At 72.4% G+C, this 225,706-nt stretch carries 204 protein-coding genes, 2 tRNA genes and 1 pseudogene (2 of these 207 running past the window's edge); 82 read left to right on the top strand and 125 right to left on the bottom strand.

What is annotated here, in order from left to right; genetic code table 11:
* The 3 genes from ACZ4XJ_RS06290 to ACZ4XJ_RS06300 all read right to left on the bottom strand — a co-directional run.
* Positions 1-628, bottom strand: partial view of an amidohydrolase family protein gene (locus ACZ4XJ_RS06290; protein ID WP_468495504.1) — the 5' portion only. It extends 458 nt beyond the left edge of the window; only the first 628 of its 1,086 coding nucleotides appear in the window; the start codon lies at positions 626-628; its stop codon lies off the left edge, out of view.
* A 109-nt stretch (positions 629-737) separates the two neighbouring features.
* Positions 738-1,088, bottom strand: a complete 351-nt coding sequence (locus tag ACZ4XJ_RS06295) for a hypothetical protein (protein ID WP_362878180.1) — start codon at positions 1,086-1,088, stop codon at positions 738-740.
* 39 nt (positions 1,089-1,127) lie between these two features.
* Positions 1,128-2,069: a heme o synthase gene (locus ACZ4XJ_RS06300; protein WP_362878182.1), complete on the bottom strand. Its 942-nt coding sequence runs from the start codon at positions 2,067-2,069 to the stop codon at positions 1,128-1,130.
* 308 nt (positions 2,070-2,377) lie between these two features.
* On the opposite strand from ACZ4XJ_RS06300, the gene tkt reads away from it, so the two are divergent.
* From tkt to pgl, 5 genes are all read left to right on the top strand, one after another.
* The gene (gene tkt / locus ACZ4XJ_RS06305) at positions 2,378-4,468 is read left to right on the top strand and encodes a transketolase (protein ID WP_468495505.1); all 2,091 of its coding nucleotides are present in this window, start codon (positions 2,378-2,380) and stop codon (positions 4,466-4,468) included.
* Between the two features lie 35 nt (positions 4,469-4,503).
* Entirely contained in the window at positions 4,504-5,622 is a 1,119-nt protein-coding gene (tal, locus tag ACZ4XJ_RS06310) for a transaldolase (protein ID WP_362878186.1), read from the top strand.
* A 5-nt stretch (positions 5,623-5,627) separates the two neighbouring features.
* Entirely contained in the window at positions 5,628-7,154 is a 1,527-nt protein-coding gene (gene zwf, locus ACZ4XJ_RS06315) for a glucose-6-phosphate dehydrogenase (RefSeq protein ID WP_281209421.1), read from the top strand.
* Positions 7,151-8,254 carry a glucose-6-phosphate dehydrogenase assembly protein OpcA gene (opcA, locus tag ACZ4XJ_RS06320; protein WP_468495506.1) on the top strand — a complete coding sequence of 368 codons (1,104 nt, stop codon included), beginning with the start codon at positions 7,151-7,153 and terminating at the stop codon, positions 8,252-8,254. The genes zwf and opcA overlap by 4 nt, the downstream gene beginning before the upstream one ends.
* Positions 8,255-8,364: 110 nt before the next feature.
* Positions 8,365-9,147, top strand: a complete 783-nt coding sequence (gene pgl, locus ACZ4XJ_RS06325; protein ID WP_362878190.1) for a 6-phosphogluconolactonase — start codon at positions 8,365-8,367, stop codon at positions 9,145-9,147.
* 74 nt (positions 9,148-9,221) lie between these two features.
* Here the strand turns inward: pgl and pgi are convergent, their stop codons facing one another.
* From pgi to ACZ4XJ_RS06390, 13 genes are all read right to left on the bottom strand, one after another.
* On the bottom strand, positions 9,222-10,877 hold the full coding sequence (pgi, locus tag ACZ4XJ_RS06330) for a glucose-6-phosphate isomerase (protein WP_468495920.1): 1,656 nt from the start codon (positions 10,875-10,877) through the stop codon (positions 9,222-9,224).
* A gap of 167 nt (positions 10,878-11,044) precedes the next feature.
* A complete protein-coding gene (locus ACZ4XJ_RS06335) occupies positions 11,045-11,380 on the bottom strand; it encodes an RNA polymerase-binding protein RbpA (RefSeq protein WP_007263454.1) in 336 nt (111 codons plus the stop codon).
* A 165-nt stretch (positions 11,381-11,545) separates the two neighbouring features.
* Positions 11,546-11,776, bottom strand: a complete 231-nt coding sequence (gene secG, locus ACZ4XJ_RS06340; RefSeq protein WP_362878819.1) for a preprotein translocase subunit SecG — start codon at positions 11,774-11,776, stop codon at positions 11,546-11,548.
* A gap of 133 nt (positions 11,777-11,909) precedes the next feature.
* Positions 11,910-12,698, bottom strand: coding sequence for a triose-phosphate isomerase (gene tpiA, locus ACZ4XJ_RS06345; protein ID WP_362878678.1), 789 nt, complete (start codon positions 12,696-12,698; stop codon positions 11,910-11,912).
* Positions 12,699-12,704: 6 nt separating this feature from the next.
* Complete coding sequence (locus ACZ4XJ_RS06350) at positions 12,705-13,925, bottom strand: phosphoglycerate kinase (protein WP_362878680.1); 1,221 nt, start codon at positions 13,923-13,925, stop codon at positions 12,705-12,707.
* Positions 13,926-14,057: 132 nt separating this feature from the next.
* The gene (gap, locus tag ACZ4XJ_RS06355; RefSeq protein ID WP_362878682.1) at positions 14,058-15,065 is read right to left on the bottom strand and encodes a type I glyceraldehyde-3-phosphate dehydrogenase; all 1,008 of its coding nucleotides are present in this window, start codon (positions 15,063-15,065) and stop codon (positions 14,058-14,060) included.
* A gap of 208 nt (positions 15,066-15,273) precedes the next feature.
* A complete protein-coding gene (locus ACZ4XJ_RS06360; RefSeq protein ID WP_468495507.1) occupies positions 15,274-18,234 on the bottom strand; it encodes a M14 family metallopeptidase in 2,961 nt (986 codons plus the stop codon).
* 143 nt (positions 18,235-18,377) lie between these two features.
* On the bottom strand, positions 18,378-19,373 hold the full coding sequence (gene whiA / locus ACZ4XJ_RS06365; RefSeq protein ID WP_362878686.1) for a DNA-binding protein WhiA: 996 nt from the start codon (positions 19,371-19,373) through the stop codon (positions 18,378-18,380).
* On the bottom strand, positions 19,364-20,428 hold the full coding sequence (locus ACZ4XJ_RS06370) for a gluconeogenesis factor YvcK family protein (RefSeq protein WP_362878688.1): 1,065 nt from the start codon (positions 20,426-20,428) through the stop codon (positions 19,364-19,366). The genes whiA and ACZ4XJ_RS06370 overlap by 10 nt, the downstream gene beginning before the upstream one ends.
* The gene (gene rapZ / locus ACZ4XJ_RS06375) at positions 20,425-21,384 is read right to left on the bottom strand and encodes an RNase adapter RapZ (protein ID WP_362878690.1); all 960 of its coding nucleotides are present in this window, start codon (positions 21,382-21,384) and stop codon (positions 20,425-20,427) included. The genes ACZ4XJ_RS06370 and rapZ overlap by 4 nt, the downstream gene beginning before the upstream one ends.
* Positions 21,381-23,441 carry an excinuclease ABC subunit UvrC gene (uvrC, locus tag ACZ4XJ_RS06380; RefSeq protein ID WP_362878691.1) on the bottom strand — a complete coding sequence of 687 codons (2,061 nt, stop codon included), beginning with the start codon at positions 23,439-23,441 and terminating at the stop codon, positions 21,381-21,383. Before uvrC ends, rapZ begins: the two co-directional genes overlap by 4 nt.
* 310 nt (positions 23,442-23,751) lie before the next feature.
* Positions 23,752-24,663, bottom strand: coding sequence for a hypothetical protein (locus ACZ4XJ_RS06385; protein WP_468495921.1), 912 nt, complete (start codon positions 24,661-24,663; stop codon positions 23,752-23,754).
* Between the two features lie 5 nt (positions 24,664-24,668).
* Complete coding sequence (locus ACZ4XJ_RS06390; RefSeq protein WP_362878694.1) at positions 24,669-25,277, bottom strand: papain-like cysteine protease family protein; 609 nt, start codon at positions 25,275-25,277, stop codon at positions 24,669-24,671.
* A gap of 237 nt (positions 25,278-25,514) precedes the next feature.
* Between ACZ4XJ_RS06390 and ACZ4XJ_RS06395 the strand changes: the two genes are divergently transcribed.
* The gene (locus tag ACZ4XJ_RS06395) at positions 25,515-26,630 is read left to right on the top strand and encodes a hypothetical protein (RefSeq protein ID WP_468495508.1); all 1,116 of its coding nucleotides are present in this window, start codon (positions 25,515-25,517) and stop codon (positions 26,628-26,630) included.
* Between the two features lie 83 nt (positions 26,631-26,713).
* On the opposite strand, the gene ACZ4XJ_RS06400 is transcribed toward ACZ4XJ_RS06395, so the two are convergent.
* The gene (locus tag ACZ4XJ_RS06400) at positions 26,714-27,145 is read right to left on the bottom strand and encodes a Rieske (2Fe-2S) protein (protein ID WP_468495509.1); all 432 of its coding nucleotides are present in this window, start codon (positions 27,143-27,145) and stop codon (positions 26,714-26,716) included.
* 130 nt (positions 27,146-27,275) lie between these two features.
* On the opposite strand from ACZ4XJ_RS06400, the gene ACZ4XJ_RS06405 reads away from it, so the two are divergent.
* Entirely contained in the window at positions 27,276-28,160 is an 885-nt protein-coding gene (locus ACZ4XJ_RS06405) for a carbohydrate kinase family protein (RefSeq protein WP_362878699.1), read from the top strand.
* 185 nt (positions 28,161-28,345) lie between these two features.
* Here the strand turns inward: ACZ4XJ_RS06405 and uvrA are convergent, their stop codons facing one another.
* Positions 28,346-31,429, bottom strand: coding sequence for an excinuclease ABC subunit UvrA (uvrA, locus tag ACZ4XJ_RS06410; RefSeq protein WP_468495510.1), 3,084 nt, complete (start codon positions 31,427-31,429; stop codon positions 28,346-28,348).
* Between the two features lie 186 nt (positions 31,430-31,615).
* On the opposite strand from uvrA, the gene ACZ4XJ_RS06415 reads away from it, so the two are divergent.
* The 3 genes from ACZ4XJ_RS06415 to ACZ4XJ_RS06425 all read left to right on the top strand — a co-directional run bounded on the left by ACZ4XJ_RS06415 (position 31,616) and on the right by ACZ4XJ_RS06425 (position 34,537).
* Positions 31,616-32,317, top strand: a complete 702-nt coding sequence (locus ACZ4XJ_RS06415; protein WP_468495511.1) for a maleylpyruvate isomerase family mycothiol-dependent enzyme — start codon at positions 31,616-31,618, stop codon at positions 32,315-32,317.
* 44 nt (positions 32,318-32,361) lie between these two features.
* Positions 32,362-33,018: an MBL fold metallo-hydrolase gene (locus tag ACZ4XJ_RS06420; RefSeq protein ID WP_362878703.1), complete on the top strand. Its 657-nt coding sequence runs from the start codon at positions 32,362-32,364 to the stop codon at positions 33,016-33,018.
* Between the two features lie 196 nt (positions 33,019-33,214).
* A complete protein-coding gene (locus ACZ4XJ_RS06425; RefSeq protein ID WP_468495922.1) occupies positions 33,215-34,537 on the top strand; it encodes an MFS transporter in 1,323 nt (440 codons plus the stop codon).
* A gap of 16 nt (positions 34,538-34,553) precedes the next feature.
* Here the strand turns inward: ACZ4XJ_RS06425 and ACZ4XJ_RS06430 are convergent, their stop codons facing one another.
* The 4 genes from ACZ4XJ_RS06430 to uvrB all read right to left on the bottom strand — a co-directional run bounded on the left by ACZ4XJ_RS06430 (position 34,554) and on the right by uvrB (position 40,671).
* Positions 34,554-35,543 carry a TerC family protein gene (locus ACZ4XJ_RS06430; protein WP_362878705.1) on the bottom strand — a complete coding sequence of 330 codons (990 nt, stop codon included), beginning with the start codon at positions 35,541-35,543 and terminating at the stop codon, positions 34,554-34,556.
* A gap of 248 nt (positions 35,544-35,791) precedes the next feature.
* Positions 35,792-37,819 carry a TerD family protein gene (locus ACZ4XJ_RS06435; RefSeq protein WP_468495512.1) on the bottom strand — a complete coding sequence of 676 codons (2,028 nt, stop codon included), beginning with the start codon at positions 37,817-37,819 and terminating at the stop codon, positions 35,792-35,794.
* A gap of 40 nt (positions 37,820-37,859) precedes the next feature.
* The gene (locus ACZ4XJ_RS06440) at positions 37,860-38,438 is read right to left on the bottom strand and encodes a TerD family protein (RefSeq protein ID WP_362878708.1); all 579 of its coding nucleotides are present in this window, start codon (positions 38,436-38,438) and stop codon (positions 37,860-37,862) included.
* Between the two features lie 88 nt (positions 38,439-38,526).
* Positions 38,527-40,671: an excinuclease ABC subunit UvrB gene (gene uvrB / locus ACZ4XJ_RS06445; RefSeq protein ID WP_362878710.1), complete on the bottom strand. Its 2,145-nt coding sequence runs from the start codon at positions 40,669-40,671 to the stop codon at positions 38,527-38,529.
* A 339-nt stretch (positions 40,672-41,010) separates the two neighbouring features.
* Between uvrB and ACZ4XJ_RS06450 the strand changes: the two genes are divergently transcribed.
* From ACZ4XJ_RS06450 to ACZ4XJ_RS06460, 3 genes are all read left to right on the top strand, one after another.
* A complete protein-coding gene (locus ACZ4XJ_RS06450) occupies positions 41,011-41,934 on the top strand; it encodes a glycerophosphodiester phosphodiesterase (RefSeq protein ID WP_362878712.1) in 924 nt (307 codons plus the stop codon).
* A gap of 97 nt (positions 41,935-42,031) precedes the next feature.
* Entirely contained in the window at positions 42,032-42,595 is a 564-nt protein-coding gene (locus ACZ4XJ_RS06455; RefSeq protein WP_362878713.1) for a methylated-DNA--[protein]-cysteine S-methyltransferase, read from the top strand.
* A gap of 190 nt (positions 42,596-42,785) precedes the next feature.
* Positions 42,786-44,129 carry an MFS transporter gene (locus ACZ4XJ_RS06460; RefSeq protein WP_468495513.1) on the top strand — a complete coding sequence of 448 codons (1,344 nt, stop codon included), beginning with the start codon at positions 42,786-42,788 and terminating at the stop codon, positions 44,127-44,129.
* A 26-nt stretch (positions 44,130-44,155) separates the two neighbouring features.
* Here ACZ4XJ_RS06460 and ACZ4XJ_RS06465 read toward each other — a convergent pair whose 3' ends face one another.
* Both ACZ4XJ_RS06465 and ACZ4XJ_RS06470 read right to left on the bottom strand, forming a co-directional pair.
* The gene (locus tag ACZ4XJ_RS06465) at positions 44,156-44,536 is read right to left on the bottom strand and encodes a cupin domain-containing protein (RefSeq protein WP_362878715.1); all 381 of its coding nucleotides are present in this window, start codon (positions 44,534-44,536) and stop codon (positions 44,156-44,158) included.
* Between the two features lie 72 nt (positions 44,537-44,608).
* On the bottom strand, positions 44,609-45,394 hold the full coding sequence (locus ACZ4XJ_RS06470) for a class I SAM-dependent methyltransferase (RefSeq protein ID WP_468495514.1): 786 nt from the start codon (positions 45,392-45,394) through the stop codon (positions 44,609-44,611).
* Between the two features lie 82 nt (positions 45,395-45,476).
* On the opposite strand from ACZ4XJ_RS06470, the gene ACZ4XJ_RS06475 reads away from it, so the two are divergent.
* Complete coding sequence (locus tag ACZ4XJ_RS06475) at positions 45,477-46,409, top strand: pseudouridine-5'-phosphate glycosidase (RefSeq protein ID WP_468495515.1); 933 nt, start codon at positions 45,477-45,479, stop codon at positions 46,407-46,409.
* Positions 46,406-47,311, top strand: coding sequence for a carbohydrate kinase family protein (locus ACZ4XJ_RS06480; RefSeq protein WP_362878719.1), 906 nt, complete (start codon positions 46,406-46,408; stop codon positions 47,309-47,311). Before ACZ4XJ_RS06475 ends, ACZ4XJ_RS06480 begins: the two co-directional genes overlap by 4 nt.
* A 61-nt stretch (positions 47,312-47,372) precedes the next feature.
* Here the strand turns inward: ACZ4XJ_RS06480 and ACZ4XJ_RS06485 are convergent, their stop codons facing one another.
* A complete protein-coding gene (locus ACZ4XJ_RS06485; RefSeq protein ID WP_468495516.1) occupies positions 47,373-48,029 on the bottom strand; it encodes a nucleoside/nucleotide kinase family protein in 657 nt (218 codons plus the stop codon).
* A 92-nt stretch (positions 48,030-48,121) separates the two neighbouring features.
* On the opposite strand from ACZ4XJ_RS06485, the gene ACZ4XJ_RS06490 reads away from it, so the two are divergent.
* Positions 48,122-49,567: a WGR domain-containing protein gene (locus ACZ4XJ_RS06490; RefSeq protein WP_362878723.1), complete on the top strand. Its 1,446-nt coding sequence runs from the start codon at positions 48,122-48,124 to the stop codon at positions 49,565-49,567.
* Positions 49,568-49,690: 123 nt separating this feature from the next.
* Here ACZ4XJ_RS06490 and ACZ4XJ_RS06495 read toward each other — a convergent pair whose 3' ends face one another.
* A complete protein-coding gene (locus tag ACZ4XJ_RS06495) occupies positions 49,691-50,056 on the bottom strand; it encodes a cupin domain-containing protein (RefSeq protein ID WP_362878725.1) in 366 nt (121 codons plus the stop codon).
* 144 nt (positions 50,057-50,200) lie between these two features.
* Here ACZ4XJ_RS06495 and ACZ4XJ_RS06500 point away from each other — a divergent pair, with 144 nt between their 5' ends.
* Positions 50,201-50,854, top strand: a complete 654-nt coding sequence (locus ACZ4XJ_RS06500; protein WP_383999517.1) for a DUF2293 domain-containing protein — start codon at positions 50,201-50,203, stop codon at positions 50,852-50,854.
* 150 nt (positions 50,855-51,004) lie between these two features.
* Here the strand turns inward: ACZ4XJ_RS06500 and ACZ4XJ_RS06505 are convergent, their stop codons facing one another.
* Positions 51,005-51,727: a chaplin gene (locus tag ACZ4XJ_RS06505; protein ID WP_468495517.1), complete on the bottom strand. Its 723-nt coding sequence runs from the start codon at positions 51,725-51,727 to the stop codon at positions 51,005-51,007.
* Positions 51,728-51,855: 128 nt separating this feature from the next.
* Between ACZ4XJ_RS06505 and ACZ4XJ_RS06510 the strand changes: the two genes are divergently transcribed.
* Complete coding sequence (locus ACZ4XJ_RS06510; protein WP_468495518.1) at positions 51,856-52,404, top strand: hypothetical protein; 549 nt, start codon at positions 51,856-51,858, stop codon at positions 52,402-52,404.
* On the opposite strand, the gene ACZ4XJ_RS06515 is transcribed toward ACZ4XJ_RS06510, so the two are convergent.
* The 4 genes and pseudogenes from ACZ4XJ_RS06515 to ACZ4XJ_RS06530 form a co-directional block, all read right to left on the bottom strand.
* Positions 52,385-53,590: an SWIM zinc finger family protein gene (locus ACZ4XJ_RS06515; protein WP_468495519.1), complete on the bottom strand. Its 1,206-nt coding sequence runs from the start codon at positions 53,588-53,590 to the stop codon at positions 52,385-52,387. The genes ACZ4XJ_RS06510 and ACZ4XJ_RS06515 overlap by 20 nt on opposite strands.
* Positions 53,587-56,394 (bottom strand): DEAD/DEAH box helicase, encoded by a 2,808-nt coding sequence (locus tag ACZ4XJ_RS06520; RefSeq protein ID WP_468495520.1) that lies wholly within the window; start codon positions 56,392-56,394, stop codon positions 53,587-53,589. The genes ACZ4XJ_RS06515 and ACZ4XJ_RS06520 overlap by 4 nt, the downstream gene beginning before the upstream one ends.
* Before the next feature lie 226 nt (positions 56,395-56,620).
* Complete coding sequence (locus ACZ4XJ_RS06525; RefSeq protein ID WP_468495952.1) at positions 56,621-57,232, bottom strand: hypothetical protein; 612 nt, start codon at positions 57,230-57,232, stop codon at positions 56,621-56,623.
* A 996-nt stretch (positions 57,233-58,228) separates the two neighbouring features.
* Positions 58,229-58,336 (bottom strand): annotated as a pseudogene (locus ACZ4XJ_RS06530) (helix-turn-helix domain-containing protein); the annotation flags it as partial.
* A 195-nt stretch (positions 58,337-58,531) separates the two neighbouring features.
* On the opposite strand from ACZ4XJ_RS06530, the gene ACZ4XJ_RS06535 reads away from it, so the two are divergent.
* Positions 58,532-59,185: a hypothetical protein gene (locus ACZ4XJ_RS06535; RefSeq protein WP_468495521.1), complete on the top strand. Its 654-nt coding sequence runs from the start codon at positions 58,532-58,534 to the stop codon at positions 59,183-59,185.
* Between the two features lie 171 nt (positions 59,186-59,356).
* On the top strand, positions 59,357-59,617 hold the full coding sequence (locus tag ACZ4XJ_RS06540) for a DUF6343 family protein (RefSeq protein WP_362878739.1): 261 nt from the start codon (positions 59,357-59,359) through the stop codon (positions 59,615-59,617).
* Between the two features lie 142 nt (positions 59,618-59,759).
* Here the strand turns inward: ACZ4XJ_RS06540 and ACZ4XJ_RS06545 are convergent, their stop codons facing one another.
* From ACZ4XJ_RS06545 to rpsA, 4 genes are all read right to left on the bottom strand, one after another.
* Positions 59,760-60,098: a tetratricopeptide repeat protein gene (locus tag ACZ4XJ_RS06545; protein WP_362878825.1), complete on the bottom strand. Its 339-nt coding sequence runs from the start codon at positions 60,096-60,098 to the stop codon at positions 59,760-59,762.
* A 211-nt stretch (positions 60,099-60,309) separates the two neighbouring features.
* Complete coding sequence (gene coaE, locus ACZ4XJ_RS06550; protein ID WP_468495522.1) at positions 60,310-60,912, bottom strand: dephospho-CoA kinase; 603 nt, start codon at positions 60,910-60,912, stop codon at positions 60,310-60,312.
* 96 nt (positions 60,913-61,008) lie between these two features.
* Positions 61,009-61,947 carry a PAC2 family protein gene (locus ACZ4XJ_RS06555; RefSeq protein WP_362878743.1) on the bottom strand — a complete coding sequence of 313 codons (939 nt, stop codon included), beginning with the start codon at positions 61,945-61,947 and terminating at the stop codon, positions 61,009-61,011.
* A gap of 195 nt (positions 61,948-62,142) precedes the next feature.
* Entirely contained in the window at positions 62,143-63,657 is a 1,515-nt protein-coding gene (gene rpsA / locus ACZ4XJ_RS06560; RefSeq protein WP_362878745.1) for a 30S ribosomal protein S1, read from the bottom strand.
* A 350-nt stretch (positions 63,658-64,007) separates the two neighbouring features.
* Between rpsA and ACZ4XJ_RS06565 the strand changes: the two genes are divergently transcribed.
* Positions 64,008-64,856: a class I SAM-dependent methyltransferase gene (locus ACZ4XJ_RS06565; protein WP_468495523.1), complete on the top strand. Its 849-nt coding sequence runs from the start codon at positions 64,008-64,010 to the stop codon at positions 64,854-64,856.
* A gap of 4 nt (positions 64,857-64,860) precedes the next feature.
* On the top strand, positions 64,861-67,509 hold the full coding sequence (locus ACZ4XJ_RS06570) for an ATP-dependent RNA helicase (RefSeq protein ID WP_468495524.1): 2,649 nt from the start codon (positions 64,861-64,863) through the stop codon (positions 67,507-67,509).
* On the opposite strand, the gene pgfA is transcribed toward ACZ4XJ_RS06570, so the two are convergent.
* The 4 genes from pgfA to ACZ4XJ_RS06590 all read right to left on the bottom strand — a co-directional run bounded on the left by pgfA (position 67,499) and on the right by ACZ4XJ_RS06590 (position 70,943).
* Positions 67,499-68,509: a cell envelope lipid trafficking protein PgfA gene (pgfA, locus tag ACZ4XJ_RS06575; protein ID WP_468495525.1), complete on the bottom strand. Its 1,011-nt coding sequence runs from the start codon at positions 68,507-68,509 to the stop codon at positions 67,499-67,501. The genes ACZ4XJ_RS06570 and pgfA overlap by 11 nt on opposite strands.
* Before the next feature lie 13 nt (positions 68,510-68,522).
* Positions 68,523-68,663, bottom strand: coding sequence for an SPW_0924 family protein (locus ACZ4XJ_RS06580; protein WP_468495526.1), 141 nt, complete (start codon positions 68,661-68,663; stop codon positions 68,523-68,525).
* 165 nt (positions 68,664-68,828) lie between these two features.
* A complete protein-coding gene (locus ACZ4XJ_RS06585; RefSeq protein WP_468495527.1) occupies positions 68,829-69,308 on the bottom strand; it encodes a DUF6193 family natural product biosynthesis protein in 480 nt (159 codons plus the stop codon).
* Between the two features lie 279 nt (positions 69,309-69,587).
* Positions 69,588-70,943, bottom strand: coding sequence for a lytic transglycosylase domain-containing protein (locus ACZ4XJ_RS06590; protein ID WP_468495528.1), 1,356 nt, complete (start codon positions 70,941-70,943; stop codon positions 69,588-69,590).
* A 145-nt stretch (positions 70,944-71,088) separates the two neighbouring features.
* On the opposite strand from ACZ4XJ_RS06590, the gene ACZ4XJ_RS06595 reads away from it, so the two are divergent.
* Positions 71,089-71,949, top strand: coding sequence for a DUF4184 family protein (locus ACZ4XJ_RS06595; RefSeq protein ID WP_468495529.1), 861 nt, complete (start codon positions 71,089-71,091; stop codon positions 71,947-71,949).
* A gap of 76 nt (positions 71,950-72,025) precedes the next feature.
* Here ACZ4XJ_RS06595 and polA read toward each other — a convergent pair whose 3' ends face one another.
* The gene (polA, locus tag ACZ4XJ_RS06600; protein ID WP_468495530.1) at positions 72,026-74,749 is read right to left on the bottom strand and encodes a DNA polymerase I; all 2,724 of its coding nucleotides are present in this window, start codon (positions 74,747-74,749) and stop codon (positions 72,026-72,028) included.
* 256 nt (positions 74,750-75,005) lie between these two features.
* Between polA and ACZ4XJ_RS06605 the strand changes: the two genes are divergently transcribed.
* From ACZ4XJ_RS06605 to ACZ4XJ_RS06640, 8 genes are all read left to right on the top strand, one after another.
* Entirely contained in the window at positions 75,006-77,276 is a 2,271-nt protein-coding gene (locus ACZ4XJ_RS06605; protein WP_468495531.1) for an FdhF/YdeP family oxidoreductase, read from the top strand.
* A gap of 53 nt (positions 77,277-77,329) precedes the next feature.
* Complete coding sequence (locus ACZ4XJ_RS06610; RefSeq protein ID WP_383999570.1) at positions 77,330-77,803, top strand: PaaI family thioesterase; 474 nt, start codon at positions 77,330-77,332, stop codon at positions 77,801-77,803.
* 251 nt (positions 77,804-78,054) lie between these two features.
* Positions 78,055-78,465, top strand: coding sequence for a hypothetical protein (locus ACZ4XJ_RS06615; protein ID WP_362878763.1), 411 nt, complete (start codon positions 78,055-78,057; stop codon positions 78,463-78,465).
* Positions 78,466-79,019: 554 nt separating this feature from the next.
* Complete coding sequence (locus ACZ4XJ_RS06620) at positions 79,020-80,255, top strand: branched-chain amino acid ABC transporter substrate-binding protein (protein WP_362878765.1); 1,236 nt, start codon at positions 79,020-79,022, stop codon at positions 80,253-80,255.
* Between the two features lie 114 nt (positions 80,256-80,369).
* Entirely contained in the window at positions 80,370-81,302 is a 933-nt protein-coding gene (locus ACZ4XJ_RS06625; RefSeq protein WP_362878767.1) for a branched-chain amino acid ABC transporter permease, read from the top strand.
* A gap of 5 nt (positions 81,303-81,307) precedes the next feature.
* Positions 81,308-83,029 (top strand): branched-chain amino acid ABC transporter permease, encoded by a 1,722-nt coding sequence (locus tag ACZ4XJ_RS06630; RefSeq protein ID WP_468495923.1) that lies wholly within the window; start codon positions 81,308-81,310, stop codon positions 83,027-83,029.
* Positions 83,030-83,032: 3 nt separating this feature from the next.
* Complete coding sequence (locus ACZ4XJ_RS06635; protein WP_468495532.1) at positions 83,033-84,148, top strand: ABC transporter ATP-binding protein; 1,116 nt, start codon at positions 83,033-83,035, stop codon at positions 84,146-84,148.
* Entirely contained in the window at positions 84,145-84,861 is a 717-nt protein-coding gene (locus ACZ4XJ_RS06640; RefSeq protein WP_362878770.1) for an ABC transporter ATP-binding protein, read from the top strand. Before ACZ4XJ_RS06635 ends, ACZ4XJ_RS06640 begins: the two co-directional genes overlap by 4 nt.
* A gap of 82 nt (positions 84,862-84,943) precedes the next feature.
* On the opposite strand, the gene ACZ4XJ_RS06645 is transcribed toward ACZ4XJ_RS06640, so the two are convergent.
* Positions 84,944-85,603, bottom strand: coding sequence for an ANTAR domain-containing response regulator (locus ACZ4XJ_RS06645; protein WP_468495533.1), 660 nt, complete (start codon positions 85,601-85,603; stop codon positions 84,944-84,946).
* A 99-nt stretch (positions 85,604-85,702) separates the two neighbouring features.
* On the opposite strand from ACZ4XJ_RS06645, the gene ACZ4XJ_RS06650 reads away from it, so the two are divergent.
* From ACZ4XJ_RS06650 to ACZ4XJ_RS06660, 3 genes are all read left to right on the top strand, one after another.
* A tRNA-Leu gene (locus ACZ4XJ_RS06650) sits at positions 85,703-85,775 on the top strand.
* 98 nt (positions 85,776-85,873) lie between these two features.
* Entirely contained in the window at positions 85,874-86,662 is a 789-nt protein-coding gene (locus ACZ4XJ_RS06655; protein ID WP_468495534.1) for a helix-turn-helix domain-containing protein, read from the top strand.
* A 73-nt stretch (positions 86,663-86,735) separates the two neighbouring features.
* On the top strand, positions 86,736-86,987 hold the full coding sequence (locus tag ACZ4XJ_RS06660) for an EF-hand domain-containing protein (RefSeq protein ID WP_362878775.1): 252 nt from the start codon (positions 86,736-86,738) through the stop codon (positions 86,985-86,987).
* Between the two features lie 13 nt (positions 86,988-87,000).
* On the opposite strand, the gene ACZ4XJ_RS06665 is transcribed toward ACZ4XJ_RS06660, so the two are convergent.
* The 3 genes from ACZ4XJ_RS06665 to ACZ4XJ_RS06675 form a co-directional block, all read right to left on the bottom strand.
* Positions 87,001-87,504, bottom strand: a complete 504-nt coding sequence (locus ACZ4XJ_RS06665) for a GNAT family N-acetyltransferase (RefSeq protein WP_468495535.1) — start codon at positions 87,502-87,504, stop codon at positions 87,001-87,003.
* A 120-nt stretch (positions 87,505-87,624) separates the two neighbouring features.
* The gene (gene pyk / locus ACZ4XJ_RS06670) at positions 87,625-89,052 is read right to left on the bottom strand and encodes a pyruvate kinase (RefSeq protein ID WP_362878779.1); all 1,428 of its coding nucleotides are present in this window, start codon (positions 89,050-89,052) and stop codon (positions 87,625-87,627) included.
* A gap of 169 nt (positions 89,053-89,221) precedes the next feature.
* Positions 89,222-89,923, bottom strand: a complete 702-nt coding sequence (locus tag ACZ4XJ_RS06675) for an SIMPL domain-containing protein (RefSeq protein WP_468495536.1) — start codon at positions 89,921-89,923, stop codon at positions 89,222-89,224.
* A 130-nt stretch (positions 89,924-90,053) separates the two neighbouring features.
* Between ACZ4XJ_RS06675 and ACZ4XJ_RS06680 the strand changes: the two genes are divergently transcribed.
* On the top strand, positions 90,054-91,868 hold the full coding sequence (locus ACZ4XJ_RS06680; RefSeq protein ID WP_468495924.1) for a bifunctional metallophosphatase/5'-nucleotidase: 1,815 nt from the start codon (positions 90,054-90,056) through the stop codon (positions 91,866-91,868).
* A gap of 152 nt (positions 91,869-92,020) precedes the next feature.
* Here the strand turns inward: ACZ4XJ_RS06680 and ACZ4XJ_RS06685 are convergent, their stop codons facing one another.
* The 4 genes from ACZ4XJ_RS06685 to ACZ4XJ_RS06700 all read right to left on the bottom strand — a co-directional run bounded on the left by ACZ4XJ_RS06685 (position 92,021) and on the right by ACZ4XJ_RS06700 (position 98,661).
* The gene (locus ACZ4XJ_RS06685) at positions 92,021-93,430 is read right to left on the bottom strand and encodes a lysine N(6)-hydroxylase/L-ornithine N(5)-oxygenase family protein (RefSeq protein ID WP_468495537.1); all 1,410 of its coding nucleotides are present in this window, start codon (positions 93,428-93,430) and stop codon (positions 92,021-92,023) included.
* Entirely contained in the window at positions 93,427-94,827 is a 1,401-nt protein-coding gene (locus tag ACZ4XJ_RS06690; RefSeq protein ID WP_468495538.1) for a pyridoxal phosphate-dependent decarboxylase family protein, read from the bottom strand. The genes ACZ4XJ_RS06685 and ACZ4XJ_RS06690 overlap by 4 nt, the downstream gene beginning before the upstream one ends.
* A 585-nt stretch (positions 94,828-95,412) precedes the next feature.
* On the bottom strand, positions 95,413-97,917 hold the full coding sequence (pepN, locus tag ACZ4XJ_RS06695) for an aminopeptidase N (RefSeq protein WP_468495539.1): 2,505 nt from the start codon (positions 97,915-97,917) through the stop codon (positions 95,413-95,415).
* A gap of 375 nt (positions 97,918-98,292) precedes the next feature.
* Positions 98,293-98,661 carry a chorismate mutase gene (locus ACZ4XJ_RS06700; RefSeq protein WP_362878791.1) on the bottom strand — a complete coding sequence of 123 codons (369 nt, stop codon included), beginning with the start codon at positions 98,659-98,661 and terminating at the stop codon, positions 98,293-98,295.
* 185 nt (positions 98,662-98,846) lie between these two features.
* Between ACZ4XJ_RS06700 and ACZ4XJ_RS06705 the strand changes: the two genes are divergently transcribed.
* Complete coding sequence (locus ACZ4XJ_RS06705) at positions 98,847-99,266, top strand: hypothetical protein (RefSeq protein ID WP_468495540.1); 420 nt, start codon at positions 98,847-98,849, stop codon at positions 99,264-99,266.
* On the top strand, positions 99,263-99,637 hold the full coding sequence (locus ACZ4XJ_RS06710) for a winged helix-turn-helix domain-containing protein (RefSeq protein WP_468495541.1): 375 nt from the start codon (positions 99,263-99,265) through the stop codon (positions 99,635-99,637). Before ACZ4XJ_RS06705 ends, ACZ4XJ_RS06710 begins: the two co-directional genes overlap by 4 nt.
* A gap of 84 nt (positions 99,638-99,721) precedes the next feature.
* Here the strand turns inward: ACZ4XJ_RS06710 and ACZ4XJ_RS06715 are convergent, their stop codons facing one another.
* From ACZ4XJ_RS06715 to ACZ4XJ_RS06725, 3 genes are all read right to left on the bottom strand, one after another.
* Positions 99,722-100,945 carry a sensor histidine kinase gene (locus ACZ4XJ_RS06715; protein ID WP_468495542.1) on the bottom strand — a complete coding sequence of 408 codons (1,224 nt, stop codon included), beginning with the start codon at positions 100,943-100,945 and terminating at the stop codon, positions 99,722-99,724.
* A gap of 76 nt (positions 100,946-101,021) precedes the next feature.
* Entirely contained in the window at positions 101,022-101,684 is a 663-nt protein-coding gene (locus ACZ4XJ_RS06720) for a response regulator transcription factor (RefSeq protein ID WP_362878797.1), read from the bottom strand.
* A 233-nt stretch (positions 101,685-101,917) separates the two neighbouring features.
* Entirely contained in the window at positions 101,918-102,691 is a 774-nt protein-coding gene (locus ACZ4XJ_RS06725; RefSeq protein WP_362878799.1) for a S1 family peptidase, read from the bottom strand.
* A 612-nt stretch (positions 102,692-103,303) separates the two neighbouring features.
* Between ACZ4XJ_RS06725 and ACZ4XJ_RS06730 the strand changes: the two genes are divergently transcribed.
* Both ACZ4XJ_RS06730 and ACZ4XJ_RS06735 read left to right on the top strand, forming a co-directional pair.
* Positions 103,304-104,014 carry an HAD family acid phosphatase gene (locus tag ACZ4XJ_RS06730; protein ID WP_362878800.1) on the top strand — a complete coding sequence of 237 codons (711 nt, stop codon included), beginning with the start codon at positions 103,304-103,306 and terminating at the stop codon, positions 104,012-104,014.
* Positions 104,015-104,261: 247 nt separating this feature from the next.
* Positions 104,262-104,474, top strand: coding sequence for a hypothetical protein (locus ACZ4XJ_RS06735; protein ID WP_468495543.1), 213 nt, complete (start codon positions 104,262-104,264; stop codon positions 104,472-104,474).
* On the opposite strand, the gene ACZ4XJ_RS06740 is transcribed toward ACZ4XJ_RS06735, so the two are convergent.
* The 5 genes from ACZ4XJ_RS06740 to ACZ4XJ_RS06760 all read right to left on the bottom strand — a co-directional run bounded on the left by ACZ4XJ_RS06740 (position 104,458) and on the right by ACZ4XJ_RS06760 (position 108,855).
* Complete coding sequence (locus ACZ4XJ_RS06740; RefSeq protein WP_468495925.1) at positions 104,458-104,655, bottom strand: hypothetical protein; 198 nt, start codon at positions 104,653-104,655, stop codon at positions 104,458-104,460. The two genes, ACZ4XJ_RS06735 and ACZ4XJ_RS06740, sit on opposite strands and share 17 nt — an antisense overlap.
* Positions 104,656-105,403: 748 nt before the next feature.
* Positions 105,404-106,072, bottom strand: a complete 669-nt coding sequence (locus tag ACZ4XJ_RS06745) for a DUF4360 domain-containing protein (protein ID WP_468495926.1) — start codon at positions 106,070-106,072, stop codon at positions 105,404-105,406.
* Between the two features lie 49 nt (positions 106,073-106,121).
* A complete protein-coding gene (locus ACZ4XJ_RS06750) occupies positions 106,122-106,775 on the bottom strand; it encodes a DUF4360 domain-containing protein (RefSeq protein ID WP_362878805.1) in 654 nt (217 codons plus the stop codon).
* A 405-nt stretch (positions 106,776-107,180) separates the two neighbouring features.
* Complete coding sequence (locus tag ACZ4XJ_RS06755) at positions 107,181-108,089, bottom strand: SDR family oxidoreductase (RefSeq protein WP_362878807.1); 909 nt, start codon at positions 108,087-108,089, stop codon at positions 107,181-107,183.
* A gap of 1 nt (position 108,090) precedes the next feature.
* On the bottom strand, positions 108,091-108,855 hold the full coding sequence (locus ACZ4XJ_RS06760) for an SDR family oxidoreductase (protein ID WP_362878808.1): 765 nt from the start codon (positions 108,853-108,855) through the stop codon (positions 108,091-108,093).
* 56 nt (positions 108,856-108,911) lie between these two features.
* On the opposite strand from ACZ4XJ_RS06760, the gene ACZ4XJ_RS06765 reads away from it, so the two are divergent.
* The 5 genes from ACZ4XJ_RS06765 to ACZ4XJ_RS06785 all read left to right on the top strand — a co-directional run bounded on the left by ACZ4XJ_RS06765 (position 108,912) and on the right by ACZ4XJ_RS06785 (position 113,377).
* Positions 108,912-109,661, top strand: a complete 750-nt coding sequence (locus ACZ4XJ_RS06765) for an enoyl-CoA hydratase family protein (protein ID WP_468495544.1) — start codon at positions 108,912-108,914, stop codon at positions 109,659-109,661.
* Complete coding sequence (locus ACZ4XJ_RS06770) at positions 109,658-110,509, top strand: CoA transferase subunit A (RefSeq protein WP_362878811.1); 852 nt, start codon at positions 109,658-109,660, stop codon at positions 110,507-110,509. The genes ACZ4XJ_RS06765 and ACZ4XJ_RS06770 overlap by 4 nt, the downstream gene beginning before the upstream one ends.
* Before the next feature lie 107 nt (positions 110,510-110,616).
* On the top strand, positions 110,617-111,315 hold the full coding sequence (locus tag ACZ4XJ_RS06775) for a CoA-transferase subunit beta (RefSeq protein WP_362878831.1): 699 nt from the start codon (positions 110,617-110,619) through the stop codon (positions 111,313-111,315).
* 4 nt (positions 111,316-111,319) lie between these two features.
* Positions 111,320-112,405, top strand: a complete 1,086-nt coding sequence (locus ACZ4XJ_RS06780) for an NAD(P)H-dependent flavin oxidoreductase (protein WP_468495545.1) — start codon at positions 111,320-111,322, stop codon at positions 112,403-112,405.
* Positions 112,406-112,435: 30 nt separating this feature from the next.
* The gene (locus tag ACZ4XJ_RS06785) at positions 112,436-113,377 is read left to right on the top strand and encodes a tyrosine-protein phosphatase (protein ID WP_362878815.1); all 942 of its coding nucleotides are present in this window, start codon (positions 112,436-112,438) and stop codon (positions 113,375-113,377) included.
* Positions 113,378-113,471: 94 nt separating this feature from the next.
* Here the strand turns inward: ACZ4XJ_RS06785 and ACZ4XJ_RS06790 are convergent, their stop codons facing one another.
* From ACZ4XJ_RS06790 to ACZ4XJ_RS06815, 6 genes are all read right to left on the bottom strand, one after another.
* Positions 113,472-115,154, bottom strand: a complete 1,683-nt coding sequence (locus ACZ4XJ_RS06790; protein WP_468495546.1) for a DEAD/DEAH box helicase — start codon at positions 115,152-115,154, stop codon at positions 113,472-113,474.
* Positions 115,155-115,307: 153 nt separating this feature from the next.
* The gene (locus ACZ4XJ_RS06795) at positions 115,308-115,511 is read right to left on the bottom strand and encodes a cold-shock protein (RefSeq protein WP_007502648.1); all 204 of its coding nucleotides are present in this window, start codon (positions 115,509-115,511) and stop codon (positions 115,308-115,310) included.
* A gap of 277 nt (positions 115,512-115,788) precedes the next feature.
* Complete coding sequence (locus ACZ4XJ_RS06800; protein ID WP_468495547.1) at positions 115,789-116,946, bottom strand: acetyl-CoA C-acetyltransferase; 1,158 nt, start codon at positions 116,944-116,946, stop codon at positions 115,789-115,791.
* 19 nt (positions 116,947-116,965) lie between these two features.
* Complete coding sequence (locus ACZ4XJ_RS06805; protein ID WP_362880654.1) at positions 116,966-117,553, bottom strand: TetR/AcrR family transcriptional regulator; 588 nt, start codon at positions 117,551-117,553, stop codon at positions 116,966-116,968.
* 102 nt (positions 117,554-117,655) lie between these two features.
* Complete coding sequence (locus ACZ4XJ_RS06810) at positions 117,656-118,438, bottom strand: SDR family oxidoreductase (protein ID WP_468495548.1); 783 nt, start codon at positions 118,436-118,438, stop codon at positions 117,656-117,658.
* Positions 118,435-118,716: a hypothetical protein gene (locus tag ACZ4XJ_RS06815; protein ID WP_468495549.1), complete on the bottom strand. Its 282-nt coding sequence runs from the start codon at positions 118,714-118,716 to the stop codon at positions 118,435-118,437. Before ACZ4XJ_RS06815 ends, ACZ4XJ_RS06810 begins: the two co-directional genes overlap by 4 nt.
* Positions 118,717-118,762: 46 nt before the next feature.
* Between ACZ4XJ_RS06815 and ACZ4XJ_RS06820 the strand changes: the two genes are divergently transcribed.
* From ACZ4XJ_RS06820 to ACZ4XJ_RS06830, 3 genes are read left to right on the top strand one after another with little or no spacing between them, the layout of a single operon-like run.
* Positions 118,763-119,614 carry an enoyl-CoA hydratase gene (locus ACZ4XJ_RS06820; RefSeq protein WP_468495550.1) on the top strand — a complete coding sequence of 284 codons (852 nt, stop codon included), beginning with the start codon at positions 118,763-118,765 and terminating at the stop codon, positions 119,612-119,614.
* Complete coding sequence (locus tag ACZ4XJ_RS06825; RefSeq protein WP_468495551.1) at positions 119,614-120,759, top strand: acyl-CoA dehydrogenase family protein; 1,146 nt, start codon at positions 119,614-119,616, stop codon at positions 120,757-120,759. The genes ACZ4XJ_RS06820 and ACZ4XJ_RS06825 overlap by 1 nt, the downstream gene beginning before the upstream one ends.
* On the top strand, positions 120,759-121,751 hold the full coding sequence (locus ACZ4XJ_RS06830; RefSeq protein WP_468495552.1) for an acyl-CoA dehydrogenase family protein: 993 nt from the start codon (positions 120,759-120,761) through the stop codon (positions 121,749-121,751). The genes ACZ4XJ_RS06825 and ACZ4XJ_RS06830 overlap by 1 nt, the downstream gene beginning before the upstream one ends.
* Before the next feature lie 29 nt (positions 121,752-121,780).
* On the opposite strand, the gene ACZ4XJ_RS06835 is transcribed toward ACZ4XJ_RS06830, so the two are convergent.
* The 3 genes from ACZ4XJ_RS06835 to ACZ4XJ_RS06845 all read right to left on the bottom strand — a co-directional run bounded on the left by ACZ4XJ_RS06835 (position 121,781) and on the right by ACZ4XJ_RS06845 (position 123,326).
* Complete coding sequence (locus ACZ4XJ_RS06835; protein ID WP_468495553.1) at positions 121,781-122,515, bottom strand: class I SAM-dependent methyltransferase; 735 nt, start codon at positions 122,513-122,515, stop codon at positions 121,781-121,783.
* An 80-nt stretch (positions 122,516-122,595) separates the two neighbouring features.
* The gene (locus ACZ4XJ_RS06840; RefSeq protein ID WP_468495554.1) at positions 122,596-122,952 is read right to left on the bottom strand and encodes a hypothetical protein; all 357 of its coding nucleotides are present in this window, start codon (positions 122,950-122,952) and stop codon (positions 122,596-122,598) included.
* A gap of 83 nt (positions 122,953-123,035) precedes the next feature.
* Positions 123,036-123,326: a hypothetical protein gene (locus tag ACZ4XJ_RS06845; RefSeq protein ID WP_468495555.1), complete on the bottom strand. Its 291-nt coding sequence runs from the start codon at positions 123,324-123,326 to the stop codon at positions 123,036-123,038.
* Between the two features lie 77 nt (positions 123,327-123,403).
* On the opposite strand from ACZ4XJ_RS06845, the gene ACZ4XJ_RS06850 reads away from it, so the two are divergent.
* Positions 123,404-123,478 (top strand) — tRNA-Cys (locus ACZ4XJ_RS06850).
* 25 nt (positions 123,479-123,503) lie between these two features.
* Here the strand turns inward: ACZ4XJ_RS06850 and ACZ4XJ_RS06855 are convergent.
* From ACZ4XJ_RS06855 to ACZ4XJ_RS06865, 3 genes are read right to left on the bottom strand one after another with little or no spacing between them, the layout of a single operon-like run.
* A complete protein-coding gene (locus ACZ4XJ_RS06855) occupies positions 123,504-124,382 on the bottom strand; it encodes an alpha/beta hydrolase (protein WP_468495556.1) in 879 nt (292 codons plus the stop codon).
* Positions 124,379-125,107, bottom strand: coding sequence for an SDR family NAD(P)-dependent oxidoreductase (locus ACZ4XJ_RS06860; protein WP_362880640.1), 729 nt, complete (start codon positions 125,105-125,107; stop codon positions 124,379-124,381). Before ACZ4XJ_RS06860 ends, ACZ4XJ_RS06855 begins: the two co-directional genes overlap by 4 nt.
* A 3-nt stretch (positions 125,108-125,110) precedes the next feature.
* Entirely contained in the window at positions 125,111-126,316 is a 1,206-nt protein-coding gene (locus ACZ4XJ_RS06865; protein ID WP_468495557.1) for an LLM class flavin-dependent oxidoreductase, read from the bottom strand.
* Positions 126,317-126,418: 102 nt separating this feature from the next.
* Here ACZ4XJ_RS06865 and ACZ4XJ_RS06870 point away from each other — a divergent pair, with 102 nt between their 5' ends.
* A complete protein-coding gene (locus ACZ4XJ_RS06870; protein ID WP_468495927.1) occupies positions 126,419-127,015 on the top strand; it encodes a PadR family transcriptional regulator in 597 nt (198 codons plus the stop codon).
* On the opposite strand, the gene ACZ4XJ_RS06875 is transcribed toward ACZ4XJ_RS06870, so the two are convergent.
* Positions 126,915-127,301 (bottom strand): flavin reductase, encoded by a 387-nt coding sequence (locus ACZ4XJ_RS06875; protein WP_468495558.1) that lies wholly within the window; start codon positions 127,299-127,301, stop codon positions 126,915-126,917. The genes ACZ4XJ_RS06870 and ACZ4XJ_RS06875 overlap by 101 nt on opposite strands.
* On the opposite strand from ACZ4XJ_RS06875, the gene ACZ4XJ_RS06880 reads away from it, so the two are divergent.
* Positions 127,300-128,028: a vWA domain-containing protein gene (locus tag ACZ4XJ_RS06880; protein ID WP_362880636.1), complete on the top strand. Its 729-nt coding sequence runs from the start codon at positions 127,300-127,302 to the stop codon at positions 128,026-128,028. The genes ACZ4XJ_RS06875 and ACZ4XJ_RS06880 overlap by 2 nt on opposite strands.
* A 36-nt stretch (positions 128,029-128,064) precedes the next feature.
* Positions 128,065-128,592, top strand: a complete 528-nt coding sequence (locus ACZ4XJ_RS06885) for a pyridoxamine 5'-phosphate oxidase family protein (protein ID WP_362880635.1) — start codon at positions 128,065-128,067, stop codon at positions 128,590-128,592.
* On the opposite strand, the gene ACZ4XJ_RS06890 is transcribed toward ACZ4XJ_RS06885, so the two are convergent.
* A complete protein-coding gene (locus tag ACZ4XJ_RS06890) occupies positions 128,585-129,904 on the bottom strand; it encodes a DUF1906 domain-containing protein (protein ID WP_468495559.1) in 1,320 nt (439 codons plus the stop codon). The genes ACZ4XJ_RS06885 and ACZ4XJ_RS06890 overlap by 8 nt on opposite strands.
* A gap of 444 nt (positions 129,905-130,348) precedes the next feature.
* Between ACZ4XJ_RS06890 and ACZ4XJ_RS06895 the strand changes: the two genes are divergently transcribed.
* Complete coding sequence (locus tag ACZ4XJ_RS06895) at positions 130,349-130,780, top strand: hypothetical protein (RefSeq protein ID WP_468495560.1); 432 nt, start codon at positions 130,349-130,351, stop codon at positions 130,778-130,780.
* Positions 130,781-130,855: 75 nt separating this feature from the next.
* On the opposite strand, the gene ACZ4XJ_RS06900 is transcribed toward ACZ4XJ_RS06895, so the two are convergent.
* A complete protein-coding gene (locus ACZ4XJ_RS06900; RefSeq protein ID WP_468495561.1) occupies positions 130,856-131,239 on the bottom strand; it encodes an ATP-binding protein in 384 nt (127 codons plus the stop codon).
* A gap of 147 nt (positions 131,240-131,386) precedes the next feature.
* On the opposite strand from ACZ4XJ_RS06900, the gene ACZ4XJ_RS06905 reads away from it, so the two are divergent.
* Both ACZ4XJ_RS06905 and ACZ4XJ_RS06910 read left to right on the top strand, forming a co-directional pair.
* A complete protein-coding gene (locus ACZ4XJ_RS06905; protein WP_468495562.1) occupies positions 131,387-131,929 on the top strand; it encodes a GntR family transcriptional regulator in 543 nt (180 codons plus the stop codon).
* 3 nt (positions 131,930-131,932) lie between these two features.
* The gene (locus tag ACZ4XJ_RS06910) at positions 131,933-132,706 is read left to right on the top strand and encodes a GntR family transcriptional regulator (protein ID WP_468495563.1); all 774 of its coding nucleotides are present in this window, start codon (positions 131,933-131,935) and stop codon (positions 132,704-132,706) included.
* A 132-nt stretch (positions 132,707-132,838) separates the two neighbouring features.
* Here the strand turns inward: ACZ4XJ_RS06910 and ACZ4XJ_RS06915 are convergent, their stop codons facing one another.
* The 3 genes from ACZ4XJ_RS06915 to ACZ4XJ_RS06925 all read right to left on the bottom strand — a co-directional run bounded on the left by ACZ4XJ_RS06915 (position 132,839) and on the right by ACZ4XJ_RS06925 (position 139,975).
* A complete protein-coding gene (locus ACZ4XJ_RS06915) occupies positions 132,839-134,299 on the bottom strand; it encodes a glutamate synthase subunit beta (protein WP_362880629.1) in 1,461 nt (486 codons plus the stop codon).
* Positions 134,292-138,845 carry a glutamate synthase large subunit gene (gene gltB / locus ACZ4XJ_RS06920; RefSeq protein ID WP_468495928.1) on the bottom strand — a complete coding sequence of 1,518 codons (4,554 nt, stop codon included), beginning with the start codon at positions 138,843-138,845 and terminating at the stop codon, positions 134,292-134,294. The genes ACZ4XJ_RS06915 and gltB overlap by 8 nt, the downstream gene beginning before the upstream one ends.
* A gap of 398 nt (positions 138,846-139,243) precedes the next feature.
* Positions 139,244-139,975 carry a VIT1/CCC1 transporter family protein gene (locus tag ACZ4XJ_RS06925; protein WP_362880627.1) on the bottom strand — a complete coding sequence of 244 codons (732 nt, stop codon included), beginning with the start codon at positions 139,973-139,975 and terminating at the stop codon, positions 139,244-139,246.
* A gap of 268 nt (positions 139,976-140,243) precedes the next feature.
* Here ACZ4XJ_RS06925 and ACZ4XJ_RS06930 point away from each other — a divergent pair, with 268 nt between their 5' ends.
* From ACZ4XJ_RS06930 to ACZ4XJ_RS06960, 7 genes are all read left to right on the top strand, one after another.
* Positions 140,244-141,230 carry an ADP-ribosylglycohydrolase family protein gene (locus tag ACZ4XJ_RS06930; RefSeq protein WP_383988659.1) on the top strand — a complete coding sequence of 329 codons (987 nt, stop codon included), beginning with the start codon at positions 140,244-140,246 and terminating at the stop codon, positions 141,228-141,230.
* Complete coding sequence (locus ACZ4XJ_RS06935) at positions 141,227-142,774, top strand: ADP-ribosylglycohydrolase family protein (RefSeq protein ID WP_362880625.1); 1,548 nt, start codon at positions 141,227-141,229, stop codon at positions 142,772-142,774. The genes ACZ4XJ_RS06930 and ACZ4XJ_RS06935 overlap by 4 nt, the downstream gene beginning before the upstream one ends.
* A gap of 7 nt (positions 142,775-142,781) precedes the next feature.
* On the top strand, positions 142,782-143,936 hold the full coding sequence (locus ACZ4XJ_RS06940) for an ADP-ribosylglycohydrolase family protein (protein WP_468495564.1): 1,155 nt from the start codon (positions 142,782-142,784) through the stop codon (positions 143,934-143,936).
* A 71-nt stretch (positions 143,937-144,007) separates the two neighbouring features.
* Positions 144,008-145,561 carry an ADP-ribosylglycohydrolase family protein gene (locus ACZ4XJ_RS06945; protein WP_468495929.1) on the top strand — a complete coding sequence of 518 codons (1,554 nt, stop codon included), beginning with the start codon at positions 144,008-144,010 and terminating at the stop codon, positions 145,559-145,561.
* On the top strand, positions 145,558-146,466 hold the full coding sequence (gene rbsK / locus ACZ4XJ_RS06950) for a ribokinase (protein WP_468495565.1): 909 nt from the start codon (positions 145,558-145,560) through the stop codon (positions 146,464-146,466). The genes ACZ4XJ_RS06945 and rbsK overlap by 4 nt, the downstream gene beginning before the upstream one ends.
* On the top strand, positions 146,463-147,704 hold the full coding sequence (locus ACZ4XJ_RS06955) for a CaiB/BaiF CoA transferase family protein (RefSeq protein ID WP_468495566.1): 1,242 nt from the start codon (positions 146,463-146,465) through the stop codon (positions 147,702-147,704). Before rbsK ends, ACZ4XJ_RS06955 begins: the two co-directional genes overlap by 4 nt.
* Complete coding sequence (locus ACZ4XJ_RS06960) at positions 147,701-148,510, top strand: HpcH/HpaI aldolase/citrate lyase family protein (protein WP_362880620.1); 810 nt, start codon at positions 147,701-147,703, stop codon at positions 148,508-148,510. The genes ACZ4XJ_RS06955 and ACZ4XJ_RS06960 overlap by 4 nt, the downstream gene beginning before the upstream one ends.
* A gap of 85 nt (positions 148,511-148,595) precedes the next feature.
* On the opposite strand, the gene lgt is transcribed toward ACZ4XJ_RS06960, so the two are convergent.
* From lgt to hisI, 11 genes are all read right to left on the bottom strand, one after another.
* Entirely contained in the window at positions 148,596-149,672 is a 1,077-nt protein-coding gene (gene lgt / locus ACZ4XJ_RS06965; protein WP_468495567.1) for a prolipoprotein diacylglyceryl transferase, read from the bottom strand.
* 140 nt (positions 149,673-149,812) lie between these two features.
* A complete protein-coding gene (locus ACZ4XJ_RS06970; protein ID WP_362880618.1) occupies positions 149,813-150,745 on the bottom strand; it encodes a DsbA family protein in 933 nt (310 codons plus the stop codon).
* 95 nt (positions 150,746-150,840) lie between these two features.
* Positions 150,841-151,656, bottom strand: coding sequence for a tryptophan synthase subunit alpha (gene trpA, locus ACZ4XJ_RS06975; protein WP_362880617.1), 816 nt, complete (start codon positions 151,654-151,656; stop codon positions 150,841-150,843).
* A complete protein-coding gene (trpB, locus tag ACZ4XJ_RS06980; protein ID WP_362880616.1) occupies positions 151,653-152,906 on the bottom strand; it encodes a tryptophan synthase subunit beta in 1,254 nt (417 codons plus the stop codon). Before trpB ends, trpA begins: the two co-directional genes overlap by 4 nt.
* Positions 152,907-153,114: 208 nt before the next feature.
* Positions 153,115-153,324, bottom strand: coding sequence for a tryptophan biosynthesis modulator TrpM (trpM, locus tag ACZ4XJ_RS06985; RefSeq protein WP_281205961.1), 210 nt, complete (start codon positions 153,322-153,324; stop codon positions 153,115-153,117).
* An 8-nt stretch (positions 153,325-153,332) separates the two neighbouring features.
* Positions 153,333-154,142, bottom strand: a complete 810-nt coding sequence (gene trpC, locus ACZ4XJ_RS06990) for an indole-3-glycerol phosphate synthase TrpC (protein ID WP_362880615.1) — start codon at positions 154,140-154,142, stop codon at positions 153,333-153,335.
* A 170-nt stretch (positions 154,143-154,312) separates the two neighbouring features.
* Entirely contained in the window at positions 154,313-154,792 is a 480-nt protein-coding gene (locus tag ACZ4XJ_RS06995) for a DUF2752 domain-containing protein (RefSeq protein WP_468495568.1), read from the bottom strand.
* Positions 154,793-154,881: 89 nt separating this feature from the next.
* Entirely contained in the window at positions 154,882-155,133 is a 252-nt protein-coding gene (locus ACZ4XJ_RS07000; RefSeq protein ID WP_383988691.1) for an HGxxPAAW family protein, read from the bottom strand.
* Between the two features lie 79 nt (positions 155,134-155,212).
* On the bottom strand, positions 155,213-155,851 hold the full coding sequence (locus tag ACZ4XJ_RS07005; RefSeq protein ID WP_468495569.1) for a TIGR02234 family membrane protein: 639 nt from the start codon (positions 155,849-155,851) through the stop codon (positions 155,213-155,215).
* Positions 155,852-155,865: 14 nt separating this feature from the next.
* On the bottom strand, positions 155,866-157,356 hold the full coding sequence (locus ACZ4XJ_RS07010; RefSeq protein ID WP_362880611.1) for an anthranilate synthase component I: 1,491 nt from the start codon (positions 157,354-157,356) through the stop codon (positions 155,866-155,868).
* Between the two features lie 11 nt (positions 157,357-157,367).
* Positions 157,368-157,748 carry a phosphoribosyl-AMP cyclohydrolase gene (gene hisI / locus ACZ4XJ_RS07015; RefSeq protein ID WP_362880610.1) on the bottom strand — a complete coding sequence of 127 codons (381 nt, stop codon included), beginning with the start codon at positions 157,746-157,748 and terminating at the stop codon, positions 157,368-157,370.
* A gap of 84 nt (positions 157,749-157,832) precedes the next feature.
* Here hisI and ACZ4XJ_RS07020 point away from each other — a divergent pair, with 84 nt between their 5' ends.
* Entirely contained in the window at positions 157,833-158,465 is a 633-nt protein-coding gene (locus ACZ4XJ_RS07020) for a TIGR03085 family metal-binding protein (RefSeq protein ID WP_362880609.1), read from the top strand.
* A 32-nt stretch (positions 158,466-158,497) separates the two neighbouring features.
* Here ACZ4XJ_RS07020 and ACZ4XJ_RS07025 read toward each other — a convergent pair whose 3' ends face one another.
* The 9 genes from ACZ4XJ_RS07025 to hisD form a co-directional block, all read right to left on the bottom strand.
* Positions 158,498-158,782, bottom strand: a complete 285-nt coding sequence (locus ACZ4XJ_RS07025) for a hypothetical protein (RefSeq protein ID WP_468495570.1) — start codon at positions 158,780-158,782, stop codon at positions 158,498-158,500.
* A 202-nt stretch (positions 158,783-158,984) separates the two neighbouring features.
* The gene (hisF, locus tag ACZ4XJ_RS07030; RefSeq protein ID WP_362880607.1) at positions 158,985-159,740 is read right to left on the bottom strand and encodes an imidazole glycerol phosphate synthase subunit HisF; all 756 of its coding nucleotides are present in this window, start codon (positions 159,738-159,740) and stop codon (positions 158,985-158,987) included.
* A complete protein-coding gene (locus ACZ4XJ_RS07035; RefSeq protein WP_362880606.1) occupies positions 159,737-160,117 on the bottom strand; it encodes a RidA family protein in 381 nt (126 codons plus the stop codon). The genes hisF and ACZ4XJ_RS07035 overlap by 4 nt, the downstream gene beginning before the upstream one ends.
* Positions 160,114-160,854 (bottom strand): bifunctional 1-(5-phosphoribosyl)-5-((5-phosphoribosylamino)methylideneamino)imidazole-4-carboxamide isomerase/phosphoribosylanthranilate isomerase PriA, encoded by a 741-nt coding sequence (priA, locus tag ACZ4XJ_RS07040; RefSeq protein ID WP_362880605.1) that lies wholly within the window; start codon positions 160,852-160,854, stop codon positions 160,114-160,116. Before priA ends, ACZ4XJ_RS07035 begins: the two co-directional genes overlap by 4 nt.
* Complete coding sequence (gene hisH / locus ACZ4XJ_RS07045) at positions 160,854-161,495, bottom strand: imidazole glycerol phosphate synthase subunit HisH (protein WP_468495571.1); 642 nt, start codon at positions 161,493-161,495, stop codon at positions 160,854-160,856. The genes priA and hisH overlap by 1 nt, the downstream gene beginning before the upstream one ends.
* 5 nt (positions 161,496-161,500) lie before the next feature.
* Positions 161,501-161,668 carry a hypothetical protein gene (locus ACZ4XJ_RS07050; protein ID WP_281205974.1) on the bottom strand — a complete coding sequence of 56 codons (168 nt, stop codon included), beginning with the start codon at positions 161,666-161,668 and terminating at the stop codon, positions 161,501-161,503.
* Positions 161,669-161,670: 2 nt separating this feature from the next.
* Entirely contained in the window at positions 161,671-162,264 is a 594-nt protein-coding gene (hisB, locus tag ACZ4XJ_RS07055) for an imidazoleglycerol-phosphate dehydratase HisB (RefSeq protein ID WP_215035049.1), read from the bottom strand.
* Positions 162,261-163,370 (bottom strand): histidinol-phosphate transaminase, encoded by a 1,110-nt coding sequence (locus ACZ4XJ_RS07060; protein ID WP_362880603.1) that lies wholly within the window; start codon positions 163,368-163,370, stop codon positions 162,261-162,263. Before ACZ4XJ_RS07060 ends, hisB begins: the two co-directional genes overlap by 4 nt.
* A complete protein-coding gene (gene hisD / locus ACZ4XJ_RS07065; protein ID WP_468495572.1) occupies positions 163,367-164,689 on the bottom strand; it encodes a histidinol dehydrogenase in 1,323 nt (440 codons plus the stop codon). Before hisD ends, ACZ4XJ_RS07060 begins: the two co-directional genes overlap by 4 nt.
* A 134-nt stretch (positions 164,690-164,823) precedes the next feature.
* On the opposite strand from hisD, the gene ACZ4XJ_RS07070 reads away from it, so the two are divergent.
* From ACZ4XJ_RS07070 to ybaK, 3 genes are all read left to right on the top strand, one after another.
* Positions 164,824-166,401 carry an oxidoreductase gene (locus tag ACZ4XJ_RS07070; RefSeq protein ID WP_468495930.1) on the top strand — a complete coding sequence of 526 codons (1,578 nt, stop codon included), beginning with the start codon at positions 164,824-164,826 and terminating at the stop codon, positions 166,399-166,401.
* A gap of 34 nt (positions 166,402-166,435) precedes the next feature.
* A complete protein-coding gene (locus tag ACZ4XJ_RS07075) occupies positions 166,436-167,176 on the top strand; it encodes an LON peptidase substrate-binding domain-containing protein (protein ID WP_362880601.1) in 741 nt (246 codons plus the stop codon).
* A gap of 80 nt (positions 167,177-167,256) precedes the next feature.
* On the top strand, positions 167,257-167,754 hold the full coding sequence (gene ybaK, locus ACZ4XJ_RS07080) for a Cys-tRNA(Pro) deacylase (RefSeq protein ID WP_383988723.1): 498 nt from the start codon (positions 167,257-167,259) through the stop codon (positions 167,752-167,754).
* A gap of 32 nt (positions 167,755-167,786) precedes the next feature.
* Here the strand turns inward: ybaK and ACZ4XJ_RS07085 are convergent, their stop codons facing one another.
* Genes ACZ4XJ_RS07085 through ACZ4XJ_RS07100 form a run of 4 tightly spaced genes read right to left on the bottom strand, consistent with a single transcriptional unit; the run spans position 167,787 to position 171,714 of the window.
* Positions 167,787-168,548, bottom strand: coding sequence for a hypothetical protein (locus ACZ4XJ_RS07085; protein ID WP_468495573.1), 762 nt, complete (start codon positions 168,546-168,548; stop codon positions 167,787-167,789).
* Positions 168,549-168,582: 34 nt separating this feature from the next.
* Positions 168,583-169,356, bottom strand: coding sequence for an ABC transporter permease (locus tag ACZ4XJ_RS07090; protein WP_362880598.1), 774 nt, complete (start codon positions 169,354-169,356; stop codon positions 168,583-168,585).
* Entirely contained in the window at positions 169,353-170,390 is a 1,038-nt protein-coding gene (locus ACZ4XJ_RS07095) for an ABC transporter ATP-binding protein (protein WP_468495574.1), read from the bottom strand. The genes ACZ4XJ_RS07090 and ACZ4XJ_RS07095 overlap by 4 nt, the downstream gene beginning before the upstream one ends.
* A 22-nt stretch (positions 170,391-170,412) precedes the next feature.
* Positions 170,413-171,714 (bottom strand): NYN domain-containing protein, encoded by a 1,302-nt coding sequence (locus tag ACZ4XJ_RS07100; RefSeq protein ID WP_362880597.1) that lies wholly within the window; start codon positions 171,712-171,714, stop codon positions 170,413-170,415.
* 211 nt (positions 171,715-171,925) lie between these two features.
* On the opposite strand from ACZ4XJ_RS07100, the gene ACZ4XJ_RS07105 reads away from it, so the two are divergent.
* The gene (locus ACZ4XJ_RS07105; RefSeq protein ID WP_362880596.1) at positions 171,926-172,090 is read left to right on the top strand and encodes a hypothetical protein; all 165 of its coding nucleotides are present in this window, start codon (positions 171,926-171,928) and stop codon (positions 172,088-172,090) included.
* A gap of 69 nt (positions 172,091-172,159) precedes the next feature.
* On the opposite strand, the gene dnaE is transcribed toward ACZ4XJ_RS07105, so the two are convergent.
* Entirely contained in the window at positions 172,160-175,702 is a 3,543-nt protein-coding gene (gene dnaE / locus ACZ4XJ_RS07110) for a DNA polymerase III subunit alpha (RefSeq protein ID WP_362880595.1), read from the bottom strand.
* A gap of 167 nt (positions 175,703-175,869) precedes the next feature.
* Here dnaE and ACZ4XJ_RS07115 point away from each other — a divergent pair, with 167 nt between their 5' ends.
* The 5 genes from ACZ4XJ_RS07115 (at position 175,870) to ACZ4XJ_RS07135 (ending at position 181,756) form a co-directional block, all read left to right on the top strand.
* On the top strand, positions 175,870-177,204 hold the full coding sequence (locus ACZ4XJ_RS07115; protein ID WP_468495575.1) for a DUF2252 domain-containing protein: 1,335 nt from the start codon (positions 175,870-175,872) through the stop codon (positions 177,202-177,204).
* Positions 177,205-177,266: 62 nt separating this feature from the next.
* Positions 177,267-177,956, top strand: a complete 690-nt coding sequence (locus ACZ4XJ_RS07120; RefSeq protein ID WP_468495576.1) for a hypothetical protein — start codon at positions 177,267-177,269, stop codon at positions 177,954-177,956.
* A 48-nt stretch (positions 177,957-178,004) separates the two neighbouring features.
* Complete coding sequence (locus ACZ4XJ_RS07125) at positions 178,005-178,799, top strand: DsbA family protein (protein WP_468495577.1); 795 nt, start codon at positions 178,005-178,007, stop codon at positions 178,797-178,799.
* Between the two features lie 108 nt (positions 178,800-178,907).
* A complete protein-coding gene (locus tag ACZ4XJ_RS07130; protein WP_468495578.1) occupies positions 178,908-180,581 on the top strand; it encodes an alkaline phosphatase D family protein in 1,674 nt (557 codons plus the stop codon).
* A 221-nt stretch (positions 180,582-180,802) separates the two neighbouring features.
* A complete protein-coding gene (locus ACZ4XJ_RS07135) occupies positions 180,803-181,756 on the top strand; it encodes a zinc metalloprotease (RefSeq protein ID WP_362880651.1) in 954 nt (317 codons plus the stop codon).
* 93 nt (positions 181,757-181,849) lie between these two features.
* On the opposite strand, the gene ACZ4XJ_RS07140 is transcribed toward ACZ4XJ_RS07135, so the two are convergent.
* Positions 181,850-182,428, bottom strand: coding sequence for a dienelactone hydrolase family protein (locus tag ACZ4XJ_RS07140; protein WP_468495579.1), 579 nt, complete (start codon positions 182,426-182,428; stop codon positions 181,850-181,852).
* Between the two features lie 48 nt (positions 182,429-182,476).
* On the opposite strand from ACZ4XJ_RS07140, the gene ACZ4XJ_RS07145 reads away from it, so the two are divergent.
* A complete protein-coding gene (locus ACZ4XJ_RS07145; protein WP_468495931.1) occupies positions 182,477-183,514 on the top strand; it encodes a mechanosensitive ion channel family protein in 1,038 nt (345 codons plus the stop codon).
* Positions 183,515-183,531: 17 nt separating this feature from the next.
* On the opposite strand, the gene ACZ4XJ_RS07150 is transcribed toward ACZ4XJ_RS07145, so the two are convergent.
* The 5 genes from ACZ4XJ_RS07150 to ACZ4XJ_RS07170 all read right to left on the bottom strand — a co-directional run bounded on the left by ACZ4XJ_RS07150 (position 183,532) and on the right by ACZ4XJ_RS07170 (position 188,532).
* A complete protein-coding gene (locus tag ACZ4XJ_RS07150) occupies positions 183,532-185,124 on the bottom strand; it encodes a Na+/H+ antiporter (RefSeq protein WP_362880587.1) in 1,593 nt (530 codons plus the stop codon).
* Between the two features lie 369 nt (positions 185,125-185,493).
* On the bottom strand, positions 185,494-185,970 hold the full coding sequence (locus ACZ4XJ_RS07155; RefSeq protein ID WP_362880586.1) for a GNAT family N-acetyltransferase: 477 nt from the start codon (positions 185,968-185,970) through the stop codon (positions 185,494-185,496).
* Positions 185,967-186,908, bottom strand: coding sequence for an RluA family pseudouridine synthase (locus tag ACZ4XJ_RS07160; RefSeq protein WP_281205993.1), 942 nt, complete (start codon positions 186,906-186,908; stop codon positions 185,967-185,969). The genes ACZ4XJ_RS07155 and ACZ4XJ_RS07160 overlap by 4 nt, the downstream gene beginning before the upstream one ends.
* A 52-nt stretch (positions 186,909-186,960) precedes the next feature.
* Positions 186,961-187,527, bottom strand: coding sequence for a signal peptidase II (gene lspA, locus ACZ4XJ_RS07165; RefSeq protein WP_468495580.1), 567 nt, complete (start codon positions 187,525-187,527; stop codon positions 186,961-186,963).
* A gap of 192 nt (positions 187,528-187,719) precedes the next feature.
* A complete protein-coding gene (locus ACZ4XJ_RS07170) occupies positions 187,720-188,532 on the bottom strand; it encodes a TraR/DksA family transcriptional regulator (RefSeq protein WP_362880583.1) in 813 nt (270 codons plus the stop codon).
* Positions 188,533-189,074: 542 nt separating this feature from the next.
* On the opposite strand from ACZ4XJ_RS07170, the gene ileS reads away from it, so the two are divergent.
* Positions 189,075-192,221 (top strand): isoleucine--tRNA ligase, encoded by a 3,147-nt coding sequence (gene ileS / locus ACZ4XJ_RS07175; protein ID WP_468495581.1) that lies wholly within the window; start codon positions 189,075-189,077, stop codon positions 192,219-192,221.
* Between the two features lie 393 nt (positions 192,222-192,614).
* Here the strand turns inward: ileS and ACZ4XJ_RS07180 are convergent, their stop codons facing one another.
* The 16 genes from ACZ4XJ_RS07180 to rsmH all read right to left on the bottom strand — a co-directional run bounded on the left by ACZ4XJ_RS07180 (position 192,615) and on the right by rsmH (position 210,832).
* The gene (locus ACZ4XJ_RS07180) at positions 192,615-193,847 is read right to left on the bottom strand and encodes a DivIVA domain-containing protein (RefSeq protein WP_468495582.1); all 1,233 of its coding nucleotides are present in this window, start codon (positions 193,845-193,847) and stop codon (positions 192,615-192,617) included.
* Positions 193,848-193,923: 76 nt separating this feature from the next.
* Positions 193,924-194,220, bottom strand: coding sequence for a YggT family protein (locus ACZ4XJ_RS07185; RefSeq protein ID WP_030155988.1), 297 nt, complete (start codon positions 194,218-194,220; stop codon positions 193,924-193,926).
* Between the two features lie 60 nt (positions 194,221-194,280).
* Positions 194,281-194,898, bottom strand: coding sequence for a cell division protein SepF (locus tag ACZ4XJ_RS07190; RefSeq protein ID WP_281206000.1), 618 nt, complete (start codon positions 194,896-194,898; stop codon positions 194,281-194,283).
* 170 nt (positions 194,899-195,068) lie between these two features.
* Positions 195,069-195,788 carry a YggS family pyridoxal phosphate-dependent enzyme gene (locus ACZ4XJ_RS07195; protein WP_362879671.1) on the bottom strand — a complete coding sequence of 240 codons (720 nt, stop codon included), beginning with the start codon at positions 195,786-195,788 and terminating at the stop codon, positions 195,069-195,071.
* Entirely contained in the window at positions 195,775-196,524 is a 750-nt protein-coding gene (gene pgeF / locus ACZ4XJ_RS07200) for a peptidoglycan editing factor PgeF (RefSeq protein ID WP_383988770.1), read from the bottom strand. Before pgeF ends, ACZ4XJ_RS07195 begins: the two co-directional genes overlap by 14 nt.
* Entirely contained in the window at positions 196,521-197,723 is a 1,203-nt protein-coding gene (ftsZ, locus tag ACZ4XJ_RS07205) for a cell division protein FtsZ (RefSeq protein WP_383988773.1), read from the bottom strand. Before ftsZ ends, pgeF begins: the two co-directional genes overlap by 4 nt.
* Positions 197,724-198,002: 279 nt before the next feature.
* Positions 198,003-198,830, bottom strand: a complete 828-nt coding sequence (locus ACZ4XJ_RS07210) for a cell division protein FtsQ/DivIB (RefSeq protein ID WP_362879675.1) — start codon at positions 198,828-198,830, stop codon at positions 198,003-198,005.
* A 32-nt stretch (positions 198,831-198,862) separates the two neighbouring features.
* Positions 198,863-199,957 (bottom strand): undecaprenyldiphospho-muramoylpentapeptide beta-N-acetylglucosaminyltransferase, encoded by a 1,095-nt coding sequence (murG, locus tag ACZ4XJ_RS07215; RefSeq protein ID WP_281206005.1) that lies wholly within the window; start codon positions 199,955-199,957, stop codon positions 198,863-198,865.
* A 6-nt stretch (positions 199,958-199,963) separates the two neighbouring features.
* A complete protein-coding gene (gene ftsW, locus ACZ4XJ_RS07220; RefSeq protein ID WP_362879677.1) occupies positions 199,964-201,325 on the bottom strand; it encodes a putative lipid II flippase FtsW in 1,362 nt (453 codons plus the stop codon).
* Positions 201,326-201,394: 69 nt separating this feature from the next.
* On the bottom strand, positions 201,395-202,822 hold the full coding sequence (gene murD / locus ACZ4XJ_RS07225; protein ID WP_362879678.1) for a UDP-N-acetylmuramoyl-L-alanine--D-glutamate ligase: 1,428 nt from the start codon (positions 202,820-202,822) through the stop codon (positions 201,395-201,397).
* Entirely contained in the window at positions 202,804-203,874 is a 1,071-nt protein-coding gene (gene mraY, locus ACZ4XJ_RS07230) for a phospho-N-acetylmuramoyl-pentapeptide-transferase (protein ID WP_362879680.1), read from the bottom strand. The genes murD and mraY overlap by 19 nt, the downstream gene beginning before the upstream one ends.
* Positions 203,871-205,295, bottom strand: a complete 1,425-nt coding sequence (locus ACZ4XJ_RS07235) for a UDP-N-acetylmuramoyl-tripeptide--D-alanyl-D-alanine ligase (protein ID WP_468495583.1) — start codon at positions 205,293-205,295, stop codon at positions 203,871-203,873. Before ACZ4XJ_RS07235 ends, mraY begins: the two co-directional genes overlap by 4 nt.
* The gene (locus ACZ4XJ_RS07240) at positions 205,292-206,986 is read right to left on the bottom strand and encodes a UDP-N-acetylmuramoyl-L-alanyl-D-glutamate--2,6-diaminopimelate ligase (protein ID WP_362879683.1); all 1,695 of its coding nucleotides are present in this window, start codon (positions 206,984-206,986) and stop codon (positions 205,292-205,294) included. Before ACZ4XJ_RS07240 ends, ACZ4XJ_RS07235 begins: the two co-directional genes overlap by 4 nt.
* Before the next feature lie 37 nt (positions 206,987-207,023).
* Positions 207,024-209,045, bottom strand: coding sequence for a peptidoglycan D,D-transpeptidase FtsI family protein (locus ACZ4XJ_RS07245; RefSeq protein WP_468495584.1), 2,022 nt, complete (start codon positions 209,043-209,045; stop codon positions 207,024-207,026).
* Positions 209,046-209,189: 144 nt separating this feature from the next.
* The gene (ftsL, locus tag ACZ4XJ_RS07250) at positions 209,190-209,876 is read right to left on the bottom strand and encodes a cell division protein FtsL (protein ID WP_468495585.1); all 687 of its coding nucleotides are present in this window, start codon (positions 209,874-209,876) and stop codon (positions 209,190-209,192) included.
* Positions 209,873-210,832, bottom strand: a complete 960-nt coding sequence (gene rsmH, locus ACZ4XJ_RS07255) for a 16S rRNA (cytosine(1402)-N(4))-methyltransferase RsmH (RefSeq protein WP_362879686.1) — start codon at positions 210,830-210,832, stop codon at positions 209,873-209,875. Before rsmH ends, ftsL begins: the two co-directional genes overlap by 4 nt.
* Positions 210,833-211,143: 311 nt before the next feature.
* Between rsmH and ACZ4XJ_RS07260 the strand changes: the two genes are divergently transcribed.
* From ACZ4XJ_RS07260 to ACZ4XJ_RS07275, 4 genes are all read left to right on the top strand, one after another.
* Positions 211,144-211,692, top strand: coding sequence for a beta-class carbonic anhydrase (locus tag ACZ4XJ_RS07260; protein ID WP_362879688.1), 549 nt, complete (start codon positions 211,144-211,146; stop codon positions 211,690-211,692).
* A gap of 138 nt (positions 211,693-211,830) precedes the next feature.
* The gene (locus ACZ4XJ_RS07265; protein WP_362879690.1) at positions 211,831-212,841 is read left to right on the top strand and encodes an AAA family ATPase; all 1,011 of its coding nucleotides are present in this window, start codon (positions 211,831-211,833) and stop codon (positions 212,839-212,841) included.
* Positions 212,841-214,196 (top strand): DUF58 domain-containing protein, encoded by a 1,356-nt coding sequence (locus ACZ4XJ_RS07270; RefSeq protein WP_362879692.1) that lies wholly within the window; start codon positions 212,841-212,843, stop codon positions 214,194-214,196. The genes ACZ4XJ_RS07265 and ACZ4XJ_RS07270 overlap by 1 nt, the downstream gene beginning before the upstream one ends.
* On the top strand, positions 214,193-216,607 hold the full coding sequence (locus ACZ4XJ_RS07275) for a transglutaminase TgpA family protein (protein WP_468495586.1): 2,415 nt from the start codon (positions 214,193-214,195) through the stop codon (positions 216,605-216,607). Before ACZ4XJ_RS07270 ends, ACZ4XJ_RS07275 begins: the two co-directional genes overlap by 4 nt.
* Before the next feature lie 339 nt (positions 216,608-216,946).
* On the opposite strand, the gene ACZ4XJ_RS07280 is transcribed toward ACZ4XJ_RS07275, so the two are convergent.
* From ACZ4XJ_RS07280 to ACZ4XJ_RS07290, 3 genes are read right to left on the bottom strand one after another with little or no spacing between them, the layout of a single operon-like run.
* Complete coding sequence (locus ACZ4XJ_RS07280) at positions 216,947-217,579, bottom strand: TetR/AcrR family transcriptional regulator (protein ID WP_362879694.1); 633 nt, start codon at positions 217,577-217,579, stop codon at positions 216,947-216,949.
* A 29-nt stretch (positions 217,580-217,608) separates the two neighbouring features.
* Entirely contained in the window at positions 217,609-219,702 is a 2,094-nt protein-coding gene (locus ACZ4XJ_RS07285) for a YhgE/Pip domain-containing protein (RefSeq protein ID WP_362879696.1), read from the bottom strand.
* A complete protein-coding gene (locus ACZ4XJ_RS07290) occupies positions 219,674-220,927 on the bottom strand; it encodes an ATP-binding cassette domain-containing protein (protein WP_468495587.1) in 1,254 nt (417 codons plus the stop codon). The genes ACZ4XJ_RS07285 and ACZ4XJ_RS07290 overlap by 29 nt, the downstream gene beginning before the upstream one ends.
* Positions 220,928-221,129: 202 nt before the next feature.
* Here ACZ4XJ_RS07290 and ACZ4XJ_RS07295 point away from each other — a divergent pair, with 202 nt between their 5' ends.
* The 5 genes from ACZ4XJ_RS07295 to ACZ4XJ_RS07315 all read left to right on the top strand — a co-directional run bounded on the left by ACZ4XJ_RS07295 (position 221,130) and on the right by ACZ4XJ_RS07315 (position 225,393).
* Entirely contained in the window at positions 221,130-221,651 is a 522-nt protein-coding gene (locus ACZ4XJ_RS07295) for an SAV_6107 family HEPN domain-containing protein (protein WP_362879697.1), read from the top strand.
* Positions 221,652-221,727: 76 nt separating this feature from the next.
* Positions 221,728-222,486, top strand: a complete 759-nt coding sequence (locus ACZ4XJ_RS07300) for a methyltransferase (RefSeq protein WP_468495588.1) — start codon at positions 221,728-221,730, stop codon at positions 222,484-222,486.
* Between the two features lie 291 nt (positions 222,487-222,777).
* Positions 222,778-223,179 (top strand): DUF3040 domain-containing protein, encoded by a 402-nt coding sequence (locus tag ACZ4XJ_RS07305; protein WP_362879700.1) that lies wholly within the window; start codon positions 222,778-222,780, stop codon positions 223,177-223,179.
* A 102-nt stretch (positions 223,180-223,281) separates the two neighbouring features.
* Positions 223,282-223,908: a DUF4126 domain-containing protein gene (locus tag ACZ4XJ_RS07310; RefSeq protein ID WP_468495589.1), complete on the top strand. Its 627-nt coding sequence runs from the start codon at positions 223,282-223,284 to the stop codon at positions 223,906-223,908.
* 30 nt (positions 223,909-223,938) lie between these two features.
* Positions 223,939-225,393 (top strand): phytoene desaturase family protein, encoded by a 1,455-nt coding sequence (locus tag ACZ4XJ_RS07315; protein ID WP_362879703.1) that lies wholly within the window; start codon positions 223,939-223,941, stop codon positions 225,391-225,393.
* 91 nt (positions 225,394-225,484) lie between these two features.
* Here the strand turns inward: ACZ4XJ_RS07315 and ACZ4XJ_RS07320 are convergent, their stop codons facing one another.
* A protein-coding gene (locus tag ACZ4XJ_RS07320; protein ID WP_468495590.1) for a hypothetical protein crosses the window boundary here: on the bottom strand, positions 225,485-225,706 show its 3' portion. Its footprint extends 756 nt past the window's final position; the window shows 222 of its 978 coding nt (coding positions 757-978); its start codon lies beyond the right edge, outside the window; it ends in the stop codon at positions 225,485-225,487.

Raw genomic sequence — 225,706 nt, forward strand, 5'->3', positions numbered from 1 at the left:
TCCACAGCAGGTGCCGCAGCAGGACCGGATCCCGTACGGCGCCGCCCCTGCGCCGGTCGGCGAGCCACCGCCCGGCCGCCCCGCGCACCTCACCGGGGCCCGGCGGCTCGGCCTCGCCGGCGGCCGCGACCGCGGCGGCCCCGCAGCCGAAGGCGACGGCGCCCGCGGCGGCGTGGTGGACGGCCCCGGACAGGTTGGCCAGGAAGGCGGCCACGGTCCCCGAGGTGTCGGCGACCTGCTGGGCCAGTAACTCCAGCCGGACCACCTCGTAGGTCGGCGCGTCCCCGGCCAGGGCCAGCTCCTTGGGGCCGGTGAGGTCGCCCGGCAGGCCCGTGTCCACGAGGTACGCCCCGACGCCCGCCCCCCGCAGCAGCCTGCGCCCGGCCTCGGCGACGCCCAGCTCCCGGCGCCGCGCCAGGTAGCGGGCGGGCGCGCAGTGCGGTTCGAGCCCCAGCAGTGGCGGACACCAGCGGCGCACCGCGAAGCCGGTCTGGGTGTCGAAGAGGGTGGTGCCCGCGGCGGGCGGGCCGGCCGACGGGACCAGTGCGGCCTCGAAGGTGCCGAGGCCCAGCTCCGTACGGAGCACCCCGTGGCAGTACTGGTCCACCAAGGGCGGCGTTTCGATCATCCGGGCATCCCGTTGCGGACGTGAGGAAGCGGCTTCCACACGTCCTAACGGGTGAGCGGGGCATGAGGTGTTGCCCCGGGCGCATTTTCGCGGTGCGCCGCCGCGCCGGTCAGGCCTTCGGGTTGGCGGGGCCGCCGAGCTGGAGGCCGGCCATCCGGGACCACTCGTACGGGCCCGTCCGCACCCGGGCGGCCAGCTCCCCGTCGAACTCGTCCGCGAAGGTCAGGCCGGACTTCTCCGCCGCCAGCCGGGCCACCTCGTAGGTCGGGGCGACGAGGTCGCCCCAGCCGCCGTCGGTGCCCACCAGGACGATCCGGGTGCCGGCCTGGCCGATGTGCGCGAGCTGGCCCTCGGCGCCGCCGTGCTCCTTGGCGAACGCGCCGATCTGACGGGCCAGCTTCGCCGCCGTACGGTCCTGCTTCTTGTCTACGGTGTCTGCGGTGTCCGCGGTCTCTGCCATGCAGGGCATGCTACCGGCGGGTAACGGGCGGAGGAAGCGTCAGCGGAGGAAGGGATCCACGGCCACGGCGACGAACAGGAGCGAGACGTAGGTGATCGACCAGTGGAACAGCCGCATCTCCTTGAGCTTCGCGCCCGTCAGCCCGGACTTGGCCCGGGCGTGCAGCGCGTGCGCCTCCCACAGCCACCAGCCGCCGGCCAGCAGCGCGACCGTCGTGTAGAACCAGCCGGTGTAGTCCAGCGGGGTCAGCAGGAGCGAGACGCCCACCATGACCCAGCTGTAGAGGACGATCTGGCGGGCGACCACCTGGTTGCCGGCCACGACCGGCAGCATCGGCACGCCGACCCGGGCGTAGTCGTCCTTCACCTTCATCGACAGCGGCCAGTAGTGCGGCGGCGTCCAGAAGAAGATGACCAGGAAGAGGATGATCGCGGCCCAGGAGACCTCGTTCTTCACCGCCGACCAGCCGATGAGCACCGGCATGCAGCCGGCGATCCCGCCCCACACGATGTTCTGCGAGGTGCGCCGCTTCAACAGCATCGTGTAGACGACGACGTAGAAGAGGAGCGCGCCCAGCGCGAGGGCGGCCGACAGCCAGTTGATGAGGAGACCGAAGAACAGGGTGGAGATCACCCCGAGGGAGATGCCGAAGACCAGGCACTCGCGCGGGCTCACCATGCCGGTCACCAGCGGCCGCTGCGACGTGCGGTCCATCAGCGCGTCGATGTCACGGTCGATGTACATGTTCAGCGCGTTCGCGCCGCCCGCGGACAGGTAACCGCCGAAGCAGGTCGCGAGGACCAGCCACAACGACGGCACACCCTGTTCCGCGAGGAACATGACCGGCACCGTCGTGATGAGCAGCAGCTCGATGATCCGCGGCTTCGTCAGTGCCACGAATGCCATGGCCCGGGCCCCGAACGGCCGGTGACCGGGGCTCGTCCCGAGCACCCCCGCTGGACGGGATTCGACGGCCGTCACGCACACCCCTGAGAGAGAATCCAGCAAGCTCCGACTCGGCCCCTCCATGACATGAAGGTCCGGTAAAGGCTTGCGCGTACCACGCCACTCTAGACGTTGCTCTTGCGTCGCCCCGCGCGGGGGTCGCCTCGTGTTGAGCCGATCGGACCGGGGTAGGCGAGATCCCGGATGAACAGCGGACGCCGACCCGGCGACGCACTACCGGCACTCGAATAGCCGCACGCCCTGGCGGGGGTAGGCTCGGAATCGCGCCGGTGGCACCGTTCGTCACCGGGAAAACAACATGTGGAGAGGAGCCCTGACCAACGGTGAGCACCAAGCCGACCACCACAGAGCTCGAGTGGACCGAACTGGACCAGCGGGCCGTCGACACCGCCCGCATCCTGGCCGCCGACGCGGTCCAGAAGGTCGGGAACGGCCACCCCGGTACCGCGATGAGCCTGGCTCCCGCCGCGTACACCCTGTTCCAGAAGGTCATGCGGCACGACCCTGCTGACCCCCAGTGGGTCGGTCGTGACCGCTTCGTGCTCTCCGCGGGGCACTCGTCCCTGACCCTCTACACCCAGCTCTACCTCGGTGGCTTCGGCCTGGAGCTGGACGACCTCAAGGCGTTCCGCACCTGGGGTTCCAAGACCCCCGGTCACCCGGAGTACGGCCACACGGCGGCCGTCGAGACCACCACCGGTCCGCTGGGCCAGGGCATCGCGAACGCGGTGGGCATGGCCATGGCCGCCCGCTACGAGCGCGGTCTGTTCGACCCGGAGGCCCCGGCGGGCACCTCCCCGTTCGACCACATGGTCTACGCGATCGCGGGCGACGGCTGCCTCCAGGAGGGCATCTCCCACGAGGCGTCGGCCCTGGCCGGACACCAGAAGCTCGGCAACCTGGTGCTGCTCTGGGACGACAACCACATCTCCATCGAGGGCGACACGGAGACGGCCGTCTCCGAGGACACCCTCAAGCGGTACGAGGCCTACGGCTGGCACGTCCAGCGCGTCGCCGCGCAGGAGAACGGCGACCTGGACCCCAAGGCGCTGTACGCCGCCTTCGAGGCCGCCAAGGCCGAGAAGGACCGCCCCTCCTTCATCGCCGCCCGCTCGATCATCGCCTGGCCGGCCCCGCACGCCCAGGGCACCGAGGCCGCGCACGGCTCGGCGCTCGGCAACGACGAGGTCGCCGCGACCAAGCGCGTGCTCGGCTTCGACCCGGAGCGGACCTTCGAGGTCTCCGACGAGGTCATCGCCCACACCCGCGCGCTCGGCGAGCGCGGCCGTGAGGCCCGCGCCGCCTGGGAGAAGGACTTCTCCGCCTGGCGCACCGCCAACCCGGAGCGCGCCGCGTCCTTCGACCGCATCGAGGCCAACGAGCTGCCCGCGGGCTGGGAGGACAAGCTCCCCGCCTTCGAGCCCGGCAAGGGCGTCGCCACCCGCGCCGCCTCCGGCAAGGTCCTCGAAGCGCTCGGCGCGGTCATCCCGGAGCTGTGGGGCGGCTCGGCCGACCTGGCCGGCTCCAACAACACGACCATCGACAAGAACTCCTCGTTCCTGCCGGTGGGCAACCCGCTGCCGGAGGCCGACCCGTACGGCCGCACCATCCACTTCGGCATCCGCGAGCACGCCATGGCCGCGGCCATGAACGGCATCGCCCTGCACGGCCACACCCGCGTCTACGGCGGCACCTTCCTGGTGTTCTCCGACTACATGCGCAACGCGGTCCGGCTGTCCGCGCTGATGCACCTGCCCGTGACGTACGTCTGGACGCACGACTCGATCGGCCTCGGCGAGGACGGTCCGACCCACCAGCCGGTCGAACACGTCGCCGCGCTGCGCGCCATCCCGGGCCTGAACGTGGTCCGTCCGGCCGACGCGAACGAGACCGCCATCGCCTGGCGCCAGATCCTCAAGCGTCACACCAAGGTGTACGGCAAGGGCGCCCCGCACGGCCTCGCCCTCACCCGCCAGGGTGTACCGACGTACCCGGCGAACGAGGACACGGCCAAGGGCGGCTACGTCCTCTTCGAGGCCGAGGGCGGCCCCGCGCAGGTGCTGCTGATCGGCACCGGCTCCGAGGTCCAGCTCGCCGTCGCCGCGCGCGAGGCGCTGCAGGCCGAGGGCATCCCGACCCGGGTCGTCTCGATGCCGTGCGTCGAGTGGTTCGAGGAGCAGGACCAGGAGTACAAGGACAGCGTCCTGACCCCGTCCGTCAAGGCGCGAGTGGCAGTCGAGGCGGGCATCGGCCTGACCTGGCACCGTTACGTCGGCGACGCGGGCCGGATCGTGTCGCTGGAGCACTTCGGTGCCTCGGCCGACGGAGCCCTCCTGTTCCGCGAGTTCGGCCTGACCGCCGAGGCCGTGACCGCCGCCGCCAAGGACTCCCTCAACGCCGCCGACGCGCGCTGAAACCGGTACGAGAACCAGTAGGAGATGCAATTCCCATGACAGACGCACTCAAGCGCCTCTCCGACGAGGGCGTGGCGATCTGGCTGGACGACCTGTCCCGCAAGCGCATCACGTCCGGCAACCTCGCCGAGCTGATTGACCAGCAGCACGTGGTCGGTGTCACCACCAACCCGTCGATCTTCCAGAAGGCCATCAGCAGCGGTGACGGCTACGAGCAGCAGCTCGCGGACCTCGCCGCCCGCAAGGTCACCGTCGACGAGGCCATCCGCATGATCACGACGGTGGACGTCCGTGACGCCGCCGACATCCTGCGGCCGGTCTACGACCGGACCGAGGGCCAGGACGGCCGCGTGTCGATCGAGGTCGACCCGCGCCTGGCGCACAACACCACGGCGACCATCGCCGAGGCCAAGCAGCTCGCCTGGCTGGTGGACCGCCCGAACACCCTGATCAAGATCCCGGCGACCGAGGCCGGCCTGCCGGCGATCACCGAGGTCATCGGCAAGGGCATCAGCGTCAACGTGACGCTGATCTTCTCGCTGGAGCGCTACCGCGCCGTGATGGACGCCTACCTGGCGGGGCTGGAGAAGGCGAAGGCCGCGGGCCTGGACCTCTCCAAGATCCACTCGGTCGCGTCGTTCTTCGTGTCCCGCGTGGACAGTGAGATCGACAAGCGTCTGGACGGCATCGGCACCGACGAGGCCAAGGCCCTGAAGGGCAAGGCGGCCCTCGCCAACGCCCGTCTGGCCTACGAGGCCTTCGAGGAGGTGTTCGGCGGCGAGCGCTGGGCGGCCCTGGACAAGGCGCAGGCCAACAAGCAGCGTCCGCTGTGGGCCTCGACCGGCGTCAAGGACCCGGCCTACAAGGACACCCTGTACGTGGTGGACCTGGTCGCGCCCGGCACCGTGAACACCATGCCCGAGGCCACCCTGGAGGCCACCGCCGACCACGGCGAGGTCTCCGGCGACACCATCCGCGGCGCCTACGAGCAGTCCCGCACCGAACTCGACGCGGTCGCGAAGCTCGGCATCTCGTACGACGATGTGGTGCAGCTGCTCGAGGACGAAGGCGTCGAGAAGTTCGCGGACGCCTGGAACGACCTGCTGAAGTCGACCGAGGCGGAGCTCAAGCGCCTCGCCCCCACGGAGGACTGAGTCTTTTGTCGGTGAACGGAGCGAACCCGCTTCGTGACGCACAGGACCGGCGGCTCCCGCGCATCGCGGGGCCGTCCGGCCTGGTCATTTTCGGCGTTACGGGTGACCTGTCGCGCAAGAAGCTCATGCCGGCCGTCTACGACCTCGCCAACCGCGGCCTGTTGCCGCCGGGTTTCTCGCTGATCGGGTTCGCCCGCCGCGAGTGGCAGGACGAGGACTTCGCCCAGGAGGTGCACGACGCGGTCAAGGAGCACTCGCGCACCCCCTTCCGCGAGGAGGTCTGGCAGCAGCTGGTGCAGGGCTGCCGGTTCGTCCAGGGCGACTTCGACGACGACGCGGCCTTCGAGACCCTCAAGGCGACCATCGAGGAACTGGACAAGGCGCAGGGCACGGGCGGCAACTTCGCCTTCTACCTCTCGGTGCCCCCCAAGTTCTTCCCCAAGGTCGTCCAGCAGCTCAAGGACCACGGTCTGGCGCAGAAGGAGGGTTCCTGGCGGCGTGCCGTCATCGAGAAGCCCTTCGGCCACGACCTGAAGAGCGCGGAAGAGCTCAACAAGGTCGTTCACGAGGTGTTCCCCCGTGACGAGGTCTTCCGGATCGACCACTACCTCGGCAAGGAGACCGTCCAGAACATCCTGGCGCTCCGCTTCGCCAACACGATGTTCGAGCCGATCTGGAACCGGTCGTACGTCGACCACGTGCAGATCACGATGGCCGAGGACATCGGCATCGGCGGCCGGGCCGGTTACTACGACGGCATCGGCGCGGCCCGCGACGTCATCCAGAACCACCTGCTGCAGCTGCTGGCGCTCACCGCGATGGAGGAGCCCGGCTCCTTCCACCCGAAGGCGCTGGTGGCCGAGAAGCTCAAGGTGTTGACCGCCGTGGAGCTGCCCGAGGACCTGGGCAAGCACACCGTGCGCGGCCAGTATTCGGGAGCCTGGCAGGGCGGCGAGAAGGTCGTCGGGTACCTCGAAGAGGACGGCATCGACCCCAAGTCGAAGACCGACACCTACGCGGCCATCCGCCTGGAGATCAACAACCGCCGCTGGGCCGGCGTCCCGTTCTACCTGCGGACGGGCAAGCGCCTGGGCCGTCGGGTGACCGAGATCGCCGTCGTCTTCAAGCGGGCCCCCTACCTGCCGTTCGAGTCGGGCGCGACCGAGGAGCTGGGGCAGAACGCCCTGGTCATCCGGGTCCAGCCGGACGAGGGCGTGACCGTCCGCTTCGGCTCCAAGGTGCCCGGCACCTCGATGGAGGTCCGGGACGTCACGATGGACTTCGCCTACGGCGAGTCCTTCACCGAGTCCAGCCCCGAGGCGTACGAGCGGCTGATCCTCGATGTCCTGCTGGGCGACGCGAACCTCTTCCCGCGTCACCAGGAGGTCGAGCTGTCCTGGAACATCCTCGACCCGATCGAGGAGTACTGGGACAAGCACGGCAAGCCCGCCCAGTACCCGGCGGGTACCTGGGGGCCGGTCGAGGCGGACGAGATGCTCGCACGAGACGGACGGAGCTGGCGCCGGCCATGAAGATCGACCTCACGGAGACCACCTCCAGCAGGATCAACGCCGCGTTGGTGCAGGCGCGCCGGGACATCGGCACGCCGGCCATCGGCATGGTCCTCACGCTGGTGATCGTGACCGACGAGGAGAACGCGTACGACGCGCTCAAGTCGGCGAACGACGCTTCCCACGAACACCCCTCGCGGATCATCGTCGTCGTCAAGCGGGTCAGCCGCTCGCCGCGCAGTCGCCGCGAGGCCCGTCTCGACGCGGAGATCCGCGTCGGTGCGGACTCCGGCACCGGCGAAACGGTTGTGCTCCGCCTGCACGGTGAACTGGTCGACCACGCCCAGTCGGTGGTTCTCCCGCTCCTGCTGCCCGACGCCCCCGTGGTCGTCTGGTGGCCGGAGGGTGCTCCGGCCGACCTGGCGGGCGATCCGCTGGGCGCGCTGGGGCAGCGCCGGATCACGGACACGTACTCGTGCGAGGACCCCATCGGGGCCCTCGGTGGCCGGGCGGCGGCCTACGCCCCCGGCGACACGGACCTGTCCTGGACCCGGATCACTCCGTGGCGCTCGATGCTGGCCGCGGCGCTGGACCAGCACCCGGACGTGGCCGTCGTCTCGGCGGTCGTCGAGGGCGAGGGCGACAACCCGAGCTGCGAGCTGCTGGCCATGTGGATGGCGGACCGCCTCGGCGTACCCGTCAACCGCACCCTGTCGGGCGGTCCGGGGCTGACCGCCGTACGCATGGAGACCAAGGACGGCGTGATCGTCCTGGACCGCGCGGACGGCGCCCTGGCCACGCTGTGCATCCCTGGTCAGCCCGACCGGGCGGTGGCGCTCAAGCGCCGCGACACGGCCGAGCTGCTCGCGGAGGAACTGCGCCGGCTCGACCCGGACAACACCTACGAGGCCTCGCTGAAGTTCGGCGTGGCCCGGCTGGAGGCGTCCGCCGCGGCGGCGACCGCGTCCAAGGCCCCGGCGAAGCCGGCCGGAACCAAGGCCGCCGGAACCAAGGCGGAGCCCGCGGCGGATGCCGCGGCCGACGCTGCGGCCGATGCCGCGGCCGGGTCCCTGGCCCCGAAGCCGGCCGCCAAGCCGGCCAAGAAGGCCGGCGCCAAGTAGCAGCTGTACGGGGCCCTTTCCCTCCGGGGGAAGGGCCCCGCCCAGTACCACCCCGCACCCCCCGCACCCCCCGCACCCCGGAACTACCAATAAGGCGGCAGCACATGGGTATGACGACTCCCCAGGTCGTCGTCCACCGGGACAAGGAGCTGATGGCCCAGGCCGCGGCGGCCCGGCTCATCACGAAGATCGTGGACGCGCAGGCGGCCCGGGGCAGCGCCTCCGTGGTCCTGACCGGCGGTCGCAACGGCAACGGCCTGCTCGCGGCCCTCGCCGCCGCCCCCGCCCGGGACGCGATCGACTGGGCCCGCGTCGACCTGTGGTGGGGCGACGAGCGGTACCTCCCCGAGGGCGACCCCGAGCGCAATTGCACCCAGGCCCGCGAGGCCCTCCTGGACTCCGTCCCGGTGGACCCGGCCCGCGTGTACGCGATGCCCGCCTCCGACGGCCCGTACGGCGCCGACGTGGACGCGGCGGCGGCGTCCTACGCCGCCCTGCTGGCGAAGGCGGCCGGCCCCGAGGACCACGGCCCGGTCCCCCGCTTCGACGTGCTGATGCTGGGCGTCGGCCCCGACACCCACGTGGCGTCCCTGTTCCCGGAACACCCCGCGACCCGCGAGACGGAGCGTACGGTCGTCGGCGTCCACGGCGCCCCGAAGCCGCCGCCCACCCGGATCTCCCTCACCTTCCCGGCGATCCGGGCGGCCCGTGAGGTCTGGTTGCTGGCGGCCGGTGAGGACAAGGCCGGCGCCGTCACCCTTGCCCTGGGCGGGGCGGGCGGCGTCCAGGCACCGGCGGCCGCAGCCGTCGGCCGCAGCCGCACCCTGTGGCTGCTGGACCGCGCGGCCGCGGCCGGACTGCCGTCCGACATGTACCCGCCGGCCTCCGCCTGACCGCACCCCGTACGCACGAAGGGCCCGGCCCCCGCGACCGTTCGGTCGCGGGGGCCGGGCCCTTCGTGCGCGGGTCAGGCGCGGCCGCGCAGCTCGCGGTAGGCGGCCACCAGGGTCCGGGTCGACGGGTCCAGGGACCCGGTGTCCGCGCCCTCCGTCAGAGCCGGCTCCAGCCGCTTGGCGAGGACCTTGCCCAGTTCGACTCCCCACTGGTCGAAGGAGTCGATGTTCCACACCGCGCCCTGGACGAACACCTTGTGCTCGTAGAGCGCGATCAGCTGGCCGAGGACCGACGGGGTCAGCTCGCCGGCGAGGATCGTCGTCGTCGGGTGGTTGCCCCGGAACGTCTTGTGGGGGACGAGCTCCTCGGCGACGCCCTCCGCCCGGACCTCCTCGGCGGTCTTGCCGAAGGCCAGGGCCTGCGTCTGCGCGAAGAAGTTCGCCATCAGCAGGTCGTGCTGGGCCGCCAGGGTCGGCGGCAGCTCGGCCAGGGGCCGGGCGAACCCGATGAAGTCGGCGGGGATCACCTTCGTCCCCTGGTGGATCAACTGGTAGTACGCGTGCTGCCCGTTGGTGCCGGGCGTGCCCCACACCACCGGTCCGGTCTGCCAGTCCACCCGGTTGCCGTCCCGGTCGACGGACTTGCCGTTCGACTCCATGTCCAGCTGCTGCAAGTACGCGGTGAAGCGCGACAGGTAGTGGCTGTAGGGCAGGACCGCGTGCGACTGCGCGTCGTGGAAGCCGCCGTACCAGATCCCCAACAGGCCCAGCAGGAACGGAGCGTTCTGCTCGGGCGGCGCCGTGCGGAAGTGCTCGTCCATCAAGTGGAAGCCGCCGAGCATCTCCTCGAAGGCGTCCGGGCCGACGGCGATCATGAGCGAGAGCCCGATGGCCGAGTCGAAGGAGTAGCGTCCGCCGACCCAGTCCCAGAACCCGAACATGTTGGCCGTGTCGATGCCGAACTCCTCGACCTTCTCGGCGTTGGTCGACAACGCCACGAAGTGGCGCGCCACCGCGGCCTGGTCACCGCCGAGGCCCGCCAGCAGCCACGTGCGCGCCGAGGTGGCGTTGGTGATGGTCTCGATGGTGGTGAAGGTCTTGGACGCGATGATGAAGAGGGTCTCGGCCGGGTCCAGGTCCCGCACGGCCTCGTGCAGGTCGGCGCCGTCCACGTTGGACACGAAGCGCACGGTCAGCGAGCGGTCGGTGAAGGCGCGCAGCGCCTCGTACGCCATCGCCGGACCGAGGTCGGATCCGCCGATGCCGATGTTGACGACGTTCTTGATCGGCTTGCCGGTGTGACCCTTCCACTCCTCCGACCGGACGCGGTCGGAGAAGGTCCGCATCCTGCCGAGGACTTCGTGCACGTCGGGTACGACGTTCTCGCCGTCCACCTCGACCACGGCGCCGGCCGGCGCGCGCAGCGCGGTGTGCAGGACGGCCCGGTCCTCGGTCGTGTTGATCTTCTCGCCGCGGAACATGGCGTCCCGCAGTTCCGCCACGCCGGTGGCGGAAGCCAGTTCGCGCAGCAGCGCGAGCGTCTCGTCCGTGACGAGGTGCTTCGCGTAGTCGATGTACAGGTCCCCGACCCGCAGGGTGTAGTTGGTGCCCCGGTCCGGGTCGGTCTCGAACAGCTCCCGCAGATGCGTCTGCCCCAACTCGTCGCGGTGCTTGCCGAGTGCGTTCCACTCGGGCGTCCGGTTGAGCCTCGTACGGCTGTCTGCGTTCATCTCGGACATCAACCCACTTCTTCCTGTCCTGTTGTGCCCCGCCGCCTCCAAACCTAAGGGATCCGAAGGCGGACAACGCACACAAAGGGGCCCGGCCCGCGGGATTCGTACTCCCACGGACCGGGCCCCCGGTCACTCTTGAGTGCTGCTCAGGTTCGCGCCGAGTCTCAGATCTCGCCGCGGAGCTTCGCGAGCGCCTCGGCGAGGATGGCTTCGCCGTCGGCGTCCGTGCGCCGTTCCCGGACGTACGCGAGGTGCGTCTTGTAGGGCTCGGTGCGCGGCGGGGCGGGCGGGTTGTCCCGGTCCTGTCCGGCCGGGAATCCGCAGCGCGGGCAGTCCCAGGTGTCGGGCACCTGCGCGTCGCTGGCGAAGCTGGGCTGCGTCTCGTGCCCGTTCGAGCACCAGAAGGAGATGCGCAGGCGGGGCGCGGATTCGCCGCGCTCGGCCTCGCCCATCGGCCCGGCTCCGACCCGACTTCCACGAATCGCGTTGCCACTTGCCACGGTCGTAACTCCCTGCGTGATGGTGCCGCAAAGCGTGAGGAATTCCCGCTGAGGGCGCCCCGGTCTACGTGAAGCCGAGCAGAATCACTGGTTCCGCAACCGGAACGCCGGACCTCAGGATAGGCCCGTCACGGTGGCCGGTACCGCCGCAATGACCAAAACCGGTCAGCTGCTCGTCTTCATGAAGAGACCGAGCGTGACGATGCAGGCGAACCACAGCAGGCCGACCACGACGGTGATGCGGTCCAGGTTGCGCTCCGCCACGGAGGAACCACCGACCGACGACTGCATGCCGCCGCCGAACATGTCGGAGAGGCCGCCGCCCTTGCCCTTGTGCATCAGCACGAGCAGCATCAGCAGGGCGCTGAAGACGACCAGGGCGATCGAGAACCCCATAATCACGGCTGATTCCTACTTTCTGGGCATTCTGGGCTTGTTTCACCGGGCCTGCGACGGGCGCGGGGGCCAGCGGCTGCCGGTGCAGCCCCTGGCCCCCGCAAGGGTACGACGGATCCGCCCTACCGCATACTCACTGGTCGCGGAAGCGAGCGATCTTGACGAACTCGTCCACGTCCAGTGCCGCGCCGCCGATCAGGGCCCCGTCGACGTCGGGCTGGGCCATGATCGCGGCGATGTTGCCGGACTTCACCGAGCCGCCGTACTGGATGCGGACCTTGTCGGCCAGCTCCTGCGAGTACAGCTCCGCGAGGCGGCCGCGGATCGCCCCGCACACCTCCTGCGCGTCCTCGGGGGTGGCGACCTCGCCGGTCCCGATGGCCCAGACGGGCTCGTACGCGATCACGATGGACTCGGCCTGCTCGGCCGGGAGGTCCTTGAGGCCGCCGTCGACCTGCGCCAGCGTGTGGGGGACCTGCTCGCCGGCCTTGCGGACGTCGAGGCCCTCGCCGACGCACAGGATCGGCGTGATCCCGTGCTTGTACGCGGCCTTGACCTTGGCGTTGCAGATCTCGTCGTTCTCGCCGTGGTACTGGCGGCGCTCGCTGTGGCCGACGGCCACGAAGGAGCACTTCAGCTTCGCCAGCATCGGGCCGGAGATCTCGCCGGTGTAGGCGCCGGAGTCGTGCTGCGAGATGTCCTGGGCGCCGTACTTGATCTTCAGCTTGTCGCCGTCGACCAGGGTCTGGACCGAGCGCAGGTCGACGAAGGGCGGCAGGACCGCGATCTCGACGGCGTCGTAGTCCTTGTCGGCCAGTGCGAAGGCGAGCTTCTGGACGTGGGCGATGGCCTCGAGGTGGTTGAGGTTCATCTTCCAGTTGCCCGCCATCAGCGGGGTGCGGCCGTTTTCAACTGCGGTCATGTGGGTTCAGCCCTCCAGGGCAGCGAGGCCGGGGAGCGTCTTGCCTTCGAGGTATTCGAGGCTGGCGCCGCCACCGGTGGAAATGTGACCGAAGGCGTTCTCGTCGAAGCCCAGGATGCGGACCGCCGCGGCGCTGTCGCCACCGCCGACGACGGTGAAGGCGTCGCTGTCGACGAGGGCCTGCGCGATGGCGGTGGTGCCGTCCGCGTAGTCGGGGTGCTCGAAGACGCCGACCGGGCCGTTCCAGAAGACGGTCTTGGCATCGGCGATCTTCGACGCGTAGAGCTCGCGCGTCTTCGGGCCGATGTCCAGGCCCTCCTTGTCCGAGGGGATCTTGTCCGCGTCGACGGTCTCGAAGTCGGCCGGGGCCTTGGTCTTCAGATCCGGGAACTCGGACGAGACCAGGATGTCGACCGGGAGGACCAGTTCGACGCCGGTCTCCTCGGCACGCTTCATGTACTCCGTGACGACCGGGATCCGGTCCTCCTGGAGCAGGGAGATGCCGACCTCGTGGCCCTGGGCCTTGAGGAAGGTGTAGGCCATGCCGCCGCCGATGAGGATGCGGTCGGCCTTGCCGAGCAGCTCGTCGATGACGGCGAGCTTGTCGGAGACCTTGGCGCCGCCGAGGACCACCACGTACGGGCGCTCGACCTCGGCGGTCAGCTTCTTCAGGACGCCGACCTCGGTGGCGATGAGGTAACCGGCCGCGTGCGGCAGGCGCGCGGGCAGGTCGAAGACCGAGGCGTGCTTGCGGTGGACGGCGCCGAAGCCGTCGCCGACGTAGACGTCGGCCAGTTCGGCGAGCTGGTCCGCGAAGGCGCCGCGCTCGGCGTCGTCCTTCGAGGTCTCACCGGCGTTGAAGCGCAGGTTCTCCAGAACGGCGACCCGGCCGTCGGTGAGGGCGGCGACGGTCTCCTTGGCGGACGTCCCGACGGTGTCGGTGGCGAACGCGACCTCCGCGCCGAGCAGCTCGCCGAGGCGGGCGGCGGCGGGGGCGAGGGAGAACTCCGGCTCCACGCCGGTGCCCTTCGGACGGCCGAGGTGCGAAGCGACGACCACGCGGGCGCCCGCCTCGGCGAGCTTCGCGACGGTCGGCCGGACGGCGCGGATGCGGCCGTCGTCGGTGATCGTGGTGGTGCCCTTGGCGAACGGGACGTTGAGGTCCGCGCGGACGAAGACCCGCTTGCCCTTGACGCCCTCGGCGAGCAGTTCGTCGATCGTCTTCATGTGTTTCTACTCCTTTGATGCCTTCACCCGAAGGGCGAGGAAGGGAGAACGAGGCAAGCAACAGGGCCCGTGCGGCGCTCCATCGCGCCACCCGGACCCTGTACTCACATCGTGGTGCCTTGCCCTGCGTACTTAGAGCTGACCGCCGACGAAGACGGTGAGGTCGACGAGACGGTTGGAGTAGCCCCACTCGTTGTCGTACCAGCCGACGACCTTAACCTGCGTTCCGTCCTGCACCATCGTCAGGGAGGAGTCGAAGGTGCAGGAGGCCGGCCAGTTGACGATGTCCGAGGACACGATGGCGTCCTCGGTGTAGTCGAGGATCCCCTTCAGCTGGCCCTCGGAGGCCTTCTGGAAGGCGGCGTTGATCTCTTCCACGGTGGTCTCGCGGGAGAGCTCCAGTACGAGGTCGGTGACCGAGCCCGTGGGGACCGGGACGCGCATCGCGATGCCGTCCAGCTTGCCCTTGAGCTGCGGGAGGACCAGCGCGGTGGCCTTGGCGGCACCGGTGGACGTCGGGATGATGTTCTCGGCGGCGGCGCGGGCGCGGCGCAGGTCCGAGTGCGGGAAGTCCAGGATGCGCTGGTCGTTCGTGTACGCGTGGACCGTCGTCATCATGCCCTTGACGATGCCGAAGTTCTCGTCGAGGACCTTGGCCATCGGCGCCACACAGTTGGTGGTGCAGGAGGCGTTGGAGATGACGTGGTGGTTGGCCGCGTCGTACTTGTCGTGGTTGACGCCCATCACGATCGTGATGTCCTCGTCCTTGGCCGGAGCCGAGATGAGGACCTTCTTCGCGCCGGCCGCGATGTGCTTGGCGGCGTCGGCCTTCTTCGTGAAGATGCCGGTCGACTCGATGACGATGTCGGCGCCCAGCTCGCCCCAGGGGAGGTTCGCGGGGTCGCGCTCGGCGAACGTCTTGAAGGTGTTGCCGTCGACCGTGATGGTGTCGTCGGTGTGGGAGACCTCGGCCTTGAGGCGACCCAGGATGGTGTCGTACTTGAGCAGGTGCACCAGGGTCGCGTTGTCAGTCAGGTCGTTGACACCGACGATCTCGATGTCCGCTCCCTGCTCCAGGAGCGCCCGGAAGTAGTTGCGGCCAATTCGGCCAAAGCCGTTGATGCCTACGCGGATCGTCACGAACCGATCTCCTCGTTGGGTGCGCCGGCCTGTCCGCCGGCGAGCTGTATGGGATGTCCCCGACCGCTTACGACCCTACCTCTCCGTGAGCTTTGGAGTGACATCGATCGAGGCCTGACACGCCCCGGGGGCCGTACCACTGGTGCGGGCACGGGCCCCCCGGGACTTCGTGCCCGTCACTCAGGGTGAGTGACGGGAGGGGCGCTGATCAGCGGTTCAGCGCTCGGAGCGCCTTACCGACGAGTAGGGCGCGGTCCGTTGCGGCCGGCACGTGTTCGAGGCCGAAGCCGAGGAGCACCGTGTCACGCGTAGTGACCGACGCGTAGGACTTGAACAGTTCGCCGGTCCTGGACCAATCGCCGGGAACATCGGGACTTCCGGCCGGGGCGCCCTGCGCGGTCCAGGTGCCGAGGGAGGTCTCGAAGCCCTCGGCGGCCCGGTCGGCCCCGCCGACGTTGAGCCGGGCCTCGTCCGCGAACACGCCGCGGCCGCCGGAGCCCGGGTCGGTGATGGAGGAGAGGGAGACCTCGACGGACCTGCCGGCCCAGGCGCTCAGGTCGAAGGTGACCTGCTTCCAGCCTCCGGAGGAGCCGGTGAAGCTGTTCCAGCTGCCGCTGGTGCCCTGCGGCGCGCAGCCGCCGCCGTCGAGGGTGAGGTAGCGGCGCAGGAACGGGTGCCCGTTCAGCAGGAAGCCCGCCTCGCACTCCGCGGGGACGGTGGTCGAGCTCAGCCCGCCGGTGTCCGGGAGCGTGGTCCAGTCGTCCCCGCCGGCCGTACGGGCCTCCAGGGCGGCGTGGTCGTAGCCCTCCTCGGTGTTCCAGTTGAGGGCCAGCTTCAGCTGCGGCCGGTCGGCGGCGGTGACCCCGGTGAGGTCGATGGTGCGGGTGAGCCGCTTCCAGTCGTCGTCGGCGTGGGTGGCCGAGGCCATCCCGGCGCCGGCGTAGGGCGCGTACGGGTTGGCCACCCCGGCGTACTGACCCGCCTGGGCGCTCCTGAACTGCGGGAACTGTGCGGGCGGCAGGGTTTCGGAGGTCACGGTGTAGGCGCCCGGGGCGTTGAGCGGGTTGCCCGCCGCGTCGCCGAGGCCCGCCTTGGAGCCGTTCAGGGCTCCGGTGCCGGTGAAGCCGGTGGGGGCGCCGACGCTCGCCCGTCCGTAGGCGCCGAGCCAGTACTGGCTGAAGTCGTTGGTCACGGCCCGGCCGACCTGGGCGTTGCCGCCCGCCAGTTCACCGGCCTCGATGAGCTTGCCGCCCTCGTTGAGGAAGTCGCGGACCGCCAGCTGGGTGTCGCCGCCGGGGGTCTTGGCGCCGGTGTAGTGGACGACGGTCCCGAAGTGCGACAGCACCCCGAGGTGGTGCGGGACGCCCTGGGTCGCCACGTCCCAGACGGCCGCGGACTTCCCGTTGGCGCGCAGCGCGTCCACGTAGGCCGCGGCGTGCTGTGCCTTCGCGCCCTCCTCGGCGATGACGAGGACGTCCGCGCGGGGCCGTTCGGCGACGGTGTACGTGAAGTGCTCGCCAGAAACCTGCTTGCCGGAGCGGTCGCGGCCGGTGAACCAGACCTCGACCTTGTCGCCGGGGCGGGCGCCGTCGATCTTCGCGCGGTACTCGTCGAACCAGTTGTTGTCCTCGCCGCCGTAGACGTCGCCGCCCTTCCAGGCCCTGAGGTCCTCGTCGTGCGTGCGGCCCCCGTTGATCCGGTAGTTGAGCTCCTTGTCGCGCAGGGCCTTGCGGGCGGTGACGGAGACCGTCTGGTCCTCGCCGCGGCCGGCCCAGGAGGTGGTGAAGGGGTCGGGGGTGAAGTCCGCGGCGCTCAGGCCGACGGCGGAGGCCGGTTGGTCCGGGTGCGCGGCGCTCTCGCCGACGGTCAGCGCGAAGGGGATGTTCTTGGCGAACTCGCCCTGGATGAGCTTCTCGTCGTCCGGGAAGTTGAAGCCGGAGGCGCAGTCCTCGGGCTTCCACGGGTCGTTCGGATCGATCTCGGAGGCCGTCTGGCAGGTGGTCATCTCGGGGGTGAACATCATGGTGCCGTTGACGTTCGCGGCGTGGCCGTCGGCCTCGCCGTTGGTCGTGTACAGCTCGGAGGACAGCTGGGGGTAGTAGCCGGGGACGGCCGGCTTCTCCGGGGTGCCCGCCAGGGCCTGGTAGGCCACGTCGTCCGGGGTGGGGGTGGCCACCTGCCAACCGACGCCGTAGAGGATCAGTTCGGAGGCCGAGTGGTAGTTGATGGCGTACTCGAAGCCGATCCGCTTCTGGAAGGCGTCGAGGGCGCGGGTCTCCGGTTCGGAGCCGCCCTGGGGGCCCCGGTAGGTCTCGCTCGACGCGTTCGGTGAGGAGCCCTCGTTGTCGTAGCCCCATTTGTAGGAGAAGTTGCGGTTGAGGTCGACGCCGTCGCCGCCGGTGATCTTTCCGTCGCCGTTGTTGTCGCGCATGTTCTTGCGCCACAGTCGGGCGCTGTCGGCGGTGAAGGTGTGGTCGTATCCGTCGGGGTTGGCGGAGAGCAGGAACCACAGCTCGGTGGAGTCCACCAGCCGGGTGACCCGCGGGTCCTTGCCGTAGTTGTCGAGCGTGTGGTGCATCAGCCGCCGGGTCATCTCGGGGGTGATCCACTCGCGGGCGTGCTGGTTGGACATGTAGAGCACGGACGGCTTGTCGCCGTCCTTGCCCTTCTTGGCGTTCTTGGTGACCTTGAGCGCGAGGATGTCCTTGCCCTGGACGGTCTTGCCGATGGAGACGACCTTGGTGAGCGCCTGGTGCTCCCGGGCGGTGCTCAGGATCTCCTCCTGGAGTCCGCCCTTGCCGCTGTACGGGCGGAACACCCCGTCCCCGGCGGCCTTGGCGCGGGCCAGGCCCTGGCTGGACGCCTTGCGTTCGGCGAGCTTGATCCCCTGGGCGGCGAGTTGCTCGGCCTGGCCGCCGGTGAGGAAGAGTTCGATCTTGGCGGTGCCGCTCTCCGGGGCACGTTCGGCGAGTTCGTGGGCGTCCTGGCCGGCCGCGAGCACGAGCGGGACCTGCTCGCGGGTGATGTCGGCGTCGTAGACCCGTACCTCGTCGGCGCCGGATCCGGTGCCGGGTGCGGGCTGGGCCTGGGCCGCGGCGGGTAGCGCGGCCAATGTGGTTCCGATGACGAATGCGGTTGCGGCGAGGATCGTTCTCGCGCGGTGCCTCATGTGCCCCCCTGGGCGTCGTCTGCCACGAAAGCGTGCGGACGCCAGGCTCACGAGCGGCCCGTGCTCATGTCAATGGGGCGTACCGCGAAGGGGCCCGCACGGGTGAGCGTGCGGGCCCCTTGTGGCGTACGGGCGGGGGCGGGTCAGACCGACATGTTGTCGGCCAGTTCCTCGCTGAGGTCGAGGTTGGATTCGGTGCCCGGGATGCCGAGGTCCTGGGCCCGCTTGTCGGCCATCGCCAGGAGGCGACGGATCCGGCCGGCGACCGCGTCCTTGGTCAGCGGCGGGTCGGCCAGGGCGCCCAGTTCCTCCAGGGAGGCCTGCTTGTGCTCCATGCGCAGCCGACCGGCGGCGGCGAGGTGCTCGGGGACCTCGTCGGCCAGGATCTCCAGGGCGCGCTGCACCCGGGCTCCGGCGGCCACCGCGGCCCGCGCCGAGCGGCGCAGGTTGGCGTCGTCGAAGTTCGCGAGCCGGTTGGCGGTGGCGCGGACCTCGCGCCGCATCCGCCGCTCCTCCCAGGCCAGCACCGACTCGTGGGCGCCGAGGCGGGTGAGGAGGGCGCCGATGGCGTCGCCGTCGCGGACCACGACCCGGTCCACGCCGCGCACCTCCCGGGCCTTGGCGGCGATGGACAGCCGGCGGGCGGCGCCGACCAGGGCGAGGGCGGCCTCCGGTCCGGGGCAGGTGACCTCCAGGGAGGAGGAACGGCCCGGTTCGGTGAGGGAGCCGTGGGCGAGGAAAGCACCGCGCCAGGCCGCCTCCGCGTCACAGGTGGCCCCGGAGACCACCTGCGGGGGCAGGCCCCGGATGGGCCGGCCACGACCGTCGACGAGGCCCGTCTGACGTGCCAGCTGGTCGCCGCCCGCCACGACCCGTACGACGAAGCGGCTGCCCCGGCGCAGACCGCCCGGGGCCATCACGACCAGGTCCGAGGAGTGTCCGAAGATCTCCAGGATGTCCTTGCGCAGCCGGCGCGCGGCGATCCCGGTGTCGAGTTCCGCCTCGATGACGATGCGGCCGCTCACCAGGTGCAGGCCGCCCGCGAACCGAAGGATCGCCGAGACCTCCGCCTTCCTGCAGCAGGTCCGGGTGACGGGCAGGCGAGAGATCTCATCCTTCACCGCGGGCGTCATCGCCATGGGCCGATCCTTCCATGCATCCGAAAAATACGGTCGTACGCGGCGGCCAGCAGCTCCGGGTCGTGTTTCGGAGAGCCGTCCTGTCGGGCCACCGGCGCCAGCTCGACCGCGGCACCGAACCGTTTTGCGGCATCGGCGAGGGACTCGCGATCGGGCACGGCGGCCTCGTCGGCCAGCACCACGTCCAGGGCGAGTTTAGGGGCGTGTCGGGCCAAAACCTCCAAATGACGCTGCGGAGAGAAGCCTTCTGTTTCGCCGGGCTGCGGCGCGAGGTTCAGCGACAGCACCCGTCTCGCCTTCGTCTGCACCAGCGCGTCGAGCAGTTCCGGTACCAACAGGTGCGGAATGACGGACGAGAACCAGGACCCCGGACCGAGCACCACCCAGTCGGCGTCGAGCACCGCGGCGACGGCCTCCGGCACGGCCGGCGGGTCACGCGGCACGACCTGCACGGAGAGCACCTCGCCCGGGGTGAGGGCCACCGTGGCCTGCCCCCGGACGGTGTCGACGTCCTCCGGGCGGGCCGGATCGTGCCCCTTGACCAGCGCCTGGAGTTCCAGGGGCACCGCCGACATCGGCAGCACGCGGCCCTGGGCGCCCAGGAGTTTCCCGACCAGGTCGAGGGCCTGGACGGGGTCGCCGAGCTGTTCCCACAGGGCGACGATCAGCAGGTTGCCGACCGCGTGTTCGTGCAGGTCGCCCCGCGACTGGAAGCGGTGTTGGATGACGCGGGACCAGGTCTGGCCCCACTCGTCGTCCCCGCACAGCGCGGCCAGGGCCTTGCGCAGGTCGCCGGGCGGCAGGACGCCGAGCTCCTCCCGGAGTCGGCCGCTGGAGCCGCCGTCGTCGGCGACGGTGACCACCGCGGTGAGCTCGCCGGTGATCCGGCGCAGCGCGGCGAGGGAGGCCGACAGCCCCATGCCGCCGCCCAGGGCGACGACCTTGGGGGCGACCACCTTGGGCGCCGCGCCGCGGCGGCCGGTGCGGCCCGCGCCCTCTTCGCCCGCGGGGGCGGAGCGGCGCAGGCGGCGCAGCCGCAGGGTCCGTCCGGTCACTCGCGCCCCATGTCCCGGTGGACGACGACGGTCTCGACTCCCTCGGAGGCGAGGCGGGCGGCGAGCTTCTCGGACATGGCCACGCTGCGGTGCTTGCCGCCCGTGCAGCCGACCGCGATCGTCACGTACCGCTTGCCCTCGCGGCGGTAGCCGGTGGCGATGAGCTGGAGCAGCTCGGTGTAGCGGTCGAGGAACTCCTTGGCGCCGGGCTGGCTGAAGACGTACCCCGACACCTCCTCGTTGAGCCCGGTGAAGGGGCGCAGCTCCGGGACCCAGTGCGGGTTGGGGATGAAGCGACAGTCGACGACGAGGTCGGCGTCCACGGGCAGGCCGTACTTGTAGCCGAAGGACATGACGGTGGCCCGCAGTTCGGGCTCCTCGTCGCCCGCGAACTGGGCGTCCATCTTGGCGCGCAGTTCGTGCACGTTCAGGCTGGAGGTGTCGATGACCAGGTCGGCGTCGCCGCGCAGTTCGCGCAGCAGGTCACGCTCGGCGGCGATGCCGTCGGTGATGCGGCCGTCGCCCTGGAGGGGGTGCGGGCGGCGGACCGACTCGAAGCGGCGGACCAGGGCGTCGTCGGAGGACTCCAGGAAGACGATGCGCCGGTTGACGCCCTTGCTGTCGAGGTCGGAGAGCGACTCGCGCAGCGCGTCGAAGAACTGGCGGCCGCGTACGTCGACGACGACGGCGATCCGCGCCACGTTGCCCTGGGAGCGGGCGCCGAGCTCCACCATGGTGGGGATCAGCGCGGGCGGCAGGTTGTCGACGACGAACCAGCCGAGGTCCTCCAGGCACTTGGCCGCCGTGCTGCGGCCGGCTCCGGACATGCCGGAGATGATCACCAGTTCGGGGATGGCCGCCTCGGCGTTGTCGCCGGGCTCCACGGTCGTGCCCGTACTCACCTGTGCTCCGTCTCGGTCGTGCTCGGTCTTGCGTTCGGACTCGTGCTCGGTCATTGCTCGGTCCCCCGTTCGGACGGTGCTCCCGCTGGTGCGGGGGTCTCGTCCTCCATGATCTCTCCTGTCGCCGTATTGACGGCAGGACCGGCGGGTACCGCCTGCGCGAGGGCCGCGGCCACGGTCTCGGCGGTCTTGCGACCTATGCCCGGGACCTCGCAGATCTGGTCGATTGTCGCCTGTCTCAGCTTCTTCACCGAACCGAAGTGCTTGATCAGGGCGTGCTTGCGGCTCTCCCCGAGGCCGGGCACCTCGTCGAGCGGCCCGGACTTCAGCCGCTTGGCCCGCTTGCTGCGCTGGTACTGGATGGCGAAGCGGTGGGCTTCGTCACGGACCCGCTGGAGCAGGTAGAGGCCCTCGCTGGTGCGGGGCAGGACGACCGGGTCGTCCTCGCCGGGCAGCCACACCTCCTCCAGCCGCTTGGCCAGCCCGCACACGGCCACGTCGTCGACGCCGAGCTCCTCCAGGGCCCGCTTGGCGGCGGCGACCTGCGGTTTCCCGCCGTCGACCACGACGAGCTGCGGCGGGTAGGCGAAGCGGCGGGGCCTGCCGTCGTCCTCGGCCGGGACCTCGCCGTCCCGCGCGTCCTGGAGGTCCTCGGGGTGCTGGGCGACCTGCGCGGCCCGGCCGTCCTCGGGAGACCACTCCCCCGTCCTCAGCTTCTCCTGGAGGTAGCGGCGGAAGCGCCGGGAGACCACCTCGTGCATGGAGCGGACGTCGTCCTGCCCCTCGAAGGTCTTCATCTGGAAGCGGCGGTACTCGCTCTTGCGTGCGAGCCCGTCCTCGAAGACGACCATGGAGGCCACGACGTCGTCGCCCTGCAGGTGGGAGATGTCGAAGCATTCGATGCGCAGCGGGGCGCCGTCGAGCTCCAGGGCCTCGGCGATCTCCTCCAGGGCCCGGGAGCGGGTGGTGAGGTCGCCGGCGCGCTTGGTCTTGTGCAGGGCGAGGGACTGCTGGGCATTGCGGTGGACGGTCTCCATGAGGGCCTTCTTGTCCCCGCGCTGCGGGATGCGCAGGCTCACCTGGGAGCCGCGGCGCTCGGCCAACCACTCGTTCAGCGCGGGTGTGTCCTCCGGCAGCGCCGGGACCAGCACCTCCTTGGGGACGGCCTCGCCCTTCTCCTCGCCGTAGAGCTGCTGGAGGGCGTGCTCGACGAGGCCGGCGGTGTCCACGGCCTCCACCTTGTCGGTGACCCAGCCGCGCTGGCCGCGGACGCGCCCGCCCCGTACGTGGAAGATCTGCACTGCGGCTTCGAGCTCGTCCTCGGCGACGGCGATCAGGTCGGCGTCGGTGGCGTCCGCGAGGACCACGGCGTTCTTCTCCATGGCCCGGCGCAGCGCCCCGATGTCGTCGCGCAGCCGGGCGGCCTTCTCGTACTCCATCTCCTCGGCGGCCTCGTGCATGCTCGCTTCGAGGCGGGACAGGTAGGTGCCGGTGCGGCCGGCGATGAAGTCGCAGAAGTCCTCGGCGAGTTCGCGGTGCTCCTCCGGGGTGACCCGGCCGACGCAGGGCGCCGAGCACTTGCCGATGTAGCCGAGCAGACAGGGGCGGCCGATCTGCGCGGACCGCTTGAACACCCCCGCGGAGCACGTCCGGACGGGGAAGACCCGCAGCATCAGGTCGACCGTCTCGCGGATGGCCCAGGCGTGCCCGTACGGGCCGAAGTAGCGCACGCCCTTCTTCTTGGGGCCGCGCATCACCTGGACGCGCGGGTACTGCTCGTTCATGGTGACGGCGAGGGAGGGGTAGCTCTTGTCGTCCCGGTACTTGACGTTGAACCGGGGGTCGAACTCCTTGATCCAGGAGTATTCGAGCTGGAGCGCCTCGACCTCGGTGGAGACCACCGTCCACTCGACGGAGGCGGCCGTCGTGACCATGGTGGCGGTGCGCGGGTGCAGGTTCGCGACGTCCTGGAAGTAGCTGGCGAGCCGTTGGCGCAGGCTCTTGGCCTTCCCGACGTAGATCACCCGGCGGTGCTCGTCGCGGAACTTGTAGACCCCCGGGGAGTCGGGGACCTGCCCGGGTTTGGGGCGGTAGCTGGAAGGGTCGGCCATGCCGCCCACCCTACTGGCGCGCACCGACAACGGGCCGTACGCCGTCCGTACGGAGCCGGCGGGCGGGCGTCGGCGGACGGGCGGACGCGGCGGATCCGGGGTCGCCGGGGTCGCCCGGGCGGTCGGCCGCGGGACCCGGCCGTGGGAGGCGGCCGGGTCCCGCGGACGGGCGGTCAGGGCCCGCCCTGTGGGGAGGCAGGCCCTGCGGGGCGGATCCCGCGGGGTCGGGGTCAGGCCCGGGCCGGGGTCGGGCCAGGGCCGGGGTCGGGCCCGGGCCGGGGTCGGGCCGGGGTCAGGCCCGGGTCGTGGGTCAGGCCCGGGTCGGGGTGCGGCGGCGGCTCAGGAACAGCGCGCCCAGGGCGGCGAGGGCCAGGCCGGCGCCCGCTCCCCAGGCGAGCGGGGTCACCGGCGTGCGGGGTGCCGGCGCGGCAGCGGCGGCCGGGGCGGCGAGCGGGCTAGCGGCGAGCGGCCCGGCGCCGGGCTGCGCTGCCGGGGGTTGCGCCGCCGGGGGCAGCGCGGTCGGGTCCTCGAAGCCGCCGGCCTTGCCGTCGCGGGCGTAGGCGGAGCCGGGCAGCTTGTCCCCGTACGCCCGGGTGACCCGGGCCCGGTAGGCGTCCAGGCTGGTGCCGGCCTCGCCGACGGCCCGCACGGCGTCCTCGTCCAGCGGCAGCACGCGGCTGTCCCGGGCGACGAACCAGGCGTCGGTCTGGGGTTCGCGGAAGACGGTCCCGCCGGGGAGTTTCGCGGCGCCGAGTCCGACGTAGCGGAACTCGTCGTCGCCGGTGGCGATGTTCACCACCTGCCAGCCGCTCTCCGTGCGCGCGGTCCACAGGGCGGCCTGTTGGCCGTCCGAGGACACCGCCTTGGTCGCGAGGAACTCCAGGCGGGCCACGCCGGCGCCGGCCCGGCCCGCGACGAAGTCCGGGGAGAGGTGGTGGACGGGGACGGTCTCGCCCTCGATCCGGGGCTGCGCCGCCGCGAGCGACACCTTGCCCTCACGGGCGAAGAACCGGGAGAGGGTGGCCAGGGTCGCGGGGTCGGAGGCCGCCGCCCGGGCCTGCGCCCGGACCTCGGCGCCGGCGGTCGGGGGCTGGGGGACGGGGGCGGCGGCGGCCTGCCCGGCGAGGGTGAGCACGGCGGTGGCGGCGAGCGCCGCCACGGTGACGCGGCGTACGGGCCGGGGTCGCTGCGCGTGGGCCCGCGCCTGGGGTGCGGGGGTCATGGCGGTCACGCCCCGATCCGGTAGAGGGAGTGGGTCCAGGAGAAGGTGTTGTTGTTGACGTACCAGGCGTGGGAAGCCCAGTTGTAGCGGTCGCTGGAGGGCCAGGGGTCGCCCCAGTAGACCCAGCTGTTGGCGGTGTCGTAGCCGTAGAGCACGTGCATGTGGCCGCCTCCGTTGGACCACTGGATGCGGGTCTCGATGGGGCGGTTGGCGTTGATCTCGCCCTGCACGGTGGAGTACTGGAGCCAGCCCGTCACGTAGCTGCCGGGATTGACGCCGGCCCAGCGCAGGCCGGTCTGGACGTTGCCGAGGGTGGCCTGGTTGTTGGGGCACTCGGTGCCCTGTTGGCGGTTGAAGGCGGCGTTGCAGAACTGGTTCTGGCTGTAGTCGCGGCCGAACCAACCGGCGATGGTGTTGCCGCCGGCGGCCCAGCACCAGTTGGTCTTGAGCTGCGCCTGCATGGTGATGTTCAGGCGCTTGGTGGCGAGGGCGGCGCTCGTGGTGTCCGTACCGGGGCCGGCCGCGGCGGCGGAGCCGGAACCGATCGGCAGCAGGACGAGGAGCAGGGCGGAGACGAGGGCGGCCAGGGACAACCGTCTGTTGTGCTTGCGCATCGCGTTCCTCCCGAGGTGGGGACCCGAGGTGGGAAGTGGGGGGGGAGCGCGTCCGGACGCTGTGGAGGAGCATCAGGGTGTTGTCGCGATCAGGTCAACAGGCTTCAATACGCGGTGACGTCGCGGTGTGAACGGTGGGGCTGTGGTGTGAACGGTTGCTGTGGTTCCACCTGCTCTCCCCCGCGCCGCCCGACGGCCCCCACGTCGGCGGATGTGAACGTTCACAGAGGAGTCGCCATGCGCCCGACCGGCGACACGGCAAGCACGGCGGGTGCGGCAGGCACCGCAGGCACCGCAGGCGTGCCCCGCGCGACCGGTTCGACCCACCCGCCCGCCACGCCCGCCACGGCCGGTCCATCCGCCACGTCCGGGCCGTCCGGGCCGTCCGGGCCGTCCGGGCCGACGGACGCGGCGGGCACGACGGCCTCGGCGGAGAGCGGCCCGTTGGGCCCGTTGTTGCGCGGCGGCCCCTTCCACCTCGCCCTGCGCGCCGCCCTGGCGGCGCGCGGGCTGCCCCTGCACCGGGTGCAGCACCGGCTCGCCGCCCGCGGCATCAAGGTGGGCGTCACCAGCCTGAGTTACTGGCAGCAAGGGGCTCGGCGGCCGCGCCACCCGGAGTCGCTGCGGGCGGTGTCCGCGCTGGAGCAGATCCTGGAACTGCCGAACGGCGCGCTGCTACGGCTGCTGGCCGCCCCTGAGGGCTCCCCGGGCGGCCCCGGCCGACCGGCGGCCCGCCCGTACCGGGCCCTGGTGAGCGTGGGGGCGGCGGTGGAACAGTTGCTCGACGGCCTGGAACTGCCCGCCGACGGGGGCCTGCACTCGGTCGGCCACCACGAGCGGGTCCGCATCGGGGCGGACGGCGAACTGCGCCGCCGCGCCTCGCAGCAGATCGTCCGCGCGCACCGCGACGGCGTCGACCGTTACTTGGCCGTCCACCACGGCGATCCGGGCTGCGACGCCTCCCGGGTGGAGGTCCGGGCGCACGAGAACTGCCGGACGGGCCGGGTCCGCTGCCACCCGGAGGCCGGGGTGGTGGTCGCGGAGCTGCTGTTCGACGCCCGGCTGCGGCGCGGGGACACGTACGTCTTCGGGTACGGCATCGAGGACGGCACGGGGGCGCGGAGCGCCGAGTACGTGCGCGGGTTCAGCTACGCGGGCGGCCAGTACATGCTCCAGGTCCACTTCGACGAGGCGGCCCTGCCGGTGCGCTGCCGACGGTTCGCCCGGACCGGCCCGCTGGCACCCCGTACCGGCCTGTCCGACCTGACGCCCAGCGGCCGGCACCGGTCGGTGCACCTGGTGGAGCAGGGCGTGCGGCGCGGGATCCTCGGGATCGCCTGGGACTGGGAGTAGCCCGCGAGCCACCGGCCGTCCGGGCCGGTTCGCGGCGCCGTGCCCGAGCGAAGCGGGTCCACCGGGCCACGACCGCGGGCCGACTAGCCGGCGATGAGCTTGCCGTTCTCCGCCTTGACCGGGACGGCGGGCAGCGGTTCGGTGGCCGGGCCGCGCAGCACCTCGCCGGTGGCGAGGTCGAACCGGCTGCCGTGGCAGGGGCAGTTGCCCTCCCCCTCGACGATCTTGTCGAGGACGCAGCCGGCGTGCGTGCACTGGGCGCTGAACGCCTTGTACTGGCCCTCCGCCGGGCAGCTGACGACGACCTTCCGCTCCCGGAACAGCTTCGCGCCCCCGACCGGTACGGCGGACGCGGCGCCCAGCTCGACCGGCTCCTGCGGGACCGCGGGGCTGCCGTTGCCGCTGTTGGTCTCGGTGGAGCACGCCGACAGGGCCGCTCCGGCGCCGACGGCCCCGGCGAGCGCGGCGGCGCCCTTGAGCACGGTACGGCGGGCGGCGGACTGCGACGCGGACATGCGTTTCTCCTGGTACGAGGGCCGGCCGCGGGGGCGGGCCCGGTGGGGGTGCGGTCCGCGGAGCTCACGACGAGGCGGGCCGGCGGGCCCACCCGACGATACCGGGGCCGGATGGGATACCTTCCCCCGCGTGATCGTCGTCGGTGGAGAAGCCCTGATCGACCTCGTGCCCGTCGCGCAGCCGCCGGGCGCCCTGCTGCCGCGACCCGGCGGCGGCCCGTACAACACCGCGCTGGCGCTGGGCCGGCTCGGGGCCGCGGTCGCCTTCTGCTCGCGGGTGTCGTCGGACGGGTTCGGCGAGGCCGTGCTCGCCGGACTGCGGGCCGCCGGGGTGGACCTCTCGCTGGTGCGACGCGGTCCGGAGCCGACCACCTTGGCCGTGCCCTCGCTGGCCCCGGACGGCTCGGCCGCGTACCGCTTCTACGTCGAGGGCACCGCCGACCGGTTCTTCACCCTGCCGCCCGCGCTGCCGGCGGGCGTACGGGCCCTCGCGCTCGGCACCTGTTCGCTCGTCCTGGAGCCCGGCGCGAGCGCGTACGACGCCCTGCTGCGGCGGGAGTCGGGGCGCGGGCTGCTGACCCTGATGGACCCCAACATCCGCCCGGCGCTGATCGCGGACCCGGCCGGGTACCGCGAGCGCTTCCTCGCCCGGTTGCCGTACGTGTCCGTCCTGAAGCTGTCGGAGGAGGACGCGGCCTGGCTCGGCGGCCGGCCCGCGGACTGGCTGGCCGCGGGGCCGTCGGCCGTGGTGCTCACCCGGGGCGCGGCCGGGCTGACCGTGTGGACGGCCGGGGGCGCGGAACACAGCGCCTCGGCCCGCCCGGTCGCCGTCGTGGACACCATCGGCGCGGGCGACACCGTCAACGCGGCGCTGCTGCACCGGCTCGTCGGTACGGACCCGGCGGACGCCGACTGGCCGGACCTGTTGGCCTACGCCGCCCACGCGGCGGCCCTGACCTGTACCCGGGCCGGCGCCGAGCCGCCGTACGCGGCCGAGCTGGGACCCGGCCGATAGCCCCGGGCCGCCGGCGAGCGGCCGATGGCGCCGGGCCGGTGCCGCTCGGCCGATGGCGGCCCACACCGTACGGGCGACGGCGGGGCGGATCCGTCGGCTCCCGGCCGTCACCGACACGGAGCACCACAGGGGCGGGGCCCCGGCCATCACGGCCGGGGGCCCGCCCCCTGTGACACGCCCAGGCGCTACGCCTTGCGGGCGCGCGTCGCCTTCTTCGCCGGCGCGGCCTTCTTCTCGGCTGCGGCGGCCTTGCCCGCCGCCGCCTTGGACGCCGCGACCTTGGACGCAGACGCCGCCGTCTTTGACGCCGCCGTCTTGCCCGCCGCCGTCTTGCTCGCCGACGCCTTCTTGGCCGGGGTCGCCTTCTTCGCGGCCGTCTTCCGCGCGGGGCGGGCCGGTGCGATCGGCGTCCCGGCGTCGGACACCCGGTCCGCCCCGAGGATGTCCCGCAGGAACTTGCCGGTGTGGCTGGCGCCCACCGACGCGACCTGCTCGGGGGTGCCCTCCGCGACGACGAGACCGCCGCCGTAACCGCCTTCGGGGCCCATGTCCACGACCCAGTCGGCGGTCTTGATGACGTCCAGGTTGTGCTCGATGACGATCACCGAGTTCCCCTTGTCGACCAGGCCCGACAGCACCTTGATCAGCTTCGAGATGTCCTCGAAGTGCAGACCGGTCGTCGGCTCGTCCAGGACGTACACCGTCCGACCCGTCGAGCGCTTCTGCAGCTCGGACGCCAGCTTGACGCGCTGCGCCTCGCCGCCCGACAGCGTCGGCGCGGACTGGCCGAGCCGCACGTACCCGAGACCGACCTCGTTGAGCGTCTTCAGGTGGCGCGCGATGGTCGGCACCGCCTCGAAGAAGCCGAGGGCCTCCTCGATCGGCATGTTCAGGACCTCGGCGATGGACTTGCCCTTGTAGTGGACCTCCAGCGTCTCCCGGTTGTACCGGGCGCCGTGGCAGACCTCGCACGGGACGTAGACGTCCGGCAGGAAGTTCATCTCGATCTTGATCGTGCCGTCACCGGAGCAGTTCTCGCAGCGACCGCCCTTGACGTTGAAGGAGAAGCGCCCCGGCAGGTAGCCGCGGACCTTCGCCTCCATCGTCTCGGCGAAGAGCCTGCGCACGTGGTCGAAGACACCCGTGTACGTGGCCGGGTTGGACCGCGGGGTCCGGCCGATCGGCGACTGGTCGACGTGGACGACCTTGTCGACCAGTTCGTCGCCCTCGACCCGGGTGTGACGACCCGGTACGGACCGGGCGCCGTTCAGCTCGCGGGCCAGGTGCGTGTACAGGATGTCGTTGACCAGGGTCGACTTGCCGGAGCCCGAGACGCCGGTGACCGCGGTGAGCACGCCCAGCGGGAAGGACACGTCGATGTCCCGCAGGTTGTTCTCCTTGGCCCCGTGCACCGTCAGCCTGCGCCCCGGGTCCACGGGACGCCGGATGTCCGGCAGCGGGATGGAGCGCTTGCCCGACAGGTACTGCCCGGTCATCGACTCGGGGTTCTTCAGCAGGTCCTTCAGGGAACCGCTGTGCACCACCTTGCCGCCGTGCTCGCCTGCGCCCGGGCCGATGTCCACGACCCAGTCGGCCACCTTGATGGTGTCCTCGTCGTGCTCGACGACGATCAGGGTGTTGCCCATGTCCCGCAGGCGCACCAGCGTCTCGATCAGCCGGTGGTTGTCCCGCTGGTGCAGGCCGATGGACGGCTCGTCCAGCACGTACAGCACGCCGACCAGACCGGAGCCGATCTGCGTGGCCAGCCGGATGCGCTGGGCCTCGCCGCCCGACAGGGTGCCGGCGGCGCGGTTCAGCGAGAGGTAGTCCAGGCCGACGTCGACGAGGAAGCGCAGCCGCTCGTTGACCTCCTTGAGGACCCGCTCGGCGATCTTCTTGTCGCGGGCGTCGAGCCGCAGCTGGCCCAGGAAGTCCGCGCACTCGCTGATCGACATCGCGGCGACCTCGGCGATGGACTTCTCCATCACCGTCACCGCGAGGACGATCGGCTTGAGTCGGGTGCCCTCACAGGTCGGGCAGGGCACCTCGCGCATGTAGCCCTCGAAGCGCTCGCGGCTGGCGTCGCTCTCGGACTCGGCGTGCCGACGCTTGACGAACGGCACCGCGCCCTCGAAGGCGGTCGTGTACGCGCGCTCCCGCCCGTACCGGTTGCGGTAGCGCACCTCGATCTGCGTCTTGTGCCCGTAGAGCAGGGCCTTCTTGGCGCGCTGCGGCAGCCCGGCCCAGGGGATGTCCGTCCGGAAGCCGAGTTCACCGGCGAGCGCGCCGATCAGCCGCTGGAAGTAGTCCTTGGTGTGTCCGAGCGACCAAGGGGAGACCGCACCCTCTTCGAGCGACTTGTCCTCGTCCGGAATGATCAGCTCCGGGTCGACCTCCATGCGGGTGCCGATGCCCGTGCACTCCGGGCAGGCGCCGAAGGGGGAGTTGAAGGAGAAGGAGCGGGGCTCCAGCTCCTCGAAGGAGAGGTCGTCGTACGGGCAGTAGAGGTGCTCGGAGAACATCCGCTCGCGCTCGGGGTCGTCCTCGGCGAGGTCGACGAAGTCCAGGATCACCATGCCGCCGGCGAGCCCGAGGGCGGTCTCGACGGAGTCCGTGAGCCGGCGCTTGGCGCCGTCCTTGACGGTGAGGCGGTCGATGACCACCTCGATGGTGTGCTTCTCCTGCTTCTTCAGCACCGGCGGCTCGGACAGCTGGATGGTCTCGCCGTCCACCCGCGCCCGGCTGTAGCCCTTGGTCTGGAGGTCGGCGAAGAGGTCGACGAACTCGCCCTTGCGCTCGCGCACCAGCGGGGACAGCACCTGGAAGCGGCTGCCCTCGGGCAGCGCGAGGACCTTGTCGACGATCGCCTGCGGCGACTGCCGCGAGATCGGCCGGCGACACTCGGGGCAGTGCGGCTTGCCGATGCGGGCGAAGAGCAGGCGGAGGTAGTCGTAGACCTCCGTGATCGTGCCGACCGTGGAGCGGGGGTTGCGCGAGGTCGACTTCTGGTCGATCGAGACGGCCGGGGAGAGGCCCTCGATGAAGTCGACGTCGGGCTTGTCCATCTGCCCGAGGAACTGGCGGGCGTACGAGGACAGCGACTCGACGTAGCGGCGCTGCCCCTCGGCGAAGATCGTGTCGAAGGCGAGGGAGGACTTCCCCGAACCGGAGAGTCCGGTGAAGACGATGAGCGAATCACGGGGGAGGTCGAGCGAGACGTTCTTGAGGTTGTGCTCGCGAGCGCCACGAACGATGAGACGGTCGGTCACGCCGGTCCGCACCTTTCTTGAGAGAGCGGGGGCACGGCCCCCGTCCCAGGGTATGGGGGACGCCGCTGCGATGGACTTGGTGCTTGGACTTCCGAGCGTATAGCACGCACATTCGATTTACGGCACTCGGAAGACCGCTTCACCCGATCGTGTGGACCGGGATCCCGGGCCACTAGGCTCGGTTCCATGACTGATCATGTGCACGACCTGCGATCTGTACGTGAGGCCACGGACCGACTGCTGACCGCGGTCGCGAAACTGGACAACGCCGCCCTCGCCGAGGAGTCACACCTCCCCGGCTGGACCCGTGGCCACATCCTGGCCCACCTCGCGCGCAACGCCGACGCCCTCGTCAACGTTCTGGAAGGGCGCCCGATGTACGAGAGCGCCGAGGCGCGCGACGCGGACATCGCACGCGACTCCGGCCGGCCCCTGGAAGAACACCTGACGGACCTCCGTGATTCCTGGTCCGCCTTCCTCGCCACCGCCGAACCCGAACAGGACTGGTCGCGCACGGTCGAGCTGCGCAACGGCGTCACCGACCTCGCCGCCAACGTGCCCTTCCGCCGCCTCGTCGAGGTCGAGCTCCACCACGTCGACCTGGACATCGGCTACGGGCTCGCCGACCTCCCGGCGGAGTTCACCGACCGCGAGATCACCTTCCTCGCCGACCGCTGGTCCGGCCGCCCCGACGTCCCCCCGGTCACCCTGCGGCTCGGGGCCGGGGACACCGCGCCCGCCTGGCGCACCGGTGGCGCCGAGGGCGCGCCCGTCGTGCTGACGGGCAGCGGCGACGCGATGCTCGGCTGGCTCGCCGGTCGCGGCGACCGCGGCGCGCGCCTGACCGTGCTCGAAGGCGCCCGGCTCCCCGAGCTCCCGCCGTTGTAGGGCACCAAAGGACGGCCCGGGCCCGCACCCTTAGGATCGAGGACATGACGTACAGCGGAGCGGTCAAGGTCGGCGGTCCGGCCGACGTGCACGAACTCGCGGACCTGATGATTTCCAAGGTCGCGGTGGGCCCCATGAACAACAACGCCTACCTGCTGCGCTGCCGGGCCACCGGCGAGCAGCTGCTGATCGACGCGGCCGCCGAGGCGGACACGCTGCTCGGCCTGATCGGTGACGACGGCATCGCGTCCGTGATCACCACCCACCGGCACGGCGACCACTGGGGCGCGCTCGCGCCGGTCGTCGAGGCCACCGGGGCGCGCACCTACGCGGGCGCCCTGGACGCCGAGGGCATCCCCGTCGGCACGGACGTGCCGGTCCAGGACGGGGACACGGTCAAGGTCGGCCGCGTCGAGCTGACCGCGCGCCACCTGGTCGGGCACACCCCCGGCTCGATCGCGCTGGTCTACGACGACCCGCACGGCCACCCGCACGTGTTCACCGGCGACTGCCTCTTCCCGGGCGGCGTCGGAAACACGAACGGCGACGCGCAGGCCTTCACCCGGCTCATCGACGACGTCCAGCACAAGCTCTTCGAGCAGCTGCCGGACGAGACCTGGGTCTACCCGGGCCACGGCAACGACACCACCATCGGCGCCGAGCGGCCGCACCTGGCCGAGTGGCGCGAGCGCGGCTGGTAGTCCCCGGCCGACCGCGGCCGATCACACCTGTGGGACAGGGACACCGGCGGGCGTCAATGCCGTGAGGCGATGCACTGCTTCCGGTCGATGATTCCCGAACGCATGTCCTGGGGGTGCGGGGTGGGGTAGTTGCTGCACCATGCGACACCACCCCTCCCCGCCCCCCTCCCCCACCGGCAGCGGCGGTCCGCCGTCGATGCTCAGGCTCGCCTCGGCGGCCCTCGCCGGCACCGCCATCGAGTTCTACGACTTCTTCGTCTACGGGACGGCCGCCGCCCTCGTCCTCGGCCCGCTCTTCTTCCCGTCCTTCTCGCCGCTCGCCGGCACCCTCGCCGCCTTCGCCACCTTCGGCGTCGGCTTCCTGGCCCGCCCCCTGGGCTCGGCCGTCTTCGGCCACATCGGCGACCGCCACGGACGCCGCCCGGTCCTGCTGGGCTCGCTGCTGCTCACCGGCCTGGCCACGGTGGCCGTCGGCTGCGTGCCCTCGTACGCCTCGATCGGCATCGCGGCGCCCCTCCTGCTGGTCCTGCTGCGGTTCGTGCAGGGGTTCGGCCTCGGCGGCGAGTGGGGTGGGGCCGTCCTGTTGACCGCCGAGCACGCCCCGGAGGGCCGGCGGGGGCTGTGGTCGAGCTTCCCGCAGATCGGCCCGGCCGTGGGATTCCTGGCGGCCAACGGACTGATGCTGGCGCTGTCCGGCTCGCTCACCGACGCGCAGTTCGCCGCCTGGGGGTGGCGGGTGCCGTTCTGGGCCGCCGGACTGCTCGCGCTGGCCGGACTGTGGCTGCGCCGTTCCGTCGAGGAGACCCCGCAGTTCCGCGCGCTCGCCGAGACCGGCCGGCGGGCCGAGGCGCCGCTGGCCGAGGTCCTGCGCGGCCACTGGCGGCTGATCCTGCTGACGGGCGGGGCGCTGGCGGTCGCGTACGCCGTCTTCTACGCGGTCACCACCTGGGCCCTGGCCTATGCGACGACGGCCCTGCGCGTGGAGCGCACCGTGATGCTGGCCTGCGTGATGGTCGCCGTCCTCGTGATGGGCCTGGCCACCCCGGTGATGGCGGCGCTCGGCGACCGCTGGGGGCGCCGACCGCTGTGCCTGGCCGGCTGCGCGGCGAGCCTGCTGTGGATGGTGCCCTTCGTGGCCCTGCTGCGGACGGCGGACCCGGTGCTGATCACGTTGGGCTGCACGGTCGCGCTGCTGGGGATGGTGGCGATGTTCGCGGTGGTGGGCGCGTACCTGCCCGAGCTGTACGCGCCGCGGATCCGTTGCACGGGGGCCGCCGTCGGCTACAACCTTGGCGGGGTGCTGGGCGGGGCGCTGACGCCCGTGGTGGCGACCGCGCTGGCGGACGGTTCGGGTCCGCCCTGGGGCGTCGCGGTGTACCTGACGGCCCTCGCGCTGGTCAGCCTGGGGTGCTTCGCGCTGCTGCCGGAGACGAACCCGGCGATGACGGGCCCGCGCGGCGGCGCGGGTCTGCCGGCGCGAGCGGAAACGGGGGCGGCCGAAGCGGCCGCCCCCGTGTAGCCCCGTAGGGCAGGACCTAGGCGTCGACGCTCTTGCTCTCCGGGTCGGCGGCGGCCTCGGTCGCCGCCTGCTTCTTCGAGGCGATGAGGCTGGTGATCGTGGTGATCACCAGGACACCGCAGATGACGCCCAGCGACACCGGGATGGAGATCTGCGGGACGTGGACCCCGGACTCGTGGAGGGCGTGCAGCACGAGCTTGACGCCGATGAAGCCGAGGATGACGGACAGGCCGTAGCTGAGGTGGACCAGCTTCTTGAGCAGGCCGCCGATGAGGAAGTACAGCTGGCGCAGACCCATCAGGGCGAAGGCGTTGGCCGTGAAGACGATGTACGGGTCCTGGGTGAGGCCGAAGATCGCGGGGATCGAGTCCAGCGCGAACAGCACGTCGGTGGTGCCGATGGCGAGCATGACGACCATCAGCGGGGTCATGATGCGCTTGCCGTTGCTCTGGATGAAGAGCTTCGTGCCGTGGTAGCGGTCGGCGACGCCGAACTTCTTCTCGACGGACTTCAGGAGGCGGTTCTCCTCGAACTCCTCGTCGTCCTCGTCCTTGCGGGCTTCCTGGATCAGCTTCCACGCGGTGTAGATCAGGAACGCGCCGAAGATGTAGAAGACCCAGGAGAAGCTGGCGATGATCGCGGCGCCGGCCGCGATGAAGATCGCGCGCAGCACCAGGGCGATCAGGACGCCCACGAGCAGCACGCGCTGCTGGAGGTGGGAGGGGACCGCGAACTTCGCCATGATCAGGACGAAGACGAAGAGGTTGTCGACGCTCAGTGACTTCTCGGTGATGAAGCCCGCGAAGAACTCCTGCGAGGCCTGACCGTTGCCGAAGAACCACAGGCCCAGGCCGAAGAGCGCGGCGAGGACGATCCAGACGATCGTCCAGGTGCCCGCTTCCTTGATCGAAACGTCGTGCGGTTTGCGGCCGATGAAGAAGTCGGCGCCGATGAGCAGGGACAGACCAAGAATGGTCAGGACCCACAGGGTCCAGGAAACTTCCACGGTGAACACGCCTCCGGCGGATGGCTCAGCACTTCGTCAGCGTCATCGCTGCCGGAGGTCTCTTCCACCCTGACGACCTGGAGGTCGCGGGCCGACGCCCCGGGTCCGACTGCGCTGGTGATCCGCAGTGGTCCGTATTGACGGGCACGCCGTAGCAGGAAAGCAGGAATACTCCCCTCCGCATGAACCAGGGTACCCGGCCTCCCCGCAAAAGGTAAAGGGAAGACCAAGGACTGGTCAGCGGCTGGTCATCCACGGCTCCGTCGTGCCCGCACCATCCGCTCCAACGCCTGCTCCATGACGCGGCTCCCCGGGGGCGGGAAGTCGGGTGCGAAGGTCCAGGCGTGTTGGACCCATGGATCGGCCAGGTGGTTGTCCGGCACGGGGGACAGCCGCATGAGCGAGCGCCACAGCGGGTCCAGCAACGGCCCGTACGCGGAGGCCTCGTCCCGGTCCGCCACCATCAGCAGGTGCACTCCGACGGCCGGTCCCTCGTCGGCCAGGTAGCGCAGCTGGGTGACCGCGCGGTCGTCGAAGCCGTGCGGGAAGTCGTGGACGACGAGCAGCTGCTCGGCCCGGTCCACGTCCGGCGGCAGCTCTTCCGGCGCTCCGGCCCGCAGGGCCATCTGTACGAGGTCCACCCGCCGGGTCAGCCCCGCCAGCGTCCCGGTGACGCCGGCCGCTCCGGAAGCCGGCGGCGAGGCCAGGACGCCGGCCTTCACCAGAGGGGCCAGTGAGGCCGCGCCCGCCCCGGCGGCGTCGATGACGTGGACGGAGAACCGGCCGGCGGGCTGGACCGCGAGCAGTCGCACCGTGTGGGCGACGGCCATGTCCATGGCGGCCCGGCGCAGCCGGTCGGTGTCCATGGCCATGGCGGCCTCGGAGCCCGTGCGGCCGTTGTCTATCCACAGGCCGCGCTCCAGCGGGAACCGCATGAGCATGGGGATCCGCAGATCGGGCCGCTCGGGCAGGCTCAGGTCCCCGAGGCGCAGGGCCAGGGGAGCCTCCTCCGGAACGAGCCGGCCGTGCCAGACCGGGTTGTCCCAACGGGCGTACGCGGCCGGCAGCGCGGGCTCGACCACCTCCAGCTCGGCGGCCAGCTGGACGAGGTCGCGGTCCAGGACGGCGCGGGCCCGGGCGACCAACTCGTCGCGGCGGGCCCGGGCGGTGTCGCGGGCGGCGTTGCCCGAGCCGCCGAGGCGGTGGCGGGGGTCGGACAGGGCGTCGTCGAGTTCGCGGTCCAGCCGCGCGTCGGCGAAGTCGACGGCGCCGCGGTAGGCGGCGACGGTACGGGCCAGGTCCTCGAACATCCCCCAGACCTGGTTGTAGAGCCGCTCCTCCAGGGACCAACCGGCGGCGTCCCCGGCGACGGGGCGCGGCGGCTGTCCGGGCTCCGCGGCCGGCGCGGGGCGGGGACCGGGCTCGGGCGGTTCCGTGCTGGTGCGGCGACGACGCGGGTGGGCGTAGTCGATGGGGGGCGGCCCCCCGAAGGTGTCGCCGGGGGCCTGCGCCCGGCCGGGCGGGCCGGCGTACGGGGCCGCGGGGGGCGCGAGCGACTCCGGCGGCCCGGGAGCGGGCGTGCCGGGCGCCGGGACGGCGTCCTGCGGCGCGGTGTCCCGCAGGGCCGGGTCCTGGCGGGCGGTGTCCCGGGGCGGGGCGTCCCCGGGTCCGCTCAGGTCGCGGACCTGGGTGGGCACGGCCGCCAGGGTGCGGTCGGCGTCGTCGAGCGGGGCGGTGGCCCCCAGGACGGCCGCGGCCAGCGCGACGGCCTGCGCCTCGGGCAGTCCGGCGTCGGTGAGCAGGGTGGGCAGGCCGGTGGCGTACCCCTGGCCGACGGCCCGGACCTTCCAGGCGCCCTGGCGCCGGTACAGCTCCAGGGCGACCACGGCCGTCTCGGCGTCGAGCCCGGTCAGGGTGAAGCAGGCCAGCTCCGCGCCGCCGCCCTCGGCGGCGACCGCCACGTAGGGGGCCGGGACCGCCCCGAAGCGGACCGCGCCGCCCGGCGGCAGGGCGAGCACGACCGCGACCCGGTGGACGTCGGCGTCGACCGCGTCCAGGTCGACGGTCAGGGCGTGCCGCTCCGCGGCGACCCCGGGGACGCCGAGTCCGGGTCGGGCCGGGGCGGCCGGGTGCGCGAGCGCCTCCGGGCCGGCGAGCCGGCCCTGTTCGTCGGCGAGCGCGGCCAGGGCCAGGACGGGCGCGCCCGCCGAGACCCTGACCTCCACCCGGCTCCGGGACACGGGGTGGTTCTGCCCCCGGACCAGTTCGGCCGTCATCGTGCAGCCCTCCCCCGTGCCTTCTTCGTACGCGTGGTGCTTACAGGTGCGGCAGGATCGACGGCATGAGGTCCTGGAAGGTCCGGCCGTTGGCCGGGTTGCCGAGGGCCGTCATCTGCCAGCCGGTGCCGGCCCGGGACACCTTCGCCATGATCTGCGCGGTGTACTGGCCGCCGCCGTCGAGGGTGTACCGGGCCAGTTCCTGGCCGTTGGTCTCGTCGACGATGCGGCAGAACGCGTTCTGCACTTCCTGGAAGGTCTGGCCGGTGAACGAGTTCACCGTGAAGACGATCTGGTCGATGTGCACCGGCACGCGCTGGAGGTCGACGAGGATCGCCTCGTCGTCCCCGCCCTGCCCGACGCCGCCGACGAGGTTGTCGCCGGTGTGCCGGACCGAGCCGTCGTCGCTCTGCAGGTGCCGGAAGAACACCACGTCTACGGGCTGCTTGTCGGCGAAGAGCACCGCCGACGCGTCCAGGTCGATCTCCCGGGTCCGCGAACCGAACAGTCCCCGGCGCTTGGCCGCCTGCCAGCCGAGGCCCATGCGGACCGCGGTCAGCGTGCCGCCGTCCGCCTTCTGCAGACTGATGGCCTGACCCTTGGTCATGTTGACCGTCACGCGCTGTCCCCTCTCCATAGCCCGCCCCGATAACGGGTGCGCAGCGTGTACCTGCGGCTGATACCCAACCCTACTGACCGCCCCCGGGTCAGGCGAGACCCGCTTCCTTCATCTGGCGAAGCTCCTTCTTCAGCTCCCCGACCTCGTCGCGCAGTCGGGCCGCGACCTCGAACTGCAGCTCGGCCGCCGCGCCCCGCATCCGGTCCGTCATCTGCTCGATCAGCGCGGCCAGTTCAGCGGCCGGGCGGTCGGTGAGCACCTCGGCGCCCTTGGCCCCCTTGCCGCCCTTGGCGGCCTTGCCGGGGACCGCCTTGCCGCCCAGCGCGGGCACGGGCGCCTTGGCCCCCTTGCCCTCCTTGGCCTGCCGGTAGCCGGTTCCGAGCAACTGTTCGGTGTCCAGTTCCTCGCGGGCGATGGTGGCGACGATGTCGTTGATCTTCTTGCGCAGCGGCTGCGGGTCGATGCCGTGGGCGGTGTTGTAGGCGATCTGCTTCTCGCGGCGCCGGTTCGTCTCGTCGATGGCCTTCTCCATCGCCGGGGTCATCTTGTCCGCGTACATGTGGACCTGACCGGAGACGTTGCGGGCCGCGCGGCCGATCGTCTGGATGAGGGAGGTTCCCGAGCGCAGGAACCCCTCCTTGTCGGCGTCGAGGATCGCCACGAGCGACACCTCGGGCAGGTCGAGGCCCTCGCGCAGCAGGTTGATGCCGACGAGGACGTCGTACTCGCCGGCGCGCAGCTCGCGCAGCAGCTCGATGCGGCGCAGGGTGTCGACGTCGCTGTGCAGGTAGCGGACCTGGATGCCCAGTTCCAGGAAGTAGTCCGTGAGGTCCTCGGACATCTTCTTGGTGAGGGTCGTGACCAGGACCCGCTCGTCCTTCTCGACGCGGGCGCGGATCTCGTGCACCAGGTCGTCGATCTGGCCCTCGGTGGGCTTGACGACGACCTCGGGGTCGATGAGGCCGGTGGGGCGGATGATCTGCTCGACGAAGCCGTCACCGCGCGAGAGCTCGTACTTGCCCGGGGTGGCCGACAGGTAGACGGTCTGGCCGATCCGCCCCTGGAACTCCTCCCACTTCAGCGGCCGGTTGTCGAGCGCGGACGGCAGTCGGAAGCCGTGATCGACCAGGGTCCGCTTGCGCGAGGCGTCGCCCTCGTACATGGCGCCGATCTGGGGCACGGTGACGTGCGACTCGTCGATGACGAGGAGGAAGTCCTCGGGGAAGTAGTCGATGAGGGTGTTGGGGGCGGAGCCGCGCTCGCGGTCGTCCATGTGCAGCGAGTAGTTCTCGATGCCGGAGCAGGACCCGATCTGGCGCATCATCTCCAGGTCGTACGTGGTGCGCATGCGCAGCCGCTGGGCCTCCAGCATCTTGCCCTGCTTCTCCAGCTCCGCGAGGCGCTCGGTCAGCTCGGCCTCGATGCCGCGGACCGCCTTCTCCATGCGCTCGGGACCGGCGACGTAGTGGCTGGCGGGGAAGACGTACAGCTCGCGGTCCTCGCTGATGACCTCGCCGGTCAGCGGGTGCAGGGTGGAGAGGGCCTCGATCTCGTCGCCGAACATCTCGATGCGGACGGCGAGTTCCTCGTAGACCGGGAAGATCTCGATGGTGTCGCCGCGCACCCGGAAGGTGCCGCGGGTGAAGGCGACGTCGTTGCGCGTGTACTGGATGTCGACGAAGCGGCGCAGCAGCTGGTCCCGGTCGATCTCCTCGCCGATCTTGAGGGAGACCATCCGGTCGACGTACTCCTGCGGGGTGCCGAGGCCGTAGATGCACGACACGGAGGCGACGACGATCACGTCGCGCCGGGTCAGCAGCGAGTTCGTCGCGGAGTGGCGCAGCCGCTCGACCTCCTCGTTGATCGAGGAGTCCTTCTCGATGTAGGTGTCCGACTGCGGTACGTAGGCCTCGGGCTGGTAGTAGTCGTAGTACGAGACGAAGTACTCGACGGCGTTGTTCGGCAGGAGCTCGCGGAACTCGTTCGCCAGCTGGGCGGCGAGGGTCTTGTTCGGCGCCATCACCAGGGTCGGGCGCTGAAGCTTCTCGATCATCCACGCCGTGGTCGCCGACTTTCCGGTGCCGGTGGCACCGAGCAGTACGACGTCCTTCTCACCTGCGCGAATGCGCTTCTCCAGCTCGGCGATGGCCGCCGGCTGGTCGCCACTGGGCTGGTAGGGGCTGACGACCTCGAAAGGCGCCACCGTGCGTTCGATCTTCGATACGGGCCGCATGGGTCAACCGTACGGCCCCCCACTGACAGCGGCGCGGGTCCGGCCCGTTTGTCGAGGTCCGGCGGCGGCGCGGCGATCTCCGTCCCCGTGATCCGCGGTGCCCGGGCCCGGCCGTGCCGTGCTCGGCGGTGCCGTGATCGGCGGTGCCGTGATCGGCGGTGCCGTAATCGGCGGTGCCCGTGCTCGGCCGTGCTCGGCCGTGCCGTGATCGCCGTGGAATCAACCCTCCGGGGTACATCGCCGCAACGTCCGGCGCCCCGTCCCCGTTTGACGGCGGGGCACGGCTCACGCGCCTCCGGACCTTTCCGACCCTCCCCTCCCCACCCGAGGAGAACGCCGATGTACGTCGTCCGACCCGCCGCCGCGGCCGCCGCCGCATTCCTGGGACTCGCCCTGAGCGTGCTGTGCGGGACGGTCGCCTCGGGCGTCCCCGACCCGGGCCCCGCGGCCCCCGCCGCCGGACCGGGGCCGTCGGGCGCGGGCGGCCCCGCCGTGTACGCGCACCGGGGGGCCTCGGCCTACGCCCCCGAGAACACCCTCGAAGCGATCGACCTGGCGCGGAGGCTGGGCTTCGACTGGGTGGAGAACGACGTCCAGCGCACCCGGGACGGCGAGCTGGTGGTGATCCACGACGACACCCTGGCGCGCACCACGGACGTGGAGGAGGTGTTCCCCGACCGGGCCCCGTGGCGGGTCCGGGACTTCACGGCGGACGAGATCGCCCAGCTGGACGCGGGGAGCTGGTTCGACGACGGCCGCTGGACGGGGGCCCGGGTGCCGACGCTGCGCGCGTACCTGGACCGGGTGCGGATGAACCAGCAGCGGCTGCTGTTGGAGATCAAGAAGCCGGAGTTCTACCCGGGGATCGAGGAGCAGACCCTGGAGGTGCTGGACGAGGCCGGCTGGTTGGACGAGCGGCACGTCGCGGACCGTCTGGTGGTGCAGAGCTTCAGCGCCGACGCGGTCCGCGCCGTGCACGACCTGCGCCCCGACCTCGCAACGGCGTTCCTCGGCACCCCGGCGGTGACCGACCTGCCGCGCTACGCCGAGTTCACCGACCGGATCAACCCCCTGCACTCCACCATCTCGGCGGACTGGGTGGCGGCCGTGCACGCCCTGTCGGGCGCCCACGGCAGGGCCATGGAGGTGGACACCTGGATCGTGGACGACGCGGCCACGGCCCGCAAGGTCCAGGACATGGGCGTCGACGGGATCATCACGAACGCCCCCGACGTGGTGCGCGAGGCGGTCGGCGGGTTCTGAGCCCCGCCACGGGCTCGCGGACGGCCCGGGAGCCCGTCCGCGGCCGATCCTCCCGGAGACCGGCCGCGTTGTCGGTGCGGGGCCGTACGGTGGACGCGTGGACAGCATCGAGCAGCCCCGCGGGCCGCACCTCGAATGGACCGTCGTCGCCAGTGACATCGGTCCCCTGCTCCTGGCCGCGACCCCCGAGGGGCTGGTCCGGGTCGAGTTCCATGCCGGATCCGACCGGGCCGACCGGATGATCGGCGCGCTGGTCTCGCGGCTCGGCGCCGACGCCGTGCGCCCCCGGCCGGGCGCGGAGGTGCTGCTGGCGGAGCCCATACGCCAGCTGGAGGCCTACTTCACCGGTGCGCTGCGGCGCTTCGAGCTGCCGCTGGACTGGCGGCTCAGCTCGGGCTTCAACCGGCAGGTGCTGCTGGAGCTGGACCGGACGGTGCCCTACGGATCGGTCGTCGGGTACGGGGAGCTGGCCGCCCGCGCCGGCCGGCCGGGGGCGGCACAGGCCGTGGGCAACGCCATGGGGTCGAACCCGCTGCCGCTGGTGGTGGCCTGCCACCGGGTCGTGGAGAACGACGGCGGCATCGGGGGCTTCGGGGGCGGCGTGGAGACCAAGCGGGTCCTGCTCGCGCTGGAGGGCGTACTTCCGCAGCCCCTGTTCTGACCGGTGCGCCGTACGGCCTTCTGACCTGTGCCTTCGGGTTCCGGCGGGCCCGGCGCCCGGCCGGGGCGGCGGGCCGATACCCGGTTCCCCCGCGCGGTGGCGGGTGGGACACTTCGCCCGTGACGACTCCGGCCGCATCAGGCCTCACCCCCCGCGTCCCGCCCCCGCGTCCACGACGGGGGTGTCCGGCGTGAGCGTCACTCCCGGGGCGGCGGCCCCCTCCCGCGTCCCCGCCGGTAAGGGCGGGCCGGTCGACCCGGCCGCGCTGCCGCGGATCCGGCGCAGGATCTCCGGCGTCCTGATCGGTTCCCAGGCGATCGGCGGGCTCGGCGTGCCGATCAGCATCGCCCTGGCTCCCGTACTGGCCACCGAGATCAGCGGGACCGAGGCGCTGTCCGGTTTCGCCTCCACCGCGGCGGTGATCGGCACCGCCCTGGTCTCGCTGCCGCTGGCCGCTCTGATGACCGCGAAGGGTCGACGGCCCGGGCTCGTCCTCGGGTACGCCGTCGGCGCGCTCGGCGCGGGCCTCGTGGTGCTGGCCGCCTCGATCAAGAGCTTCCCGCTCCTCATGATCGGCATGGCCGCCTTCGGCGCGGCGTCCTCCGCGAACCTCCAGGCCCGGTTCGCCGCCGCCGACCTCGCGGAGCCCGATCACCGGGCCCGCGCGATCTCCGTGGTCGTGTGGGCCTCCACCGTCGGCGCGGTGCTCGGCCCCAATCTGTCGGCACCGGCCGGCGACAGCTTCGCCGGCACCTCCATACCCCAGACGGCCGGTCCGTTCGTATGGGCCGCCGCCGTCTTCCTCCTGACCGGCACGCTGCTCGGCGTGTTCCTGCGGCCCGATCCGCTGCTGACGGCCCGGGCCCTGGCCCCGGCCTCGGAGCAGGGCCGTCAGGGGCGTTCGCTCCGTGCCGGGTTCGCCGCCGTCAAGGCCTCGCCGCGGGCCCGTCTCGCCCTGGTGACGGTGGCGGTGTCGCACACCACCATGGTCTCGATCATGGTGATGACCCCGGTCGACCTGGGCCACCACGGCGCCGACCTGCGCTTCATCGGCCTGGTCATCAGCGGCCACCTCGCCGGGATGTTCGCCTTCTCCCCCGTCATGGGTTGGCTCGCCGACCGCCTCGGCCGGCTCACCGTGATCGGCTTGGCGGCCGGTCTGCTGTCCGTCGCCGCCCTCCTCGCCGGCACCGCCCACGGCAGCCACACCCGCAGCGCCCTCGGCCTCTTCCTGCTCGGGCTGGGCTGGTCCGCGGGCATGGTCGCCGGGTCCGCGCTGCTGACCGACTCGGTGCCGCAGCCCGCACGGGCCGCCGTCCAGGGCCTGAGCGACCTGACGATGAACACCACCGCCGGCGTCGGCGGCGCCGCGTCCGGCCTGATCATGTCCCAGGCCGGCTACGGCTGGCTCAACGCCATCGGGGCCGCGCTGCTGCTGCCCATGGCCGCGCTGGCCCTGTTCACGGCGCGGCGCCACCCCGGTCCCGTCAAGGACCGGGCGGCGGAGGACGGGGCGGCAGCGGCGGACGCGTAGGGCCCGACGGTCGGCTCGTGCGGGGCTCAGCAGTTGATGTGGTACGCCTTGCGCAGCGTCTCGTGGACGGTCCAGGTGGTCCGGTCGCCCTCCCGCAGCACACAGGCCGAACCGGGGCCCACCTCCAGGGTGGCGCCGCCCTCGACCTCGACGGTGGCGCGCCCGCTGACGACGACGAACAGCTCGTCCGCCTCGGTGTCGGTGACCACGCCGGGCGTGATCTGCCAGATGCCCCGGATCTGCGAGCCGTCCGCGGACTCCCACAACACCTTGCCTGTCACCACGGGCGTGCCGGAGACGATCTGGGCCGGGTCGAGCTCCTCGGTCTCCAGCTCGGCGTCGGGTACGTCGGCGACGGAAACCGCGAAGGAGGCGGGGGCGGCGGGGCTGTGGTCATCGGTGCTCATGGCGCGTCAGCCTAGGGCCGGGCCGGCGGGCGCGGGGTGTTCAAAGCGTCCAGTGTGGGCCGCGCGGACGCGTCATTGCGTCGAGCGGGTGTGCGGCACCGGCCGCCGGGCCCCCAGTACGGGCTGGTGGAAGCCGGTGGCGGCCGGCAGGTGCAGGACGGGCTCGCCGAAGCCGGCCTCCCGCAGGTACCGGGCCGTCTCCTCCTCCGGCAGGGCCCAGTAGGTGGCCCCCGAGGTGTGCGTGGTCCAGGTCCCGCCGGACGGCAGCAGTTGGAACAGCTCGACGTCGTACCGCTCCCCGTCCGGGTGCCAGTGCCACAGCTGGAAGGTGATCGTCCGTCCGTCGGGCCCGTTGTGCACGTGCGGGGCCTCGCTCGTGGGCCGCGTGCGGCGCAGGGCCGTGTAGGGGCGGGTGGAGAGCAGCAGCAGGCCGCCCGGGCGCAGCACCCGCCGGGTTTCGGCCAGAGCGGCGCGGACGTCCTGGGCGGTCAGCAGGTGCGGCAGGGCGTTGTCGGCGCACACCACCGCGTCGAAGGAGGCGTCCGCGAACGGCAGGGCCCGCATGTCGGCCGCCGCGACGGGCAGCGCGAGGCCCCGGGCGGCCGCCTCGCGGGCGGCTCGGGCGGCGGCCCGGGGGCTGAGGTCGGTGCCCGTGACCCGGTGGCCCAGCCGGGCCAGGCCCACCGCCTGGGTACCGATCCCGCAGGCGTCGTCCAGCACGGTGTGCGGTCCGGGCCCGAGGGAGGTGGTGAGCAGGGCGTCCAGGGCCCGGCCCTGCCGGGTGGTGCTCGCGTCCCAGTCCGCGTACATGAGGTCGTAGCGGTCGGCGAGTTCGTCGTAGAAGCCGCGCGTGTTCACGGGGGCACGCTACTCGGACAGGTTCGCGCCGGAGCGGGGACAGCGCGTTTGGGGGCACGAACGACGTGCCATGGATGGGGACATGCCACAGCACGGAGCAGCCGAGGTCCCGGTCCTGTCGGAAGAGGTACGCGAGGCGCTCGACGCCGGGCGGCCCGTCGTCGCCCTGGAGTCGACGATCATCGCGCACGGCCTGCCCCGCCCCCGCAACCTGGCGGTGGGGCTGGAACTGGAGTCCCTGGTACGGGCGGAGGGCGCGGTTCCGGCGACGGTCGCCGTGCTCGACGGGGTGGCGTACGCGGGCCTCGACAAGGCCCGTCTGGAGCGGATCGCCTCGGATGACGACGTGCGCAAACTCGGTCACCGGGACCTGGCTCCGGCGCTGGCGACGGGCGCCAGCGGGGCGACGACGGTGTCGGCGACGGCCCTGCTCGCAGCGCGGGCCGGGTTGCGGGTGTTCGCCACGGGCGGGCTGGGCGGGGTGCACCGGGAGTGGGCGCGGTCGCTGGACGAGTCGGCGGACCTGTCGTTGCTCGCCCGGACCCGGATCACGGTGGTGTGCGCGGGGGTGAAGTCGATCCTGGACGTGCCGGCGACGCTCCAGCGGCTGGAGACCCTGGGGGTGGGGGTGCTCGGCTACGGCACGACCCGGTTCCCCGGCTTCTACCTGTCCGACTCGGGCGAACCGGTGGACTGGACGGTGGACCGGCCGGAGGAGGTGGCCGAGGTGATGGCCGCTCAGGACGCCGTCGGAGGGCCGGACTCCGCCCTGCTGGTCGGCAACCCGGTCCCGGAGGCGCGGCAGTTGGATCCGGAGCTGCACGACCGGGTCCTGACCGAGGCCCTCACCGAGTGCCGGGAGCGGGGCATCACGGGGCAGGCCGTGACGCCGTTCCTCTTGGGGTTCCTGGTGCGGGCGACGGGCGGCGCCTCGCTGGAGGCGAACCTGGCGGCGGTACGGGGCAACGTACGGCTCGGGGCCCGCATCGCGCGGGCCTGGGCGGCGCGGCCGTGACCGGCGCACCGGGGGCCCTGCTGGTGGTCGGGGACGTGGTCACGGACGTCGTCGCGGTGCACGGCGAACCCCTGGCCCCGGCCACCGACACCACCGCCCGGATCCGCACGCTGCCGGGCGGGGCGGGCGCCAACGCCGCCTGCTGGGCGGCCCGTACGGGAACGGCGGAGGTGCGCCTCCTCGCGCGGGTGGGGTGCGAGTCGGCGCGCTGGCACGAGCGGGCGCTGGTCGACGCGGGGGTGCGACCCCGGCTGGTGATCGACCGGTCGGAGCCGACGGGGACGGTCGTGGCCCTGGTCGGCAAGGACGCCGAACGCACCTTCCTGACCGACAGCGGGGCCTCCCTGCGCCTGTGCCCCGCCGACTGGGCGCCGGCCCTGCTGGACGACGCCGCGCACCTGCACCTGTCGGGGTACCTGTTCTTCGCCGACTCCAGCCGTGAACTGGCCCTGGTCGCGCTGCGGGCGGCCCGCACGCGGGGCGTGCCGGTCAGCGTGGACCCCGCGTCGGCGGGGTTCCTCGCCGCGCTGGGGCGGGAGCGGTTCCTGGCCGCCGTCGCCGGGGTGGGCGTACTGCTGCCCAACGAGGACGAGGCCCGGCTGCTGGCCGGCCTGCCGGAGCCGGCCGGGCCGGCGCGGGCTGCCGAGGAGCTGAGCCGGCGGGCGGCGCTGGTGGTGGTGACGCTCGGCGCGGGCGGGGCCCTGGTCGCCGAGGGCGGCCGGATCACCGCCGAGGTCGGGGCGGAGTCCGTCGAGGCGGTGGACTCCACCGGTGCCGGGGACGCGTTCACCGGCGGTTTCCTCGCCGCCCGGCTGGCCGGCGCGGACCCGGTGGAAGCGGCCCGCGCGGGCTGCCGGACGGCGGCCCTGGCGGTCGGCCGGCTGGGCGGCAGGCCCGTGTAGGACGACGCGGACGGGGGCGGTTCGGGCCGCTGTCACGGCCCCCGCCCCCACGTCCGTCCGCTCAGTCCGGCAGGCCGGTCCAGGCCGGGTGGCGCGGGTCGTCCGCCTTGACCAGGACGTCGGCGGCCGTGGCCGGGCCGGTCTCCCGCGCGTAGCGGGCGAAGGCCGGCAGCGTCCAGCGTTCGGATTCCTCGGTGCGGCGGGCGAGCGCCCCGGGCGAGAGGCCGATGTGCACGCTGAGGTCGAAGGGGAACCAGTGCCCCAGCAGGAGCGGCCCGTGCACGATCACCACGGCGCCCGGAGCGAGTTCGACGTAGGGGCTGCGGGTGGCCCGGTCGGTGACCGGGTCCCACAGGTCGGGCAGCACCCGCCCGCTGCCGCCGGGGTCGGTCGGGCCGAAGACCTCGCGCCACAGGGCGCCGGTGTCGTACCAGCCGCCGAGGTAGGAGTCGACGTCGTGGCGCCCGTACTCGAAGCGGAGCGACGCAGGCCGCAGGAAGCCGGCGACGGCCACGACCAGGACCGTACGGCCGCGCAGGCGCAGGGCGTCGGCGAGGTGACCGGCCAGGACGTCGGTCGCGGCGGCGGGCGCGCCGTCGATGCCGACGCGCTGCCAGGTCCCCGGTGCGGGGTCGTCGGCGGGGGTCGCGCCGGGGGTGTCGAGGTGGGCGGCCAGCCGACCGGCCAGCCGCTGCCAGGTGATCGCTTGGAGCTGCACCCGCCCATTGTCAGTGGCGGGGCCTAGTTTTTTCCACGAAGGGATCACCGGTGGACAGGAGCCGGCGGCCCGGCTCTGAGGAGGGGTCTGTCATGGCTCGGGAGACGACGTACCTGGAGCTGTCGCAGGACGACGGCGCGGCGCACAAGTTCTACGAGGTGACGGTGGAGGGCACCGTCGTCTCGGTGCGGTACGGACGCATCGGCGCCGAGGGCCAGTTGCAGAGCTCCTCCTTCCCGACGCCCGAGAAGGCCCGGGCGGCCGCCGCGAAGAAGGTCGGCGAGAAGGTCCGCAAGGGGTACGCGCCGGCCGTGCGGGGCGGGCGCGCCGCCCGCTCGGTGACCCGCCGCCAGGTCGCGTCGGCGCCGTCGACGGCGCGCGCCGTGGCCCCGGTGCTGTGGCGCTTCCGTACCGGCTCCTCGGCGTTCGGGATCCACGTGGACGAGGACCGCTGCTGGGTCGGCAACCAGGCCGGCGACGTCTACACGGTGAGCCACGGCGGTGAGGTGCTGGCCCGCTACTCGCTGCCGGACGGGGTGAAGTGCCTGGTCGCGGACGACTTCTGGATATACGCGGGGTGTGACGACGGCACGGTGTACGACCTGTCGTCGAAGGTCCCGTTCGGGGCGTACGGCATCGCGGCGGACGTGGACATCTACTGGCTCGACATCCACGAGGGCGTGCTGAACGTCTCGGACGCGAACGGCGGCCTGACGGTCATCGACCACGAGGACGAGCACCAGTGGTCGCGGAAGTCCTCCGGGGGCGGGGCGTGGATGGTCCGGGCGGACGAGCGGGCGGTCTACCACGGTCACGGCAACGGCGTGACGGCGTACGCGGCGGACGGTACGGGCGAGTTGTGGCACACGAGGACCCCGGGCGGGGTCCTGTTCGGCTGGCAGGAGGAGCACTCGGTGTACGCGGGAACGGTGCGCAACACCGTGCAGCGGCTGTCGAAGGCGACGGGCGCGGTCGAGGCCTCGTACCCGTGCGACGCGGCCGTGTACTCCTGCGCGACCTCGCCCGACGGGCGGCACGTGTTCGCGGGTGACTCCTCGTCCTCGGTGTACTGCTTCGACGCCGATGGGCGCCGACTGTGGAAGCTCGGGACGGGCGGCGGTTCCGCGCTGTCGATGCAGTACCTGGACGGGCGGCTGTACCTGGTCACCACGGACGGTTCGTTGGTGTGCGTGGACGCCAGCGAGGCGGCGATCGCGGCCGCCCAGCAGGGTTCCGTCCCCACCGCGTTGGACGTGAAGTCGGCGGCGGCCCTGCCGGTCTTCGTCCCGGCGGCCTCGGCCGCGGCGGTGGCGACGGTCTCGCGGGCCTCGGTGCCGATCGGCGGTGTCGTGGTCGAGTGCGTCCAGCAGGGGGCCCGGATGCGGGTGCAGGTGATCTCCGAGGGCTTCGACGCGGGGTGGCACGTGCAGTTCCCGCGCGGCATCCGGGAGGTGGGGGCGCGGTACGTGGTGGACGGGCTGCACCCGGCCGCCGGCGGTTTCTACCGGGTGCGCGGGGAGATCCGCCGCCTGGTCTGAGCGGGGGCCCCGGGGGCTTGAGGGGAAGGGGGCGACGCCGGGCGGGTGCGGTCGGTGTCCGTGGTGGACGGGGGTCTCCACGGACACCGGCCCGACCCGCCCGGCGGCGTACCCGCGGCCGGCTCAGGGGGAGTGTTCGGGGCAGCCGCAGGGGGTGGCGTCGAGCGGGGCCGGCACGGATATGGCGAAGGGGGCGTCCTGCGGGAGGGCGCAGGTCACGTGGAGGACGATCGCCTCGCTGCCGAAGTTGCGGCCGAGGTGGACGTGTCCGAGGCCCTCCGGCTCCACGAAGGTGTCGCCGACGGTGTGCACCTCGACGGTGTCGTCGTCGAGGATCCGCGTCAGGGTTCCGGCCTTGACCACCGCCATCAGCGGCACCAGGTGGTAGTGCCAGCCGGTGCAGCCGCCGGGCGCTATGACGACTTCCCGGCGCACGAGGTCCGAGGACGTCGCCCTCGGGCGCCTCGCCATCGCCTGTCGTCCGCCCATGCGCCCTCCCCCACGGGCCCCTCGCGGCCCACCCGATCCACGTCACGGTAGGAGGACATCATGACGGCGGGAAACAGTTGATGAAAGGCTAACAACCTATCTGTACAAGGTGATATACGCACCGGTCAGCGGTATCACCCCTGTATGAGCCTCGTCGTTTTCGAGTCACCGAAGCAGATCCACTGCGCGGACTGCCGGCAGGGCCCGCTGCGGCACCTCGTCCGGGAGGCGGGCGTGCCCCGCTGTCTGCACTGCGCGGACCTCGGGCACCTCGTCTACCTGCCGCGCGGCGACGCGGCGCTCACCCGGCGGGCCCGGGAGGCCAGTTCGCTGTCGGCCGTCGTCGTACGCCGGCACAAGCGCCGCCGCCGCTACGAACGACAGGGCCTGCTCGTCGAGGAGGCGGCGCTGGCACGCGCCGAGCGGTCCTGCCTGGCGGACGCCGACGCGCGGGCCCGCCGTCGAGAACGCGACCGGCTGCGGCGGGCCGCCGAGGACGTACGGTTCACGGCCGCGTTCGGCGCCGAGATCCTGCGGCTGTTCCCCGGGTGTCCCCCGGACCGGGCGCGGGACATCGCCGCGCACGCCTCGCTGCGCGGCAGCGGCCGGGTGGGCCGCAGCGCGGCGGGCCGGGCCCTCGACGAGTTGGCGGTGTCCGTGGCGGTCCGGGCGGCCGTGCGGCACACCGACACCGAGTACGACGCGCTGCTGATGGCGGGGGTCCCCCGCTTCGCCGCCCGGGCCCGGCTCGCGGAGCGGATCGACGCGATCCTGGACGGCTGGCGGGCCTGGCCGTAGGCCCCGGGCCGGGGCGGCGAACGAGGGCGTCCGTGGCGCGTGGACCGGGCGGCGGGCGGGCTCGGCCGTGACTCCGGGCCGGGGGCCGGCGGCGGGGTGGGGGGTCGGATCCCGCGGCCCGGGCCAGCCAGCAGGATCCGTACGGGCGCTCTAGTGGAAGCGGAAGCGGCGGTAGAGCAGTGCGCCGCCGAGGAGGAGCCCGCCGCCGGCCGGCAGCAGGTAGCCGAGGCCGTCGGAGCCGGTGTGGGCGAGCGCCGAGACGTGGCGCGGCGGCGCGGGCGGGGCGGGCGGCGTCACCGGCCTCGGCGCGACGGACGGGGTGACGGGCGTCACCGGGGTGACGGGCGCGACCGGCTGCGGCGGCTTGCCCCCGGTGGGGGTCTGCCCGTTGACCGAGGTGTTGCCGTGGGAGCTGTTGCCGATCCCGACCACGTTCACCGAGTTGCCGCTGAGGTTGAGCGGGAGCTCGACGGGGAGCTGGATGCCGTTGCCCGACAGGATTCCGGGGGAATCCTTCGAGCCGCCCCGGGCCACCGCTCCGCCGCCGTTGGCCGCCCCGGAACCGGTGGTGGCTGCCCGGTCCGACGGGCCGGCGGACCGCGACCCGGGATTCCCGCCCCCGGGTGAGGCATTCGTACAGCGGTTGCCGGCGGCGGAGTTGAGGACGCCGATGACGCTCACCGTGTTCCCGCACACGTTGACCGGGGTGTGCACGGGCAGTTGCACCAGGTTTCCCGACAGGATTCCGGGCGAACGCTCGGCGCTCCCGCCCGCTTCCGCATCGGCGTGGGCCAGACCGCCCACCCCCGCGACCGCCAGTCCACCGCTCGCGACCATCGCCGCGATCAAGCCGTTCCGACGACTGTGACGCATCAGATTTCCTGTCTTCCGGAGGGATTGAGGGGCATTGCCCCCACACCGGTGAACAACGCCGTAAACCCATTCGGGTTATAGAGGCGGTAGGCATTTCACTCCATCGTGTACTGGGTAGTGCCTACTTCATGACGGAACGACCGCTGCTCCTGCTCGACGTGGACGGCCCCCTCAATCCCTTCCGCTCCCCCTTCGCCTCGCTGCGCGGGTACACGAGCCATCGGATGCGACCGGACGTCTGGCTCTCCTACCGCGACCCCGATTCGCGTGCCGCCCGGCGCGGGGCCCGGGTCCGGCTCCACCCGTCCCACGGGGCGCACCTGTTGGGCCTGCCGTTCGAGATCGTCTGGGCCACTGCCTGGACCCACCAGGCCAACACCATGATCTCCCCGCACGTCGGTCTGCCGAGCGATCTGCGGGTCGTCGAATGGCCCGCGATGTTCGCCCGGGACCCCGAGGGGCTGTCCTGGAAGACGCGGGCGCTCACCGAGTGGGCGGCGGGCCGCCCCTTCGCCTGGGTCGACGACATGATCACGCCGCGGGACCGGGCCTGGGTCGCGGAACACCACCCGGCTCCGGCGCTGCTCCTGAAGGTGCTGCCCCGACACGGGCTGCGGGCTCGGGACTTCGCCGCGTTGACCCGGTGGGCGGGTGGGCTCAGCGGGACAGCGCCGTGACCGGGTCCGCGGAGGGCGCGGCGGTCGGCCACCAGTCCTCGTCGTCGACACGGGACTCGTAGGCGTACCAGAGGCCCTCGCGGCTGAGGCGGAGCTGACGGCTGCGGTCGGTGAGGCGGTTGCGTTCGGGCCGGAAGGCGCCCAGTCCGGCGGCGATGAGCGCCGGGCGGGCCCGGTCGAAGGGGCCGGCCGGCGGGTCCCAGGGCTCGTCGAGGACGGTGAGCGCGGGCAGGCCGCCCTGCCGCCAGGCCGCGGCGGCCCGGGCGAGTTCGGTGGTGGAGCGGCCGGTGGCCCGCGCGAGGTCGCGGTAGAGCCGCCGGGCCGGACCGGTGAGCCCCGCGGTGTGGTGGGCCGAGGCCAACCGGACGGCGTCCTGCCACAGGGTGAGCCGCCCCGTCGGGTCGGTACCCGTGGTGAGCAGCGCGAGGGCGCGGCCGGCGGCGTCGGTGGCGAGTTGGTCCAGGGCCAGCGGGTCCGGGGCGCCGGGGTCCGCCGGGTAGGCGGGCGGCAGGCCGACGGTCGCGGGCGGCGCGAGCGGGGCGGGCAGCGGGGGCAGGACGGTACGGGCCACCGCCGCGCGGGCGGGCACCCCGGGGAAGTCCGGGGCAGTGTCGGGCTGTTCGCGGGCGGCATGGGCGGCGTTTCGACGTCCCAGCTCGTCGAGGAGCTCCCGCTCGCCCCGGCCGCGCAGCAGGAGCAGGACGAACGGGTCCTGGTCGAGGAGCCGGGCCGCCCGGTAGCAGAGGGCCGCGGCGTGCTTGCAGGGCGGCCGGGCCGTGTCGGGGCAGGAGCAGCGCGGTACGAGCTCGCCGGCCCCGGGCAGGATGCTCTCCGCGAGCGATTGCGGAACTTCCCGTTCCAGCAGGGCCGCGAGGGCGGCCGGATCCGCCGCCACCGCCTCCAGGAGCCGCGCCCAGTCAGCGTCCGCGAAGGCGGCCAGCGACAGTTCGGTGCGGTAGGGGCGGGCCCTGCTGCCCCGGACGTAGGCGACGATCCGGCCGGGGGTGACGGTGACCGCCTCGACGTGACCCTCGGTCGCGTACGTACGACCGCGCGCGAGTCGGGCCACGTCGTGGGCGCGGGCCTCCAGGGCGGCGACCCAGGCCTGCCCCCACCAGGTCGCGGCCTCCACCCCGGCCGGCACGGTCTCGAAGGTGCGGCGCCGGTCGTCCCGTGCGGTGATCATGCGGGCCTCCGCAACGAGACCAGGTCGGCCAGTTCGCGGTCGGTCAGTTCGGTCAGGGCGGATTCGCCGGAGCCGAGGACGGCGTCGGCGAGGGCTCGTTTGGCTTCGAGGAGTTCGGCGATGCGGTCCTCGACGGTGCCCTCCGCGATGATCCGGTGCACCTGGACGGGTTGGGTCTGGCCGATGCGGTAGGCGCGGTCGGTGGCCTGTTCCTCGACGGCCGGGTTCCACCAGCGGTCGAAGTGCACGACGTGCCCGGCGCGGGTCAGGTTCAGGCCGGTACCGGCCGCCTTCAGGGACAGCAGGAAGACGGGCACCTCACCGGACTGGAACCGGTCGACGAGTTCCTCGCGGCGCGGGACGGGCGTCCCGCCGTGCAGGAACTGGTGGGAGATGCCCCGCGCCGCGAGGTGCCGCTCGATGAGCCGGCCCATCGTCACGTACTGGGTGAACACCAGCACCGCGCCGCCCTCGGCGAGGATCGTGTCCAACAGCTCGTCCAACAGGGCGAGTTTGCCCGACCGGTGCGGGATCCGGGGCGGCTCCTCCTTCAGGTACTGGGCGGGGTGGTTGCAGATCTGCTTGAGCGAGGCCAACAACTTCATGATCATGCCGCGCCGTTCGATGCCCTCGCTCGCCTCGATGACGGCCATCGCCTCCTCCACCGCCGCCTGGTAGAGGGACGCCTGCTCGCGGGTCAGGGACACCGGATGGTCGGTCTCCGTCTTCGGCGGCAGCTCCGGCGCGATCCCCGGGTCGGACTTCTTGCGCCGCAGCAGGAACGGCCGCACCAGCGCGGCCAGCCGGGCCACCGCCGCCTCGTTGCCGCCGTCCTCCTCCTGCTGGTGCTCGACCGGCCGGGCGTGCCGGGCACGGAAGGCGGTCAGGGGGCCGAGCAGCCCCGGGGTCGTCCAGTCGAGCAGGGCCCACAACTCGGACAGGTTGTTCTCCACCGGGGTCCCGGTGAGCGCGACGCGGGCCGGCGCCGGAATCGTCCGCAGGGCCTTCGCCGTCGCCGAATGCGGGTTCTTCACGTGCTGTGCCTCGTCGGCGACGACCATGCCCCAGCTCTGCCCGGCGAGCCGGGCAGAGCCCGCGCGCATGGTGGCGTACGTGGTGAGGACGAAGCCGCCGTCGACGCCGTCGAGGGTGCGGCTGCCACCGTGGAAGCGGCGTACGGGCGTGCCCGGCGCGAACCGCTCGATCTCGCGCTGCCAGTTGCCCAGCAACGAGGCCGGGCAGACGACGAGGGTGGGCTCGGGACGGTCCCGGTGCAGGTGCAGGGCGATGAGGGTGACCGTCTTGCCCAAGCCCATGTCATCGGCGAGGCATCCGCCGAGACCGAGCGAGGTCATCAGGTCCAGCCAGGCCAGCCCCCGCAGCTGGTAGTCCCGCAGGGTCGCCTTGAGAGCGGCGGGCGGTGCGATCGGGGGCAGGTCCCCGGTCAGCCGGTCCCGCAGCGCGGCCAGCGCTCCCACCGGAACAGCGGGTACCGGCTCCCCGTCGACCTCGGCCGTCCCGCTCAGGACCGTGGCCAGCGCGTCCACCGGGTCCAGCAGCCCCAGCTCGCGCTTGCGGGCCTTGCGCACCAGCGCCGGATCGACCCGCACCCACTGGTCGCGCAGCCGCACCACCGGCCGGTGCGCCTGGGCCAGGGCGTCCATCTCGCCCGGCGTGAGCCGGTCGCCGCCCAGCGCCAGCTCCCAGGAGAAGGCGAACAGCCCCGCCGCGTCGAAGAAGGCGGTGCCGTCGGTGGCGGAACCCGGCGCCGTGGACCGGACGACGGCGGTCGCCGACAGCGTACGAGCCAACTCGCGCGGCCAGTGGACCAGCACTCCGGCCGCCGCGAGCCGGGGCGCGACGGCGCCCAGCAGGTCCTCCAACTCCGGGTCCGAGAGCGCGAGGGCGTCCGGCACCGGCTGGTCGAGCAGGCGCAGCAGCGGCGGCCAGATCCGGGCGGCGCGGCGCAGCGCGAGCACGGCGTCGATCCGGGCGCGCGGCCCGAACGCGGCGGCGGCCGCACCGCCCCACAGCAGGCCGGCATCGGTCACCAGCGTCGGATCGGCGAGGCTGTGGACCTGGACGACGGCGGCGCCCGCCCGGCGCACGTCCTGCGGCTCCGCCTCGTCGAACAGGCGGAACGACGACAGGTCGAGCCGTAGCGAGATGCCCACCCCGGCGTCGGCGCCGGCGGCGACCTGCGCGGCCCACTCCTGTATCCCCGGCACCCGTTGCGGCTCCCGCGCGGCGAACGGCCGGCCGGCGGCGAAGGGCGCGGCCGGGGTCCGGGGCAGCGTGTCGGCGACGGCGTCGAGGAAGGCCCGTACCAGGGCCTCCGGTTCGGGCAGCGTCAGCGGGCGGCGGCCCGCGAGCGGGGTGGCGTACCCCTCGTGGGGCAGGGCGGCGGCGACGGCGCGCAGGTGCCCCACGTCCTGCGCGTCGAGCGGCCCGGCCCGCCAGGCGTCGATGCCCTCGGGGGTGACACCGGGCAGCAGGCGGCCCCGCGCCACCAGGGACAGCGCCTGGGCGGCGGCGGTGCCCCAGGCCCGGGCCGCGGGCGAGGCGGCGGCGCCGGCGCCGCGCGGCGCGTGGACGAGAACGGCGAGGGCCTCGGTGACGGACAGCGCGACGGCGGGAACGGTACGGGTGCGGACCCCGTCACCGTGCGGCCGGACCACCTGGAGCGCAAGCGGGCTCCCGGCCTCGGGCAGCGGGTCCCCGGCCGGGCTCCAGAAGGCGACCCGCCCCTCACGGGGCACGGCGGCCGGGAGGAACACGGCGGCGCACCGGAGCAACGACGCCACCGACTGCGGCTGCGGTCGGCCTTGCGCTTGGGTGCGCGTCTGCGATTGCGATTGCGTTCGCGTCTGCGGCTGCGTTCGCGGGTGCGGCACCACGGCGTCGTCCCCCTTCCCGTCCTGCTCGCCCGGCTCCGCCCGGTCATGGCGGATCCACTGCCGTCGAGTCTAGGCGCGCCCACCGACAATGGCGCTGACCTGCGACGAAGAGCCCGACCCCGAGGTTTCCGGGCTACTTCGCCCAGCGGCCCAGCTCGCTCGCGAAGCCGTACTCGGGCCGGCCCGCCGTGGCGCTCGTCCGCCAGGGCCGGCCGTTGTCGTCGAGGCGGAGCGTGCCGGAGCCGGCGGGGCCGCTCCAGCGGAGTTCGAGGTACCAGTCGCAGTCGCAGCCCGTGGCGGCGGCCACCACCCGCAGCACGGCCGGTTGCGCCGCCGACACCTGCATCGGGAACACCGGTGCCGGGATCCGGTCCCCGCCGTCGTTGCCCGTGACGGGCCGCGCCTGCGGCCGCGGCGCGTCCAGGTTGACGGCGAACCCGGCCGGGGTCAGGGCGCCGCCGCAGCCCTGGGACATCTGGTAGACGTTCCACGCGGGCGGGGAGCGCCGCGCGGTGACCCGGACCTGGAGGTCCTGCAGGACCACGGCCCCCTCCCCCGTCCCGTGCAGGGTGACCTCCACGGTCTGGCTCCCGGCGTGCACCGCCCGTTGCGCCTGCGCCCAGGCGGGCGCGTCGGGCTCCAGCGGGGGCGGCGGCACCTCGGTCGGCCCCCGCTCCGAGAGGTAGGCGTGCTCGCAGCCCGCCGCCCACACGTGGGACCGAACGGCCGCCCTGAGCGGCGCCACGGCCGGTACGGGTGCGGTGGGCGACGGCGGCGCGGGCGCAGCGGCGCCGGTCGACGCCGAACCGGACCCGGATGCCGACGCGGATGCGGATGCCGAACCGGGGGTCGACGGCGAGCCGACCGGCGGGACCGACACCGACGCGGAGGGACCGGCCGACACCCCGCCCACCCCCGTCCCCGAAGGCACCGGCGCCCCGGCGACCGCGCCCCCCACCGGCACCCGAGCCGAGGGCCGCCGCTCCGGCCCGGCGACCACCAACACCCCCGCCACGACCCCCACCGCCGCCACCCCGGCGACCACCACCACACCCCGCCGCCGACACCACCCACGCCACCCCACGCCTCCGGGCACGAGAGCGGCACCGGCCACCGAAACGGAGGCCACCGACGACACGGATCCGGGCAGGGGCACGGACGCGGGTCCGGACCCACGCGCGGACCCGGATGAGGGAAGGGACGGAGGAACGACGTCCGGGGCTGCCCCTGAAGCCGCCCCTCGGGCTGCCCCCACAGCTGTCCCACGGTCGGGAACGGCAACCCCCGTAGCCGTCGGCGCGGCTGGTCGGTTCGGTGCCGGGGTGGATGCCACCTCGGGCCCTCGTGCGTCCTCCCCCATCTGTGCGGTGAGCGGCGCCGCCCGGGGCGGTGTTTCGGGAAGCGGGGCCGGGACCGCCTCGGGCAGCACCTCCGATACCCGGTCGGACGCCACTGCCTCCGCCGCCACCGCCCGGCCCCGACCGGCCGTTGCGATTGCCGCCGGGGACGAGCCGAGCGGTGCTCCGGGCGCCGCCTCCCGAACCGGCCCGGGTACCAACCCGGACGCCGCCACCGCCCCCGCCGCCCCGGGCGCCCCCGGAGCCTGCGGCTCCACCGGACCCGCCGCACCCGGCGCACGGCGGCGGGCGTCCGCCAGGAGCCATGCGCGGTGGAGGGACAGGGCCTCCGGGCCCGTCGCCCCGCAGGCCCGCGCGAAGCGGTCCACCGCCGCGAACTCGGCCGGTACCGCCTCACCGTTGCAGTAGCGGTGCAGGGTCGACGTACTCGTGTGCAGCCGTCGGGCCAGCAGCCCGTAGCTCAGTCCCGCGCGTTCCTTCAGCTCCCGCATCAGCCGCGCGAACGCCTCCGTCTCGGTCGGCCCCTGCGCCGGTCGTCCCGCCTCGCCCACAGCACTTCCCCCCGCCCCGTCCCGTGACTCCGTTCCACCCAGAGGGTGTTCCCCCAGGTGACGGCGTGTACGGCCGTTCCAGTGTCCCGGATCCGGCGCGTTCCCTGGCCTGCCGCCCCCGGCGGGGGAAGGCTGTTGACGCAGTCCACCTTCAACCGCACCTCGTACGGGGAGAACATCGTGTTCCGACGCTCCGCCCTGGCCACCGCCGTCCTCGCGGCCGCCGCCGCCCTGCTCCTGACCACCTCGACGACCGCGACCGCCGCCGCGACCGCGCCCGGCTTCCTCAACGGCACCGACCTGCCGCCGCACCCCTCCTCCCCCTGGTTCGCGGGGAAGGTCACCAAGGGGCTGCCGGAGACCGTGCCGTTCTGCCTGGACGGCGTCCTGCCGGCGGCCGGCAGCTGGCACCGCACCTTCGGCACCGACCTCGACACCGGCGCCGCGCAGATCTCCGTACGGACCGCCTCGAACGCCGCCGCCGCCAAGCTCGTGACCACACTGGAGCGCAAGGTCGCGGCCTGCGCCGCGGACTGGCTGCGCGCGACCCCGGGTGGGACGGCCTCCTGGCAGGACTACGGGAAGATCGCCGTCGAGGAGGGCGCGCACGTCTACGGGGTCCACGCCTCCATCCCGGAGTCCGAGCCGGGCGTGCACCTCTTCGGCATCGGACGCGACGGTGCCACGGTGACCGTCGTGAACTGGGGGCAGATGGGACACCTGACGGACGCCCCCGTCCCCGCCTTCAAGAAGACGACCACCACGGCCGTCAACAAGCTCAACCCGTAGCCCCGGCTCTCGCCCCGCCCGCCCCGCCCCCGCCCCCGCGCCCGCGCCCGCGCCCCGAGTGGGACCATGGAACCAAGGGTCCGCCCGACCGGCACTTCCTGGACCGGGCGGGGCGGGCGATCCGGACCACGATCCGGGCCGAGTCGAGCGACGCGGGACGAGGCGGTGCGCATGCGTTCCGGAAACGAGCCGGTGACCGCCCGTAGCCCACTGCGGCTGCGGTTCTGGCTGAGCCTGTGGGGGCTGCTCTGGGCCGCGGCGGGGACGATCGCGTTCTCGCTGGGCGGCCGGCCCGGTTGGGCGGCCGCCTGCGGCGTCGTCGCCCTGCTGGCGGCGGTGGACCTGGTGGTCGTGACCCGGCACATCCGCCAGGGCCCGCACTACCAGCCGGGCCGTGACGTCCCCCCGTACGAGCCTCCGCACGCCCGGTAGCCCAGAGCGCCCCGCACCGGCCGGGGCCCGGCGCCCCCGCCGACGCGGCGGCGAAGCGCCGAGGAACCCGATTCCCTCCGCCACCGCGCGGGCCGGGCGGGCCCGTTCCTGCGACGGAACGCCGAGCTTCCCCCTCCCCCGCCTACGGGTTGTCGTCGAACCGGGCCGCCGCCAGGTACTCGGGCTGAGGGTCCAGAGCGGCCGCCAGCCGGAAGTGGCGGCGGGCCTGCTCGCGGTGCCCGGAGCGTTCATGGGTACGGGCGAGGGCGTAATGGGCGAAGGCGTTGTCCGGCTCCCGCTCCAGCACCAGCTCGAACTCCAGCTCGGCGGGACGCAGCTGCGCCGCCGCGAAGAAGGCGCGGGCGCGCAGCAGCCGGGCGGCGGTGTTCTCGGGGTGGGCGGCTATGACGGAGTCGAGGAGCTTGACCGCGCCGCGCGGGTCACGGGCGGCCAGCAGCTGCTCGGCGGCCCGGAAGTCGATGACGTGCGTCTCGGGACTCGCGGACCCGGACGACCTCGAACCGGACCGCCCGGACCTCCCGGAGTGCCCGGACGGCTCGGAGGGCTGTTGCGGGGGCGGGGGCGTGGTATCGGACACGGTGTCTTTCCTTCCCTCTACGGACGTGTTCAACGCGCCCCGCCGAGCGCGCCGTTCCGCGCCGGCGCGGGGCGCCCCGCTCTCCCGGTGCGCCTCAGGCCCCGACGGCCTTCTGCCGGAGCCGGTCCCACACGGCCCGTACCTGGGGCTCCAGCGCCTCCAGCGGCCCGTCGTTGTCGATGACCAGGGTCGCCACCGCCAGCCGCTGCTCCCGGGTGGCCTGGGCCGCCATCCGGGCCCGGGCGTCGTCCTCGGTCATTCCGCGCCGGGCCGCCAGCCGGGCCAGCTGGGTTTCCGGGGAGGCGTCCACGACCACGACCAGGTCGTACTGGGACGCGAGGCCGTTCTCCGTGAGCAGCGGTACGTCGTGGACGACGATCGCGTCGGGCCCGGCCGCGCCCTCCAGTTCGGCGGAACGGGCCCCGACCAGCGGGTGCACGATCGCGTTCAGGGTGCGGAGCTTGTCCGGGTCGGCGAACACGATCGCTCCGAGCGCGGGCCGGTCGAGTGCGCCGTCCGGGGTGAGGACGGACCTCCCGAAGGCCTCCACCACGGCCGCGAGGCCCGGCGTACCGGGCTCCACGACCTCCCGCGCGATCCGGTCGGCGTCCACGACGACCGCCCCGTACCCCGCCAGCAACCGCGAGACCTCGCTCTTGCCGGCACCGATTCCGCCTGTCAGGCCCACTTTCAGCATGGTCGGCAGCCTAGGCCCCGCCGGGAGCCGGCGGCCAGGGCCCCCGGCCCCGCCGCCGCCCGACCCCGGGCCGTCCCCGGCCCGTACGCGACGCGGCTACAGCTCTCCCTCGCGTTCCGCCAGGAACCGTTCGAAGTCGCGACCGATCTCGTCGGCCGAGGGGATCTCGGCCGGCTCGGCGATCATGTTGCCGCGGGTCTCGGCTCCGGCGGCCGCGTCGTACTGGTGCTCCAGACCCTGGACCAGGGTGACGAGTTCCTCGTCGCCCTCGCGGATCTGCCGGTCGATCTCGGTCTGCGTACGGTGCGCCTCGGTCCGCAGCGCGTGCGCGACGGCGGGCAGCACGAGCCCGGTCGCCGCGGTGATCGCCTCCAGCGCGGTCAGCGCCGCGTCGGGGTACGGGGAGCGGGCGACGTAGTGCGGGACGTGCGCGGCGACGCCGAGGACGTCGTGCCCGGACTCGCCGAGGCGGAACTCGACGAGCGATTCGGCGCTGCCGGGTACCTGCGCCTCGTCGAAGGGGCTGCGGTGGCCGGGCATCAGGTCCGTCCGGTTGCCGTGCGGGGTGATGCCGACGGGCCGGGTGTGCGGCACGCCCATCGGGATCCCGTGGAAGTTGACGGAGAGCCGGACCCCGAGCCGCTCGATGATCTGGCGGACGGCGACGGCGAAACGCTCCCACTCCACGTCCGGCTCCGGGCCGGAGAACAGCAGGAAGGGCGCGCCCGTGGCGTCCTGTACGAGGCGGACCTCCAGGCGGGGTTCCTCGAACTCCGTCCAGTGATCGCGCTGGAACGTCAGCAGCGGCCGGCGGGCCCGGTAGTCCACGAGGCGGTCCGCGTCGAAGCGGGCCACGACCTGGTGCGGCAGGGTTTCCAGGAGCCGTTCGACGATCTGCTCACCGGCCTCGCCGGCGTCGATGTACCCCTCGAAGTGGTAGAGCATGACCAGTCCGGCCGAGTCCTGGGCCAGCGCCAGGTCGGCCACCGCCAGGCCCTTGGCGTCCCATTCGTACAAACCCTGTGGATCAAGCACTGTCACCATTCCTCCCTCGGCGCGTTCTCTGCCCCCAACGTCCAAGGGGGCGTCCGCATTCCCCAGTTGACGTCTTTCACGGGATCGCGACGCGGGGCGGCGGGCCGGGAACGCGGAAAGGCCCGCCCCCCGAAGGGGACGGGCCTCGCCGTTGGGCTCAGCTCAGCTCACACCGGAGTGTGATGCGCGCTGCGATCAGCTCTGGCCGCCGGCCAGCTTCTCGCGGAGCGCGGCCAGGGCCTCGTCGGACGCCAGGGCGCCCGAGGTCTCGTCCGACTCCGAGGAGTACGAACCACCGGAGAGGCTGGCGCCGCCACCGGTGTTGCCACCGGCGGCCGGGGCGGCAGGGCCCTCGGCGGCAGCGGCCTCGTCGGCCTCGCGGCTCTTGATGACCTGCGCCTGGTGCTGCTCGAAGCGAACCTGCGCCTCGGCGTACTGGCGCTCCCACGTCTCGCGCTGGGTGTCGAAGCCCTCGAGCCAGTCGTTGGTCTCGGGGTCGAAGCCCTCGGGGTAGATGTAGTTGCCCTGGTCGTCGTAGGACGCGGCCATGCCGTACAGGGTCGGGTCGAACTCGACCGACGCCGGGTCGGCACCGAAGGACTCGTTGGCCTGCTTCAGCGACAGCGAGATCCGGCGACGCTCAAGGTCGATGTCGATGACCTTGACGAAGATCTCGTCGTTGACCTGGACGACCTGCTCCGGGATCTCCACGTGGCGCTCGGCCAGCTCGGAGATGTGGACCAGACCCTCGATGCCCTCGTCCACGCGGACGAACGCGCCGAACGGAACCAGCTTGGTGACCTTACCCGGGACGACCTGACCGATCTGGTGCGTCCGGGCGAACTGCTGCCACGGGTCTTCCTGCGTCGCCTTCAGCGACAGGGAGACGCGCTCGCGGTCCATGTCGACGTCGAGGACCTCGACGGTGACTTCCTGGCCGACCTCGACAACCTCGGACGGGTGGTCGATGTGCTTCCAGGACAGCTCGGAGACGTGCACGAGACCGTCGACGCCGCCCAGGTCCACGAAGGCACCGAAGTTGACGATCGAGGAGACGACGCCGGAGCGGACCTGACCCTTCTGCAGGGTGGTGAGGAACGTCTGGCGAACCTCGGACTGGGTCTGCTCGAGCCAGGCGCGGCGGGACAGGACCACGTTGTTGCGGTTCTTGTCCAGCTCGATGATCTTCGCCTCGAGCTCCTTGCCCACGTAGGGCTGGAGGTCGCGGACGCGACGCATCTCGACGAGAGAGGCCGGCAGGAAGCCGCGGAGGCCGATGTCGAGGATGAGACCACCCTTGACGACCTCGATGACGGTACCGGTGACGATGCCGTCTTCTTCCTTGATCTTCTCGATGGTGCCCCAGGCACGCTCGTACTGAGCGCGCTTCTTCGAGAGGATCAGGCGGCCTTCCTTGTCCTCCTTCTGGAGAACCAGGGCCTCGATCTCGTCGCCGACCTTGACGACCTCGTTCGGGTCGACGTCGTGCTTGATCGACAGCTCGCGGCTCGGGATGACGCCTTCGGTCTTGTAACCGATGTCGAGGAGAACCTCGTCCCGGTCAACCTTGACGATGACGCCCTCAACGATGTCTCCGTCGTTGAAGTACTTGATCGTCGCGTCGATCGCCGCGAGGAACGCGTCCGCGTCGCCGATGTCGTTGACCGCAACCTGCGGAGTGGTGGCGGTGGTCTCGGTGCTGCTCGTCATGTGGGAAAGGGCTCCGGTTACGGACAGAAAGTCGTAGGTACTGCCACGCCGGGAGCCCTTATCGGCATCTGCCGAAGTCGGACAGCCAAGGAGACCCCGTTCCGCAGATGCGGAGGGGCCTCGAGAACCGAGGGGACCTCAACAAATACAAGCGCAGCCTGCTAGGTCTGAGGAGCACAGGCTCGCAGCGCAACTTGTAGCATACGGGGGCAGCTGGACAGGGTCAATGCGCGAAGGCGCACACCCCGGGCAGATCACCGCACAACCGGCACAATTCGTGGGCGCAGCAGCCCCGATGGGCAATCCACATGGATTTCCCGAGCCATCCGCAGACTACGACGACGGGCCCCATGAACCAAGAGTCCTACGACAAGCCGGCCCCCGAAGACGCCGAGGACGACGCGCCTGCGACCCGGCGTGACGCCGGGGACGCGGAGAGCAGCCGCGCGAACCGTGGCTGGTGGGACCGCAACGCCGACGAGTACCAGAGCGAGCACGGCGCGTTCCTCGGCGACGACCGCTTCGTCTGGGGACCCGAGGGACTGGACGAGGCGGAGGCCGCGCTGCTCGGCCCGGCCGACTCCCTCAAGGACAAGGACGTCCTGGAGATCGGCGCCGGCGCCGCCCAGTGCTCCCGCTGGCTGGCCGCCCGGGGAGCCCGCCCGGTGGCCCTGGACCTCTCGCACCGCCAGCTCCAGCACGCCCTGCGCATCGGCGGCTCCGATCTGCCGGCGGTCCGGCTCGTCGAGGCGGACGCCGGGCGGCTGCCCTTCCGCGACGGCTCGTTCGACCTGGCCTGTTCCGCCTACGGCGCCGTCCCCTTCGTCGCCGACCCGGCGAACGTGATGCGCGAGGTCCACCGCGTGCTGCGCCCGGGCGGCCGCTGGGTCTTCTCCGTCACCCATCCCGTCCGCTGGGCGTTCCCCGACGAGCCCGGCCCCGAGGGGCTGACCGTCGCGGCGTCCTACTTCGACCGGACCCCGTACGTGGAACAGGACGAGGACGGCAACGCCGTCTACGTCGAGCACCACCGCACGATCGGGGACCGGGTCCGGGACGTGGTGGCCGGCGGGTTCCGACTCGTGGACCTCGTCGAGCCGCAATGGCCGGAATGGAACGCGCAGGAGTGGGGCGGTTGGTCCCCGCTGCGCGGCAACCTGATCCCGGGGACCGCGATCTTCGTGTGCGAGAGGGACTGACCCCTTGATCCGCCAGGCCGACCTCGACGCCCTGCCCGTACGGGAGGCCGTGCCCGCCCTCGTCTCCGCGCTGGACGCCCACGGCACGGCCGTGCTGTGCGCCCCGCCCGGCACCGGCAAGACCACGCTGGTGCCGTTGGTACTGGCCGGGCTGGTGGGCGGCGGTCCGCGGCGCCGGGTCGTGGTGGCCGAGCCCCGCCGGATCGCGGCCCGGGCGGCGGCCCGGCGGATGGCCTGGCTGCTGGGCGAGGAGCCGGGCGGCGCGGTCGGCTTCACCGTGCGCGGTGAGCGGGTCGTGGGCCCCGGGACCGTGGTGGAGGTGGTGACCACGGGCGTGCTGCTCCAGCGCCTCCAGCGGGACCAGGAACTGACCGGCACGGACGTGGTGGTCCTGGACGAGTGCCACGAACGACACCTGGACGCCGACACCGTCGCCGCGTTCCTGCTCGACGTACGCGCGACCCTGCGCCCGGAGCTGCGCCTGGTCGCGGCGTCGGCGACGACGGACGCGGCGGGCTGGGCGCGGCTGCTGGGGGACGCGCCGGTGGTGGAGGCCGCCGGCGTCGCGTACCCGGTGGAGACGGTGTGGGCGCCGCCGGCGCGGCCGGTGCGGCCGCCGCACGGGATGCGGGTGGATCCGGCGCAGCTGACGCACGTGGCGTCGGTGGTGCGGCGGGCGTTGGCGGAACGTTCCGGCGACGTGTTGTGCTTCCTGCCGGGCGTGGGCGAGATCGCCCGGGTCGCGGGGCAGCTGGGCGCGGTGGACGCGGAGGTGCTCCAGGTCCACGGTCGGGCACCGGCGGCCGTGCAGGACGCGGCGCTGACCGCGGCGGACCACCGCCGGGTGATCCTGTCGACGGCGGTCGCGGAGTCGAGCCTGACCGTGCCCGGTGTCCGGGTGGTCGTGGACTCGGGGCTGGCGCGCGAGCCCCGGGTGGACCACGCGCGGGGCCTGGGCGCGCTGACGACCGTACGGGCCTCCCGCGCGTCGGGCCGGCAGCGGGCGGGCCGGGCCGGGCGGGAGGCGCCGGGCACGGTGTACCGGTGCTGGGAGCAGGCCGAGGACCCGCGGCTGCCGGCGTTCCCCTCCCCCGAGATCCGGATCGCGGACCTGGCGCAGTTCGCGCTGCAGGCCGCCTGCTGGGGCGACCCGGACGCGTCCGGGCTGGCGCTGCTGGACCCGCCGCCGGCCGGCGCCATGGCCGCGGCGCGGGAGGTGCTGCTCGCCGTCGGCGCGGTGGACGACGCCGGCCGGCCGGCCGCGCGCGGGCTGCGGATGTCCCGGCTGGGGCTGCACCCGCGGCTGGCGCGCGCCCTGCTGGACGGTGCGGCCGCGCTGGGGGCCCGTCGGGCGGCGGAGCTGGTGGCGCTGCTGAGCGAGGAGCCGCCGCGGGAGTACGGGGACGACCTGGCCGCCGCCTGGCGGACGGCCCGGCGCGGCGGCGACGGGTACGCGGCGCGCTGGCGCGCGGAATGCCGCCGCTTGGAGCGTGCGGTGGGCACCCCGGAGGGTGGGCCCGGACGCGGGGCCGGGCGCGCGGCCGCGTCGGGGCCCGGACGCGACCGGGCCGCCGGCGGGGGCGGGGGCGGGACGGGCGCTCTCCCCGATGCCCGCGCCCTCCCTGATGCCCGTGCCCTCCCCGATGCCCGTGCCCTCCCCGATGCCCGCGCCCTCCCCGACGACGGGGCCGCCGGGCTGGTGGCCGCCCTGGCCTTCCCCGAACGGGTGGCCCGCGCCAAGGGGGACGGGGCCTTCCTGATGGCTTCCGGAACGGGTGCCGAAGTGGGGGACGGATCGGCGCTGCGCAGCGCGCCCTGGCTGGCGGTGGCGGTCGCCGACCGATCCGCGCACGCCACGTCCGCCCGGGTGCGGCTCGCCGCCGTCATCGACGAGGAGACGGCCCGCGTCGCCTGCGGGCACCTGCTGGGCGCCGGTGACGAGGTGCGCTGGGAGGCCGGTGACCTCGTCGCCCGTTCCGTCGAGCGGCTCGGCGCGATCGAGCTCACGGTGCGCCCGCTGCGCGCTCCCGGCCCGGCCCTCGTGCGGGCCGCCCTGCTGGACGGGCTGACCGCGGAGGGGCTCGGGCTGCTGCGCTGGTCCGAGGACGCGCGGGCGTTGCGGGCCCGGCTGGGTTTCCTGCACCGCACGCTGGGCGGCGGTTGGCCCGACGTGGCCGACGACGCCGCCCTGCTGGCGCGGGCCGACGAGTGGCTGGAGCCGGAGTTGTCCCGGGCGCGCCGGCGGGCCGACCTGGGGCGGATCGACGCCGGGCAGGCCCTGAACCGGCTGTTGCCGTGGGCCGGTGGTGAGGCGGCTCGGCTGGACGAGCTGGCTCCGGAGCGGCTCCAGGTGCCGAGCGGTTCGCGGATCCGGGTCGACTACGGCGGCGAGCAGCCCGTGCTGGCGGTCAAGCTCCAGGAGCTGTTCGGGCTGGCCGAGACGCCCCGGGTGGCGGGGGTTCCCGTCCTCGTCCACCTGCTGTCGCCGGCCGGCCGGCCCGCGGCGGTGACCGCCGACCTCGCCTCCTTCTGGCGGGGCGGCTACCGGGCGGTGCGGGCCGAGCTGCGCGGGCGCTATCCGAAGCACCCGTGGCCGGAGGACCCGGCGACCGCCGAGCCCACCCGCCACACCAACGCCCGGCTCAGGCGCTGACCCCTCGGGCGTCGGCCGCCCCCCGAGGGCGCGGGCCGGGGGCCGTCCGTTCGCGGCGGCTCCGGGCCTCCAGCCAGAGGGAGAGGGCGAGCAGGCCGAGGGCCCCGAGGGCGAGTCCGCCGGGCGCCCAGGTGTGCAGCGCGAGGACCTTCGTACGGTTCGACTTGACGAGGTCGAGGGTGTGCTGGGCGTAGTCCGGGCGCATTTTGACGTGTCCGGCGAAGGCGGTCAGTTTGCCGTCGGGGCCGCTCGCCGCGATGCCGCCGCGCATCTCCTGCTGGATGACCTGTTCGGCGTTGACGGGTGCGCCGGTGACCGGGTCGACCCAGAACATCGCCTTGACCGTGTACCAGAGGCTGGTGCCGGTGGTCTGCTCGATGGTGGCCGGGTCGATGCCCTCGATGGGCATCTTCTTCGGCATGGGGACCTTGGTCCACGGGACGGTCTGCTCGAAGTAGTAGACCTCCATGCCCCGGTAGGTGCGCGGCCCGACGTAGTGGATGGGCGAGGAGGTGCGGGTCTGCGCGTCGAAGTAGAGGTAGTCGCGGGGCTCGGTGAAGAAGGGCCACTTGAACTCGATGCCCTCGCGCTTGACCAGGTCGCCGTCGACCATCTCGCCGGTGGCGTGGACCGGGTCCTGGGTGTGGGCGTCGAAGATGTAGCGCTCGGGGATTTGGGACACCATCTTCCCGTCCGGGCCGATGATGTAGGACAGCGTGTCCCAGACGACGACGTCCTTGCCGGCGTCGGCCTCGATCTCCTCGGAGGCCTCCACGTTGCCCTTGAGGGTCTGCACGATGGTGACCTTGTCGACCCTCTTGGGCTTCATGCCGTCGTTGTAGTCGATCAGGGTCGCGTCCTTCGCCTCCAGGACCATCTCCTGGTACTGGTTCGGCGGGATCTTCGCGAGCCGCGGGTACGCGTACCAGCGCAGCAGGGGTGCGAGGGCCGCGCAGAACACGGCGAGGGCAAGCAGGACGAGGCTCGCTCTGCGTCGCATGGCCGGGCCTCCTCTACTTTCCGGGCGCGGGGGGCGCGGTGGTGAGCAGCGGCTTGGGCGAGGTGGTGCCCTCCGGCGCCCCGGCCGCGGTGAGGGCGAGGACGAGGGCGAGCGCGGCTGCCAGCCCGATGGCGGCGGCGACGAGAGCGCGCATGCCGGGGCCTCCGAAATCTGATAGGGCGTCAGAGATGGGGCACCGTAGCAACGCGGGGGCGAGATGAGAACCGTCTCGCGCGGGGATCGCGGGGATCGCGGGGATCGCGGCGGGCACGGTGAGCGGCCGCGGTCCGCGCCGGAGCGGGAGCCGCGGCCCCCTCCGTCACTCGTCGACGTCCTCGGCGCGGGTCACCGCCGGGCCGAGCCCGGGCGGGATGTGCGCGGTGACGAGCGCCACGGCTTCCTCGGCGGTGTCGGCCCAACCGAACACGGCGCCGCTCCGGGCGAGTCGAACCCGGAACCGCCCGTCGGGCAGCGGGTCCACGGCCGGCACCCGCACGACGTAAGGGAACCGGGTGCAGCTGCTGAGGTTCAGGCCGTGGTCGCTGGTGAAGGGATACAGCTGCCGCAGCCGCGGTTCGGCGTACGCGGCCTCCAGGAGCGGGACGATCGGCGGGTACGGCCGGTCGGGCCGGGACTCCAACTGGTGATCGCGCACCGCCCGCCAGCTCAGCAGCAGCCGTTGCCAACTGACCTCGACGAACTCCGCCGGTCCGCGCTGGCGCGCGGCGGCCGGGTCGGGGAGGACGGGCCGGGGCAGGGGGCGTCTTTCGGCCGCGGGGGCGTCAACGTTGTCGTTCATCGCGCCAGTGTGGCGGCGGTCACCGGCCCTGACCAGGGGTGGTGGGCAGGCGAATATCCGCCACCGGGAACGAACCCCGCGGGGCGGGCGGGGCGCCGGCGCGACGTCGGGGAGGCCCGGCTCGCCTCCCCGGTGCGGCGCCGTCAGGGGCGGGGCGGGGGCCGGCGCCCCGGTGGTCCGCCAACTCCGCTCGTGCACACCGGCGTTCGCGGCGCGGGCGGCGACGCCGGGGCGGCTGCGGCCCCGGCGATGTCGCCCGTACCTCTGCCCTTGCCGGGCCTACGGGGCGCTGCTCGGGCTCGCCGCCGGCGCGGGGGCCGGCTTCCCCGAGGTCGTGGGGCTCGGGGCGGGAGTGCTGGGGCGGGCACTGGGGGTGGAACTCGGGGTGGGCTTGGGGGTGGGGGTGGGCGTTGGGGTCGGCGTCGGCGTCGGGGTGGGCGTCGGCGTGGGGGTAGGTGTCGGCGTCGGGGTGGGTGTCGGCGTCGGGGTCGGCGTCGGCGTCGGGGTCGGCGTAGGCGTCGGCTTGGGAGTGGGCGTCGGCGTCGGCGTAGGCGTCGGCTTGGGAGTGGGCGTAGGCGTCGGGTTCGGCTTCGGCGGCGGGGGTGTCACCGGCCCCGGCGTCGGCTTCGGGCCCGGCTGTCCCGCCGGGGTTCCCGGACCGGTTCCGGCGCCCGTGCCGCCACCCGCACCCCCGCCCGTTCCTGTTCCCGTACCCGTACCCGTACCGCCGCCCGTGCCCGCCGCGGGGCCCGTGCCGTCCGGGATCTCGTGCGCGCCGGCGAGGTAGTACGCGTACCAGGACCGCACCGTCAGCAGGTACTCGGTGGACCGGTTGTAGGAGAGCACGGCCCGGTCCAGGTCGCCCGGGGTGCGCAGGTCGCGGGTACCGGCGCACAGGTAGCGGCCGGCGGCCAGCGCCGCGTCGTGGATGTTGTTCGGGTTGCGCCGGCCGTCGCCGTCGGCGTCCTGGCCCCAGGACGCCCAGGTGGAGGGGATGAACTGCATGGGGCCGACGGCCCGGTCGTAGCGGGAGTCGCCGTCGTGGGCGCCGCCGTCGGTGTCGGAGATGTTCGCGAAGCCGTTGCCGTCGAGGACGGGGCCCAGGATCGGGCGCAGCGTGGTTCCCGCGGCGTCGACGCGGCCGCCGCCCGCCTGTCCGGACTCGACCTTGCCGATGGCGGCGAGGAGTTGCCAGCGCAGCCCGCACCCGGGGTCGGTTTCGCCGACCTTCTGCTCGGCCCGCCGGTAGGCGGCGAACACGCTCGCCGGTATGCCCTTGGCGCTCTCCGGAGCGACCGCCGGTTCGGTGCGCGGGCCGTCGGCCGCGGCGGGCACCACCGCCGGAACGGGCTCCGGGGTCGGTGCGGCGGCCGGGGTCGCTCCGTCCACGGGGAGGACGTCGGCGGGCGGTGCGGGGCTGAGCAGCGGCGGCAGTTCGGTGAACCAGGTGGAGTCCCCGCCGGATCCGGCGGCGGGCGGGGCGGGTCGTGCGCTGCCCTCGCCCGCGGCGGCCATCCGGCCGGCGCTGCCGGCGCCGGGGCCCTGTGAGGCGGTGACCGCGGCCACGACCAGCGCCGAGATCACCGCGGCGAAACCGCCCCTGCGCAGCTTGCGTCCGATTATTCGAGCCGACATGAGCCGGACCCCTCCCCTAGACGTCCGCGTGACCCTACGACAGCTCCCTTCAGGGGGCACGCACCGCGGCTCGGATTTCACGACATCCCCACGTCCTGCGCAGGTCACGCATACTGACCCGACATCCGGACCGAGGAGAAGCGCCGTGCCGTTCACTCTCAGCCACGCGGCTGCCGTACTTCCGGCCGTGCGCCGGACCGGGCGGGCCCGGGGGCCCCTGGTGGCTTCGGCGTTGGTGCTGGGGTCGTTCGCGCCGGACGTCTTCTTCTTCCTGGACTCGTTCGTCGAGGGCGCCATGGCCTACGGCTCCTTCACGCACTCCCTGGCGGGCATCGTCACCGTGGACGCCGTGCTGACCGCCGTCCTCGCCGCCGGCTGGTTGTTGCTGCGCGAGCCGCTGGTCGCGCTGTTGCCCCGGCGCCGGCAGGGCCGCGTCCACGCCTTCGTGCGCGGCGAGCACTGGCGGGGCCGGCGGCCGTCCTCGCTCGCCCTGTGGTTCTACCTCTCGGCGGTGGTTGGTTCCTTGACGCACGTCGGGTGGGACAGCTTCACGCACCCGGACCGCTGGGGCACGAACGCGCTGCCGGTGCTGGGCGAGCCGTTCGCGTTCGGGCTGCCGCTGTACTCCTGGGTCCAGTACGGCACTTCCGCGCTCGCCGCCGGCGTCCTGTGCTGGTTCACGGCGACCGCCCTGCGCCGGCTGCCGGACGGGCCCGCTCCGGCGTCGGTGCCGGTGCTGGGGCGCGTGGAGTTCTGGGGCGCGGTCGCGCTGTTCGGCGTGTGCGTGACGGTGGGGGTCACGACGCGGGTGATCCGCTGGTACACGTTCTTCGACCGGATCGACAGCCCGCTGGACATCATTCCGACCGTCTGTTTCGGCGCCGGCGGCGGCCTCGTCGTGGCCCTGCTGCTGTACGGGGTCCTGTTCCGTCTGCGCCACCGCCACCGCCGCGACGGCGACCCCCGGCCGGACCCCGAGGCGCGCACCCCCGTCGGCGCCCGGTAGCCGCACCGTACGGACGAACGCCCGTCCCCTCGCTTCGTCGCGAGGGGGCGGGCGTTCTTCCGAGGTCGTACGCGGGTCAGTGCGCGGCGGACTCCCAGTCGCCGCCGACGCCCACGGACACGTCCAACGGGGCCCGCAGTTCCACGGCGGCGCCCATCTCGCGGCGCAGCAGTTCCTCGACCCGCTCCGCCTCGCCGGGGGCGATCTCCAGGACGATTTCGTCGTGGACCTGGAGCAGCATCCGCGAGGTGAGGCCCGCCTCGTGGATGGCCTTGTCGACGCGGAGCATCGCGACCTTGACGATGTCGGCGGCGGTGCCCTGGATCGGGGCGTTCAGCGCCATCCGCTCGGCGGCCTCGCGGCGCTGGCGGTTGTCGCTGTTGAGGTCGGGCAGGTAGCGGCGGCGCCCGAACACGGTCGCCGTGTACCCGGTGGCGCGGGCCTCGTCCACCACGCGCTGGAGGTACTCGCGGACCCCGCCGAACCGCTCGAAGAAGGTGTCCATCAGGCCGCGCGCCTCGGCGGGCTCGATGTTCAGCTGCTGGGCGAGACCGAACGCCGACAGCCCGTACGCCAGGCCGTACGACATGGCCTTGATCTTGCGGCGCATCTCCGCGTCGACCTGGGAGCGCTCGACGCCGAACACCTGGGAGGCGACGGTGGTGTGCAGGTCCTCGCCGGTGGCGAACGCCTCGATGAGGCCCGCGTCCTCGGAGAGGTGGGCCATGACGCGCAGTTCGATCTGGCTGTAGTCGGCCGTCATCAGCGACTCGTAGCCCTCGCCGACGACGAAGCCGCGGCGGATGGCCCGGCCCTCGTCGGTGCGCACCGGCACGTTCTGCAGGTTCGGGTCGGTGGAGGACAGGCGGCCGGTCGCGGCGACGGTCTGGCTGAAGCTGGTGTGGACCCGGCCGTCGGCGGCGATCGACTTGACCAGGCCCTCGACGGTGACGCGGAGCTTGGCCTGCTCCCGGTGCCGGAGCATGATCACCGGGAGTTCGTGGTCGGTCTGGCCGGCGAGCCAGGCCAGCGCGTCCGCGTCCGTGGTGTAGCCGGTCTTCGTCTTCTTCGTCTTCGGCAGGTCGAGTTCGCCGAAGAACACTTCCTGGAGCTGCTTGGGCGACCCGAGGTTGAACTCGTGGCCGACCGCCGCGTGCGCCTCCTTCACCGCCTGCTGCACGGCGCCGGCGAACTGCTGCTCCATGCCTTCCAGGTGGTCGCGGTCGGCGGCGATGCCGGCCCGTTCCAGCCGGGCCAGCAGCTCGGAGGTGGGCAGCTCCATGTCGTGGAGCAGTTCCGTCGCCCCGACCTCGTCGAGTTTGACCGTGAGGGCGTCACCGAGGTCGAGGACGGCGCGGGCCTGTCCCATCAGGGCGTCCGCCTCGGCCGTCTCGTCGGCGCCGAAGGCCAGCTGCCCGTCGGCGGCGGCGGGCGCCAGCTCGCGGTGCAGGTACTCGTTGGACAGCACGTCCAGGGCGAAGGACCGCCGGCCCGGCTTGACCAGGTAGGCGGCCAGCGCGGTGTCCATGGTGACCCCGGCCAGCGTCCAGCCGTGCTCGGGGAAGACCCGCATGAGGCCCTTGGCGTTGTGCACGACCTTGGGCTTCTTCGCGTCGGCCGCCCAAGCGGCGAAGGCCTTCTCGTCGGCCTCGTCCAGCTCGGCCGGCTCGAACCAGGCGGCCGCCCCGCCGGCCGCGGCCAGCCCGATCTCGCTGACGTTGCCCTGGCCCAGCGCCCAGCTGTCGACGGTGGACACGCCCAGCGGGCCTTCCCCGTGGCTCTCCAGCCACGGCGCCAGCTCGCCGGTGCCCAGCACGGAGCCGTCCAGTTCCACGGCCGCCGCCGTCGGGGCCGGCGCCTCGTCCTCGGCGGCGCCCGGGTCGACGGCCAGCAGCCGCTCGCGCAGCGAGGCGTTGCGGATCTCCAGTACGTCGAGCACGCCGGTCACCGCGGACCGGTCGTAGGGGGCGCGGGCCAGGTCGGCGGGGGTCTTCGCCAGCTCGACGTCCTTGACCATCTCGGTCAGGACCCGGTTGAGCTTGACGGCCTCCAGGTGGTCCCGGAAGTTCTGCCCGGCCTTGCCCTTGACCTCCTCGGCCCGCTCCACCAGCTCGGCGAACGACCCGAACTGGGTGATCCACTTGGCGGCGGTCTTCTCGCCGACGCCCGGGATGCCCGGCAGGTTGTCGGACGGATCACCGCGCAGCGCCGCGAAGTCCGGGTACTGCTGCGGCGTGAGCCCGTACTTCTCCTCGACCTTCTCCGGCGTGAACCGGGTCAGTTCGGAGACGCCCTTGGTCGGGTAGAGCACCGTCGTGTGCTCGGAGACCAACTGGAAGGAGTCGCGGTCACCGGTGACGATCAGGACGTCGAAGCCGAGGGCCTCGGCCTGCGTCGTCAGCGTCGCGATCACGTCGTCGGCCTCGAAGCCGTCGACCGCGAACCGGGGCACCTTCATCGCGTCGAGGAGCTCGCCGATCAGCTCGACCTGCCCCTTGAACTCGTCGGGGGTCTTGGAACGGTTCGCCTTGTACTCGGGGAACTCCGTCGAGCGCCACGTCTTGCGCGACACGTCGAACGCCACCGCGAAGTGCGTGGGCGCCTCGTCGCGCAGCGTGTTCGCCAGCATCGACGCGAAGCCGTAGATGGCATTGGTCGGCTGGCCCGTCGCGGTCGTGAAGTTCTCCGCGGGCAGCGCGAAGAACGCCCGGTACGCCAGGGAGTGCCCGTCCATGAGCATCAGGCGGGGGCGGTCCGCTGCGGACGGCTGGTCGGTCTTCTTCGATGCTGAATCTGCCACGCCCCCGATCCTAGGCGCCCCCGCCGACAATTCCGGCGCCGACGATCGCGCTCCGGCCGCCGCGGCCGCCCGGGGCCGGCCGGACCCGGCCCGTACCGCCCCACCCGGCGCGTGCGCCCCACCCGTCCGCCCCCGGCGCACCCCGCACCGGCACGGCCGGCCCCCGACCGCCCTCCCCCGCCACCGGTACACGTGAAAGGATCGAAACACGCGGTCACACGTACCGCACCCGTACGCACGCTCGAAGGAGAGCGCCATGGCGACCAAGCCGCCCTCAGGTGACCCGGTACAGGACGCGCCGCAGGTCACGTCGCCGAAACACGCCGCGGCGGGCCTGCCGGCGATCGGCCACACCCTGAAGGTCGCCCAGGCGCAGATGGGCCTCGCCCGCACCGCCCGCACCCTTCTCAAGGTCAACCAGAAGGACGGCTTCGACTGCCCCGGCTGCGCCTGGCCGGAGGGCGACGAGCGGCACACCGCCGAGTTCTGCGAGAACGGCGCCAAGGCCGTCGCCGAGGAAGCGACCCTGCGCAAGGTCACCCCCGCCTTCTTCGCCGCGCACCCCCTCGCCGACCTCGCCGAACGCTCCGGCTACTGGCTCGGCCAGCAGGGCCGGATCACGGACCCGATGTACCTGCCCGAAGGCGGCGACCGCTACGAGTCGATCGGCTGGGACCGGGCCTTCGAGATCATCGCGGAGGAACTGAACGCCCTCGGCTCCCCCGACGAGGCCCTCTTCTACACCTCCGGCCGCACCAGCAACGAGGCCGCGTTCCTCTTCCAGCTCTTCGCCCGCGAGTACGGCACCAACAACCTCCCCGACTGCTCCAACATGTGCCACGAGTCCTCGGGCTCGGCACTGAACGAGACCATCGGCATCGGCAAGGGCAGCGTCTCCCTCGAAGACCTCCACCAGGCCGACCTGATCATCGTCGCCGGCCAGAACCCGGGCACCAACCACCCGCGCATGCTCTCCGCCCTGGAGAAGGCCAAGTCCGCCGGCGCGAAGATCATTTCGGTGAACCCGCTGCCCGAAGCCGGCATGGAACGCTTCAAGAACCCGCAGACCCCCATCGGCATGCTCAAGGGCACCGCCCTCAACGACCTTTTCCTGCAGATCCGCATCGGCGGCGACCAAGCCCTCTTCCGCCTCCTCAACAAACTCGTCATCGAGGCCGGCGACGCCACCGACGACACCTTCATCCGCGAACACACCCACGGATACGAGGAGTTCGCCGCCGCCGCCAAGAACACCGACTGGGCCGAAACCCTCACCGCGACCGGACTCACCCGCCCCGAGATCGAACGCGCCCTCACCATGGTCCTCGCCTCCCGGCGCACCATCGTCTGCTGGGCCATGGGCCTCACCCAGCACAAGCACTCCGTCGCCACCATCCGCGAAGTCGTGAACCTGCTCCTGCTGCGCGGCGACATCGGCCGCCCCGGCGCCGGCGTCTGCCCCGTACGCGGCCACTCCAACGTCCAGGGCGACCGCACCATGGGGATCTTCGAACGCCCCGCACCGGCCTTCCTCGACGCCCTCGACCGCGAATTCGGCATCACCTCGCCCCGCGGCCACGGCTTCGACGTCGTCCGCTCCATCGAAGCCCTGCGCGACGGCCGCGCCAAGGTCCTCTTCGCCATGGGCGGCAACTTCGTCGGCGCCACCCCCGACACCCACGTCACCGAGGCCGCGATCCGCCGCGCCTCCCTGACCGTCCACGTGTCCACGAAACTCAACCGCTCCCACGCCGTCACCGGCCGCCGGGCCCTGATCCTGCCCACCCTCGGCCGCACCGACAAGGACGTCCAGGCCTCCGGCAAGCAGTTCGTCACCGTCGAGGACTCCATGGGCATGGTCCACGCCTCCCGCGGCAACCTCACCCCCGCCTCACCCGCGCTGCTCTCCGAACCCGCCATCGTCGCCCGCCTCGCCCGCGCCGTCCTCGGCCGGCGCTCCACCACCCCGTGGGAGGAGTTCGAAGCCGACTACGCCACCATCCGCGACCGGATCGCCCGCGTGATCCCCGGCTTCGAGGACTTCAACACCCGCGTCGCCCACCCCGGCGGCTTCCGACTCCCCCACGCACCCCGCGACGAACGCCGCTTCCCCACCCGCACCGGCAAGGCCAACTTCACCGCCGCCCCCGTCGAATACCCCCACCTGCCGGCGGGCCGCCTCCTGCTCCAGACCCTGCGCAGCCACGACCAGTACAACACCACCATCTACGGCCTCGACGACCGCTACCGCGGCATCACCGGCGGCCGCCGCGTCGTCCTGGTCAACCCCGAGGACGCCGCCGAGCTCGGCCTCGCCGACGGCTCGTACACCGACCTCGTCGGCGAGTGGAAGGACGGCGTCGAACGCCGCGCCCCCGGCTTCCGCGTCGTGCACTACCCCACCGCCCGCGGCTGCGCCGCCGCCTACTACCCCGAGACCAACGTGCTGGTCCCCCTCGACTCCACCGCCGACACCAGCAACACCCCCGCGAGCAAGTCCGTCGTCGTGCGCTTCGAACCGGCCTGATAGAACGATCCAGGACACAGTGGTTAACGATCGTTGACGAACGGAGCCGGCCCATGGACGAGCAGCACAGCGTGAAGTTCCCGCAGGAAGTCCTCGACGAGTACGCGGCCCTGGGCATAGACCTGCCCGCGCTGTTCTCGGCCGGCGACCTCGGCCGCCGGATGGAGATCCGCATCCTGGAAGCCTCCGCCGACCGGGTCGTCGCCACCATGCCGGTCAAGGGCAACACCCAGCCCTACGGACTGCTCCACGGCGGCGCCTCCGCGGTCCTCGCGGAAACCCTCGGCTCCGTCGGCGCCATGATGCACGGCGGCATCACCAAGGTCGCCGTCGGCGTCGACCTCAACTGCACCCACCACCGGGGCGCCCGCTCCGGCATCGTCACCGGCGTCGCCACCCCCGTCCACCGGGGCCGCTCCACCGCCACCTACGAGGTCGTCATCTCCGACGAACAGGACCGCCGGGTGTGCACCGCCCGCCTCACCTGCCTGCTGCGCGACGCCGACCCGGCCGCCGCCGGCGCCTGACGCACCCGCGCGGGGCCCCCGCCCCGCCGCACTCGCCCTCCCACGGGCCCGGAACCGCCCCACCCGGCGACTCCGGGCCCGTTCCCGCACCCGGGGCGGCGCCCGACCCGCCGCGCCCCACCGGGCGCCGCGCACCCGCCCGCGCGAGGTTCCGGACCCGCGGGGCCCGCCAACCGCCCGGAATCCGCCACTCCGCGCGGCGGAGGACCACGGCTGTTGTGTCACCGATGGTGACCGCCTACCGTCCCCCCATGGGGACCCAGCCGTGCGCCGCGATCCGGTACGGCACCGCGGCCCTGCTGACGGCGCTCGCCCTGACCGGATGCGCCGGCTCCACCCCGCCCTCCGCACCACCGACGGCCACGGCCACCACACCCGGACCCGACCCCTCCACGCCCGCACAGGTCTGCGTCAGCCTGGTGTCCTACTGGGCGAAGGAGACCCTCAAGGGCAGCAAGTGGTCCGGTCTGGACTGGGAACAGAAGGGCCTGTCCAACCAGCAGTACGAGATCCACGAGGAAGCCGTCGCCGCAGGCCGCTCCGAGGAACGAACAGCCGGGCGGGACAAGGCACTTGAGCTGATCGACCGACTCGTGGCGCAGCGCTGCGCCGAACGGGACGGGGCCACGGGCAGCTCCGAGGAGCGGAAACCCCCGGCGTGACGCGGGTCACCGGAATCCGCGCGCGCTGTCCGGCTTCCGGGCACGTGCCCCCGTACGAGCGAACCGCAGGTCGCAGGCTTCGCGGGGCCTTCCCGCGGTGCGGACCAAGATCAATGGCGCCGAAGTGGATCACGCCGGTTCGTCACGCTGCGTATTACCCACGCCATACGGAATCCCCCTTTTCCCCCCAAGCAAAGCGACCCCCCGGATTCTTTCGGACACTCCCTGCCACAATCGACCGAAATTGATCAGAGACAGGAGCATGGAGGCCTCAAGCCCCTTAGGCCGACAGGTATTTCTCAGCATGTGGTCATTCTCAGGCGTTGCTTAACGCCCGATCTGTCCACACTCCCACCACGCATTCTTGCCCTTGGCATAACAAGAGCGTCACATCCTCCTTTCCCGGCTCCCCGTGCTCGCCACCTCGGGCCTAGAGTCACGGCCAGTCACCGCGCCGCCGGGCGCGAATCAGCACGGCCGTGTACCTCCCAGTGCGGCCCCGCGACCTCACGGCACCTCTACAAGAGGGCGCCGCGCCAGGGAAAGGAAGAATCGTGCGACACCGTTCTTTGCTCGTCCTCACCACCGTGATCACCACGGGAGCACTGACCCTCACCGCTTGCGGATCGCGCGACGGAGGCTCCACCGACAACAACGCCGACGGCAAGAAGACCGTCGTCGTCATCGGCGTGGACGCCCCCCTCACCGGCTCCCTCTCGGCGCTCGGCCAGGGCATCAAGAACTCGGTCGACCTCGCGGCCAAGACGGCCAACAAGAACAACGAGGTCCCCGGCATCGAGTTCAAGGTCGAGGCCCTCGACGACCAGGCCGTCCCCGCCTCCGGCCAGGCGAACGCCACCAAGCTCGTCGGCAACAAGGACGTCCTCGGCGTCGTCGGCCCCCTGAACTCGGGCGTCGCCCAGCAGATGCAGGGCGTCTTCGCCTCCGCCAACCTGGCCCAGGTCTCCCCCGCCAACACCAACCCCGCGCTCAGCCAGGGCGACAACTGGGGCAAGGGCGAGTACAAGCGCCCCTTCAAGACCTACTTCCGCACCGCCGCCACCGACGTGGTCCAGGGCAAGTTCGCCGCCCAGTACCTCTTCAAGGACGCCGGCAAGAAGAAGGTCTTCGTCGTCGACGACAAGCAGACCTACGGCGCCGGCCTCGCCGCGATCTTCTCCGACGAGTTCAAGAAGCTCGGCGGCGAGGTCGTCGGCACCGACCACGTCACCGTGAAGGAGACCGACTTCTCCTCCACCGCCGACAAGGTCAAGTCCTCCGGCGCCGACTCCGTCTACTTCGGCGGCCAGTACCCCGAGGGCGGCCTCCTCGCCGACCAGATCAAGAAGACCGGCGCCCAGATCCCCACCATGGGCGGCGACGGCATCCAGGACCCCGCCTTCATCTCCGCCTCCGGTGAGGCCAACGAGGGCGACCTCTCCACCTCCATCGGCTACCCGGTCGAGAAGCTCCCCACCGCCAAGACCTTCATCGCCGACTACCAGGCAGCCGGCTACAAGGACCCCTACGCGGCCTACGGCGGCTACTCCTACGACGCCGGCTGGTCCGTCGTCCAGGCCGTCAAGGCCGTCGTCGCCGCCAACGGCGGCAAGCTCCCGACCGACGCCCGCGCCAAGGTCGTCGAGGCCCTCGGCAAGGTCTCCTTCGAGGGTGTAACCGGCAAGGTCGCCTTCGACGAGAACGGCGACACCACCAACAAGCAGCTCACGGTCTACAAGGTCGAGGGCGGCAAGTGGGTCGACGTCAAGAGCGACACGTTCAACCAGTAAGCCCCTAGCCCCACCCCGCACCACCCGCACCACCTGAACCACACCCACCGCGCGAGGGCGCAAACAGCGCCCTCGCGCGGAGTCTTATCCGACACGCTCATCGGAGGCCCTGCGGTGCACGAACTGCCGCAACAGCTGGCCAACGGCCTGGCCCTCGGTGCCCTCTATGGCCTCATCGCCATCGGGTACACCATGGTCTACGGCATCGTCCAGCTCATCAACTTCGCCCACGGCGAAATCTTCATGATCGGCGGCTTCGGCGCCCTCACCGCCTACGCCATCCTCCCGACCGGCACCTCCCTGCTGATCGCGATACCCGTCATGATCATCGGAGGCTCCCTCGTCTCCGTCCTCGTCGCCATGGGAGCCGAACGCTTCGCATACCGTCCCCTGCGCAGCGCACCCCGGCTCGCACCCCTCATCACCGCAATCGGCCTCTCGATCGCGCTGCAACAGCTCGTCTGGCAGTTCTACCCGGACGCCAAGAAGGCAGTCAGCTTCCCCGAGTTCAAGGGCGAAGCCTTCAAGCTCACCGACAGCCTCTCCATCCAGCGCGCCGACGCGTTCGTCCTCATCCTCGCCCCCCTCTGCATGCTCGCCCTCGGCGTCTTCGTCTCGAAGAGCCGCAGCGGCCGCGCCATGCAGGCCACCGCGCAGGACCCCGACACCGCCAAGCTGATGGGCATCAACACCGACCGCATCATCGTCATGGCCTTCGCCATCGGTGCCGCGTTCGCCGCCGTCGCCGCCGTCGCCTACGGCCTCGACAAGGGCCAGATCAACTTCGAAATGGGCTTCATCCTCGGCCTCAAGGCGTTCACCGCAGCCGTCCTCGGCGGCATCGGAAACATCTACGGAGCCATGGTCGGCGGCGTCGTCCTCGGCCTCGCCGAAGCCCTCTCGATCGCCTACATCGAAGAAATCCCCGGCATGCAGCAGCTCGGCGGTGGAGCCTGGTCCAACGTCTGGGCGTTCGTACTCCTCATCGTCGTCCTCCTCGTGCGGCCACAAGGCCTGCTCGGCGAGCGCGTCGCGGATCGGGCGTGAGAACCATGACCACCAACACCACCCCCGCGACCGACACGGTCAAGCAGGGCCCCCGACCCACCGCACTGCTCTACGCGGTCATCGGCGGAAGCCTCCTCACCGTCGTCAGCGCCTTCCTCGCCTGGACCTGGACCGCCGACTTCCCCGGCGACCTCACCTACTACGGCAGCCCGGCACCCATCCAGTTCCTGAGCGTCGCCGGCGCCCTCCTCACCCTCGCCCACGCCCTCTCCGGCCTCGGCGTCAAGGGCTTCCGCTGGCTCACCCCCACCGGCACCCGCAAGCCCGTGTGGATCCTCGCGCTCGGCACCCTCGCCGGCACCTGGTTCACCGTCCTCGCCATCGCCTGGGTCCTCGGCGGCTTCGCCCACCTGGAACCCGGCGCCTACGTCGCCCTCGTCGGCTCGCTCATCCCGGCACTCGCCGCGTACAAGCTCCCCGATGACAGCCACAAGGCCGCCCCCGCGAAGAAGCTGCCCTCCTGGGCCGAGATCGTCATCATCGCGGCAGCCTTCGCCGTCGGCCTCTTCGTCGTCACCTTCGGCATCGACACCGACGACAAGGAGCCCCAGCTCTTCGTCACCTACCTGATCATCGTCGGCTTCGCGGCCACCGCCCTGCTCAAGTCGGGCCTCTTCGACCGGCTCGGCACCCTCACCGCGAACAACCGCCAGGTCACCCTGATCGCCACCGCCGCAGCGGCGATCACCTTCCCGTTCATCCAGCAGAGCGGCGACACCTACACCCTCATCGCGGTCAACATCCTGATCTTCGCGACCGTCGCCCTCGGCCTCAACGTCGTCGTCGGCCTCGCAGGCCTCCTCGACCTCGGATACGTCGCCTTCCTCGGCGTCGGCGCCTACGCCGCCGCCCTGGTCTCCGGCAGCACCGCCTCCGCCTTCGGCATCCACCTCCCCTTCTGGGCAGCGGTCATCGTCGGCGCCCTCGCCTCCCTCATCTTCGGCGTGGTCATCGGAGCACCCACCCTCCGCCTGCGCGGCGACTACCTCGCCATCGTCACCCTCGGCTTCGGAGAAATCTTCCGCATCGCCATGGGCAACCTCGACGGCACCTCCGGCCCGGACATCACCAACGGACCGAACGGCATCCCCAACATCCCCCACCTCGAAATCCTCGGGTGGAACTTCGGGGAATCCCACGACGTCGGCGGCATCATCCTCGGCGCCTACGCCAACTACTACTTCCTGATGCTGCTCGTCATGGCCCTCGTCATCGTGGTCTTCGCCCGCGCCGGCAACAGCCGCATCGGCCGCGCCTGGGTCGCCATCCGCGAGGACGAGACCGCCGCCGAAGCCATGGGCATCAACGGCTTCAAGGTCAAGCTCATCGCCTTCGCCCTCGGCGCCACCCTCGCCGGCCTCGCAGGCACCGTCCAGGCACACGTCAACAGCACCGTCGTCCCCGAGAACTACGTCTTCGCCGGACCCGTCCCGCCGAACTCCGCGTTCCTCCTCGCCGCCGTCATCCTCGGCGGAATGGGCACCATCCGCGGCCCCATCCTCGGCGCCGCACTGCTCTTCCTCATCCCCGCGAAACTGGCCTTCCTCCAGGACTACCAGCTCCTCGCGTTCGGCATCGCCCTCATCCTGCTCATGCGCTTCCGCCCCGAAGGCCTCATCGCCAACAAGCGCGCGCAGCTCGAGTACCACGACGACACCGCTGGCCAGGCCCCCACGGACCTCGCCACCGCCAAGGCGGGTGCATAAGCCATGACGACCACCGCCACCACCGACACCACCACCAAGGCCACCGTCCTCGAAGCCAGCGGCGTCACCATGCGCTTCGGCGGCCTCACCGCCGTCAAGGGCGTCGACCTCAAGGTCAACGCGGGCGAGATCGTCGGCCTCATCGGCCCCAACGGCGCCGGCAAGACCACCTTCTTCAACTGCCTCACCGGGCTGTACGTCCCCACCGAGGGAACCGTCAGCTACAAGGGCACCGTCCTGCCGCCCACACCCCACAAGGTCACCGCAGCAGGCGTCGCCCGCACCTTCCAGAACATCCGGCTCTTCCACAACATGACCGTGCTGGAAAACGTCCTCGTCGGACGCCACACCCGCACCAAGGAAGGCCTCTGGTCCGCCCTCCTGCGCGGCCCCGGCTTCAAGAAGGCCGAAGCCGCGAGCGAAGTGCGGGCCATGGAACTCCTGGAGTTCATCGGCCTCCAGCACAAGGCCCAACACCTCGCGAAGAACCTCCCGTACGGCGAACAGCGCAAGCTCGAAATCGCCCGCGCCCTCGCCAGCGACCCGGGCCTCATCCTGCTCGACGAGCCCACCGCCGGCATGAACCCGCAGGAAACCCGCGCCGCCGAAGAACTCATCTTCGCCATCCGCGACATGGGCATCGCCGTCCTCGTCATCGAGCACGACATGCGCTTCATCTTCAACCTCTGCGACCGCGTCGCCTGCCTCGTCCAGGGCGAGAAGCTCATCGAGGGCACCGCGGCCGAAGTCCAGGGAGACGAGCGCGTCATCGCCGCCTACCTCGGCACCCCCTTCGAAGGCGCCCCCGGCGCCGAGGAGGACGCCGAGGTCCAGGCCGCCGAGGTCCAGGCCGCCGAAGCCCACGCCGAAGCAGCCACGGCCACCCCGGCACCCACCGCCACCCCGACCACCGAGGTCGAGACCCCGGCGAAGACCGTCACCGCGACCCCCGCCCCGGCGGAGACCCCGCAGGCCCCCGAAACCGTGGCAACCCCCACGGCTCCCGCAGCGGACTCGGACGCCGACACCACCCCGGCCCCGACCGCGGACACGGACACGGACACGGACGGCACCACCGGCACCACCAGCACCACCAGCACGGAAGGAGAGACCAAGTGACCCCGCTCCTCAAGGTCCAGGACCTCAAGGTCGCCTACGGCAAGATCGAAGCCGTCAAGGGAATCTCCTTCGAAGTCAACCAGGGCGAAATCGTCTGCCTCGTCGGCACCAACGGCGCCGGCAAGACCACCACCCTCCGCACCCTCTCCGGGCTCCTCAAACCCACCAGCGGCAGCATCGTCTTCGACGGCCAACCCCTGGCCAACGTCCCCGCCCACAAGATCGTCGCCATGAAGCTGGCCCACTCCCCCGAGGGACGCCACATCTTCCCCCGGCTGACGATCACCGAAAACCTCCAACTCGGCGCCTTCCTGCGCACCGACAAAGAGGGCATCGAGAAGGACATCCAGCGCGCCTACGACCTCTTCCCCATCCTGGGAGAGCGCCGCAAGCAGGCCGCCGGCACCCTCTCGGGCGGCGAACAACAGATGCTCGCCATGGGACGCGCCCTCATGTGCCAGCCCAAGCTGCTCATGCTGGACGAGCCCTCCATGGGCCTGTCCCCGCTCATGATGCAGAAGATCATGGCCACCATCGCCGAACTCAAGGCCACCGGGACCACCATCCTGCTGGTCGAGCAGAACGCCCAGGCGGCCCTCTCGCTGGCCGACCAGGCACACGTGATGGAGATCGGCAAGATCGTGCTCTCGGGCACCGGCCAGGAGCTCCTGCACAACGAGGACGTCCGCAAGGCGTACCTCGGCGAGGACTGACCGCACCCGTACCCGCACCAACGCCGTGAGGCCCGTCTCCCCCCGGGGGAGACGGGCCTCACGGCCTATCCGGACCGATCGCCTACTTGGCCGCGTTCTGCTGCTGCTTCTTCTCCTCGGCGTCCTCGATGACCGCCTCCGCGACCTGCTGCATGGACATGCGACGGTCCATGGAGGTCTTCTGGATCCACCGGAAGGCCGCCGGCTCGGACAACCCGTACTGGGTCTGCAGGATGCTCTTGGCCCGGTCCACCAGCTTGCGGGTCTCCAGACGCAGCGAGAGGTCGGCGACCTCCTTCTCCAACGCCTTAAGCTCCGCGAACCGGGACACGGCCATCTCGATGGCCGGCACCACGTCGCTCTTGCTGAACGGCTTCACGAGGTACGCCATGGCACCGGCGTCACGGGCCCGCTCGACCAGGTCGCGCTGCGAGAACGCGGTCAGCATGAGCACCGGGGCGATGGACTCCGCCGCGATCTGCTCGGCGGCGGAGATGCCGTCCAGGACGGGCATCTTCACGTCCAGGATGACGAGGTCCGGCCGGTGCTCGCGGGCCAGCTCGACGGCCTTCTGGCCGTCCCCGGCCTCACCGACGACGGAGTAGCCCTCCTCCTCCAGCATTTCCTTCAGGTCGAGACGGATGAGCGCCTCGTCCTCGGCGATGACGACGCGCGTCGTCAGCGGCGGAACGTGCGACTGGTCGGCGTCGGGCGTGGGCGTCGACTCGTGCTCGGCGGTCACGGGGGGCTCCTCTTTGCGGGCATAACAGCTCCCCCGAGCCTACCGAGCTCCTGTATGTTTGTGACACGGAGGGTCTTATGTATCCTTCGTTTCGAAGGGGCCCCGGTAGCCCAGCGGCAGAGGCAATGGATTCAAAACCCATTCAGCGTCGGTTCGAATCCGACTCGGGGCACTCTCCTTCGTTTCCAAGGTCTCCAAGCGTTTTTTGCGATCTTCACTCATTGCGGTGAACAGACCTTCGAATCCCGGCCAACCGGACGAACCGCGACGATGCTCCCGGCCATGGAGCACAATCCTTCGATTCGCGAGGAAGCCGTCCTACTGCTTCGCCGGGGTGTCACCAACCGCACGGTAGCCGAACGCCTTGGCATACCCAGAGGAACGGTCGGCTGGTGGCGACACCAGGACCGACAGGCGCGTGGCGAAAGGTACGTCGTACCCACCGATTGCCCGAGGTGCGAACACCGGCCGGTCGATCAGCCTGCATACGCCTACCTCCTCGGCCTCTACCTCGGCGACGGGCACATCATCTCGAAGCGCAAGCAGCACCACCTGTCCGTGTTCTGCGACGCGGCATGGCCCGGTCTCATCGACGATGCTGAAAGGGCCATCCGCCTCGTCATGCCGCTTCCTAGAGTCGCCCGTCGACAGCGTCAGGGATGCGTCGAGGTCAAGTCGTTCACGCGGCACTGGACGTGCCTGTTCCCGCAGCACGGGCCGGGGAAGAAGCACGAGCGGCGGATCGTGCTCGAAGCGTGGCAGCAGGAGATCGTGGACGCGCATCCGTGGGAGTTCGTCCGGGGGTTGATCCACTCCGACGGCTGCCGGGTCATGAACTGGACCACCCGCACCGTCGGTGGGGTCACCAAGCGGTACGAGTACCCCCGGTACTTCTTCACCAACAAGTCGGACGACATCCGGAAGCTGTGCACCGACACCCTTACCAAGGTCGGTGTCGAGTGGACCGTCCTGGCTCGGGGCGGTGACCCCTTCAACGTGTCCGTCGCGCGCAAGGCGTCTGTCGCGCTCATGGACGCCCACGTCGGGGCGAAGCACTGACCCCCGGCCCCGGTGCGGGGGGCCGCGCGTAGGGTGCGTGAGGGATTCGGCACCGTGAGAAGGGGACTCCGTGATGAGCGAGAAGGCTCGCAAGCTGTTCGAGGCGTTGGATTTGAACCACGACGGGGAGCTGACCCGGGTGGAGGTGATCAGCGCGTTGCGGTCGCAGGGGCCGACGTTGGCGGCGCGGGGGGATCTGCCGTTCTGGGCTGTGGGTGATGCGAACGCGTCGTCGGCGTTGTTCGACGAGGCGGATCAGAACGGGGACGCGGTGTTGTCGTTCGAGGAGTTCGCGCGGGTGGTGGACCGGCGGTTCGGTTGGTAGGTGGGGTGGGGGGCTAGTCCTCGGTTGCGGTGTGGTGGATGCGTAGGCCTCGGCGTCGGTAGTTGTGGAGGGCGCTGGGGTGGTCGTCGGAGTTGGTGTGGAGCCGGATCCGGTGAACGGTCGGGGATTGGATCGGGGTGGTGGCCCATGCCTGTCGGAGGGTGAGGGTCAGGGCGTGGCCGCCGAGTCCTCGGCCGGTGTGTTCGGGGAGGAGTCCGAAGGTGCGGATCTCCACCTCGCCCCCGGGGTGGGGTTCGAGTGCGGTGATGCCGATCGGTTCGTCGGCGAGGGTGATCAGCCAGTACTGGCGGTGGGGGTGGGTGCGGGCGAGTTCGTCCCATTGTTGGTCGGTGCGGGTGGAGCTGCGCCATCCGTGTGCGGCTCCGACGCGGGCCTGGAGGGTGCGGGCGAGGGCGGTGAGGCCTGTTTCGCGGCGGAGTTCCAGGGTGGGTACGGGGCGACCCGGTTGTAGTTCGCCGGGGTCGGTCATCTCCAGGTACGTGACGGTGCGGGCCATCTCGTCACCGTACTCGCGCTGTGCGGCGGGTGGGGGTGGCCGCGGGTCCCTCCGGCTTGCCGGGTGGGCCGCTGGGGGGTGGTGCGGGTGCGCCGGCAAGGGGTGGAGGGACGGGGTGGGTCAGCGTACGGCGTCGCCGATGTGGTGGATGCGTACGAGGTTGGTCTTGCCGCTGACGCCGGGGGGTGAGCCGGCGGTGATGACGACGATGTCGCCGGGTACGCAGCGGCCGATGCGCAGGAGTTGTTCTTCGACTTGGGCGACCATGGCGTCGGTGGAGTCGACGTGGGGGCCGAGGAAGGTTTCGACGCCCCAGGTGAGGTTGAGTTGGGAGCGGGTTGCTTCGTCGGGGGTGAAGGCGAGGAGGGGGATGGGTGAGCGGTAGCGGGAGAGTCGGCGGACGGTGTCGCCGCTCTGGGTGAAGGCGACGAGGAATTTGGCGCCGAGGAAGTCGCCCATTTCGGCGGCTGCTCGGGCGACGGCTCCGCCTTGGGTGCGGGGTTTGTTGCGTTCGGTGAGGGGTGGGAGGCCCTTGGCGAGGATGTCTTCTTCGGCGGCTTCGATGATGCGTGCCATGGTGCGGACGGTTTCGATGGGGTGTTTGCCGACGCTGGTTTCGCCGGAGAGCATGACGGCGTCGGTGCCGTCGATGACGGCGTTGGCGACGTCGGAGGCTTCGGCGCGGGTGGGTCGGGAGTTGTCGATCATCGAGTCGAGCATTTGGGTGGCGACGATGACGGGTTTGGCGTTGCGTTTGGCGAGTTTGACGGCGCGCTTCTGGACGATGGGGACGTGTTCGAGGGGCATTTCGACGCCGAGGTCGCCGCGGGCGACCATGATGCCGTCGAAGGCGGCGACGATGTCGTCGATGTTGTCGACGGCTTGGGGTTTTTCGACTTTGGCGATGACGGGGAGGCGGCGGTCTTCTTCGTCCATGACGCGGTGGACGTCTTGGATGTCGTGGCCGCTGCGGACGAAGGACAGGGCGATGATGTCGGCGCCGGTGCGCAGGGCCCAGCGGAGGTCTTCGATGTCCTTGTCGCTGAGGGCGGGGACGGAGACGGCGACTCCGGGGAGGTTGAGTCCCTTGTGGTCGGAGACCATGCCGCCTTCGATGACGCGGGTGTGGACGCGGGGTCCGTCGACGGCGGTTACTTCGAGGGTGACGCGGCCGTCGTCGACGAGGATGCGTTCGCCGGTGGTGACGTCGGTGGCGAGTCCTTTGTAGGTGGTGCCGCAGGTGTGGCGGTCGCCGGGGTGGTCTTCGACGGTGATGGTGAACTCGTCGCCGCGTTCAAGGAGTACGGGTCCTTCGTGGAAGCGGCCGAGTCGGATCTTCGGGCCTTGAAGGTCGGCGAGGATTCCGACGCTGCGGCCGGTTTCGTCGGCGGCTTTGCGTACGTGGTGGTAGCGCTCCTCGTGTTCGGCGTAGGTGCCGTGGCTGAGGTTGAAGCGGGCGATGTCCATTCCGGCTTCGACCAGGGCTTTGATCTGGTGGTACGAGTCGGTGGCGGGGCCCAGGGTACAGACGATTTTTGCTCGACGCATGGGTCGAGCGTATGCCCCTACCAGGGAGTAGGAAATTGGTTGTGGGTGTCTGCTCAACAACCTTTGGGCGAAAGCTTGTTGACAATTGTTGAATGTGCATGGGGGTGCTCATCGGAGCACCCCCGTGGCGCTTCCTTGTCCGATTTCTGGTGGCCGTTCGGCCGGGTGGTCAGAGTTGGGGCGGGGTCATGGTGAAGCGGGCGTTCACCTGTGCGTGGACGGTTTGGCGCTGGGGTTCGAGGTCGAGGGGCGGGGTGGTGTCGTCCTCGGTGGCGCCGGCGAAGGCCATGCCGCGCATCATGGTGCCGCCGGGGGCGAAGGGGGTTTCGTTCTCGGCTTCGGTGTCGGCGAGTTCGATGAGGGCGGCGAGTTCGGCGCCGAGGGCGTGGGCGTATTCGCGGGCGCGTTGGACGGCTTCGAGGACGGCTTGGCGGCGGGCTTCGCCGTGGGCGGGTGAGGTGGGGCGCAGGGCCCACCAGGGGCCGTCGACGCGGGTGAGTTCGAGGTCGGCGAGGCGGGTGGTGAGTTCGCCGAGGGTGGTGAAGTCGTTGAGTTCGGCGGTGATGTTGACGCGGCCGTGGTAGGCGCGGACGCGTTCGGCGCGGCCGTGGCGGGTGAGTTCGGGGGTGATGGAGAAGGCTCCGGTTTCGAGTTTTTCGACGGGTTCGCCGTAGCTCTTGAGGAGTTCGAGGACGGTGTTGTTGCGGCGGGTGAGGTCTTCGAGTGCGGTGCGGCGGTCGGTGCCGCGGGCGCTGACGGTGATGGTGATGCGGGCGATTTCGGGGTCGACTTCGAGGTGGGATTCGCCGCGGACGGCGACGCGGGGTACGTCGGGGGTTCCGTAGGGCTGGTGTGCGATCTCCTGGGTCATGTTTTCCACTGTCGCACCGTGGTGGGTGGGTGGTGTGGTCATCGGATCGAAACCTGGTGGGGGTGTTGCGGCTTGTTACTCGTGGGTCAGAATCTACGCGCGTTGTTCAGGGCCTCACGAGGGAGTTGGCATGACGTTCGACCGTAGGAAGTTCATGGGGGCTTCGGCCGCGACGGGTGCGGCCGTGGCGTTGGTGGGGGCCACGAGCACCCCGGCCGCCGCCGCGCAGGAGCAGGAGCAGGAGGGCGCGAGGGGCCGGGGGCCGCGGACGTACGCGTTCACGGTGATGGGGACGACGGATCTGCACGGCAACGTCTTCAACTGGGACTACTTCACGGACAAGGAGTTCGACGACAAGGCGCACAACGATGTGGGTCTGGCGAAGATCTCGACGTTGGTGGATCAGGTGCGGGCGCGCAAGGGTCGGCGGAACACGCTGTTGATCGACGCGGGTGACACGATCCAGGGAACGCAGCTTTCGTACTACTACGCGAAGGTGGATCCGATCACGGCGCGGCGCGGGCCGGTGCATCCGATGGCGCAGGCGATGAACGCGATCGGTTACGACGCGGCGGCGCTCGGGAACCACGAGTTCAATTACGGGATCCCGGTGTTGCGCAAGTTCGAGGAGCAGTGCGATTTCCCGTTGTTGGGGGCGAACGCGCTGGACGCGAAGACATTGCGGCCGGCGTTCGCGCCGTACAGCATGCACCGGTTGCGGACGCCGTTCGGGCGGGACGTGAAGGTGGCGGTGTTGGGGTTGACGAACCCGGGGATCGCGATCTGGGACAAGGCGCACGTGCAGGGCAAGATGACGTTCCCGGGGTTGGAGGAGCAGGCGGCGAAGTACGTGCCGCGGCTGCGGTCGATGGGTGCGGACGTGGTGATCGTGTCGGCGCACTCCGGGTCGAGCGGTACGTCGAGTTACGGGGATCAGTTGCCGCACGTGGAGAACGCGGCGGCGCTGGTGGCGGAACAGGTGCCGGGGATCGACGCGATCCTGGTGGGGCACGCGCACACGGAGATTGCGGAGTACCGGGTGAAGAACCGGGCTACGGGCAAGGACGTGGTGTTGTCGGAGCCGTTGAAGTGGGGGCAGCGGTTGACGTTGTTCGACTTCGAGTTGGTGTGGGAGCGGGGCTGCTGGTCGGTGACGAAGGTCGCGGCGCAGGTGTTGAACTCCAATGCCGTGGAGGAGGACCGGAAGATCACGCGGCTGTTGTCGGACGAGCACCGCAAGGTGGTGGCGTACGTCAACCAGGTGATCGGTACGTCGACGCAGGCGATGTCGACGGCGGAGGGGCCGGTGAAGGACGTGCCGGTGATCGATCTGATCAACCACGTGCAGGCGGAGACGGTGCGGGCGGCGCTGGCGGGTACCGAGTGGGCGGCGCTGCCGGTGGTGTCGCAGGCGTCGTGTTTCTCGCGGACGGCGTCGATACCGGCGGGTCGGGTGACGATCCGGGACGCGGCGGGGTTGTACCCGTTCGAGAACACGTTGGAGGCACGGCTGCTGACGGGTGCGCAGTTGAAGGACTACCTGGAGTATTCGGCGCGGTATTACGTGCGGACGGCGCCGGGTGCGCCGGTGGATCCGGCGGCGTTGACGAACGCGGAGGGGATTCCGGACTACAACTACGACGCGGTGTACGGGTTGGCGTACGAGATCGATGTGGCGCAGCCGGTGGGGTCGCGGATCGTGGGGTTGTCGTTCGCGGGGAAGGCAGTGGATCCGGCGGGTCGGTTCGTGTTGGCGGTGAACAACTACCGGGCCTCGGGCGGGGGTAACTTCCCGCACGTTCCGCAGGCCAGGCAGTTGTGGGCGGATTCGGACGAGATCCGTAACACGATCGTCCAGTGGGTGAAGGCGAAGGGGACGGTGGATCCGGCGGGGTTCGCTTCGGTGGATTGGCGGTTGACGCGGGCGGGGGTGCCGGTGTTCTAGTTCCGGGGGTTCTGGTCCCGGGCGTTCCGGTCCCGGGCGTTCCGGTCCCGGGCGTTCCGGTCCCGGGCGCCGGTGTGCCGGCGCCGGGTGTCGGGTGTCGGTCGGCTGGTCCCGGGTGTTCGAGCCCGGGTGCCGGTCGTCCGGCGGGGCCGTCAGGGGTGTTCGACGAGCGGGAGCAGCTCGCCTGCGGGGTGGGGGCGGGTGTGTTCCCGTTGTTCGAGGCCGAAGGTGGTGAAGGCGGTGCGGCGGGGCTGGGGGTAGGGCTCCTTGTCGGTGAGGGTGTTGAGGATGCCGGCGCTGCGCCAGGCGGCGAGGCCGAGGTCGGGGGCGCCGACGCCGTGGGTGTGGCGTTCTCCGTTCTGGACGAAGACGCTGCCGGTGACGGAGGGGTCGAGGACCATGCGGTGGCGGTCGTCGATGCGGGGGCGGCCGGAGGAGTCCTTGCGGAGGTAGGGGTCGAGTCCGGCGAGGATGCGGGTGAGGGGTCGTTCGCGGTAGCCGGTGGCGAGGACGACGGCGTCGGTGGTGAGGCGGGAGCGGGTGCCCTGCTGGGTGTGTTCGAGGTGGAGTTCGACTTTGGTGGTGGCGACGCGGCCGGCGGTGCGGACGTGGACGCCGGGGGTGAGGACGGCGTCGGGCCAGCCGCCGTCGAGGGTTCGGCGGTAGAGCTCGTCGTGGATGGCGGCGATGGTGGCGGCGTCGATGCCCTTGTGGAGTTGCCATTGGGCGGGGACGAGTTGGTCGCGGACGGGTTCGGGGAGGGAGTGGAAGTAGCGGGTGTAGTCGGGGGTGAAGTGTTCGAGGCCGAGTTTGGAGTACTCCATGGGGGCGAATGAGGGGGTGCGGGCGAGCCAGGTGAGGCCTTCGCGGCCGGTGGGGCGGCTGCGGAGCAGGTCGAGGAAGACTTCGGCTCCGGATTGGCCCGCGCCGATGACGGTGACGTGGGGGGCGCCGAGGATGCGTTGGCGGTTGTCGAGGTATTCGGCGGAGTGGATGACGGGGACGGTGGGGGCTTCGGCGAGGGGGCGCAGGGTGTCGGGGATGTGGGGTGCGGTGCCGATGCCGAGGGCGAGGTTGCGGGTCCAGGTGCGGCCGAGGGCTTCGGCTTCGCCGGTGGGGTCGATCTGGGTCCAGTCGACTTCGAAGAGGTCGCGTTCGGGGTTCCAGCGGACGGCGTCGACCTGGTGGCCGAAGTGGAGTCCGGGGAGGCGGCCGGCGACCCAGCGGCAGTAGGCGTCGTATTCGGCGCGTTGGATGTGGAACTGCTCGGCGAAGTAGAAGGGGAAGAGACGTTCCTTTTGCTTGAGGTAGTTGAGGAATGTCCAGGGGCTGGTGGGGTCGGCGAGGGTGACGAGGTCGGCGAGGAAGGGGACTTGGAGGGTGGCTCCGTCGATGAGGAGTCCGGGGTGCCAGCGGAAGTCGCGGCGTTGGTCGTAGAAGGCGGTGGCGAGGGGGCCGATGCCTTGTTGGGGGAGGCCGTGGGCGAGGGCGGCCAGGGAGAGGTTGAAGGGGCCGATTCCGATTCCGACGAGGTCGTGGGGGGCTTCGAGTGGGGCGGTCATCGGTGGGTCCTGCCTTCCAGGAGGGTGACGAGGGTGTCCAGGTCCTGTGCCGTGGTGTGGGGGTTGAGGAGGGTGGCTTTGAGCCACAGTCGGCCGTTGGCGGTGGCGCGGCCGAGGACGGCGGTGCCGTTGTGGAGGAGGGTGCGGCGCAGGGTTGCGAGGTGGTCGTCGTCCGTGGGGGTGGGCCGGAAGAGGACGGTGGTGAGGGTGGGGGGTGCGTGGAGTTCGAAGCGGGGGTGTGCGTCGAGGAGTCCGGCGAGGTGGTGGGCTGCGGTGGTGGTGCGGTCGATGAGGTCGGTGAGGCCGTCGCGGCCGAGTGCGCGGAGGGTGACGGCGATTTTGAAGGCGTCGGGGCGGCGGGTGGTGCGCAGGGAGCGGCCGAGGAGGTCGGGGAGGCCGGCTTCGGTGTCGTCGGTGGCGTTGAGGTAGTCGGCTTGGTGGGCGAGGGGGGTGAGGTGGGTGTGGTCGGGGACGACGAGGAGTCCGGCGGCGACGGGTTGCCAGCCGAGTTTGTGGAGGTCGACGGTGAGGGTGCGGGCGCGGGCGAGTCCGTCGACGGTGTGGCGGTGTGGGGGGCTGAGGGCGAGGGGTCCTCCGTAGGCGGCGTCGATGTGGAGGTCGGCGCGGTGGTGTGCGCAGAGGTCGGCGATCGCGTGGAGGGGGTCGATGAGTCCGGCGTCGGTGGTGCCGGCGGTGGCGGTGACGAGTACGGGTCCGGTGGTGCGGGCGAGGGCTTCGGCTAGGTAGGCGGGGTGGAGGGTGCCGGTGGGGGTGGGGAGGGTGGTGGTGGGGGGTAGGCCGAGGAGCCAGGCGGCGCGGGGTACGGAGTGGTGGGCGTTGGCGCCGTGGAGGACGGTGAGGTGGGGGCCGTGGCGTTCGCGGGCGAGGAGGAGGGCGAGTTGGTTGGCTTCGGTGCCGCCGGTGGTGAGGAGGGCGTCGGGGTGGGGGGTGTCGTAGAACTCGGCGGCGAGGGTGCGGGTGAGTTCGGCTTCGATGGTGGAGGCGGCGGGGGCCTGGTCCCAGGAGTCGAGGGAGGGGTTGAGGGCGCTCGCGGCGAGGTCGGCGGCGGTGGCGACGGCGAGGGGTGGGCAGTGCAGGTGGGCTGCGCACAGGGGGTGGGCGGGGTCGGCGGCGCCGGCGGCGAGGGCGTGGACGAGGGTGCGGAGGGCTTCGTGGGCGCCGGTGCCGTGGGTGGGGAGTACGTCGCCGAGTGCGGTGCGGACGCGTGCGGTGACGGTGGCGGGGCCGCCGGCGGGGAGGGGGCCGCCGCGTTCGTGGGTTCCGGTGCGGAGGGCGTCGAGGACGGTGTCGAGGAGGGGCCGCAGGGCGTCGGCTCCGCCGGGGCCGCCGGCGAGGGGTGGCGGTGGGGGCGGCGGGGTGCGGGGCGGCTCGGTCATCGGGGGTCCTTCGGGCTGCTGGGCGGGGACAGCGTGGTCTCCGCCGGATACAACGATGAGACCCGAATGGGGTAACCGCCGGGGTTTGTCCACCGGGCCGTCGTCGGCCGGGTGTTCGGGTTGGGGGGTGCGCCTTGGCCGGACGGGATCGGGGTGGCGCCGGGCCGGGCGGGGCGGGGCCGGGGCCGTGCCGGGCTGGGCGCGGCCGGGCCCGGGCGGAGGACCGGGACCGGGCGGAGGGCCGTGCCGGGCTGGGCGGGGGCCGGGCCCGGGCGGAGGACCGGGACCGGGCGGAGGGCCGTGCCGGGCTGGGCGGAGAGCCGGGACCGGGCCGGGCGGAGAGCCGGGACCGGGCCGGGCGGAGGACCGGGGCCGGGCGGAGGACCGGATCCGGGCGGAGGACCGGATCCGGGCGGAGGACCGGATCCGGGCGGAGGACCGGATCCGGGCGGAGGGCCGGGCGTGGGCCCCGGCCCCCGTAGCTCGGACTCCCGTGGCTCGCATCCCCTCAGGTCGGCGCCCCGCAGGTCCGGCACCCCCCGGGGCAGGGGCTGGGGGCGTCGGTCCGGCGGGGGTGGTGGGGGGTCAGGCGGGGGTGCGGATGCGGAGGGCTCGGGCGAGGTCGTCGAGGTGGTCGACGAGTTTGCGGCGGAGCAGGGGGATGAGGTCGGGGTCCTCCAGGCAGGTTTGGCCGGCCTGGAGGTTGGTGTCGTCGATGGCGTACGCGGGGAAGGCCCAGCGGCCGGCGGCTTCGGCGATGGCGGGGCCGCGGCGGGCTCCGAGGGCGACGGCTTCGGGGTAGTAGCGGGGGACGTACTCCCGTACCAGGTCGGCCTGTTCGGGTTGCCAGAAGCCTTGTGCGGTGGCGGTGAAGAGGTAGTTGGAGAGGGTGTCGTCGTGGAAGAGGCGTTGCCAAGCGGCGGCCTTGGCCTCGGGGGTGGGGAGGGCGGCGCGGCAGCGGGCGGCGCCTTCGCGGCCGGTGGCGCTGGGGTCGGCGGTGAGGGCGGCGGCGATGGTGTCCTCGTCGGCGGCGCCGAGGACGCTGAGGCGGGCGAGGATGCGCCAGCGCAGCTCGGGGTCGAGTTCGGGGCCGCCGGGGACGGTGCCGTCGGTGAGCCAGGCGGCGAGGGTGTCGGGCTGGGTGGCGCTGTCGATGAGGACGCGTACGGCGGCGAGCCGCAGGCCGGGTTCGGCGCCGTCCTCGGTGCGGCGGAGCAGGTCGCGGGTGACGGAGGTGATGAGGTTGAGGGCGGCGGTGCGTTCGGTGGGGGCGACGTAGCGGTCGGCGACGTGGGTGCGGGCGAAGCCGAGGACGCCCTGGACGATGGCGAGGTCGCTCTCGTCGGGCAGGTGGGCGGCGGCGGTGGTGAGGTAGGCGCCGGGTTCGAGTTCGCCGTCGCGGACCATGTCGCGCAGGGAGCCCCAGACGACGGCGCGGGTGAGGGGGTCGGGGAGGCGGGAGAGGCCGCGCAGGGCGGTTTCCAGGGAGATCGCGTCGAGGCGGATCTTGGTGTAGCCGAGGTCTCCGTCGTTGAGGACGAGGAGGTCGGGGCGGCGGCCGCTGCCGGAGAGGATCTCGTCGGAGGGGACGTCGATGCCGAGGAGTTCGCCGCGTTCCAGGAGGCCGTCGGGGGCGAGTTCGTAGGTGCCGGCGGTGATGTGGTGGGGGCGGCTGCCGTGGTGGTCGACGGTGAGGGTCCAGCCGCCGGTGCTCTCCTCGATGCGGGGGGTGAGGGTGTCGACGCCGGTGGTGCGGAGCCAGACCTGGGCCCAGGCGTGGACGTCGCGGTCGGTGTGGGCGGCGAGGGAGTCCACGAAGTCGGCGAGGGAGGCGTTGGCGAACTTGTGGCGGGCGAAGTGGGTGTTGATGCCGGCGAGGAAGTCCTTCTCGCCGAGCCAGGCGACGAGTTGGCGCAGGGCGGAGGCGCCCTTGGCGTAGGAGATGCCGTCGAAGTTGAGGAGGGCGGAGGCGGTGTCGGGGACGTCCTCGGGGGCGGGGGCGACGGGGTGGGTGGAGGGGCGTTGGTCGGCGTCGTAGCCCCAGGGTTTGCGGACCATGCCGAATTCGGTCCAGGTGCCGGTGAAGCGGGTGGCTTCGGTGAGGGTCTGGTAGCCCATGTATTCGGCGAAGGACTCGTTGAGCCAGATGTCGTCGAACCAGGCGAGGGTGACGAGGTCGCCGAACCACATGTGGGCCATCTCGTGGGCGATGACCATGGCGCGGCTCTGGCGTTCGGTGTCGGTGACGGCGGAGCGGAAGACGAACTCGTCGCGGAAGGTGACGAGGCCCGGGTTCTCCATGGCGCCGGCGTTGAACTCGGGGACGAAGGCCTGGTCGTAGGAGTCGAAGGGGTAGGGCTCGGCGAACTTCTCGTGGTAGCGGTCGAAGCAGTCGGTGGTGACGGAGAGGATCTCGTCGGCGTCGGCGTCGAGATGGGGGGCGAGGGATTTGCGGCAGTGGATGCCGAAGGGAAGGCCGGCGTGTTCGGTGGTGACGCTGTGCCAGGGGCCGCCTGCGACGGCGGCGAGGTAGGTGGAGATGAGGGGGGTGGGGGCGGACTGCCAGATGCCGGCGCCGTCGGTGTCGCGGTCGCCGGTACGGGTGGTGATGCCGTTGGCGAGGACGGTCCAGTGGGCGGGGGCGGTGACGGTGAACGCGAAGACGGCCTTGAGGTCGGGCTGGTCGAAGGCGGGGAAGACGCGCTGGACGTCGTCCATGAACATTTGGGAGTAGACGTACGTCTCCCCGTCCGCGGGGTCGGTGAAGCGGTGCAGGCCTTCGCCGGTGCGGGAGTAGCGCATGCGGGCGTCGACGCGCAGCTCGTGGTCGCCTTCGGCCAGGGCGGGGAGCGGGAGGCGGTTGTCGGTGAGGGCGGTGGTGTCGAGGGGTTGGCCGTCGAGCGTGGCGGAGCGCAGTTCGTCCGGTTTCAGTTCCACGAAGGTGTCTCCGGCGGCGCGGGCGGCGAAGCGGATGACGGTGGTGGAGTCGAAGGTGTCGTCGCCGGTGGTGAGGTCGAGGGTGACGGCGTAGTGGTGGACGTCGAGGAGTTGTGCTCGGAGCTGCGCTTCGTTGCGCGTCAATGCGGACATGGGGCCATGCTGCCCGACGTCGCGCCCGGGACCCAGGGGGTATGTGGGCCGTCCGGTACGGCGGGCCGTGGGGCACGGGGGCGGGGGGCGTCCGGTACGGCGGGCCGTGCAGGGCGGAGGCGTCCGGTACGGGCGGCCGTGCGGGGGCGGGGGCGGGGGTCCGTCCGGTACGGGGGCCGTGCCGGGCGCGGGGGGCGTCCGGTACGGGCGGCCGTGCGGGGCGGGGGCGGGGCCCGGGGGCGAGGTCCGGCGGGGGCGGGGCGTGCGGGGTGGCGGACGGGCGCGGTCCGCGACGGACGAGCGATGGCCGGGGAGGGCGGGGCGCCGGCGCGCGGGGCTGGGGCGTGCCGGGCCGTGCCGGGCTGGCCTCGGGGGTTACTCCTCGCCCGCGGCGATGGTCTCGTGGTGGCGGATGACCTCGGCGATGATGAAGTTGAGGAGCTTCTCGGCGAAGGCCGGGTCGAGCTTCGCGTTCTCGGCGAGCTGGCGCAGCCGGGCGATCTGGCTGGCCTCGCGGCCCGGGTCGGCGGGGGGCAGCTGGTGGCGGGCCTTGAGGTGGCCGACCTGCTGGGTGCACTTGAAGCGCTCGGCGAGCATGTGGACGACGGCCGCGTCGATGTTGTCGATGCTGTCGCGCAGGCGGGACAGTTCCGCGGCGACGCTCCCGTCGATGCCGCTGGTACCGGTGCCGGTGTGCGTGCCGGTGCCCGTGTGCGTGCCGTTGTCCGTGGCGCTGTTCTCCATGGTTCCCGAGAATACGTGGCGCGGGGTCGTGGTCCGCCGGCCAGTCGGTGGTTGAGACGACTTTCCGTCCGGTGGCCGGTCGGGGCGTGTCGGCTGAGGACGACCCGTAGACACTTGCCGAGGTGGAAAGTAGTTGCCATAGTGAGAAGCGTCGAGTGACGCAGGGCAGCGAGGGGGGACGGATCGTGAGCGACTTCGTGGGCGCCGCAGGAGCGCTGGACCGGGCGGCCGGCCTGGAGAAGGCCGTGCGGGCCCGGAGCGGTTGGTACGCGCGCTACCTGTGGATCTTCGCCACCGGGCAGTTGGTGCTGGTACCGGTGGCCCTGCTGTGGCACGGCCTCGCTTCCGCGCTGGTCTTCGCGTCGGTCAACACCCTGATGGTGACCGGGCTGAGCGTGTACGCCGCCCGGCAGCGCGTCGTGCGGCGCGGCTTCGGCCTCAAGCACGGCCTGCTGATCGGGTCCTGGGCAACCGTGTTCGGACTCGTCGTGGCGCTCGGCACCACGGTGTTCGTGGATGACGTGGCCTTCACGATCGCCGCGACCCTGGGGTGCGCGCTGCCGCCCGCCCTCGGCGCCTGGTTCGAGGGCCGGGGCACGGCATGACCGACCTACGGTCGGGGACGGACGGGACGACTGGGGACGCGGCGGGGGTCGGGGCGACCGCGGGCGGGGTGAAGCGTGGCGCTCATCCCCGACACGATCTGGCGCCGCTGCTCAACGCGCCGGTTCGGCTGTCCGTGGTGGCGGCGTTGGTCCCGCTGGACAAGGCCGAGTTCGGCTTCGTGCGCGACGTGGTGGAGGTCAGTGACTCGGTGCTGTCCAAGCAGGTCTCGGCGCTGGAGGAGGCCGGTTGGGTGGAGGTCCGCAAGGGGCGGGTGGGGCGCCGTCCCCGTACGTGGCTCTCGCTGACCGCCGAGGGCCGGGCCGTCTACGCCCGGCATCTGGCCGCGTTGCGGGCGATCGCGCTGGGCTAGGCCGCCGGTGTCGGATCTTGCCCGGCCCGTACCGGGGCTCCGCGCGGCGTCGGGGCCCCTGCTCGGACCGTGTCGGTCACCGCACTACAGGGGCAGGACGGCCGTGACGAGCCAGCCGCCTTCCGGGGTGGGGCCGGCGGTGAGGGAGCCGCCGAGGGCTTCGGCGCGTTCGGTCATCCCGGCGAGGCCGTAGCCGCCGCCGCGGGCCTTTTCGGAGAGTCGGGCGGGGTGGCCGCCCTCGTCGGCGATGTGGACTTCGAGGCCGTCGGGGACGGTGCGCAGGCCGACGCGGACGGCGGTGGTGTCGGCGGCGTGCTTGCCGATGTTGGTGAGGGCTTCTAGGACGATGCGGTGGGCGGTGGCGGCGACGTCGCCGGGGAGACGCGTGTCCAGGCCATCCTCCACGGTCAGGACGACGGGCGGGCCGGTGACGGCGAAGCGGTCGGTGAGCGAGCGGATGTCGGCGAGGCCGGCGACGGGGGCGGTGCCCGGCCCGCGCGTGCGCCCGGCCGCTCCTCCCCCGGCCGCCGCGCCGCCGGCATCGGTGGTGCGGTCGGCGGCTGTCGGGCGGTCGGCGTCGTCGTCGCGGAGGACCTTGACGAGGCGGCGCATGGATCCGAGGGCCTCGTCGCCGGCGGTTTCGATGCGGCCGAAGATGTCGGCGGCGTGTTCGGCGGTGACGCGGGTGAAGCGGGCGGCGCGGGCTTCCACGACGATGCCGGTGACGTGGTGGGCGACGAGGTCGTGGAGTTCGCGGGCCAGTTCCAGGCGTTCGGCGGTGCGGACGGCACGCAGTTCGCGGACGCGTTGGACGGACTGGAGGCGCAGCAGGAGGGAGTAGGCGCCGACGACGACGGCGAGGACGGAGAAGAGCAGGGTGAACCGGCCGGGGTTGGTGTCCCGGACGGGTACGGCCATGCAGCCGAGGCCGAGGAGCGGGCCGAGGACGGCGGCGGTGCGGGCGGGGGCGCGGAGCAGGACCTGGGAGAGCAGGACGAGCAGGGCGATGGCCTCGCCGCCGCCCCAGACGACGAGGGGGTGGTTGCCGAAGATGAGGAGGAGGGTGACGGTCCAGGTGGTGGCGGCGGCGAACCGGGCGCGGGTCAGGAGGGGGATTCGGGGCCAGGGCGCGGCGCTGAGGCAGACGAGGATGCCGGAGATCCAGACGGCGGTGTGCGGGAGGCTGGGTCGGCGGGCGAGGACGACGCCTTCGAAGGTGACGAGGGCGAGGAGCGCGAGGGAGAGGAACAGCCGGATCCCGTCGGCGGCGTGCGGGTTGCGTCGCGCCCAGCTCGCGAGCGGGCTCACCGCCCGCCCCCGACGCGGCCCGCGCGGGGCGCGGCGCGTGCGGCGGGCACGGCGCGTGCCCCCGTGGTCGGCGCGTTCACGTGGGGCCGGTGGCCAGGCCGCTCTCCCAGGCCCAGGCGGCGATCTCGACGCGGTTGCGGGCGTCGAGTTTGGCCTGGACGTTCGCCAGGTGGGTCTTGACGGTGGACAGCGATACGTACAGTTCGCCGGCGATCTCCGCGTTGGTCAGCCCGCGCGCGAGGCAGCGTACGACGTCCCGTTCGCGTTCGGTGAGGGGTTCGGCGGGGCGGCGGGCGGCTTGGGCGGCGGCGGTGCGGGGGGCCATTTCGCGCAGCAGTCGTACGGTGATGGCGGGTGAGACGAGCGCGTCCCCGGCGGCTGCCGCCCGTACGGCTTCGACCAGCATGGCCGGGCTCGCGTCCTTGAGGAGGAAGCCGGACGCGCCGCCGTGGAGGGCGGCGTGGACGTACTCGTCGAGGTCGAAGGTGGTGACGATGACGATGCGCGGCTTGTCCTGTGCCCGGCCGGAGAGTCGGCGGGTGACTTCGAGTCCGTCGAGGCGCGGCATGCGGATGTCGAGGAGGAGGACGTCGGGTCGGTGTTCGGCGACGGCGGCCAGGGCCGCTTCGCCGTCGACGACGTCGGCGACGACCTCGATGTCGGGCATGCTCTCCAGGATCATCCGGAAACCGGCCCTGACCATGTCCTGGTCGTCGGCGATGACCACTCTGATCGTCATGCGCTGCCTGCCCCACTGTCGCCCGCTGCCGCCGATGGACTCCTCCCATCGGACCGGTGCGGGCGGCGGACCGCAACCGCGCGGGGGCCGCCGGATGGGTGTCGCGGGGTGGGGCAGCGGTGTTCCGCCCTCGCGGTACGTCCCTCGACGTTGGGCACGTCCGGGGTGGTGCGCTTCGTCCTTCCGGCCGGTTCGCGGCCGGCCGGAAGGACGAGGGGGTGGCGCCGGTGGTGCTAGAGGGTCGCGGCCGCGCTCTTGATCGCTCCCGCGAAGGTGGAGACCTCGGTGTAGACGCCGGGGTAGTTCGGGCGGGCGCAGCCCTGGCCCCAGCTGACGATGCCGACCTGGATCCAGGCGTTGGCGTTGTCGCGGCGGAACATGGGGCCGCCGGAGTCGCCCTGGCAGGTGTCGACGCCGCCCTGGGGCAGGCCGGCGCAGATCTCCTCGCCGGGTACGAGGTCGCCGCCGTAGGAGCTCTGGCAGGAGGCGTCGGAGACGAAGGGGACGGTGGCCTTCATGAGGTAGCGCTGCTGGCTGCCGCCCTCGCGGGTGGCGCCCCAGCCGGCGACGGTGAAGGTGCCGTTGTCGTAGGCCTTGGTCTCGGCGATCTTCAGGGTGGGCAGGTTGATGGGCTTGGCGAGCTTGATGAGGGCCCAGTCCTTGCCCGTGCCGTTGTAGCCGGGGGCCTGGAGGACCTTGGTGGACTTGACCTTGATGGCGCCGGTGCTGTTGAGGTCGACGACGCCGGCGGTGGCGGTGATGGAGGTGTTGTTGCCGGAGCCGTTCACGCAGTGGGCCGCGGTGAGGACGATCTGCTGGGTGTAGAGGGCTCCGCCGCAGCCCATGGAGAGGCGGACCATGAAGGGGAACTCGCCCTGTGCGGCGCGGGTACCGCCGACGACGGGTGCCTGGGCGGCGCCCGCTCCGGTGGTCTGGAGGCTGACGGCCGCGAGGGCGACGGCGCCGACGGCGAGGGACTGCTTGAGGAATCTGCCGAGGATGGCCATGGTCAACACACTGCCTTTCGTGGGGGGTTGGGCCGTGCGCGTCATCGGGTGAATGACGGGTCCATGACACAACCGAACCTCCGGTGCAAGCAAGAACGCGTTTTCGGACAACTTCCGGCCGGGGAGGCGGTGGGGCGCAGAACGGTGGGTGCGACGGCCCGGCGGAACGCGGATTTCCGCCCCCGGGGGCCGTTCACGCCTCGCTCCCGGCCCGGCTCCGGCGCCCGACGCGGGTGGTGACGGCGTTCCGGCCGGTGCGGGACGCGGTGACTGGCGGAACCGACCGCGGCGGCCCGGACCACCGCGCGGAGGCGAACGACCACTTCCCCGCGCACCGGCGGGATCCGGCCGCCCCGCCGACCCGCGAGGCCCGCGAGGCCCGCGAGGCCCCCGGGGGTCACCCACCCCCGGCGCACATCGCCCGGTGCGCGCGGCGGGTGCGGGGCGCGGGGGCCACGGTGCGGGGCGCACCGCGCGGCGGCTGGCGTGCGGCAGGTGACGGGGGTTCACCCGGCGGCTGCGAAAAGTTTCCTACCGACCGGTAGACAGGTGGGCGCCGCTCCCCCAGCCTGGTCGCGTACATGCCAATCCGTGACCGAGGAGCGCCCCCACATGCGCATCACCCGCCGCACCCTCCCCACCCGTACGGGTCTTCCCCGCCGCAGCGCCACCGCCGCCGCGGGCGTCGCCGTCGCGGGAGCCGTCCTGGCCCTGCTGCCCGCCACCACGGCCGGGGCCGCCCCGGCGGAGCGGGCCGTGACCGCGCCGGCCGCCGCGAGCGCCGTCACCGCCTCCGCGCCCGGCGGCAACGCGGCGATCCTCGGCATCGACTACGCCACCTGGCAGCGCGACGTGGCCGCCGTCATCGACGCCGCCCGCCCCGCGATCGAGCAGCGCATCGCCGCCTCCCCGGCCGGGGAGAAGCCGGCGCTCGTCCTCGACATCGACAACTCGTCGCTGGAGACGGACTTCCACTGGTTCTGGACCTTCCCGACGCCCGCGATCGGCAAGGTCCGCGAACTGACCCGGTACGCCAACGACCGCGGCGTCGCGATCTTCTTCGTCACCGCCCGGCCGGGGATCCTGCACTCCCTGACCGAGCACAACCTCAAGGCCGTCGGCTACCCCGTCTCGGGCCTCTACGTCCGGGACCTGCCCGACCTGTTCCACGAGGTGAGCACCTACAAGACGGGCAAGCGCGCCGAGATCGAGGCCCGCGGCTACACGATCATCGCGAACATCGGGAACAAGCAGAGCGACCTGGTCGGCGGCCATGCGGAGCGCACCGTGAAGTTGCCGGACTACGACGGCAAGCTGTCCTGATCCGAGGGCGCGCGGGGACGGCGGCCGTCAGAGGCCGCCGGCCCCGCCGCAGCCTCCCCCGCCCCCACCCTCGGCGACCGGGACGCCGTCGAGGGGGCCGTGGCCCGGGGGCGGCGTGCGCGCACCGCCCGGACCCTGGTGCGCCCGGCCGCGCTGCGCGAGGGGTCGCCTGGGACCGGGAGGAAACCTTCCGCGGGGTGCACTGCGTGGCCGCGCCTCGCGGGGTGCGGGACGGGCGGCCGCCGCCGTGTCCCTGTCCTCCTGTCGGGGCGAGCACGAGCCGGCCCGGCCGGCGCCGGCGGTCCTGGCCTGCGTGCGGTCCGTGTGGCGCGAGCTGTACGGGCCGGGCCGGGCGGGCCGCGTCTCGGCCTCCGTACCGCCCGCGGACGGGGAGCCGGCGGTGTCGCCGCGGGCGATGGACAACATGATGGGCCGGTTGCGGTTCAGCGGGTGGATGTAGCGGGTACGGATACCTCATCGCACACCCACCGGACCCGACCCCTCGCCAGGGGGCCGGGCCCGTTGCGTTTCACCCGTACGTCACCCGCACCCGGGCGGTGACCGGCAGGGCCCGGCAGGGCCCGGCAGGCCAGGACGTAGCCGTCGGCCAGGTCCTCGGCGTCCAGGACCTTGCGGACCATCGACACCTCGCCCTCCACGACCCGGCAGCAGCAGGCGGCGCAGGCGCCCTCCCAGCCCCTCCGGTTCCTCCCGGAGGACGACCGACGCCGGGGTCAAGATTGGCGTACAGCAGGGCGATCCGGTCGGCGCCGAGGACGAAGCCGACCTCGGGCTCGATGCGGGGCGCGCAGTACGCGGCGGCCCGCACGGGGGCGTCCGGGCGCAGTTCCATGGTGTCCAGCAGGTGGCCGTGGTCGGGCTGGTCGACGCCCATCATGGCCTGCGTGACGGGCGAGAAGAGGCCGACCTTGTGGCCTGTGACGCGGGCGCCCTCGGCGGTGGTGCGCCGGCGGATGTTGATGAGCTGGATCTCGTACGCGTCCGGCGCGTCGATCCCCTCGAACAGCTCGGTGAGCGGCCGTACGGGGGTCCGGTGCCGCTCGGCCCCGCGCGGCAGCTCGGCGGCCTCGCGCCGGCGCCGGCCGTCGATCATGGGGTCCTCCCGGCTGCGTGGTGTGTGGTGCGGCAGACGGTAGGCGGGCGGTGGGCGCGGGCGGGAGGGCGTGTTCCCGGTGAGCGGAAAGGGCCACGGGCCGGGACGTCCGGGCCCCGGCCCGCAGGGGCGGCACGTGGCGCGCCGGCCCGTGGGCGGGGACGTCCTGTGACGGGGACGCCCCCGTGGTGGGGGCGTCCCGCCCGTCGGCGGGGGCGGGACGTCCCGGTGGGGCGGGGCCGGTCGCACGTCGGCCCCGCCCCCGGCTCACGGCGCTACGTCCGCGGCGCGGGGCACGCCTGCCAGGCGAGGTGGTAAAGGGTGTTGACGCTGGCGTCGGTGGAGTCCATCGCCATGAAGCTGGTCGTCTGCGGGTTGGAGGTGCCGGCATTCACCCGCAGTTCGGTATTGATGTTGAAATTGCGTTTTTCCCCGCACGGCGCCCATACCAGGTCGGCGTATTCCGTCCGGTCGGTCGCCTGCCAGTTGTCGTTGAGCGGTCCACTGAACTGATGGGTCCGCTGGGATGTCTGGGGCATTCCCTGGAAGTAGTAGTTCGCCCTTTCCTGACCGGACGCTCCGGGTTGGAGGAATGCGAATCCGCGGTAGTCGGCCTGGACGATCGCGTAGGTGAACCCGTTGGGGACGTGGACGCGGAGGTTGAGCTGACAGTTCTTGCGGAACGCCGTCGGCGGGGCGCCGGGGCCGACCTGCGCGAGGTACTCGCTGTACGTGACGGTGAAGGCGGTGTTGTCGGGGGCCACGGCGACCTCGGCGGTGCCTTCGCGGCAGCCCGAGCCGTTCACGGTGGCGAGTTCGATCACGATCTTGTCGGGCGGGGCGGTGATCGGGCCCGATCCGGAGGCTCCGGCCGGCGTGGCGGTGGCGATCAGGGCGGCGGTCGCGCCGCCGACGAGCAGGGTGCGGGACAGCGAGGGGGACATCGTCATCACTCCTGACGGGGTCGGGGGTTGCTGTGCTCGCTCGCGCCGGTCAGCCCGCGGGGCATTCCTTCCACTCGAAGTGGTAGACCGTGCTGACGCTGCCGTCCGTCGAGTCCATGCTCATGAAGCTCGGGGCCTGCGGGTTCGAGGTCCCGGTGTACACCCGCAGCTCGGTGTTGACGTTGAGGTTGCGTTCCTCGCCGCAGGGCGCCCAGACGAGGTCGGCGTACTCGGTGCGGTCGCTCGCCTGCCAGTTGTCGCTGAGCGGGCCGGTGAACTGGTGGGTGCTGCGCGCGGTCTGGGCCTGGCCCTGGAAGTAGTAGTTGGCGCGCTGCTGCCCGTGGGCGCCGCGCTGGAGGTGCGCGAAGCCGCGGTAATCGGCCCGGGCGATGGCGTACGTGAACCCCTGGGGGACGTGGATCCGCAGGGCGAGCTGACAGTTCTTGCGGAACTCGGTGCCGCCGGCGCCGGCGCCGGCCTGGGCGAGGTAGTTGCTGTACGTGACGGTGAACGCGGTGTTGTCGGAGGCCGCGGCGACCTCGGCGGTGCCCTGCGGGCAGCCGGACCCGTTCACCCCGACCACGTCGACGGTGACCCGCCCGGGCGGCGGGTTTTCCGGTGAATCGGCTTGGACCGGTGCGGTCACGGCCATGGCCGCCAGTGCCAGGACCGCCGCGCCGGTGCTGAGTCTGCGGAGCTGCATTTGTCTTTCTCCATCCCGTCGGAAACCACTGCCGAATTCGGCGTGGACATGCCACCACAGGGGCGACGGGAAGGGGAAGGACCCGATGTGGCCAATGACCCCGGGCCGCTTTTCCTGGCCGGATTCCGCGCGGGCGCGATCTGCCGCGTCCCCCCGCCCAGCAGCCCGACCGCCCCGCGCCGGCCACGACGGGCGCGCCGGCCGCTCCGGCGAAGATGTCCAGAAGCACGCAACGGACCGCCGCGACGCGGGGCGACGCGGGGCGGCGCGGCTGTACGACGCGAACCCGACCCGGCCCGGCCCGACCCGACCCGGCCCGGCCGAGTACGGGAACGGCACAGCGGGGCGGGGCGCGGCCCGCCCCCGGACCCACCGCGCCCGTCCGGTTCCGCCCCGACCCGGCGGCTACCGCGCCCCGTACACCGGGTGCGGCGGCTGCGCCTGCGCCAGCAGCTTCGCCGCCGCCTCGCCCGCCTCGGCGGGGGTCCAGCGGAACCCGCGGTCCGCGGTGGGTCCGGGGCGCCAGCCCTCCATGACGGTGATCCGGCCGCCCTCGGTCTCGAAGACCCGGCCGGTGACCCCGGCCGAGGCGTCCGAGCCGAGCCACACCACGAGGGGGGACACGTTCTCGGGCGCCATCGCGTCGAAGGCGCCGGCGGCGGGGGCGGCCATCGCCCCGGCGAAGGCCCGTTCGGTCATCCGGGTCCGGGCGGCGGGGGCGATGGCGTTGACCTGGACCCCGTACCGGCCCATTTCGGCCGCCGCGACCAGGGTCATGCCGAGGATGCCCGCCTTCGCCGCGCTGTAGTTGCCCTGCCCGACCGAGCCGAGCAGCCCGGCTCCGGAGGAGGTGTTGACCACCCGCGCGGCCACCGGCCGGCCGGCCTTCGCCTCCGCCCGCCACCAACCGGCGGCCTCCCGCAGCGGCAGGAAGTGGCCCTTGAGGTGGACCCGTACGACGGCGTCCCAGTCGTCCTCGTCGAGGTTCACCAGCATCCGGTCGCGCAGGAACCCGGCGTTGTTGACCAGGGTGTCCAGCCGGCCGAAGGCGGACACCGCGCACTCCACCAGCGAGGCCGCGCCCTCGCCCGTCGCGATGTCCCCGCCGTGCGCCACCGCCTCGCCGCCCCGTCCCCGGATCTCGGCGACGACCTGCGCGGCCGGCCCGTCCGCCTGCGGCCGACCGTCGAGTCCCACGCCCAGGTCGTTGACGACGACCCGGGCCCCTTCCGCCGCGAAGGCCAGGGCGTGGGCCCGGCCCAGCCCCCGTCCCGCGCCCGTCACGACGACCACGCGTCCGTCAGCCATGCCCATTTCAGCTCTCCTTGTTGACAGTTGCCGCATCGAGGAACGCCGGCCGTTCGCCGCCGCCGTGCACCAGCAGGCTCGCGCCGCTCACGTAGGCCGCCCGGTCCGAGGCGAGGAACAGCGCCGCCTCCCCCACGTCCGAGGGCTCGGCCAGCCGCCCCAGGGGCACGGTCGCGCCTACGGCGGCGACGCCCGCCTCGTCGCCGTAGTGCAGGTGCGACAGTTCGGTCCGCACCATGCCCAGCACCAGCGAGTTGACCCGTACGTCGGGCGCCCACTCCACGGCCATCGACCGGGCCAGGTTCTCCAGGCCCGCCTTCGCGGCCCCGTAGGCCGCCGTGCCGGGAGAGGGCCGGGTGCCGCTGACGCTGCCGATCATCACGACCGAGCCGCGCGCCGCGCGCAGCCACGGGTGCGCCGCGAGCGAGGCCGTCAGCGGGGCCACCAGGTTGAGGGCGACGACGCGTGCGTGCCGCTCGGCCTCCCCCTCGCCCAGCAGCCGGTACGGGGTACCGCCCGCGTTGTTGACCAGGCAGTCGAGCCGTCCGTACCGCTCGGCGACCTCGGCGAAGAACTCCCGTACGGCGTCCGGATCGCGCAGGTCGAGGGCGGTGAAATCGGCCTGCCGGCCGGCCGCCCCGACCGGTTCGGCGGGCGGACGGCGCGCGCAGACGACGACCCGCGCGCCCGCCGCGAGGAACGACCGGGCGATCCCGGCGCCGACGCCCCGGGTTCCGCCCGTGACGACGACGACCCTCCCCTTGAGCTCCATCGGCTGCTACCTTCCTCACCTAACAAATGTTTGGTGGAAAGGTAGCTGATCCGCTCATGGGTGTCTTCACCTCCGGCCCGGACAAGGGCATCGCACTCGTCACAGTCGACTTCCCACCCGTCAACGCGCTGCCCGTCCAGGGCTGGTACGACCTCGCCGACGCCGTGCGCGCCGCCGGCCGCGACCCCGCGGTCCGCTGTGTGGTCCTGGCCTCAGGGGGGCGCGGCTTCAACGCCGGGGTCGACATCAAGGAGATGCAGCGCGATACCGGGCACGCCTCCCTCATCGGGGCCAACCGCGGCTGCGCCGAGGCCTTCGCCGCCGTCTACGAGTGCGAGGTCCCGGTCGTCGCGGCCGTGCACGGCTTCTGCCTCGGCGGCGGCATCGGCCTGGTGGGCAACGCCGACGCGATCGTCGCCTCGGACGACGCCACCTTCGGGCTGCCCGAACTGGACCGGGGCGCCCTGGGTGCCGCCACCCACCTGGCCCGGCTGGTCCCCCAGCACCTGATGCGCACCCTCTACTACACCTCCCGCACCGCGACCGCCGCCGAACTGCACGCGCACGGCTCGGTCTGGAAGGTGGTGCCGCGCGAGGAGGTGCGGGGGGCGGCCCTGGAGCTGGCCGCCGAGATCGCCCGCAAGGACGGCTACCTGATCCGCCTCGCCAAGGCCGCCATCAACGGCATCGACCCCGTGGACGTGCGCCGCAGCTACCGCTTCGAGCAGGGTTTCACCTTCGAGGCCAACCTCAGCGGTGTCGCCGACCGGGTCCGCGGCACCTTCGGGAAGGAAGGGACGGCGTGAGCGACAAGACCATGACCCCCGAGGAGGTGGTCGGCCGGCTGAGCAGCGGCATGACCATCGGCATCGGCGGCTGGGGCTCCCGGCGCAAGCCGATGGCCCTGGTGCGAGCACTGCTCCGCTCCGAGATCACCGATCTCACCGTGGTCTCCTACGGCGGCCCGGACGTGGGCCTGCTCGCCGCCGCCGGCCGGATCCGACGGCTGGTCGCCCCGTTCGTCACCCTCGACTCCATCGCCCTGGAGCCGAACTTCCGGGCCGCCCGCGAGAGCGGCGCCCTGACCCTCACCGAACTCGACGAGGCCATGTTCATGTGGGGCCTGCACGCCGCCGCGAACCGGCTGCCCTTCCTGCCCGTCCGCGCCGGACTCGGCTCCGACGTCATGCGGGTCAACCCCGAGTTGCGCACCGTCACCTCCCCCTACGCCGACGGCGAGGAGTTCGTCGCCGTCCCCGCCCTGCGCCTGGACGCCGCCCTGGTCCACCTCAACCGCGCGGACCGCCTCGGCAACGCCCAGTACCTGGGCCCCGACCCGTACTTCGACGACCTGTTCTGCGAGGCCGCGGACGCCGCGTACGTCTCCTGCGAACAGCTCGTGGAGACCGCAGAGCTGTCCAAGGCGGGCCCCCCGCAGTCCCTCCTCGTCAGCCGGCACGCGGTCACCGGGGTCGTGGAGACCCCGGGCGGCGCGCACTTCACCTCCTGCGCGCCGGACCACGACCGCGACGAGGCCTTCCAGAAGCTCTACGCGTCCACCCCCTGGCCCGAGTTCGCCGCCCGCTTCCTGTCCGGGACGAGCGAGCACGACTACCGGTCCGCCGTCCGGACCTGGCACGAGGAGCAGAGTTGAGCAGCGCCCACGCCCCCGGCGAAACCCCGGCCCCCGCGGGAACACCGGCCCCCGACCCCGCCGAAACCGCCGCCGCCACCCCCGCCGTCACCCGGGCCGAGTACTGCGTGATCGCCTGCGCCGAGGCCTGGCGCGACAACGGCGAGGTCCTCGCGAGCCCGATGGGCCTGATCCCCTCCTTCGGGGCCCGGCTCGCGAAGCGGACGTTCTCCCCCGACCTGTTGCTGACCGACGGCGAGGCCATGCTGGTCGGCCTCGACGGCACGCCCGAGGGCTGGCTGCCCTACCGGCGCCACCTGACGATGGTCACGGGCGGCAAGCGGCACGTGATGATGGGCGCGAGCCAGATCGACCGCTTCGGCAACCAGAACATCTCCTGCATCGGCGACTGGGAACGGCCCACCCGCCAGCTCCTGGGGGTGCGCGGAGCGCCCGTCAACACCCTGAACAACCCCGTGAGCTACTGGATCCCCAAGCACTCGACCCGGGTCTTCGTCGAACGCGTCGACATGGTCAGCGGGGTCGGCCACGACCGGGCCGCGGCGGCCGGGGTGACCCGCTTCCACCGGCTGCCCCGCGTCGTCAGCGACCTCGGCGTGTTCGACTTCGACGGCCCGGACCGCTCGATGCGCCTGGCCTCCGTGCACCCGGGGGTCAGCGTCGACCAGGTCCGCGCCGCCACCGGCTTCGCCCTCGCGGTGAGCGGGGACGTCCCGTACACGCGGGAACCCTCGCCGGAGGAACTGCGGTTGATCCGCCAGGTGATCGACCCCCAGGGGCGGCGCGAGCGCGAAGTGCGGGGCTGACGCGGTGGAGACGGCGTTCACGAAGCTGGTCGGGGTCCGCCACCCGATCGTGCAGACCGGCATGGGCTGGGTGGCCGGGCCGCGGCTGGTCTCGGCGGCCGCCGAAGCGGGGGCCCTCGGCATCCTGGCCTCGGCGACGATGACGGTGGACCAACTGCGCTCGGCGGTCCGCGAGGTCCGCTCCCGCACGCGGGCGCCCTTCGGGGTCAACCTGCGGGCCGACGCCGGCGACGCCGCCGAGCGGGTCGAACTGATCATCGCCGAGGGCGTGCGGGTCGCCTCCTTCGCCCTCGCCCCGTCCCGGGAGCTGATCGCCCGACTGAAGGACGCGGGCGTCGTCGTGATCCCCTCGATCGGTGCCCGCCGGCACGCCGAGAAGGTCGCCGCCTGGGGCGCCGACGCGGTGATCGTGCAGGGCGGCGAGGGCGGCGGCCACACCGGGGACGTGGCGACGACGGTGCTGCTGCCGCAGGTGGTCGACGCCGTCGACATCCCGGTGGTCGCCGCCGGCGGCTTCCGCGACGGGCGGGGCCTGGTCGCCGCGCTCGCGTACGGGGCGGCCGGCATCGCCATGGGCACCCGCTTCCTGCTGACCTCGGACTCCACCGTCCCCGACGCCGTGAAGGCCGAGTACCTGAAGGCCACGGTCAACGACGTCACCGTCACCACGGCCGTCGACGGGATGCCGCACCGGATGCTGCGCACCGAGCTGGTCGACGCCCTGGAGCGGTCGGGCCGCGCCCGGGCGCTGGCGCGGGCGGTGCGGCACGCGGCCGGCTTCCGGAAGCTGTCGGGGCTGTCCTGGTCCGCGATGGTCCGCGACGGCCTGGCGATGAGACACGGCAAGGACCTGTCCTGGAGCCAGGTCCTGCTCGCCGCGAACACCCCCATGCTCCTGAAGGCGTCCATGGTCGAGGGCCGTACGGACCTCGGCGTCATGGCATCCGGCCAGGTCGCGGGGGTGATCGAGGATCTGCCGTCCTGCGCGGAACTCGTCGACCGCGTCATGGCCGAGGCACACACCGTGCTGGACCGTCTGTACGGACACGGCGGTCCGCACGCGCTCGGCACCCTGCCACCACCAGGGTGATCCCCCTTCTCCGTCACAGGAGTCGTCCACATGAGCCGTGCCCGCATCCGACTGGCGATCGCGGCGGCCGCCGCCGTGCTCGCCGCCGGAACCCTGCCCGCCGCCGCGTCCGCGCAGCCGGCGCCCGGCGCCGGGCCCAGTGCCCGGCACCAGCAGCCGCGCTGGCAACAGCCGGCTGAAACGATCCGCCGGATTCCGCTCCAGGGCGCCGTCAACGTCCGGGACGTCGGCGGCTACCGCACCTACACCGGTGGCCAGGTCCGCCAGGGCCTGGTCTACCGCTCCGACGCCCTGAGCAAGCTGACCGCGGCGGACATCACCACCGTCTCCGGTCTCGGCCTCAAGAAGGCCATCGACTTCCGCATCCCGATGGAGGTCCAGTACGACGGCGCCGACAGGCTGCCGCCCGGGCTGTCCGCCACCGCCCGCCCGATCAGCGACCTCGGCCTCTACGGGACCCTGGTCGGCGCGATCGGCAGCGGCGACCCCGTCAAGCAGGAACAGATGCTGGGCGGTGGCCGCGCCGAGGCCTACATGCGCGACATCTACCGCACCTTCGTGACCAGCCCCGAGAACCGGGCCCAGTTCGCGGCCACGCTGCGGGAGATCGCCGACGGCGGCCAGGCACCGCTGCTGTACCACTGCACGTCCGGCAAGGACCGTACGGGCTGGATGAGTTACGTCCTGCTGCGCGCCCTGGCCGTGCCCGAGGCGACGGCCGAGCGCGACTACCTGGCCTCGAACACGTTCCGCGGCGCCTACGACGCCCAGGTCCGCGCCGGCCTCAAGCAGTCCGGCCGGATGCAGAACCCCGACCTGCTGATCCCGCTCCAGGAGGTCCGTCAGGACTACCTGGACGCGGCGACCGTCCGGATGGAGGCCGACTACGGCGGTTTCTGGGGCTACTTGACGCAGGGCCTCGGCCTGGACCTGCGGACGCTGGCGAAGCTCCAGTCCAGGATGGTCCGGTAACGGCACCGGGTCACCGGACCCCTACGGACGGCACCGGGCCGGGCAGCGCGTGACGCGCGGCCCGGCCCGGTGGTACGTCGTACGTCGTGCGGGGTCAGACCGCCCGGCGGCGGCCCTGGCCGGCGGAGCCGACCCGGCTGCGCGCGGACGCGGCGGCCGCGCCGCCGGAGGCGCCGCCCCCGGTGCGCCGGCCCTGGCCGGTGGAGCCGGCGGCGCCGCCCTGCCCGCCCTGACCGCGACGGGGCTGACCCGAGCCGGCCGCGGGGGCCTGCCCGGTCGCACCCGAACCGGCGCGACGGCCGCGGCCGCCCGCCGCCGGGGCCCCGGCGCCGGTGGCCGCGCCGGTGCGCGGACCACCGGAGCGGCGGCGCGAGCCGCCGCCGTTGCCGTTGCCCGAGCCGGTGCGCTGCTTCGGCGGGGTCGCCTGCGGCACCTCCAGCACCACGGGGATGCCCGAGGGCGCCTTGGCACCGGTGAGGCGGGCCAGCTCCTCGTCGGAGGACTTGATCTGCGCGGTGCGCGGCGAGATGCCGGCGTCCGACATCAGACGGGTCATGTCGCGCTTCTGGTCGGGCAGGACCAGGGTGACGACGCTGCCGGACTCACCGGCGCGGGCGGTGCGGCCACCGCGGTGCAGGTAGTCCTTGTGGTCGGTCGGCGGGTCCACGTTGACGACGAGGTCGAGGTCGTCGATGTGGATGCCGCGCGCGGCCACGTTGGTGGCGACCAGCGCGGTGACCTCGCCCGTCTTGAACCAGTCGAGGGTGCGGTTGCGCTGCGGCTGCGAGCGGCCGCCGTGCAGACCGGAGGCCCGCACGCCGTCGGCGAGGAGCTTCTTGACCATGCGGTCGACCGCGCGCTTGGTGTCGACGAACATGATCACCCGGCCGTCGCGAGCGGCTATGCGCGTCGCCACGGCCTTCTTGTCGGTCTCGTCCATGACGTACAGGACGTGGTGCTCCATGGTGGTGACCGCGCCGGCCGACGGGTCGACGGAGTGGCCGACCGGGTCGTGCAGGAACATCTTGACGAGCTTGTCGATGTTCTTGTCGAGCGTCGCCGAGAACAGCATGGTCTGGCCCTCGGGCTCGACCTGCTTCAGGAGCGCGGTGACCTGCGGCATGAAGCCCATGTCGGTCATCTGGTCGGCCTCGTCGAGGACCGTGATGGCGACCTGCGAGAGGTCGGCGTCACCGCGGTCGATGAGGTCCTTCAGGCGGCCGGGGGTGGCGACGACCACTTCGGCGCCGCGGCGCAGGGCGCCGGACTGCCGGTTGATCGACATGCCGCCGACGACGGTCGCGATGCGCAGGTTGACGGAGGTGGCGTAGGGCGCCAGCGCGTCGGTGACCTGCTGCGCGAGTTCACGCGTCGGTACGAGGACCAGGGCGAGCGGCTGCTTCGGCTGTGCCCGGCGGCCGGCGGTACGGGCCAGCAGGGCCAGGCCGAAGGCCAGCGTCTTGCCGGAGCCGGTGCGGCCGCGGCCGAGCAGGTCACGGCCGACGAGGGAGTTCGGCAGCGTCGCGGCCTGGATCGGGAAGGGTTCGGTCACGCCCTGGGCGGCGAGGGTCTTCAGCAGCGCCTCGGGCATGTCCATGTCCTCGAACGCGGGCACCGGCGGGAGGGCCGGGGTCAGCGGTTCGGGCATGGTGAATTCTTGCGGCCGGGCTACGGGGGCGGACTTCTGCCGTCCCGCGCCAGCCTTCGGACGCCCCTGGGCCGTACCTCGACCCCTGGTGGGGCGGCGGCTGGGTCGTGCGGAGCTGGAGCTGGTCATGCGGAAAATGCCCTCCTGATACCGGCAGGTAAAACGCTGAAACGCCGAGACGCTGAAACGCGGTCTTGCGAACGCGGTCTTGCGAACGCGGTCGAGACAGCAGACAAGCCGGGGCCCGCACCTCACGGCGCGGACCCCGGCATGCTGAAGGAATTAGGCGGGGACGATGTTCTCCGCCTGGGGGCCCTTCTGGCCCTGCGTGACGTCGAAGGACACGCGCTGGCCCTCCTGGAGCTCACGGAAGCCCTGGGTGGCGATGTTCGAGTAGTGGGCGAACACGTCCGGACCGCCACCGTCCTGCTCGATGAAGCCGAAGCCCTTTTCAGAGTTGAACCACTTCACGGTACCTTGTGCCATTTTGAATCTCCTGAATAGGCGGCAAGGGCCCCATCCGGAGACTCCGGTAAAAACAATTAAAGCGCCTGTCGGAGCATTCCCGTCAGGCGCACATAAAGTTCATGGGTACCACAACTGCAACGAGCTCTAAGCTAGCACACGTCCGCCGGGGCGCGCTGCCCCGGGCGTGTGACCTGCCCCGGAAGGGTTCCGGAGCAGGTCGCGACCGCGGCCGGCGCCGGGCCCGGCGGCGGCCCGACAGCGGCCCGGAGACGGCCCGGAGACGGCCCCCGTGGCGCTACAGCCGCTCGATGATCGTCACGTTCGCCTGGCCGCCGCCCTCGCACATCGTCTGGAGGCCCCAGCGGCCTCCGGTGCGTTCCAGTTCGTGCAGGAGGGTGGTCATCAGCTTGACGCCGGTGGCGCCCAGCGGGTGGCCGAGGGCGATGGCGCCGCCGTTGACGTTCACCCGGGAGGGGTCGGCGCCCGTCTCCTTCAGCCAGGCCAGGACCACGGGGGCGAAGGCCTCGTTGATCTCGACCAGGTCGATGTCGGCGAGCGACATGCCGGTCTTCTTCAGGGCGTGCGCGGTGGCCGGGATGGGCGCCGACAGCATCCGGATCGGGTCCTCGCCGCGTACGGACAGGTGGTGGATGCGGGCGCGCGGGCGCAGGCCGTGTTCGCGGACGGCCCGTTCGGAGGCGATCAGCAGGGCCGCCGCGCCGTCGGACACCTGGGAGGAGACGGCCGCCGTGATGGTGCCGCCCACGACGACGGGCTTGAGGCCCGCCATCTTGTCCAGGGTGGTGTCGCGGCGCGGTCCCTCGTCGACGCGTACGTCCCCGTACGGCACGGTCTCGCGGTCGAAGCGGCCCTCGTCGATGGCCAGCAGGGCCCGCTGGTGGGAGCGCAGGGCGAACTCCTCCATGTCGCGGCGCGTGATGCCCCACTTTTCGGCGATGAGCTGGGCCCCGTGGAACTGGTTGACGGGGGCGTCGCCGTAGCGGGCCCGCCAGCCGGCCGAGCCGGCGTAGGGGCCCTCGGTGAGGCCCAGCGGTTCCGCCGCCTGTCGGGAGGCGAAGGCGATCGGGATCATCGACATGTTCTGGGTGCCGCCGGCGACCACCAGGTCCTGGGTGCCGGACAGGACGCCCTGGGCCGCGAAGTGCACGGCCTGCTGCGAGGAGCCGCACTGGCGGTCGACGGTGACCCCGGGGACCTCCTCGGGCAGGCCCGCGGCCAGCCAGGCCGTCCGGGCGATGTCCCCGGCCTGCGGCCCGACGGTGTCGAGGCAGCCGAACACCACGTCCTCCACGGCGGCCGGGTCGATCCCGGAGCGTTCGACCAGCGCCTTCAGCACGTGGGCGCCGAGATCGGCGGGGTGGACCGCGGACAGGCCGCCGCCGCGCCGCCCCACGGGGGTGCGCACCGCTTCGACGATGTAGGCCTCGGGCATCGGGGCTCCTCTGTTGGGGTCAGGTACGCAGGGCGATCCCGTCGAGCACCATGGACAGGTACTGGCGGGCGATCTCCTCGGGGCTGTGCTGTCCTCCGGGCCGGTACCAGGACGCCGCGACCCACACCGTGTCGCGGACGAAGCGGTAGGTGAGGCGGATGTCGAGGTCGGCGCGGAAGACCTTGGCCGCGACCCCCCGCTCCAGCGTCCCGAGCCAGGCCTTCTCGAACTTCTGCTGCGAGTCGGAGAGGTAGTGGAAGCGGGGCTGGGCGGAGAGGGTGCGCGCCTCCTTCTGGTAGATGGCGACGGCGGCGCGGTGCCGGTCGATCTCCCGGAAGGACTCGGTGACGAGGGCCTCGATGGTCTCCCTGGGGCCGAGTCCGGCGGCGAGGACGGTGTCGTAGCCCTGCCAGAGCTCGTTCAGGAAGGCGGAGAGGATCTCGTCGAGCATCGATTCCTTGGAATCGAAGTGGTAGTAGAGGCTGCCGGCGAGCATGCCGGCGGCGTCGGCGATCTTGCGGACGGTGGTGGCGTTGTAGCCCTGGGCGGCGAAGACCTCGGCGGCGGTGTCGAGGAGTTCGCGGCGCCGCTCGGGTGACGCGGTCACCTGCGGCTTCTTCTTGGCGGCCGGCCGGTCCGTCGGCTGCTCGGCGGGCCGGTCGGTCTGCTGGTTCGTCGGTTTGTTCGTTGGCACGGGCCCATTCTCGGCCTACGCGTGCTGGCTGCTGACCGACACGGTCTCGCCCGTCATGTACGACGAGTAGCCGCTCGCCAGGAAGACGATGACGTTGGCGATCTCCCAGGGCTCGGCGTACCGGCCGAAGGCCTCGCGGGCGGTGAGTTCGGTGAGGAGTTCCTCGCTCGTGACCTTCACCAGGTGCGGGTGCATGGCCAGGCTCGGGGCGACGGCGTTGACGCGTACGCCGAAGGGCGCGGCCTCCAGGGCGGCGCAGCGGGTCAGGGCCATCACCCCGGCCTTGGCGGCGGCGTAGTGGGCCTGGCCGCGCTGGGCGCGCCAGCCGACGACGGAGGCGTTGTTGACGACGGCGCCGCGGCGGCCGGATTCCTGGAAGGAGCGCAGGGCGGCGCGGGTGCAGCGGAAGGTGCCGTTCAGGGTGACGTCGAGGATGCGGTTCCACTGGTCGTCGCTCATGTCGACGAGGTCGGCGGTGCCGCCGAGGCCGGCGTTGTTGACGACGACGTCGAGGCCGCCGTGGGTCTCCTCGGCGAGGGCGAACAGGGCGCGGACCTGTTCTTCGTCGGTGACGTCGCAGGGCAGGGAGGTGACGCGGTCGGCGCCGAACTCGGCGGCGAGGGCGTCCTCGGTCTCCTTGAGCCGGCGGGCGTGGGCGTCGCCGATGAGGATGCGGGCGCCCTCTTCCAGGAAGCGGCGGGCGGTGGCGCCGCCGATGCCGGCGCCGGCGGCGGCGGTGATGACGGCGGTGCGGCCCGTGAGGAGCCCGTGGGGGGCGACGTGGTCGGGAGCGTTCACGCCCGTACCTCCTTGGGAAGGCCGAGGAGCCGCTCGGCGATGAGGTTGCGCCGGATCTCGTCGGAGCCGGCGTGGATGGTGTCGGCGCGGGAGAACTCGGGCCGGCCGACGCAGGTCCGGCCGTGATCGGCCATGTGCCGTTCCCAGGCCGGGCGTTCGGCGAAGGCCTCGTGTTCGCGGCCGGGTCCGCCGCGTCCCTTGAGGACCGCGAACTCTCCGGTGAGGTGGCTGCGGAGCCAACTCCGGACCTCCGTGCGGAACTCCTCGACGCTGCTCATGGCCGTACGTTAACCTACCAAACACTTGTTAGGGAAGGATGTCGGTATGCCCGCTGACGACTCCGCCGCGCCGGTGCTCCACGAGCGCCGCGGCCCGGTCGCGTACGTGACGATGAACCGCCCCCGCTACCGCAACGCCCGGAACAGCGCGATGACCTACGCCCTGGACGACGCCTTCCACCGGGCAGCCGATGACCCGGAGGTCACCGTGGTCGTCCTCGCCGGGGCCGGCGAGCACTTCTGCGCGGGCCACGACATCGGCACCCCCGGGCGCGACGCCCACCTGCCCTTCGAGCGGCGGGCCGGCCTGTGGTGGGACCACAGCACCCGCGGCGGGGCGGAGTCCCGCTTCGCCCGGGAGTCGGAGGTCTACTCGGGGATGTGCCGGCGCCGGCGGGAACTGCCCCAACCGGTGATCGCCTCGGTCCACGGGGCGTGCGTCGCGGGCGGGCTGATGCCGGCCTGGGTGTACGACCTGATCATCGCGAGCGAGGACGCCCTCTTCGCGGACCCCGTCGTACGGATGGGCATCCCGGGCGTCGAGTACTTCGCGCACCCGTGGGCGATGCCGCCCCGGATCGCGAAGGAGTTTCTCTACACCGGCGACCGGATGCCCGCCCGCCGCGCGTACGAGGTCGGCATGGTCAACCGGGTCGTCGGGCGGGAGGCGCCGGCCGCCGAGACGGACCGGTTGGCGCTGCGGATCGCCGAGGTGCCCGGCTTCGGGCCGGCCCTGACCAAACGGGCCGTCAACCAGGCCGAGGACCTCCAGGGCCTGCACGCCGGCATGGACTCGGTGTTCGGCCTGCACCACCTGGCGCACTCGCACAACGCCGAGACGGCGGCGGACTCGCTCGGCGGCATGAACGTGGCCGCCATGAAGGAGGCGAACGGCTGATGGACCTCGATCACTCGGCGGACGTGGAGGCCTTCCGGACCGAGGCCCGCGCCTGGCTCCGCGCGCACGTCCCCGACCGGCCCCTGCCCTCCCTGGAGACGGCCGAGGGGTTCGCCGCGCACCGGGAGTGGGAGGCCCTGCTGCACGCAGGCCGCTGGTCGGTGGTGTCCTGGCCCGAGGAGTACGGGGGCCGGGGCGCCGACATCGAGCGGTGGTTGGTCTTCGAGGAGGAGTACTGGGCGGCCGGCGCGCCCGGCCGGGTCGCGCAGAACGGCATCAGCCTGCTGGCCCCGACCCTCTTCGACCACGCGAGCGCCGAGCAGCGGGCCCGGGTGCTGCCGCCGATGGCCGGCGGCGAGGTGATCTGGGCGCAGGCCTGGTCGGAGCCGGAGTCCGGCTCCGACCTGGCGTCGCTGCGCTCCCGCGCGGTGCGCACGGAGGGCGGCTGGCTGCTGTCCGGGCAGAAGACGTGGTCCTCGCGGGCCGCCTTCGCCGACCGGGCCTTCGGGATCTTCCGTACGGACCCGGACGCCCCGAAGCCGCACCAGGGCCTGACGTACCTGATGTTCGACCTGCGGGCGCCGGGCGTGACGGTGCGGCCCATCGGGCGGCTCGACGGGAAGCCGGCCTTCGCCGAGCTCTTCCTCGACCGGGTCTTCGTCCCCGACGAGGACGTCATCGGGGAACCCGGGCAGGGCTGGCGCATCGCGATGTCGACGACCGGCAACGAGCGGGGGCTGACCCTGCGCTCCCCCGGCCGCTTCCTGGCGGCCTCGCGGCGGCTGGTGGACCTGTGGCGGGAGGTGGGCGACCCGGCCGACACCGCGCTGCGCGACCGGGTCGCGGACGCGGTGGTCGGGGCGCGCGCCTACGAGCTGTTCACCTGGGCGGGCGCGACCCGTTTCGCGGCGGGCGCGACGATCGGCGCCGAGTCCAGCCTGAACAAGGTGTTCTGGTCCCAGTACGACATCGCCCTGCACGAGAGCGCGCTGGACCTTCTGGGTCCGGACGCCGAGCTGGCGGACGGGCCGTGGGCCGAGCCGTGGGTGTTCTCGCTGGCCGGGCCGATCTACGCGGGCACCAACGAGATCCAGCGCGACATCATCGCCGAGCGGCTGCTCGGCCTCCCGAAGGGCCGCCGCTGATGCGCTTCCGCCCGACCGACGAACAGTCGGACTTCGCCCGTACGCTGCGCTCCCTGCTCGGCGCGGCCGCCGTCCCGGCGACGGTACGGGCCTGGGCGGACGGGGACCACGGGCCCGGACTCGCGCTGTGGTCGCGGCTCGCGGACACCGGCCTGTTCGCGTTGGCCGTGCCGGAGGCGTACGAGGGCCTCGGGCCGCTGCCGGTGGAACTGGCTCTGGCGTTCGCGGAGTTGGGGAGGGCGGGGGTGGCGGGACCGGTCGTGGAGAACGCGGCCGCGTCGGTGCTGCTCGCCCGGCTGGGGGACGACGCGCAGGCGAAGCGGTTCCTGCCGGGGTTGGTCTCGGGCGGCGCCCCGGCCACGCTGACGCTGCCGGGCGGTTCCCCGTACGCCCTGGACGCGGACGCGGCCGCGTACCGCTTCACCGTGTCCGCCGCGGGCGAGCTGCGGCTGGCGCGGGCCCCCGGCGAACCGCTCGCCTCCCTCGACCCGGCGCGCCGGCTGTCGGCGCCGGCGCCGGCGGGCGGCGAAATGCTCGCCGCGGGGCCGGCCGTCACGGCGGCGGCCGAGGAGGCGCTGCGCTGGGCGCGACTGCTGACGGCGGCGCAGTGCCTGGGCCTCGGGGAGGCCCTGCTGGCGGCCACGGTGGAGTACGCCAAGCAGCGCAGCCAGTTCGGGACGCCGATCGGCGGCTTCCAGGCGGTGAAGCACCGGCTGGCGGACACCCTGCTGGCGCTGGAGTTCGCCCGCCCGTTGGTCTGGGCGGCGGCGCTGTCCCTGGAGCCGGGCGAGGTCGCGGCGGCGAAGCTCACGGCCGGGGAGGCGGCGTACGGGGCGGCGCTGACGGCGCTCCAGGTGCACGGCGCGATCGGCTACACGCAGGAGCTGGACCTGTCGCTGTGGCTGCGCAAGGCCCGCCCCCTGCGCGACGCCTGGGGCACCCCGACCGCCTGCCGCGCGGAGGTGGTGCGGGGCCTCGGGCGGCAGGGGTGAGCCCGGGCCGCGGGCGCCCGGCGCCGGCGTCAGCCGAGGCGGGCCACGTGGACGGAGACGACGTACGGCTCCTCGATCGTTCCCGCCGGGAAGAGGCGCCGGAGTCGGGTGCGTTCAGCGTCCATGAAGACGCGGGTGGCCTCCTCGCCGAGGAGGAGGAAGCCGGAGTGGCTGGAGAGGTTGGCGAGGTGCGCTTCGAGGGGGATGCGGCGCGACCAGCTCACGGTCCGGGAGACGAAGTCGGCGCCGATGCCCTGTGGGAGGGTGCGGAACCGGGTGGCGCCGTCGGCGGCGAAGAACGCGCGTATGCGGGCGCCCTGTTCGGCGACCCAGGGCACGGACTCGTCGATGTCGTTCCACCAGATCGCCAGCGAGCCGCCCGGCCGCAGCACGCGCCGGGCCTCGGGGACGGCGCGGGCCGGGTCCGTCCAGTGCCAGGCCTGGGCGTAGGTGACGAGGTCGAACGCGCCGCCGGCCAGCGGCAGTCGGTCGCCGTCCCCACGGACGACGGGGACGCCGGGGAGGGCCCGCCGGAACTCGGCGACCATCCCGTCCCCGGGCTCCACCGCGAGCACCCGGGCCCCGCGCGCGCGCATCGGCCCGGTGCCGATGCCGGTGCCCGCCCCGACGTCGGCCACCCGGGCTCCGGCGAGCGGCCGGCCGGACAGGTGCTCGACGGCGTCGTACAGTCCGTCGGGGTAGCCGGGGCGGTGCGCCGCGTAGAGGGCGGCGGCGCTGTCGAAGGAGCGGGCGCGTGTGGTCATCCCTCCATTGTTCGCGCCGACCGCCGCCGCCGACCAGCCCTTTCGGGCAACCCGGCGGGGGTCGGGCGGCGGAGGTCGGCTCAGTGGTACTCGGCGACGACCTCGATGCGGCCGACGATGTGCGCGTTGAACTCGGGGAGTTCGTCGGCGGGGACCCACAGCTCCAGGATCGTCTCGCCGCCCGCCTGCCGGACCGGATAGCGCTCCAGGAAGGCGGAGTCCACCTCGAAGCGGGTCACGTAGCCGGCGCCGTCGTGCTCGACGTTCCAGTCCCGGGCGATGCGGGTCGCGTAGTCCTCGTTCAGCACCGGGTAGAAGATCGGCTGCTCGGGCAGCCGGGGCGGCCAGGCGCGGTGGTCGAGGGCGCGGACCAGGTCGAGTTCGACGGGGCCGGTGGGACGCCAGAGGGTGGTGGTGGGTGCCGTGCGCGGGGACATGCCGAGAGAACCTACGCGACCGGTGGTGCGCCCCGCGAGCGGGTTTCAGCGGCGGGGCGCGCCCCGTGAGAGGCGCAGCAGGATCACGGTCTGGAGCAGCAGCAGGGCCACGAGGCCGACGCCGGCGGCCAGGGGTTCGGCCGGTGGCCGTACTGGTCACGGACGGTGGCGCCGAGCCGCGCCGCCCCGACCGCGATCAGGGCGACCAGGAAGCGGGCGGTGAAGTCGGCCCGCGTTCCGTGCGGTACGGCGGAGCCGATGACGAACACCGCGAGCAGGACCGGGATCCAGGGCGCCCCGACCTCGGACAGCAGCAGGGCGGCCCCGGCCTCCACGGCGAGGAGCAGGCAGGTGCGCAGGAGGAAACCAGGCATGGACACATCATGCCGGACCCGCTCGGGCGGAACCGGGTGGATCCGCCCCCGGACACGCCTTGGGATCCCGGGCAAGGGCGGGGTCGTGGCACAGAGGTCGGTGCACCCCCCTGCAAGGGGAGACACGCCGGTTCGAATCCGGCCGCCCCGCCCCCTCCCCCGCCGGGAACCCGACGGTCACGGCGTGGCCGCCAGCCAGGCCGCCATCGCCGCCCGGGCCGCCGCGCCGGCCGGCAGCGGCAGGCCCAGGAAGCCGTGGAAGACGCCCGGGTGGAGCCGGACCTCGCAGTCCACGCCCGCCCCCCCCAGCCGGCGCCCGTACGCCAGCCCCTCGTCCCGCAGCGGGTCGCAGTCCGCGAGGACGATCAGCGCGCGGGGCAGTCCGGCCAGGTCGGGGGCGCACAACGGGGAGACGTGCGGGTGGGCCGGGTCGCCGCCGTACTGGTCCCAGTACCAGGCCATGTGGGCGGCGGTGTGGAAGTGGTCGCGCCCGTACGTGGTCACGGACGCGGAGCCCATCGAGGCGTCCAGCGGCGGGTACGCCAGCAGCTGTCCGGCGACCAGCTCCGGGGCCCGCAGCGCGGTGACGGCGGCCAGGTTGCCGCCGCTGGAGTCCCCCGCGACGACCACCCGCGCGGGGTCGCAGCCCAGCGCGGGCGCCTCGGCCCGGGCCCACAGCAGCACGCTGAGCGCGTCGTCGGCCGCCGCCGGCCAGGGGTGTTCGGGGGCCAGCCGGTAGTCGGCCGAGACGATCACCGCCCCGGAGGCCAGGGCCAGTTCGCGGCAGAGCCGGTCATGGGTGTCCAGTCCGCACATCACCCAGCCGCCGCCGTGGAACCAGACGACCAGCGGCCGGTCCGCGGCGTCCGGCGCGGGATCGTAGACCCGTACGGGGACGCCCCCGGCGACGGTGTCGCGTACGGAGGCCACCTCCGGGCCGGGCGGTCCGGGGACGGCCGCCGCCCGCAGGGCGCTCACGTCACCGGGGCCGGGGAAGCCGGCCGTCATCGCGTCGCACAGCAGTCGGGCCGCCGGCGACAGGGAGTCCGCGCTCATCCGGTCGTCAGCCCCCCGTCGACCGTGAACTCGGCGCCCGTCACGTACGAGGAGGCGTCCGAGCACAGGAACAGCACCAGTTCGCCGACCTCCCGCGGCCGGCCCATCCGCCCGAGCGGTACGTGGGACCAGTCCCGGCCGGCGACGGCCCCGGCCACCATCGGGGTGTCCACGGCCCCCGGGTGCACGGAGTTGACCCGGATCCGGTCCCCGGCCAGGTCGAGCGCCGCCGAACGGGTCAGCCCCCGCAGGGCGAACTTGCTGGAGCCGTAGGCGGCGTGGCCGCGGATCCCGACGAGTCCGGCCGTGGAGGAGATGTTGACGATCGAGCCGCCGCCGGCGGCCCGCAGCAGGGGCGCCACCGCCTGGATGCCGAGGAACGGGCCCAGCAGGTTGACCCGCAGCAGTTCCTCGAAGCCCTCGGCGCTCTGCCGCTCGACGTGCGCGGTGCGCCACAGGGCGGCGTTGTTGACGAGCGCCGAGACCGTGCCGAAGGCGGCGACGGCCGCCTCGGTCACCCCGGCCCAGCTCGCGGCGTCGGCCACGTCGTGCTGGACGTAGAGCCCCCGGTCGCCGAGTTCGGCGGCGACCGCGCGGCCCTCCTCCTCCCGGATGTCGGTGACGACGACCCGCGCCCCGGCCTCCACGCACAGCCGGGCCTCCTCTGCGCCCTGCCCGCGCCCGGCGCCGGTGATGACGACGACCTTCCCGTCGAGGGGGATCACGGCTCAGCCCTCCAGTGCCGGGGCGGCCCCGGCGGCGTCCCGGGCGGCCCGGGCGGCCTGCGCGTCCCGGGCTTCCGGGGCTTCTTCCAGGGCACGGAAGTGTGGGATGACCTTCTCGCCCCACTGGCGGATGGTCTCCATGCAGGCCTCCTGCGGCACGGTGCCCATCTGGATCAGGCACATCACCTCGTCGACGCCGATCTCGCGGAGCTGCTCCACGTAGGCGATGGCCGTCTCGGCGCCGCCGTACGCGTGCTCCGCGTTGTAGGTGCCGGTGTCGACCGGGCGGGCCGGGATGTTGGCCTCGTGCAGGCGGGCGACCAGCTCGTCGCGGCCCCGGACGAGCGCGGCGGCGTGGGACGCGGCGTCCTCGTCCTCGGACCAGCCGGTGGGCGCGGGGGCGTTGCCGTACCAGTGCGCGATGGACTCGGCGAAGAAGCGTTGTCCGCGGGTGCCCAGGCGCAGGGCCCGTTCGGCGTCGTCGAGGACGATCGTCGGGCACAGCGCGGAGAGGTGGTCGTTGACCTCGCTGGACACCAGGCGCTCGCCGGTGCGGCCGGCGATGGCCTCGTCGTAGACCTTCCGCATGGTGCGTACGTCGTCGGCACCGGCGAAACCCAGCACCAGGGCTCCGATGCCCAGTTCGGCGGCGAGCTTGAGGGTGTCGTGCTTGGAGCAGGCCATGAACAGCGGCGGGTGCGGGTCCTGCACGGGTCGGGGCAGGATCGCCCCGGGCCCGATGTCGAGGGAGCCGTGCCACTCGAACTCCGGCTCGCGCCAAGCCGCGGAGAAGATCCGCAGCGCCTCCTCCATCTGCGGGTAGGTGTCCTCGGGCCGCACCCCGTACATGGACATCTCCTGGCGGGTGGCCCCGCGGCCGGCGCCGATGTCGACGCGTCCGCCGGACAGCACGTCGAGCATCGCGGCCCGTTCGGCCACGCGGACCGGGTGCTGGTAGCCGAAGGGCATGGTGACCACGCCGTGGCCGATGCGGATCTTCCGCGTCCGGGCGGCGACCCAGGTCAGGAAGATCTCCGAGGCGCTCATGTGGGCGTACTGGGTGAGTGAGTGGTGTTCGACCGCCCAGATCCGGTCGAACCCCATCTCCTCGGCGAAGACGGCCTGTTCGACGCAGTCGTGGATGACCTGGCGTTCACGTTCGGGGGTGGGGTCGACGAACTGCGCCTCGAAGATCATCGAGAACTTCACGGTGAGGTTCCTCCGTCCGGGACCTGGCCTGTATTTCTAATAGGAATACTTCTAGCAGTCACACTCTTCGGAGGGAAGGGCACTGGGGGGAGCGGTCGTAGACTGCGCTGCGTGGCAGACGACACGAACAAGCGCACGCTCCCCGCGACCAGCTGGGCGGTGCTCGGCCTGCTCTCCTTCGGCGAGGAGCTGTCCGGCTACGACCTGAAGAAGTGGTCGGACTGGTCCCTGCGCTTCTTCTACTGGAGCCCGTCCTTCAGTCAGATCTACAGCGAGCTCAAGCGACTGGAGAAGGCCGGCTACGCCACCTCGCGGATGATCGCCCAGGACACCGGCACTCGCGACAAGCGCGTCTACCGGATCACCGACGAGGGCATGGCGGCCGTACGGGAATGGGCGCGCGAGGCGCCCGTCGACCCGCCGGTGCTCAAGCACGGGCCGATGCTGCGGATGTGGCTGGGCCACCTGCTGGAGCCGGAGCAGATGTGCGAAGTACTGGTCGGGCACCAGGAGTTCGCGGATAAGATGCGCCGCCGGGCGGTGGCCGACACCGAGGGCGCGAAGGACGAGGCGGCGTGGGCGTACCCCGCGCTCACCCTCAAGTGGGCCGAGCGTTACTACGCCTCCGAGCGCGACCTCGCGGCGGCCATGCTGGAGGACATCGACGCCCTCCCGAAGGAGCCCGGCAAGCGCCCGTAGGCCCGCCGGAAGTAGAGCAGCGGTGCGCGGTCAAGGTGGTGACGCGGCCGAGCGCGATGAGGTGGTCGCCGCCGTCCAGCACGTCCTCCACCTCGCACTCCACGGTCGCGAGGACCCCGTCGAGCAGGGGCGCGCCGGCCGCGCCCGGCCGCCGGGGCGCGCCGGCGGCCCTCTTCCAACGCACCCACGGCGGCAGCCAGTTGTTCGGGGCGCCGGCCGCACACCGGGAACGACTTGCCGCGATGCTCGGATTCGTGCCACCGCCCTGACGTACCCTCGGGCCCATGACGGGCAGCGCAATCGACCTCCGCAAGGTACGGGAAACCGCTCCGGCCCTGGTGAACCTGTACAAGAGCGCCGGGATCTCGCTGCGCAAGCACGGCCTGGAGGGCAGCCGGGCGGCGGTATACCTCGTCCTCGACCACTCCGGGTCGATGCGCCCGTACTACCGCGACGGCAGCGTCCAGGCGCTCGCCGACCGGGTCCTGGGCCTGTCCGCGCACCTGGACGACGACGGGCGGATCCCGGTGGTGTTCTTCTCCACGGAGGTCGACGCCGTCGAGGAGATCACCCTCGGCGGGCACGGGGGTCGCGTCGACGCGATCGCCGCGGGCCTCGGCCACATGGGAAAGACCTCCTACGACGCGGCGATGGAAGCCGTCATCGACCACTACCTGGACTCGGGGGCGAGCGAACCGGCTCTGGTCGTCTTCCAGACGGACGGCGGCCCGAGCAGCAAGCTCGCGGCGGAGAGGTACCTGTGCAAGGCGGCCCGGCTCCCGCTGTTCTGGCAGTTCGTCGGCTTCGGCAACACCCGTAGCGGCCAGTTCGACTTCCTGCGCAGGCTGGACGAGCTGCCCGTCCCCGCGAAGCGGGTGGTGGACAACGCCGGCTACTTCCACGCCGGCACCGACCCGCGCGCGGTGGCGGACTCGGAGCTCTACGACCGGCTCCTCGGCGAGTTCCCGGCGTGGCTCGTCGCGGCCCGCGCGGCGGGGATCGTGCGCGCCTGACCGCCCGTCGTCGATCCCGGGCGCTTTGATGGAGGGATGACGACGAACAACTGGTCCGCCTTCGAAGAGGCGGAACCCGAATTCGCGGCGGCCGTCCGGGCCCGCTTCGCCCGGTTCCCGCACCACGTCCTCGCCACCCTCCGCAAGGACGGCTCCCCCCGCGTGGCCGGCCTCAACGTCGACTTCCGCGGCGGCGAACTGTGGCTCGGCATGATGGCGGGGTCCATGAAGGCCAAGGACCTCCAGCGCGATCCGCGGTTCGCCCTGCACACCAACCCGGGCGAGGGCGAGACGATGCCCGACGGCGACGTACGGATCTCCGGGCGGGCCGTGGAGATCATCGACCCGCCGGAGCTGCACCGCTACGCGGAGGAGACCGAGAGCCCGCACCCCTTCCACCTCTTCCACGCCGACCTGACCGAGGTGGTCCACATCGGCGTGGACGGCGACGACCTCGTGGTGCGGTCCTGGACCCCGGCGGGCGGCGTGCGCACCCTGCGCCGGGGCAACGACGACGAGCCGCCGCGCGAGGACCCGCCGGGCGGGCGGCCGGCCGTCAGCTGAGCGGCGGGAGTCCGCCGACGGGGCCGAGCGCGGCCGGGTCCACGTCCAGCCAGTTCCGGTCGATGTTGAGGGTCACCCCGCCGTACGAGGCGTCGTGGTCGCCCCGGAACTGGTGGGCCCGGCGCGGCCCGACCCATTGCGGGGTGCGCCCGGACAGGCCCATGTCCTGGTCGGAGACCGAGGCCGCCCCGTTCCACCGGGCGCCCCACAGCACGTCGGGCATGGCCTGCGGGGCCTGGTGGTAGTGGGCGCTGAGCGCCTTGACCCCGGAGCTCGCGGCCACGTACGCCCCCGAGCGGAAGCCCCGCTCGTGCAGCCGGACCGTCCACGCCGTGAGGTAGGCCACCGAAGGGGCGTCCCAGGTCGCGCGGTCGGAGTAGTTCTCCAGGTCGTTGTAGAGCACCGTGCCCTCGGGCAGTCCGAGGGCACGGGCCGCGTCCACCGCCCCGTCGGCGGCGTCCCGGCCCTGCTCGTTCGCCCGGGACGGGTCGGTCGACAGCCCGGTGCTCTTGCTGTGCCAGGGCTGCGGGCCCACCCAGATCGGCATCAGGTGCCAGCCCGCGGCGGCCTGCCGGCGGACCCAGGCGGCCGTGAGCTGCGGCTGGGCGCAGGCCCGGGCCCGGCCGCCGATGTAGACGCCGACCGCGCGGAAGGGGGAGCGGGCCCGCCAGCTGTCCATCGAGCGCTGGTTCGGGGCGGTGCAGGCGTCGAACCCCTCGCCGGTGAAGGCCTCCTGCGCTGAGCGGGGCGCCCGGACGGCCGCCCGGACGGCGCTCACGACGGCAGCGGCCGGCCCCGACCGGGCGACGGCGCCCTCGGCCTCGGCCGGGGATCGGCCGGCGGCGACGGCCCGCGCCAGGAGGGCCCGTACGGTGTCGGGCGCGGCCCCGTACGAGAGGGTGGCCATCACCCCGGAGCGGCGCAGGGCGTACCGCACCTCGTTGCTGTCCCCCTCGGTCGGGGGCAGGGCCCGGCCCCCGTCGACCGCGAGGGTCGGGATGTCGGCGCGCGGCGGGGCGCCGGCGATCGGCTCCAGGTGGAGGGTGTCGGCGCGGGTGGCGACGGCCCGGCCGGTGCACTCGCTCTGGGTGCCGGCGTGCCCGAGGTACAGGGTGGGCACGTCCAGGCGCAGGCAGGCCTCGGGGTGCCGGTCGAGGTCGATGACCCGCCAGTCGGCGGGCAGGTCCAGGCGCAGACCCTGGTAGTCGACGGTCCGCTCGGCCGCGGCGGCGGTGACGGCGGGCGCCAGGGACGCGACGGGCAGCAGCAGGGCGGCGCCCAACAGGCGGCGCAGCGGCGTTCGGGAGGGCATGGGGCCCAGAGGTACCAGAGTCCGCGGCCGCCCCGCCGGGCCGGCGGGCGGCCCGGATGGTCCGTCCGGCCCAGGGTCGCGGCGCGGGAACGCCCGCCGGTTGCGGTGTTCCTGACGCGCCGACGGGTGGGGCGGCGCTCCCGTCACCCGCACGAGCGAACCGGGCCTCCGGGCCGCGTCGGGGCACCGTCGTCCGGACCGGAGCCGGTGGGCGCCGCGCACCCCCGTGGTGCGCCGCCCACCGGCCCCGCTCGGTCAGCACGGTCCCGGGTTGTCCGGCGGGAGGAACACCGCGGCGAGGGCCCGGTCCGACCCTGACCGCCTACCGGGCGGTCCACCGCGCGGGGCGCGGTCCCGGGCTTCCCCCCGGCTCCAGGGGTGTTGTCGGTGGGACCGGTTGGCGTGGTGCGCGTCGAACACGTTCGCGAACTCACGGGGGAAGACATGAAGTACACGCAGACGTTCAGGGGCCGCGGCGCCGTCACGCTCGCGGCCTTCGGCGCCGCTCTGGCGACGACGCTCGGGGCGGGCCAGGCCCATGCGGACGAGGAACTCATCGGCTACCCGGGGCCGGACGGGCTCATCTGGGTCCAGGAGCAGGTCGGTGACGGCGGCTTCGTCTCGGGCGGGCTGGCACCGCGGCTGGCCGGCTTCACCACCTTCGCCTGCGAGGGCGGCGGCGGCATCGAGGTCACGTTCCGCGTCGACGAGCACCCCGACAGGAACCCGGCGCCCTTCACCCTGGACTGCCCGTCCGGCACCCCGGCCCGTGTCACCGTCCCCCTCGGCACCGGGCTGAAGGGCGGCTTCGGCGCCGAGGTGAAGGCCTCGTCCCCGTCCATACGCTGGGGCGCCACGGTGGTCCAGCCGGAGTAGTCGACCTGAAAGGTGCCCGCCCCCTCGATGCGCGGAGGCGGCGGGCAATGGGACCGCCGGCAACTCGGCGCAGACTTAAGGCGACTTGAACCCGGCGCAGGCCGTTTTACCGACCCGGTCACCGCGGATCTCGAATTCGTCCGCGAGGGCGGTCACCAGCCAGAGCCCCCGGCCCCGCTCGGCGTCAGGTTCCGCGGGTTGCGCAGTCGGGCGACCCGGCCCGCTGTCGCGCACTTCGAGCCACAGGATCCCCGCCCCTCGGGCAATGCGGACGGAGAACTCACGTCCCCACGGAACTCCATGCAGCACGGCGTTCGAAGCAAGCTCCGAAACGCAGAGCCGCATGTCGTCCCGCCGCTCGTACGCACCCCACTCGGCGAGCGTGTCACCGACGAACTGCCTGGCAGCACGCACCGAGGTGCGCGCGCGAGGGAAACGCTGCTGCCGGGTCAAGGACACAGGCCCCACCACCTTCACTCTGTGCTTCCAGAACCACACCGAACGTATCGCTATTCGCGAAAGGCGGCAAGGTTTGCGAGGGTGGGCTCACTCCATCCCGTCGCATACCGTGGGGGGTTGGAGCATTCACCACATCCAGGAGGCATCGTGAGCGGCAATGAGTGGACCAGCACATCGATGCCGTACCTGACCCCGCGAGCGGCCGGCACCACCGACACGTGGGCCAACGAGGCCAGGGCGGTGGGCCGCACCGGAAGTCAGCGCATCGTCCACGCAGGCAAGGTTCCGGCGCCCGCAGACGTAGCGCCCCTCCTACGCCTGCCCGAGGGAGACCCCGTAGTGGTGCGCCGCCGGATCATCGAACTCGACGACGAACCTAACGAGTTGACGGACACGTACTACCCGGCGGACATCGCGTCGGGCACCCCTCTGGCCGCCAAGGAAAAGATCCGTGGCGGCGCCGTGACCCTCCTCGCCACCCTCGGACACGTAGGCGTACGGGTCGTGGAGAATGTGACGGCAAGGATGCCGCGCGTCGAGGAACGCGAGCAGCTCCGCCTCGGCTCAGGCGAACCAGTGCTCCAACTCACGCGCATTACCTATGACACGGCGGACCGACCTATCCAGGCGGACGTGCTGGTCATGCCGGCCACCCGTCAACAGCTGCGGTACGAGATCAGGATCGGTTGACCCTTGCCCCGCTCCGAAGCCGAAGCACTCGATCCGCGGCCGCTCCACGCCCGCATCGCTGCCGATCTCCGCGACGAGATCATGAGCGGCGGTATCGCGCCAGGAGCCAAACTGCCGTCGACCGCACAGTTGAAGGCCCGGTTCGACGCCTCCAACGCCACGATCCAGAAGGCCGTTCAGCTCCTGAAGGACGAAGGACTCGCGATCGGCCGCGCGGGAGCCGCTGTCACGGTGCGGGAGAACCGACAGCGAACCCTCCGACCCGCGAAATCCCTCACACGGGCGGTGGACGGAGAAGCGTACCCATGGCTCGCCGAGTTCTCCGAGCAACCTTCGGCCGCATGCAGCACGCTGCTCGCGGTCGAAGAGGTTCGCACCACTGGTGACGTCGCCGCCGCACTCGGATGCGCTGAGGGAAGTCCGGCCGTGTGCCGCCGCCTGCTGATCCGCATCGACGGCGAACCTGCGGAGCTGGTGAGTTCGTACTATCCGCCGGACATCGCCCACGGCACTCCGCTGACCGAACCGCGCAGGATCCGAGGTGGCACTCCGACGCTGCTCGCAGAACTGGGGTTTCCGCCCCGTCGCAGCGTCGACCGGATCTCCGCCAGGGTCGCGACACAGGAGCAGTACACCGCCCTCCGGCTGCCCGGCGACCTTCCGATCCTCCGCACCCTTCGTACGGTGTACGGGGACGACCAGCGAACCATCGAGGTCACGGTGATGGTCAAGGCAGGGCACCTGTACGAGCTGCGGTACGAGTTCGATCCCCAATAACCCTCCCCGAACGCCACGGCGCCCGTCATCCCTGGTCGGGGACATGACGGGCGCCGTGTCGGGGTTCCGCACTTCGCTGTACGGACCGTATGAGGGGTCCCGCCCCGGGGGGCGGGGGTACCGCGGGGGGTGTTACACCATCAGGGAGCGGTCGGTCGGCTTGACCGGGTACGGGAGGGCACTGCTGCCGGTCAGGAAGCGGTCCACGCCGCGGGCGGCCGAGCGGCCCTCCGCGATGGCCCAGACGATGAGCGACTGGCCGCGACCGGCGTCACCGGCGACGAAGACGCCGTCGACGTTGGTCGTGTAGGAGGCGTCGCGCTCGATGTTGCCGCGCGCGTCCAGCGCCAGACCGAACTGCTGGACCAGGCCGTTCTCCTGGTCGGTGCCCGTGAAGCCCATCGCCAGGGTGACCAGCTGCGCGGGGAGGACGCGCTCGGTGCCGGGCTTCTGGACGAGCTTGCCGTCGACGAACTCGACCTCGACCAGGTGCAGGGCCTTCACGTGGCCGTTCTCGTCGCCCTCGAAGTGGGTGGTGGAGACGGAGTAGACCCGCTCGCCGCCCTCCTCGTGCGCCGAGGTGACCTTGTACAGCATGGGGAACGTCGGCCAGGGCTGGTTGGCGTTGCGCTCCTCGCCCGGCTTCGGCATGATCTCCAGCTGCGTGACCGAGGCCGCGCCCTGACGGTGGGCGGTGCCCACGCAGTCCGCGCCGGTGTCACCGCCACCGATCACGATGACGTCCTTGCCCTCGGCCGTGATCGGCGGGGCCATGAAGTCGCCCTCCTGGACCTTGTTGGCCAGGGGCAGGAACTCCATCGCGAAGTGGATGCCGCCGAGCTCGCGTCCCGGGACCGGCAGGTCGCGGGAGACGGTGGCGCCGGCCGCGATGACGACCGCGTCGAACCGCTTGCGCAGGTCGGTGGCCGTGATGTCCCGGCCGACCTCGATGCCCGTACGGAACTTGGTGCCCTCCGCGCGCATCTGCTCGATGCGGCGGTTGATGTGCACCTTCTCCATCTTGAACTCGGGGATGCCGTAGCGCAGCAGGCCGCCGATGCGGTCGGCGCGCTCGTACACGACCACGGTGTGGCCGGCCCGGGTCAGCTGCTGGGCGGCGGCCAGACCGGCCGGACCCGAGCCGATGACGGCGGCGGTCTTGCCGGACAGCCGCTCCGGGGGCTGCGGGGTGACGTGGCCGCTGTCCCAGGCCTTGTCGACGATCGAGACCTCGACGTTCTTGATGGTGACGGCCGGCTGGTTGATGCCGAGCACGCACGCCGACTCGCACGGAGCGGGGCACAGCCGGCCCGTGAACTCCGGGAAGTTGTTCGTCGCGTGCAGGCGCTCCGACGCGGCGGTCCAGTCCTCGCGGTACGCGAAGTCGTTCCACTCCGGGATCAGGTTCCCGAGCGGGCAGCCGTTGTGGCAGAACGGGATGCCGCAGTCCATGCAGCGGCCGGCCTGCTTGCTGATGATCGGGAGCAGCGAGCCCGGGACGTAGACCTCGTTCCAGTCCTTGAGGCGGTCAGCCACGGGACGGGAACAGGCGGTTTCGCGCGCGGTGGTGAGGAAGCCCTTCGGGTCAGCCATGGGTCGCCGCCTCCATCATCTTCTCCGTGGTCTCGGATTCCGAGAGTCCGGCCAGCTCAGCGGCGTCCTTGGCGGCGAGCACTGCCTTGTACGTGGTGGGGATGATCTTGCTGAACCGGTCCACCGAGGCGGGCCAGTCGGCGAGGAGCTTCGCGGCCACGGTCGAGCCGGTCTCCTCCTCGTGGCGGCGCACCACGTCGTGCAGCCACTGCTTGTCGGTGTCGGAGAGTTCGGTCTCGACCGCGCCGGTGTTGCCGACGTTGACGTTGTTCGGGTCGAGGTCGATGACGTAGGCGGTGCCGCCCGACATGCCGGCCGCGAAGTTGCGCCCGGTCTCGCCGAGGACGACTGCCTGGCCGCCGGTCATGTACTCGCAGCCGTGGTCGCCCACGCCCTCCGAGACGACCAGGGCGCCGGAGTTGCGGACGCAGAAGCGTTCGCCGGTGCGGCCGCGCAGGAACATCTCGCCGCCGGTGGCTCCGTAGCCGATGGTGTTGCCGGCGATGGTGGAGTACTCGGCGAGGTGGTCGGCGCCGCGGTCCGGGCGGACGACGACGCGGCCACCGGAGAGGCCCTTGCCGACGTAGTCGTTGGCGTCGCCCTCCAGGCGGAGGGTGATGCCCTTCGGCAGGAAGGCGCCGAAGGACTGGCCGGCGCTGCCGGTGAAGGTCAGGTCGATGGTGTTGTCGGGCAGGCCCGCACCGCCGAACCTCTTGGTGACCTCGTGGCCGAGCATCGTGCCGACGGTCCGGTTGATGTTGCGGATCGCGACCTGGGCGCGGACCGGTTGGGCGTCCACGGCCGTCGCGGCGTTCAGCGCGTCGGCGGCGAGCTTGATCAGCTCGTTGTCGAGGGCCTTCTCCAGACCGTGGTCCTGCTCGATGAGGGCGTGGCGGACCGCGCCCTCGGGCAGCGCGGGCACGTGGAAGAGGGGCTCCAGGTCGAGGCCCTGCGCCTTCCAGTGCGTGACGGCCTTGCTGGTGTCGAGGAGCTCGGCGTGGCCGACGGCCTCCTCGATGGTGCGGAAGCCCAGCTCGGCGAGGATCTCGCGCACTTCCTGCGCGATGAACTCGAAGAAGTTGACGACGAACTCGGGCTTGCCGGAGAACCGGTCGCGCAGCACCGGGTTCTGGGTGGCGATGCCGACGGGGCAGGTGTCCAGGTGGCAAACGCGCATCATGACGCAGCCGGAGACGACGAGCGGCGCGGTCGCGAAACCGAACTCCTCGGCGCCGAGCAGCGCGGCGATGACGACGTCCCGGCCGGTCTTGAGCTGGCCGTCCGTCTGGACCACGATGCGGTCGCGCAACCCGTTGAGCAGCAGCGTCTGCTGGGTTTCGGCGAGGCCGAGCTCCCAGGGTCCGCCCGCGTGCTTCAACGAGGTGAGCGGGGAGGCACCCGTACCGCCGTCGTGGCCGGAGATCAGGACCACGTCCGCGTGCGCCTTGGAGACGCCCGCGGCGACCGTGCCGACGCCGACCTCGGAAACCAGCTTCACGTGGATGCGGGCGACCGGGTTGGCGTTCTTGAGGTCGTGGATCAGCTGGGCGAGGTCCTCGATGGAGTAGATGTCGTGGTGCGGCGGCGGGGAGATCAGGCCGACGCCCGGGGTGGAGTGGCGGGTCTTGGCGACCCACGGGTACACCTTGTGGCCGGGCAGCTGGCCGCCCTCGCCGGGCTTGGCGCCCTGCGCCATCTTGATCTGGATGTCGTCCGCGTTGACCAGGTACTCGGAGGTCACACCGAAGCGGCCGGAGGCGACCTGCTTGATGGACGAGCGCCGCGCCGGGTCGTAGAGGCGGTCCGGGTCCTCGCCGCCCTCACCGGTGTTGGACTTGCCGCCCAACTGGTTCATGGCGATGGCGAGGGTCTCGTGCGCCTCCTTGGAGATGGAGCCGTACGACATGGCTCCGGTGGAGAAGCGCTTGACGATCTCGGAGATCGGCTCGACCTCGTCGATGGAGATCGACGGGCGGCCGCCGCCTTCGGCGTCCTTGAAGCCGAACAGGCCGCGGAGCGTCATGAGGCGCTCGGACTGCTCGTTCACGCGGTCCGTGTACTGCCGGAAGATGTCGTACCGGCGGTTGCGGGTGGCGTGCTGGAGGCGGAAGACCGTCTCCGGGTCGAACAGGTGCGGCTCGCCCTCGCGGCGCCACTGGTACTCGCCGCCGATCTCCAGCGCGCGGTGCGTGGCCGCGATGCCGGAGGCCGGGTACGCCTTGGCGTGGCGGGCGGCCACCTCCTTGGCGATGACGTCCAGGCCGGCGCCGCCGATCTTGGTGGCGGTGCCGTTGAAGTAGGCGCCGACGAACTCCTCGTTCAGGCCGACGGCCTCGAAGACCTGGGCGCCGCGGTAGGAGGCGACGGTGGAGATGCCCATCTTGGACATGACCTTCAGGACGCCCTTGCCGAGCGCGTAGATCAGGTTCTTGATGGCCTGCTCCGGCTCCAGGCCGGTCAGGAAGGTACCGGCGCGCAGCAGGTCCTCGACGGACTCCATGGCGAGGTACGGGTTGACCGCGGCGGCGCCGTAGCCGATGAGCAGGGCGACGTGGTGGACCTCGCGGACGTCACCGGCCTCGACCAGCAGGCCCACCTGGGTGCGCTGCTTGGTGGCGATGAGGTGGTGGTGCACGGCGGAGGTGAGCAGCAGCGACGGGATCGGGGCGTGCTCGGCGTCCGAGTGACGGTCGGAGAGGACGATCAGACGGGCACCGGCCTCGATGGCCGCGTCGGCCTCGCCGCGGATCTCGTCGATCCGGGCGGCCAGGGCCTCGCCGCCGCCGGAGACCCGGTAGAGGCCGGAGAGCGTGGCGGCCTTCATGCCGGGCATGTCGCCGTCGGCGTTGACGTGGATGAGCTTGGCCAGCTCGTCGTTGTCGATGACCGGGAACGGCAGGGTGACGCTGCGACAGGACGCGGCGTTCGGCTCCAGCAGGTTGCCGGCCGGGCCCAGCGAGGACAGCAGCGAGGTGACGAGCTCCTCGCGGATGGCGTCCAGCGGCGGGTTGGTGACCTGCGCGAAGAGCTGCGTGAAGTAGTCGAAGAGCAGCCGGGGGCGCTCGGACAGGGCCGCGATCGGCGAGTCCGTACCCATGGAGCCGAGCGGCTCGCCGGCGGTGCGGGCCATCGGCGCGAGGATGACGCGGAGCTCTTCCTCGGTGTAGCCGAAGGTCTGCTGGCGGCGGGTGACCGAGGCGTGGGTGTGGACGATGTGCTCGCGCTCGGGCAGGTCCGTCAGCTCGATCTCGCCGGTCTCCAGCCATTCGGCGTACGGAGCGGCGGCGGCGAGCTCGTCCTTGATCTCGTCGTCCTCGATGATCCGCTTCTGGGCGGTGTCGACGAGGAACATCTTGCCGGGCTGGAGCCGGCCCTTGCGGACGACCTTGGCCGGGTCGATGTCGAGGACGCCGACCTCGGAGCCGAGGACGACGAGGCCCTCGTCGGTGACCCAGTAGCGGCCGGGGCGCAGACCGTTGCGGTCGAGGACCGCGCCGACCTGGGTGCCGTCGGTGAAGGTGACGCAGGCCGGGCCGTCCCAGGGCTCCATCATCGTGGAGTGGTACTGGTAGAAGGCGCGGCGGGCCGGGGCCATGGAGGTGTGGTTCTCCCACGCCTCCGGGATCATCATCAGCACGCTGTGCGGCAGCGACCGGCCGCCGAGGTGGAGCAGCTCCAGGACCTCGTCGAAGGAGGCCGAGTCGGAGGCGTCCGGGGTGCAGATCGGGAAGATGCGGTCCAGGGCGCCGTCACCGAAGGCGTCGGATGCCAGCTGGGACTCGCGGGCCTTCATCCAGTTCCGGTTGCCCTTGACCGTGTTGATCTCGCCGTTGTGCGCGACGAAGCGGTACGGGTGGGCGAGCGGCCAGGACGGGAAGGTGTTCGTCGAGAACCGGGAGTGGACCAGGGCGAGCGCCGAGGCGAAGCGGCGGTCGGAGAGGTCCGGGAAGAAGGGCTCCAGCTGGCCGGTGGTCAGCATGCCCTTGTAGACGATGGTCCGGGCGGAGAGCGACGGGAAGTACACGCCGGCCTCGCGCTCGGCGCGCTTGCGCAGCACGAACGCCTTGCGGTCCAGCTCGATGCCGGTCGTCCCGTTGCTCACGAAGAGCTGACGGAAGGCCGGCATGGTGGCGCGGGCGCCGTTGCCGAGCAGGTCGGGGGTGACAGGGACCTCGCGCCAGCCGAGGACCGTGAGGTTCTCCTGGGCGGCGATGGCCTCGATCTGCTCCACGGCGACGGCCTGTGCGGTGCCGTCGGCGGGGAGGAAGGCGATGCCGACGGCGTAGGCGCCGGCCTCGGGAAGGTCGAAACCGGCCACGTCGCGCAGGAACGCGTCGGGGACCTGGGAGAGGATTCCGGCGCCGTCGCCCGAGTCCGGCTCGGAGCCGGTCGCGCCACGGTGCTCAAGGTTCCGCAGTACGGTCAGTGCCTGCTCGACGAGGGTGTGGGTCGCCTCGCCGGTGAGGTTCGCCACGAATCCGACGCCACAGGCGTCCTTCTCGTTGCGCGGGTCGTACATGCCCTGCTGGGCGGGGCGACCGTCCATGGGCGACCAGGCGTTGGTGCTGGGGCCGGTCGCGGAGTGCGTGGATGCGGAACGCATCGGCTCTCCCGTCGTCGTCGTGGCATATGTGCATAGCCGAGGGACGACGTTGGCCCTCTGCGAAATTTCGTGCAGGTTACATGATGACGGCAATCCCGAGAAGCGGATATTGCGTTCCAACATGCGGACATCGCACGAAGCAGGAAGAAGAGGGACCTTCGCGGAGGCCGTAGCCGTTTCCGCAGTGCTTCTGCGGCCACGACCCGGGGCGGAGGTCCCGGCGCGAGGCGGGCATCATTGCCCGCGCGCCAAGGTGGAATGCCCGGTGGACATGATTTCGAAACCACCGAGTAACGAACTACTTATGTTGCGCACTGCATAGTGTCTCACTCCCGCGACGGTTAGCCTACGGCGCTGCCGATCCACGTGCCCAGGATGTACGTCACACCCGCGGCGGCGCCACCCAGGACGAGCTGACGCAGGCCGCTGTACCACCAGGACCGGGCCGTGACCCGGGAGACGACCGCGCCGCAGGCGAACAGTCCCATCAGCGCGAGCAGCACCGCGGGCCACAGACTGGTCGCCCCGAGCAGGTACGGCAGTACGGGGAGCAGCGCGCCGAGCGCGAAGGAGCCGAACGAGGAGATCGCGGCGACGGCCGGCGAGGGCAGGTCGTCGGGGTCTATCCCGAGCTCCTCGCGGGCGTGGATCTCCAGCGCCTGCTCCGGGTCCCGGGACAGCTGCATGGCGACCTCGCGGGCCAGCGTCGGCTCGACCCCGCGCGAGACGTACAGCTCGGCCAGCTCCTCCATCTCGTCGACGGGGTGCTTGCGCAGCTGCTGGCGCTCGACGTCGAGCTCGGCCAGGACCAGCTCGCGCTGCGAGGCCACCGAGGTGTACTCACCGGCGGCCATCGAGAAGGCGCCGGCCGCGAGACCGGCCAGTCCGGTGATCACGACGGTCTGCGGGGCGACCGCGCCGCCGGCGACGCCGGTCATCAGGGCGAGGTTGGAGACCAGTCCGTCCATGGCACCGAACACGGCCGGCCGCAGCCATCCACCGTTGACGTCCCGGTGGGTGTGGTTGTCACGGTGGGCGGTGTGCAGCGGTGCTTCGATGTCGATGATGGACATGCGTCGATCCTCCCCATTTGTGCGTGCGGGTACGCGAAAGCCACGCGAGCCCGGCCCACGCGGGGCCACTCCCCCTGAACACCTCGAAACTACGCACGATTTTTGCCGCCCGCCAGCAAGGAAGGCCGTACTTACCTGGGGTTTCGTCCCTCGGCGACCGGGTGACGGGGGCGTTCGGGGGGTGTTTCGCGGCGACCGACAAACCACATGCCATGGCACAAATCCCCCAAGGGCTCATCATGAGTCCCATCAAGTGGAGAGGCGCGCCATGGAGCTGATTGCATGCAATCCGCAGGTCCTCCTCGAACGGGCCAGGGGCGCTCTTCTGGGCCTCGCCGTGGGTGACGCGCTGGGCGCCCCCGCCGAGAACATGAAGCCGTCGCAGATCCGGGCCACGTGGGGCCGGATCGAAGGCTTCGTCTCCCCCGATCCGGCGGGCACCGACGACACCGAGTACGCCATCTTCTCGGGCCTGCTGCTGGCCCGGCACGGCTCCGCCCTGACCGTCGCGCACGTCGAACGGGCCTGGCACCACTGGATCGCCGACCTCGACGAAGGCCCCTTCCGCGGCGCGGGCTTCTCCGAACGGGGCACCCTGGAGAACCTCCGCCGGGGGCTGGCCGCGCCCATCTCGGCGCAACACCGCCACGCCTGGTCGGACGGGCTGGCCATGCGGGCCGCCCCCTTCGGGGTGTTCGCGGCGGGCCGGCCCGCCGAGGCGGCCCGCCTCGTCGCCATCGACGGCACCGTCAGCCACGACGGCGAGGGCATCTACGGCGGCCAGGCCGTCGCGGCGGGCGTCGCCGCCGCGATGGCCGGCGGCTCCCCCGCCTCCGTCGTCTCGGCGGCCCTGTCCGTGATCCCGTCCGACTCCTGGACCGCCCGCTCCCTGCGCCGCGCCGTGACGGCCGCCCCGCGCGGCGAACGGGCGGTCCGCTCGGCGGTCGTGATCGGCGGGTACCCGTGGACGGACCTGGCGCCGGAGGCGGTGGGCCTGGCGTTCGGCGCGTTCGCCGCGTGCCGGGGCGACTTCACGGAATCCGTCCTGACCGCCGTCAACATGGGCCGGGACGCCGACACCACCGCCGCCGTGGCGGGCGCCCTGTCCGGGGCCATGTCCGGCGTCGCGGCGATCCCCGCCGACTGGGCGGCGGTCATCGGCCCGGTACGCGGCAGCTGCCTCCCCTCGATGCGGGGCTACCACGTCCTGGACATCGCGGACCTCCTCACCCCCGAATCCGAGACCCCCCGATGACCCCACCCCCCTACACCCCGAACACGACGACCACCCCGGCCACACCGCCCGGCCCGCCCCCGACGGCCGACCCGCCCGAACCCAACCCCGCGGGCACGCCGGCCACCTCCGGTGCGGCCGGTGACCCGGACGACCCGGACCGCACCGGTACGGGGGCCGGCGCCCGTACCCCGGCCTTCACCGTCGTCGCGGTCGCGCCGGGGGCGGCGGGGCGTGCCGACGCCGGCTTCCGGGCCGCGGCCGCGGCGCGGGCACGGACGGGGGCGGCCGGCGGGCCGGCGGCCCGAGGGGACCTGCGGAACGAACCCGGCCGGGGCGGCCCGCGGCTCGTGGTCGCCGAGCGGGCGGCCCCCGCGGCGGCGCCCGCCGAAGCCCCCGACCGGGAGCCGGAGCCCGGCACCCGACCCCCCGGAGCCCCGCCGCAGGCGGCCCGGCGGATCGAGGGGCTGCTCCTCGGGCTCGCCGCCGGCGACGCGGCCGGCTGGCCCGCCGCCCGGCACCGGGCCAGCCGGATGCCCGAGTGGACCCGCCGCCTCACCCGCGAGCTCGACACCTTCGCGGAGCAGAACGCCACCACCACCCTCCCCGTCCCCATCGCCCTGAACCAGCCCCCCGAGCCCCTGCGGTTGGGCCCGTCCGACGACGCAGAGTGGGCGGCCTTCGCCGCCGAGTCCGTGCTCACCGCCGCCGGGGTGCTGCTCAGCGACCTGTCCCGGTCCCGCCGCATGCGCGCCGCCATCGACCTGGCGTGGAACGCCCTGGCCTCCGAGGTCGCCGCGGCGGCGGACCGCGCGCCCGAGGTCGAGTCCGCCGTCCTGCCGCTGCGCGCCCGGATCTCCGTACGCGCCGGTCTCGGCAACCTCGCCGCCGGCCTGCGCCCGCCCGCCACCGGGCACGACAACCCGCACTACTTCGACGACGCCGCCTGCGTCCGGGCCTGCGTCCTCGCGGTCGTCCACCCGGGCGACCCCCGCGCCGCCGCCGACCTCGCCGAGTTCGACGCCCGCTACACCCAGGACGGCGACGGCGTCCACGGCGCCCGCGCCATGGCCGCCGCCCTCGCCACCGCCCTCGCCGGCGCGGACACCGACGCCGCCGTCGAAGCCGCCCTGGAACAGCTGCCCGGAGCCACCGAGATCGGCCGCAACGCCCGGCACGCCGTCGCCCTCGCCCGCGCCGACCCGGGCGGCGGCGCCTTCGCCCTCGTCCCGCTCCTGGAACACCAGATCGTCGACCACGTCTACAGCTACGGCATCGCCGCCGCCGAGACCGTCCCCGTCGCCCTCGCCCTGGCCACCGCCGCCCGCGGCGAGGTCTCCGAGGCCGTCCCCGCCGCCGCCTGCCTGTCGCGCGTCGCGGACTCCGCGCCCGCCCTCGCCGGCGCCCTCACCGGAGCCCTCGGCGGCGGCGACTCCCTGCCCGCCTCCTGGCGGGAGGCCTGCCGCGTGCTGTCCGGCTGCGCGCTGCCCCGGCTCGCCGGGACCGACCTCGTCGAACTCGCCGCGCTGCTCACCCGTACGGAACTCACCTCACCCAAGGGATGATTCGGACATGACGCACACCCCCCTCACCCTCGACGACCGGGTGACCGGCAGCCTGATCGGGGCCGCCGTGGGAGACGCGCTCGGCGGCCCCGTGGAGGGCTGGTCCCCGGAGCGGATCGTGGAACGGCACGGTGGTCGCGTGCACGGCATCGTCGGCCCGTGGTACGAGGACTGGCGTACCGCCCGCCCCATCGCCCCGTACCACAAGGGCGACGGACACGTCACGGACGACACCCTGATGACCCACGCGCTGGTACGGGTCTACGCGACGGTCCGCGACCACCTCGACGCCTACTCCGTCGCCGAACACCTCGTCCCCGACCTGATGTCCACCCCGCGCTGGATCCCCGAACTCGAAGCCGAGGCGCTGCCCCTCCAGCGGATCTTCCTCGCCGAGAAGTGGATCGTGACCCGGCTGCACTACGCGCACGCCGACCCCCGCGAGGCCGGCGCCGGCAACATCGTCAACTGCGGTGCGGCGATGTACGTGGCGCCGGTCGGCCTGGTCAACGCGGGCAACCCCGCCGCCGCGTACGCCGAGGCCCTGGACGTCACCGGCGCCCACCAGTCCTCGTACGGGCGCGAGGCCGCGGGCGTCTTCGCGGCGGCCTGCGCGGCGGCCTGCGCGCCCGGCGCGACGGCCGCCTCGGTCGTGGAGACGGCCCTGTCGCTGGCCAAGGACGGCACCCGGTCGGCGATCGCGGCCGTGTGCGAAGTCGCCTCCCGGTACCGGGACTTCGAGTCCGCGCTGGCCCCGCTGCGCGCGGCGGTGGCCCCGTACGACTCGGTCGGTCCGGACTACCGCAACCCCTCCCTCGGGGCCCGCCGTCCCTCGCGCCTGCACTCGATCGAGGAACTGCCGATCGCCCTCGGCATGCTGCTGGTCGGCGACGGGGCCTACGAGGCCTCGGTGCTCGGCGCCGTCAACTACGGCCGGGACTGCGACTCCATCGCGACGATGGCCGGCGCCGTCGCGGGCGCGCTGGGCGGGGAGGCCGCCGTACCGGCCGGCTGGGCCAAGCGGGTCGCCGAGGCCAGCCGCCTCGACCTGCACGCCCCGGCCTCCGAACTGGCCGCCGTGGCCCGGGAGGTCTTCGACCGGGACCGGGAGCGGCGCCGGGCGCACGAGAGCGCCTTCGCGGCGATGGCGTTCCCGCGGTGACGGCCGCCGACTCCCCCGGCGCCCTCGTACGCCTCACCTGGGCGCAGCCGGAGGACCTGCTCGGCCACGAGTTGCGGCAGGCGCGGGAGGACGGCCGGGACGCCGGGCCCGTCCTGCGGGAGTGGTTGGCGGCGGGCGGCCGCCCGGCCCCCGCCCGCGCGGGCGCCGCCGCCGAACCGGCCCCACCGGAACTGCGCGCCCTCGCGCTCCGCCTCCTGACCGAACTCGACGCCCTCCCACCCCCCTCGGACGCCGACGAACCGAGCACCTGGCCCGCCGTCCGAGCCACCTGGCCACCACCACCGGACCCGGGCCCCGGCCCGGGCCCGGCCGGAGTCGCCCCACCCTCCTCGCACGGGGCCGCCCAACCGCCCCCACCCGGGGCCGGTGTGCCGACCCCGCCCGGCACCGTCCGACCGGACCCGGACCGGAACCCCGACCCGACCCCGCCCGGAGCCGTCCCCCCGGCCCCCTCCCCCGACCGCGCCGCCAACCCCCCGGTCGCGGACCGGAACCCCCGGGCGGCCCGCGCCCACGGTCCGGACAGCCCGCCCCGGGCGGCGGACGCCGCGTTGCGGGAGCGGTTGGAGGCGGCCTGGGTCGGGCGCGCGGCGGGCTGCGTCCTCGGCAAGCCCGTGGAGAAGCTCCCCCTCGACGGGATCCGGGCCCTGGCCCGGGCCACCGGCAACTGGCCGCTGTCCGACTGGTTCACCGCCCACGGCGTCCCGGCGGAGCTGCTCGCCGCGCACCCGTGGAACCGCCGCTCCGCCGGCACCTCCCTCGCCGAGAACATCGACGGCGCCCCCGAGGACGACGACCTGAACCACCCCCTCCTCGGCCTGCTGCTCCTGCAACGGCACGGCAAGGGCTTCACCACCGCCGACCTCGGCCGGCTCTGGCTGGACGAACTGCCGGCCGGCCGGACCTTCACCGCCGAGCGGATCGCCTACCGCAACCTGCTCCAAGGCCTCGAACCCCCGCTGACGGCCCGCCATCACAACCCGTTCCGCGAGTGGATCGGCGCCCTGATCCGGGCCGACGTCCACGGCTGGACGAACCCCGGCGAACCGGCCGCCGCCGCGGCCCAGGCGCACCGCGACGCCGCGCTCACCCACACCGCGAACGGGATCTACGCCGCCCTCTTCGTCGCCGCCGCCCTCGCCGAGGCCGCCGGCGGCCGGGCCGACGTGCACGGCGCGCTGCGGGCCGGGCTCGCCGTCGTACCGCCCCGGTCACGGCTGGCGGAGGCCGTCCGCTTCGGCATCCGCACCGCCTGCGACGAGGCGGACTTCGACAGGGTCGTGGACCGGCTGCACGCCTGTTACGGCCACTACCACTGGGTACACGCCCTCCCGAACACCGCGCTGCTCGCGGCCGCCCTCACCCACGCGGACGGCGACTTCACGCACTCCGTCTGCCGGGCGGTGTCCGGCGGCTGGGACACCGACTCCAACGGGGCCACCGCCGGTTCCCTCACCGGGCTGCTGGCCGGATCGCCCGGCCGGATCCCGGACCGCTGGACGGCACCGCTGAAGAACCGGCTCTCCACCGGCGTGGCCGGCTTCGACGGCATCGGCTTCGACACCCTCGCCCACCTCACCGCCCAGGAGGCAGCCCGCTCATGACGGCCATCGCCGTGCTCGGCAGTACGAACATGGACCTCGTCGCCTACGTGTCCAAGGCCCCCCGTCTCGGGGAAACGGTCACCGGCCGCGCGTTCCGCACCGTCCCCGGCGGAAAGGGCGCCAACCAGGCGGTCGCCGCCGCCCGCCTCGGCGGGGAGGTGGTGATGATCGGCGCGGTCGGGGCCGACGAGTTCGGGGTGCGGCTGCGCGCCGCGCTCCAGGCGCGCGGGGTCGACACGGCCGCCCTGCGCACCGTCGAGGGCGCCAGCGGCACCGCCCACATCACGGTGGACGACGAGGGCGCGAACAGCATCATCGTGATCCCGGCGGCCAACGCCCGCGTCACCGCCCTGGAGCCGGGCGACGACGCCCGCATCGCGGCCGCCGACTGCCTCCTCCTCCAGCTCGAACTGCCCCTGGAGGTCGTGCTCGCGGGCGCGTCGGCCGCCCGCGCCCACGGGGTCCGTACGATCCTCACCCCGGCCCCCGCCCAGCCGTTGCCGGCCGGGCTGCTGGCCGCCACCGACCTGCTCGTCCCCAACGAGCACGAGGCGGCCGCCCTCACCGGGCTCACCGATCCGCACCGCGCCGCCGAGGCACTGCTCCAGGACGTCCCGGAGGTGGTGATCACCCTGGGCGCGGCGGGGGTGCTGCACGCCGCGCGCGGCCGGGAGCCGGTGGTGGTGGCCGCGCCCCGGGTGCGGGCCGTGGACACCACCGCCGCCGGTGACACCTTCGTCGGCGCCCTCGCGGTGGCGCTCGGCGAGGGTCGTCCGATGCCGCAGGCCCTCGCGTGGGCCGGGCGCGCCGCCGCGCTGTCGGTGCAACGGCCCGGCGCCCAGGACTCGATGCCGGACCGCGCCGAACTGGTGGCGTTCGCCGCCGGCCAGGGCCTCCCCCGATGACCGGCCCGCGCACGCACGCCGGCCCCGCCGCGCCCACGGCCGCCGACCCCGCGTCCGGCCCGCTCGCCGGGCTGCGCGTCCTCGACCTGGCCACCCTGTTCGCGGGTCCGCTGGCCGCCACCCTGCTCGGCGACTTCGGCGCCGAGGTGGTCAAGGTGGAGCACCCCGACCGGCCCGATCCGTCCCGTGACCACGGCCCCGCCAAGGACGGCGTCGGCCTGTGGTGGAAGCTGCTCGGCCGGAACAAGCGGACGATGACCCTCGACCTGTCGACCCCGGGCGGCCGGGACACCCTGCTGCGGCTCGCCGCCGACGCCGACGTGGTCATCGAGAACTTCCGCCCCGGCACCCTGGAGAAGTGGGGCCTGGGCTGGCCCGAACTGTCGGCGGCCAACCCGCGCCTGGTGCTCGCCCGCGTCACCGCGTTCGGCCAGCGGGGTCCGTACGCCCACCGCCCCGGTTTCGGGACCCTCGCCGAGGCCATGAGCGGCTTCGCCGCGATCACCGGGGAACCGGGCGGCCCGCCGACGCTGCCGCCCTTCGGGCTCGCCGACTCGATCGCCGCGCTGACCACCGCGTACGCGGTGATGACGGCGCTCGCCGGCCGCGACCGCACCGGGCGGGGGCAGGTCGTCGACCTGGCCATCATCGAGCCGATCCTGACCGTGCTCGGCCCGCACCCGCTCTGGTACGACCAGCTCGGCTACGTGCAGCGGCGCACCGGCAACCGGTCCGTGAACAACGCCCCCCGCAACACCTACCGCAGCGCGGACGGCCACTGGTTGGCGGTGTCCGCCTCGGCCCGGTCCGTCGCCGAACGCGTCGTGCGCCTGATCGGGCGGCCCGAGCTGGCCGCCGAGCCCTGGTTCGCGACGGGCGCCGGCCGGGCCGAACACGCCGACGTGCTGGACGGGGCGGTCGGCGACTGGATCGCCCGGCGCAAGGCGGACGAGGCCGTGTCCGCCTTCGAGGCGGCCGAGGCGGCCGTCGCCCGGGTGTACGACGTACGGGACGTCATGGCCGATCCGCAGTTCGCGGCCCTCGACACGATCACCGAGGTCACGGACCCGGAACTGGGTCCGATCCGCATGCAGAACGTCCTCTTCCGGCTGTCCGCGACGCCCGGCGGGATCCGCTGGGCGGGCCGCCCGCACGGCGCGGACACCGAGGAGGTCCTGACCGAGCTCGGCCTGACCCGGGACGAGATCGCCGCGCTGCGCACCGAGGGGGCACTGTGATCCTGACCTGGCTCTACGCACCCGGAGACCGTCCGGAGGTGGTGGCCAAGGCCCTGCACTGCGGGGCCGACGCCGTCATCGTGGACCTGGAGGACTCCGTGTCGGTCTCCCGCAAGGAGTACGCCCGGGCCGCCACCGCCGAACTCCTCACGGAGCGGCCGCCGGTCCCCGTCCACGTCCGGGTCAACGCCCCGGGCTCGCCCTGGGCGGGCGCCGACCTGACGGCGCTGGCCCGGCTGCACGGTCTCGCCGGACTGCGGCTGCCGAAGGTGGACGCCCCGGAGCAGATCACCCGGGTCGCCGACCGCACCGGCGGGGTGGCCCTGTACGCGCTGCTGGAGTCGGCGCTGGGGGTGGAGCGGGCGTACGAGATCGCCCGCGCGCACCCGTGCCTGCAGGGGCTGGCCCTCGGCGAGGCGGACCTGCGGGCCGATCTGGGGGTGAGCGCGGAGGCGGGGTTGGACTGGCCCCGTTCCCGGGTGGTGGTAGCCGCCCGGGCGGCGGGTCTGGCGCCGCCGGCGCAGTCGGTGTTCCCCGACATCCGGGACCTGGAGGCGCTGGCCGACTCCTGCGTGCGCGGCCGCTCGCTGGGTTTCCTGGGCCGGGCGGCGATCCATCCGCGCCAGCTCCCGGTCATCGAACGGTGCTACCTGCCGGGTCCGGAGGAGGTCACGGCCGCCGAGGAGATCGTGTCGGCCTCGCGGGCCATGTCGGGCGCCCTGGCGCTGCCCGACGGCCGGTTCGTGGACCCGGCGGTGGTGGCGGCCGCCCACCGGACGCTGACCCTGTCGCGCCGGTCGGGATAGCAGCCGGGGCGACAGCCCGAAGGGGGCGCCGCGACCCGCGCGACGCCCCCTTCCGGAGCGGACCCTTCCGGCTGTTCGGCCGCTGTCAGTTCTTCCCGGCCTCCGCGGCCTTGTCCTGGGCGGCCGGGTCCTGCGGAGCCTGGTCCTGGGCGGCCTTGTCTCCGCCGCCCTTGGTCAGGTCCGCCTTGCCGGATCCCGCGGGCTTCGGCGCCCCGGCGCCCGGCTTCTCGCCCGGCCCGGCCGGCTTGCGCGGTGCGTCCTTGACCGCGTTGACCGCGTTGACCGCCTCGGCGCCGGCCGCGGCGTCCTTCGCCCCGCCCTCGGCCGGGGTGTCGACCGCGGGCACGCGAGCCTGCGGCTCCACGACCTCCTCGCGACCCGGGCGCAGCTTCGCCGACAGCACGAAGTACGTCACGGCCAGGATGAAGACCACGATCGCGGTCCACACGTTCAGCCGCAGGCCCAGGATGTGGTGGGCCTCGTCGACGCGCATGTACTCGATCCAGCCGCGGCCCGCGCAGTAGGAGGCGACGTACAGGGCGAAGGCCCGCCCGTGTCCGAGCTTGAAGCGGCGGTCGGCCCAGATCACCAGCACGGCGACGCCGACGCACCACAGCGATTCGTACAGGAACGTCGGGTGGTAGGTGCCGGCCTCGCGGTTCGGCCCCTCGGTGATCTTCACCGCCCACGGCAGGTCGGTGGCCCGGCCGTACAGCTCCTGGTTGAACCAGTTGCCCCAGCGACCGCAGGCCTGGGCCAGGGCGATGCCGGGGGCCAGGGCGTCGGCCCAGGCCGGCAGCGGGATGCCGCGCAGCCGGCAGCCGATCCAGGCACCGACCGCGCCGAGCGCGATGGCGCCCCAGATGCCGAGGCCGCCCTCCCAGATCTTGAAGGCGTCGACCCAGTTGCGGCCTTCGCCGAAGTACAGCTGGTAGTCGGTGATCACGTGGTAGAGGCGACCGCCGACAAGGCCGAACGGCACCGCCCACACGGCGATGTCCGCGACCGTGCCGGGCTTTCCGCCGCGGGCGATCCAACGCCTGTTGCCGAGCCAGATGGCGACGAAGACGCCGATGATGATGCAGAACGCGTAGCCGCGGAGCGGGATCGGTCCGAGATGGATCACGCCGGTCGACGGACTGGGAATATAGGCAAGGGTCATGGCAGAGCTGACGCTACCTTGCCGGGCGGTACCGACCGCAACCCACCCGGCAAGCTGACATCAAACCCACACACGGCCCGGACCGCTCCTAACCGCTTCGGACCGCTTCGGAGCGCTCCGGACCGCGCCCGGGTCCGTGCTCAGTCCCGCGCGGTCCCCTCCGGCACCGCCTTGGATCCGGTCGCCGGGGCGGATTTCCCCGCTCCGGACGGGGACGCCGTGGCCGACGGCGAACCCTTGCCGGACCCGGACTTCGGGGCTCCGGACGCCCCGCTCGGGGACTTCGCCGCGGCCTCGACCTTCGCCTTCAGCTTCTGCGGGGTCAGCGGGTCGGCCTGGTCCGCGAAGATGTCCTTCCCGTCGAGCAGCACCGTGGGGGTGCCCCGGAAGTTCCCGGCCCGGAAGGCGTCCTGCGACTTGGCGACCCAGCTGTTGTGCGTGCCGTCCTCGACGCAGGCGCGGAAGGCGGGGGTGTCGAGCCCGTCGACCTTGCCGGCCAGTTCCAGCAGCTTGGCGTTCTTGCCGTAGGCGTCGTCGACCTCCTCCGGCTGGTTCTCGAACAGCACGTCGTGGTAGGCGGCGAACTTGCCGACGTCCTGCGCGCAGGCGGCGGCGTTCGCGGACTTCAGCGAGCCGCTGCCGCCCATGTTCCCGTCGATGAGGGTGACGATGTGGTACTCGGTCTTGAGCAGCCCCTTGGCTTCCAGCTCGTGGATGGTGTCCTTGTAGTTGGTCTCGAAGGACTTGCAGGCGGGGCAGCGGAAGTCCTCCCAGACGGTCAGCTGGGAGGGGGCGGCGTTCTGCCCGGTCTGGATGGCGAGCGCGTCCTTCCCGGTCGCCCCGGACGGCGCGACCACCGGCCCGGCCTTCGCGGACTTGTCGCCGGACCCGGCATTGGCCGCGATCAGGCCGACGACGGCCGCCAGACCGAGTACGCCGACCACCGCCGCCGACACGATGAGGGTCCGCCGGCGCTTGTCCCGGGTCTTCTGCCGCTCGCGCTCCGCTTGGAGTCGCTCCCGGGCCGATCGTTTCGTCGCATCGCGGTTCGCACCGTCGTTCTTCTCGCTCACGTTCGGCCAAACGAAGCGGGGAGGCACTCGCGTGCCTCCCCGCTCCCACTTCCACCCGATCGGGCTACAGAACCCCCCTCGGGGCCCGCCCGGCGTCAGGACCTGCGTACGCCTTCCGCAAGTTCGCCCGCCAGCGCGCGCACGGCCGTGAGGCCGGACGGCAGGTCGGGGGCGTCCAGCAGCAGCTTGACGAAGGCCGAGCCGACGATGACCCCGTCGGCGAAGCCCGCGACCTGCTTGGCCTGCACGGCGTTGGAGACGCCCAGGCCGACGCAGACGGGGAGCTCGGTCGTGGCGCGGGTGCGGCGCACCAGTTCCTGGGCCTCGTTGCCGACGGACTCCCGGGTACCGGTGACGCCCATGAGGGAGGCGGCGTAGACGAAGCCGGAACCGGCGGCCGTGATGGTGGCCAGTCGGGCGTCCTGGCTGCTGGGGGCCACGACGAAGACGGTCGCGAGACCGTGCTTGGTCGCGTGCTCGCGCCACAGCGCGGACTCCTGGACCGGCAGGTCGGGCAGGATGCAGCCCGCGCCGCCGGCCGCCGCGAGTTCGGCGGTGAACCGCTCGACGCCGTAGCGGTCGATGGGGTTCCAGTACGTCATGACGAGGATCGGGACGCCGGTGGCCTCGAAGGCCTCGCGCACGGTCCGCATCACGTCGGCGATCTTCACGCCGCCGCGCAGGGCGATGTCGTCGGCGGTCTGGATGATCGCGCCGTCCAGGACCGGGTCGCTGTGCGGCAGGCCGATCTCGACGACGTCGGCACCGCCCTCGATGACGGCCTTGACGGCCTCGATGGCGCCGTCGACGGTCGGGAAGCCGGCAGGCAGGTAGGCGACGAGCGCCGCTCTGTCCTCGGACCTGGCCTTCGCGAGGGTGTTGCTCAGCAGTTCGATGTTGCCGTTGCTCACTTCGACTCCCCCTCGGCGTCTTCGCCGTCGTACAGCCCGAAGTAGCGGGCCGCCGTGTCCATGTCCTTGTCGCCGCGGCCGGACAGGTTGACCACGATCAGGCCGTCCTTGCCCAGTTCCTTGCCCAGGTCGAGGGCGCCCGCGAGGGCGTGCGCCGACTCGATGGCCGGGATGATGCCCTCGGTGCGGGACAGCAGGCGCAGGGCCTGCATGGCGGCGTCGTCGGTGACGGCGCGGTACTCGCCGCGGCCGCTGTCCTTGAGGTAGGAGTGCTCGGGGCCGATGCCCGGGTAGTCCAGACCGGCGGAGATCGAGTAGGGCTCGGTGATCTGGCCCTCCTCGTCCTGCAGGACGTAGGAGCGGGAGCCGTGCAGGATGCCGGGCTCGCCCGCGGTGAGCGTGGCGGCGTGCTCGCCGGTCTCGACGCCGTGTCCGGCGGGCTCGAAGCCGACCAGGCGGACGTCGGCGTCCGGGATGAAGGCGTGGAAGAGGCCGATGGCGTTGGAGCCGCCGCCGACGCAGGCCGCGACGGCGTCGGGCAGTCGGCCGGCGCGCTCGAGGATCTGCCGGCGGGCCTCGACGCCGATGACGCGGTGGAAGTCGCGGACCATGGCCGGGAAGGGGTGCGGGCCGGCGACCGTACCGAAGAGGTAGTGGGTCTCGTCCACGTTGGCGACCCAGTCGCGGAACGCCTCGTTGATGGCGTCCTTGAGGGTCCGGGAACCGGACTTCACGGCGATGACCTCGGCGCCGAGCATGCGCATCCGGGCCACGTTCAGGGCCTGGCGCCGCGTGTCGATCTCGCCCATGTAGATGGTGCAGTCGAGGCCGAAGAGGGCGCAGGCGGTGGCGGTGGCCACGCCGTGCTGGCCGGCGCCGGTCTCGGCGATGACGCGGGTCTTGCCCATGCGCTTGGTGAGCAGCGCCTGACCCAGCACGTTGTTGATCTTGTGCGAGCCGGTGTGGTTCAGGTCCTCGCGCTTGAGGAAGATCCGCGCGTTGCCCGCGTGCTCGGCGAAGCGGGGCACCTCGGTGAGGGAGCTGGGCCGGCCGGTGTAGTTGACCATGAGCTCGTCGAGTTCGGCCGCGAAGGCCGGGTCGCTCTTGGCCTTCTCGTACTCGACGGCGACCTCGTCCACCGCGGCGACCAGCGCCTCCGGGATGAACTTGCCGCCGAAGTCGCCGAAGTAGCCCTCGGCGTTCGGGGTGTGACCCTCGGGGTCCGGGATGAAGAACGAGCTGGTGGGCATGGCCACTACTCCTACGGGGTGCGGAAGCGGTACCTACGGATGACAGGTGTGCTCCGTATCGCGCCGTCGGTCCGCGCCCGGGCGGGCCCCTCGGGGGCTCCGGGCGTGGACGGACCGGTTCACGCCCGGCGGCCGGGGGCCGGGGGCGGGAAGCCGTACGAGGCCGCCGGCCGGTACCCGAAGGGGCAGGGGCCGGGAGGGGCCGTCGTCAGCGCGCGGCTCCGCCGCGCCATCGCATGCCGTTGACCTGGCCGGGCTCGGAGCCGATCACGTAGCGCACCCGCCGCCCGTGCACGCGCCGGGCCGGGGCGCGGCAGCCGCGGGGGCGGCAGCCGCGCGCCAGGGGCGCGTGCGCCGTCGGCACACCGGCCGGGCCGTGGCCCGGTCGGGTGCGGACGGGGGAGCGGAAGGGCGGCATGGGAAGGGTCAGCTCCGGCCGTGGCGCAGGGCGGGGTGGGCGCCGGCGGCGACGAGGTCGGCCACGGCCGACTTCGGGTCGCGGCCGGTGACCAGGGACTCGCCGACGAGCACGGCGTCCGCGCCCTCGTTGGCGTAGGCGATCAGGTCGTGCGGTCCGCGGACTCCGGACTCGGCGATCTTCACGATGTGGGCGGGGATCTCCGGGGCGACGCGCTCGAAGGTGGAGCGGTCGACCTTGAGGTCCTTGAGGTTGCGCGCGTTGACGCCGATGATCTTGGCGCCGGCGGCCACCGCGCGTTCGACCTCCTCCTCGTCGTGGACCTCGACGAGCGGGGTGAGACCGATGGACTCGGCCCGCTCGATGAGGGAGACGAGGGCCTCCTGCTCCAGGGCCGCCACGATCAGCAGCGCGAGGTCGGCGCCGTAGGCGCGGGCCTCCCACAGCTGGTAGGCCGTGACGATGAAGTCCTTGCGCAGGATCGGGATGTCCACGCGGGCGCGGACTGCCTCCAGGTCGGCCAGCGAGCCGCCGAAACGACGCTGCTCGGTGAGGACGGAGATGACCGACGCACCGCCCGCCTCGTAGTCGGCGGCGAGCCCGGCCGGATCGGCGATCGCGGCCAGCGCGCCCTTGGACGGGCTGGACCGCTTGACCTCGCAGATCACCTTGACGCTGTCACCGCGCAGGGCGGCGACACCGTCCTTGGCCCGGGGCGCCTTGGCGGCACGCTCCTTGAGCTCGTCGAGGCTGACGCGGGCCTGCCGTTCGGCAAGGTCTTCGCGGACCCCTTCGATGATCTCGTCGAGCACACTCACGCGAGCGGCCCCCTTCCGGGTTGATGACGGTCGGCCGGCCTTGCGGACACGTACCACTGCAAGGTCAGCACTCAAATGGTATCCGCAGGTCGCCGCCGCCTCCGCACGGACTTCGACGTTTCCCAGTGGCTGGACACGGAATAAGGCCTTCCTCCAGGCCTCGTGCGGCCTCAGGGAGCCAGTGCGGAACCGATCGGGAAATTCCGGACCGTCGCGAAACCTGCCGCGATGACGGCGAGGGCCCACCAGGCGCTCCGCCCGAGGGCGAGCCGGGGCGCCGGGCGGCCGCGGAAGGCCCGTACGAGCCACAGCGCCGCGAAGGCGGCGAAGACGAGGTAGCCGGCCACCGCCAGGGCGTTGGCCCCGAGGGCGGTCACCAGGTCGCCGTGCGCGAAGGCGTGCGCGCTGCGCAGCCCGCCGCAGCCGGGGCACAACACCCCGGTGAGCCGGAACAGCGGGCAGACCGGGTAGTGGCCGGGCTCGTTCGGATCGACCGCGCCCACGTAGGCGAAGGCCGCCGCCACCCCGGCCAGGGTGAGCACCGGCGCGACCAGCCGCCGGGCCCTGGAGACCCGTACGGGCGCGGCCGGGGGCGCGGCGTGCGGCGACCAGGTGGGCGGCGCGGCGGCGGGGGTGCGAGAGGCGTCCACCCGCCGATTCTCGCCGGTCACGACAAAAGGCGCAGCCCGACGGGCCGCGCCTTTCGAACCGTGTCCCTGCCGGTCCACGGGTGCCGCGCTCAAACCTTGGCGGGAACCCGGTTGGCGGCGATGACCTCGGCGAGGTCGCGGTGGGCGGCCTTCGGCGCGCCCATGCCCGCTGCCCGCATCGCCATGCCCACGACACCGCCGACCACGACGAGGACGAGGCCCGCCCAGAATCCGAGCGGGTTCGCCAGCACCATGAAGGCGCCGGAGACGCAGAAACCGATGAAGGCGATGATGACACCGGTCCAGGCGGCCGGGGTGTGTCCGTGGCTCGTGCCCGCCATGAGTTGCTCCTCGTTGCTCTGTCTCACGTGCTGTGCCGCACGCTCGGGGACATTGTCCCGCACCGGGCGGGATGATTCTTCAGCGGGTCGGGTCCTCGCCGCGGTCCAGAGCCTTCCACAAGTCCTCCGGCCGGTCCGGGTCCATCGCGGCGGGTTTGCGCGGCCGGGGGCTGCCGTCACGCTCGTAGCGGCCCCCCATCGCGGGCCAGCCCCGGCCGTAGCGCAGGGCCAGCAGCCCGGCGAGCAGGATCAGGACGGCGCCACCGGCCGCGACGTACGGCCAGACCGTATGGGTCAGTTCCGCCACCCGGGCGGCGGTGTCCGCCGTCGCGGTGGCGGCCCGGTCGTCCAGGGTGCGGCGGTCGTCGGCGGCGGCCAGGGCGGCCAGCGCGGAGCCCAGACCGCTCAGCGCGAGCAGCCCGGACACCAGCAGCCGGCTGCGGCCGCGTACGGCGAACACGGCCACCAGGGCCGCGAGGCCGACGATGGCCAGCGCCGCCGGCAGGCCGGTGACGGCCTGCCCGTCCGCGGTCAGCGGCAACCGGTCGCCGCCGACGGCGGCGCTGCCCCGGGCCCAGACACGGCCGGAGGCGAGCAGGACGACGGTGGCGCCGAGCGCGCCGAGCAGCAGGGCGACGGCGACGCTGCGGCGGCCGGCCTTGCTCTCGGGGGCCTCGGCTTCGGTGCGGGGGTGGGGTACGGCACTCACGTACCCCACTATCCCCTACGGCCTCAGCCCCGGTGGAGGCGGTTCGCCGCTCCGACCGCGCGGAGCACGGCGGCCGCCTTGTTGCGGCACTCGTTGTCCTCCAGCTCGGGCACCGAGTCCGCGACGACCCCCGCGCCGGCCTGCACGTACGCCGTCCCGTCGCGCAGCAGCGCCGTGCGGATGGCGATGGCCGTGTCGGAGTCGCCGGCGAAGTCCAGGTAGCCGACGCAACCGCCGTACAGGCCGCGGCGGGTGGGCTCCAGCTCCTCGATGATCTGCATGGCGCGCGGCTTGGGCGCCCCCGAGAGGGTGCCGGCCGGGAAGCAGGCGGTGAGCACGTCGAAGGCGCTGCGGCCCTCGGCGACGCGTCCGGTGACGGTCGAGACGATGTGCATGACGTGCGAGTAGCGCTCGATGCTCATGAAGTCGACGACCTCGACGGAGCCCGGCTCGCAGACCCGGCCCAGGTCGTTGCGGCCCAGGTCGACGAGCATCAGGTGCTCGGCGCGCTCCTTGGGGTCGGCGAGCAGCTCGTCCGCGAGGTCGTTGTCCTCCTGCGGGGTCGCGCCGCGGTGCCGGGTGCCGGCGATCGGGTGGACCATCGCCCGCCCGTCCTCGACCTTGACCAGCGCCTCGGGGCTGGAGCCGACCACGTCGAAGCCGTTCTCGAACCGGAAGAGGTACATGTACGGCGACGGGTTCGTGGCCCGCAGCACCCGGTACACGTCCAGCGCGGAGGCCTCGCAGGGGGTCTCGAAGCGCTGTGAGGGCACCACCTGGAAGGCCTCGCCGGCCCGGATCCGCTCCTTGATGTCCTCGACGGCGGCCCGGTACTGCTCGCCGCCCCACAGCGCGGAGAACTCGGGCAGCTCGGAGACGGGCAGCGGGGTGGGCAGGTAGGGCGCGGGCCGGGCCAGGTCGGTCTGCATGGCGTCCAGGCGGGCCACCGCGTCCGCGTACGCCTCGTCCACGCCGGTGTCGAGGTCGTTGTGGTTGATCGCGTTGGCGATGAGCTGGACGGTGCCGTCCCAGTGGTCCAGGACCGCAAGGTCGGAGGTGAGCAGCATGGTCAGCTCGGGCAGCTCCAGGTCGTCGCCGCCGTGCTCCTCGATGCGCTCCAGACGCCGCACGATGTCGTAGCCCAGGTAGCCGACCATGCCGCCCGTGAAGGGGGGCATGCCGGCCGCGAGGTCGCGGGGGGTGTGCAGGGCCTCGACGGTGGCGCGCAGCGCGTCCAGGGGGTCGCCGTCGGTGGGGACGCCGACGGGCGGGGTGCCGATCCAGTGCGCCTGACCGTCGCGGACGGTGAGGGTGGAGTCGCTGCGCACGCCGATGAAGGAGTACCGGGACCAGGACCGGCCGTTCTCCGCGGACTCCAGCAGGAAGGTGCCGGGACGTTCGGCGGCCAACTTCCGGTAGAGGCCGACGGGGGTGTCCCCGTCCGCGAGCAGCTTGCGGCTGACGGGGATGACGCGGCGGTCCACCGCGAGCTTGCGGAACGTCTCAAGATCCATGGCGTGGGACCCTACCTATTCGGCGTCGGAGAGGCGTCGGAGAGCAGGACGTCGGCGTCGAAGCACGTGCGGGTGCCGGTGTGGCAGGCGGCCCCGACCTGGTCGACCTTCACGAGCAGGGTGTCCGCGTCGCAATCCAGGGCGACGGACTTCACGTGCTGGAAGTGGCCGGAAGTATCCCCCTTGACCCAGTACTCGCCGCGACTGCGGGACCAGTACGTACAGCGTCCCGTGGTCAGCGTGCGGTGCAGGGCCTCGTCGTCCATCCAGCCGAGCATGAGCACCTCACCGGTGTCGTACTGCTGGGCGATGGCCGGAACCAGACCGTCCGCGGAGCGCTTGAGGCGGGCGGCGATGGCGGGGTCGAGGGAGGGCGTACTCATGGGGGCCATTGTGCCGGGTCGGGGCGACGATCACGGATCGCTGTCCAGCTGATGAGCGGGCGGGCGATCGGTTCCGGCCGTAGGCTTGCCGCCATGTCTACCCATGCGAAGCGTGAACGACTGCTGCTGGCCGACCTGTTGGAAGCCGCGGGCCCGGAGGCCCCGACCCTGTGCGCCGGCTGGCGGACGCGGGAGCTGGCCGCGCACGTGGTGATCCGGGAGCGGCGCCCGGACGCGGCGGCCGGCCTGCTGCTGAACGTGCTCAAGGCGCGGCTGGACAAGACGATGGAGGAGTACACCGCGAAGCCGTACGAGGAGCTCCTCCAGCTGATCCGGACCGGACCGCCGAAGATGTCGGTGTACGCGCTGAAGCAGATCGACGAGGCCGCGAACGCGGTCGAGTTCTACGTGCACGCCGAGGACGTCCGGCGCGCGCAGCCGGACTGGTCGCCGCGGGAGCTGGACCCGGTGTTCTCGGACGCCCTGTGGTCGCGGCTGGACCGGATGGCCCGGCTCGCGGGCCGCAAGTCCCCCGTCGGCCTCGTGCTGCGCCGCCCGAACGGTCAGACCTCGGTGGCCCACAAGGGCACCCCGGTGGTGACGGTCACGGGTGAGCCGGGGGAACTGACCCTGTTCTGCTTCGGTCGCCAGGCCGCCGCCGCGGTGGAACTGGACGGCCCGAAGGAGGCCGTGTCCCGCCTGACGCAGGCCCGCCTGGGGCTCTGAGCCGGTCGGCACGTCGGTGCCAGGACGCGGGGTCAGGCGAAGGCCAGTTCCGCGCGGCGCACTTCGGGCGCCGAGGTGCCTACCACCGCGCCGGCCATGCTGAGCGCGCCGCCGGCGAGGAACACCGGGGTGATCCCCCACAGCTGCGTGGCGATCCCGAACGCGGGGTAGGCCGGCGGGGCCAGGCCCACGGCCGTGAAGGCCATGACGGAGCCGACCCGGCCCAGGTGGGCCGGGTCGGTCGCCGTCTGGATCAGGGCGACGGCCAGGCCGCCGCGGATCCCGCAGACGAGCCCGGTCACCAGCGCGAGCGCCACCGCCCACGCGAGGCTCGGGCAGGGCGAGGAAGTAGGTCCCGTCCCCGATGAGGGAGGCGGCGTACGCCCCGAGCCACCGCAGGACGTTCCCGTCACGCAACACGGCTGCCGCGCCCACCGCACCCCCTCCTGAACTGGTCTGGACCAGATGAGGCGGGACGGGCGGGACGCGGCAGGTGTTTTTCGCCGGGCGGCGGGTGGTTCAGCGGACGGGGTGGCCCGCTTCGCGCAGCGACGACTTGACCTCGGAGATCCGCAGGTCGCCGAAGTGGAACACCGAGGCGGCGAGCACCGCGTCGGCCCCGGCGGCGATCGCCGGCGGGAAGTGCGCGAGGGTACCGGCGCCGCCGGAGGCGATCACCGGGACGGTGACGTGCTTGCGGACGGCCGCGATCATCTCGGTGTCGTAGCCGTCCTTGGTGCCGTCGGCGTCCATCGAGTTGAGCAGGATCTCCCCGGCGCCGAGTTCGGCGGCGCGGTGCGCCCACTCGACGGCGTCCATGCCGGTGCCCTTGCGGCCGCCGTGCGTGGTGACCTCGAAGGAGCCGGCGGCGGTGCGGCGCGCGTCGACGGACAGGACCAGCACCTGGCGGCCGAAGCGCTCGGCGATCTCCTGGATGAGCTCGGGGCGGGCGATGGCGGCGGTGTTGACGCCGACCTTGTCCGCCCCGGCCCGCAGCAGCTTGTCCACGTCGTCGGCGGTACGGACGCCGCCGCCCACGGTCAGCGGGATGAAGACCTGCTCGGCGGTGCGGCGCACCACGTCGTACGTCGTCTCGCGGTTGCCGGAGGAGGCGGTGATGTCGAGGAACGTCAGCTCGTCGGCGCCCTCGGCGTCGTACAGCTTGGCCATCTCGACGGGGTCGCCCGCGTCGCGCAGGTTCTGGAAGTTGACGCCCTTGACGACGCGGCCGTTGTCCACGTCGAGGCAGGGGATCACGCGTACGGCGAGGCTCATGCGGACGGCTCCCGGTACGCCTCTACCTCCACCTCGACGACCATCGACGGGTCGACGAAGCCGGAGACGATGAGCATCGTCGCGGCGGGGCGGACGGCGTCGAACAGCGTCTTGTGGGCGCGGCCCACCTCGTCCACGTCACGGGCGTGGGTGAGGTAGATGCGGGTGCGCACCACGTCCTCGGGGCCGAGTCCGGCCTGGGCGAGGGCCTCGAACGCGACGCCGAAGGCGGCGATGGCCTGGTCGTACGGGCCGCCCGCGTCACCGGCGGTGCAACCGGAGACGAGCACCAGCCCGTTGGGGAGCTGGACGGCGCGGGAGTACGCGATGACGTCCTCGTACGGGCCGCCGGAGGAGATACGACGTACGGAACTCATGCGGAGCCTGCCTTCGTCACGTTCAGGGCTTCTTCCAGGGTGAAGGCCTTGGCGTACAGGGCCTTGCCGACGATCGCGCCCTCGACGCCGAGCGGCACGAGCGCGGACAGCGCGCGCAGGTCGTCCAGGGAGGAGATGCCGCCGGAGGCCACGACGGGCCGGTCGGTGGCGGCGCAGACGTTCTTCAGCAGCTCCAGGTTGGGGCCGGTGAGGGTGCCGTCCTTGCCGATGTCGGTGACGACGTAGCGGGCGCAGCCCTCGGCGTCCAGGCGGGCGAGGGTCTCGTAGAGGTCGCCGCCCTCGCTGGTCCAACCGCGGCCCTTGAGGGTGGTGCCGCGGACGTCGAGGCCGACGGCGATCCGGTCGCCGTGCTCGGCGATGGCCTTGGCGGCCCACTCGGGGGTCTCCAGGGCGGCGGTGCCGAGGTTGACGCGGGTGCAGCCGGTGGCGAGGGCGGCGGCGAGCGAGGCGTCGTCGCGGATGCCGCCGGACAGCTCGACCTTGATGTCCATGGCGCCGGTGATCCCGGCGACCAGGGCGCGGTTGTCGCCGGTGCCGAAGGCGGCGTCCAGGTCGACGAGGTGGAGCCATTCGGCGCCGGAGCGCTGCCAGGCGAGGGCCGCCTCCAGCGGGGAGCCGTACGAGGTCTCGCTGCCGGAGACACCGTGGACGAGGCGCACGGCCTGGCCGTCGCGGACGTCGACCGCGGGGAGGAGTTCGAGGGTGGGTGCGGTCATCACAGGGTCTCGATCCAGTTGGTGAGGAGCTGGGCACCGGTGTCGCCGGACTTCTCCGGGTGGAACTGGGTGGCCCACAGGGCCCCGTTCTCCACGGCCGCGACGAAGCGCTCGCCGTGGGTGGCCCAGGTGACCTTGGGGGCGCGGATCAGCGGGTTGGTGACTTCCAGGCTCCAGTCGTGCGCCGCGTAGGAGTGCACGAAGTAGAAGCGGGCGTCGGCGTCCAGGCCCGCGAAGGCCTGGCTGTCGGCGGGGGCGTCGACGGTGTTCCAGCCCATGTGCGGGACGACGGGGGCCTTCAGCGGGCCGACGGTGCCGGGCCACTCGTCGAGCCCCTCGGTCTCCACGCCGTGCTCGATGCCGCGTTCGAAGAGGATCTGCATGCCGACGCAGATGCCCATGACGGGGCGCCCGCCGGACAGCCGGCGGCCGATGATCCAGTCGCCGCGTACGTCGCGCAGCCCCTTCATGCAGGCGGAGAACGCTCCGACGCCGGGGACGAGGAGGCCGTCGGCGTCCATCGCCTTGTCGTAGTCGCGGGTGATCTCGACGTCCGCGCCGACGCGCGCGAGGGCGCGTTCGGCGGAACGGACGTTGCCGAAGCCGTAGTCGAAGACGACGACCTTCTTGGTGGGGGTCACCGGGCTCACTCCCAAATCCCCTGGATCCGCAGGACTCCGGCGGCCAGGCACATCACGGAACCGATGGTGAGCAGGATGATGAGCGACAGCGGCATCTTCTGCTTCTGGAAGGAGTAGACGCCGCCGGCCAGGAAGAGGCCGACGACGATCAGGATGGTGTTGAGGCCGTTCACGGCTAGAGCGCGCCCTTCGTGGAGGGCAGGATGCCGGCCGCGCGCGGGTCGAACTCGGCGGCGTAGCGCAGCGCCCGGGCCAGCGCCTTGAACTGGCACTCCACGATGTGGTGGGCGTTGCGGCCGTACGGGACGTGGATGTGCAGGGCGATCTGGGCCTGCGCGACGAAGGACTCGAAGATGTGCCGGGTCATCGTGGTGTCGTACGAGCCGATCATCGGCGCCATGTTCTCGGGCTCGGTGTGCACGAGGTACGGGCGGCCGGACAGGTCGACGGTCACCTGGGCGAGGGACTCGTCGAGCGGCACGGTGCAGTTGCCGAAGCGGTAGATGCCGACCTTGTCGCCGAGGGCCTGCTTGAAGGCGGCGCCCAGCGCGAGGGCGCTGTCCTCGATGGTGTGGTGGCTGTCGATGTGCAGGTCGCCCTCGGTCTTGACGGTGAGGTCGAAGAGGCCGTGGCGGCCGAGCTGGTCGAGCATGTGGTCGTAGAAGCCCACGCCGGTCGACACGTCGACCTTGCCCGTGCCGTCGAGGTTTATCTCGACGAGGACCGAGGTCTCCTTAGTGGTCCGTTCGACCCGTCCGATGCGGCTCATGCCTGCTGCTCCTTCTTCAGTGCGCGAACCGCTTCCAGGAACGCGTCGTTCTCTGCCGGGGTGCCGGCGGTGACCCGCAGCCGTCCCGGTACGCCGTTGTCCCGGACCAGGACGCCCCGGTCGAGGATCTGCTGCCAGGCGGTGTGGGAATCCTCGAACCGGCCGAACTGGACGAAGTTCGCGTCGGAGTCGGTGACCTCGTACCCGAGGGCCCGCAGCTCGGTGACGAGCCGGTCCCGTTCGGCCTTGAGCTGCTCGACGTAGCCGAGGAGGGTGTCCGTGTGCTCCAGGGCGGCCAGCGCGGTCGCCTGGGTGACGGCCGACAGGTGGTACGGCAGGCGCACCAGTTGGACGGCGTCCACGACGGCGGGGTGCGCGGCCAGGTAGCCCAGGCGCAGGCCCGCGGCGCCGAAGGCCTTGGACATGGTCCGGGAGACCACCAGGTTGGGGCGGCCCTCGATGAGGGGCAGCAGCGAGTCCCGGTGGCTGAACTCCACGTACGCCTCGTCGACGACGACCAGGGACGGCTTGGCCGCCTGCGCGGCCTCGTAGAGGGCGAGGACGGTCTCGGCCGCGACGGCGGTGCCCGTGGGGTTGTTGGGCGAGGTGATGAAGACGACGTCGGGGGCGTGCTCGGCGATCGCCCGCTCCGCCGCTTCGAGGTCGATGGTGAAGTCCGCGCGGCGCGGGCCGGAGATCCAGTCCGTTCCGGTGCCGCGGGCGATCAGCGCGTGCATCGAGTACGAGGGCTCGAAGCCGATCGCGGTGCGGCCGGGCCCGCCGAAGGTCTGCAGCAGCTGCTGGAGGACCTCGTTGGAGCCGTTGGCCGCCCAGACGTTCTCCCGCGCGACGGGGTGCTTGCCGGTACGGGTGAGGTAGGCGGCGAGCTCGGTGCGCAGCTCGACCGCGTCCCGGTCGGGGTAGCGGTTGAGGGTGCGGGCGGCCTCGGCGACGCGTTCGGCGATGCGGGCGACGAGTGCGGCGGGCAGCTCGTACGGGTTCTCGTTGGTGTTCAGCTGGACGGGTACGTCGAGCTGCGGGGCGCCGTACGGGGTCTTGCCGCGCAGCTCGTCCCGGATGGGCAGGTCGTCGATGCCGAAGCTCACGGGGTGGGCACCTTCCATCCGAAGCGCGCCTTCAGGGCGGCGCCGTGGGCGGGCAGGTCCTCGGCCTCGGCGAGCGTCACCACGTGGTGGGTGACCTCGGCGAGGGCGTCCCGCGTGTAGTCGACGATGTGGATGCCGCGCAGGAACGACTGCACGGACAGGCCGGAGGAGTGGCAGGCGCAGCCGCCGGTGGGCAGCACGTGGTTGGAGCCTGCGCAGTAGTCGCCCAGCGAGACCGGGGACCACGGGCCGACGAAGATCGCGCCGGCGTTGCGCACGCGGGCGGCCCGAGCGGCGGCGTCGGCGGTCTGGATCTCCAGGTGCTCGGCGCCGTACGCGTCGACGACCTTGAGGCCGTCCTCCAGGCTGTCGACGAGGACGATCGCGGACTGTCGGCCCGCGAGAGCCGGCTTGATCCGGTCCTCGATGTGCTTGGTGGCCGCGACCTGCGGCCGCAGTTCCCTCTCGACGGCGTCCGCGAGCTCGACGGAGTCCGTGACGAGGACGGCGGCGGCCAGCGGGTCGTGCTCGGCCTGGCTGATCAGGTCGGCGGCGACGTGCACCGGGTCGGCCGTGGAGTCCGCGAGGACGGCGATCTCGGTGGGGCCGGCCTCGGTGTCGATGCCGATCTTCCCGGTGAAGTACCGCTTGGCGGCGGCGACCCAGATGTTGCCGGGGCCGGTCACCATGTTCGCGGGAGCGCACTCGTCGGTCCCGTACGCGAACATCGCGACGGCCTGCGCCCCGCCGGCCGCGTACACCTCGTCCACGCCGAGCAACGCGCACGCGGCGAGGATGGTGGGGTGCGGCAGCCCGTCGAACTCCTTCTGCGGCGGGGAGGCCAGCGCGATCGACTCGACGCCCGCCTCCTGCGCCGGGACGACGTTCATCACGACGGAGGACGGGTACACGGAGCGGCCGCCCGGGGCATAGAGCCCCACGCGCTCGACCGGAACCCACTTCTCGGTCACGGTGCCGCCGGGGACCACCTGGGTGGTGTGCTCGGTGCGGCGCTGGTTGCGGTGCACGATCCGGGCCCGCCGGATCGACTCCTCCAGGGCGGCACGGACGGCCGGATCCAGCTGCTCCAGGGCGGCCTTGACGGCCTCCGCGGGCACCCGGACCTGCGAGAGCTCGACCCCGTCGAACTTCCGCGCGTAGTCGATCAGCGCCGCCGTGCCACGATGATGGACGTCCTCGCAGATGGGCCGCACCTTTTCCAGGGCGGCCGCTACGTCGAACTCGGCACGGGGCAGCAGATCGCGCAGGGCGCCACCCTCGGGGAGGGTGTCACCGCGCAGGTCGATACGAGAGATCACGCCCCAATTCTCTCAGACCGTCTCCCGCGACCGTTCGCCCGTATCACTGAGTGATACGCGTCCCGGATGTCACAGGCACCGCTTAGCGTGGGCGTACACGCACGTGACAGCGGGGGGCCGCCATGACCGAAGTGATGACGCAGGCACCGCCGGGGGACCTGACCGACGCCGAGCGGCGGATGTGGGAGACCTTCCGCGCGGGCACGATCTGTGACTTCCGGGCCCCCGGGGAGGGGCCGACGGCGCCGCACGACGGGGCGCCGTGGGGTCCGGAGCGGTCGGTACGGGCCGAGGTGGTGGCGCTGCTGCTGTTGGCCGGTCCCGAACCGGTGCCGGGCCGGGTGGGCTGCCTGAAGCTGCGCGGGGCGCGGATCACCGGGCGGCTGGACCTTTCGGGTGGCACGGTCGCCCCGTACGTCGAGATCCGCTCGTGCCGCTTCGAGGCGGACGTCCGGCTGTCCGAAGCGCGCTGCGGCACGCTGCGGCTGCACAACTGCGCGCTGCCCCGGCTGGAGGCGGCCCGGCTGCACGCCGAGGGCGACCTGCACCTGGTGGATTCCCGGGTGGCGCGCGGGATCCGGTTGAAGGGCGCGCAGATCGGCACGGACCTGCTGATGAGCCGGGTCGTCGCGCGGGCCGACGACTGGGGCCTGGCGATCTCGGCCGACGGGATCTCCATCGCGCAGGACTTCCACGCCGACATGCTCCGGACGCACGGCGAGGTCAGCCTGCGCGGGGCGAAGGTCGGCGGCTCGATGAGCCTGCGCGGTGCGCGGCTGAGCGCCCGGGACGGGCAGCGGGCCCTGAACGCGCCCACCCTGACCGTCGAGCGGACGCTGTACCTGACCTCCATCGCCCTCACCACCCCGAACGGCGACCGGGCCTACGGCAACGACTGGAGCCGCACCCCCACGAACGGCGGCCCCGGCCGGGCCTTCGAGTGCCGGGGCTCCCTGCGGCTGGACGACGGGCGCTTCGGCGACTCCGTCGACTTCTACGGGGCCCGCTTCGACCTCGCCCCCGACCAGGAGGTCTCGCTGCGACGGATCCAGACCCCGGAGTTCCGTTTCGTCGGGGAGGCCCCGCGGCGCGGCCGGGTCGTGGTCTCCGGCTCCACGGTCGACAAGCTGGTCGACCGGCACACGAGCTGGCCGGGCCCGGGCCGGCTGTCCATGGAGGGGTTCGTCTACGCGAAGGTCGCGCCCCGCGGCGACTTCACCCTCGCCCGGCGCCTGGCCTGGGTGGCCGCGGCGACCCCCCAGTACTCCCCCGAGCCGTACGAGCGGCTCGCCACCGTGCTCCGGGACGGCGGGGAGGACGCGGAGGCCCGCGAGGTGCTGCTGACCAAACAGCGCCGCCGCCGATCCACCCTGCCACCGGCGGCCCGGGCCTGGGGCCTGCTCCAGGACTGGACGGTGGTCTACGGCTACCGGCCGGGCCGGGCCGCGCTGTGGATGGCGCTGCTGTGGGCGGCGGGGACCCTGATGTTCCTCGGACACCGTCCGCGGCCGGTCAAGGCGGACGAGCACCCGCATTGGAACGCCGCGCTGTACGCGCTGGACCTCCTGCTGCCGGTGATCGATCTCGGCCAGGAGGGCCACTGGAAGATGGCGGGCGGCTGGCAGTGGGCTTCGGCGGCCCTGGTCCTGCTGGGCTGGATCCTGGCCACGACGGTGGCGGCGGGCGCGTCACGGCTGTTGAGGCGGGGGTGACGGCTCCGGCCGTCCGGCCACTACCCTGTGCCTCGTGACCACCGTTCGCCTGCCCCTCTTCCCGCTGAACTCGGTTCTGTTCCCGGGCCTCGTGCTGCCGCTGAACATCTTCGAGGAGCGCTATCGCGCCATGATGCGCGAACTGCTGAAGTCGGGCGAGGACGAGCCGCGCCGCTTCGCGGTCGTCGCGATCCGCGACGGCCGGGAGGCGGCCCCCACCGCGCCCGGCCTGCCCGACCAGACGGCCCTGCCCGAGCGGGGCCCGGCGGCGGGTTTCGGCGCGGACCCGATCCAGGCCTTCCACCGGGTCGGCTGCGTCGCCGAAGCGGCCACGATCCGGGAGCGCGAGGACGGCAGCTTCGAGGTCCTGGCCACCGGCACGACCCGGGTCCGACTGCTCTCCGTCGACGCGTCGGGGCCCTTCCTCGTCGCCGAGCTGGAGGAGCTGCCGGAGGACGCCGGTGACGGCGCGGGCGCCCTGTCGGAGGGCGTGCTGCGGGCCTTCCGGAGCTACCAGAAGCGGCTGGCCGGGGCCCGGGAGCGCTCGCTCGCCTCGCCGCCCGACCTGCCGGACGAGCCGTCGGTGGTGTCGTACCTGGTGGCGGCCGCGGCCGTACTGGACATCCCGGCGAAGCAGCGCCTGCTCCAGGCCCCGGACACCGCGACCCGGCTGGCGGAGGAGCTGAAGCTGCTCCGCTCGGAGACCGCCGTGATCCGGCACCTGCCGTCCCTCCCGGCGGTGGAACTCACCCGCACCCCGACGAGCCCGAACTGACCGGGACCGAACCGACCGGGGCCGAACCGATGGCGAGTCCGAACTGATGACGAGTCCGAACTGATGACGAGTCCGAACTGATGGCGAAGAAGAAGCCGGCCGGTCCGGCGGGCACGCCGGCGATCGTCGCCCTCACCGCGGCGGGCGTGGAGTTCACCACCCACGCCTATGAGCACGACCCGGCCCACCCCTCGTACGGCGAGGAGGCCGCCGAGGCCCTCGGCGTCCCCGCGGACCGGATCTTCAAGACCCTCGTCGCGGACGTGGACGGGGTCCTCACCGTCGCCGTGGTCCCCGTCTCGGGCTCCCTGGACCTGAAGGCCCTGGCCGCCGCGTCGGGCGGCAAGCGCGCCGCGATGGCGGACCCGACCCTCGCGGAGCGCACCACGGGCTACGTCCGCGGCGGGATCTCCCCGCTCGGGCAGCGCAAGCGGCTGCGTACGGTCGTGGACGCCTCGGCGGCCGACCACCCGACGGTCTGCGTCTCGGCGGGCCGCCGGGGCCTGGAGGTCGAACTGTCCCCGGCGGACCTGACGGCGCTCACGGCCGCGGTGCTGGCCCCGATCGCCCGGGCCTAGACCGCGGGTCGTGGCACCCGGAAGCGCCGGCGTCAGTCGCGCGGGGCGTCCTTCTTCAGGTCGACGTGGACGTGCGGCGGCGGGTAGGTGCCCCAGTCCTCCGCCGGGAGGGGCTCCCGGGGGGACCACAGCGTGGTCAGGCCCAGGTGCAGGGCGACGGCCGCCATCGGCCACACCAGGAGCACCCCGTGGGCCAGCAGTTGGAGCGGGGCGTCGAACGGGACGCCCTTGCCCGCCTCGGCGGCGGCCGCCGGCAGGTTCCCGCTCGGGCCCAGCAGCAGCCCCAGCCGCCACGCGGCGAGCGAGGCGAAGCAGGCGCCGAGGGTCAGGCCGATCACGACGGGGACCCCCCCGCGCCGACGCCACAGGAAGACGGCGACCGCGCTGAGCACGCCGAAGCCGAGGGCCAGCAGGAAGAAGGTGCCGTCGGCGCCGATCCGCGCCTCGCTCTCGGTGTCGCGCAGGAAGACGGCCTCCCCGTTGGAGACGTACTGCGCGCGGGGTGCGAGCCACGCCCACAGCAGCCCGAGGAGCACGCCGGCCACGCCGACCACCAGGGCGACGGCGGCCCCGTCACGGACGTCCGCGGCGGTGATGCCCCCGGCGACCCCGCCCGGCTCGTCCGACCGGGGGTCGGCGTGCGTCGCGTCCTGCGGCTGCGGCTGTCCGGGGTGCGGCTCGTCCAGGTGCTGCTGCCCGGCGTGCGGCTGCCCGGGCCGGCCCGCCGGCTCCGCCGCGGGCGGGGGCTGCGGCGGGTCGTGCGGGGACGGCGGCGGGGTCACGGCTTCGGTCACCCCCACATCGTGCCAGGTACGCCCGGCACCGGCGTCAGCGGACCGCCGCCCGGCGGTACGCCCACGTCGCGACGGCCAGCGACAGTACGCCGACGGCGGCGCACACCCCGAGGTCGATGAGGACGGCCGCCCAGTCGGGGTGCGGGGCGAAGGTCTCCGCGAAGGCCTCGACCCCGTACGTCGACGGCAGCAGGTCCCGGGCCCACACGATCACGTCCGGCATCCGCTCGGGCGGCAGCACCCCCAGCAGCAGCGCCGCCGACATGCCGAGTTGCCCGGCCAGCGTGGCCAGCTCCTGGCGCGGCGCGAGCAGTCCGAGCGCCGCCCCGAGCCCGGCGAGCGCGGCGCCGGCCAGCGGCACCACCGCCGCCAGGATCCACAGGCCGCCCATCGGCAGCCCGAACAGCAGGCTCCCGAAGACGGCGGTGACCAGGGTCCCGGGCAGGGTGAAGGAGGCGTACGCGGCGGCGGCGCCGAGCACCACCGAGGCGGGCGGCACGGGCAGGGTGGCGTAGTGGTCGAGCCCGCCGCCGGCCCGCAACTGCCCGAAGTACTGGGCGAGCAGGTTCAGCGCGACGAAGGCGACGACGAGCACCGAGGACCCGGCGACGACGGCCCGCGCCTCGGAGCCCCCGTCCACCACTCCGCGCATCAGGATCATGATGCCGACGGACTGGAAGGTCGCCACGAACAGCAGCGGGATCCGGGCCACCCGGGCCCGGGACAGCTGGGCCCGGTAGACGGCGGCGAGCGCCGGGAAGAACCGGGCGCGGGGTGCGAGCACCCCGGGAACGACAGCGGTGGTCACGACTTGACCAGACCCTTCATCCGTCCACCCAGCGCGAGGTAGACGTCCTCCAGGCTCGGCGTGGCCAACGTGAAATCGTCGAGGGCCGCGAAGGCGGGGCCGCCCGTCACCGCGGCGACCGCCGCGCGCGCCTCGTCCTGCGGCAGCCGCAGGACCCAGCGGCGGCCCGATTCGGCGGCGGCGGGCGCGAGCGCGGCGACGGCGGGCACGTCCAGGGGCGGGGCGGTGCGCCACACGAGTTCGAGGCGGACCTCGTCGGACACCATGGCCTTGAGTCCGCCCGGGGTGTCGCAGGCGATGACCTTGCCGTGGTCGACGACGGCGACCCGGTCGAGGACGGTCTCGGCCTCGATGACGTTGTGGGTGACGAGCAGGACCGTGGCCCCGTGCGCGGCTCGCCGGCGGTCGACGGCCGCCCACACCGCCCGTCGGGCCACGGGGTCCATGCCGGTGGTGGGTTCGTCGAGGACCAGCAGCGGCCGCTCCCCCACCAGCGCGGTGGCGAGGCAGGCGAGGCGCCGCTGGCCGCCGGAGAGCTTCTTCAGGGGCCGACCGGCGATCCCGGTCAGTCCGAGTTCCTCCAGCACCTCGTCCCGCGCGGCCCGCGCGTCGCGCAGCGCGAGCCCGCGCAGCCGGGCCGTGGTCTCGGCGGCGAGGGAGACGGTGAGTTCGTCGAGCGCGGTGGACTCCTGCCCCAGGTAGGCGAGCAGGCGGGCCGCGCGTTCGGGGTGGCGTACGAGGTCGTGGCCGAGCAGGGTCACGGAGCCGCTGTCGGGCCGCAGCAGGCCGGTGAGCTGGCGGACCAGGGTGGACTTGCCGGCGCCGTTGGGGCCGAGCAGGCCGAAGACCTCGCCGCGCCGGACGGTCAGGGAGATCCCGTCGGTGGCCCGGGTCTCGGGGAGTGCGGGGGCCCCGCGCCGGCCGCGGACCGCGGGGTAGGTCTTGACCAGGTCACGCACCGCGCAGACCACGTCGGAGGCCGCTTCCGCGGCTGCCGCCGCGGTGTGCCCTGCCTGTGCTGTGCCCGTACTCACGAGGGAGCAGCCTACGCGGCTTTCACCCCTGGTCGGCCGCCGGGGTGCTCGGGCTCGCGGGCTGCGGGGCGCTCGCGGGGCCCGGGGCACCGCTCACGTGCTCGGCGGCGGCCCGGACGTCGATCTCCCGCCAGAAGCCGGCCCGGATGGCGTACCGGTCGTGTTCGTCGATCTGGTCGTCCTTGTGCGCGAGCAGCCCGAAGCGGGCGGCGTAGCGCAGCAGCTCGCCGTCGATGCGGTGCGGGACACGCGGGTACATGGTGGCGAGCTTTTGCAGGTGGACGGTTTCGGGGAGGCGTTCCATCCAGCGGCGGGCGAAGACCTGGCCCACCTCGAAGGGGTCGCCGCCGACGGTGGTGATGTCCTCCTCCCGGTCCGCCCAGCGCTGTTCGGCGCTGGTGAGTTGGGCGAGGGTGGGCAGGGAGGCGGTCTCGGCGGGCTCGCCGAGGGGCCCGGCCCGGTCGATCCAGCCCTTGTCGGAGGACCAGCGCAGGGCGCTCCCGGCGGGCGGCGGGGTGCCCTGCGGGGTCGGCCCGGCGGGCCCCTGGGCCTGGCCGGGGGCGCGCAGCGAGGCGAGGTCCTTGGGGGTGGGGACGGTTTTGGGGGCCTCGCCGGCGGGGGCCGGCACGGGGGCGTTCGGGGCGGCCGGGGCGGGCGGGGCCCCGTTGCGGGCGGCTTCGGCGAGGGCGGCCTCGGGCAGGGGCGCGGAGAGGATCGCGGCGATCTCGGGGCGCGGGCTGGGCGCCGGGGCGCACAGTCCGGTGAGGTCGCGGGCGCGGACGGCGCGGGTGATCCAGGCGCGGTCCAGGACGCGGCGTTCGTCGGCCTCGGCGACGAGGTCCTCGGACTGGTTGTAGTCCCCGTCGGCGGCCTGGACGGCCCAGAGGTGGACGGCGACCCCGTGTTCCTTGGCGGACATCAGGCCGGGCAGCAGGTCGCCGTCGCCGGTCACCAGCACCACGTCGGAGCAGGCCCGGTTGCGGGCCAGTTCGGTGAGTTCGGCGTGCATGGCCGCGTCGACGCCCTTCTGGGCCCAGCGGCCGTCGCTGCGGGTCAGGGCGCCGAGGCGAACGGTGACGCGGGGCATGACGCGCAGTCGGCGGTGTTCGGGTTGGGGCACCCGATCGGGTGCCCCGTCGAACCAGTAGATCCGCAGCAGCGGCCGTTCGGTGTCGGCCTCGGCGCGCTCGCGCAGGCCCTGGATGAGGGCGGCGTGGTCGACGGTGATGCGGGAGCGGGAGGGTTCCCCCGCGAGGAGGCTCGCGGCGGCGCCGAGCAGGTAGCCGGCGTCCACCAGGACGACGCAGCGGTCCACGCGTTCCACCTCTTCCCTGGGGGTCCTCGATCGGGATTCCCCGAGTCTGCCCGACCGCGCGGGCGTTGAAGGCCGGAACTCGATCATCGGCGTGGCGGATCTCTCGGGGCCGCCGGGACGGGGCGCTCACCACGCGCGGTAATGATCCAAAATGCGCGGGTTGTGGTGCTGTGTGAGTGTGAAGGCGGCCCTGGCCCCTACACCCCCACGGAGGCATTCCATGGCCAAGAACAAGAACCAGAAGCAGCCCGCGAAGTCCCAGGAGCGCACCTCGGCGCAGGACCCGGGCAAGAGCGCGAGCCAGCAGGGCGAGTCGCTCTCCCCGTCGCCGAGTCCGATGGACATGGCGCACAAGCGCAAGGAAAAGAAGTTCGGCCACAACTGACGCATCCCGCGCGTACACGGAGGGGCGCACCCGGCTTCCGGGTGCGCCCCTCCGTACGTACGACGACCGCTAGCCGGCCAGGCAGGACGGTCCGAGCAGCACCTTCAGGTCGCCGAAGAGCGCCGGGTCGGGCTGGACGCGGTGCTTGTCGAGCCGTAGCACGGTGGTGCTGCGCGGGCCCTGGAGCTTGATCCGCACCTCGGTGTTGCCCCGGTGGTGGCGCAGGATCTCGCCGAGCCGGGTGACCATCGGCGGGGTGACCTTGACGGTGGGGATGGTCAGGACGACGGGGGCGTTGGTGCCGGCGGAGGTGAGGTCGGGGACCATCATCTCCATGGCGACCAGGCGGGGGACGTCCTCGCGCTTGTCCAGGCGGCCCTTGACGAAGACGACGGTGTCCTCGACCAGCTGGGTGGAGACGAGCTGGTAGGTCGCGGGGAAGAACATGCATTCGATGGAGCCGGCCAGGTCCTCGACGGTGGCGATGGCCCAGGCGTTGCCCTGCTTGGTCATCTTGCGCTGGAGGCCGGAGATGATGCCGCCGATGGTGACGACCGCGCCGTCGGAGTGCTCGCCGCCGGTCAGCTGGGAGATGCCGGCGTCGGTCTTGTCGGAGAGGACGTGCTCCAGGCCGAAGAGCGGGTGGTCGGAGACGTAGAGGCCGAGCATCTCGCGCTCCTGGGCGAGCAGGTAGGACTTCTCCCACTCGACGTCGGAGAACTCCACGTCCAGGCCGAAGCCGGGCTCGTCGGCGCCGCCCTCGTCACCCATTGCGCCGAAGAGGTCGAACTGTCCCTCGGCCTCCTTGCGCTTGACCGCCACCACGTTGTCGATCATGGGTTCGTGGTGGGCGACGAGCCCCTTGCGGGTGTGGCCCATCTCGTCGTACGCGCCGGCCTTGATCAGCGATTCGACCGTCCGCTTGTTGCAGACGACGGCCTCGACCTTGTCCAGGAAGTCGGGGAAGGAGGAGAACTTCCCCTTGGCCTTCCTGGTCTTGATGATCGACTCGACGACGTTCTGGCCGACGTTGCGCACGGCGGTGAGCCCGAAGAGGATCACGTCGTCGCCCTGGGCGGCGAAGTTCGGCTCGGACTCGTTCACGTTCGGCGGGAGCACCTTGATGCCCATGCGGCGGCACTCGTTCAGGTAGATCGCGGACTTGTCCTTGTCGTCCTTGACCGAGGTGAGCAGTCCGGCCATGTACTCGGCCGGGAAGTTCGCCTTGAGGTAGGCGGTCCAGTAGGAGACCAGGCCGTACGCGGCCGAGTGGGCCTTGTTGAAGGCGTAGCCGGCGAAGGGGACCAGGACGTCCCACAGGGCCTTGATGGCCTGGTCGCTGAAGCCCTTCTTCCTGGCACCCTCCTCGAAGATGACGAAGTTCTTCGCCAGTTCCTCGGGCTTCTTCTTGCCCATCACGCGGCGCAGGATGTCGGCCTCGCCGAGCGAGTACCCTGCGATGATCTGGGCGGCCTTCTGCACCTGCTCCTGGTAGACGATCAGGCCGTAGGTGACCGCGAGCACCTCTTCGAGGGGCTCCTCCAGCTCCGGGTGGATCGGGGTGATCTCCTGCTGCTTGTTCTTGCGCAGGGCGTAGTTCGTGTGCGAGTTCATGCCCATCGGGCCCGGCCGGTACAGGGCCGAGACGGCGGAGATGTCCTCGAAGTTGTCGGGCTTCATCAGGCGCAGCAGGGAGCGCATGGGGCCGCCGTCGAACTGGAAGACGCCGAGGGTGTCACCGCGACCGAGCAGTTCGAAGGTCTTGGGGTCGTCGAGCGGCAGGCCGAGGAGATCGATGTCGATCCCCTTGTTGGCCTTCACCATCTTGACGGCGTCGTCCATGATCGTGAGGTTGCGCAGGCCGAGGAAGTCCATCTTCAGCAGGCCGAGCGACTCGCAGCTCGGGTAGTCCCACTGGGTGATGGTGACGCCGTCGGAGTGCCGCACCCAGACGGGCACGTGGTCGGTGATCGTCTCGCTGGACATGATCACGCCGGCGGCGTGCACGCCCATCTGGCGAACCAGGCCCTCCACACCGCGGGCGGTGTCGATGACCTTCTTCACGTCGGGCTCGTTCTCGTACATCCCGCGGATCTCGCCGGCCTCGCCGTAGCGGGGGTGCGTCGGGTCCAGGATGCCGGAGAGCGGGATGCCCTTGCCGAGGACGTCTGCGGGCATGGCCTTGGTGAGCCGGTCGCCCATGGCGTACGGGTAGCCCAGGACGCGGGCGGAGTCCTTGATCGCGTTCTTGGCCTTGATGGTGCCGTACGTGCCGATCATGGCGACCTTGTCGGCGCCGTACTTGTCGGTCACGTACCGGATCACCTCGACGCGCCTGCGCTCGTCGAAGTCGATGTCGACATCCGGCATGGAGACGCGCTCGGGGTTCAGGAAGCGCTCGAAGATCAGGCCGTGGGTGATCGGGTCGAGGTCGGTGATGCCCATGGCGTACGCGACGATCGAGCCGGCCGCGGAGCCTCGGCCGGGGCCGACCGCGATGCCCTGGTTCTTCGCCCACATGATGAAGTCGGCGACGACGAGGAAGTAGCCGGGGAAGCCCATCGAGATGATGGTGTCCATCTCGTACTCGGCCTGCCGCATCCGGTCCTCCGGGATGCCTCCCGGGTAGCGGCGGTGCATGCCGCGCATGGTCTCCTCGCGGAACCAGCTGACCTCGGTGTAGCCGTCCGGGATGTCGAACTTCGGCATCAGGTTCCGGAACTTGAACATGCCCTCGGTGTCGACCTGGTCCGCGATCAGCCGCGTGTTGGCGCAGCCCTCCTGCCAGGCGTCCGAGGAGTCGATGGCGTACATCTCGTCGGTCGACTTCAGGTAGTAGCCGGTGCCGTCGAAGCGGAAGCGGTCCGGGTCCGAGAGGTTCTTGCCGGTCTGGATGCAGAGCAGGGCGTCGTGGGCGACGGACTCGCTCGCGTACGTGTAGTGGGAGTCGTTCGTCACCAGCGGCGGGATGCCGAGCTTCTTGCCGATCTCCAGGAGCCCGTCGCGGACCCGGCGCTCGATCTCGATGCCGTGGTCCATCAGCTCCAGGAAGTAGCGTCCCTCGCCGAAGATGTCCTTGTAGTCGGAGGCGGCCTGCACGGCCTCGTCGAACTGGCCGAGCCGCAGCCTCGTCTGCACCTCGCCGGACGGGCAACCGGTGGAGGCGATCAGGCCTTCCGACCACTTGGAGATCGTCTCCTTGTCCATGCGCGGCCACTTCGTGAGCCAGCCCTCGGCGTACGCGTCGGAGGACAGCCGGAAGAGGTTGTGCAGGCCGGTGGCGTTCGACGCCCAGATCGTCTTGTGGGTGTAACCACCGGAACCGGAGACGTCGTCCCGCTTCTGGTGCGGCTGGCCCCACTGGACGCGGCGCTTGTTGCGGCGGGACTCGGGGGCGACGTACGCCTCGATGCCGATGATCGGCGTGATCCCGGCCTTCTGGGCGGTGTGGAAGAAGTCGTAGGCCCCGTGCAGGTTGCCGTGGTCGGACATCGCGATGTGCGTCATGCCCATCTCGTTGCACGCGTTGAACATGTCCTTCAGCCGCGCGGCACCGTCCAGCAGCGAGTACTGGGTGTGGACGTGCAGGTGCGTGAACGGCGGCTTGGTCACAGTGGGAGTCCTCCGGCCGGGAGTGAGGGGGGCAGCCCCGAAGTCTACGTCGGGCGGGTGACAGATCACGGGCACCGACGGGTACGGTCATCCGTTGCAGAGCCAAGGACGGTGTCCGGAATCCGACCGGCACCGTGATCCACCAGCACCACCAGGAGGCATCCGCCATGGCGGTTCCCGAGACGACCGACGAACAGCGCGCCGAACAGATACTCGATGTCTTCGACACCGCGTTCGGCCTGTTGCTCGCCGCCGACCCCGCCGCTTTCCAGGTCAAGTTCCGGAAGATGGCCGCCTCCGCCTTCGCCTTCTACCGCGGCACGGCCTGCCTGTTCTACGCCGACCTGGAGCGCGACCGGCACGGCGGTCCCTTCCTGGACGAGCGGACGGGCCGGGTGTGGATCCACGGCGACCTGCACGCCGAGAACTTCGGCACGTACATGAACTCCGAAGGTCGCCTGATCTTCAACGTGAACGACTTCGACGAGGCGTACGTCGGCCCCTTCACCTGGGACCTCAAGCGCTTCGCCGCCTCCGTCGCCCTGATCGGCTACACCAAGGCCCTCAGCGACGAACAGATCAGCGAGCTGGTCAGGATCTACGCCCTCTCCTACCGGGAGCGGATCCACCGGCTGGCCGTCCGCGGCGAGGCCCCCTACGAGGAGGAGGTCCCCTCCTTCACCCTGGACAGCGCCGAGGGCCCGCTGCTGTCGGCGCTGCGCGTCGCCCGCTCGCGCACCCGGTTCTCGCTGCTGGACTCGATGACGGAGATCCGCGACCACGAGCGCCGCTTCACCTCGGGCGGCGGGGCGATCGAGCTGGACGCGGCGACCCGCTACAAGGTGCTGGCCGCCTTCGACGGGTACCTGGAGACGCTGCCGGAGGAGTCCCTGGTCCGGCCGGACTCCTACCGGGTCAAGGACGTGGTGGGCCGCCGGGGCGTGGGCATCGGCTCGGCGGGCCTGCCCTCGTACAACATCCTGCTGGAGGGGCACAGCGACGCCCTGGAGAACGACGTCGTGATCTACCTCAAGCAGGCGCAGACCCCGGCCGTGTCCCGGCACATCACCGACCGGACGGTGCGGGAGTACTTCCTGCACGAGGGGCACCGCACGGTGATCTCCCAGCGGGCCCTGCAGGCGCACGCCGACCCGTGGCTGGGCTGGACCGAGCTGGACGGCGCCGGGCAGCTGGTGGCGGAGGTCTCCCCGTACGCGGTGGACCTGGACTGGTCCGACCTGGACGACCCGGAGGAGATCGCGGCGGTGGTCGCCGACCTCGGCCGGGCCACGGCCACCATGCACGCGGCGGCCGACGAGGCGGAGAGCGGCCAGTCCCTGGTGCCGTTCTCCACCGAGCGCGCCATCGACGCGGCCATCGCCGCCGACGAGGAGGGCTTCACCCGGCTGCTGGTCGACTTCGCCCACGCCTACGGGGCCCGGGCGCGCGCCGACCACCAGATCTTCGTGGACCTGTTCCGCAACGGCCGGATCACGTCGTAGCTCCCCACGGAGCCCGGGCCCCAGGGCCCGGGTTCACAGGGAGTCGTGGCACACTCGCGACGATGGACCTATCAGGGACGGGACTCCGAGGGCTGCGGGCCGCGCTGTTCAGCGCGCTCGTCGTGCTGCTCTCGGCGGGCTCCCACGTACTGATGTCCCGGGTGCCGCTGCCGCCCGCCCTGGTGGCCGGGGCCTTCGTCGGCGTGTTCGTGATCGCCTTCGCGCTGGCGGGCCGGGAGCGCGGCTTCGGCCCGATCGCGGCCCTGCTGGTGCCGCTGGAGCTGGCGGCCGACACCGTCTTCACCGCCGGGCAGCACCTCTGCTACGGCCCCGCCGGCGGTCCGGTCTCCGGCCCGCTGCGCGCGCTGGGTCTGGACGAGCTGTGCGGCGGGACGCCGGTGGGCGGGCCGCTGACCGAGGTGGCCGGGCCGGTCTCCGACCCGGCGGCGCTGCTGGCCGCGCCCGGGCCGTGGACGCCCTGGCTGCTGCTGGGCGCCCACGTCGGCGTCGGGCTGCTCGCCGCGGCCTGGCTGCGGGGCGGCGAGCGGTCGCTGGCCCGGTCGCTACGGGCCCTGGCGGCCTTCGCGTTCCGGCCGCTGCTGCTGGCGGTGGCCGCGGTGGCGCCGGTCGCCGGAACGGCCGGGCGGGCGCCGCGCCCCCCGGTCGCGCGCACGGGGGGCCGTACCCGGTTCCCCGCGCACTCCGTGGGACGACGGGGACCACCCGTACGCGCGGCGCTCACGAGCGTCTGACGTACGTACGCGGTTCCCCCTCCCCACGCACATCCCACGGAGATCATCATGAGTTCACGCAACACCCAGGCGAACAAGGCGGCGGCCCGCGAGAAGCTGCGGATCGAGCGCGAGAAGCAGGCCAAGAAGGACCGGGCCCGCCGGCAGGTGATCGTGGCCGGAGCGGTCGTCGGCGTGCTCGCGCTGGCCGGCGGCGTCGGCTACGCGGTCGTGCAGGCCAACCAGCCCGGCTACTGGGACAAGGCGGCCGACGCCGCCCTGGTGAAGCCGAAGAACACGACCGGCGAGAACGGCACCACCGTCGTCGTCGGCAAGGCCGAGGCGAAGAAGACCCTGGAGCTGTACGAGGACTCGCGCTGCCCGGCGTGCGCCTCCTTCGAGCAGGCGGTCGGCGAGCAGGTCAAGAAGGACGTCGACGCCGGCAAGTACAAGCTCCAGTACTTCGGCGCCACCTTCATCGACAACGCGGTCAAGGGCGAGGGCTCGAAGAACGCGCTGAGCGCGTTGGGCGCCGCGCTGAACGTCAGCCCGCAGGCCTTCCTCGACTACAAGGGCGCGCTCTACTCGAAGGAGCTGCACCCGGAGGAGACCGTCGACAGCTTCGCCAAGGACGACTACCTCCTCAAGGTCGCGGACACGGTGCCGGCGCTCAAGGGCAACGCCGAGTTCAAGAAGGCCGTCGAGGACGGTACGTACGACCGCTGGGCGCTGGAGATGTCGAAGGACTTCGACAACTCCGACGTCAAGGGCACCCCGACGCTGAAGATGGACGGCAAGAAGATCGAGACCCCGCAGACCGCCGAGGCGTTCACGGCGGCCCTCGACAAGGCCCTCGCCGGCTGATCCACCGTCACACCACCGCACACGGGCGGGCGAACTCCTGGAGTTCGCCCGCCCGTTGCCTTCCCACATCTGTTCCCGGGCGTGTACCGATCAGTAATATGTTTGTCCGTGACCAGTCATCTCTCCCCTTCCGCCGGCTCCGCCGAGCGCCCGGCCCACCCGCGCCGCCGTACGGTCGTCCTGGCCGCCGCGGCCACGGCCGCACTCGCGCCGCTCGCCGCCCTGGGCACCCCGGCCGCCCACGCGGCGGGCCTCGCGCCCGCCTTCCTCCACGGCGTCGCCTCCGGCGACCCGCTGCCCGACGGGGTCCTGCTGTGGACCCGGGTCACCCCGACGCCGGAGGCCGTGCCCGGCTCCGGACTCGGCCCGGCCGTGACCGTGGGCTGGGAGGTGGCCGAGGACAAGGCCTTCACCCGGGTCGTGGCCTCCGGCACCGTCACCGCGAGCGCCGCCTCCGACCACACGGTCAAGGCCGACGTGCGCGGACTGCGCCCCCGCACCCCCTACTGGTACCGGTTCACCGCCGGCGCCGGCGTCTCCCCCGTCGGCCGGACCCTGACCACCCCGGCCGCCGACACCACCACCCCGGGGGTCCGCTTCGGCGTGGTCTCCTGCGCCAACTGGGAGGCCGGGTACTTCTCGGCGTACCGGCACCTCGCGACCCGCGCCGACCTGGACGCGGTCCTGCACCTGGGGGACTACATCTACGAGTACCCGAGCGGCGGTTACCCGGAGGCGAAGTACACCGTCCGCCCGCACGAGCCGAAGCACGAGATCCTCACCCTGGCCGACTACCGCACCCGGCACGGCACGTACAAGACGGACACCGACCTCCAGGCGCTGCACGCGGCGCACGCGATCGTCGCGATCTGGGACGACCACGAGTTCGCCAACGACGCCTGGGCGGGCGGCGCCGAGAACCACACCCCGGGCGCCGAGGGTGACTGGGCGGCCCGCGCGGCCGCCGCCAAGCAGGCGTACTTCGAGTGGATGCCCGTACGCGCCTCCATCGCCGGCACCGTCTACCGGCGCCTGCGCTTCGGCACCCTCGCCGACCTGCACCTGCTCGACCTGCGCTCCTTCCGCTCCCAGCAGGTCAAGGTGGGCTCCGGGTCGGTGGACGACCCGGAGCGCACCATGACCGGGCGGGCGCAGTTGGACTGGCTGAAGCAGGGGTTGGCTGCCTCGAACGCGACCTGGAAGCTGGTCGGCACCTCGGTGATGATCTCGCCCGTGGCCTTCGGCGCGCTGCCCGCGCACCTGCTGCAACCGCTCACCAAGCTGCTCGGCCTGCCCGAGGGCGGCATCGCGGCCAACGTCGACCAGTGGGACGGCTACACGGACGATCGCAAGGAACTCCTGGGCCACTTGAAGGACCGGAACATCAAGAACACGGTGTTCCTGACCGGCGACATCCACATGGCGTGGGCGAACGAGGTCCCGACGCACAAGGCGACGTACCCGGGCTCGGGCAGCGCGGCGACCGAGTTCGTGGTGACCTCGGTGACCTCCGACAACGTGGACGACATCCTGCACGTGCCGGCGGACACCGCCTCACTGGTCGCCGAATCGGCCATCAAGGCCGCGAACTGGCACGTGAAGTGGCTGGACATGGACTCCCACGGCTACGGGGTCCTGGACGTCACCGCCGAGCACGCGCAGATGGACTACTACGTGGTCTCGGACAAGCGGCGGCCGGACGCGACCTCCGCCTGGGCCCGCTCGTACCGGACACCGAACGGGACGCAGAAGGTGGAGCGGGTGTACCGGCCCAGCCACTGACGATCCGTCAATTTTATTGCCAACAGGGGCGCTTGGTTTATTCCAAGCGCCCCTCGGCGTCAGAGGCAACAAATTTTTTACGCCGGGGATCTTGACCTGAATATGTCATGCACACATAAGCTTCGCGCCAGTCGGAGAGATCCTCCGGCCAACACCCCCCACCGCGAGGAGCACACGTGCGCGCTTCTGCCCGCATATCCCCCCTTCTCCGCCGCCGTCTGATGACCACGGCGGTCCTGGCCGGAACCCTGGCCTTCACCCCGCTCGCCACGCCCACCACGCTCGCCGCCGCCAAGACCCCCGCCGAGGTGTGCGCCGAGGAAGGTACGACCGGGGCCCCCGCCAACGCCCGCGTCGCCCGCCCCCACGACGAGCACGCGGCCGAGCCCAACGAGGTCACCGACGGCCAGGCGCAGGCCATGGACGCCGACCTCAAGTCGAAGCTCGACAAGGCTCTCAAGAACCAGCCGCAGCGCAGCCTGCGCGCCGCCGAGGCCGTCACGAACATCCCCGTGTACTTCCACGTCATCCACTCCGGCACCTCCGGAAGGCTGACGGCCACGGACATCGGCAAGCAGCTGGCGGTCCTGAACGCGGCCTACGGCGGCCAGGGCACCGGCAACGTGAACTCCAACTTCCAGTTCACCCTGGCGTCGACCGACTACACGGACAACAGCAGCTGGTACAACCTGGCTTCCGGCTCCACGGCCGAGAAGAACATGAAGAACACCCTGCGCAAGGGCGGCCCGGGCGCGCTCAACTTCTACACCGCCAACCTGTCCGGCGGCCTGCTCGGCTGGGCGACCTTCCCGACCTCCTACGCCTCCAGCCCCATGATGGACGGCGTCGTCGTACTCGACAGCTCGCTGCCCGGGGGCTCCTCCGCCAACTACAACGAGGGCGACACCGCCACCCACGAGGTCGGCCACTGGCTGGGTCTGTACCACACCTTCCAGGGCGGCTGTAACGGCAACGGCGACTACGTCACCGACACCCCAGCCGAGAAGAGCGCCGCGTACGAGTGCCCGACCGGCCGTGACAGCTGCGCGAGCAAGCCGGGCGCTGACCCGATCCGCAACTTCATGGACTACACGTACGACTCCTGCATGTACCAGTTCACCGGCGGACAGGTGGCTCGCATGACGAGCAACTGGACCGCCTACCGGGCGGGCTGACCCAACGCCTCCCGGCATCGACGGGCGCGGGGCACGGACCGGAGAGCGCCGGACCGTGCCCCGCGTCGTCGCGCCGCCGGGGTGCGGGGCCGCCTACAGGGTGTCGAGGAATCCGAGCGAGACCTTCCAGGCCTCCTCCGCCGCCTCGGCGTCGTAGTCGTCGAGGTCCGGGTCCGTGAACAGGTGCCCGGCGCCGGGGTAGGTGTGGACCTCCACGTCCGCGCCGGCCCGCCGCATCCGCAGGTACCACGCGGTCAGCCAGTCGTGCGGCTCGAACGGGTCCGGGTCGGCGATGTGCAACTGCACCGGCAGCTCGTCCGCCGAGGCGTCCTCCGCCAGGTCCACCGTCCCGTGCAGGAGCAGCAGCCCGCGCGCCTTGTCGTCGGCCAGCGCCAGGTGCTGGGCGACGGAACCGCCGAAGGAGAAGCCCGCGTAGACCAGGCCCTGGTCGGAGTGCGGGGCCGCGGCCAGCACCGCCCGCTTGAGCAGCTCGTCCCGGCCGATCTCCTCCTGGTGGGCGATGCCTTCCTCGACCGTCGCGAACGTACGGCCCTCGAAGAGGTCGGGCACCTCGACCCGGTGTCCGGCCGCCCGCAGCCGGTCGGCCGCCGCGTGCACCGCGGGCCTCAGCCCGTACGTCGAATGGAAGAGCATGATGTTCATGTCTCCCATCGTGCCAGTTTCCCGGTGGGTTCCCCGGTTACGTTCTCCGGTATGGATATGGAGAACGTCCTGCGTCCCCTCCTCGTCATCGGCGGCGCCCTGGCGCTCACCCTGCTCGCCGGATGGCTGCTCGACCTGCTGCTCCGCAAGGCGGACGCCCGGCATCCGGAAACCCCGCTCTGGGGGTTGCTGCGCCGCTGCGGCCTGCCGTTCCGGCTGGTCCTGGGCACGGCCCTGCTGCGCGGCGGTTACCGGGAGGCGGGCGTCCTGCCCGACCACACCGTGGCCGTCGGCCGGGCCCTGACCGTGGTCATGATCGCCTCGACCGCCTGGCTGCTCGTGGGCATCGCGACGGCGATCGTCGACGCCTCGTACGCGCGCTACGCCTCGGCCTCCCCGAACGACGCCCGGGTCCGCCGGGTCCGCACCCAGGTCACGCTGATCCAGCGGGTGGTCACCGCCGTGGTCGTGGTGGTCGCGGTCGCCGCCATGCTGCTGACCTTCCCCCCGATGCGCACCCTCGGCGCCTCCATGCTGGCCTCGGCGGGCGTGCTCGGCATCGTCGCGGGCATCGCGGCCCAGGCGGCGCTCGGCAACCTCTTCGCCGGACTGCAGATCGCCTTCGGCGACACCGTCCGCATCGGGGACACCGTGGTCGTGGACAAGGAGTGGGGCACGGTCGAGGAGATCACCCTCACCTTCCTGGTGGTCCGCACCTGGGACGAGCGCCGGATCACGATGCCGGTGTCGTACTTCACCAGCAAGCCGTACGAGAACTGGTCGCGCGGCGGCGCGGAGATGACCGGCACCGTCTTCTGGCACCTGGACCACTCGGCGCCGATCGCCCTGATGCGGGAGCGGCTCGCGGAGATCCTCAAGGACGTGCCCGAGTGGGACGGCCGCTCCTACGGCCTGGCCGTCACGGACACCACCCCGCACACCATCCTGGTCCGCGCGGTCGTCACCGCGAAGGACGCCGACGACATCTGGACGGTGCGCTGCGCGGTGCGCGAGCAACTGATCACCTGGCTGACCGCACACCACACGTACGCCCTCCCCCGCGTCACGACGACGGAGGCCGCTCCCCGACCGTAGCGGGCGCCCTGACGGTGCTACGGGCTGCGCAGGCTGCGTACGTCGAGGTGACGCAGGACCCGGTCCACGATCTCGGGGTCGGAGCCCGGTTCGCTGCGGGCGGCCAGTACCTCGTGGCGGGCGGCGGACATCATCTCCCGCTGGATCCGCTGGATGTGCCGGATGCGTTCGACCCGCTGGGCGTAGGCCTCGCGGCGTTCGTCGTCGACCATGTCGGGGCTGATCCTGGCCCCGACGTCGTAGGCCCGCCGGTACAGCGTCTCGATCAGGTCGTCGGGCAGGTCCTCGACCTCCTCGATCTCCTTCAGGCGCCGCTTGGCGGCCTTCGCGGCGCGGACCGCGAGCTGCCGTTCGGTCTCCCGCTCGGCGTCCACGTCGGCCTCCACCCCCAGCCGTCGCACCAGCCAGGGCAGGGTCAGGCCCTGGCAGACCAGGGTCACCATGATCACCGCGAAGGCGATGAAGACGATCTCGTCCCGTCCGGGGAAGGGCTCGCCGGACTCGGTGCTCAGCGGGATGGCGAGGGCCAGGGCCACCGAGGCCACGCCCCGCATGCCGGCCCACCACATGACCACGCTCTCGCGCCAGCTGACGGGGATCTCCTCGTCCCAGTCGCGCCGCCGGTGGAGCTTGCGCGCCAGCCAACCGGCCGGCAGCAGCCAGATCAGCCGTACGCCGACCACGACCGCGATCACCACGGCCGCCCAGCCCGCCATCTCCCAGACCCGGCCCTTGGCGACGCTGAACACGTTGTGCAGTTCCAGGCCGATCAGCCCGAACGCCACCCCGGTGACCAGCATGTCGACGACTTCCCAGAACGTGTGCCCGGCGAGGCGCCCCAGGACGTCGTCGGCGTCCGAGGCGTACTCGGCGAGGAACAGCGCCGTCGTCAGGACGGCCAGCACGCCGGAACCCTGCATCTCCTCCGCGACGACGTACGACACGAACGGCACCAGCAGGGTCAGGCCGATCTGGAGCGTGGCGTCGTCGAGCCGCCCCATGAGCCGCTGGGTGGCCCAGCCGAGCGCGAGCCCCACCGCCAGGGCGACCACGGCGGACAGCACGAACTCGCCGAGGGCCCCGGGCCAGGAGAAGCTGCCGCTCACGACGGCCGCGACGGCCACGTGGTAGAGCACGATGGCGGTGACGTCGTTGAACAGCCCCTCGCCCTCCAGGATGGACACCATCCGGCGCGGCAGCCCGAGCGCCCCGGCGACGGCGGTGGCCGCGACCGGGTCGGGCGGGGCGACCAGCGCGCCGAGCGCGACGGCGGCGGCGATCGGCAGGGCGGGGATGACGGCGTGCGCCACGGCGGCGACGGCGGCGGTGGTCACGAACACCAGCGCGACGGCCAGCAGCAGGATCGGCCGGACGTTCGCGGCGAACTGCCGCCAGGAGGTCCGCTGCACCGAGGCGTACAGCAGCGGTGGCAGCACCAGCGGCAGGATGTAGTCGGGCGGAATGTCGACGTTCGGCACGGCCGGCACCAGCGCCAGCACGACCCCGCCGAGGGTCATCAGAATCGGCGCGGGCAGCCCGAGCCGGTCCCCGAGCGGTACGGTGACGACGGCTCCGAGCAACAAGACGAACAACAGGGCGAGCTGATCCACTCCCCCACCCTGCCGGCCCACCCCACCGGACGAAGCAGCCGCACCCCGTGTCGCCACGAGGTCCGTTCCGCCTCCCCCGGCAGGTCCAGCCCCACCGGCCGGCAACCCGGCAACACCACCCGCAACCCAGCCCCACCGGCCGTACCCAGCCCCACCGGCCACACCCAGCCCCGCCGGCGTTTGAGGCGCGGGGGCCCCGGGGCAGCGCCCCCGACAACGGCACCGCCGCACAGCCCGACCGCCCACAACCCAGCCCCGCCGGCGTTTGAGGCGCGGGGGCCCGGGGGCAGCGCCCCCGGCAACGGCGCCGCACATCCCGACCGGCCCGGGCCGAGGCCCACCCCCGGAATCAGCGACCCCCTCCCGGACTCACCGCCCGGCCAGGGCCCTCCGCATGGCGCGATGTGGAATATCCGCGTCAAGGAACTCCGGCCCGTAGGCCACGTACCCGAGCCGCTCGTAGAAGCCGAGCGCGTGCGTCTGCGCACCCAGCTCGACGGCGGCCAGCCCGAGCCGCCCCGCCTCCGCCTCGATCGCGCGGACCAGCGCCACCCCGACGCCCAGCCCCCGCGCGGACTTGTTGACGGCCAGCCGCCCGAGGGAGCCGACCTCCGGGGAGCCCGTCTTGGACAGGGCTTCGGGCCCGTACAGCAGCCGGCCGGTACCGAGCGGCTCCCCGTCCGGCCCGGTGGCCAGCACGTGCAGCGCGATCGCGTCGTAGGCGTCGTACTCGATGGACTCCGGCACCGACTGCTCGACGACGAACACCTCGGTCCGCACCGCGTAGCACGCGGCCAGGTCGGCGTCCGAGGAAGCGACCCGCACGGTGACGGCGGGGGCCGTCACTGGCTCTCGGCCCGGATCACATCCAGGGCGTGCCGCAGGTCCGCCGGGTAGCCGCTCTCGAACTCCACCCACTGGCCGTCGGAGGGGTGTTCGAAGCCGAGGCGGACGGCGTGCAGCCACTGGCGGGTCAGCCCCAGCCGCTTGGCGACGGTCGGGTCGGCCCCGTAGGTCAGGTCGCCGACGCAGGGGTGCCGGTGCGCGGACATGTGCACGCGGATCTGGTGCGTGCGGCCGGTCTCCAGCTTGATGTCCAGCAGCGAGGCCGCGCGGAAGGCCTCGATCAGGTCGTAGTGGGTGACGGAGGGCTTGCCCTCCTGGGTCACGGCCCACTTGTAGTCGGCGTTCGGGTGCCGGCCGATGGGGGCGTCGATGGTGCCGCTCATCGGGTCCGGGTGTCCCTGCACCAGCGCGTGGTAGCGCTTGTCCACGACGCGCTCGCGGAACTGGTTCTTGAGGGAGGTGTACGCGCGCTCGGACTTGGCGACGGCCATCAGGCCGGAGGTGCCGACGTCGAGGCGGTGCACGATGCCCTGGCGCTCGGCGGCGCCGGAGGTGGAGATCCGGTAGCCGGCGGCGGCGAGGCCACCGATGACGGTGGTACCGGTCCAGCCGGGGCTCGGGTGGGCGGCGACGCCCACCGGCTTCATGATGACCACGATGTCGTCGTCGTCGTGGACGATCTCCATGCCGGGGACCGGCTCGGCGACGAGCTCGACCGGACGCGGGGGTGCGGGCATCTCGACTTCGAGCCAGGCGCCACCGTGCACGCGTTCGGACTTCCCGACGACGCTGCCGTCGACCGACACCTTCCCCTCGGACGCCAGTTCGGCCGCCTTCGTCCGGGAAAATCCGAACATACGGGCGATGGCGGCGTCCACGCGCTCGCCTTCGAGGCCATCGGGAACGGGCAGGGTGCGGATCTCGGGAATCGTACTCACCTGTCGAGTATGCAGGACTCGGCAGACGGCGATTCCCGCGAGCGCCCCGCGATCAGTCCTTGTGGACGCTGCCGTCCGGGTCCAGGCCCCGGAACGAGAGCAGGACGATCAGGATGCCGCCGCACACGATCGCCGAGTCCGCGAGGTTGAAGACCGCGAAGTGCGCGGGAGCGATGAAGTCGACGACCGCCCCCCGGAACACGCCCGGCGAACGGAAGATCCGGTCGGTGAGGTTGCCCAGCGCACCACCGAGCAGCAGGCCCAGCGCGATCGCCCACGGCAGGCTGTAGAGCTTGCGCGCCAGTCGCACGATGACGACGATCACGCCCGCCGCGATGCAGGTGAAGATGATCGTGAAGGCCTCGCCGAAGCCGAAGGCCGCTCCGGGGTTGCGGATCGCCTCGAACCGCAGCAGGTCGCCGACGATGTCGATCGGCGGCTGGTGCTCCAGCTTCGCCACGACCAGCATCTTGCTGCCGAGGTCGAGCAGGTACGCCAGCACCGCCACGACGAGCAGCGCGACGATCCGCCGGTGCCCCTTGGGCGCGTCCGGCTCCGCGTGCGGCTCGGCGTCGTCCCCGACCTCCGGCGTACCGATGATGCGCTCCGCCTCTGCCACGTGAGTCCCTCGAACTAGCGCGAACCAGGTGGCCGGCGCGCGGCGCCGGATGCCTGGACCCTGACTGGTACACGAGAGTACGTCAGGGTGCGCGCGACCGCCCCGGCCCGGGCCGCTCCTCGCGCGTCCGAGGGCAGGCCGGCCGGAACTTCGGCGACACGACCTGGGCCCGAAAGGGACGGCCCGGACCGCCTAGTGCCGCCGTTCCTGCTTCTGCTTGCAGTCCACGCACAGGGTGGCGCGCGGGAAGGCCTGCATGCGCGCCTTGCCGATCGGCTGCCCGCAGTTCTCGCAGAGCCCGTACGTGCCCGCCTCCAGGCGTTCCAGGGCCCGCTCGGTCTGCTCCAGCATCGAGCTGGCGTTCGCCGCGAGGGCGAGTTCGGACTCCCGGGTGATGTTCTTGGTGCCGGTGTCGGCCTGGTCGTCGCCGGCGCCGTCGCCCGAGTCCCGCATCAGGCCCGTGATCGCCACTTCGGAGGCCTCCAGCTCGGCCCGCAGCCGCAGCACCTCCGACAGCAGCTCCGTACGGGCCTCCTCCACCTCGCCGGTCGTCCACGGGTCCTCGCCGGGACGTACCGCCAGCTCCTCGGGGGCCGTGGGCGCGGTGGCCCGCGCCTTGGGGAGTCCGCTGGTGGCGGCCGCGGCCGTCTTCCTGGCCGTACCCGCAGTCTTCTTGGCAACCACTTTCCGAGCTCCCGTCTTCTGCGCGGCCGGGGCCGCCCCCTCGGCCGCGGCCGCCTTGGCCGTGGCCTTGCTCGTGGTGCGCTTCGCCGCCGGGGACCCGGCGGACTTGGCCGCCTTCGCCGTCCCGGCGGACTTGGCGGTATGGGCGGCCTTGGCGGTCCTGGCCGCCTTGGCCGGTTCCGCCGCCGCCGATTTCTTGGCCGGGGCCTTCTTCACGGTCGCCTTCGCGGGCGCCTTCTTGGCAGGAGCCGCCCGCTCGGTGGCAGGCGTGGAGCCTGGCACAGCAGCCACCTCCTGCGTCGCCGTCTTCTTCGCCACCATGGCCGCGGCCCCTTTTCACATACTGTGCTCTTGTTTGTGAATCGTGCCGGAACGATAAATCGGCTCCGACCCCACGGCAACGGGGCACGCGTCCATCGAGGTCAACCTGCATCCGTTGTGCCCAGCGTGACGCCCGGTAATCCGCCCCGCCCGGCCCGGCGGATCCCGCACCGGCCCCTCGGCCCATTCGGGGCATACCGCCGTCGCCCCCGCGCCCCGCCGCCGACCGGCCCGAACCGGTCGGCCGGGCGCCGCACCGGCCCGTACACTGGGCGCAGCGAGAGGCATGGATGGGGACGAGTAGCGTCGGACGCAGCCAGGAGCGACCCGGGGACGGTGAGAGCCCGGGGGCGAGCGCGACGTGAAGGATCACCCCGGAGCCGCCGGAAGAAAGCCCCCCGGGGCCCGTAGAACCGGCTTCGCACCCCAATGAGGGGGCCACCGGCACGTCCGGGGGCCAAGGAGGGTGGTACCGCGGGAGCCGCAGCGCTCTCGTCCCTCCGGACGGAAGTGACACCCCGCCGGAGGAAGAGTTCAGCCTCATGACCACACCGCCGCAATACCGCCCGGTACCCGCCCAGGTCGACCTGCCTGCCCTTGAGCACGCGGTCCTCGACTTCTGGCGCGAGAGCAAGACCTTCGCCAAGACCCTGGAGCAGTCCGAGGGCCGCCCCGAATGGGTCTTCTACGAGGGCCCGCCCACCGCGAACGGCATGCCCGGCGCGCACCACATCGAGGCCCGCGTCTTCAAGGACGTCTTCCCCCGGTTCCGCACCATGCGCGGCTACCACGTCGCCCGCAAGGCCGGCTGGGACTGTCACGGCCTGCCCGTCGAGCTCGCCGTCGAGAAGGAACTCGGCTTCAACGGCAAGCAGGACATCGAGGCGTACGGCATCGCCGAGTTCAACGACAAGTGCCGCGAGTCGGTGACCCGCCACACCGACGCGTTCGCCGAGCTCACGACCCGGATGGGCTACTGGGTCGACCTGGACGACGCCTACCGGACCATGGACCCCGAGTACGTCGAGTCCGTGTGGTGGTCGCTGAAGGAGATCTTCAACAAGGGCCTGCTCACCCAGGACCACCGCGTCGCCCCCTGGTGCCCGCGCTGCGGCACCGGCCTGTCCGACCATGAGCTGGCCCAGGGCTACGAGACGGTCGTCGACCCCTCGGTCTACGTCCGCTTCCCGCTGACCTCCGGCCCCCTCGCCGGTGAGGCCGCGCTCCTGGTGTGGACGACGACCCCCTGGACCCTGGTGTCCAACACGGCGGTCGCGGCGCACCCCGAGGTCCGGTACGTCGTCGCGACGGACGGCGAGCAGAAGCTCGTCGTCGCCGAGCCGCTGCTGGAGAAGTCCCTCGGCGAGGGCTGGGAGGCCACCGGGCAGTCCTTCACGGGCAAGGAGATGGAGCGCTGGACGTACGAGCGTCCGTTCGCCCTCATCGAGTTCCCCGAACCCGCCCACTACGTCGTGAACGCCGAGTACGTCACGACCGAGGACGGCACCGGTCTGGTCCACCAGTCCCCCGCCTTCGGCGCCGACGACCTCGCGGTCTGCCGCGCGTACGGCCTGCCGGTCGTGAACCCGGTCCGTCCCGACGGCACCTTCGAGGAGGAGGTCCCGCTCGTCGGCGGCGTCTTCTTCAAGAAGGCCGACGAGAAGCTGACCGCCGACCTCGACGCGCGCGGCCTGCTCTTCAAGCACATCGCCTACGAGCACAGCTACCCGCACTGCTGGCGCTGCCACACGGCGCTGCTGTACTACGCGCAGCCGTCCTGGTACGTCCGCACCACCGCCGTCAAGGACGCGATGCTGCGGGAGAACGAGAAGACCAACTGGTTCCCGGACTCCGTCAAGCAGGGCCGCTTCGGCGACTGGCTGAACAACAACATCGACTGGGCGCTGTCCCGCAACCGCTACTGGGGCACCCCGCTGCCGATCTGGCGCTGCGAGGAGGACCACCTCACCTGCGTCGGCTCCCGCGCCGAGCTGAGCGAGCTGTCCGGCACGGACCAGTCGCAGCTGGACCCGCACCGCCCGTACATCGACGCCGTCACCTTCCCCTGCACGCACGAGGGTTGCGACCTGACCGCCGTCCGCGTGCCGGAGGTCATCGACGCCTGGTACGACTCGGGGTCGATGCCGTTCGCGCAGTGGGGCTACCCGTACAAGAACAAGGAGATCTTCGAGAAGCGCTACCCGGCGCAGTTCATCTCGGAGGCCATCGACCAGACGCGCGGCTGGTTCTACACGATGATGGCGGTCGGCACCCTCGTCTTCGACAAGTCCTCCTACGAGAACGTGGTCTGCCTCGGCCACATCCTCGCCGAGGACGGCCGCAAGATGTCCAAGCACCTGGGCAACATCCTCCAGCCGATCCCGCTGATGGACCAGCACGGCGCCGACGCCGTCCGCTGGTTCATGGCCGCCGGCGGTTCGCCGTGGGCGGCGCGGCGCGTGGGCCACGGCACGATCCAGGAGGTCGTCCGCAAGACGCTCCTCACGTACTGGAACACGGTCGCCTTCCAGGCCCTGTACGCCCGCACCTCCCAGTGGGCGCCCTCCGCCGCGGATCCGGCGCCGGCCGACCGCACGGTCCTGGACCGCTGGCTGCTGTCGGAGCTGCACACCCTGACCTCCGAGGTCACGGACGCGTTGGAGGCATACGACACCCAGCGCGCCGGGAAGCTGCTGTCGTCCTTCGTCGACGACCTGTCGAACTGGTACGTCCGCCGCTCGCGCCGTCGCTTCTGGCAGGGCGACGCGGCCGCGCTGCGCACCCTGCACGACGTGGTCGAGACGATCACCCGGCTGATGGCCCCGCTGACCCCGTTCATCACGGAGCGGGTCTGGCAGGACATGATCGTCCCGGTCACCCCGGAGGCGCCGGAGTCGGTGCACCTGTCGAGCTGGCCGGTCGCGGACACCGCGGCCATCGACCGCGGCCTGTCCCAGCAGATGCTGCTGGTACGCCGCCTCGTGGAGCTGGGCCGGGCGACCCGCGCGGAGTCGGGCGTCAAGACCCGTCAGCCGCTCTCGCGCGCGCTGGTCGGGGCGGTGGGCTTCGACGCCCTGTCCCCGGAGCTGCGGGCGCAGATCACGGAGGAGCTGAACGTCTCCTCCCTGGCCTCCCTCTCGGAGGTCGGCGGGTCCCTGGTGGACACCACCGCCAAGGCCAACTTCCGGGCGCTGGGCAAGCGCTTCGGCAAGGGCGTGCAGGACGTGGCGAAGGCCGTCGCCGCGGCCGACGCGGCGGCGCTGTCGCTGGCGCTGCGCGCCGGCTCCGCGGAGATCGAGGTGAACGGCGGGACGGTGGCCCTCACCCCGGAGGAGGTCATCATCACCGAGACCCCGCGCGAGGGTTGGTCGGTGGCCTCCGACTCGGGCGCCACGGTGGCCCTGGACCTGGAGATCACCCCGGAACTGCGACTGGCGGGCCTGGCCCGTGACGCGATCCGGCTGATCCAGGAGGCCCGCAAGAACTCCGGCCTGGACGTCGCGGACCGGATCGCCCTGCGCTGGTCCTCCCCCGACGAGGAGGTCGTCACGGCCCTGACCGACCACGCGGCCCTCATCGCCGACGAGGTCCTGGCCACCGACTTCGCCCGCGGCGAGGCCACCCCCCAACACGGCCCCGCCTTCACGGACGACTCCCTCTCCCTGACCTTCCACCTCCACAAGTCCTGACCCCCCACCCCACCCGGCCCGGCCCGCACCCCTCCCGGGGGTGGGGGCCGCCCCCATTCCCAACGCCTGCCCCCGTCCCACCCCCACCCAGCCCCACCGGCGCCGCACACACACGGGGCCCGGGCGCAGCCCACCCCCACCCAGCCCCGCCGGCGTTTGAGGCGCGGGGCCCCGGGGGCAGCGCCCCCCCGGCAACGGCGCCGCACGACGGGTCCGGGCGCAGCCCGGGGAACGGAGGAAGGGCGGGGCGGGGACACGCCCCGCGCAGCGGCACCCGCGGCGCCACCCACCCCCGGGTACGGGAACGGGCCGGGCCCGGCACCCCCGCAGGGGAACCGGGCCCGGCCCGTGGAACCACCGACCCCGCCGAAGCGAAGACGGCTCCGACAACGCCTAGTTGTCGTCCTCGTCGATCAGGAAGCCCCGCATGGGAGACGGCGCCTGCATCGGCTGCGGAGCAGCAGGCCGCACCGGAGCCATCGGCTGCGTCATCGCCGGGGACATCTGCTGCTGGCCACCGTAGGACGGTCCGGCACCCATCGGCGAGGGGCCACCCATCGGGGACGGACCACCCATGGACGGGTTCCCCATCGAGTGCCCCATCGCCCCGGCCGGAGCCATGGACGGGGACTGCGACGGCGGCAGCGCCGGACCGGCGGGCCCGCGCGGCGGAGCCAGGGAGTCGTCGGCCTGGGTCTCCAGCTGGCGCAGCTGCGACTCCAGGTACGACTTCAGGCGCGTACGGTACTCACGCTCGAAGCCCCGCAGGTCCTCGACCTTGCGCTCCAGCGTGGCGCGGGCGGACTCCAGGGAGCCCATCGCGACGCGGTGCTTCTCCTGCGCGTCCCGCTCCAGCGCGTCCGCCTTGGCACGGGCGTCCCGCTCCAGACCCTCGGCGCGCGAACGGGCCTCGCCGACGATCTTGTTGGCCTCGGAACGGGCCTCCGCGATCGCCTGGTCGGCGGTCTGCTGCGCGAGCGACAGGACGCGGGCGGCGCTGTCGCCACCGGGGCCCTGCTGCGGAAGCTGCGGCTGCTGCTGGTGCATCTGCTGACCCATGGGCTGCATCTGCTGCCCCATCGGCTGCATCTGCTGGCCCATCGGCTGGCCGAGCTGGTTCTGGCCGCCCATGGACTGCTGCTGCATGGGCTGCTGGCCCATCTGCTGCTGCATCGACTGCTGGCCCATCTGCTGCTGCGGCGCCATGGGGTGCTGGCCACCCATGGACTGCTGCTGCTGCATGGGGTTGCCCATCTGGCCCGGACCCTGCGGTCCGTGTCCACCGGGGCCCGGGGGAAGCTGCGGCGGGCCCATCTGCGGCTGCTGCTGCTGCTGCGGCGGGCCGGATATGGCCGCGGGCACGGGGGCGCCGGGGCCGCGCTGGTCCTGGGGTTCCGGCTTGCGCATCCCCTGCTGCTGCTGGTTCTGCTGGTTCTGCTGGTTCTGCGCGGCGGCGCGCGTGGCGGCGGCCAGCTTGGCGCGCAGGTCCTCGTTCTCGCGCAGCAGGCGCGTCAGTTCGGACTCGACCTCGTCGAGGAAGGCGTCGACCTCGTCCTCGTCATAGCCTTCTCGCAGGCGGACGGTCGTGAACTGCTTGTTCCGCACGTCCTCGGGAGTCAGCGGCATGTCTTCTTCACCTCTACGTAGTCGTCGGCAGTCGGCAAGACCTGGAGCATCCCCGCGCGTGTGGGGAGCACATCGTTCACACGCTTCTCGCAGCGGTGCTCACGAAACTGATGAGGATGTAAACGATGATCATCAGAACGAAGAAGGACAGGTCGAGTGCCACGCCCCCGAGACGCAACGGCGGGATGAAACGCCGAAGAAGCTTGAGCGGTGGATCGGTGACAGTGTAGGTGGCCTCCAGGACGACCACCATCGCCTTGCCGGGTGTCCATGAACGTGCGAACTGGAACACGTAGTCCATGACCAGTCGGAAGATCAGCACGATGAGGAAGCACATCAGCGCGATGTAGACCACTTGCAGTGCGACGCCCATCCCGCGCTTCCCTCTCCCCTGCTTCCGCTCTGTTCCCGGTCCCGTATCTGACGGATCGGTCTAGCTTTGGTTGAAGAACCCGCCCTCCGCAATGCGGGCCTTGTCCTCCGCCGTGACATCGACGTTAGCAGGCGACAGCAGGAACACCTTCTGTGTCACGCGTTCAATGCTGCCGTGCAGACCGAACACGAGGCCGGCGGCGAAGTCGACCAGACGCTTCGCGTCCGTGTCGTCCATCTCCGTGAGATTCATGATCACCGGAGTGCCCTCACGGAAGTGTTCCCCGATGGTACGGGCCTCGTTGTAGGTCCGGGGGTGCAGCGTCGTGATGCGGTACGGCTCCCGCTCGGAGACGACCTTGGGCATGATCACGGGTGCGTTCTTCTCCAGGTTGGTGCGGTCAGGTGTGATGGATGCCACGGGGGCAATTCGCGCCGGACGTCCGCTTTCTACCGGCATCGGGAGGGGTTCCCGCTGTGCCGGAGGCTGTACGGCTCGTACCGGTTCGTCCCTTACGGGCGGTTGGTGCACGGGCTGCTGCCGATGGTCGCGGTCACGCGGACGCTCCGGCTCCGGCTCGGGTTCGAACTCGTCATCGGGGTCGTACCCCGGGTTGTCGTACCGGTCGTCCTCCACGAGGCCGAGGTAGACCGCCATCTTGCGCATCGCGCCGGCCATTCTCCGAGTCCTCCGCTCTGTGGTGGATCGCCCTGTCGCAGGTGTCGCTGTGTCAGTCAGCAAGGTCGCTGTGTCACCAAAGTCACCAACTGCCCGCGATCCACGTGGTCTGTCCGCTCATCTGCGGAAATGACCATATTTTCTGCTGTGGTCCGACTTTCTTCGCGACGTTACCCGAGCCGGGGTCTCGCGCCGAGCACCGCAGTGCCGACGCGTACATGTGTCGCACCCGCCTGCACCGCCTGTTCCAGGTCCGCGCTCATTCCGGCCGACACCATCGTGGCAGTCGGATGGTCTTCGCGCAGGCGGGATGACAATTCCACCAGCCTCTCGAAGGCGGCCCGTTCGCGTCCCGCGTACGTGCCGGACAGGGGGGCGACGGTCATGACACCGTCGATCCGCAGTCCGGGCGCCCGCGCCACGAGGTCCGCCAACTCCGGCAGCAGGTCCGGGGCCGCGCCGCCCCGGGCGCCCCGTTCGCCCGACTCGGCGTCGAGGGCGATCTGTACCAGGACGCCGAGTTCGCGACCGGCGGCATCGGCCGCCGTCGACAGTGCCGTGACGAGCTTGGGCCGGTCGACCGACTGCACCACGTGCGCGTATCCCGCCACCGAACGGACTTTGTTCGTCTGCAACTGGCCGACGAAGTGCCAGTCGAGCGGCAGATCCGCGCAGGCCGCGGCTTTGGGGGCGGCGTCCTGGTCGCGGTTTTCCGCAACATGACGGATACCCAGGTCCGCCAGCAGTCGTACGTCGCTCGCGGGGTAGGTCTTGGTGACCACGATGAGGGTCACCTCCTCCCGCGCGCGGCCCGCGGCCGCGCAGGCGGACGCGATGCGCTCCTCCACCCGCGCGAGGTTCTGCGCGAGTTCAGACTTACGGTCTGTCATCAATCCGTTCCAACCACACATATCCGGCGAGCCGCCCGGTCACCCGGTCGCGGCGGTACGAGAAGTGGTCCCGCGACTCCAGTGTGCAGACCGGGGAGCGGTGAACGGAAGCCACCCCCGCCCCGACCAGTTGCGCGTGCACTCCGGCGACCACGTCCACGGCCGGCGTCCCCCAGCTGGTCTCGGCCCACGCGGCCGGCGCCACCTCGGCGACGGCCTCCCGCATCTCGGCCGGTACTTCGTAGCAACGCCCGCAGACGGCCGGTCCCGTACGGGCGACCATGCGCGCGGGGTCGGCGCCGAGGGCGACCATCGCCTCCACGGCGGCGGGGACCACCCCCGCGACCAGTCCCGGCCGCCCGGCGTGGGCGGCGCCCGCGATTCCCGCGACGGGGTCGGCGAGCAGGACCGGGGTGCAGTCGGCGGTGAGCACGGCCAGGGCCAGGCCGCGACGCGCCGTCACCACCGCGTCGACGGCGGGGACCGGTTGCCCGGCGCCCCACGGTCCGTCGACCACGGCCACGTCCCGCCCGTGCACCTGGTTCATCCAGACCACCAGGTCCGGGTCGATGCCCAGGGTGCGCGCCGCGCCGTCCCGGTTCGCACGAACGGCGGCCGGGTCGTCTCCGACCGCGCCGCCGAGATTGAGCTCCTCGTACGGAACGGCGCTCACTCCGCCCCACCGGTCGGTGAAGGCGAAGTGGGCGCCGTTCTCGCTGTGCTGCCCCAAGGTCACTTCAAGAAGTCCGGGACGTCCAGTTCCTCGGCCGGGCTGTCCTGGTACGGCCGGGCCGTCGGGACCTGCGGCGCGGGCGGCGCGGTCTCGACCGGGATCTCCACCGGAGCCGGGGGCTCCTCACGCGGGGTGACCGTACCGAGCCCGCCGAAGGCCGGGCGGACCGGCTCGGGGGCGCGGACCGGCGCGGGCGCCGGCTCCTCGCGCTTGGTGGACGCGGCACCGATGACGTTGTCCCGGCGGGCCGGGGGCTGTCCGCCGTCGAAGCCGGCGGCGATCACGGTGACGCGCACCTCGTCGCCGAGCGCGTCGTCGATGACGGCGCCGAAGATGATGTTCGCCTCGGGGTGCGCGGCCTCGCTGACCAGCTGCGCGGCCTCGTTGATCTCGAAGAGACCGAGGTCCGAGCCACCGGAGATGGAGAGCAGCACGCCGCGGGCGCCGTCGATGGACGCCTCCAGCAGCGGCGAGGAGATCGCCATTTCGGCGGCGGCCACCGCGCGGTCGTCGCCGCGGGCCGAACCGATGCCCATCAGCGCCGAGCCCGCCTCGGACATCACGGACTTGACGTCCGCGAAGTCGAGGTTGATCAGACCCGGGGTGGTGATGAGATCGGTGATGCCCTGGACGCCCGACAGGAGGACCTGGTCGGCCGACTTGAAGGCGTCGAGGACGCTGACCTGGCGGTCCGAGATGGACAGCAGGCGGTCGTTGGGAATGACGATGAGGGTGTCGACCTCTTCGCGGAGCTCGGCGATGCCGTCCTCCGCCTGGTTCGCGCGACGCCGGCCCTCGAAGGTGAAGGGTCGGGTGACCACACCGATCGTCAGGGCGCCCAGCGAGCGCGCGATGTTGGCGACGACGGGTGCGCCGCCGGTGCCGGTGCCGCCGCCCTCACCGGCGGTGACGAAGACCATGTCGGCCCCCTTGAGGACCTCCTCGATCTCCTCGCGGTGGTCCTCTGCCGCCTTGCGACCGACGGCCGGGTTGGCTCCGGCGCCGAGGCCCCGGGTGAGTTCGCGGCCGACGTCGAGCTTGACGTCGGCGTCGCTCATCAACAGCGCCTGGGCGTCCGTGTTGATGGCGATGAACTCGACGCCCTTGAGACCGACCTCGATCATTCGGTTGATGGCATTGACACCACCGCCGCCGACACCGATGACCTTGATGACTGCGAGGTAGTTCTGCGGTGCTGCCACGTCGAAGGCCTCTCGCCTCGAGTTACGTGTCGCCGCCTCGCGGGCCTGCGTTGCGACGACTGATGCCGAAATTGGGACGGTCCGTACGCGCCGACCCGAACCCTCACCCTGAAGTTTAGGGTTAGGGGTGTGTCTGTTCCTTGGACTCTTCCGAACAGGACACTAAGTCGACAAGTAGCGCGTGTTCAACGAACACGCCGAACCTCCCGTTTTTCTTTTCACCCTATGTGATCACCCGTATCGGTGGCCAACCAGGGTGCGTCGCTGTTCGACTCGACGTCAACTCCCGGACACCGCCGGGGCGGTGGGAACGCTCACGTCGAAGTGGACAGCCTTGGGCGCGGCTTTGAGCAAGGCGGTCAACGCCCGGCCCTTCGCCTCACCCAGTTCGCCGCTCCCCCACACGACCGTTCGCCCCTCGGTGAGCTCCAGTACGACCGAATCGTACGACCGCACCTTGACCTGCACCGTCTGCGCCGCGACGGCCTTCGGGAGGCTTCCCGCGATGCCCACCGCCTCGCTCAGCAGCCGCTGCTCGTCGAAGCGGCGGGCGCTCGGGGAGCGCGCCGCGTCCCATTCGAGGACCGGAACACCCGCGGGAGGTTTCGCGACCGTGTCGAATCGCACACCCGATGCGTCCACTTCGACGAACTCCGCGTCCTTCTTGATGAGCAGGACGGGTTTGCGTTCCGTCACTTTCAGCCCGATTCCGTGCGGCCAGGAGCGCGCCACATCGACCGAATCGATGCGGGGCAACTTGGTGCGCAGGCGCTGCGCGATCTCGTCGGTGTCGACGCCCACCATGGGTGCGCCGACGGGCACGGCGGCGGCGGTGAGGACCTGCTCGGGGGTGAGCACCTCGGTGCCGGAGGCCGTGACCTTCTCGACGCGGAGCCAGGAGGATCCGTAGAGCACCCAGGTGCCGCCGCCGGCGAGGAGCACGGCGGCGGCGAGGGAGACGAGGACGGGGACCCGGCGCGAACGTCCGCCACCGGGGCCCCGGGAGCCGGTCCTCTTCGAGGACTTGGGCGGCTTCGGGGGCTTGGGCGAACCGGGGCCCCTGCCCTTGCGGGCGGCCCCACGCTGCGCGGTCGTCGCTCCGGCCACTCCTGTGCCTCCTGGGTCTGTGCGTCCCCCGCTCAGCGGGCTCTGCGTGCGGCGATCGCCTCGTGGACCAGACCGACGAGCAGGTCGTCGGCGTCCCGGCGGCCGAACTCGGCGGCGGCGCGGGACATCTCGTAGAGGCGGTGCGGATCGGACAGCACCGGCAGCACCTGGCCGAGCACCCACTCGGGCGTCAGCTCCGCGTCGTCCACCAGGAGACCGCCACCGGCCTTGACCACCGGCTGGGCGTTGAGCCGCTGTTCGCCGTTGCCGATGGGCAACGGTACGTAGGCGGCCGGCAGTCCGACGGCGGAGAGTTCGGCGACGGTCATCGCGCCCGCGCGGCACAGCATCATGTCGGCGGCGGCGTACGCGAGGTCCATCCGGTCCACGTACGGTACCGGCACATACGGCGGCATCCCGGGCATGTTGTCGACACGCGGCAGTTCGTTCTTCGGACCGACCGCGTGCAGGATCTGGATCCCGGAGCGCTGGAGGGTGGGGGCGATCTGCTGGATGGTCTCGTTGAGCCTGCGGGCGCCCTGTGAGCCGCCGGAGACCAGCAGGGTCGGCAGGTTGGGGTCCAGCCCGAAGGCGGCGCGCGCCTCGGGGCGGACGGCCGACCGGTCCAGGGTGGAGATCGACCGGCGCAGCGGGATGCCCACGTAGCGGGCGCCGCGCAGCTTGCTGTCCGGGGTGGACACGGCGACGGCGTGGGCGTATCGGGAGCCGATCTTGTTGGCCAGTCCGGGCCGGGCGTTGGCCTCGTGGACGATGATCGGCACCCCGAGCCGCTTGGCGGCCAGGTAGCCGGGCAGGGCCACGTAGCCGCCGAAGCCGACGACGCAGTCGGCCTTGGTGCGCACGAGGATCTCCTCGGCCGCCTTGATGGTGCCGCGCAGCCGTCCGGGGACGGTGATCAGCTCGGGCGTGGGCTTGCGGGGCAGCGGTACGGCGGGGATGAGACCCAGCTCGTAGCCGCGCTCCGGGACCAGGCGGGTTTCGAGTCCGCGCTCCGTGCCGAGGGCGGTGATGCCCACGGTCGGATCCTGCCTGCGCAGGGCGTCCGCGAGGGCCAGCGCCGGCTCGATGTGGCCGGCGGTCCCCCCACCGGCGAGTACGACATGCACCGAAATTCACCGCTCTCCGGACGGACGCCTCGTGACGCGCCGTCTCATCGACTTCCATATCGGCTCGCTCCGCTGGCGCCCGGACCTCGGCTGCCGCATCGCGAGTGCCGCACGCGCCGCCGGTTCCTCCCGCGCGAACGCGATGAGCAGTCCGACCGCGAACATGGTCGGCAGCAGGGCGGAACCTCCGTAGGAGAACAGCGGGAGCGGGACCCCGGCGATCGGCAGCAGACCGAGCACCGCACCGATGTTGATCACGGCCTGCGCCGTGATCCAGGTGGTCACGCCTCCCGCGGCATACCGTACGAAGGAGTCCTCCGTGCGTCCGGCCACGCGGATACCCGCATAGCCTAGGGCCGCGAAGAGGGCGAGCACCGACAGCGTCCCCGCCAGACCCAGTTCCTCGCCCGTGATGGCGAAGATGAAGTCCGTGTGGGCTTCGGGTAGTTGACCCCATTTCTCCACGCTGGCACCCAGGCCGGATCCGAACCATCCGCCGGACGCGAGGGCGTAGATGCCGTGGACGGCCTGCCAGCAAAGGTCGTTCTTGCCCGGTTCTGTCGCGCCGAGGCAGGAGAGCCGGTCCATGCGGTGCGGGCTGGTCTTGATGAGCAGTGCGACGATCACACCCGCGAACGCGAGCACGCCGACGAACATCCGGGTGGGCGCTCCGGCGAGCCAGAGCAGGCCGAACAGGATGGCGCCGAGGATCATGGCGGTGCCCATGTCGCCGCCGAGCATGATCAGGCCGAGCAGCAGGAAGGCCACCGGGACCAGCGGCACCAGCAGGTGCTTCCACTGGCTCAGCAGTGCCTTGTCGCCCTTGCGGGCGAGCAGGTCGGCGCCCCACAGGATCAGCGCGAGCTTGCCGAACTCACTGGGCTGGAGCATGAACGGACCGCCCAGGGAGATCCAGTTCTGGTTGCCGTTGATCGACACCCCTATCCCCGGGACCTGGACCAGGACCATCAGGAACAGGGTTCCGGCGAGTACCGGGTAGGACAGCGCCCGGTGCAGCCGTACCGGCATCCGGGAGGCGGCGAACATCAGGACGGCGCCGATGAGGGCGGCCAGGAACTGCTTCTTGAAGAAGTACGCGTCGCCCAGACCCAGCTGGAGCGCCTTGATCATCGAGGCGGAGTAGACCATCACCAGGCCGAGCACGGTGATGAGCAGCGAACTGCCGAGGATCAGGTAGTACGCGGTGAGGGGGCGGTCCCAGGCCTTGCGCAACTGCTGTTGCGTACGCCGGACACGGGCGAGCGGCCCGCGTCCCGCGGGCCGCCCGGCGCCGGACGCCGGGCGGGCCCGGCCCTTCGCCTTCACGGCGCTCGGCCGCCTGCCCGGCAGCATCTGCTTGGCCGGCATCTGTGATCTTCCCCTCCACTCGTGCGAGGCGAGCAGCCGGGTCGGGGAGGGAACCTGCCCTGGATCGACCTAGGCGCTCTCGGCGGCCAGTTCGCGCACCGCGTCGGCGAACGCGTCCCCACGCTTGTTGTAGTTCGCGAACATGTCCATGGAGGCGCAGGCCGGCGCCAGCAGGACCGTGTCGCCGGGTCGGGCGAGCCGGGCGGCTTCCCGGACCGCCGCGAGCATCGCCCCAGTGTCGGTCCGGTCGAGGTCGGTGACCGGGACCTCGGGGGCGTGTCGCGCCAGCGCGTCGGCGATGAGCGCCCGGTCGGCTCCGATCAGCACCACGGCGCGCAGCCGCGGGGCCGACTTCTGGACGAGTTCGTCAAAAGTGGCGCCCTTGGCGAGGCCACCGGCGATCCACACGACGGGTTCGAAGGCGGCCAGCGAGGCTTCCGCCGCGTGGGTGTTGGTGGCCTTGGAGTCGTCGATGTACGTCACCTCGGCGACCTCGGCGACGTGCGCGACGCGGTGGGCGTCGGGGCGGAAGTCGCGCAGCCCGTCGCGCACGGCGCGGGGTTCGACGCCGAAGGCGCGGGCCAGGGCGGCGGCCGCGAGGGCGTTGGCGATGTTGTGCGGGGCGGGCGGGTTGACGTCCTCGACCTGCGCGAGTTCCTGGGCGTTCTTCTGCCGGTTCTCGACGAAGGCGCGGTCGACGAGGATGCCGTCGACGACGCCGAGCATGGAGGGGCCGGGGGCGCCGAGGGTGAAGCCGATGGCCCGGCAGCCCTCTTCGACGTCGGCCTCCACGACGAGGTCCTCGGTGGCCTTGTCGGCGACGTTGTAGACGCAGGCGACGGTGTTGCCCTCGTAGACGCGGCCCTTGTCGGCGGCGTACGCCTCCATGGAACCGTGCCAGTCGAGGTGGTCGGGGGCCAGGTTGAGCACGGCCGCGGAGTGGGCGCGCACGGAGGGCGCCCAGTGCAGCTGGTAGCTGGAGAGTTCGACGGCGAGGACGTCGTACGTCTCCTCGCCGGTCACCACGTCGATGATCGGGGTGCCGATGTTGCCGACGGCCGCGGTCCGCAGACCGGCGGCGCGCAGGATCGACGCGAGCATCTGGGTGGTGGTCGTCTTGCCGTTGGTGCCGGTGATCGCGAGCCAGGGCGCGGCGTTCTCGCCGCGCAGCTGCCAGGCGATCTCCACGTCACCGACGACGTCGACGCCGGCTTCGGCGGCGGCCGCGAACAGCGGGCTGTCGGGCTTCCAGCCGGGCGAGGTGACGACCAGGTCGGTGCCGCCGGGCAGCCGTTCGGCGTCGCCGAGGCGTACGGAGATGCCCGCGGCCTCCAACTCCGCCGCCCGGGCCCGGTGGCCCTCGCTGTCGCCGCCGTCGACGACGGTCACCGAAGCGCCGAGGCCGGCCAGGGCGCGGGCGGCACTGATGCCGCTCACGCCGAGGCCGGCGACGGTGATGTTCTTGCCGTGCCAGGAGGTCACTTGTCGGCTGCCCATCCCGCGTAGAAGAGACCGAGACCCACGATCACGCACATGCCCTGGATGATCCAGAACCGGACCACGACGAGGACTTCGGACCAGCCCTTGAGTTCGAAGTGGTGCTGGAGCGGCGCCATCCGGAAGACCCGCTTGCCGGTCATCTTGAAGGAGCCGACCTGGATGACGACCGACATCGTGATGAGCACGAAGAGGCCGCCGAGGAGGGCCATCAGGAACTCCGTGCGGGAGCAGATGGCCAGACCCGCGAGCGCGCCGCCCAGCGCGAGGGAACCGGTGTCGCCCATGAAGATCTTGGCGGGCGAGGTGTTCCACCACAGGAAGCCGAAGCAGGCACCCATCAGGGCGGACGCAACGACGGCCAGGTCGAGCGGGTCACGGACCTCGAAGCAGGCGTTCGGGTTGGTCAGCGTCTGCGCGTTGGCGCAGGACTCCTGGAACTGCCAGACACCGATGAAGGTGTAGGCGCCGAAGACCATCACCGCGGCGCCGGTGGCCAGGCCGTCCAGCCCGTCGGTGAGGTTCACGCCGTTGGACATGGCCAGGATCATGAACAGCGCCCAGACCACGAACAGCACCGGGCCGATCGACCAGCCGAAGTCCGTGACGAACGACAGCTTGGTGGAGGCCGGGGCGAGTCCGCGGGAGTCCTTGAACTGGAGCGCGAGCACCGCGAAGGCGATGCCGACGATCAGCTGTCCGGACATCTTCGCCTTGGCCCGCAGGCCGAGCGAGCGCCGCTTGACGATCTTGATGTAGTCGTCGAGGTAACCGACCACGCCCATTCCCGCCATCAGGAACAGGACGAGCAGACCGGAGAAGGTCGGCTCGCTTCCGGTGATCACCTTGGTCAGGGCGTACGCGACGAGCGTCGCCAGGATGAAGGAGATGCCGCCCATGGTGGGCGTGCCCTTCTTCCCGGCGTGCCCGCGCGGGCCGTCGTCGCGGATGAACTGGCCGTAGCCCTTGCGGGCCAGCAGCTTGATCAGCAGCGGGGTTCCCACGAGGGTGAGGAAAAGGCCGATGACTCCGGCGAAAAGGATCTGCCTCATCGGCCGGCGACCTCGCCCTCGCGCTCCAGCAACGCCAGCGCGACCCGCTCCAGGCCGACCGACCTGGAAGCCTTCACCAGCACGACGTCCCCCGGGCGCAATTCACTGCGCAACAGGTCGACCGCCGCCTGCGCGTCGGACACGAGCACCGACTCCTCACCCCACGAACCCTCGTTATATGCGCCCAGTTGCAGCCAGGACGCTTCCCTGCCCCCGACTGCTACGAGCTTGCTCACGTTGAGCCGGACGGCAAGCCGTCCCACCGCGTCGTGCTCGGCCAACGCCGCGTCACCGAGCTCGGCCATGGGGCCGAGCACTGCCCACGTACGTCCCCCGTTGGCCCTGGCGCCGCCGCCCATCGCGGCGAGTGCGCGCAGGGCGGCCCGCATGGATTCGGGGTTCGCGTTGTAGGCGTCGTTGACGATCGTCACGCCGTCCGCACGCTCGGTGACCTCCATCCGCCACCGGGACAACGTGCCCGCTCCGGAGAGCGCGGTGGCGATCTCCTCGACGGACATGCCCAGTACATGGGCGACGGCGGCCGCGGCGAGCGCGTTCGACACGTGGTGCTCACCGTACAGCCGCAAGGTCACATCGCTGCACCCGGTCGGGGTGTGGAGTGTGAACGAGGGCTGTCCCCCCGGCGTCATCCGGACCTCGGTGGCCCGTACGTCGGCGCTCTCGGCCTCGCCGAAGAACACCGTACGGGCCTTCGTGCGGCTCTCCATGGCCCGGACCAGGGGGTCGTCGGCGTTCAGCACGGCAACTCCGCCGTCCTCGGCGGCCGGCAGGGCCTCGACCAGTTCCCCCTTGGCCTGTGCGATGGCCTCGCGGCCGCCGAACTCGCCGATGTGGGCGGTGCCGACGTTCAGGACGAGGCCGATGCGCGGCGGGGTCAGACCGGTGAGGTACGCGATGTGGCCGATGCCGCGCGCGCCCATCTCCAGGACCAGGTGGCGGGTTTCGGCGGTGGCCTTCAACGCCGTGAGCGGAAGGCCGATCTCGTTGTTGAGGGAGCCCGGTGTCCACACCGTGGGCGCGTGGTGCTGGAGCACCTGGGCGATGAGGTCCTTGGTGGAGGTCTTGCCGGCCGAACCGGTCAGGGCCACCACATCGGTGCCGAGGCGGCCGACGACGGCGCGGGCGAGGGCTCCGAGCGCCTTCTCCACGTCGTCGACGACGATCGCCGGAACACCGACGGGCCGGGCCGAGAGGACGGCCGCGGCGCCGGCCGCGACCGCGCGCTCGGCGTAGTCGTGGCCGTCGACTTGCTCGCCCGCGAAGGCGGCGAAGAGGCTGCCGGGCTCGACCTGACGGGAGTCGATGACGACGGGGCCGCCGATCCGCACCGAGGGGTCCGGTATGTCGTGGGGCCGCCCGCCGGTGATGTCGGCGATCTCGGCGAGGGAAAGGTCGATCACTGGTTCACCTCGGCCTGTCGGGCGCTGCGCTGCTGGTTCTCGATGGCCGCGCGGAGCACGGCGCGGTCGTCGAAGGGCCGTACGACGCCCGCGGTGTCCTGGCCCTGTTCGTGGCCCTTGCCCGCGACGAGGACGGTGTCGCCGGGCTCGGCGCGCGCCACGGCCGCGGCGATGGCCGCCGCCCGGTCGGCGTCGACGAGGACGGCGCCGCGCTCCTCGGGCGGCACGGACACCGCGCCGGCGAACATGGCGGCGAGGATCGCGAGGGGGTCCTCGGAGCGCGGGTTGTCGGAGGTCAGGACGGCCACGTCGGCGTACCGGGCGGCCGCGGCGCCCATGGGGGCCCGCTTGGTGGTGTCGCGGTCGCCGCCGCAGCCGAGCACGATGTGCAACCGGCCGGTGGTGACCTCGCGCAGGGCCCGCAGGACGGACTCGACGGCGTCGGTCTTGTGGGCGTAGTCGACGACGGCCAGGTACTCCTGGCCCGCGTCGACCCGCTCCAGTCGGCCCGGTACCCCGGGGACCGCGGCGACGCCGTCGGCGGCGGTCTGCGGGTCGAGGCCGGCCGCGGCGAGGGTGACGATCGCGGCGACGGTGTTCGCGACGTTGAAGGGGCCCGGCAGCGGCGCGGTGGCCCGTACCCGCTGCCCGGCGGGGCCGACCAGGGTCAGGGTGGAGTCCATGTGGCCGCTGACCACGTCCTCGGCGCGCCAGTCGGCGGCGGGGTCGCCCGTCGCGGAGAAGGTGACGACCGGGATCGGCGCCTCCTTGGCGAGGCGGCGACCGTACTCGTCGTCGACGTTGACCACCCCGAGGCGGGCCCGGCGCTCGGTGAAGAGCTGGGCCTTCGCCTGGAAGTAGTCCTCCATGTCGGAGTGGAACTCCATGTGTTCCGGGCTCAGGTTGTTGAAGACGGCGACGTCGAAGACGCAGCCGTCGACCCGGCCGAGCACCAGCGCGTGGCTGGAGACCTCCATCGCCACGGCCTCGACGCCGCGTTCGCGCATGACGGCGAACAGGGCCTGGAGGTCGGTGGCCTCGGGGGTGGTGCGCTCGGACTTGATGCGTTCGTCGCCGACGCGCATCTCGACGGTGCCGATGAGCCCGGTGGCGAGTCCCGCCGCGCGGAGCCCGCCTTCGACGAGGTACGCGGTGGTGGTCTTGCCGGAGGTACCGGTGATGCCGAGGCGCAGCAGGCCTTCGCCGGGGCGTCCGTAGATCGTGGCGGCGAGCTCGCCCATCCGGCCGCGCGGATCGTCCACGCTCAGGACCGGCAGGCCCGTCGCGGCGGCGCGTTCGGCGCCCGCGGGGTCGGTCAGGACGGCCGCGGCGCCGAGGGCGGCCGCCTGGGCGGAGAAGTCCGCGCCGTGCAGGCGGGCGCCGGGCAGGGCCGCGTACAGGTCTCCGGGGCGTACCGCACGGGAGTCGTGCGTGATGCCGGTGATCTGCGCGGCGCCCGGATCGGGCAGTCCCAGCAGCGTGGCCAGCTCACCCAGTGGGGTGGGGCCGGTGGACACGGGCCGGGGCGCTCCCGGCGGCGCTGCCGGGGCGTCTTTCTGGGCGTTTCTGGGCTGATCAGCGTGGGGCACGGCGGTGAGCGTACCGGGCGCTGCGGCCCGCCCGCGAAGCGAGCCCCCGGCCGGGGCGTCCTCGGGCGACTGGTTCCCGGCATTCGGGGTGATCGTTGTCACTGATGGTGCCTCACGCTTTTCTGGCTGGTCGGCCGGGTCACTGACCGGGCTGCGGGCTGGGCTGCGTCGTGTTCGGGGCGGCGGGCGGCGGGCCTCCCTCGAAGGTCACCGGGAGTCCGGCGGGTGCCGTGCCGGAAGGGGCGACCTGGAGGGTCTTGAGGGCGAACTCCATGACCGTCTTGTAGATCGGGCCGCAGATCTGGCCGCCGAAGTAACTGCCCTTCGTGGGGTTCTGGATGGCGCAGTAGACGGTGATCCGCGGGTTGTCGGCGGGGGCGAACCCGGCGAAGGAGGCGGTGTAGCCCTTGTAGCGGCCGGTGGCCGGGTCCACCCGGTTGGAGGTGCCCGTCTTGCCGCCGACCCGGTAGCCGGGGATGCGCGCCTTGGTGCCGGTGCCCTCCTGGTCGTCGACCACGGATTCGAGCATCTCGGCGAGGGTCTTGGCGGTCTCCTTGCTGACCACCTGGGTGCGTTCGGGCGCCGGCGCCGGGGTGAAGCGGCCGTCGGGGCCCCTGGTGCCGCGGACCAGGGTGGGGGTGATCCGGACGCCGTCGTTGGCGACGGTCGAGTAGACGGAGGCCGCCTGCATCGCGTTCACGGACAGGCCCTGGCCGAACGGGATCGTGTACTGCTGGGAGGTGGACCAGGCTCCGGGTTCGGCGAGGATGCCGCGCGATTCGCCGGGGTAGCCCAGGCCGGTGGGCGCTCCGATGCCGAACTTGGTCAGGTAGGAGTGCAGGACCTTGTTGGCCTCGGGCTGGGTGGCGCCGAGTTGGCCGGTGGCCAGGATGGTGCCGATGTTGGAGGACTTGGCGAGGACCCCGTTGAGGGTGAGGTACCAGGTGGGGTGGTCGATGTCGTCCTTGAACAGGCGGTCGCCGCGGTGCAGTCGGTTGGGGACCTCGACGTGCGTCGCGGGGGTGGCCTTCTTCTCCTCCAGGACCGCCGCCATCGAGATGACCTTGGCCGTGGATCCGGGCTCGTACACGTCCTGGAGGGCCGCGTTGCCCATGGCGGCGGAGCTGGCCCGGGTCAGGTCGTTGGGGTCGAAGCCGGGGGAATTGGCCATGGCCAACACCTCGCCGGTGCGGGTGTCCTGGACGATGACGTAGCCCCGGTCGGCGGCGGACTTCTCGACCTGCTCGGTGATGGCGCTCTGCGCGGCCCACTGGATGTCGCGGTCGATGGTCAGCTCGATGTCGTCGCCGGGTACGGCGGGCTTCTCGCTGGATCCCGCGGTGGGCACGCGACGGCCCCCGGACTGGGCGTAGGTGAGCTCGCCGTCCTTGCCGGCCAACTTCTTGTCGAGGGAGGACTCCAGGCCCCCGCCGCCCTTGCCCTCGGCGTTGACGTAGCCCAGTATCCCGGCGGCGAGGGCGCCGTTCGGGTACACGCGCTTGCTGCTGTTCTCGTTGAAGACGCCGGCGATGACGTTGGCGCCGGGGCCGTTGCTCTTCTTGTCCGCGGCGGCCTTGTCGGCGAACAGCCGCTTGAGGTCCTTGATCTGGTTCCAGACCTGGGGGGTCTGCCGGCGGGCCAGGACGACGTAGCGGGTGTTCTTGGTCTTCAGGCGCGCGGTGAGTTCCTTGGCGTCCTTGCCGAGGATGGGCGCGAGGAGCGCGGCGGCCTGCTCGGGGGCGTCGGGCGCCTTGCTCTCCTGCGGGGTGAACATCTTCGGGTCCGCGGTGATGTCGTACGCGTCCACGCTGGTCGCCAGGGCGACGCCCTTGCGGTCGGTGATCTCGCCGCGTTCGGCGGCCAGGGTGTGGCTCGCGAAGCGGTTCTCGGAGGCCTTCGCCGAGTACGAGGAGGCGTCGACGGCCTGCACCTGGAGGAGCCGGACGACGAAGGCCAGCATCACCAGGGTCAGCCCCACGCCGACCAGCCGCAGCCGGGGTCGGGGGCTGCCCAGCCGGATCAGGTGCGGCGCGCGCGCCGTGGCGGCGGGTCGCCGGGTCGCGGGGCGCGAGGCCGGACGGGCGTTCGCGCGGGCCCGGTCGCCGGGGCGCGGCCGGGCGGGGCCGGGCACCCGCCGCCGGGGCGGCTCCTTGGGGCTCACGCGCCCACCTCCGCGGTACGGGTGCCGCCGGCGTGCCCGGGGGTCCGGGCGGGACCCTGCTCGCGGGCGAGGGGCGGGGCCGGGCGGGGCCCCGCGGGGCCGCGCCCGGGTACGGCGGAACCGCCTGTCAGCGGGGTCACCACGTCACCTGCCTGGGGTCGGGGAGGGTTGCTGCTGCGGGGGCTGGGGCGTGCCGCCCGGGCCGGACGAGGGGCCCTGCGCGGCGGGGTCCTGGGCGGCCGGGTCGGGGGCCGCCGGGTTCGGGGAGCCCGGGGCGCCGGAGGCCGCCGGGGCCCGGCCCGCGGGCGCGGGCACGGGCGCGGGGGCCCCGGACGGCGCCCCGGCGGGGGTCGCGCTCTGGCCCGGGGCGGGCTGGGCGGTGGGCGGCGGGGAGGGCGGCGGCGGGGCCTCGGCCGTCGAGACGGCGCCGGCGACCTTGCCGTCCGCGCCGATGAAGACCGGGCTGCCGCCGGGTACCAGGCCCAGTTCGTGGGCCCGGCGCTGGAGGGCGTCGGGGGCCGAGTAGCCGTCGACGTCGCGCTGGAGGGCCTGTTCCTCGTCGGTCAGCGCGGTGGTCTCCTTCTTCAGCTTGCTCAGCTGGAAGGAGCCCTCGTTCAGTGCGGAGTTCAGCAGCAGCAGGCTGATCAGGCCGCCGCCGAGGAGGGCCACGACGAGCAGGACGAACGGCATCCGGGGCGCCTGCCCCGGCGTCCCGCCGGGCCGTGCGGCCGGGCCGCCGCCGAGCGCCCGGCCGATGCGGGCCGCCTGCCCGCGGGTCAGGGTGGCCACCTTGCCGGCCCTGCCGCCACCGGAGCGGCCCGCCGGGGTCACAGCCGCGCCTCGCGGATGCGCTCGACGCCGCGGCACCGGGCCGGGGCGGCCCGCCGGTTCTCGGCGATCTCCTCCTCGGTCGGCAGTTCGGCGCCGCGCGTCAGCAGCTTCAGCTTCGGTTGGTACTTCTCCGGCACCACCGGCAGCCCGGGCGGCGCGGTGGAGGCCGCGCCCGCCGCGAAGACCTGCTTGACGAGCCGGTCCTCCAGGGAGTGGTACGAAAGCACCGCGATCCGGCCGCCCACCGCGATCCGGTCCACCGCCGCCGGGATGGCCCGCTCCAGACCGGAGAGCTCGCCGTTGACCTCGATGCGCAGGGCCTGGAAGGTCCGCTTGGCGGGGTTGCCGCCGGTGCGCTTGGCCGCCTGCGGGAGGGAGTCGCGGATCAGCTCGACGAGCCGGGCGCTGTTGGTGAAGGGGTTCTTGTCCCGTTCGCGGACGACCGCCGACACGATCCGCTTGGCCTGCTTCTCCTCGCCGTACTGGCGCAGGATCCGGACCAGCTCGCCGGGGGCGTAGGTGTTGAGGACCTCGGCGGCGCTGATGCCTGTGCTCTGGTCCATGCGCATGTCGAGCGGGGCGTCCTGCGCGTAGGCGAACCCGCGGTCGGCCTCGTCGAGCTGCATGGAGGAGACGCCCAGGTCGAAGAGGATGCCCTGGACGGTGGGGATCCGCAGGCCGTCCAGCACCTCGGCCAGGTCGGCGTAGATCGCGTGGACGAGGGTGACGCGGTCGCCGAACGGCGCGAGGCGCTCGCCGGAGAGCCGCAGGGCTTCCTTGTCGCGGTCGAGGCCGATCAGATGGGCCTCGGGGAACCGGGTCAGCAGGGCCTCGCTGTGGCCGCCGAGGCCGAGGGTGCAGTCGACGACGACCGCCCCCGGCCTCTCCAGCGCCGGGGCCAACAGGTCCAGGCACCGCTGGAGCATCACCGGGACATGTCGGGACTCGCTAGTCAAAGCGCCCTCTCAGATAACGGCGCGGCAGGCGTACGCCGCGCCGCGCACGCGGAGTTTTACCAGGGGACCGGGCGGCCGCTGAGGGCCGGGCTCCGGCCGGTTCGCGTCACTTTAGTGCAACGGTCGCCACGGTCAACGAACCGCCCCGCGCCCGGTGCGCCCCTCTCACGGTGAATCCGCAAAAGCCGCGAATCACCTGAATGGCGGCCTCCGCCCCACCCCTGTGGGTTAGCTCACAACAAGGCTCGTTGACCTTCTTTGTCCACCCTCACTCCATGCCTCACCGGCCTGTGACCACTAACGTCTTCACCATGACGACTTCCGCATCCCTGCCAGCCACCCCCGCGCCCCAGGCATCCGGCGCCTCCGTCACCGATCGCCTCGTCGAGGCGAACCGGAAGTACGCCTCGGCGTTCACCGACCCGGGCATGGACGCCCGCCCGGTCCTCCAGGTGGCCGTCGTGGCCTGTATGGACGCCCGCCTCGACCTGCACGCCGCCCTGGGTCTGGAACTCGGTGACTGCCACACCATCCGGAACGCGGGCGGGGTGGTCACCGACGACACCATCCGCTCCCTCACCATCAGCCAGCGGGCGCTGGGCACCCGCGCGGTGATACTCATCCACCACACCGGCTGCGGTCTCGAAAGCCTGACCGAGGACTTCCGGCACGAGCTGGAGGACGAGGTCGGCCAGCGCCCCGCCTGGGCCGTCGAGGCCTTCCGGGACGTCGACCAGGACGTCCGCCAGTCCATGCAGCGGGTCCGCACGAACCCCTTCATGCTCCACCGCGACGATGTGCGAGGCTTCGTCTTCGACGTGCACACCGGGCTGCTGCGGGAGATCGATCCCGCCTCTTGAGTGACACGGGGCCGTAACGGCGTCAAGAATGCGGTGTGGCGCCCCCCGGACGACCTCCGGGGCCGGTGTCCGCGTTCAGGGGTGGGCCGGTACATGCGCCAACGGCGTCGGCCCTGGGAAAGGGCCGAGGAGAACCAGGTGACCACGTACGACGACCGAGCCAGCCTCGCGGATCTGACCAGCACGGCAGAGCGGGTCCGCCAGTCGGTCGAGGGCGTGATCGAGGGCAAGCCCGAGGTCGTGCGCCTCGCGCTGACGGTGCTGCTCGCCGAGGGACACCTGCTGATCGAGGACGTCCCCGGCGTCGGCAAGACCATGCTGGCCAAGACGCTCGCCAAGTCCATCGACTGCTCGGTGCAGCGCATCCAGTTCACTCCGGACCTGCTGCCCTCCGACATCACCGGCGTCAGCATCTACGACCAGCAGCGCCGCGAGTTCGAGTTCAAGCCGGGCGCGATCTTCGCGCAGATCGTCATCGGTGACGAGATCAACCGAGCCTCCCCCAAGACCCAGTCGGCGCTGCTGGAGTCGATGGAGGAACGCCAGGTCACCATCGACGGCACCACGTACGCCCTGCCCAGCCCGTTCATGGTGGTCGCCACGCAGAACCCGGTGGAGATGGAGGGCACCTACCCGCTCCCCGAGGCGCAGCGCGACCGCTTCATGGCCCGCGTCTCCGTCGGCTACCCCAGCCCCGAGGCCGAGCTCCAGATGCTCGACGTGCACGGCGGGGTCTCCCCGCTCGACGACCTGACGGCCGTCGCGCACGCCCACGAGATCATCAAGCTGATCGAGGCCGTCCGCGAGGTGTACGTGGCCGCACCGGTCCGCCGCTACGTGGTCGACCTGGTCTCCGCGACCCGCAGCCACCCCGACCTGCGCCTGGGCGCCTCCCCCCGCGCCACCCTGCACCTGCTGCGCGCCGTGAAGGCCTCGGCCGCGCTGTCCGGCCGGGACTACGTCCTGCCCGACGACGTGCAGGCGCTGGCCGCGCCCGTCCTCGCGCACCGGCTGCTGCCCACGGCGCAGGCGCAGCTGAACCGGCGCACCGCCGAGCAGGTCGTCCACGACATCCTCCAGCGCACCCCCGTTCCCGCCGCGCACGCCCGCGGCGAGATGCCGCCCGGCGCGGGCATCCGGGGCTTCTGATGGGCGCCGGTGCCCCGCGCGGCGCCGGCGGGCTGCCGAGGGAGGCGGGCGGGCTTCGGGCCTCGCTGGCCGGCCTGACCACCCGGGGCCGGTCGTTCCTGGCCGCCGGGGCCGCCGCCGCCGCGTGCGCGTACGTGCTGGGCCAGAGCCAACTGCTGCGGGTCGGGCTGCTGCTGGTCGTCCTCCCGCTGATCTGCGTACTGGCCCTGCACCGCACCCGCCACCGGGTCTCCGGCAGCCGCCGGCTGACCCCCTCGCGGGTGCCCGCCGGCGGTGAGGCCCGGGTCCAGCTGCGGATGGAGAACGTCTCCCGCGTCCCGACCGGGCTGCTCATGCTCCAGGACCGGGTGCCGTACGTACTGGGGCCCCGGCCCCGGTTCGTCCTGGACCGGGTCGAGGCGAGCGGCCGTCGCGAGGTCTCCTACCGGGTCCGTTCCGACCTGCGCGGCCGCTATCCGTTGGGCCCGCTCCAACTGCGGCTGACCGACCCCTTCGGGCTGGTCGAGCTGACCCGCTCCTTCAGCGCCTACGACACCCTGACCGTCGTCCCCCGCACCGAGCCCCTGCCCCCGGTCCGGATGACCGGCGAGGCGAACGGATACGGCGACGGCGTCCGCCGCTCGCTGGCCCTGGCCGGGGACGACGACGTGATCCCGCGCACCTACCGGCGCGGCGACGACCTGCGCCGGGTCCACTGGCGCTCCACCGCACGCTACGGCGAGCTGATGGTGCGCCGCGAGGAACAGCCGCAGCGCAGCAAGGCCACCGTGCTGCTGGACACCCGCCGCCGCGCGTACGAGGGCGCCGGTCCGGACTCCGCCTTCGAATGGGCGGTCTCCGCGGCCGCCTCCACCCTGCTGCACGTGCTCGAACAGGGCTTCTCGGCCCGGCTGCTGACCGACACCGGCGACTGCGCGGGTGGCGAGGGCGGCGGCTTCTCCTCGGGCGGGCAGGAGTCCGCCGAGGCGGCCGGACTGATGATGGACACCCTCGCGGTGGTCGGGCACTCCGACGGGTCCGGGCTCTCCGCCGCCCACGACGCCCTGCGCGGCGCCGGCGCCGGTTTCGCCGCGTCCGGCGGGGACGGCCTGCTCATCGCGTTCTTCGGCGACCTGGACGACGTACAGGCGGAGACGGCGGCGCGGATGCGCCGACGCAGCGCGGGCGCCGTGGCGTTCGTACTGGACCCGGCGACCTGGGCGGGCGAGCCCACGCGGGTGGAGGAACGGCTGCGCAGACTGCGGGACGCGGGCTGGACGGCCGTGTCCGTACCGCCCGGCGCCGCGTTCGGCGAGCTGTGGCGGCAGGCGGGGAACGCTCCGCTCGGCGCGGGAAGCTTCGGAGGCCGGGAATGAGCGGACGGGCGCGGGTGACGTTCTTCGCGATGCTGGCGACGCTCCTGACCTCCTGGTCACTGGCCCCGCTGGTGGAATCCTCCGGCTGGCTGCTCCAGGCGGCCGCGCTGCTGGGCGTGCAGGCGGCGGTGGGCGCCGGGGCCCGACGCGTGCCGCTGGCCCGGTCGCTGACCGTGGCGGCCCAGTTGCTGGTGTCCCTGCTGCTGCTGGCGTTCCTCTTCGCCGGGAAGGCCGAGTCCACCGGATCAGGGCCGCTGGCGTTCCTCGTCACCGACTTCGGGGCGCTGTTCCAGCAGGGCACCCGGGACGTCGCGGAGTTCGCGATCCCGGCCCCGACGACGGACGGCATCCGCCTGTTGCTGCTGTCCGGCGTCCTGCTGATCGGCCTGCTGGTCGACGTCCTCGCGGTGACCGTGCGCGCCGCCGCGGCGGCGGGACTGCCGTTGTTGGCGCTGTACTCGGTGGCCGCCGGGCTGTCCGCCGGGCAGGGCGGTGCCTGGTTCGCCTTCGTGCTGGCCGGCGGCGGCTACCTGATGCTGCTGCTCTCCGAGGGCCGCGACCGGCTCGCCCAGTGGGGGCGGGTCTTCGGCGCGGCCCCCGGCGGGCGCGTCTCGGCCGCCTCCGGTTACGGGGGCGGCGCGGGCGCCAAGGCGGTCGCCCCGGTGCGCACCGGGCGCCGCATCGGCGTGGCCGCGCTGGGTCTGGCGCTGCTCGCGCCGGCCCTGCTGCCCGCGCTGGGCAGCGGCGTACTGGGTCCGCCCGGCGGGGACGACGGTACGGGCGGCGGGACCGGCGGGACGATCTCGGCGGTGAACCCGCTGGTCTCCCTGCAGAGCAGCCTGAACGCGCAGGACAACCGGGTCGTCCTGCGGTACCGCACCGACAGCCCGCAGCTGGGCGAGCAGTACCTGCGGATCCTGGCGCTGGACGAGTTCAACGGGGTGAAGTGGGAGGCCTCCGGGCGCCCGCTCACCGACGTCCCCGAGCGGATGCCGACCCCCACGGGGCTGAGCGAGCGGGTCCGCGAGAGCGCGAGCGAGGTGCGCACCACCGTTTCGGCGGCGGACACCTACGCCCAGCGCTACCTGCCGATGCCGTACCCGGCGACGCAGGTGGACATCGGCGGGAAGTGGCGCTTCGAGCCGGCCGGCCGGACCCTGGTCGGCGACCAGCTGGGCAAGGACCGCTTCCAGAACGTGCAGGGCGCGCAGTACACGGTACGGAGCCTGCTGCTGCGGCCCACGGCGGCGCAGTTGCAGTCCGCGCCGGGCCCGAACCCCTTCGTGCGGGCGGAGTACACCAAGCTGCCGGACAACCTGCCGCCGGTGGTGGCGGAGACGGCCCGGCGGGTCACGGCCGGGGCGAAGGACGACTACACGCGGGCGGTCAGGATCCAGGACTTCTTCGCGGTGAACGGCGGCTTCCGCTACGACACGAAGGTGTCCTCCGGTACGGGTTCGCAGGCCATCGCCCGGTTCCTGAACGACAAGGAGGGCTTCTGCGTCCACTTCGCGTTCTCGATGGCGGCCATGTCGCGGACCCTCGGGATCCCGGCGCGGGTCGCGGTCGGCTTCACCCCGGGCGAGAAGCAGGCGGACGGCAGCGTCAACGTCTCCATGCGGGACGCGCACGCCTGGCCGGAGCTGTACTTCGAGGGCGTCGGCTGGACCCGGTTCGAGCCGACGCCCCGCGCGGGCATCTCGGTGCCGGACTACAGCCGCGCCGAGTCCCCGGCCCCGCAGCCGTCGGCGCCGTCCGCGCTGCCGTCACAGCCCGTCACGCAGCCCTCGGCGGCGCCGTCGACGGCGAACGAGTGCCCGCCCGAGCTGAAGCGGCTGGGCGAGTGCGGCGGTCCGGCGCTGAAGCAGGACGGCGCCCCGGGTTCGGGCGGTCCTTCGGTCGGCGCGGTCCTCGGTTGGACGGGTGCGGCCCTGGCGGTGCTCGCGCTGCCGCTGCTGCCGGTGGTGTGGCGCGGTCGGGTCCGGGCGCGCCGGTTGGGTTCGCGGGAGGTGCTGGACGCCTGGCGGGAGTTGGGTGACGCCGCCTGGGACGTGAACGTGCTCCCGGACGAGGCGCTGTCGCCGCGGCGGGCCGCGGATCGCTTCGTGACGCTGGGCAAGCTGGAGGCGGAGCCGGCCGGGGCGGTCCACCGGGTGGCGGGCGCGGTCGAACGGGCGCTGTACGCGCCGCCCGGCGCCGACCTGTCCTACCCCGGTCTCGCGGACGACGTCCTGCTGGCCCGGGCCGGCCTGCTGGCGGGCGTCGGCCGGGCCGGGCGGCTGCGGGCGCTGCTGCTGCCGCGGTCGGCGGCCCGGGTGTCCTGGGTTGTCGCGGCCCGTTGGGCCGCGCTGTCGGAGCGGGTGTCGGCCGTGGTCGGCCGCATCCGGATCCCGCTGCGCGGGCGGGGCTGAGGGCGGGCCGGTCGGCCGCCGCCCGCGGCTCCTTACGCACGGAAAACGCCGGTGTGTCCGGGCTCGTTCCCCCCGAGCCCCGACCCACCGGCGTTCCCGTGTCCGGGCTCCCCCGTGGCCCGTTCCCCCCTGTTTCCCCGTCCGGCCAGGGGTCCGGCCCGCTCCGCGGCCCCGTGTCCGCGGTGCGGGCCGAAGCCCTGTCCGTCACCCCCAGTCTGCTGTCCTCGCAGGTGGGAGCCCATCCGTACGGGTACTCATTTCGGCGCCTGGGTACGGATACTCAGTTCTACGTCGCGGACGTGCCCGGTCGGCACCGCCGACCGGGGGGTCCGACCGGCGTCATCGACTGCCGCTGACCCGGCCCCGCAGGAGCAGCGACAGCGCCGAGTGGACGTCGTCCAGCGAGCGTTCGCTCTGGAATGCCTGCCAGTCCAGCGCCGCCACCAGCACCATTCCGACCATCGCCGCCGCCGTCAGCGGGACGTCGATCTCGGCGCTGAGTTCGCCCCGCTCGACGCCCTCGCGCAGCACCGTCTCGACGACCGCCACGGCTTCCTGGCGGACCACCATCAGGGTCGACTGCCAGGCCCGGTTGGTCCGCCACAGTTCGGCGACGTAGAGCTGGGTGAAGGCGGGGTAGCGGTCGATGAAGACCAGCCCCGCGCGGATCATCCCGTCCAGGGCCTCGACGCGGCTGCCGCCGCGGGCCTCCGTCTCCTCGGCCGCCGCCCGCAGCGAGGCGGTGAGCAGCCCCACCCCGTGCCGCAGGAGCTCCTCGAAGAGGTCGGTCTTGCTGGCGAAGTTGTAGTAGACGGTGCCCTTGGCCACGCCCGCCCGCTCCGCGATCTCGTCGACCGTGGTCGCGGAGAACCCCTGTTCGGCGATGAGGGTGACGGCGGCTTCGTAGAGCTTCTGCCGGGTGGCCCGGCGGCGTGCGCCGCCCGTGCCCGTACCGGTGCTGCTGCTTTCCATGGCGCTGATTCTCACAGGTCAACAGCCCCTCACAGGCTCAGTTCCGGGTGCAGCCGGTCCATCGTCCACACCTGCTTGCCGCGGGCGGCGAGCGCGGTGAGGGCGAGCGCCCCGAGCGTGAAGGCCATCAGGACCGCGCTGCCCTGCCACACCGGGGCGAGGTCGCCGCCGGTGATCAGCCGGCGCAGGCTCTCGACGACGTACGACATCGGGAGGTACGGGTGGATGGCGTTGAAGAAGCCCGGACTGGTCTGAACGGGGTACGTACCGCCCGCGGAGGTCAGCTGGAGCATCAGGGCGGCCAGCACCAGGATGCGGCCGGCGGCGCCGAACTTGGCGTTCAGCCACTGGACGATCGCCGCGAAGCAGCCGGTGACCAGCAGGAGGAAACCGATGGTCAGCGCCGGCCGGGCCATTTCCAGGCCGAGGCCGGGCGCCCAGTGCAGGACGGACATCAGCAGGCCGACCTGGGCGGCGCCGATCCCCACGACGGGCAGCCAGCCCGCGAGGGCGATCCGCCAGGGCGAGGCGCCGGTGGACAGGGCCCGCTTGTTCATCGGTGCGATGAGCATGTAGGCGACCATCGCGCCGACCCACAGGGACAGCGGGATGAAGTACGGGGCGAAGCCGGTGCCGTAGTTGGGCGCCTTGTGCAGGGACTGGTTGGCGAGCCGGATCGGGTCGGACATGACCTGGGTGCGGGCGTCGCGCGCCTGCTGGTCGTAGTCCGGGATCTTGCCGGCGCCGTCGTGCAGACCGCCGGCGAGTTCGCCGGAGCCGTCGACCAGCTTGTAGATGCCGCCGTCGAGGGTGTGCGCGCCGTCGCCGAGCTTGCCGACGCCCTCGTTGATGGCGCCGGAGCCCTTCATGGCGGTGCCGATGCCGGTGTGCAGCTGGCCCATCCCGGAGGAGACCTTCTGGGCGCCGCTGTTGAGGGCGTTGACCTTGGTGACGGCCTGGTCGAGGTCGGAGGCGAGGGAGGGTGCCTTGTCGACGAGCTCGCGCGCCTTGTTCTCCAGTTCGGTGAGCTGGCCGCGGAGCTTGCCGAGGTCGGTGCCGGCGGCCTGCGCGACCTTGTTGGCGTCGGCGGCGGCCGCCGCGCCCTCGGAGACGTCGTCCTTGACCTTCTTCAGGTCGGGGCAGGAGGCCAGGTGCGGTTCGGCGCCGGGGGTCACGCAGTGGTCGGTGTAGTACTTGTCCGCCCCGGTCTGGGCCCGCTTGGTGACGCCGGCCGCGACGGGCGCGGCCTTCATGAAGGTGTCGAGGTGCTCCCGGACGACCTTGGCGGAGTCCGCGACGAGCGCCGCGTTGGCCGCCAGCGACTTCGGGTCGCTGACGAACGGCTTGGCCTTGGCGGCCGCGCCGTTGACCTTGTCGGCGAGGATCTGGGTGCCTGCGGCGAGGTCCTTCGCACCGGTCTCCAGCTGTCCGGCGGAGGTGTTGAGCTTCTTCAGCCCGCCGTTGAGCTCGCCGGTCTTCTCCTTGGCCGTGTCGAGGCCGTCGGCGAGGTCCTTGGCGCCCTTCTGCGCCTTGCCCGCGCCGTCCTTCAGCTTGTCGGCGCCGTCGGCGGCCTCGGCGGTCTTGTCGTGCAGGTCGGAGAAGTTGACGAAGATCTTGTCGAGGAAGCCGCGGGAGGCGTTGGTGGACGCCGCGGAGCGGACCTCGGAGAAGACGGTCTTGGAGATCGAGCCGACGATGTAGTTGTTCGCGTCGTTCGTGCGGACCTGGAGGGCGCCGGTGGCCGGGTCGTCGCCGGAGCTGGAGGCGATCTTCGCGCTGAAGTCGGCGGGCATGGTCAGGGACAGGTAGTACGTCCCGTCCTCCAGGCCCCTCGCCGCCTCGGCGGGGCTCACCTCGCGCCAGTCGAAGGTCTTGCTGTCGTGCAGCTTCTTGGTGATCTCGTCACCGGCCTCGATCCGCTTGCCGTCGACGGTGGCGCCCTTGTCGACGTTGACGAGGGCGACGGGAACCTTGTCGAGACGGCTGTACGGGTCCCAGAAGGACCAGAGGTACAGGGCTCCGTACAGCAGCGGCAGCAGGAGCAGCGCGACGAGCGCGGCCCGGGGCAGCTTGCCCCGCCCGAACCGCTTCAGCTCAAGCGCGGCCAGCTTCGGCGATCGCATCGTCCGCCGCTCCCTTCGGGTCGTGGTGGGGGGTGGTGGCCGGGGCGTTCTTGGTGGTCGTGCCGGTGTCCGCGGAGGTTTTCGTGGCCGTTTCCGTGGCCGTTTCCGGGTCCGGTGCGGTGTCGGTATCCATGGCCGTTTCCGGGTCCGGTGCGGTGTCGGCGGGAGCGCCGGTCCTGCTGTCGGTCGTGCCGTCGGTCCTGGCCTCGGCCTTGGTTCCGGCTTCCGCCGGGGCGTCGTCCGTGTCGTTGTCCGGGGCCGCCTTCCGGGCGGCCGCCGCGTCCGGTGCGGGCGCGGCTCCTTCGGAGAGGCCCCAGGTGATCTTCGGACCGGCACCTCGGGAGGCGACGGGAGCGGGCTCCGCGGTCCCGCGCCCGGCCGGTGCGGCGGCCTCGGCCTCGGCCGGAGCCTTGGCCTTGGTCTTCGCTTTGGTCTTCGCGTCGGTCTTCGCGTTGGTCTTGTCGGTCTTCGCCGGAGCCTCGGTCTTCGCCGGAGCCTGGGTCTTCGTCGGAGCCTTGGCCTTCGTCGGGGTCGGGACCGTGCGCAGCACCGTCACGTCCGCCGGGGCCTTGCTGCACACCGCGAGCACGGTGGTGCCGCGGGCGGCGATGGACCGGAGCAGGGCCCAGACCTCGTCGCGCTCGGAGTCCGAAAGCTTGATGTCCAGGTCGTCCAGGGCCAGCAGGCGGGGGTTGCCCAGCAGGGCGATGGCCACGGAGAGCCGTACGGCCTCCGGCCGCTCCAGGTCGCGCACCGAGGTGCGCGGCCCCTTCGGCAGCGTCGCCAGGTCGAGGCCGACCACGGTCAAGGCCTCCTCGATCAGGACCTTGGCGGCGGTCCGGCCCTCGCCGCGCGGGCGCAGCAGGGCGCGCACGGGGCCGGTGTAGTGCCGCTGGAGGAGGGCGCCCTCGCGCAGTTGCTCGGTGACGGTGAGCGCCTGGTCGAGGTCGTTGACCCCGGGGACCGGGCCGAGGGCGCAGATCCGACGGACCGCCGCCATCTTCTTCGGCAGTCGGTGGCGGCCGATCTCGGCGTACCCCTCGGTGGCCTTCATCCGCCCGGTGAGGGCGAGGAGCAGGCAGGTCCGACCGCTGCCGGACGGGCCTTCGAGCGCGATGAGCGAGCCGGGCGCCGCGTCGATCCCCACGCCCCGGAAGGCCCAGCCGCGCGGGCCCTTGAGTCCGAAGTCCTCGGCCTTGACGGCCGCGCCGTGCGGGCTGTCCACGCCATCCCCCTTCTTTTGAACTGACCGGTCAGTTCAAAAACTATCAGGTTCAGGGCCAAGGGCCGTACCCGAGGGGGACTTTGGGGGTAAAAGCGCAGGTCAGGGTGATTGTCAGTGCCGGTCGTCACGATGGAGGGGCACGCGCACACCGCACGCGTACCCGCAACACCGCCGAGCACCACGCAACGACAGGAGGTTCGTCATGGCCACACCGTCCCCGTCCCGTGTCCACCCCGTCCCGCGCAGGTCGGCCGCACCTTCCCCTACGGCTCCGCCGCGGGGAGACCCCACTGCCGCCCTGGACCTGCTCGCCAAAGCCCGCGACGGCCTGGCCGAGGCGGCCCGGCTGCCCCGGTCCAACGAGCGGTACGCCACCGCACACCTGGCGGCGCTGCGCGCCGCCGCGGCGGTGCTCGCCGCGCGCGGGCGCTCCGAGCCGGTCCACCCGCGGCGCAGGCCGCGGATCCGCAGCGCGTGGGAGGTGCTCCCGGAGATAGCGCCGGAGCTGACGGAGTGGAGCGCCCTGTTCGCCTCCGGCGCGGCCCGCCGGGCGCGGGCCGAGGCGGGGATACGGGACGCGGCGACCGACCGGCAGGCGGACGACCTGGTGCGGGAGACGGGGATGTTCCTGCGCCTGGTCGAGCGGATGCTCGCGCTGCAACCCGTGGCGCAGGCCCTGCCGCTGCCGAGGACACCGGGACCGGAGCGTCCGGAGGCGGGATGACCTGCCCGGCTGTCCGAGGCCATAGGGTGGGGATCGCACCGCTCCCCCACCCATACGCGCCGAGGAGTCATCAGTCGTGTCGGACAATTCCCGCCCCCGTGCCTCCCTTCGCACCGCCGTGGTGTGGGAGGTCCTCAAGGAGGCCCTCGACCGCCGGGTGAAGGCGACCGGGCGGGACGTGCTGGACGTACTGGACACCGGCGGCGGCACCGGCAAGTTCGCCGTGCCGGTGGCTCACCTGGGCCACCGGGTGACCGTGGTCGACCCCAGCCCGAACGCCCTCTTCGGGCTGGAGCGCCGGGTCTCCGAGGCGGGCGTCGCCGATCTGGTGCGCGGGGTCCAGGGCGACGCCCAGGGCCTGCTGGACGTGGTCGAGCGCGACACGTACGACGTCGTGCTCTGCCACGGCGTGCTGGAGTACGTGGACGACCCGGCCGAGGGCGTCGCCAACGCGGTCGCGGCCCTGCGCCCGGGCGGCGTCCTCAGCGTGCTCGGCTCCGGCGTCGGCGGGGCCGTGCTCGCCCGCGCGCTGGCCGGCCACTTCACCGAGGCCCGTACGGCCCTCACCGACCCGGCCGGCCGCTGGGGCGCCGGCGACCCGGTGCCGCGCCGCTTCACCGCCGAGCAGCTCGGGGAGCTGGTCGGCGGAGCGGGCCTCGCCGTCGGCGCGGTGCACGGCGTACGGATCTTCGCCGACCTGGTCCCCGGGGTCCTGGTCGACACCGAACCCGGCGCGGTGGAGGCACTGCTGCGTCTGGAGGAGGCCGCGGCCGAGCTCCCGGCCTTCCACGCGGTCGCCACGCAACTGCACGTTCTGGGCGAGAAGCCCGCCTGATCTGCGGGCATGCGCGAACCGGGCTCGGCCGCACACCCTCCCAATCGGCGCTCCTCCCCGTATGATCGGAAGCACCGGTCGGCATGGCGGACTGCTCATTGGGGAATAAGCGCCTCAGTGACCGCACTGGCGGCGGTACGGTTTGACCACAGATTTGACACCGTGCCTCACCGGCTCGGTGGATTCGCAGAATGTGGCGTAGAGGGCGGGTGTCACGGGGGCGATTCCCCGCCTATCCTGAAGGGGACCCCTGGTCGCTCACCCCGCGACCGACGGATGAGGAGGACTCCCGTGCCGCTCTCGGAGCACGAGCAGCGAATGCTCGAGCAGATGGAGCGAGCGCTGTACGCCGAAGACCCCAAGTTCGCGACAGCGCTTGAGGGTAGTGGACTGCGCACGTACACCCGGCGACGGGTCTACCAAGCAGTCGCAGGCATTGTGGTGGGTATCGCGCTCCTCATGACCGGTGTGATCGTGCCGAACGTGCTCTGGATCAGCGTGGTGGGTTTCCTCGTCATGCTGGGATGTACGGTCCTCGTGGTCACCGGTTGGCGCAAGGCACCCAAGCCTGGCGAGCAGCCCGTCTCCGGAAGTGCAGACGGCTCGGCCCCCGGCCGCAGTCGACAGCGTCGGTCGATGATGACCCGGATCGAGGAACGGTGGCAGCGCCGCCGTGACGAACAGGGGCAGTGAGCCCCGCGCGAACCGATCGGTGAGGGGACGGACGCCCGAGGGCGGCCGTCCCCTCCGCCGTTTCCGCCTGCCGGAGCAACCGTCCTGCGGCATGATGACCGGGTGAGTGTGCTCCCCCTGGTCTTCACCAGCGGCTGGGCCAGCGGGATCAATGCGTACGCCGTGATCCTCCTGCTCGGCATCTTCGGCGCGACCGGACTGAGCGACGACGTACCCGCCGCGCTACAGCGCCCCGACGTCCTGATCGCGGCGGCCGTGCTGTTCCTCTGCGAGGCCGTCGCCGACAAGATCCCCTACGTGGACTCGTTGTGGGACTCGGTCCACACCGTCATCCGGCCGCTGTCCGGGGCCGTGGTCGGCGCCCTGCTGGCCGGGCAGAGCGGCTCCCTGTCGGACCTCGCCGCCGGTGCGGTCGGCGGTTCCACGGCGCTGGCCAGCCATTTCGTCAAGGCCGGCACCCGGATGGCCATCAACACCTCACCGGAGCCCGTCAGCAACATCGCGATGAGCACGGCCGAGGACCTCGGCGTCGGCGCGATCGTCACCTTCGCCATGTTCAACCCGCAGGCCGCCGCCGTCATCGCGGCCGTACTGCTGATCACCGGCCTGGCCATGGTGATCTACCTATGGAGCCGGATCCGCCGCTTCCTGCGCCGGCGGGCCCAGCGCCGCGAGGAGAAACGCCTCGCCGCCGAGGTCCGCGCGGCCGGCGGGGCACCACCGGACTGACCCCCGACCTCCCTCGATAGGCTCAGCCCCATGGCACGAATTGCGGTGATCGGCGCCGGGATGGGCGCGATGGCGACGGCGGCCCGACTGGCCGTGGCGGGCCACCGGGTGACGGTCCACGAACGCGGACCCGACTACGGGGGCTCGGTCGGGCGGTACCGGCGCGACGGCTTCGCCTTCGACACCGGCCCGGGCCTGCTGCACCTGCCCGCGGTCTACCGCGATCTGTTCATCAAGACCGGCAAGCGGCCCCTGGAGGACCACGTCGACCTGGTCCAGCTGGACCCGGCCGTGCGGCACGTCCTCGGCGACTCCGGCGCCACCACCGTCACCCTGCCCGGCAACTCGCGCGGCGGGGTCGCCGCGGCCCTCGACGGGGCCTTCGGCCGGGGCGCGGGCGACCGTTGGAACGCGGTGCTGGGCCGCGCCCGCGACACCTGGGACGCCACCCGCCGCCCCCTGCTGGAGGAGCCGCTGCGCCCCGACCGGCGAGCGCTGGGCCGCGACCCGTACCCGGCGCTGCGCGGGAGCGGGCTGCTGCGCCGGCGCCCGCCGACCCTGGCCGAGGTGGCCGGGCGCGAGCTGGGCGGCGCCCTCGCCGAGCTGCTGACCGCCCGGGTCGAGACGTACGGCATCGATCCCGGCTCCGCGCCCGCCTCCGCCGCCGCGCTGCCGTACATGGAGCAGACCTTCGGCAGCTGGTACGTCCGGGGCGGGCTGCGCGCCCTGGCCACCGCCGTCCACGAACGCTGCCTGGAACGGAAGGTGGAGTTCGTCCTCGGCTCCGGCGTACGGGACGTCCTGACGCGGGACGGCCGGGCCGCCGGGCTGCTGCTCGACGACGGCACCGAGGAGCCCGCCGACCTCGTCGTCTGCGGCATCGACCCGAGGCAACTGCCCGCCGACTCCCCCGCCTGGGCCCCGGACGCCGTGCCGGCCCGGGGCGCGGGGGTGCCCAGCCGGGTCACCCTGCTGCTCGCCCTGCGCGGGGCCCGGCCGGCGGACGCCGTGCACCGCACCCTGGTCCACCGCGACCCGGCCCACCGGGACGGTGCCGACGCGGGGACGGTCACCGTCCTGCGCCCCGACGACCCGACGACCCGGCCCGACGCGGACCACGAGGCCGTCACCGTGAGCGCCGTGTGCGACCCGGGGGCGCCGCAGGGCCTTCCCGGGGCGCAGGAGCTGCTCGCCCGCGCCGAACGGGCGGTACCGGGGCTGCGGGAGAGGCTGCTGTGGCACGAGGTGCGCACCCCGGCCGATGTGGAGGCGGCGACCGGCGCCCTCGGCGGGTCCGTGCCCCCGCCGGCCCTCGCGGGGGCGGGCGGTCGGCTGCTCTACCCCGCGAACACGACGGCCCTGCCCGGCTTCTACCTCGCGGGCGGCTGGGCCCACCCGGGCGGCGGGCTCCCGCACGCCGGGATGACCGGGGCGCTGGTGGCCGGGCTGATCGTGGAGGGGGACCGCTTCCGGGGGTCGCAGTAACCCCGGTCGCGGTGGCCCGGGCCGCGGTGGCCCGGGTCGCGGTGGCCCGACCAGCGGTGGCCCCGACCCGGTAGCGCCCGCCCGGCGGCCGTCAGTAGCGGTACTGGTCGTACTCGCCGTTGCCGTTGCCGTTGCCGTTGCCCTGGTCGTGCTGGTCGTGCTGGCCGTGCTGGTCGTTCGGGTGGCCCTGCTGACCCTGGTACGGGTAGCCCTGCTGGTCCCGGCCGTCCTGGCCCGGGTACGGGGGCTGCGCCTCGTTGGCGCGCTGCTGCGGGACCCAGACCCCGCCTGGCGGGGTGTCCATCGAGTACTG

This window comes from Streptomyces sp. NPDC029836 (assembly GCF_055574495.1).

What these genes read in the sequence shown, in the direction of transcription:
- ACZ4XJ_RS06295 (WP_362878180.1), bottom strand. Translation starts at nt 1,088, where the DNA reads ATGGCAGAGACCGCGGACACCGCAGACACCGTAGACAAGAAGCAGGAC.
- tal (WP_362878186.1), top strand. Translation starts at nt 4,504, where the DNA reads ATGACAGACGCACTCAAGCGCCTCTCCGACGAGGGCGTGGCGATCTGG.
- opcA (WP_468495506.1), top strand. Translation starts at nt 7,151, where the DNA reads ATGAAGATCGACCTCACGGAGACCACCTCCAGCAGGATCAACGCCGCG.
- pgl (WP_362878190.1), top strand. Translation starts at nt 8,365, where the DNA reads ATGACGACTCCCCAGGTCGTCGTCCACCGGGACAAGGAGCTGATGGCC.
- pgi (WP_468495920.1), bottom strand. Translation starts at nt 10,877, where the DNA reads ATGAACGCAGACAGCCGTACGAGGCTCAACCGGACGCCCGAGTGGAAC.
- secG (WP_362878819.1), bottom strand. Translation starts at nt 11,776, where the DNA reads ATGGGGTTCTCGATCGCCCTGGTCGTCTTCAGCGCCCTGCTGATGCTG.
- tpiA (WP_362878678.1), bottom strand. Translation starts at nt 12,698, where the DNA reads ATGACCGCAGTTGAAAACGGCCGCACCCCGCTGATGGCGGGCAACTGG.
- ACZ4XJ_RS06350 (WP_362878680.1), bottom strand. Translation starts at nt 13,925, where the DNA reads ATGAAGACGATCGACGAACTGCTCGCCGAGGGCGTCAAGGGCAAGCGG.
- ACZ4XJ_RS06360 (WP_468495507.1), bottom strand. Translation starts at nt 18,234, where the DNA reads ATGAGGCACCGCGCGAGAACGATCCTCGCCGCAACCGCATTCGTCATC.
- whiA (WP_362878686.1), bottom strand. Translation starts at nt 19,373, where the DNA reads ATGGCGATGACGCCCGCGGTGAAGGATGAGATCTCTCGCCTGCCCGTC.
- rapZ (WP_362878690.1), bottom strand. Translation starts at nt 21,384, where the DNA reads ATGACCGAGCACGAGTCCGAACGCAAGACCGAGCACGACCGAGACGGA.
- uvrC (WP_362878691.1), bottom strand. Translation starts at nt 23,441, where the DNA reads ATGGCCGACCCTTCCAGCTACCGCCCCAAACCCGGGCAGGTCCCCGAC.
- ACZ4XJ_RS06385 (WP_468495921.1), bottom strand. Translation starts at nt 24,663, where the DNA reads ATGACCCCCGCACCCCAGGCGCGGGCCCACGCGCAGCGACCCCGGCCC.
- ACZ4XJ_RS06390 (WP_362878694.1), bottom strand. Translation starts at nt 25,277, where the DNA reads ATGCGCAAGCACAACAGACGGTTGTCCCTGGCCGCCCTCGTCTCCGCC.
- ACZ4XJ_RS06395 (WP_468495508.1), top strand. Translation starts at nt 25,515, where the DNA reads ATGCGCCCGACCGGCGACACGGCAAGCACGGCGGGTGCGGCAGGCACC.
- ACZ4XJ_RS06400 (WP_468495509.1), bottom strand. Translation starts at nt 27,145, where the DNA reads ATGTCCGCGTCGCAGTCCGCCGCCCGCCGTACCGTGCTCAAGGGCGCC.
- ACZ4XJ_RS06415 (WP_468495511.1), top strand. Translation starts at nt 31,616, where the DNA reads ATGACTGATCATGTGCACGACCTGCGATCTGTACGTGAGGCCACGGAC.
- ACZ4XJ_RS06420 (WP_362878703.1), top strand. Translation starts at nt 32,362, where the DNA reads ATGACGTACAGCGGAGCGGTCAAGGTCGGCGGTCCGGCCGACGTGCAC.
- ACZ4XJ_RS06425 (WP_468495922.1), top strand. Translation starts at nt 33,215, where the DNA reads ATGCTCAGGCTCGCCTCGGCGGCCCTCGCCGGCACCGCCATCGAGTTC.
- ACZ4XJ_RS06435 (WP_468495512.1), bottom strand. Translation starts at nt 37,819, where the DNA reads ATGACGGCCGAACTGGTCCGGGGGCAGAACCACCCCGTGTCCCGGAGC.
- uvrB (WP_362878710.1), bottom strand. Translation starts at nt 40,671, where the DNA reads ATGCGGCCCGTATCGAAGATCGAACGCACGGTGGCGCCTTTCGAGGTC.
- ACZ4XJ_RS06450 (WP_362878712.1), top strand. Translation starts at nt 41,011, where the DNA reads ATGTACGTCGTCCGACCCGCCGCCGCGGCCGCCGCCGCATTCCTGGGA.
- ACZ4XJ_RS06465 (WP_362878715.1), bottom strand. Translation starts at nt 44,536, where the DNA reads ATGAGCACCGATGACCACAGCCCCGCCGCCCCCGCCTCCTTCGCGGTT.
- ACZ4XJ_RS06475 (WP_468495515.1), top strand. Translation starts at nt 45,477, where the DNA reads ATGCCACAGCACGGAGCAGCCGAGGTCCCGGTCCTGTCGGAAGAGGTA.
- ACZ4XJ_RS06490 (WP_362878723.1), top strand. Translation starts at nt 48,122, where the DNA reads ATGGCTCGGGAGACGACGTACCTGGAGCTGTCGCAGGACGACGGCGCG.
- ACZ4XJ_RS06495 (WP_362878725.1), bottom strand. Translation starts at nt 50,056, where the DNA reads ATGGGCGGACGACAGGCGATGGCGAGGCGCCCGAGGGCGACGTCCTCG.
- ACZ4XJ_RS06500 (WP_383999517.1), top strand. Translation starts at nt 50,201, where the DNA reads ATGAGCCTCGTCGTTTTCGAGTCACCGAAGCAGATCCACTGCGCGGAC.
- ACZ4XJ_RS06505 (WP_468495517.1), bottom strand. Translation starts at nt 51,727, where the DNA reads ATGCGTCACAGTCGTCGGAACGGCTTGATCGCGGCGATGGTCGCGAGC.
- ACZ4XJ_RS06510 (WP_468495518.1), top strand. Translation starts at nt 51,856, where the DNA reads ATGACGGAACGACCGCTGCTCCTGCTCGACGTGGACGGCCCCCTCAAT.
- ACZ4XJ_RS06515 (WP_468495519.1), bottom strand. Translation starts at nt 53,590, where the DNA reads ATGATCACCGCACGGGACGACCGGCGCCGCACCTTCGAGACCGTGCCG.
- ACZ4XJ_RS06540 (WP_362878739.1), top strand. Translation starts at nt 59,357, where the DNA reads ATGCGTTCCGGAAACGAGCCGGTGACCGCCCGTAGCCCACTGCGGCTG.
- coaE (WP_468495522.1), bottom strand. Translation starts at nt 60,912, where the DNA reads ATGCTGAAAGTGGGCCTGACAGGCGGAATCGGTGCCGGCAAGAGCGAG.
- rpsA (WP_362878745.1), bottom strand. Translation starts at nt 63,657, where the DNA reads ATGACGAGCAGCACCGAGACCACCGCCACCACTCCGCAGGTTGCGGTC.
- ACZ4XJ_RS06565 (WP_468495523.1), top strand. Translation starts at nt 64,008, where the DNA reads ATGAACCAAGAGTCCTACGACAAGCCGGCCCCCGAAGACGCCGAGGAC.
- pgfA (WP_468495525.1), bottom strand. Translation starts at nt 68,509, where the DNA reads ATGCGACGCAGAGCGAGCCTCGTCCTGCTTGCCCTCGCCGTGTTCTGC.
- ACZ4XJ_RS06580 (WP_468495526.1), bottom strand. Translation starts at nt 68,663, where the DNA reads ATGCGCGCTCTCGTCGCCGCCGCCATCGGGCTGGCAGCCGCGCTCGCC.
- ACZ4XJ_RS06585 (WP_468495527.1), bottom strand. Translation starts at nt 69,308, where the DNA reads ATGAACGACAACGTTGACGCCCCCGCGGCCGAAAGACGCCCCCTGCCC.
- ACZ4XJ_RS06590 (WP_468495528.1), bottom strand. Translation starts at nt 70,943, where the DNA reads ATGTCGGCTCGAATAATCGGACGCAAGCTGCGCAGGGGCGGTTTCGCC.
- ACZ4XJ_RS06605 (WP_468495531.1), top strand. Translation starts at nt 75,006, where the DNA reads ATGGCGACCAAGCCGCCCTCAGGTGACCCGGTACAGGACGCGCCGCAG.
- ACZ4XJ_RS06610 (WP_383999570.1), top strand. Translation starts at nt 77,330, where the DNA reads ATGGACGAGCAGCACAGCGTGAAGTTCCCGCAGGAAGTCCTCGACGAG.
- ACZ4XJ_RS06615 (WP_362878763.1), top strand. Translation starts at nt 78,055, where the DNA reads ATGGGGACCCAGCCGTGCGCCGCGATCCGGTACGGCACCGCGGCCCTG.
- ACZ4XJ_RS06630 (WP_468495923.1), top strand. Translation starts at nt 81,308, where the DNA reads ATGACCACCAACACCACCCCCGCGACCGACACGGTCAAGCAGGGCCCC.
- ACZ4XJ_RS06635 (WP_468495532.1), top strand. Translation starts at nt 83,033, where the DNA reads ATGACGACCACCGCCACCACCGACACCACCACCAAGGCCACCGTCCTC.
- ACZ4XJ_RS06655 (WP_468495534.1), top strand. Translation starts at nt 85,874, where the DNA reads ATGCTCCCGGCCATGGAGCACAATCCTTCGATTCGCGAGGAAGCCGTC.
- ACZ4XJ_RS06660 (WP_362878775.1), top strand. Translation starts at nt 86,736, where the DNA reads ATGAGCGAGAAGGCTCGCAAGCTGTTCGAGGCGTTGGATTTGAACCAC.
- ACZ4XJ_RS06665 (WP_468495535.1), bottom strand. Translation starts at nt 87,504, where the DNA reads ATGGCCCGCACCGTCACGTACCTGGAGATGACCGACCCCGGCGAACTA.
- pyk (WP_362878779.1), bottom strand. Translation starts at nt 89,052, where the DNA reads ATGCGTCGAGCAAAAATCGTCTGTACCCTGGGCCCCGCCACCGACTCG.
- ACZ4XJ_RS06675 (WP_468495536.1), bottom strand. Translation starts at nt 89,923, where the DNA reads ATGACCCAGGAGATCGCACACCAGCCCTACGGAACCCCCGACGTACCC.
- ACZ4XJ_RS06680 (WP_468495924.1), top strand. Translation starts at nt 90,054, where the DNA reads ATGACGTTCGACCGTAGGAAGTTCATGGGGGCTTCGGCCGCGACGGGT.
- ACZ4XJ_RS06685 (WP_468495537.1), bottom strand. Translation starts at nt 93,430, where the DNA reads ATGACCGCCCCACTCGAAGCCCCCCACGACCTCGTCGGAATCGGAATC.
- ACZ4XJ_RS06690 (WP_468495538.1), bottom strand. Translation starts at nt 94,827, where the DNA reads ATGACCGAGCCGCCCCGCACCCCGCCGCCCCCACCGCCACCCCTCGCC.
- pepN (WP_468495539.1), bottom strand. Translation starts at nt 97,917, where the DNA reads ATGTCCGCATTGACGCGCAACGAAGCGCAGCTCCGAGCACAACTCCTC.
- ACZ4XJ_RS06700 (WP_362878791.1), bottom strand. Translation starts at nt 98,661, where the DNA reads ATGGAGAACAGCGCCACGGACAACGGCACGCACACGGGCACCGGCACG.
- ACZ4XJ_RS06710 (WP_468495541.1), top strand. Translation starts at nt 99,263, where the DNA reads ATGACCGACCTACGGTCGGGGACGGACGGGACGACTGGGGACGCGGCG.
- ACZ4XJ_RS06720 (WP_362878797.1), bottom strand. Translation starts at nt 101,684, where the DNA reads ATGACGATCAGAGTGGTCATCGCCGACGACCAGGACATGGTCAGGGCC.
- ACZ4XJ_RS06725 (WP_362878799.1), bottom strand. Translation starts at nt 102,691, where the DNA reads ATGGCCATCCTCGGCAGATTCCTCAAGCAGTCCCTCGCCGTCGGCGCC.
- ACZ4XJ_RS06730 (WP_362878800.1), top strand. Translation starts at nt 103,304, where the DNA reads ATGCGCATCACCCGCCGCACCCTCCCCACCCGTACGGGTCTTCCCCGC.
- ACZ4XJ_RS06740 (WP_468495925.1), bottom strand. Translation starts at nt 104,655, where the DNA reads ATGGTCCGCAAGGTCCTGGACGCCGAGGACCTGGCCGACGGCTACGTC.
- ACZ4XJ_RS06745 (WP_468495926.1), bottom strand. Translation starts at nt 106,072, where the DNA reads ATGTCCCCCTCGCTGTCCCGCACCCTGCTCGTCGGCGGCGCGACCGCC.
- ACZ4XJ_RS06750 (WP_362878805.1), bottom strand. Translation starts at nt 106,775, where the DNA reads ATGCAGCTCCGCAGACTCAGCACCGGCGCGGCGGTCCTGGCACTGGCG.
- ACZ4XJ_RS06755 (WP_362878807.1), bottom strand. Translation starts at nt 108,089, where the DNA reads ATGGGCATGGCTGACGGACGCGTGGTCGTCGTGACGGGCGCGGGACGG.
- ACZ4XJ_RS06760 (WP_362878808.1), bottom strand. Translation starts at nt 108,855, where the DNA reads ATGGAGCTCAAGGGGAGGGTCGTCGTCGTCACGGGCGGAACCCGGGGC.
- ACZ4XJ_RS06765 (WP_468495544.1), top strand. Translation starts at nt 108,912, where the DNA reads ATGGGTGTCTTCACCTCCGGCCCGGACAAGGGCATCGCACTCGTCACA.
- ACZ4XJ_RS06785 (WP_362878815.1), top strand. Translation starts at nt 112,436, where the DNA reads ATGAGCCGTGCCCGCATCCGACTGGCGATCGCGGCGGCCGCCGCCGTG.
- ACZ4XJ_RS06790 (WP_468495546.1), bottom strand. Translation starts at nt 115,154, where the DNA reads ATGACCAGCTCCAGCTCCGCACGACCCAGCCGCCGCCCCACCAGGGGT.
- ACZ4XJ_RS06795 (WP_007502648.1), bottom strand. Translation starts at nt 115,511, where the DNA reads ATGGCACAAGGTACCGTGAAGTGGTTCAACTCTGAAAAGGGCTTCGGC.
- ACZ4XJ_RS06800 (WP_468495547.1), bottom strand. Translation starts at nt 116,946, where the DNA reads ATGCCCGAGGCCTACATCGTCGAAGCGGTGCGCACCCCCGTGGGGCGG.
- ACZ4XJ_RS06815 (WP_468495549.1), bottom strand. Translation starts at nt 118,716, where the DNA reads ATGAGCAGCGTCGAGGAGTTCCGCACGGAGGTCCGGAGTTGGCTCCGC.
- ACZ4XJ_RS06820 (WP_468495550.1), top strand. Translation starts at nt 118,763, where the DNA reads ATGCCCGCTGACGACTCCGCCGCGCCGGTGCTCCACGAGCGCCGCGGC.
- ACZ4XJ_RS06825 (WP_468495551.1), top strand. Translation starts at nt 119,614, where the DNA reads ATGGACCTCGATCACTCGGCGGACGTGGAGGCCTTCCGGACCGAGGCC.
- ACZ4XJ_RS06830 (WP_468495552.1), top strand. Translation starts at nt 120,759, where the DNA reads ATGCGCTTCCGCCCGACCGACGAACAGTCGGACTTCGCCCGTACGCTG.
- ACZ4XJ_RS06835 (WP_468495553.1), bottom strand. Translation starts at nt 122,515, where the DNA reads ATGACCACACGCGCCCGCTCCTTCGACAGCGCCGCCGCCCTCTACGCG.
- ACZ4XJ_RS06840 (WP_468495554.1), bottom strand. Translation starts at nt 122,952, where the DNA reads ATGTCCCCGCGCACGGCACCCACCACCACCCTCTGGCGTCCCACCGGC.
- ACZ4XJ_RS06845 (WP_468495555.1), bottom strand. Translation starts at nt 123,326, where the DNA reads ATGCCTGGTTTCCTCCTGCGCACCTGCCTGCTCCTCGCCGTGGAGGCC.
- ACZ4XJ_RS06855 (WP_468495556.1), bottom strand. Translation starts at nt 124,382, where the DNA reads ATGAGCGCGGACTCCCTGTCGCCGGCGGCCCGACTGCTGTGCGACGCG.
- ACZ4XJ_RS06880 (WP_362880636.1), top strand. Translation starts at nt 127,300, where the DNA reads ATGACGGGCAGCGCAATCGACCTCCGCAAGGTACGGGAAACCGCTCCG.
- ACZ4XJ_RS06875 (WP_468495558.1), bottom strand. Translation starts at nt 127,301, where the DNA reads ATGGGCCCGAGGGTACGTCAGGGCGGTGGCACGAATCCGAGCATCGCG.
- ACZ4XJ_RS06885 (WP_362880635.1), top strand. Translation starts at nt 128,065, where the DNA reads ATGACGACGAACAACTGGTCCGCCTTCGAAGAGGCGGAACCCGAATTC.
- ACZ4XJ_RS06890 (WP_468495559.1), bottom strand. Translation starts at nt 129,904, where the DNA reads ATGCCCTCCCGAACGCCGCTGCGCCGCCTGTTGGGCGCCGCCCTGCTG.
- ACZ4XJ_RS06895 (WP_468495560.1), top strand. Translation starts at nt 130,349, where the DNA reads ATGAAGTACACGCAGACGTTCAGGGGCCGCGGCGCCGTCACGCTCGCG.
- ACZ4XJ_RS06915 (WP_362880629.1), bottom strand. Translation starts at nt 134,299, where the DNA reads ATGGCTGACCCGAAGGGCTTCCTCACCACCGCGCGCGAAACCGCCTGT.
- gltB (WP_468495928.1), bottom strand. Translation starts at nt 138,845, where the DNA reads ATGGACGGTCGCCCCGCCCAGCAGGGCATGTACGACCCGCGCAACGAG.
- ACZ4XJ_RS06925 (WP_362880627.1), bottom strand. Translation starts at nt 139,975, where the DNA reads ATGTCCATCATCGACATCGAAGCACCGCTGCACACCGCCCACCGTGAC.
- ACZ4XJ_RS06930 (WP_383988659.1), top strand. Translation starts at nt 140,244, where the DNA reads ATGGAGCTGATTGCATGCAATCCGCAGGTCCTCCTCGAACGGGCCAGG.
- ACZ4XJ_RS06935 (WP_362880625.1), top strand. Translation starts at nt 141,227, where the DNA reads ATGACCCCACCCCCCTACACCCCGAACACGACGACCACCCCGGCCACA.
- ACZ4XJ_RS06940 (WP_468495564.1), top strand. Translation starts at nt 142,782, where the DNA reads ATGACGCACACCCCCCTCACCCTCGACGACCGGGTGACCGGCAGCCTG.
- rbsK (WP_468495565.1), top strand. Translation starts at nt 145,558, where the DNA reads ATGACGGCCATCGCCGTGCTCGGCAGTACGAACATGGACCTCGTCGCC.
- ACZ4XJ_RS06955 (WP_468495566.1), top strand. Translation starts at nt 146,463, where the DNA reads ATGACCGGCCCGCGCACGCACGCCGGCCCCGCCGCGCCCACGGCCGCC.
- lgt (WP_468495567.1), bottom strand. Translation starts at nt 149,672, where the DNA reads ATGACCCTTGCCTATATTCCCAGTCCGTCGACCGGCGTGATCCATCTC.
- trpB (WP_362880616.1), bottom strand. Translation starts at nt 152,906, where the DNA reads ATGCCCACCAGCTCGTTCTTCATCCCGGACCCCGAGGGTCACACCCCG.
- trpM (WP_281205961.1), bottom strand. Translation starts at nt 153,324, where the DNA reads ATGCCGCCCTTCCGCTCCCCCGTCCGCACCCGACCGGGCCACGGCCCG.
- ACZ4XJ_RS07000 (WP_383988691.1), bottom strand. Translation starts at nt 155,133, where the DNA reads ATGGCGGGCACGAGCCACGGACACACCCCGGCCGCCTGGACCGGTGTC.
- ACZ4XJ_RS07010 (WP_362880611.1), bottom strand. Translation starts at nt 157,356, where the DNA reads ATGGATCTTGAGACGTTCCGCAAGCTCGCGGTGGACCGCCGCGTCATC.
- hisI (WP_362880610.1), bottom strand. Translation starts at nt 157,748, where the DNA reads ATGGCCCCCATGAGTACGCCCTCCCTCGACCCCGCCATCGCCGCCCGC.
- ACZ4XJ_RS07020 (WP_362880609.1), top strand. Translation starts at nt 157,833, where the DNA reads ATGTCTACCCATGCGAAGCGTGAACGACTGCTGCTGGCCGACCTGTTG.
- hisF (WP_362880607.1), bottom strand. Translation starts at nt 159,740, where the DNA reads ATGAGCCTCGCCGTACGCGTGATCCCCTGCCTCGACGTGGACAACGGC.
- ACZ4XJ_RS07035 (WP_362880606.1), bottom strand. Translation starts at nt 160,117, where the DNA reads ATGAGTTCCGTACGTCGTATCTCCTCCGGCGGCCCGTACGAGGACGTC.
- priA (WP_362880605.1), bottom strand. Translation starts at nt 160,854, where the DNA reads ATGACCGCACCCACCCTCGAACTCCTCCCCGCGGTCGACGTCCGCGAC.
- hisB (WP_215035049.1), bottom strand. Translation starts at nt 162,264, where the DNA reads ATGAGCCGCATCGGACGGGTCGAACGGACCACTAAGGAGACCTCGGTC.
- ACZ4XJ_RS07070 (WP_468495930.1), top strand. Translation starts at nt 164,824, where the DNA reads ATGACGCAGGCACCGCCGGGGGACCTGACCGACGCCGAGCGGCGGATG.
- ybaK (WP_383988723.1), top strand. Translation starts at nt 167,257, where the DNA reads ATGGCGAAGAAGAAGCCGGCCGGTCCGGCGGGCACGCCGGCGATCGTC.
- ACZ4XJ_RS07105 (WP_362880596.1), top strand. Translation starts at nt 171,926, where the DNA reads ATGGCCAAGAACAAGAACCAGAAGCAGCCCGCGAAGTCCCAGGAGCGC.
- ACZ4XJ_RS07115 (WP_468495575.1), top strand. Translation starts at nt 175,870, where the DNA reads ATGGCGGTTCCCGAGACGACCGACGAACAGCGCGCCGAACAGATACTC.
- ACZ4XJ_RS07120 (WP_468495576.1), top strand. Translation starts at nt 177,267, where the DNA reads ATGGACCTATCAGGGACGGGACTCCGAGGGCTGCGGGCCGCGCTGTTC.
- ACZ4XJ_RS07125 (WP_468495577.1), top strand. Translation starts at nt 178,005, where the DNA reads ATGAGTTCACGCAACACCCAGGCGAACAAGGCGGCGGCCCGCGAGAAG.
- ACZ4XJ_RS07135 (WP_362880651.1), top strand. Translation starts at nt 180,803, where the DNA reads ATGACCACGGCGGTCCTGGCCGGAACCCTGGCCTTCACCCCGCTCGCC.
- ACZ4XJ_RS07140 (WP_468495579.1), bottom strand. Translation starts at nt 182,428, where the DNA reads ATGGGAGACATGAACATCATGCTCTTCCATTCGACGTACGGGCTGAGG.
- ACZ4XJ_RS07145 (WP_468495931.1), top strand. Translation starts at nt 182,477, where the DNA reads ATGGAGAACGTCCTGCGTCCCCTCCTCGTCATCGGCGGCGCCCTGGCG.
- ACZ4XJ_RS07170 (WP_362880583.1), bottom strand. Translation starts at nt 188,532, where the DNA reads ATGGTGGCGAAGAAGACGGCGACGCAGGAGGTGGCTGCTGTGCCAGGC.
- ileS (WP_468495581.1), top strand. Translation starts at nt 189,075, where the DNA reads ATGACCACACCGCCGCAATACCGCCCGGTACCCGCCCAGGTCGACCTG.
- ACZ4XJ_RS07180 (WP_468495582.1), bottom strand. Translation starts at nt 193,847, where the DNA reads ATGCCGCTGACTCCCGAGGACGTGCGGAACAAGCAGTTCACGACCGTC.
- ACZ4XJ_RS07185 (WP_030155988.1), bottom strand. Translation starts at nt 194,220, where the DNA reads ATGGGCGTCGCACTGCAAGTGGTCTACATCGCGCTGATGTGCTTCCTC.
- ACZ4XJ_RS07190 (WP_281206000.1), bottom strand. Translation starts at nt 194,898, where the DNA reads ATGGCCGGCGCGATGCGCAAGATGGCGGTCTACCTCGGCCTCGTGGAG.
- ACZ4XJ_RS07195 (WP_362879671.1), bottom strand. Translation starts at nt 195,788, where the DNA reads ATGACAGACCGTAAGTCTGAACTCGCGCAGAACCTCGCGCGGGTGGAG.
- ftsW (WP_362879677.1), bottom strand. Translation starts at nt 201,325, where the DNA reads ATGCCGGCCAAGCAGATGCTGCCGGGCAGGCGGCCGAGCGCCGTGAAG.
- murD (WP_362879678.1), bottom strand. Translation starts at nt 202,822, where the DNA reads ATGGGCAGCCGACAAGTGACCTCCTGGCACGGCAAGAACATCACCGTC.
- mraY (WP_362879680.1), bottom strand. Translation starts at nt 203,874, where the DNA reads ATGAGGCAGATCCTTTTCGCCGGAGTCATCGGCCTTTTCCTCACCCTC.
- ACZ4XJ_RS07260 (WP_362879688.1), top strand. Translation starts at nt 211,144, where the DNA reads ATGACGACTTCCGCATCCCTGCCAGCCACCCCCGCGCCCCAGGCATCC.
- ACZ4XJ_RS07270 (WP_362879692.1), top strand. Translation starts at nt 212,841, where the DNA reads ATGGGCGCCGGTGCCCCGCGCGGCGCCGGCGGGCTGCCGAGGGAGGCG.
- ACZ4XJ_RS07275 (WP_468495586.1), top strand. Translation starts at nt 214,193, where the DNA reads ATGAGCGGACGGGCGCGGGTGACGTTCTTCGCGATGCTGGCGACGCTC.
- ACZ4XJ_RS07280 (WP_362879694.1), bottom strand. Translation starts at nt 217,579, where the DNA reads ATGGAAAGCAGCAGCACCGGTACGGGCACGGGCGGCGCACGCCGCCGG.
- ACZ4XJ_RS07285 (WP_362879696.1), bottom strand. Translation starts at nt 219,702, where the DNA reads ATGCGATCGCCGAAGCTGGCCGCGCTTGAGCTGAAGCGGTTCGGGCGG.
- ACZ4XJ_RS07295 (WP_362879697.1), top strand. Translation starts at nt 221,130, where the DNA reads ATGGCCACACCGTCCCCGTCCCGTGTCCACCCCGTCCCGCGCAGGTCG.
- ACZ4XJ_RS07315 (WP_362879703.1), top strand. Translation starts at nt 223,939, where the DNA reads ATGGCACGAATTGCGGTGATCGGCGCCGGGATGGGCGCGATGGCGACG.